This is a genomic window from Candidatus Leptofilum sp. (genome assembly GCF_965223525.1).
Taxonomy (GTDB): domain Bacteria; phylum Chloroflexota; class Anaerolineae; order Promineifilales; family Promineifilaceae; genus Leptofilum.
On sequence record NZ_OZ245005.1, the window covers coordinates 864,617 to 1,095,302 of the forward strand.

Annotated in this window: 184 protein-coding genes, 1 tRNA gene and 3 pseudogenes (1 of these 188 only partly in view); 62 read left to right on the top strand and 126 right to left on the bottom strand. The window is 51.1% G+C overall.

Features of this window, described 5'->3' with window-relative positions; translation table 11 throughout:
* Positions 1-35 precede the first annotated feature (35 nt).
* The 31 genes from ACOQPM_RS20790 to ACOQPM_RS20940 all read right to left on the bottom strand — a co-directional run bounded on the left by ACOQPM_RS20790 (position 36) and on the right by ACOQPM_RS20940 (position 39,449).
* The gene (locus ACOQPM_RS20790; protein ID WP_420632173.1) at positions 36-1,013 is read right to left on the bottom strand and encodes a GHMP kinase; all 978 of its coding nucleotides are present in this window, start codon (positions 1,011-1,013) and stop codon (positions 36-38) included.
* A 22-nt stretch (positions 1,014-1,035) separates the two neighbouring features.
* Positions 1,036-2,271 (bottom strand): glycosyltransferase, encoded by a 1,236-nt coding sequence (locus ACOQPM_RS20795; RefSeq protein WP_420632174.1) that lies wholly within the window; start codon positions 2,269-2,271, stop codon positions 1,036-1,038.
* Positions 2,272-2,425: 154 nt separating this feature from the next.
* The gene (locus ACOQPM_RS20800; protein ID WP_420632175.1) at positions 2,426-3,799 is read right to left on the bottom strand and encodes a hypothetical protein; all 1,374 of its coding nucleotides are present in this window, start codon (positions 3,797-3,799) and stop codon (positions 2,426-2,428) included.
* On the bottom strand, positions 3,792-5,036 hold the full coding sequence (locus tag ACOQPM_RS20805) for a glycosyltransferase (protein WP_420632176.1): 1,245 nt from the start codon (positions 5,034-5,036) through the stop codon (positions 3,792-3,794). Before ACOQPM_RS20805 ends, ACOQPM_RS20800 begins: the two co-directional genes overlap by 8 nt.
* A 50-nt stretch (positions 5,037-5,086) precedes the next feature.
* Positions 5,087-6,001: a glycosyltransferase family 2 protein gene (locus ACOQPM_RS20810; protein ID WP_420632177.1), complete on the bottom strand. Its 915-nt coding sequence runs from the start codon at positions 5,999-6,001 to the stop codon at positions 5,087-5,089.
* A 6-nt stretch (positions 6,002-6,007) separates the two neighbouring features.
* Positions 6,008-6,835, bottom strand: a complete 828-nt coding sequence (locus ACOQPM_RS20815; protein ID WP_420632178.1) for a sulfotransferase domain-containing protein — start codon at positions 6,833-6,835, stop codon at positions 6,008-6,010.
* Between the two features lie 55 nt (positions 6,836-6,890).
* Positions 6,891-8,297 carry an O-antigen ligase family protein gene (locus ACOQPM_RS20820; protein ID WP_420632179.1) on the bottom strand — a complete coding sequence of 469 codons (1,407 nt, stop codon included), beginning with the start codon at positions 8,295-8,297 and terminating at the stop codon, positions 6,891-6,893.
* Positions 8,294-9,484 (bottom strand): glycosyltransferase, encoded by a 1,191-nt coding sequence (locus ACOQPM_RS20825; RefSeq protein ID WP_420632180.1) that lies wholly within the window; start codon positions 9,482-9,484, stop codon positions 8,294-8,296. The genes ACOQPM_RS20820 and ACOQPM_RS20825 overlap by 4 nt, the downstream gene beginning before the upstream one ends.
* A gap of 147 nt (positions 9,485-9,631) precedes the next feature.
* A complete protein-coding gene (locus ACOQPM_RS20830; RefSeq protein WP_420632181.1) occupies positions 9,632-10,888 on the bottom strand; it encodes a glycosyltransferase family 4 protein in 1,257 nt (418 codons plus the stop codon).
* Positions 10,889-10,892: 4 nt separating this feature from the next.
* Positions 10,893-12,260: a sulfatase gene (locus ACOQPM_RS20835; protein ID WP_420632182.1), complete on the bottom strand. Its 1,368-nt coding sequence runs from the start codon at positions 12,258-12,260 to the stop codon at positions 10,893-10,895.
* 53 nt (positions 12,261-12,313) lie between these two features.
* Positions 12,314-13,249 (bottom strand): NAD-dependent epimerase/dehydratase family protein, encoded by a 936-nt coding sequence (locus tag ACOQPM_RS20840; RefSeq protein ID WP_420632183.1) that lies wholly within the window; start codon positions 13,247-13,249, stop codon positions 12,314-12,316.
* Positions 13,246-14,607, bottom strand: coding sequence for a glycosyltransferase (locus ACOQPM_RS20845; RefSeq protein ID WP_420632184.1), 1,362 nt, complete (start codon positions 14,605-14,607; stop codon positions 13,246-13,248). The genes ACOQPM_RS20840 and ACOQPM_RS20845 overlap by 4 nt, the downstream gene beginning before the upstream one ends.
* Positions 14,608-14,657: 50 nt before the next feature.
* Positions 14,658-15,476, bottom strand: a complete 819-nt coding sequence (locus tag ACOQPM_RS20850) for a sulfotransferase domain-containing protein (RefSeq protein ID WP_420632185.1) — start codon at positions 15,474-15,476, stop codon at positions 14,658-14,660.
* Positions 15,477-15,506: 30 nt separating this feature from the next.
* Entirely contained in the window at positions 15,507-16,988 is a 1,482-nt protein-coding gene (locus ACOQPM_RS20855) for a sialidase family protein (protein WP_420632186.1), read from the bottom strand.
* A 15-nt stretch (positions 16,989-17,003) separates the two neighbouring features.
* Positions 17,004-18,377 (bottom strand): ArnT family glycosyltransferase, encoded by a 1,374-nt coding sequence (locus tag ACOQPM_RS20860; protein ID WP_420632187.1) that lies wholly within the window; start codon positions 18,375-18,377, stop codon positions 17,004-17,006.
* A gap of 5 nt (positions 18,378-18,382) precedes the next feature.
* Positions 18,383-19,711: a glycosyltransferase family 4 protein gene (locus tag ACOQPM_RS20865; RefSeq protein WP_420632188.1), complete on the bottom strand. Its 1,329-nt coding sequence runs from the start codon at positions 19,709-19,711 to the stop codon at positions 18,383-18,385.
* An 89-nt stretch (positions 19,712-19,800) separates the two neighbouring features.
* The gene (locus ACOQPM_RS20870) at positions 19,801-21,069 is read right to left on the bottom strand and encodes an ABC transporter ATP-binding protein (RefSeq protein WP_420632189.1); all 1,269 of its coding nucleotides are present in this window, start codon (positions 21,067-21,069) and stop codon (positions 19,801-19,803) included.
* Between the two features lie 118 nt (positions 21,070-21,187).
* Positions 21,188-21,976 (bottom strand): ABC transporter permease, encoded by a 789-nt coding sequence (locus ACOQPM_RS20875; RefSeq protein ID WP_420632190.1) that lies wholly within the window; start codon positions 21,974-21,976, stop codon positions 21,188-21,190.
* A 136-nt stretch (positions 21,977-22,112) separates the two neighbouring features.
* Entirely contained in the window at positions 22,113-23,642 is a 1,530-nt protein-coding gene (locus tag ACOQPM_RS20880; protein ID WP_420632404.1) for a sulfatase, read from the bottom strand.
* Positions 23,643-23,665: 23 nt separating this feature from the next.
* Positions 23,666-24,256: a hypothetical protein gene (locus ACOQPM_RS20885; RefSeq protein ID WP_420632191.1), complete on the bottom strand. Its 591-nt coding sequence runs from the start codon at positions 24,254-24,256 to the stop codon at positions 23,666-23,668.
* A complete protein-coding gene (locus ACOQPM_RS20890; RefSeq protein ID WP_420632192.1) occupies positions 24,243-26,087 on the bottom strand; it encodes an alkaline phosphatase family protein in 1,845 nt (614 codons plus the stop codon). The genes ACOQPM_RS20885 and ACOQPM_RS20890 overlap by 14 nt, the downstream gene beginning before the upstream one ends.
* 214 nt (positions 26,088-26,301) lie before the next feature.
* On the bottom strand, positions 26,302-26,589 hold the full coding sequence (locus ACOQPM_RS20895; protein WP_420632193.1) for a hypothetical protein: 288 nt from the start codon (positions 26,587-26,589) through the stop codon (positions 26,302-26,304).
* 137 nt (positions 26,590-26,726) lie between these two features.
* On the bottom strand, positions 26,727-29,438 hold the full coding sequence (locus tag ACOQPM_RS20900; protein ID WP_420632194.1) for a sialidase family protein: 2,712 nt from the start codon (positions 29,436-29,438) through the stop codon (positions 26,727-26,729).
* A 376-nt stretch (positions 29,439-29,814) separates the two neighbouring features.
* A complete protein-coding gene (locus ACOQPM_RS20905; RefSeq protein ID WP_420632195.1) occupies positions 29,815-29,997 on the bottom strand; it encodes a DUF5989 family protein in 183 nt (60 codons plus the stop codon).
* A 35-nt stretch (positions 29,998-30,032) separates the two neighbouring features.
* Positions 30,033-31,259, bottom strand: a complete 1,227-nt coding sequence (locus ACOQPM_RS20910; RefSeq protein ID WP_420632196.1) for a hypothetical protein — start codon at positions 31,257-31,259, stop codon at positions 30,033-30,035.
* Positions 31,259-33,127, bottom strand: coding sequence for a carbamoyltransferase (locus ACOQPM_RS20915; RefSeq protein ID WP_420632197.1), 1,869 nt, complete (start codon positions 33,125-33,127; stop codon positions 31,259-31,261). The genes ACOQPM_RS20910 and ACOQPM_RS20915 overlap by 1 nt, the downstream gene beginning before the upstream one ends.
* Positions 33,128-33,358 (bottom strand): hypothetical protein, encoded by a 231-nt coding sequence (locus tag ACOQPM_RS20920; protein WP_420632198.1) that lies wholly within the window; start codon positions 33,356-33,358, stop codon positions 33,128-33,130.
* Positions 33,359-33,523: 165 nt separating this feature from the next.
* Entirely contained in the window at positions 33,524-35,413 is a 1,890-nt protein-coding gene (locus tag ACOQPM_RS20925) for a tetratricopeptide repeat protein (RefSeq protein ID WP_420632199.1), read from the bottom strand.
* 193 nt (positions 35,414-35,606) lie between these two features.
* Positions 35,607-37,295, bottom strand: a complete 1,689-nt coding sequence (locus ACOQPM_RS20930) for a B12-binding domain-containing radical SAM protein (protein WP_420632200.1) — start codon at positions 37,293-37,295, stop codon at positions 35,607-35,609.
* A 111-nt stretch (positions 37,296-37,406) separates the two neighbouring features.
* Positions 37,407-38,609, bottom strand: coding sequence for a glycosyltransferase family 2 protein (locus tag ACOQPM_RS20935; protein ID WP_420632201.1), 1,203 nt, complete (start codon positions 38,607-38,609; stop codon positions 37,407-37,409).
* 105 nt (positions 38,610-38,714) lie between these two features.
* Entirely contained in the window at positions 38,715-39,449 is a 735-nt protein-coding gene (locus ACOQPM_RS20940) for an acyltransferase (RefSeq protein ID WP_420632202.1), read from the bottom strand.
* Positions 39,450-39,922: 473 nt separating this feature from the next.
* Between ACOQPM_RS20940 and ACOQPM_RS20945 the strand changes: the two genes are divergently transcribed.
* The 7 genes from ACOQPM_RS20945 to ACOQPM_RS20975 all read left to right on the top strand — a co-directional run bounded on the left by ACOQPM_RS20945 (position 39,923) and on the right by ACOQPM_RS20975 (position 46,049).
* Positions 39,923-40,528: an ArsR/SmtB family transcription factor gene (locus ACOQPM_RS20945; protein WP_420632203.1), complete on the top strand. Its 606-nt coding sequence runs from the start codon at positions 39,923-39,925 to the stop codon at positions 40,526-40,528.
* The gene (locus ACOQPM_RS20950; protein ID WP_420632204.1) at positions 40,528-41,514 is read left to right on the top strand and encodes a GNAT family N-acetyltransferase; all 987 of its coding nucleotides are present in this window, start codon (positions 40,528-40,530) and stop codon (positions 41,512-41,514) included. The genes ACOQPM_RS20945 and ACOQPM_RS20950 overlap by 1 nt, the downstream gene beginning before the upstream one ends.
* Positions 41,511-42,356: a nucleotidyltransferase domain-containing protein gene (locus tag ACOQPM_RS20955; protein WP_420632205.1), complete on the top strand. Its 846-nt coding sequence runs from the start codon at positions 41,511-41,513 to the stop codon at positions 42,354-42,356. The genes ACOQPM_RS20950 and ACOQPM_RS20955 overlap by 4 nt, the downstream gene beginning before the upstream one ends.
* Before the next feature lie 80 nt (positions 42,357-42,436).
* Positions 42,437-44,344: a S9 family peptidase gene (locus tag ACOQPM_RS20960; RefSeq protein ID WP_420632206.1), complete on the top strand. Its 1,908-nt coding sequence runs from the start codon at positions 42,437-42,439 to the stop codon at positions 44,342-44,344.
* A gap of 2 nt (positions 44,345-44,346) precedes the next feature.
* Entirely contained in the window at positions 44,347-45,519 is a 1,173-nt protein-coding gene (locus ACOQPM_RS20965; protein ID WP_420632207.1) for an aspartyl protease family protein, read from the top strand.
* Between the two features lie 76 nt (positions 45,520-45,595).
* Positions 45,596-45,802, top strand: coding sequence for a hypothetical protein (locus ACOQPM_RS20970; protein WP_420632208.1), 207 nt, complete (start codon positions 45,596-45,598; stop codon positions 45,800-45,802).
* Positions 45,783-46,049, top strand: coding sequence for a type II toxin-antitoxin system RelE family toxin (locus ACOQPM_RS20975; protein WP_420632405.1), 267 nt, complete (start codon positions 45,783-45,785; stop codon positions 46,047-46,049). Before ACOQPM_RS20970 ends, ACOQPM_RS20975 begins: the two co-directional genes overlap by 20 nt.
* A gap of 34 nt (positions 46,050-46,083) precedes the next feature.
* Here the strand turns inward: ACOQPM_RS20975 and ACOQPM_RS20980 are convergent, their stop codons facing one another.
* From ACOQPM_RS20980 to ACOQPM_RS20990, 3 genes are all read right to left on the bottom strand, one after another.
* Positions 46,084-48,660: a PEP/pyruvate-binding domain-containing protein gene (locus tag ACOQPM_RS20980; RefSeq protein WP_420632209.1), complete on the bottom strand. Its 2,577-nt coding sequence runs from the start codon at positions 48,658-48,660 to the stop codon at positions 46,084-46,086.
* The gene (locus ACOQPM_RS20985) at positions 48,657-49,271 is read right to left on the bottom strand and encodes a TetR/AcrR family transcriptional regulator (RefSeq protein WP_420632210.1); all 615 of its coding nucleotides are present in this window, start codon (positions 49,269-49,271) and stop codon (positions 48,657-48,659) included. Before ACOQPM_RS20985 ends, ACOQPM_RS20980 begins: the two co-directional genes overlap by 4 nt.
* 99 nt (positions 49,272-49,370) lie before the next feature.
* Positions 49,371-49,913 carry a DinB family protein gene (locus tag ACOQPM_RS20990; RefSeq protein ID WP_420632211.1) on the bottom strand — a complete coding sequence of 181 codons (543 nt, stop codon included), beginning with the start codon at positions 49,911-49,913 and terminating at the stop codon, positions 49,371-49,373.
* A 62-nt stretch (positions 49,914-49,975) separates the two neighbouring features.
* Between ACOQPM_RS20990 and ACOQPM_RS20995 the strand changes: the two genes are divergently transcribed.
* Entirely contained in the window at positions 49,976-52,027 is a 2,052-nt protein-coding gene (locus tag ACOQPM_RS20995) for a prolyl oligopeptidase family serine peptidase (RefSeq protein ID WP_420632212.1), read from the top strand.
* Between the two features lie 27 nt (positions 52,028-52,054).
* Here ACOQPM_RS20995 and ACOQPM_RS21000 read toward each other — a convergent pair whose 3' ends face one another.
* The 4 genes from ACOQPM_RS21000 to ACOQPM_RS21015 all read right to left on the bottom strand — a co-directional run bounded on the left by ACOQPM_RS21000 (position 52,055) and on the right by ACOQPM_RS21015 (position 54,801).
* Positions 52,055-52,972: a DMT family transporter gene (locus ACOQPM_RS21000; protein WP_420632213.1), complete on the bottom strand. Its 918-nt coding sequence runs from the start codon at positions 52,970-52,972 to the stop codon at positions 52,055-52,057.
* 410 nt (positions 52,973-53,382) lie between these two features.
* Positions 53,383-53,937 (bottom strand): RDD family protein, encoded by a 555-nt coding sequence (locus ACOQPM_RS21005; RefSeq protein WP_420632214.1) that lies wholly within the window; start codon positions 53,935-53,937, stop codon positions 53,383-53,385.
* Between the two features lie 14 nt (positions 53,938-53,951).
* The gene (locus ACOQPM_RS21010; RefSeq protein WP_420632215.1) at positions 53,952-54,245 is read right to left on the bottom strand and encodes a winged helix-turn-helix domain-containing protein; all 294 of its coding nucleotides are present in this window, start codon (positions 54,243-54,245) and stop codon (positions 53,952-53,954) included.
* Positions 54,238-54,801, bottom strand: coding sequence for a hypothetical protein (locus ACOQPM_RS21015; RefSeq protein ID WP_420632216.1), 564 nt, complete (start codon positions 54,799-54,801; stop codon positions 54,238-54,240). The genes ACOQPM_RS21010 and ACOQPM_RS21015 overlap by 8 nt, the downstream gene beginning before the upstream one ends.
* Positions 54,802-54,956: 155 nt before the next feature.
* Between ACOQPM_RS21015 and ACOQPM_RS21020 the strand changes: the two genes are divergently transcribed.
* Positions 54,957-55,820: an LLM class F420-dependent oxidoreductase gene (locus tag ACOQPM_RS21020; RefSeq protein ID WP_420632217.1), complete on the top strand. Its 864-nt coding sequence runs from the start codon at positions 54,957-54,959 to the stop codon at positions 55,818-55,820.
* A 61-nt stretch (positions 55,821-55,881) separates the two neighbouring features.
* Here the strand turns inward: ACOQPM_RS21020 and ACOQPM_RS21025 are convergent, their stop codons facing one another.
* Complete coding sequence (locus ACOQPM_RS21025) at positions 55,882-56,277, bottom strand: response regulator transcription factor (protein WP_420632218.1); 396 nt, start codon at positions 56,275-56,277, stop codon at positions 55,882-55,884.
* A gap of 191 nt (positions 56,278-56,468) precedes the next feature.
* Between ACOQPM_RS21025 and ACOQPM_RS21030 the strand changes: the two genes are divergently transcribed.
* On the top strand, positions 56,469-57,713 hold the full coding sequence (locus tag ACOQPM_RS21030; RefSeq protein WP_420632219.1) for a chorismate synthase: 1,245 nt from the start codon (positions 56,469-56,471) through the stop codon (positions 57,711-57,713).
* A 77-nt stretch (positions 57,714-57,790) separates the two neighbouring features.
* Here the strand turns inward: ACOQPM_RS21030 and ACOQPM_RS21035 are convergent, their stop codons facing one another.
* Positions 57,791-58,765: an acetylxylan esterase gene (locus ACOQPM_RS21035; protein ID WP_420632220.1), complete on the bottom strand. Its 975-nt coding sequence runs from the start codon at positions 58,763-58,765 to the stop codon at positions 57,791-57,793.
* A 302-nt stretch (positions 58,766-59,067) separates the two neighbouring features.
* On the opposite strand from ACOQPM_RS21035, the gene ACOQPM_RS21040 reads away from it, so the two are divergent.
* The 6 genes from ACOQPM_RS21040 to ACOQPM_RS21065 all read left to right on the top strand — a co-directional run bounded on the left by ACOQPM_RS21040 (position 59,068) and on the right by ACOQPM_RS21065 (position 75,421).
* Entirely contained in the window at positions 59,068-59,796 is a 729-nt protein-coding gene (locus ACOQPM_RS21040; protein ID WP_420632221.1) for an RNA polymerase sigma factor, read from the top strand.
* A 327-nt stretch (positions 59,797-60,123) separates the two neighbouring features.
* Positions 60,124-60,714 (top strand): hypothetical protein, encoded by a 591-nt coding sequence (locus ACOQPM_RS21045; protein ID WP_420632222.1) that lies wholly within the window; start codon positions 60,124-60,126, stop codon positions 60,712-60,714.
* A gap of 28 nt (positions 60,715-60,742) precedes the next feature.
* A complete protein-coding gene (locus tag ACOQPM_RS21050; RefSeq protein ID WP_420632223.1) occupies positions 60,743-63,715 on the top strand; it encodes a CHAT domain-containing protein in 2,973 nt (990 codons plus the stop codon).
* 116 nt (positions 63,716-63,831) lie between these two features.
* Positions 63,832-65,493, top strand: coding sequence for a S8 family peptidase (locus ACOQPM_RS21055; RefSeq protein WP_420632224.1), 1,662 nt, complete (start codon positions 63,832-63,834; stop codon positions 65,491-65,493).
* A 545-nt stretch (positions 65,494-66,038) separates the two neighbouring features.
* On the top strand, positions 66,039-70,700 hold the full coding sequence (locus tag ACOQPM_RS21060; RefSeq protein ID WP_420632225.1) for an FG-GAP-like repeat-containing protein: 4,662 nt from the start codon (positions 66,039-66,041) through the stop codon (positions 70,698-70,700).
* A 194-nt stretch (positions 70,701-70,894) separates the two neighbouring features.
* Positions 70,895-75,421: a DUF7594 domain-containing protein gene (locus ACOQPM_RS21065; protein ID WP_420632226.1), complete on the top strand. Its 4,527-nt coding sequence runs from the start codon at positions 70,895-70,897 to the stop codon at positions 75,419-75,421.
* A gap of 247 nt (positions 75,422-75,668) precedes the next feature.
* On the opposite strand, the gene ACOQPM_RS21070 is transcribed toward ACOQPM_RS21065, so the two are convergent.
* The 3 genes from ACOQPM_RS21070 to ACOQPM_RS21080 form a co-directional block, all read right to left on the bottom strand.
* Entirely contained in the window at positions 75,669-77,105 is a 1,437-nt protein-coding gene (locus ACOQPM_RS21070; protein WP_420632227.1) for a hypothetical protein, read from the bottom strand.
* Between the two features lie 43 nt (positions 77,106-77,148).
* The gene (locus ACOQPM_RS21075; protein WP_420632228.1) at positions 77,149-78,561 is read right to left on the bottom strand and encodes a DinB family protein; all 1,413 of its coding nucleotides are present in this window, start codon (positions 78,559-78,561) and stop codon (positions 77,149-77,151) included.
* A gap of 144 nt (positions 78,562-78,705) precedes the next feature.
* The gene (locus tag ACOQPM_RS21080) at positions 78,706-80,553 is read right to left on the bottom strand and encodes an adenylate/guanylate cyclase domain-containing protein (protein WP_420632229.1); all 1,848 of its coding nucleotides are present in this window, start codon (positions 80,551-80,553) and stop codon (positions 78,706-78,708) included.
* Positions 80,554-80,737: 184 nt separating this feature from the next.
* Between ACOQPM_RS21080 and ACOQPM_RS21085 the strand changes: the two genes are divergently transcribed.
* From ACOQPM_RS21085 to ACOQPM_RS21140, 12 genes and pseudogenes are all read left to right on the top strand, one after another.
* The gene (locus ACOQPM_RS21085) at positions 80,738-81,541 is read left to right on the top strand and encodes a J domain-containing protein (RefSeq protein ID WP_420632230.1); all 804 of its coding nucleotides are present in this window, start codon (positions 80,738-80,740) and stop codon (positions 81,539-81,541) included.
* An 83-nt stretch (positions 81,542-81,624) separates the two neighbouring features.
* Positions 81,625-81,963: a hypothetical protein gene (locus ACOQPM_RS21090; RefSeq protein ID WP_420632231.1), complete on the top strand. Its 339-nt coding sequence runs from the start codon at positions 81,625-81,627 to the stop codon at positions 81,961-81,963.
* A 90-nt stretch (positions 81,964-82,053) separates the two neighbouring features.
* Positions 82,054-82,185, top strand: a complete 132-nt coding sequence (locus ACOQPM_RS21095; protein ID WP_420632232.1) for a hypothetical protein — start codon at positions 82,054-82,056, stop codon at positions 82,183-82,185.
* Between the two features lie 12 nt (positions 82,186-82,197).
* Positions 82,198-82,524 (top strand): annotated as a pseudogene (locus ACOQPM_RS21100) (peroxiredoxin family protein); the annotation flags it as partial.
* 314 nt (positions 82,525-82,838) lie between these two features.
* Entirely contained in the window at positions 82,839-83,876 is a 1,038-nt protein-coding gene (locus tag ACOQPM_RS21105; RefSeq protein ID WP_420632233.1) for a LacI family DNA-binding transcriptional regulator, read from the top strand.
* Positions 83,877-84,144: 268 nt separating this feature from the next.
* Positions 84,145-86,769, top strand: a complete 2,625-nt coding sequence (locus ACOQPM_RS21110; protein ID WP_420632234.1) for an extracellular solute-binding protein — start codon at positions 84,145-84,147, stop codon at positions 86,767-86,769.
* Positions 86,770-86,904: 135 nt separating this feature from the next.
* Positions 86,905-88,275 carry an ABC transporter permease subunit gene (locus ACOQPM_RS21115; RefSeq protein ID WP_420632235.1) on the top strand — a complete coding sequence of 457 codons (1,371 nt, stop codon included), beginning with the start codon at positions 86,905-86,907 and terminating at the stop codon, positions 88,273-88,275.
* Positions 88,272-89,150, top strand: coding sequence for a carbohydrate ABC transporter permease (locus tag ACOQPM_RS21120; RefSeq protein WP_420632236.1), 879 nt, complete (start codon positions 88,272-88,274; stop codon positions 89,148-89,150). Before ACOQPM_RS21115 ends, ACOQPM_RS21120 begins: the two co-directional genes overlap by 4 nt.
* Before the next feature lie 96 nt (positions 89,151-89,246).
* Positions 89,247-90,338: an ABC transporter ATP-binding protein gene (locus tag ACOQPM_RS21125; RefSeq protein ID WP_420632237.1), complete on the top strand. Its 1,092-nt coding sequence runs from the start codon at positions 89,247-89,249 to the stop codon at positions 90,336-90,338.
* A gap of 9 nt (positions 90,339-90,347) precedes the next feature.
* Positions 90,348-93,050 carry a hypothetical protein gene (locus ACOQPM_RS21130; RefSeq protein ID WP_420632238.1) on the top strand — a complete coding sequence of 901 codons (2,703 nt, stop codon included), beginning with the start codon at positions 90,348-90,350 and terminating at the stop codon, positions 93,048-93,050.
* Positions 93,051-93,059: 9 nt separating this feature from the next.
* Positions 93,060-94,730 (top strand): alpha-amylase family glycosyl hydrolase, encoded by a 1,671-nt coding sequence (locus tag ACOQPM_RS21135; protein ID WP_420632239.1) that lies wholly within the window; start codon positions 93,060-93,062, stop codon positions 94,728-94,730.
* Positions 94,727-95,962 carry a glycosyltransferase gene (locus tag ACOQPM_RS21140; RefSeq protein ID WP_420632240.1) on the top strand — a complete coding sequence of 412 codons (1,236 nt, stop codon included), beginning with the start codon at positions 94,727-94,729 and terminating at the stop codon, positions 95,960-95,962. The genes ACOQPM_RS21135 and ACOQPM_RS21140 overlap by 4 nt, the downstream gene beginning before the upstream one ends.
* A gap of 169 nt (positions 95,963-96,131) precedes the next feature.
* Here ACOQPM_RS21140 and ACOQPM_RS21145 read toward each other — a convergent pair whose 3' ends face one another.
* From ACOQPM_RS21145 to ACOQPM_RS21165, 5 genes are all read right to left on the bottom strand, one after another.
* A complete protein-coding gene (locus tag ACOQPM_RS21145; protein ID WP_420632241.1) occupies positions 96,132-96,989 on the bottom strand; it encodes a DNRLRE domain-containing protein in 858 nt (285 codons plus the stop codon).
* A gap of 120 nt (positions 96,990-97,109) precedes the next feature.
* Positions 97,110-98,201, bottom strand: coding sequence for a zinc finger protein (locus tag ACOQPM_RS21150; protein WP_420632242.1), 1,092 nt, complete (start codon positions 98,199-98,201; stop codon positions 97,110-97,112).
* Positions 98,202-98,258: 57 nt separating this feature from the next.
* The gene (locus tag ACOQPM_RS21155; protein WP_420632243.1) at positions 98,259-98,810 is read right to left on the bottom strand and encodes a transposase; all 552 of its coding nucleotides are present in this window, start codon (positions 98,808-98,810) and stop codon (positions 98,259-98,261) included.
* A gap of 105 nt (positions 98,811-98,915) precedes the next feature.
* A complete protein-coding gene (locus tag ACOQPM_RS21160) occupies positions 98,916-101,849 on the bottom strand; it encodes a class I SAM-dependent DNA methyltransferase (protein WP_420632244.1) in 2,934 nt (977 codons plus the stop codon).
* Between the two features lie 317 nt (positions 101,850-102,166).
* Complete coding sequence (locus ACOQPM_RS21165; RefSeq protein WP_420632245.1) at positions 102,167-102,595, bottom strand: PPOX class F420-dependent oxidoreductase; 429 nt, start codon at positions 102,593-102,595, stop codon at positions 102,167-102,169.
* Between the two features lie 420 nt (positions 102,596-103,015).
* Between ACOQPM_RS21165 and ACOQPM_RS21170 the strand changes: the two genes are divergently transcribed.
* Positions 103,016-105,892, top strand: coding sequence for a UPF0182 family protein (locus ACOQPM_RS21170; protein ID WP_420632246.1), 2,877 nt, complete (start codon positions 103,016-103,018; stop codon positions 105,890-105,892).
* 63 nt (positions 105,893-105,955) lie between these two features.
* Here ACOQPM_RS21170 and ACOQPM_RS21175 read toward each other — a convergent pair whose 3' ends face one another.
* The 10 genes from ACOQPM_RS21175 to ACOQPM_RS21220 form a co-directional block, all read right to left on the bottom strand.
* Positions 105,956-107,047 (bottom strand): transposase, encoded by a 1,092-nt coding sequence (locus tag ACOQPM_RS21175; RefSeq protein ID WP_420628758.1) that lies wholly within the window; start codon positions 107,045-107,047, stop codon positions 105,956-105,958.
* A 392-nt stretch (positions 107,048-107,439) separates the two neighbouring features.
* Entirely contained in the window at positions 107,440-108,147 is a 708-nt protein-coding gene (locus ACOQPM_RS21180; RefSeq protein WP_420632247.1) for a luciferase family protein, read from the bottom strand.
* Between the two features lie 205 nt (positions 108,148-108,352).
* Positions 108,353-108,772, bottom strand: coding sequence for a DoxX family protein (locus tag ACOQPM_RS21185; protein ID WP_420632248.1), 420 nt, complete (start codon positions 108,770-108,772; stop codon positions 108,353-108,355).
* A gap of 349 nt (positions 108,773-109,121) precedes the next feature.
* A complete protein-coding gene (locus ACOQPM_RS21190; protein ID WP_420632249.1) occupies positions 109,122-110,000 on the bottom strand; it encodes a helix-turn-helix domain-containing protein in 879 nt (292 codons plus the stop codon).
* A gap of 554 nt (positions 110,001-110,554) precedes the next feature.
* On the bottom strand, positions 110,555-111,403 hold the full coding sequence (locus ACOQPM_RS21195; protein WP_420632250.1) for a dihydropteroate synthase: 849 nt from the start codon (positions 111,401-111,403) through the stop codon (positions 110,555-110,557).
* Between the two features lie 51 nt (positions 111,404-111,454).
* The gene (locus tag ACOQPM_RS21200) at positions 111,455-112,090 is read right to left on the bottom strand and encodes a corrinoid protein (protein WP_420632251.1); all 636 of its coding nucleotides are present in this window, start codon (positions 112,088-112,090) and stop codon (positions 111,455-111,457) included.
* Positions 112,091-112,105: 15 nt separating this feature from the next.
* A complete protein-coding gene (gene galK / locus ACOQPM_RS21205; RefSeq protein ID WP_420632252.1) occupies positions 112,106-113,290 on the bottom strand; it encodes a galactokinase in 1,185 nt (394 codons plus the stop codon).
* 51 nt (positions 113,291-113,341) lie between these two features.
* Positions 113,342-114,361: a uroporphyrinogen decarboxylase family protein gene (locus ACOQPM_RS21210; RefSeq protein ID WP_420632253.1), complete on the bottom strand. Its 1,020-nt coding sequence runs from the start codon at positions 114,359-114,361 to the stop codon at positions 113,342-113,344.
* Between the two features lie 8 nt (positions 114,362-114,369).
* Positions 114,370-115,716, bottom strand: a complete 1,347-nt coding sequence (locus ACOQPM_RS21215; RefSeq protein WP_420632254.1) for a hypothetical protein — start codon at positions 115,714-115,716, stop codon at positions 114,370-114,372.
* A 101-nt stretch (positions 115,717-115,817) separates the two neighbouring features.
* Positions 115,818-116,846, bottom strand: coding sequence for a LacI family DNA-binding transcriptional regulator (locus tag ACOQPM_RS21220; RefSeq protein WP_420632255.1), 1,029 nt, complete (start codon positions 116,844-116,846; stop codon positions 115,818-115,820).
* Positions 116,847-117,082: 236 nt separating this feature from the next.
* On the opposite strand from ACOQPM_RS21220, the gene ACOQPM_RS21225 reads away from it, so the two are divergent.
* From ACOQPM_RS21225 to guaD, 11 genes are all read left to right on the top strand, one after another.
* Positions 117,083-117,817: a GntR family transcriptional regulator gene (locus ACOQPM_RS21225; protein WP_420632256.1), complete on the top strand. Its 735-nt coding sequence runs from the start codon at positions 117,083-117,085 to the stop codon at positions 117,815-117,817.
* Between the two features lie 354 nt (positions 117,818-118,171).
* Entirely contained in the window at positions 118,172-119,056 is an 885-nt protein-coding gene (locus tag ACOQPM_RS21230; protein ID WP_420632257.1) for a permease, read from the top strand.
* Between the two features lie 107 nt (positions 119,057-119,163).
* On the top strand, positions 119,164-120,654 hold the full coding sequence (locus tag ACOQPM_RS21235) for an FGGY family carbohydrate kinase (RefSeq protein WP_420632258.1): 1,491 nt from the start codon (positions 119,164-119,166) through the stop codon (positions 120,652-120,654).
* Positions 120,655-120,725: 71 nt separating this feature from the next.
* Positions 120,726-122,384 (top strand): FAD-dependent oxidoreductase, encoded by a 1,659-nt coding sequence (locus tag ACOQPM_RS21240; RefSeq protein WP_420632259.1) that lies wholly within the window; start codon positions 120,726-120,728, stop codon positions 122,382-122,384.
* Positions 122,385-122,435: 51 nt separating this feature from the next.
* On the top strand, positions 122,436-123,893 hold the full coding sequence (locus ACOQPM_RS21245; protein ID WP_420632260.1) for an FAD-binding oxidoreductase: 1,458 nt from the start codon (positions 122,436-122,438) through the stop codon (positions 123,891-123,893).
* A 311-nt stretch (positions 123,894-124,204) separates the two neighbouring features.
* Entirely contained in the window at positions 124,205-125,530 is a 1,326-nt protein-coding gene (locus ACOQPM_RS21250; protein WP_420632261.1) for an ABC transporter substrate-binding protein, read from the top strand.
* A gap of 76 nt (positions 125,531-125,606) precedes the next feature.
* Positions 125,607-126,566: a carbohydrate ABC transporter permease gene (locus ACOQPM_RS21255; protein WP_420632262.1), complete on the top strand. Its 960-nt coding sequence runs from the start codon at positions 125,607-125,609 to the stop codon at positions 126,564-126,566.
* Positions 126,567-126,689: 123 nt separating this feature from the next.
* Positions 126,690-127,415 (top strand): carbohydrate ABC transporter permease, encoded by a 726-nt coding sequence (locus ACOQPM_RS21260; RefSeq protein ID WP_420632263.1) that lies wholly within the window; start codon positions 126,690-126,692, stop codon positions 127,413-127,415.
* A gap of 214 nt (positions 127,416-127,629) precedes the next feature.
* Positions 127,630-127,938 carry a hypothetical protein gene (locus ACOQPM_RS21265; protein ID WP_420632264.1) on the top strand — a complete coding sequence of 103 codons (309 nt, stop codon included), beginning with the start codon at positions 127,630-127,632 and terminating at the stop codon, positions 127,936-127,938.
* A 57-nt stretch (positions 127,939-127,995) separates the two neighbouring features.
* The gene (locus ACOQPM_RS21270; RefSeq protein ID WP_420632265.1) at positions 127,996-131,730 is read left to right on the top strand and encodes a tetratricopeptide repeat protein; all 3,735 of its coding nucleotides are present in this window, start codon (positions 127,996-127,998) and stop codon (positions 131,728-131,730) included.
* Positions 131,731-131,946: 216 nt separating this feature from the next.
* Positions 131,947-133,314 (top strand): guanine deaminase, encoded by a 1,368-nt coding sequence (gene guaD, locus ACOQPM_RS21275; RefSeq protein WP_420632266.1) that lies wholly within the window; start codon positions 131,947-131,949, stop codon positions 133,312-133,314.
* A gap of 43 nt (positions 133,315-133,357) precedes the next feature.
* Here guaD and ACOQPM_RS21280 read toward each other — a convergent pair whose 3' ends face one another.
* The 4 genes from ACOQPM_RS21280 to ACOQPM_RS21295 all read right to left on the bottom strand — a co-directional run bounded on the left by ACOQPM_RS21280 (position 133,358) and on the right by ACOQPM_RS21295 (position 136,882).
* Positions 133,358-133,750 carry a hypothetical protein gene (locus ACOQPM_RS21280; protein WP_420632267.1) on the bottom strand — a complete coding sequence of 131 codons (393 nt, stop codon included), beginning with the start codon at positions 133,748-133,750 and terminating at the stop codon, positions 133,358-133,360.
* Between the two features lie 252 nt (positions 133,751-134,002).
* Entirely contained in the window at positions 134,003-136,123 is a 2,121-nt protein-coding gene (locus ACOQPM_RS21285; RefSeq protein WP_420632268.1) for a thioredoxin-like domain-containing protein, read from the bottom strand.
* Between the two features lie 157 nt (positions 136,124-136,280).
* A complete protein-coding gene (locus ACOQPM_RS21290; protein WP_420632269.1) occupies positions 136,281-136,667 on the bottom strand; it encodes a type II toxin-antitoxin system VapC family toxin in 387 nt (128 codons plus the stop codon).
* Positions 136,664-136,882 carry a type II toxin-antitoxin system Phd/YefM family antitoxin gene (locus tag ACOQPM_RS21295; protein WP_420632270.1) on the bottom strand — a complete coding sequence of 73 codons (219 nt, stop codon included), beginning with the start codon at positions 136,880-136,882 and terminating at the stop codon, positions 136,664-136,666. Before ACOQPM_RS21295 ends, ACOQPM_RS21290 begins: the two co-directional genes overlap by 4 nt.
* 137 nt (positions 136,883-137,019) lie before the next feature.
* On the opposite strand from ACOQPM_RS21295, the gene ACOQPM_RS21300 reads away from it, so the two are divergent.
* Positions 137,020-139,206 carry a penicillin-binding transpeptidase domain-containing protein gene (locus tag ACOQPM_RS21300; protein ID WP_420632271.1) on the top strand — a complete coding sequence of 729 codons (2,187 nt, stop codon included), beginning with the start codon at positions 137,020-137,022 and terminating at the stop codon, positions 139,204-139,206.
* A 99-nt stretch (positions 139,207-139,305) separates the two neighbouring features.
* Here the strand turns inward: ACOQPM_RS21300 and ACOQPM_RS21305 are convergent, their stop codons facing one another.
* From ACOQPM_RS21305 to ACOQPM_RS21325, 5 genes are all read right to left on the bottom strand, one after another.
* Positions 139,306-141,630 (bottom strand): COR domain-containing protein, encoded by a 2,325-nt coding sequence (locus tag ACOQPM_RS21305; RefSeq protein ID WP_420632272.1) that lies wholly within the window; start codon positions 141,628-141,630, stop codon positions 139,306-139,308.
* Positions 141,631-141,772: 142 nt separating this feature from the next.
* Positions 141,773-142,210 (bottom strand): SRPBCC family protein, encoded by a 438-nt coding sequence (locus ACOQPM_RS21310; RefSeq protein WP_420632273.1) that lies wholly within the window; start codon positions 142,208-142,210, stop codon positions 141,773-141,775.
* Positions 142,203-142,715 carry an SRPBCC family protein gene (locus tag ACOQPM_RS21315; protein ID WP_420632274.1) on the bottom strand — a complete coding sequence of 171 codons (513 nt, stop codon included), beginning with the start codon at positions 142,713-142,715 and terminating at the stop codon, positions 142,203-142,205. Before ACOQPM_RS21315 ends, ACOQPM_RS21310 begins: the two co-directional genes overlap by 8 nt.
* A 3-nt stretch (positions 142,716-142,718) precedes the next feature.
* Entirely contained in the window at positions 142,719-142,913 is a 195-nt protein-coding gene (locus ACOQPM_RS21320) for a hypothetical protein (protein ID WP_420632275.1), read from the bottom strand.
* A 137-nt stretch (positions 142,914-143,050) separates the two neighbouring features.
* Positions 143,051-144,049, bottom strand: coding sequence for a potassium channel beta subunit family protein (locus ACOQPM_RS21325; protein WP_420632276.1), 999 nt, complete (start codon positions 144,047-144,049; stop codon positions 143,051-143,053).
* Positions 144,050-144,318: 269 nt separating this feature from the next.
* Between ACOQPM_RS21325 and ACOQPM_RS21330 the strand changes: the two genes are divergently transcribed.
* Both ACOQPM_RS21330 and ACOQPM_RS21335 read left to right on the top strand, forming a co-directional pair.
* Positions 144,319-146,118 (top strand): ABC transporter ATP-binding protein, encoded by a 1,800-nt coding sequence (locus ACOQPM_RS21330; protein ID WP_420632277.1) that lies wholly within the window; start codon positions 144,319-144,321, stop codon positions 146,116-146,118.
* Between the two features lie 81 nt (positions 146,119-146,199).
* A complete protein-coding gene (locus tag ACOQPM_RS21335) occupies positions 146,200-148,002 on the top strand; it encodes an ABC transporter ATP-binding protein (RefSeq protein ID WP_420632278.1) in 1,803 nt (600 codons plus the stop codon).
* Here the strand turns inward: ACOQPM_RS21335 and ACOQPM_RS21340 are convergent.
* The 3 genes from ACOQPM_RS21340 to ACOQPM_RS21350 all read right to left on the bottom strand — a co-directional run bounded on the left by ACOQPM_RS21340 (position 147,999) and on the right by ACOQPM_RS21350 (position 150,091).
* On the bottom strand, positions 147,999-148,232 hold the full coding sequence (locus tag ACOQPM_RS21340) for a type II toxin-antitoxin system HicA family toxin (protein WP_420632279.1): 234 nt from the start codon (positions 148,230-148,232) through the stop codon (positions 147,999-148,001). The genes ACOQPM_RS21335 and ACOQPM_RS21340 overlap by 4 nt on opposite strands.
* Complete coding sequence (locus tag ACOQPM_RS21345) at positions 148,225-148,482, bottom strand: type II toxin-antitoxin system HicB family antitoxin (RefSeq protein WP_420632406.1); 258 nt, start codon at positions 148,480-148,482, stop codon at positions 148,225-148,227. The genes ACOQPM_RS21340 and ACOQPM_RS21345 overlap by 8 nt, the downstream gene beginning before the upstream one ends.
* A 331-nt stretch (positions 148,483-148,813) precedes the next feature.
* Positions 148,814-150,091 (bottom strand): hypothetical protein, encoded by a 1,278-nt coding sequence (locus tag ACOQPM_RS21350; protein ID WP_420632280.1) that lies wholly within the window; start codon positions 150,089-150,091, stop codon positions 148,814-148,816.
* A 96-nt stretch (positions 150,092-150,187) separates the two neighbouring features.
* Here ACOQPM_RS21350 and ACOQPM_RS21355 point away from each other — a divergent pair, with 96 nt between their 5' ends.
* Positions 150,188-151,081: an alpha/beta hydrolase gene (locus tag ACOQPM_RS21355; protein WP_420632281.1), complete on the top strand. Its 894-nt coding sequence runs from the start codon at positions 150,188-150,190 to the stop codon at positions 151,079-151,081.
* Positions 151,082-151,265: 184 nt separating this feature from the next.
* Here the strand turns inward: ACOQPM_RS21355 and ACOQPM_RS21360 are convergent, their stop codons facing one another.
* From ACOQPM_RS21360 to ACOQPM_RS21395, 8 genes are all read right to left on the bottom strand, one after another.
* Positions 151,266-152,597, bottom strand: a complete 1,332-nt coding sequence (locus ACOQPM_RS21360; protein ID WP_420632282.1) for an integrin alpha — start codon at positions 152,595-152,597, stop codon at positions 151,266-151,268.
* Positions 152,598-152,660: 63 nt separating this feature from the next.
* Complete coding sequence (locus ACOQPM_RS21365) at positions 152,661-153,554, bottom strand: helix-turn-helix domain-containing protein (RefSeq protein WP_420632283.1); 894 nt, start codon at positions 153,552-153,554, stop codon at positions 152,661-152,663.
* A gap of 85 nt (positions 153,555-153,639) precedes the next feature.
* A complete protein-coding gene (locus ACOQPM_RS21370) occupies positions 153,640-154,287 on the bottom strand; it encodes a hypothetical protein (RefSeq protein WP_420632284.1) in 648 nt (215 codons plus the stop codon).
* A gap of 30 nt (positions 154,288-154,317) precedes the next feature.
* Positions 154,318-155,073, bottom strand: coding sequence for a class I SAM-dependent methyltransferase (locus tag ACOQPM_RS21375; protein WP_420632285.1), 756 nt, complete (start codon positions 155,071-155,073; stop codon positions 154,318-154,320).
* Positions 155,070-155,897, bottom strand: a complete 828-nt coding sequence (locus ACOQPM_RS21380) for a class I SAM-dependent methyltransferase (RefSeq protein ID WP_420632286.1) — start codon at positions 155,895-155,897, stop codon at positions 155,070-155,072. Before ACOQPM_RS21380 ends, ACOQPM_RS21375 begins: the two co-directional genes overlap by 4 nt.
* A gap of 61 nt (positions 155,898-155,958) precedes the next feature.
* Positions 155,959-157,029 (bottom strand): potassium channel family protein, encoded by a 1,071-nt coding sequence (locus ACOQPM_RS21385; RefSeq protein ID WP_420632287.1) that lies wholly within the window; start codon positions 157,027-157,029, stop codon positions 155,959-155,961.
* A gap of 87 nt (positions 157,030-157,116) precedes the next feature.
* Positions 157,117-160,236 carry a DUF2723 domain-containing protein gene (locus ACOQPM_RS21390; protein WP_420632288.1) on the bottom strand — a complete coding sequence of 1,040 codons (3,120 nt, stop codon included), beginning with the start codon at positions 160,234-160,236 and terminating at the stop codon, positions 157,117-157,119.
* A 129-nt stretch (positions 160,237-160,365) separates the two neighbouring features.
* Complete coding sequence (locus ACOQPM_RS21395; protein WP_420632289.1) at positions 160,366-160,926, bottom strand: hypothetical protein; 561 nt, start codon at positions 160,924-160,926, stop codon at positions 160,366-160,368.
* Between the two features lie 412 nt (positions 160,927-161,338).
* On the opposite strand from ACOQPM_RS21395, the gene ACOQPM_RS21400 reads away from it, so the two are divergent.
* Positions 161,339-162,490, top strand: coding sequence for a cystathionine gamma-synthase (locus ACOQPM_RS21400; protein WP_420632290.1), 1,152 nt, complete (start codon positions 161,339-161,341; stop codon positions 162,488-162,490).
* A gap of 93 nt (positions 162,491-162,583) precedes the next feature.
* Here ACOQPM_RS21400 and jag read toward each other — a convergent pair whose 3' ends face one another.
* From jag to murA, 7 genes and pseudogenes are all read right to left on the bottom strand, one after another.
* Complete coding sequence (gene jag / locus ACOQPM_RS21405; protein WP_420632291.1) at positions 162,584-163,369, bottom strand: RNA-binding cell elongation regulator Jag/EloR; 786 nt, start codon at positions 163,367-163,369, stop codon at positions 162,584-162,586.
* Between the two features lie 93 nt (positions 163,370-163,462).
* Positions 163,463-164,401 carry a YidC/Oxa1 family membrane protein insertase gene (locus ACOQPM_RS21410; protein ID WP_420632292.1) on the bottom strand — a complete coding sequence of 313 codons (939 nt, stop codon included), beginning with the start codon at positions 164,399-164,401 and terminating at the stop codon, positions 163,463-163,465.
* Positions 164,402-164,502: 101 nt separating this feature from the next.
* Positions 164,503-165,696 (bottom strand): PQQ-binding-like beta-propeller repeat protein, encoded by a 1,194-nt coding sequence (locus ACOQPM_RS21415; RefSeq protein WP_420632293.1) that lies wholly within the window; start codon positions 165,694-165,696, stop codon positions 164,503-164,505.
* Positions 165,697-165,741: 45 nt separating this feature from the next.
* Positions 165,742-165,951, bottom strand: coding sequence for a membrane protein insertion efficiency factor YidD (gene yidD / locus ACOQPM_RS21420; protein WP_420632294.1), 210 nt, complete (start codon positions 165,949-165,951; stop codon positions 165,742-165,744).
* A gap of 72 nt (positions 165,952-166,023) precedes the next feature.
* Positions 166,024-166,389: a ribonuclease P protein component gene (gene rnpA, locus ACOQPM_RS21425; RefSeq protein ID WP_420632295.1), complete on the bottom strand. Its 366-nt coding sequence runs from the start codon at positions 166,387-166,389 to the stop codon at positions 166,024-166,026.
* 109 nt (positions 166,390-166,498) lie between these two features.
* A pseudogene (gene rpmH, locus ACOQPM_RS21430) lies at positions 166,499-166,633 on the bottom strand (50S ribosomal protein L34); the annotation flags it as partial.
* Between the two features lie 251 nt (positions 166,634-166,884).
* On the bottom strand, positions 166,885-168,177 hold the full coding sequence (gene murA, locus ACOQPM_RS21435) for a UDP-N-acetylglucosamine 1-carboxyvinyltransferase (RefSeq protein WP_420632296.1): 1,293 nt from the start codon (positions 168,175-168,177) through the stop codon (positions 166,885-166,887).
* A 140-nt stretch (positions 168,178-168,317) separates the two neighbouring features.
* Here murA and ACOQPM_RS21440 point away from each other — a divergent pair, with 140 nt between their 5' ends.
* A complete protein-coding gene (locus ACOQPM_RS21440; protein ID WP_420632297.1) occupies positions 168,318-169,082 on the top strand; it encodes an alpha/beta fold hydrolase in 765 nt (254 codons plus the stop codon).
* Between the two features lie 112 nt (positions 169,083-169,194).
* On the opposite strand, the gene ACOQPM_RS21445 is transcribed toward ACOQPM_RS21440, so the two are convergent.
* Together ACOQPM_RS21445 and rdgB are read right to left on the bottom strand one after the other, a co-directional pair.
* Positions 169,195-169,584: a response regulator gene (locus ACOQPM_RS21445; RefSeq protein ID WP_420632298.1), complete on the bottom strand. Its 390-nt coding sequence runs from the start codon at positions 169,582-169,584 to the stop codon at positions 169,195-169,197.
* 191 nt (positions 169,585-169,775) lie between these two features.
* Positions 169,776-170,387: an RdgB/HAM1 family non-canonical purine NTP pyrophosphatase gene (gene rdgB, locus ACOQPM_RS21450; protein WP_420632299.1), complete on the bottom strand. Its 612-nt coding sequence runs from the start codon at positions 170,385-170,387 to the stop codon at positions 169,776-169,778.
* 188 nt (positions 170,388-170,575) lie between these two features.
* Between rdgB and ACOQPM_RS21455 the strand changes: the two genes are divergently transcribed.
* The 3 genes from ACOQPM_RS21455 to nadD all read left to right on the top strand — a co-directional run bounded on the left by ACOQPM_RS21455 (position 170,576) and on the right by nadD (position 173,043).
* Positions 170,576-171,094 (top strand): YceD family protein, encoded by a 519-nt coding sequence (locus tag ACOQPM_RS21455; protein WP_420632300.1) that lies wholly within the window; start codon positions 170,576-170,578, stop codon positions 171,092-171,094.
* 94 nt (positions 171,095-171,188) lie between these two features.
* The gene (gene obgE, locus ACOQPM_RS21460) at positions 171,189-172,451 is read left to right on the top strand and encodes a GTPase ObgE (RefSeq protein WP_420632301.1); all 1,263 of its coding nucleotides are present in this window, start codon (positions 171,189-171,191) and stop codon (positions 172,449-172,451) included.
* A complete protein-coding gene (gene nadD / locus ACOQPM_RS21465) occupies positions 172,444-173,043 on the top strand; it encodes a nicotinate-nucleotide adenylyltransferase (RefSeq protein WP_420632302.1) in 600 nt (199 codons plus the stop codon). The genes obgE and nadD overlap by 8 nt, the downstream gene beginning before the upstream one ends.
* Here the strand turns inward: nadD and ACOQPM_RS21470 are convergent.
* The gene (locus ACOQPM_RS21470; protein WP_420632303.1) at positions 173,040-173,252 is read right to left on the bottom strand and encodes a hypothetical protein; all 213 of its coding nucleotides are present in this window, start codon (positions 173,250-173,252) and stop codon (positions 173,040-173,042) included. The genes nadD and ACOQPM_RS21470 overlap by 4 nt on opposite strands.
* Before the next feature lie 240 nt (positions 173,253-173,492).
* Between ACOQPM_RS21470 and ACOQPM_RS21475 the strand changes: the two genes are divergently transcribed.
* Positions 173,493-176,390: a response regulator gene (locus tag ACOQPM_RS21475; RefSeq protein WP_420632407.1), complete on the top strand. Its 2,898-nt coding sequence runs from the start codon at positions 173,493-173,495 to the stop codon at positions 176,388-176,390.
* Between the two features lie 13 nt (positions 176,391-176,403).
* Here the strand turns inward: ACOQPM_RS21475 and ACOQPM_RS21480 are convergent, their stop codons facing one another.
* Positions 176,404-176,937, bottom strand: a complete 534-nt coding sequence (locus tag ACOQPM_RS21480; RefSeq protein ID WP_420632304.1) for a hypothetical protein — start codon at positions 176,935-176,937, stop codon at positions 176,404-176,406.
* Between the two features lie 113 nt (positions 176,938-177,050).
* Complete coding sequence (locus ACOQPM_RS21485; RefSeq protein WP_420632305.1) at positions 177,051-178,487, bottom strand: TolB family protein; 1,437 nt, start codon at positions 178,485-178,487, stop codon at positions 177,051-177,053.
* 128 nt (positions 178,488-178,615) lie between these two features.
* Between ACOQPM_RS21485 and ACOQPM_RS21490 the strand changes: the two genes are divergently transcribed.
* Entirely contained in the window at positions 178,616-179,101 is a 486-nt protein-coding gene (locus ACOQPM_RS21490; RefSeq protein WP_420632306.1) for a hypothetical protein, read from the top strand.
* A gap of 9 nt (positions 179,102-179,110) precedes the next feature.
* Here ACOQPM_RS21490 and glpX read toward each other — a convergent pair whose 3' ends face one another.
* The 10 genes from glpX to ACOQPM_RS21540 form a co-directional block, all read right to left on the bottom strand.
* Positions 179,111-180,103, bottom strand: coding sequence for a class II fructose-bisphosphatase (glpX, locus tag ACOQPM_RS21495; RefSeq protein WP_420632307.1), 993 nt, complete (start codon positions 180,101-180,103; stop codon positions 179,111-179,113).
* A 116-nt stretch (positions 180,104-180,219) separates the two neighbouring features.
* The gene (sulP, locus tag ACOQPM_RS21500) at positions 180,220-182,394 is read right to left on the bottom strand and encodes a sulfate permease (protein WP_420632308.1); all 2,175 of its coding nucleotides are present in this window, start codon (positions 182,392-182,394) and stop codon (positions 180,220-180,222) included.
* Positions 182,395-182,518: 124 nt separating this feature from the next.
* The gene (locus ACOQPM_RS21505) at positions 182,519-185,503 is read right to left on the bottom strand and encodes a tetratricopeptide repeat protein (protein ID WP_420632309.1); all 2,985 of its coding nucleotides are present in this window, start codon (positions 185,501-185,503) and stop codon (positions 182,519-182,521) included.
* A complete protein-coding gene (locus ACOQPM_RS21510) occupies positions 185,500-187,725 on the bottom strand; it encodes a peptide ABC transporter substrate-binding protein (protein ID WP_420632310.1) in 2,226 nt (741 codons plus the stop codon). Before ACOQPM_RS21510 ends, ACOQPM_RS21505 begins: the two co-directional genes overlap by 4 nt.
* Complete coding sequence (locus ACOQPM_RS21515) at positions 187,725-189,179, bottom strand: peptidase MA family metallohydrolase (protein WP_420632311.1); 1,455 nt, start codon at positions 189,177-189,179, stop codon at positions 187,725-187,727. The genes ACOQPM_RS21510 and ACOQPM_RS21515 overlap by 1 nt, the downstream gene beginning before the upstream one ends.
* A 96-nt stretch (positions 189,180-189,275) precedes the next feature.
* The gene (locus ACOQPM_RS21520; protein WP_420632312.1) at positions 189,276-189,935 is read right to left on the bottom strand and encodes a metallophosphoesterase family protein; all 660 of its coding nucleotides are present in this window, start codon (positions 189,933-189,935) and stop codon (positions 189,276-189,278) included.
* Positions 189,932-190,237 carry a nucleotide pyrophosphohydrolase gene (locus ACOQPM_RS21525; protein WP_420632313.1) on the bottom strand — a complete coding sequence of 102 codons (306 nt, stop codon included), beginning with the start codon at positions 190,235-190,237 and terminating at the stop codon, positions 189,932-189,934. Before ACOQPM_RS21525 ends, ACOQPM_RS21520 begins: the two co-directional genes overlap by 4 nt.
* A gap of 53 nt (positions 190,238-190,290) precedes the next feature.
* Entirely contained in the window at positions 190,291-191,307 is a 1,017-nt protein-coding gene (gap, locus tag ACOQPM_RS21530; RefSeq protein ID WP_420632314.1) for a type I glyceraldehyde-3-phosphate dehydrogenase, read from the bottom strand.
* A 98-nt stretch (positions 191,308-191,405) separates the two neighbouring features.
* Complete coding sequence (locus ACOQPM_RS21535; RefSeq protein WP_420632315.1) at positions 191,406-192,713, bottom strand: gluconeogenesis factor YvcK family protein; 1,308 nt, start codon at positions 192,711-192,713, stop codon at positions 191,406-191,408.
* Between the two features lie 31 nt (positions 192,714-192,744).
* Positions 192,745-193,617, bottom strand: coding sequence for a putative RNA methyltransferase (locus tag ACOQPM_RS21540; RefSeq protein WP_420632316.1), 873 nt, complete (start codon positions 193,615-193,617; stop codon positions 192,745-192,747).
* Positions 193,618-193,699: 82 nt separating this feature from the next.
* On the opposite strand from ACOQPM_RS21540, the gene ACOQPM_RS21545 reads away from it, so the two are divergent.
* Complete coding sequence (locus tag ACOQPM_RS21545; RefSeq protein ID WP_420632317.1) at positions 193,700-194,032, top strand: type II secretion system F family protein; 333 nt, start codon at positions 193,700-193,702, stop codon at positions 194,030-194,032.
* A 156-nt stretch (positions 194,033-194,188) separates the two neighbouring features.
* Positions 194,189-194,434, top strand: a complete 246-nt coding sequence (locus ACOQPM_RS21550) for a hypothetical protein (protein ID WP_420632318.1) — start codon at positions 194,189-194,191, stop codon at positions 194,432-194,434.
* Positions 194,435-194,573: 139 nt separating this feature from the next.
* On the opposite strand, the gene ACOQPM_RS21555 is transcribed toward ACOQPM_RS21550, so the two are convergent.
* The 3 genes from ACOQPM_RS21555 to ACOQPM_RS21565 form a co-directional block, all read right to left on the bottom strand.
* Positions 194,574-196,238 carry a hypothetical protein gene (locus ACOQPM_RS21555; RefSeq protein WP_420632319.1) on the bottom strand — a complete coding sequence of 555 codons (1,665 nt, stop codon included), beginning with the start codon at positions 196,236-196,238 and terminating at the stop codon, positions 194,574-194,576.
* A gap of 1 nt (position 196,239) precedes the next feature.
* Positions 196,240-198,027: a hypothetical protein gene (locus ACOQPM_RS21560; RefSeq protein WP_420632320.1), complete on the bottom strand. Its 1,788-nt coding sequence runs from the start codon at positions 198,025-198,027 to the stop codon at positions 196,240-196,242.
* A gap of 131 nt (positions 198,028-198,158) precedes the next feature.
* Positions 198,159-198,872 (bottom strand): GntR family transcriptional regulator, encoded by a 714-nt coding sequence (locus ACOQPM_RS21565; RefSeq protein ID WP_420632321.1) that lies wholly within the window; start codon positions 198,870-198,872, stop codon positions 198,159-198,161.
* 469 nt (positions 198,873-199,341) lie between these two features.
* On the opposite strand from ACOQPM_RS21565, the gene ACOQPM_RS21570 reads away from it, so the two are divergent.
* Positions 199,342-200,175, top strand: coding sequence for an IS982 family transposase (locus ACOQPM_RS21570; RefSeq protein WP_420627622.1), 834 nt, complete (start codon positions 199,342-199,344; stop codon positions 200,173-200,175).
* Here the strand turns inward: ACOQPM_RS21570 and ACOQPM_RS21575 are convergent.
* Entirely contained in the window at positions 200,085-200,813 is a 729-nt protein-coding gene (locus tag ACOQPM_RS21575) for a hypothetical protein (RefSeq protein WP_420632322.1), read from the bottom strand. The two genes, ACOQPM_RS21570 and ACOQPM_RS21575, sit on opposite strands and share 91 nt — an antisense overlap.
* Before the next feature lie 195 nt (positions 200,814-201,008).
* Here ACOQPM_RS21575 and mtnA point away from each other — a divergent pair, with 195 nt between their 5' ends.
* The 4 genes from mtnA (at position 201,009) to ACOQPM_RS21595 (ending at position 204,964) form a co-directional block, all read left to right on the top strand.
* On the top strand, positions 201,009-202,133 hold the full coding sequence (mtnA, locus tag ACOQPM_RS21580) for an S-methyl-5-thioribose-1-phosphate isomerase (RefSeq protein ID WP_420632408.1): 1,125 nt from the start codon (positions 201,009-201,011) through the stop codon (positions 202,131-202,133).
* Positions 202,134-202,207: 74 nt separating this feature from the next.
* On the top strand, positions 202,208-203,008 hold the full coding sequence (locus ACOQPM_RS21585; protein WP_420632323.1) for a sugar phosphate nucleotidyltransferase: 801 nt from the start codon (positions 202,208-202,210) through the stop codon (positions 203,006-203,008).
* 15 nt (positions 203,009-203,023) lie between these two features.
* The gene (locus ACOQPM_RS21590; protein ID WP_420632324.1) at positions 203,024-204,004 is read left to right on the top strand and encodes an NAD-dependent epimerase/dehydratase family protein; all 981 of its coding nucleotides are present in this window, start codon (positions 203,024-203,026) and stop codon (positions 204,002-204,004) included.
* Positions 204,005-204,040: 36 nt separating this feature from the next.
* Entirely contained in the window at positions 204,041-204,964 is a 924-nt protein-coding gene (locus ACOQPM_RS21595) for an NAD-dependent epimerase/dehydratase family protein (RefSeq protein WP_420632325.1), read from the top strand.
* Between the two features lie 522 nt (positions 204,965-205,486).
* On the opposite strand, the gene rpmG is transcribed toward ACOQPM_RS21595, so the two are convergent.
* The 12 genes from rpmG to ACOQPM_RS21655 form a co-directional block, all read right to left on the bottom strand.
* A complete protein-coding gene (rpmG, locus tag ACOQPM_RS21600; RefSeq protein WP_420632326.1) occupies positions 205,487-205,651 on the bottom strand; it encodes a 50S ribosomal protein L33 in 165 nt (54 codons plus the stop codon).
* 12 nt (positions 205,652-205,663) lie between these two features.
* The gene (rpmB, locus tag ACOQPM_RS21605; RefSeq protein WP_420632327.1) at positions 205,664-205,906 is read right to left on the bottom strand and encodes a 50S ribosomal protein L28; all 243 of its coding nucleotides are present in this window, start codon (positions 205,904-205,906) and stop codon (positions 205,664-205,666) included.
* A 172-nt stretch (positions 205,907-206,078) separates the two neighbouring features.
* Positions 206,079-206,918 (bottom strand): indole-3-glycerol phosphate synthase TrpC, encoded by an 840-nt coding sequence (trpC, locus tag ACOQPM_RS21610; protein ID WP_420632328.1) that lies wholly within the window; start codon positions 206,916-206,918, stop codon positions 206,079-206,081.
* Between the two features lie 12 nt (positions 206,919-206,930).
* Positions 206,931-207,692, bottom strand: coding sequence for an NUDIX domain-containing protein (locus tag ACOQPM_RS21615; RefSeq protein WP_420632329.1), 762 nt, complete (start codon positions 207,690-207,692; stop codon positions 206,931-206,933).
* Entirely contained in the window at positions 207,685-208,710 is a 1,026-nt protein-coding gene (gene trpD, locus ACOQPM_RS21620; protein ID WP_420632330.1) for an anthranilate phosphoribosyltransferase, read from the bottom strand. The genes ACOQPM_RS21615 and trpD overlap by 8 nt, the downstream gene beginning before the upstream one ends.
* 92 nt (positions 208,711-208,802) lie before the next feature.
* Complete coding sequence (locus tag ACOQPM_RS21625; RefSeq protein WP_420632331.1) at positions 208,803-209,498, bottom strand: hypothetical protein; 696 nt, start codon at positions 209,496-209,498, stop codon at positions 208,803-208,805.
* A gap of 104 nt (positions 209,499-209,602) precedes the next feature.
* The gene (locus tag ACOQPM_RS21630; RefSeq protein WP_420632332.1) at positions 209,603-212,533 is read right to left on the bottom strand and encodes an insulinase family protein; all 2,931 of its coding nucleotides are present in this window, start codon (positions 212,531-212,533) and stop codon (positions 209,603-209,605) included.
* A 139-nt stretch (positions 212,534-212,672) separates the two neighbouring features.
* Complete coding sequence (locus ACOQPM_RS21635) at positions 212,673-213,236, bottom strand: anthranilate synthase component II (protein WP_420632333.1); 564 nt, start codon at positions 213,234-213,236, stop codon at positions 212,673-212,675.
* Between the two features lie 15 nt (positions 213,237-213,251).
* The gene (locus ACOQPM_RS21640) at positions 213,252-213,899 is read right to left on the bottom strand and encodes a hypothetical protein (RefSeq protein WP_420632334.1); all 648 of its coding nucleotides are present in this window, start codon (positions 213,897-213,899) and stop codon (positions 213,252-213,254) included.
* 84 nt (positions 213,900-213,983) lie between these two features.
* Entirely contained in the window at positions 213,984-215,069 is a 1,086-nt protein-coding gene (gene trpS, locus ACOQPM_RS21645; RefSeq protein WP_420632335.1) for a tryptophan--tRNA ligase, read from the bottom strand.
* Between the two features lie 126 nt (positions 215,070-215,195).
* Positions 215,196-216,707 (bottom strand): anthranilate synthase component I, encoded by a 1,512-nt coding sequence (gene trpE, locus ACOQPM_RS21650; protein WP_420632336.1) that lies wholly within the window; start codon positions 216,705-216,707, stop codon positions 215,196-215,198.
* An 88-nt stretch (positions 216,708-216,795) separates the two neighbouring features.
* The gene (locus tag ACOQPM_RS21655; protein WP_420632337.1) at positions 216,796-218,157 is read right to left on the bottom strand and encodes a TrpB-like pyridoxal phosphate-dependent enzyme; all 1,362 of its coding nucleotides are present in this window, start codon (positions 218,155-218,157) and stop codon (positions 216,796-216,798) included.
* A 72-nt stretch (positions 218,158-218,229) separates the two neighbouring features.
* Here ACOQPM_RS21655 and ACOQPM_RS21660 point away from each other — a divergent pair, with 72 nt between their 5' ends.
* A complete protein-coding gene (locus ACOQPM_RS21660; RefSeq protein WP_420632338.1) occupies positions 218,230-218,547 on the top strand; it encodes a hypothetical protein in 318 nt (105 codons plus the stop codon).
* Between the two features lie 140 nt (positions 218,548-218,687).
* Here ACOQPM_RS21660 and ACOQPM_RS21665 read toward each other — a convergent pair whose 3' ends face one another.
* From ACOQPM_RS21665 to ACOQPM_RS21675, 3 genes are all read right to left on the bottom strand, one after another.
* Positions 218,688-218,879, bottom strand: a complete 192-nt coding sequence (locus ACOQPM_RS21665) for a hypothetical protein (RefSeq protein ID WP_420632339.1) — start codon at positions 218,877-218,879, stop codon at positions 218,688-218,690.
* A 488-nt stretch (positions 218,880-219,367) separates the two neighbouring features.
* Positions 219,368-219,811, bottom strand: a complete 444-nt coding sequence (gene aroQ / locus ACOQPM_RS21670) for a type II 3-dehydroquinate dehydratase (protein ID WP_420632409.1) — start codon at positions 219,809-219,811, stop codon at positions 219,368-219,370.
* Between the two features lie 143 nt (positions 219,812-219,954).
* A complete protein-coding gene (locus ACOQPM_RS21675; RefSeq protein WP_420632340.1) occupies positions 219,955-220,527 on the bottom strand; it encodes a GNAT family N-acetyltransferase in 573 nt (190 codons plus the stop codon).
* Between the two features lie 148 nt (positions 220,528-220,675).
* Between ACOQPM_RS21675 and ACOQPM_RS21680 the strand changes: the two genes are divergently transcribed.
* Together ACOQPM_RS21680 and ACOQPM_RS21685 are read left to right on the top strand one after the other, a co-directional pair.
* Positions 220,676-221,056, top strand: a complete 381-nt coding sequence (locus tag ACOQPM_RS21680) for a DUF7670 domain-containing protein (RefSeq protein WP_420632341.1) — start codon at positions 220,676-220,678, stop codon at positions 221,054-221,056.
* 88 nt (positions 221,057-221,144) lie between these two features.
* On the top strand, positions 221,145-221,744 hold the full coding sequence (locus tag ACOQPM_RS21685) for a nitroreductase family deazaflavin-dependent oxidoreductase (RefSeq protein WP_420632342.1): 600 nt from the start codon (positions 221,145-221,147) through the stop codon (positions 221,742-221,744).
* A gap of 122 nt (positions 221,745-221,866) precedes the next feature.
* Here the strand turns inward: ACOQPM_RS21685 and ACOQPM_RS21690 are convergent, their stop codons facing one another.
* The 5 genes from ACOQPM_RS21690 to ACOQPM_RS21710 all read right to left on the bottom strand — a co-directional run bounded on the left by ACOQPM_RS21690 (position 221,867) and on the right by ACOQPM_RS21710 (position 229,274).
* Positions 221,867-224,314 (bottom strand): hypothetical protein, encoded by a 2,448-nt coding sequence (locus tag ACOQPM_RS21690; protein ID WP_420632343.1) that lies wholly within the window; start codon positions 224,312-224,314, stop codon positions 221,867-221,869.
* A gap of 20 nt (positions 224,315-224,334) precedes the next feature.
* On the bottom strand, positions 224,335-225,447 hold the full coding sequence (locus ACOQPM_RS21695) for an AAA family ATPase (protein ID WP_420632344.1): 1,113 nt from the start codon (positions 225,445-225,447) through the stop codon (positions 224,335-224,337).
* Between the two features lie 121 nt (positions 225,448-225,568).
* Positions 225,569-228,016, bottom strand: coding sequence for a leucine--tRNA ligase (gene leuS / locus ACOQPM_RS21700; protein WP_420632410.1), 2,448 nt, complete (start codon positions 228,014-228,016; stop codon positions 225,569-225,571).
* Positions 228,016-229,059 carry a hypothetical protein gene (locus ACOQPM_RS21705; RefSeq protein WP_420632345.1) on the bottom strand — a complete coding sequence of 348 codons (1,044 nt, stop codon included), beginning with the start codon at positions 229,057-229,059 and terminating at the stop codon, positions 228,016-228,018. The genes leuS and ACOQPM_RS21705 overlap by 1 nt, the downstream gene beginning before the upstream one ends.
* Before the next feature lie 142 nt (positions 229,060-229,201).
* Positions 229,202-229,274 (bottom strand) — tRNA-Ala (locus ACOQPM_RS21710).
* Between the two features lie 545 nt (positions 229,275-229,819).
* Here ACOQPM_RS21710 and ACOQPM_RS21715 point away from each other — a divergent pair.
* Positions 229,820-230,038 (top strand): annotated as a pseudogene (locus ACOQPM_RS21715) (Rdx family protein); the annotation flags it as partial.
* 90 nt (positions 230,039-230,128) lie between these two features.
* On the opposite strand, the gene ACOQPM_RS21720 reads toward ACOQPM_RS21715, so the two are convergent.
* Entirely contained in the window at positions 230,129-230,380 is a 252-nt protein-coding gene (locus ACOQPM_RS21720; protein WP_420632346.1) for a hypothetical protein, read from the bottom strand.
* Between the two features lie 48 nt (positions 230,381-230,428).
* Positions 230,429-230,686, bottom strand: partial view of a 3-hydroxyacyl-CoA dehydrogenase family protein gene (locus tag ACOQPM_RS21725; protein WP_420632347.1) — the end only. The gene runs 501 nt beyond the window's last position; the window shows 258 of its 759 coding nt (coding positions 502-759); the start codon falls outside the window, past its right edge — the gene reads right to left on this strand; the stop codon is at positions 230,429-230,431.

The window sequence follows — 230,686 nt, forward strand, 5'->3', positions numbered from 1 at the left end:
CTTCTTATTTTCAATAACTTCCCCGCTTTTACATATCAACGTTGATAGTCAAAAATGACTTTACTACCATCCTGACCCAGCTTAAAGGGATATTCCTGGAAATCCTTCAAGGCGTCACGTACCTGCTCTTGCTGGCCACGCGGTACGTAAAGCAGCAAAAAGCCACCCCCACCTGCTCCAGAAATCTTGCCACCAATAGCGCCAGCTTTGCGCGCTGTAGCGTACATATCATCCAGAGCACTATTGCTAATTTGGCTGGCTAACTGCTTCTTCAGCATCCAACTCTCGTGAAGGAGCGTACCTACAGCTTCAATATTTTCTTTTTGAATTTCATTGCAGGCAACGTGTGCAATCTGCTTCATTTCAGACAAAGTGGCGAGCTTATCTTTGATGTTTGTCTTTTGCTCTTTGAGAATGGTGTCTGCTTTGCGGGTTACGCCCGTAAAAAAGAGCAGCAAATTGTCGCTTAGACGACGCATCGTGCGTTCGCTTAACTCCAGGCGATGCGTCACCACATCGCCACTGGTTGTAAACTCCATAAACCGGAGTCCACCATAAGCAGCAATGTATTGATCCTGGATACCTATGGGCTTGCCCAAAATTTCTCGCTCAATGCGGCAGGCCTCAGCAGCCAGACGCTCAGTGAGAACCAGCTCTTTTTTGTAGGCATACATAGCGTGCAATGCGCCCACAGTCACCGTGCTGGACGAACCCAGGCCAGACCCCTGGTCAGGAATATCGCCCATGGTGGTAATTTCTACGCCTTTCTCAATACCGGTTAGGCGCATGGCCTCACGGATAAGCTCGTGGTTGATTTCATTGACGGAATCAATCATCTCGGTGCGTGTGTACCCAATACGCAGCTTGTCATCAAAGCGCTTTTTGATGGTGACAAAAATGTATTTATCAATGGCAGAAGAAAGTACACATCCGCCATTTTCTAAATAATAAGATGGAAAATCGGTACCCCCACCAAACAAACTTACGCGCAAAGGGGTCTGAATAATAATCATGATTTCTGTACTCCGGTCGTTGTCATGACTGCAAGCCGAGAGAGCGCGATGCTTGGCTTGATGCTGTTTCTATGGCCTCAGCATAAATAGTTTCTAACCGAGCAGCAACATTGGGCCAATGGTGATGTTGTTCTACGTACGTACGGCCGTTTCTCCCCAAATCCTCCTGCCGCTGCGGGTTTTCGATGATAGATAAAATAGCCTGTGCGTAACTTTCTGGTGCGTCAGCAACCAAAAGATCGCGATCTGGTTCGATGCACAGCGCAGACACAGCGTGTGGCGTCGTAACAACCGGCGTACCGCAACCCATCGCCTCTAAAATTTTATTCTGAATGCCCGCTCCGTAAGTGATGGGAGCTACGGCAACGGTGGCTTTTTGCAAATACGGTGGCAATGCGTCCACAGTGCCCGTGACCACAATGTTGGGATTCTCAGCCAGTGCCTCAATTTCGCGCGTGGGGTCTTTGCCCACCACCAGCAGCTTGGCATCCGGACACTGCTGCCAGACATGGGGCATAATCTTGTTAACCAGGTGCAGCGTCATAGTGACATTGGCATGGTAGCTCATCTTGCCACTGATAACTAAAGTAGCTGGTTCCCGCTCAACCGTCGGATCGGGGCAAAAATGTTCCACATCCACCCCGTTGCCCAACACAGAAATAGGGGCTGGGTTGCTGCTGTTCGGCCGTAATTTAAGCAATGCTTCGCGATCTACTGGCGACGTAACCAAAATATGATTGAATTTATCCAGCAGCCACCCCTCGTACCGAGCCGTGCGCTCTAAATCCAGCCAACTACGAAACCGCCCCTTGAGGCTTTTGCTTTGAGAAGCAGCTTGCCGGAACAGATGGGTAATGCAATCTACGCTATCCCAAACCACCGGTAAATTGGTGTGCTGCTTCAGGTACAGGCCATACCGTGAGCCACGCAAATGCTCGACATGAACAACATCATACGCACCGTTGCCGCCAATTGCAGAAACCAGTGAGGGCTTCCAGGAGTAAACGCTTTGTAATGGTGTTTTGGGCTTGGGTAAGGCTAAAGCACTATTGAAAAGTGAGTGCCACAAAGGCATAGAAATGGCGTGAACCTCGTGGCAAATTTCTTTCAGATGGGCTAAATCGGCACGTTCCTGTTCATTGGCCCAGATGGTGAGAACGGTGACCCGGTTCCCCCTGGCGGCCAGATGGCGTATGAGGTTATACGGCCGTGTCCGCACAAGATTAGGTACATAAGGCACAATAAACAATACGTTCATGAAAGACTCTTTTCCGAATTTAAGCCAGCTTTTGTTGAAGTTGTTCGCGTCGCTCTAGCTGAGGTGACTCCATCCCCGGATGTTGCCTAAAATAGTTTTCCGGTCTGTGTTGCATGGTACTGATTTAACCTTTCACCAAGCCTTACACCAGAGGTCAGGAAACGGCCGTTACCCCAGCTGAGCCCCGTCTTGCCAAAACCCGCTCGGCTAAATCTAACAAGCCATATCCGGCAAAGATAACCAGTACCACATCAACCGGAATGCGGTAACGAATGAGCGTCCAGGTGAGGATATGAATGCCTGTGTAAACCAGCATGAATAAATAAAGCAAGGTAAACGGCGAAGCTAACCGTTCGCGCCAAGAAGCAAAAGATTGTCGCAACGTTAGGAACAGCCCATAAACCATAAAGGGCAAAAAGAGGCCAAAGCTGCCCACGCGAGACAAATTGCTCACCGGGCTGGAATCGCCAGACGGCCAAAACATGAAGTAGGTGGGAATGCGGCTAAGCGAGAGCAGCACATATCGTCCTGGATCGGCGGCAATAATTTCCAACGCCTCTGAAAGCAGAGCAGAGTCCATTTCGGCCTCATTCAATCCCTGCGCTTGCAGTTCATCGGGGATCATGCGGTAATATTCGCCAGAGGGCAGGATGGGGATGAACCGGGTGCCGTAACGCGGGTGGTTACCCCAGAAGAAAGCAAAGCCGGAATTGGTGTTTAGCGGCACAATTTGGTCAAAGGCACGGTAGTTTCGGACGGTCCAGGGGGCAATCATCAAAATAACCATGGCCACTGGTAGCACAAAACTGGTGAGTGACGGCCGTTTCGCCCACCACAACCAAAGCAACACAAAGGGCATCACCAGCAAAAACAGCTGCCGCAACAAAATAGTAAGCCCCAATGCCAACCCCAGCGTCGCCCACTGCCTGGTGGTTACCTTAGATGATTGGGTGATGGAGACGGCCGTATCAAACACCCACAAAATCCCGGTAATGTAAAAACCCTCGGTGATGAGCGAGGCCGTGTAGTAGAAAAAGTAAATGTAAATGGCACCAATGGCTGCAGCCAGCAGGGCAATACGCTGGGCGCGTGCCACCCCTAGCCTGTGGCTAAACATGCCTTCGCCCCGCGCCTGCGGTGCAAAAATGCGGAAGGTGAGCCGATACAGTAGCCAAGGCATCACAACTCCCACGATGATTGCCTGCAAAATACGTGCCAGCAGCGGGCTGGCGCCAAAAATGGCGTAAATCGCAATGAGATACCCCGTGTATAAATATGACCAATGAGCCGTGGGTTCATTTGCGGCCGTTCCGGGCCACCAGCGTTCCCCAAATGAGAAGCCATGCCCATCCATCACTCGCAGGGCCAAATTATGGTAGGAAACTTCGTCAAACGTGCCGGGCAAAGCCTGAATCTCATTGCCGTAAAAAACAATGCCGGTAAATACGCGCAGCAACACCGAAATAGCCAAAATGCCGATAAAAACCCTTTTAGGATTTTTGAGCAGTTCATTCAACTTGTCAGGCATAATTTTCGGCCTCCGCCCGGGCATAAACCGCATCCATCTGTTTGAGCACCGCCCGCCAATCGTAACGCCCTTCGGCTAATTTACGGCCGTTTACCGCCAACATCTCTTGCAAATCCGGATCATTTAACAAATTCACCGTAGCCGTCGCAAAACTTTGCGGATCGTCTGCCAGCAAAATTTCCTTGTCGGCCTCTGCGATGATCCCTTCCAGACCAATGGTGGTGGTCACAGTGGGCATCGCCCTGGCAAATGCTTCCAGCAGCCGCACCCGCATGCCGCTGCCCGCCCGTACCGGCACGACCATCAAAGCGGCCGCTTCCATGTACGGCGTCAAATCATCCACGTATCCCGTCACTTCAATTGCCCCGCCAGACTGCTGCGCCATCTGCACAAAATCAGCCGGCGGGTTCTTGCCAATGACGGTAAGCGTCACATCTGGTACCTGCTGCTGTACCAGCGGGAAAATCTCCTGCAAAAACCAACGAATGCCATCGGCATTGGGCGGGTAGCTTAACGTACCCAGCGTCAAAATATTGCGCGAACCTTCCTGACGCTGGATGGGCTGCAACACCTCCGCATCCACGGCAATGGGGATGGAGCTGATACGTGCTTCTAATGCAGCCATGTTGCCGTTTTTCACCCCGGACAGCAGCAAATCCTTGTCTGGATCAATGACCACCATCGTGTGGTCAAACTGCTCAACCAGCATTCCTTCGTACTTTTTGATGCGGTTTTCTTCGATTTGGTAGACGGGTTTGAGAAACCAGGGGGCATTTTCGCGCATCCGCTCCCAAATGGACCAGGTGGCGTTATGAGCGTCGAAGATGATGTACGGTCGTTTCCTCCCACCAATCTCCTTCGCATCCAAAGCAAACTGGGTCATCGTCAGCTGATCGGCATGAACCACATCAAACTCTTGCTCCGCCAATAACTTCTGCACGATCTGGCGCATCCCCTTCAAATCATCCCGCTCAATTAGGAACGGCCGTCCCGACACATGACTCTGCAACCAATACCCTACATCTGCCACGCGGGAGCGGTTAATCGGCACGGTATGTACGGCTGTACACACCTCATCCAGCTTAGATAGATACGGCCGTTCCTCTTCACGGACAAACGAAGCCAACGTCACATCATGCCCACGTTCATACAGATAGCGCAAAACGTGCCACGTCTTCACACGAGGCCCCGCATTTGGCGGGTAAGGGATAATTTGGGTGAGAAATAATATCCGCATTATCAAATCCTGATTACTGTTTACTGACCACTGATAATTGTTTACTGACTTTACATGGATGGGAGCGTGATGAGAAGACGGCCGTAATGCTGCGCCATGTGCAACTGGTAACCACTCTTTTCAGATTTACGTAGCCAAGACAAAGGTGCCAGCCCCAAACGAAGCAATGCCGCCAGACCTAACACAAACTTGTAGAGAATTGCCGTTAACCAACCATAATGCTTACGGAAAAAGCGCAGCTTGGCCCGGTAAAGCTGCAAAAACATCTCCGTCATTACCTGCTTGGCACTTTGTCCCCAAAAATGCACCACCTGAGACTGTGGCACCCAAAACAGCTTCCACCCCGCCTTTTGCAGCCGGTAGCATAAATCCACCTCTTCAGAGTACATAAAATACTCTTCATCCAGCAGGCCAACCGTATCAAGCACCTGTTTTCGAATCAACAACGATGCACCCATCAACACATCAACCTCACGAGGTTGGGTCACATCCCACTTGTGCATCTTGTAACTGCCATATGGGATCAGTTTATCCAAATAAAACATCCGCCAAAACTCACGGCTCAAGGTGGGTCTTGGATGGCAAGAAGGTTGCAGCGTGCCATCCGCATTCAGCAAACGAGACCCCGAAGCACCTGCCTCAGGATGAGCGTCCATGAAGGCAACAAGCGCGTTAAGCGCATCTGGTTTCACTTCCGTATCAGGGTTCAACAGTAGCACATAGTCGCCACTGCAATGTGGAATCGCTCGATTATTACCCCCGGCAAACCCCAAATTCTCTTCGCTAGCAATCAGGTCTACTTGCGGAAACTTCTCCCTAACCATTGCCACCGTGTCGTCTTTAGACTTATTATCAACTACCCACACCTCAAAAGGCTCATCAGGTGGGTAAGCGTAAACAGAGTTCAGGCACGCTTCCAGTAAATCCTTCGTATTCCAGCTAACAATGACAATTGACAATTTCATTTTTCGCTACGACCAATCCAAATCCTGCTCATATCCCAATTCAATAAGCTGCTGACCACACAGTTCCTTAAATCGCTGAATATGCTCTGGCTTCAGGTAATTGCGCCAATCCCCCACAATGCCCTTGCGGAAATGTGATTTGGCATCTTCCTGACCAGGCTTACGCTGGTTTTGCCAAATGCGCTTGCCCATAGAAAGACGTGCAAAGCGATTCCGCTCCACAATCACTTCCGCCAATCCCTGGTTGTTGCGAATGCCTAAATATTCCAAAACGGTGTTAAAGTGAGGAACGGTATCTGCCAGCAAATCTTCGTACCGTACCACCAACGCTTCAGCATTGCCGTTCAGCCAGCTTTGGGCGAGGGCAATCATGTCGTACATACCGGGCAGCTTTTCCCGCCCCTCAATGCACAACATCAACGCCTCATCGTTTTCCATTGCCTTCATGCGCTCATTCCACACATGGTTGGTGCTGCGCTTCACGTGGAACATACGAGAAACGAGCTGATCGCGCGGGTCACGCAACATCAAAATTACCTTGATGCCCTCTGCCAGTAAAATATTTTTCAGCTCTGGGGAGTAAGCATCGTGCCCATGAATAACATGGCCTGCTTCCGTGGTGTGGTACTTTTGCAAATCGCCATAATAATTGCCAATCTCCTCATAGCCAGGTAACGAGGCAATCATTTTTAGCATCCAAGTCGTGCCCGATTTGGGGCTGCCGTTCACCAAAACCTTGGCGCGGCTTTGCTGTGTGCTACCAATTTGATGTTTCAAATAAACGTAGCTGAATTTTATTTCTTCCCCAGCTACAGCAAACAATTGACCTAACATATTGTCACCTTCTTAGAACGGCCAAGGCATCCCCAGCCACTGATGTGTTAACTTTTTAATCAAGATGGCCGCCCGCCAGACGAATCTGGTCTATGGCTACCAATCCCCCTAGGAAAAGCCAGGCATAGATGCTGGCTCGCAAGCCAAATATGCCGATGTTGTACACAAATGGCAGCACCCAGTCTCCTAACATGCCTGCGGCGACGGAGCCTGCCAAGCCACCAAGCGCTCCGTAAACAAACGCTTGCGTGAAGCCGTCGGCTGGCACCTGGTTCCGCAGCCGCCAACCAAGCCGCCAGGTTACAACCACAAACCAGATGAAGCAGATGAGACCCAAAATGCCCGTTTGCGCCACAATATCAACGTAGTTGTTGTGTGAGTTAAATTCTACATACCAGCCGAGAATTGGGAATAGAAGGGTATAGTTATAATAATTTCCTGGGCCAAGCCCTAAAACTGGGTTTACCTTGATAATTTCGCCGACAATTCGCCACGCTTCTAGCCGGGTGACTGCACTGTATTCATTGTCACCTATGAAAACAGCATTGTAAATGGGTTGGAATAGCAAGATGAGGCTGGCAACGCCCACCATAGTGAGCGGCATGGCCCATTTGGGGCGGGCTACCCAAATAATGATAAATAGCGTCACAAACGTTGGTGCCCAGCCAGAAGTCCAGGCTCGGTTACGACCCAAAGCTAAGTAAAGGTAGCCAAGAAGGATAGCTAGCAATACGCCACGCCACTTTATGGCTAACTTCTTGTTGAATAGCATTTGGCTAAAGGACATGGCGGCTAGCCACAACCAAAAAAGACTGCCGCCAGTTGTTTTAGGATGCAACAAAAGCTGGTTAAGCTGTCGCCAGCCAGGTACAACGCGCATCCCAATTAAAACGGCCGGGCCAGCCAAGCCTAAGAAGAGGAAAACCATCCATTTAAGCCAGCGAATATCGCGGATTTGGTGGGCAACGAGAATGAAGGCGGCAAAGGAAAGAATGAAGATAGCAACGCCACCAATCTGGTTGTCAATTGGCACCTGGGCAATGGAAAACCAGGGAAGCTGCCCCACAATGAAGGAGAGGATGACAACGGCCGTAAAAAATACAAGCGGTGTCATCGTCGGCGAATTGACAAAATTGATCTCCCGCTGCCGCACAACCATATCTACAACCCATAGCAAAGTTAGCAGCAAAATAACTGTGGCAATGAGGCCAATCGGTGGAATATCAATCTTGAACACAGTTGAGATGGCAATGATCAGCAAAAAGCCGATTGGTGGATACCGAACCAGCAGATAAGCCCCAACCGCCACGATTGGCAAGGCAGCTATAACCACCAATATGGAAATTTGGGGATTGGTTTGAGCAATAAGCAAACTCAGCACCAAGGCACCGATCATCACCAGAACCTGGAGCCAGCGCCGCCCCTCACTTGTGCGGAATGTTTTTTGAATAAATGATGTCATACTTTTTTAGCCTCGGCCGTCCGCTGGACTAGGTTGAGAAAGTGTGGGGTAACGGAAGGCCAATCATATTTTTCGGCAATAAGCTGATAGCCGTTTTCAGCAATTTGCTGGTACAGGGCTGGGTCGCGCAGCAAGCTGACGACCGCATCGGCAAACGCCTGAGGCGTATCGGCCAGAAGCAGATGTTTGCCGTGTTCCACATCCAGCCCCTCCGCCCCTTTACTGGTGGCCACGACGGGTGTACGCAAGGCCATTGCCTCTAAAATTTTGAGGCGGGTGCCGCCGCCCATGAAAATGGGAACTAAGCTAATGCAGGAGGAAGCGATCCAGCTACGAATATCATCTACAAAGCCAGTACGGGTAACGTTATTGGCGGGTGGCAAAGGCAAGTTGACGTGGTCGCCGGTGATGCTGAGCTGCACATCTGGAATTCGTGCCTGCACCAGCGAATTGACTTCGCCCACGTACCATTCCATCGCCTGGTAGTTGACGTGGTAGGTAAAGGAGCCAGTGAATATGAGCGAATTCGGCCGTTTCGCCACGCGCACCTGATTATAATCTTCCAAATTCATGCAGTTGGGAATAATTTCAACGTTTTGGTAACCGGGCACGGCCGTTTTCACCAAGTTCTGTTCCGGCTCTGAAACCACTGTACAGGTATTGAAATATTGCAACAGCTCACTCAAATAATTGGTTTGCTTGGCCAGCGTCAGCCGATAGCGCAATTTAGATTTGAACGACTCGGCCTGGGCAAGCTGCTCATGGTAAATGCCCATCTCCACTTCTTCAAAGAGGGCAGGGATGTTTTGGAAGTAACGGCCGTATCCCGCCGTGCCCACCTGCGAAGCAATAATCACATCAAACTGGTTCTCGGCAATAAGCTGCTGAATTTTGGCCACCATTTCTGGGGAGTGGCTGTCTAAAACCGAGCGGGGCTTGGGGTTAAACAAGCCAGCAATCGAGGTGCCGCTCGTAGGATTAAACTTCGGCCAGGGGACGGTATGAATCTCGTGGCAAAGTGCCTGGATTTCTGGGGCATTGGTATCTACAACTTCTTGTTGTTCACGGAAGCTGAGCAAGGTGATGGTGTGCCTAGCCGCCAACGCCCGCAGCAGGTGAAAAACCCGCAGCTTGGAGCCGTTGTTAGGCGGAAAAGGATACCAGCGAGACAGAAATAAGATATTCATTCAAAGTTTTTACCACAGAGAACACAGAGATTTTGGAGAATGTCTGTGTTTTTAGGTTACTTTGTTGGAGCTAGTCACGGAAGCCCCTTTGGGCTTGCACAACATAGCCTGGGGATTTAACCCTCAGCGGTGACATGCAAAAAAAGGTTAATTGGGAACGGCCGTTTTCACTCCAGCCAGTTCCCCTAAATAATCTTCAATACGAGAAACCGAAACATCCATGTTGAAATTGGTTTCTACTTCCACTTTGCCTGCTGCCGCCAAACGCGCTACCAGGCTGCGATCCTGCATCACGGCCAAAAGCTGTTCAGCCAGGGCGTCTGGTTGGCCATCGGCAAAGGTGAGACCCGTTTTGCCATGAAAAAGTGCTTCACCGCTGCCGCCTCGCGTTGTACCAATAACCATGAGACCCGCTGCCATACCCTCTAGCATCGAGCAAGAAAGCGGTTCATCCCACTCAGACGGCAGCAGCAGCAAATCATGTTCGGCCAGGATGGTGGGCATTGCTTCGATGGGGACAGGCTCGGCGAAATTTGTAAATTTCTCTAGCTGGTACCGTACCACCAGTTGCTTAAGATGTTCCTTATACTCATCGGTGCCTTTGCCCAAAATGGTAAGCGAGATGTTTTGTAGCTGGCCTTTTTCGTGAAGCTGGCCGAAGGCGCGCAAAATGGTGTGAATCCCTTTCTCTGGGGCAACGCGACCTGCCACCAGGCAGCGCAGCGGCGCGTCTGGCTCTGGCTGGCGCGGTTCGCCGCTAAACATCGTCAAATCTACCGCATTGGGAGCCACAATCGCATCTGCCCCGATGAGGTTTTGCGAAAGGAGCCTCTGGCGCACATAGTCGCTGACGCTAATCGTGTGTTCATACTTCAGCTTGATGGGCTTGCCCTCCCGCGCCAGCATCGTCTTAGCCAGCAGCGACATGGGGAACTTAGCTAGCTTCACCAGCGGGTGGCTATTTACCGAGGACCAATAATGCACATAGCCACCAGGAAATTCTGGCAAGTAGTTGGCAAAATAGTAGGCTACCGGCACGCTAGATTGTTCAGCCTCGTGCAGCATCACGTCTGACAAGCCAAAGGCATCCCAAATGAAGAGTACATCAGGTTTGAACTGTTGAATGGTTTGGTTGAGGTGGGAAACGGCCGTACGCTCCCGTTCCTTCCGCCCAAAGAAAAATTGCTTGGCCGGGGAATCTGACAATAACCAATCCGGTTCAATCGTTAGATGGCGAAAAACGGGGTACGGCTTCACTTCGGAGCCGTCCTGGTAAGTACTTGTAAGTACAGCCACCTCATGACCCCGCTCGGCCAGACCATCGGCCACCTGCTCGCAGATACGCATATAGCCCCAACCATATTGGCAAGGCGGGAAGTATGCGGTAATAAATAAAACGCGCATAAGATTATTCAACATACCCCAAACCGCGCAGACGCTCCACAATCTCTTCGTCCAGCACGGGTTCTTTAGACATTTCTGCTGGAGCGGTGCGTCGCATCCGCTCTAACTGCGCGTCCACATGCTGGTGCAATGCCTCTACCACCTCCGGATTTTCAGCAGCGATGTTGTTGCGCTCCTCCGGGTCACGGCGTAAATCAAACAGTAAAGGCTCGTCAGGCTTGGCATCGTCCCAGATGTATTTGTACTCTTCGGTACGGACAGCGATCATGTGCGAGGTATCGCGCCATCTTTCGCCAATGGCGACTTCTACGCCGTAATCGGCCGGATCGCCATCCCACAGCGGCACGAGGCTTTTGCCTAGCACTTTTTCGGGAATGTGGCAGCCTGCCAGCTCCAGCAGCGTGGGCATAATGTCCATGGTGCTCACCTGCTGGCCAATCACCTGATTACCCGGCACGCCGGGAATTCGCATGAGCATTGGCACTTTGAGGATTTCATCATACAGATTCAGCTCTACGTGCCCCCAATGCCGCCGCTCCAGGAACTCCTCGCCGTGATCAGAGACCAGCACAATGACAGTATTGTCTGCCAAGCCAGTCTCATCCAGAAAATCCATCAAACGGCCAATTTGGGCATCGGTGTAGGCGATGGCCTCTTCGTAGAGGCGAATGTAGCGTGCCTTTTGTTCTGGCGTAACGGGTGCGCCGTGCCAGTTCACCTCATGCAGGTGGGAGAGGTCGGCCCAAGCGTCGGCAATATCTTTGGGCTTGGTAAGCTCATCTTCCAGATGGTACGGCCAATGGACGTCCATGTAGTGCAGCCAGGCCATAAACGGCTCGCCGATGCTGGCCAGCCAAGGCATGGCGGCATCATTTAGCTCGGCGGCGGTGGCGTACAGCTTGGGTGGCCGCCAATTTTGACCAAACAACTTGGCAATCTGGTGGACAATTGGCCGGCGAAGCAACGCTTGCCCACCCTTTATGCCGCGAATTTTGGGGCTTTTTTCGCCCGGATTGAGATCGTTGAACCGTTGAAATTTACGGTCGTAGCCGTAGGTGCGGCTGAGGAGGGGGCTGGTGGAGAATGCGGCCGTTTCGTAGCCACCTTCATCTCCCATAATTTTTACCGGAGACGGCCGTTCCGGTGACAGTCGCCCCAAACAGCCGCCGTACATGCAAGCATAAGTCGAGGTGATAATGCCGGGAAAGGCGGCTTGTGTCCAAGAGCCGGGCGTAATCGCCTGGGTGAAGCGAATCCCTTGTGAGGCTAATTTATCAATGTTTGGGGTGATGGGTTTTTTGTAGCCTGCGTAGCCAAGCGTGTCGGCGCGTAAGGTATCAATCGTTAGCAAAAGAATGTTCGGTTTAGTCATAATTTACTCTAGTTGAGACCTGTCAGGTTTTGTAAACCTGACAGGTCTGATGATTACAAAATTGTGGCTTGCATCCACTCCCAAGTTTTAGCCAAACCATCTTTCATTGGCACTTTCGGCTGCCAGCCCAGCACCGTCTCGGCATGCTGAGTGTCTAGCAACACGCGGGGTGCATCAAAATCGCGGGCAGATTGGTACTCCACCTTCGCTTTGCGCCCGACCGTTTCTTCTGCCAAAGCGATGAGTTGATTTAGCGACACTTCTTCTGCTCCGCCGAGGTTGAAGATGCGCTGGTTGTTCAAGGATTGTGTACCAGCCAAAATCAAAGCATCTACCAAATCAGAGATGTAAAAGTAATCGCGAGTGACGCTGCCGTCCCCCCAAATGGTGAGGGGCAGTCCTTTGGCTACGCGATACAAAAATACGGCAACTGCCCCCTGCCGCGCCAGAGGATTTTGGTACGGGCCATACGGTACAGACGGCCGTACCACCGCAAAATCCAGGTCGTGCAAATGGTTGAACATCTGCAAATATTTCTCGACGGCGAGCTTGCTAACGCCGTAGGCGGTGATGGGGTTGTTGGGATGATCTTCGGCGATGGGAATGGTTTGGGTACGGCCGTACACCGTCCCGCCCGATGACGTAAAAAGTAACCGCCCCACCCCGGCTGCCCGGCACGCCTCAATCAGATGAATGGTTGGCACCAAATTGGCCTGCACATCTGCCGCTGGATCGCGGTTGGCAACTTCATGAATGGCCGTCGTTGTCCACAGCAAATGAAACACCACATCCTGCCCTGCCACCACATCTTCCAAGAGCGATTCTTGGGTCAGATCGCCCCGAAAAAAACGCACTGCATCTGGCATTTTGCTGTAGCGCGGCTGTTCATACTTGTGCAGCACCGTCACGTCCCAGCCACTGTCTACTAGCTTCTGCACGAGATGTGCGCCAATGAAGCCATTGCCGCCCACAACCAAAGCACGGCTCACGCCACACCTGCCTGTTTAGGCAAAAACGCCGCCATCTTCTCTACGATGTTCTCCGCGTACGACTCGATGCTGGGTAAGTCACTGCCTGCTTGCAGTTGGGCAATGAGGTCTGGCTGATCAATAAGCCGCTGCATTTCAGACCGCAGCGCGGCAACATCTTCGCGGGAGAAGAGTAGGCCATTGCGATTGTGTTCCACAATGCCGCTGACGCCGCCAATGTCGCTGGCAAGCACCGGCGTTTTGGATTGCAGCGCATCTAGCAATATGAGCGGGCTATTTTCATGCCAGGTGGAGGGCAGCAAGAAAATGTCGGCATTGGCAAAGGCGCGGGCTAGCTCCGTAGGCGGAATCAGCCCGGCAAAATGGACGTTGGGGTTCGCGTCCATCATCTGCTGCAAGTTGGCAAAGTAGTCATCATGGCCGTCTGGCGCACCATAAACAGTGAGCGTCGCCCCGTTGGGATTGGGCAGGCTGTTGAATGCTTCCAGTACCAGATGCAAACCTTTGTATGGCTGCAATCGCCCCAAAAACATGAAGCGCACCTGGTCAGCTTCGGTTTTGGGCGTAATGGCTAGCGGATTATCAACATCCACCCCAAACGGCAAAAAGTGAACTTGCTGAGATGCAAAGCCATTTTCAATGAACGTTTTTTCGGTAAAGCGCGTGGGCACGAGGACAAGATCAATTTGTTGGCGGAGCGGCCGTATCCTGTCCAATCTTTTCTTCATCACAAAGGCATGGTTGAGAAACGGCCGTACCAACCCTAGTGGATGCGGCAAACCAGCATTTTTCTCTGCCCAATTCACCACCGTTTGCTCTGGCAACTTCTCCATCACCGACCCCATCATCTTACCCAACGAACGATGCGAAATGAAACAGGAAGCACAAGTCTGCACCGATTCACCCACTTCGCAAGTGCGGTTATCCCAACGCATGAAGGTTCCCCAGCGGCACACCGGCACAAAATCAGTGGCTACGTGAGCCACAGGAATCTCCAGCGACTTGGCCGCTTCCACCGTCGCCAGCGTCAGCATGTAAAAGTTGAGGATGATGACAAAATCAGGCTTTTCTTCCGCCAAAATCTGTCGGGTGACCCGTCCCATTTCCGGATTATACACCGTGTCGAACGTCTCTTTGGATAGGGAATCAAAATTGAAGAATATGCGATGAACGGCCGTACCATCATGATGCTCATCTGGCTCAACAACAATTTGCTCGCCCTCGCCAGACGAATCAAACGCCAAATAAACAACCTCATGCCCCAGGCGCAACAGCCCCCGCCCCAAACGATCCGTGTACACATCCACCCCGCCAATCAGCGGCGGCTTCATCTTGTGGGTTAACAGTGCAATCTTCATACGTTACTCAAGCTACCATACCGGTAATTGGGCAATTACTAATTACCAATTCAAGCTGCATGCTGCGACATTTTTTCATACAGTGCCTCGCACGCCTTGAAGATAGCCGGGCGCAGCGGCGGCGGATCGTTTTTATTGATCGATTTGGCGTGCACGCCCTCCACCATCTCCTCCTCAAATTCAGCCTCCAAAAAGGCAATCACCTTCTCAAACTGCTGTCGAGGCTCCGTAACCAACGTCTCGTAACGAATCAAAATCGTGCGCGGGTCGTCGTGAAGTCCTAAATCATAATAAAGTCGGTTGTAGAAGAGCCAATAAAGCGCAGCACCTTCTTCCGGCGAGAGATTATCTGACCACAAAGCCCGCACGACCTCCTTGCTGGCTTCTGGCGGCGGGCACACATCAAACTCGGCAAAATCTTCGTGCGTCCACCCTTTCACATGATTTATTCGGTTATAGGTGCCAAACAACTTCAGTGAAGAGTTAATAACATCGGTGTAATGTCGAAAGGCGAATATCGCCTTTGAACCGGGGAAATGATCGAGCAGTTCCATCGTCTGCACGGTATCTAAAATTGGCTTGAACAGCGTAAAAGGGGCATTGCTCTCATCTACTAAATTCTCTACCACACTGTAATCCCGCAATCTGTATTCATCAAACGCGGCGGGATGATCTTCATTGTACAGCTTGATTTGCCACGATTTATCTAACTGCCAAATGAACATAGACGTGCCAGAACGGCCGCATCCCACCAAAAAGATAGGCACAGAATTCCTTTCTGGGTTGAACCGCCGACGTTGCCGGTCTTTTTTCATCTCATGTTGTTTTGCCAACAGCCGCTTTTGAACCGACCGAATTTTTTCTCGCATTGTTGAATTGCCTCCTGCTCGTCAGGAATTTTATCTGTTTCGCAGCCGATAAAAGCGAAAACCAAACACGCCGCCTATTAACAGCAACGTAGGCAAGACACCCAACCAAATACCCAAACCAGCGTTCGGTGGCGCCTCAGGCATGGCCAAATCAGTGCCAGCAAACGGGGGCGGCGTAGACGTGGGCGTTACGTCTGCCGCAGGTGTGGCCGTGGCTTCTGGCGTGGGCGTGGGCGTGGGCATGGCCAAAGGCGCAATTTCAGGTGCATCGTCCAGCTTCCGCCAAATGACGTAGAGAGGTCCCGTTGCCTCATCGGTAAACGTAACCACCAAAATATTGCCGTTAATTGTGCCTGCCCGAACCGAGTGAGCATGGTAACGCCCTTCACGTCCCTCTTCCGGGCTGCGAGATATGACATAGGCCATCTGTGGCTCCGTCCAACCAGCTTCTGGATTAGCAGGATCCCAAGTGGTGTGATACACGCCCTGCGGCCAACGAATCTGACCAAAGAAATGGACGCGCCCCAAGCTGTCGTAGGCAAAGCCATCCCCAAGCGCCTGGCCTTGTAAATTGCCCATCACGCGCTCGGTTTCGCTCCAAGTAACACCCCGATCTAACGAGTAGCGGTGTTCACGCTGAGTCACATTGTTGCCTGCGTAAACCATGTGCACCGTATCACCAGACACCGCCAGCCCAGGATAGGGTTGCCGCAGCTCGTCAACTGAATCGTCAGCACGATCCACCGAAAATGGGGAAGACCAGGTTACACCACCATCAAAAGAGTTTACGTAACGAACCCACTCGCCCAACGGGCTAGACAGATCGGTCGCCGCGTAATACCAGGAAGCATGCAAACCATCCTTATCATCTACCAGGAACTTAAGCACGTTCGGTGTGTCATAGGTGGGAATATCGGGATCGATCCAAACGGTGGTAAGCCAGGTTTCCCCAAAATCCGCAGAGCGTGTGTAATAAACGCCTGGTTCTTGCCCATAGAAGTTGATGAACATTAGGTGAAGTACGTTTTTGCTGTCTACGATGAGCTTCATACGATAAGCAGGAAAGCCAAAAGATGTAGGCCGTTCCCAAACCCGTGCTGAGTAGGCTTCCAGAGCTGGCGCATTTGTGTAATAGATAGGCCCCGTATTGCCTTCTGACCAAGCTAAGTGCAACGTGCCATCTTGCCCCAGGGCGGCTGCAAATGTCACCACATCAATATCTGGAGCAGAGGCGTAAACATCATTGGGTTGCGACCAGGCGACGCCATCGAAGGTGGCGTATTGAATGGAGGTGACACCGTCTTCGGGGTTGGTTTCTGTCCAGAAGACGTGGAGAAAGCCGTGCGGGTCAGAAATGATTTCCGTTTCGCTGGTTTCAAAGATGCCGGGGGTGGAAAGCAGGCGAGGAACAGTCCAGAGGAGCGATTCGTCCTGCGCCTGGGTGGGCACGGCCGTTCCCCACAAAATGCCCATCATCACAATCAACAATAAAATCGAGGTTAGCTTTTTCATCACACAAATACCACTTTACTCAATGAAGAGTTCGGCTGCCCGAACCCAATCCACATACAAATACAATGTGCTGGCTGCCAAAAGTAATGACAGCAGCACCCCTCGCGTCGTTTGCAGAGAAAGCCTGCCTTTGGGAATGTGCTGCAAACCGAGTGCAGCGATTAGAGCCAAAGCCGGGAACGAGGGTAAAAAGTAGCGGTGGTCGGGTAAGGTGAGTGACAACGGTAGCCACACGCTAAACATCCAAATTAAAAGAATCCAGTCAGCTTTTTGCCGACGATTTAACACGACGATGCCGCCCAACGCAAACAGGGGCAAGTTGTAAACCCCTAGCCCAGAAGGAAGGCGGTTGGTCATTGTTTCAAAGAGGACGTTACGGCCGTATTCATTTGTCAACACCAATCCAGCATATTCCCAAACGGTGGCTAGCTGCCGCTGCAGCACATCTAGCTGATTGGCAAAAAGCAGCCAGCCTGCCAAAAACAGTACGCCGATGAGGCCCATCACGCCAAAGTAGCGTACCGCCTGCCCAAATGATTGCTGCACCACCATGATGCCAAACGCTAGGGGCAGTACAAAAACCATCGTGTATTTAGAGAGCAACCCCGCGCCAATGGCCAAACCTACCAGCAGCAGGCGGCCAATCGTGGGTTTTTCTGCCAATCTTAAGGTGAGCAGCACCGTGAGCGTAAAAAAGAAGGTGAGCGGCGTTTCAACCATCGCCGCTGCGCCCAAGCGAAACACCAACGGGAAGCTAAACAACAGCAGCGTACCCAGCAACGCCGTGCGGCGGTCAAATAAGCGGCGACCGATCAGGTAGGTGAGCCAGCCAGTTCCCAGGGCAAACAGGACAGTCATCGTGCGCCCGGCAAGTTGGGACGTGCCTAGCACATTCATCCCCAAGCCATATAGTATTGGCACCAATGGTGGGTGCTGCTTGCCCAGCCAGGGGCGGCGATCATAGTTTTCAAAGAGCGCGCCGATGCCTTCATTGGCAACGGCCGTTGCTGCCCGCAAATTTCCCTCTTCATCAAACGTCCACACTCGCTGCTGTGCCGCAAAAATGAAGAGAACCACACCAATGAACAGCCCAAGCAACAATAAAATGCGTGTCTCGTTCTGGACAATGCGGCCGTTTTCCAGAGGCAACCAACCAAAGAAACGATCCGGCAGAAGCAGAACTGCTGCCCCAATGACGATTGTCGAAATAGTGAGTGGCAGCAGCTTGTGGGTGGCAGCCGTTGCCCGGGTTAGCCAAATCACAGCCAGCCAGCCCAACTCCAGCACAACCATCAGCAGCAGCAGATTGCGTGCTGAGAGCCAGCGCATCTGCAACGGAAACGGCCGTTCCGCTTGCGACGTTTGGGTAGACGGTACAATCCCAGACATAGCAGCTACCGACCCCTAAGAGCAGCCTCGTATACCTGCTCCAATCGTTCAATTTGGCGCGCCCAGGCGTGCTCTTTTTCCGCTTCCTGCTGGGCATTTTGCCCCAGCCGCGTGCGTTCCGCCTCGTTTTGCAATAGGTGCAAACAGGCGTCGGCCAAATCGGCCACTGCGCCAGGGGCTACCAGCAAACCATTTTCATTGTGCCGAATCACATTTTTAATCTGCCCCGCACTGGAGGCCACAATTGCCTTACCAGCCGCCATGTACTCATACAGCTTCAGCGGGGAGAACCACATCTCCTGGGGCAGCTTGGGGTAAGGCACAGTCACCACGTCCGCTACCGCCAGCAGTTCAGGAATCTTAGCATGGGGCAAAAATCCGGTGATGGTCACATATTTTTCCAGATTCAAGCGGTAAATATTATCTTCGACAAACGGCCGTGCCGGGCCATCACCTACTAACAGCAAACGCACCTGCGGCAGCACATTTTTTAACACCGCTACGGCTTCTAGCAGCTTATCCAGCCCATGCCACATCTGGAAGCCACCCACAAACATGATGGTTGGGGCATCCCCCAAACCAAATTCTGTCCGAACTTGCCGCGTGTCCACTGGCTGCTGAAAATGAGCCACATTCACGCCATTGGGAATGATCTTAATTTTTTCAGCAGGTACACTCCAATTCTTAACCAGATTTGCCTTCGTTGGCTCAGAAACCGTCACTATTTGGCTGGCCAATTCATAACTTTTACTGGCCGCCCAAGTTGCTGCTTTGCGTCGGGTGCCGGTAATTGGTTCGCCCATCACGTCGGCTTCCAGTAGCAGATCGGCGTCTACCGTCAACACCAGCGGTGTGTTGGTTTTTTGGCTGGCATAGGCCGCGCCGACGCTTAGCAGCCCGGCATATTCATGGCAAATTTGGTAATTGGGCAAGGCACGGACACAGGCTTCGTAAAAGCGGCGGGAGTCGAAGCCGGCCAGGTACGGAAGCTTCAATGCGCTGTGCAGCCGTCGTAAACCGCCCTCAATGAGTTGATACGGCCGTTTGCCGCTCACACCTAACTTCACCTGCCGCTGCTGGCTCAAATCTGCTACATTAGGGTACGCTACCACATCACGCCCCTGCAAATTCAGCAACTCCACCTGATGACCGCGCTCCTCCAGACCCTGTATGGTTTGGCGGATGAGCATCATTTGCCCCACCTCGGCAGCCAAATCCACGCCTACATTTTGCAGCACGTAGGCTACGCGCAAACCAGTTGGGGAAGATGCACCTGCACTGAGCGGAGTCGAAGCGGCCGTTCCAGCCTCGGTCATTTTTGTTAGAGTAGTCATCAAATCATTAAAAACAAGAGACTGGAAACCGGAGATACTTTGGTCTCCAATCTCCAGTCTCAGAAATCACTAAATAATTTTAACGCGCTTTAGGAAACTGCTTCCTGTGCCATCTCAATGACGTTCCGCTTGTCCTGTACGCTTGCCGCAGCAATTCTTGGTACAAACATGCCGCTGCTTTCCTCATGTCCCAAGCTAATGCCAGACACCTGAATCCAGCGTGAGTTGCCCCAAGCCAGCGCCACACCATCAATGGGCCCCAGCAGCGAAACGTTCAGCACGTAGCCGCCCGTCGCCAATTGCAATTCATCCATCTTGAGCGAAATAACACCTTCACCTTCTAAATCATCCAGCTTCAAGCCGTAATCGGCCGTGCGAATCATGGCAGCGGTGGCTCCATCGGCGCGGGTGATGCGTACTACCAAATTGGGGTCTTTGATTGGCTTGTTTGTTTTGTAATGTACGCGAATTTCGGCTCCATCGTTATATTTAAAATCTTCTGTCGAACCGCTATTTAAGTTGTGAACCGCAATTTCCTGAATGGAGACATCCTGTGAATGACCAGCAATCTTGCCCCGCATGGCAGTTGCCGGTGTGCCACCCGCTTTAATTTGCTGCTCAATGAGCCAATTCTCATAATTGTTTAGCACTTCATCTACATCGCCCTGCTGCTGCACCACGCCCTTCAACAAGAAGACCGCTTTATCGCAAACGCTACGCACCAAATAGAGGTTATGTGCCACAAAAACAATCGTCGTGCCGATGGCCTGTAGCTCCTCAATGCGGCGGGCGCACTTTTGGCGGAATTGGGCATCACCCACGGCCAACACTTCGTCCACTAGCAGCACGTCTGGCTCCACATGTGCCGCCACCGAAAAACCAAGCCGCACATACATCCCGGATGAGTACCGCTTCACGGGCGTGTCAATGAAGCGATCGATGCCAGAAAAATCAACAATTTGATCAAATCGTTTGTCAATGTCCTCTTTTTTCATACCGAGGATGGCGCCATTGAGGTAAACGTTCTCCCGTCCGGTCAAATCTGGGTGAAAACCGGCCCCTAACTCAATGAGCGCGGAGATACGGCCGTTAATATGCACCTTCCCCGCTGACGGAAACGTAATTTTAGACAGCAGCTTTAGCGAAGTCGTTTTGCCAGACCCGTTCGGCCCCACCAAACCCAACGCAGAGCCAGGTTTAATGGCAAAGCTCACATCCTTCAATGCCCACAAAATCTGGCTTGCCGGAACAGCTCTATTTCTTTTAAACGGTTTCGTTATGAGGCGCTTGATACTGGTTTGCCCAGTACCTAGTTCATACCGTTTTGATACATTTTCAAATCGTACAGCAGGTTTCATCCATGCCTCCTACAAAGAACTGCCAATGTTTGGCAGTAGTCATCATTGGTGTAGTAAAGATATACGATTTCTAGATTGCAACTCATCTTAATTTCCTAAAGTTCAGTATTGGTAGCAATTAAATGAGATCGTTAAACAATACTTCCAGGCGCTTAAAAATAATGTACGCCACAATAAACAAAATGACGGAAACGGCCGCAGCAATGCCCAAATCACTATAATTCGGCGGCACACCCTCCAAAATCACATCCCGATAAGATTCCACAATGCCCACCATCGGATTCAGTGCATACAGAGTACGATACTGCGGCATATTTTCTTCAACCAGGGTAATTGGGTAAATAATTGGCGTGGCATACATCCACAATTGCAGCCCCAACGGCACCACAAACCGCACGTCCCGGTAAAAAACGGTTAGCGCCGAGCCAATTAAAATAATGCCCAACATCAAGAAAATCTGAATTACCAAGAACACTGGAATCCACAAGAAATGAATCGTGATCGGCACCTGGTAATAAATCATCAGCAGCACAAAAATGCTGGAAGCGATCAGAAAATCAAACAGCGCTGCACCAATAACACCCAGCGGCAGAACCTCACGCGGGAAGTACGTTTTGGTTACCAAATTCATGTTGTTGATGAGTGAATTCACACCGAAGCTAATTGAAGTGGCAAAAAGCGTCCACGGCAGCAGCGCGGTGTAAGAAAAGATAGGATATGGTTGATCCGTTGGAATCCGCGCAATCTGGGAAAACACGAATGTAAACATCAGCATCAGCGCCAGCGGCTGCAACACAGCCCAGGTCGCACCCAATAGCGACTGCTTGTAGCGCACCCGAATCTCACGGAAGGCCCACATGCCTATAAGTTCACGAAATTGGAATAAGTTTTGTACGTGTGCAATCATCGAAAATATTCCTCAGGTTACAATTTAATTTGGTAACTCATGTGGGTGCTTTTCACCCTCACCCCAACCCTCTCCCTCAAGGGAGAGGGAGCTGTGTCCCCTCCCCCTGCGGGGGAGGGCTAGGGAGGGGGCTAAATTACTCATCCCGGTAAGGTGCATTTTCAGCGAAAATTTTGTCTTTTAACGCCATTGTCAGATCGTCTGCCAACCCTTTTTCGCTTTCATAAATATTGTTTAACTCTTCTGGATCGTCTTTTAAGTTATACAATTCGTACTTGTCGTCGTCTGTATACCCAAAGTAACGAATCAGCTTCACATCATCCTGGTACATGGCCACGGTTGCCTCAGTAAGTGCAGCATATTTTGGGTTACTCTTGGCCTCAACAGCATACACAAACCGATCTTCAGGTGCTTCTGCGCCACCAAAGGTGGGCAGCACGGCTCCTTCGCACCAATCTGGCACGGGTTGACCGGTAAGCTGCATAAGCGTGGGCAGAATGTCTGCAGCGGTGGTGCGCTGGAAAACATCCTCGCGGCTTTGCTGCCCTGGTTTGTGAATGACCAGCGGTAAATGATTCAATCCTTCATAAAGCGTCAGTGTTACGTGGCCACGAATGCCGCGCTCAAAAAGTTCGCCGTGATCGCTGGTGAGAATAATGTAGGTGTTGTCGAACACGCCTTGCTGTTCCAGGTTATCCATCAAACGGCCGAATTCAGCATCGGTAAAAGCAATAAACTCATCATACAGGCGTCGTTCTCGGTTCAGGGCAGCCTGCGGCATATGTTGAGAGCCAAACAGCTTCGGCTTTTCGGTTGGCTGCCAGCCATCGGTGAAAATATCAATGAACTCGGCGCGAGGGGTGTACGGCTCGTGCGGCGGCAACAGATGGAAATAGCCCATGAATGGCTGGGGCATCGTCACTACTTGCTCTTCAATCCAATCAATGGCGTCTTCCAGCAAGAAGGAAAGGGTATGCAAATTGGGAACGCCGCGCGGGTAAAGTGCCGCCAACTCTTGTTCAAAGCCGCGCGTTTCAGCAAAGTTGGCAAATCGATCCAGCAAGGAAAGGAACAGTGCCCCAGGTGGCGTTGCGCCGCCTTGCAGGGCCGTTGTTTCCGCCCAAAATGCGTGCGTGTAATCATCGAAAAAGAGGCGGTCAGAAAATTGCCCATCAGACAAACAAAGCTCGCGAGTCTTTTTGAACAGGTCTAAATCGCCCCGGAACTGGTGCAGCAACGACATCACCAGCAAATTGTGAGTGTAAGCCACCGTGTGGTAGCTGTCTGGCATTTGCGAGAAGATATTTTTCTGCACAAATTCGTCGTGTACCAAGCCATGTAGCTGAATGGCACGGTGCGTCCAGGGGTAAGTGCCTGTCATCAAAGTGCTGGTGCCGGGTGAGGTGAAGTTGCCGCCGGACACATGCTTGTGAAATACGGTAGATTTTTCGGCAAAGCGGGCCATGTGGGGCGTGGTTTCCCGGTTGTAGCCATACAGGGACATGTGCTGCGCCGTGAGCGTGTCGAAGACCAGGAACAGGATATTGGGTTGGTCACTGCTTTGTGCCGGATTGATTTTGTTGCTTACGGCCGTTTCCACTACAGGCCAGGCAACTCTAAAAAATGGGACGGTAGGCAGCAGCTTCAAAAAAGTGCGGCGATTCATTTTCGTCACAGGGTAACCTCAAATTAAAAGTTGCGAATCAGCACGTTGATTAGGCTGAGAAAATCAATAAACAAGTAAAGTCCGGCCAAAGGTGCAGCACGCTGCATAAAGCTATCTACCAGGGCTTCTGCTTTGGGATTGCGTAAAATTTGGAAGTAAGCAACGCCCATGACCAACAGGTAGCTTGCCGCCCAAAGCGCCAGCGGCACCATTTGGCGCATCTCCAGCCATTTTGGAAACGAATGGAAGATCATAAACCAAACGGCCGTTATCAACGCCACCGCACTCCCCAATGCGGCAAACTTTTCGCGGAAAAATCGGTAAGGCACAATAAGTGCCAACACCAACACCCCCAGGAAAAGCACAATCGCATCGGGCAAGGCAAATCCCATTATGTAAGAGAATGATCCGAGCAGTTCGCTCGTGTTCATCCGCTTTATCCAGGCAGGATATTCACGCAAAAAGTCCACAAGTGCCCAAAAATGGGTGGGAAAAACAGCCGCTGCAAACACAATCCACAACGTGGCGCGGTTCACACCCCGCTTCACGGCTGCTGTTTTCATTGGTTCGGCCTGGGGTACGGCCGTTTCTGGAGTTACATTAGAGGTAGCCAAGGCTCTTTAACCTTTCTTCAATCACTTCATCAGATTCCGTACCGCTAGAGGTTGGCGGTGGCGCTGAACCGCTAGCATCTGGCTTGGAGCCGATGGTTAACATGGGAATATCTCGGTAAGAAGGGCTGGGGAAATTGCCCAGGCCATGACTACAAAACAGCACGCCTGGCACCACATTGGGGTCAATGCAGTGGTCGGCTCCCCAATGATCATTGTTTGTCTCGATGGCGTCTTCTTCCCAACCGCCCAGCCCCGTTTGGGACGAGGCGCGAAAGCCAGAGGCAAAGCCCACCATCACGTCTGGCCCGTAAGAAGAGAGCGGCCCGTCAAATACGTCTTTGTTGCGCCAAACTTTGTTGACAACTTTCTGGCCGTTGGGGGCTTCCCATTGCAAAAGCTCATCGCACATTTTGTTCAGCAGATTTTCCTGCTCACCAGCCTGGACGATGCCTTTGCCTTCGCGGCCGTTCAAATTCAGATATAGGCTGTTCAGGCCAATGCCGTAAGCATGGGTTTGGTTCCAATCTACATCGCTGAAGTTACCTTTGGTAACGGCCGTTTTCGCCGTCAAATATCCATGCTCTTGCAGCCAGCGGTTCAAGTGTGCTTTCTGACCAAACTCAGTAAAACCATGATCAGAAATGATGACCAATTTCGTCATATCTTTAATGCCCTTGGCAGCCAGCTTTTGCTCCACCCGACCCACCAGCGCATCCATTTTTATATACCATTCGTCAATCAAATCCGGCCGATCCCGCCAGAACATATGCTGCATCCGATCCAGCGTGTCAAACACACAGCCCAACACACCTTCCTTGAAGGAATCCAAATGGTGCATCAGCACCCGTTCCCGCATCGCCACAATAGACTCACACAGGCGGATGAAATGATCATCTTCAATAAAGCCGTCTTCCAGCGCGGTAGTGTCCTGCGGCCAGCCAACCGTCAGGAATGGGCCAGCATTCTTCCAGGAATCCCGCACAAAATTGGTTGGGGTACCATAGTGCCAGGCAGAGCGCAGTGGATGAATTTGCAGCGGCAAAGCGTAAATGCTCAATTCATCCCCCACCTGGGTCAAAATCAGTTGGGTAATGCTGGGCAGTGAAACCAAAAAGCCAATTTTGAACTTAAGCTCCAAAATGGGGCTCCATTCGCCCAAACGCAGCTCAAGCCGATGCTTTTCCAGCGTTACCTGCACCGTGTCGCTGCCAATCTGCTCCACAAGCAACTCATGGGTAGCCGGTGCGACGCCCCCTTTTGCCTTACGCATTGGCCCAGCCACCACAGATTTGTACTTCTTGTTCCCTACTTTTTCTAGAATGGCGACCGGGGTTTTACGGCCGTTTGCCTGTGCCAAACCCCTATCTGTGGTGAAAAGCGTTCCCACGCCCAAACGCCCTAGCAAATCGGGCGTACCCAAACCAGGCAGAGACCGTACTGGTGACCGCATCCGCGCTGGAAACAAAGCAGGCCACCACAAAGCCGTCGCCGGATACCCCTGTGCCACAGCCTGGTCAAAAATCGTCTTGGCTGAAAATGGTTCTGCAAATTGCACCCCACCAAAGCCACTCTTGGTTGGCAGCAGAGAAACATTCAAAGCATAATTTTCAGGATTGCGATGGACAAAATCGAACATACCATGTCCGCCGGGGTTTAGCCCGGTGGCAATACTGGTCCAGGAAACTTCACTCTGGGGCGGATTTGACACCGTAAAGCGAGCGTACGCATCTACATCCACATACCGCGCCAGGTTCGGCACCCGACCCTCTTCGTACAGACGTTCAAAACGTCTTGGTTCAAAGGCATCTAAGCCAATAATGACTACACGCATAATAATCTTTAAGGTTTTTTAATTGCTAAATTGGTGGCAGCGGTGAGAAGCAGTGGTGAAAAACCATTGAGGAACGAACCACATGCTTACCGAAATAGCCAGATGTCTTGGTAATACTTTTGTGCCTTTCGGCAAGCACGACCGCAAACGGTTGTTTGCGCTGTTACAAACTGCTGCCACCTATAATAGTCGGCGGCAACAGAATGGGTTCTCATTAAGGAACTGAGTTCTCTTGAGGAGCTTCTTGAGTTACAACTTCCTGAGCAACTGGCTCATTGCTTTCTGCTCGGCGGTTACGGGTAATTCGATTGAAGAACAGCTTAATGCGATTGGCAAAGAAGAACCATACGCCGGTCAACATGCCCAACACAACAATCAAAGCCTGAGCCAGCATACCGCCCGTGTTCGGGTCAATGTAGGCTGGTGGAGCGGCAAATACAGAAGTAACCCCAACTAGAGCAAATAATGATGTAAACAATCCGGCAACAATGATACGTTTCATGAGTTGTAACTCCTTTCTTTCTAACTAAACAGCTAATTGGCAAATTTCAGGATGTACCATATTCACATCCCCCAGCCAACAGTTATTGGCCTTGATGGTACGGGTTTGATGGTACTGTTGCTCTCTTAAGATGCACCTTACTTGGCACGGGTAATTCGCCAACCAATCGTGAAAATAATGGCAACCAACAGGAGGGCAACGACAACCCCCACAATGATGCCGCCAGAGCTACCGCCCAGTGGGCCGGTGTTTTGTACCGGTGCCAGCGTTGCCGTTGGTGTTGGTGAGGGTGGCGGAACCGGTGTTTCTGTCGGGAGCACTTCTGGCGTTGGCGTAATGGTGGGTAACGGCGTCCGCGTCATCTCTGGATCATCCACCTGCCATTGGCGGCTGATGTAGAATAATTCGTCTGTCAATGTGGCTTCATCGCCAATGAGGCTACCGTACATAACGGCAATTTGGCCGTCAGGGGCAGCAATGGCCGATATCGCATCTGCGTTTACGGCCGTATCCTGCAATTCGCGCCGTTCACCACCAATCCAGCGGTCGCCAGTCCAAATCCATTCCTGCAGAACCAGTTGACCCGCGTTGGTTTCGGCTAGCTGCACCACGATTGGATTCTCGTTGTGATCCGCAATGAGCGCGGTAGGGCCAGAAATCAAGCCAGGGTCTACAATGCGCCCAGCCGGCCCCCAGGTAATGCCACCATCCTCAGAAAATTGATGCCAGATGACGGGACGGCCGTCAATCAATCCAGTCCAGGTTCTGTGCACAAAACGTTCCTGCACACCCAGCAACGCACTCCCCAACAGCGGCTCTTCTGCCACAATCTCTGGCTCAGACCAGGTTTGTCCGTTGTCCTCAGAGCGTGCATAGGCCAGGGCCACAGCCTGCATCTCCGGTAGCTGCGTCCAGCGCGTCCAAAGCAAATGGAGCGTGCCGTCCAGCGTGCGGCTCAATGCCGCCGGGCCTATCAAGTCCCACTCAGCTTCAATGCCGTCAAACACAGTGATTGCATCAGACCAGCTATCACCATCATCTTCTGAGCGCGTTAGGTAAATGCCACGGTCTTCATTTAACGGGATTGTGTACGCTACGTAAATGGTACTTTCGCCGTCCGAGGCAATGCTGGGCCAGGTTGCAGATTCGCGGGGGGCGGGCAACAGCTGCGGCGAAATCCATTCCGTCACAGAAGCAGCCCGGTCAGCCAGGGCGCGGCTAAAGTAAACGCCGTTAGGCTGGTTGCCTGCCCAGGCCACAAAAAGACTACCCTGATTATCGGATGCCAGTGCCGGAAAATCTGCCTGGCTGCCGCTTGGCGAGCGCAACACAGGTCTGGGAGCAGACCATTGCCCAGCGTCAAAGCGAGAGTAAAAAATCTCGTTGCCGGGAATGTTCAACGGGTTTGTGATGCGGCTCGTCTCTACTGGGTTTTGCGACTGGCTCCAGAAGGCGTGCATTCGCTCATCGGAGCCAATGACAATGTCTGGCTGTAGCATTTGCACTTCGGCCGTTGCTACGGCAATGGGTTGGCTCCAAACAGAAGTAGGTACAAAGCGCGAAGACCAATTTTCTATGGTTCCTAGCGGACGAGAAATGAGCCAAATATCATCATCGTTGCTGCTGCCACAGCCAACCACAACCAGCCGATTCTCAGGGGTCACATCGGTTTGGTAGCACTCAAAGCGAACGTTGCGAAAGGTAACCGGGTCGGTAAAAGTACCCATTGGGCCTTGCAAAATTGGTCGGCTCCACTGGTCGCCATCCTGCGCCTGCATGTACACATTGTCATCCAGGGTAGTGATGAGAAACAGTAAGCCATTAGTGCCCTGCACAAAACGGCCGCCTGCTGGGCAATCCAATTCATCAATGTGAACCGCCTGCACGTCCCCCCACGCCTGACCATTGTCGTCCGACTGCTGGACGTACTGAGTACATTGCTCTGCTGCATGGCTGGCTCGCCAAGTAAGATTAACATTGTCGTCGTTTGTATATACATTAATTTGGGCTGGACCCTGTGAATCCACAGGGTCTTCCTCTAGCCGCTGATCAACTGCACGAGGTTCTTCCCAAGTAGCTCCGTTGTCAGTGGAGCGGGTTACAAATACGGTATCTAAGTCTCGGTTATCCCAAACGAGAATGACGTTTTCACCATTAGCCATTGAAACGTGGAAATTAGCCTCACCTGGGGTGATGGTGCGATAATAATCTGACGCATAAATGTTAACTGGGAATGACCAAACGGCCCCGCCATCATCCGAGAACCGGTAAACGATACCAGCCGCTACCGTCTCAGTGGTTCTGGTGGTGAGGTAAAGCATGTGGAGACGGCCGTTTGCCCCCGCAATGATCTCATACCGAAACACATTGCGAGAGATGAGCTGCGGACCAACCCACCCTGCTGCTCCCGCCGCCACATCTGCCACACCCGCCCGGCTGTAAAAAAGTTCATCGTCTTCATTTACCCAAAGCGCGTGTGCCACATCTTGGGGATCTACGAAAACAGATGGGGTAAAAAAGCCCTCAAACCCATCTTCACCAACCGCGCCAAAAGGCGGTTCACTAAACGGAAAACGAGGGGCGACTGGGTCTGCCCACGTCTGCCCGTCACCAGATGTATAAAAAATGCCAGAGAATTCATCACGCCAAAATAGATGGTACGTATCGCTGCTATCCTGCGATAAAGAGGGGTCTGAAGCAGCACCACTCCCAGAAATGTTAAGCGGGTCACTCCAGATGCGCTCGTCTTCAGACTGAGCCAGAACGGTTAACCCACTAACCACCAAAAGTGCCAACACCAAGACAAATAGAAACAGACGATACATTAAAGGGTTTGAGAATTTATTCATGATAATCAAAGAATGTGTGGCAGTGTCTTGGCGGGGGTAGTAAGATGGCTTAAATGGCTCCGGCACTGCGATCAATAACGATACAGCAAACGCGCTGCGCTTCACCTAGCAAATCACACAAAGGTATCAAAATAAGCGACTCAGCTTTGTAGTGATTTGCTCAAGTAAAAGCAGGAGAACTGTTTCTGCTTATTTTCAAGAACTTTCCTGCTTTTACACAGAAGCACAACGCGCCAGTAGAAACAAAATAGTGGCATTGGCCAGTTATAAGTTATAACCACCACTGGCTTGCCAACGATAAAATTCCCTCCCCGCCCTGGCTTACAAGCGCCTGGCGGGGAGATTCATTGTTAAAGGGTAAGGTGCAGCAAATAATTTAGAACAGCGTGTAGATGAATGGTGCCAGACCAGACGCTTGGCCAAAAATAACCAGCAAGCCAAACACGAGCAAAAGGGTAACCATTGGAATGAGCCACCAACGTTTATTTGCCCAGAAAAAGCCCATTAACTCTCCAACTACACCTACATTGGATGACATGCTTCGCAGGAATTTTTTCATGATTTATTTCTCCTAAAAGTCTCTTTTGCCAAAAGCTAATTATCGGCGTTCACAAAGGTTTCGTCTACAAATTGATACAACAATTCAGATGTTAGATCGTGTCCCAGCGCGTTCATATGAAAATCGCGCTCAAAATAGTAAGGTCCGTTCCCAGCTACTGCTTCATCACGAAAATCTGGCAACATATCTAGGTAGGGAATACCTGCTTCGTCCAGGAAAGTTGTCAAGCGGTCATTGGGGACGTTGCAATACCATTCGGCATCACCGTCTGGCGGCACAATTTGTGGTGCCGCCGGGATGATCATGACTGCCAACTCAGCGCCATTGGCTTTCACTTCTTGTTCCAGTTCCAAAATGAGCGCTTCGGTTACGTTCCAGGCGTTTTCGATGATGGGCAGGGCGTCTGGGTCGCAAATGTCTGGGCGGCGAGGGGGTGTTTGGGATACGGCCGTTTCCGAACCCTCACTATTTCCCTCACCATCTGCAGCTGTAGCTGCATCGTCAGCTACCTGCGTTGCCCCACGACCACCACCAAAAAGGCGAACGATAGGCTGCATCCAGCCGGGAATCTCGCCTCGTAGTGCTAACGTTTGAGCCACGAAGCGAGGCAATTGGAAATTTTTCTTTAAAAAGGTGCCAACCCGTGTCCCAAACGTGGACGTATCCTCAACTGGAAAGTTTTGCAGTTCCAGTTCACCATCATCATTTAGCGTAAAGTATGGTTTGGCACTTTGCCCACCATAGCGCAGCTCCAGCGTGGGATGGTTATTGTATACATCATTAGCCAGATACATATTTAGGAAAACAATATCTGGATCGTATTTTTCGCCCTCAAGCCGATAAAAAAGCAGCTCATTATCAGTGCCATACGCATTTACACCCGCGTTAATCACTTCCCAGTCGCCTGCATTATCGTTCAATTCGGCTTCAAGCTGCTTTACAAACGTTTCTTCTAACTCAACCTGCATGGCCGCCGTGGTCGAATCGCCAAGCATAAGTATGCGCCTGGCACCAGACTCATTCTCGTAAGGAATTTCATGGTCGCGCAGCCCCTGGCTGTTAATCGTCACGCGAATCTCACACTCACCGTAACAAGATTCCCAGCCGCTGGCCTCGGGAATGTTAACCCAGCCTAGTTCAGCATCTGGTTGCCAAAACAGCCCCGTTCCTAACTTGAAAATTCGGGCTGCCCCTTCTAGCAAAGCGAGGGTAAACAGCAAACTAAAAAGCATTAGCGCCAAATTTTGCAACAACTTCCGCATTATAAATCCTTCACGAATGTATTTTCAGGCTTTTTTATCGTGCGATTCTTGTTTTGATCCTTACGAACAATGAAGCCATCCATGTAGAGCGTATCTATATCACTCTGGGTGAAAGTGTTTAGTGCGTTGGTTGGTGTGGTAACAATGGGCTCGCCGCGTAGGTTAAAGCTGGTATTCAGCAAAACCGGTACGCCAGTGGCTTCGCCAAACAGTTCGATGGCACGATAGTAGAGCGGATTCCACTCACGACGGACGGTTTGAATACGGCCGCTTCCCTCATGGTCCACCGCCTGAATTTTATGCCCCTGCCCTGGCTGGGTGCGGCAAACGGCCAGCATGTACCGGTAGGGATATGTCTTCTTGTGGTCATCCAAATCTTGCCAAAACTCTGGTGCGCGGTCTTCCAAGACAACTGGCGCAAAGGGCCGGAACGGTTCGCGGAACTTGATGCGTTCATTAACGATGCCCTTCATTTCTGCGCCGCGCGGGTCGGCCATGATAGAACGGTTGCCCAATGCGCGTGGCCCCCACTCAAAGCGGCCCTGGTACAAACCAATGACGCGCTTGGCGAGCATGTCATCTACCATGCGCTCGGCTACCTTGTCGGTATCACCAACATATTCGTAACTATAACCATAATCTTCAATGGCAGCTTTATGTTCGTCGTGGGAGTAGGATTTGCCCCAGTAGGCAGATTCCATAAAGAATTTGCGTGGCTTGCCCAGCAAAACGTGATAGGCGTACAAGGCTGCGCCCAGCGCGCCACCTGCGTCACCGGCAGCAGGCTGGATGTAGACGCTTTCGAACGGACCTTCGCGCATGATACGGCCGTTTGCCACCGAGTTCAGCGCCACACCACCCGCAATACACAGGTTCTTCAGCCCCGTCTGCTTGTAAGCGTGAGCCACCATCTTCAGCATGGCATCTTCGGTTACACGCTGGATGCTAGCGGCGATGTCGGCGTAATATTGATTTTGTTCGGCCGTTTTTTGGTTCCACTGCGGATGGTCTTTGTTGGGGTGGGTTGTCGGCGTGTAGAAAATGGAATCGTGCACGCGCGGCTCACCGAACAGATCAATAAATTTGTTGCTAAACGTCCGCTTGGTGGATTTGTGGAAGGTAAAGTAATCCATATTGAGGCGGAAGCTGGCATCATCGCCGATGTTGAATACTTTGTACACATCGTCCATGCGGTTGGGCTTGCCGTAAGGGGACATGCCCATCACTTTGTATTCACCGTTGTTTACGCGGAAGCCCAAAAAGGCGGTAAAGGCTGAATAAAGCAACCCGATGGAGTGCGGGAACTTCATCTCCTGGAACAGCTCGATGCTGTTGCTGCTTTGGCTACCGGGCGTACCGTCTGGGGTTTGTTCCCAAATAGCAGAGGCTTTGCCCAGCGTCGTGGTTGTCCATTCCCCCACGCCATCTACTGTGAGAACGGCCGCTTCTTCGTACGGTGAGCAGAAAAAGGCGCTGGCCGCATGACTCAGGTGATGCTCTACAAACAGCAGCTTCTCATCTGGAATATCTAGTTTGGTGAGCAATTCGCCCTTAATCCACAGCTTCTCATTAAACCAAGCCACCATGGACTCACGGAAAACTGGATACGATTGCGGGAAGGTTTGCAGCGTGGTCATCAAAATTCGCTCAAACTTTTGCAGCGGTTTTTCATAAAAAACCACATAATCTAAATCTTGAGCAGTAATGCCAGCTTCCTCCAGGCAAAAGGCAATTGCGTGGGTAGGATAGCCAAAATCATGCTTTTTGCGAGAAAATCGCTCTTCTTCAGAAGCAGCAATCAGTTCACCATCTTTCAAAATGGCAGCAGCCGAATCGTGATAGTAGCAAGATACGCCTAAAATATACATTTACCAAAGCCTCCGTGCGTCGTCCAGGGTTAAATCTCTTGTTTTGCGTTCTAACCAGGAGGGAGTTAAATCCTTCATATCCAGCTGATCGCTGAACAGGGTAACAATTAAACCAAACGGTAAAAAGATGGTGAAGTAGAAGAGCGTCAGCACAATGCGCGCCACCAAATCTCCTAAAAAGTAACCAAATTTTTTCCATGCTGCCCAGAACCTACTTAATGCTTCCTTCATAATTTTCCCTCACACAGTTTAAGGATTGAGATTTCAATTTGAATGTGCTGATAGCAATTTGGGGAGTTGTGCCGGTTGATTAATTGGTTTGCTATCAAACATTTTTACAGAGTAATGGGTCAATGCTGCAAAGTTTCTTAAGATGAACAACGAGCTTTGCTATCTTTACTTTGAAGCGGTTGCATTTTCCAAAATGCTCGCCATTTCGCCGGCCTTTGTGGCCAGATCGGGGCGATTTTGTCGCTCCCACCAGCTATTGTAGATATTCATTTCGGCACGCGCTTCGGGAATGATGGCTAATATTTCTGCGGCCTGATCAAATTGACCAAGCCAAACGTAACTATATCCCAGCGTTTTGACAATCCCCCGATAGTTTGGCGCTTGCTCGTGAGCTTGCTCTAAATGGGCAACGGCCGTTTCAAAATCTCGTTCTACCAGCGCAATTAAACCTAAACGGTGGTGTGCCGTACGATTTTGTGGATCAATGGCCAAAGCCCGTTCAAATTGGGCCGTGGCTGGCTCAAAACGTTCTAAATTCTCGCCAGCATCCCACTGATTTGTGGGCCAACCAACCAGCTCTGCCCGTGCCAGCTCTAATGCGCCCAGGTTGGCATACCATTGCGCCTGCACCGTTTGCCGGAAGCCAAAGAAGAGACCGACAAGGAAAACGGCCGTTGCCCCCAACCCCCATGCCCAACGCTGCCGGCGCACCCCATTCGTTGGGGCTTTGTCAGAACGACGCCGGGTAACCACGATGGCCATTGCTGGGGCAAAAAACAGCAGCGGCGAGGCCAAATTACCGTAAAGCGCATCATCAATCAGCCCATGCAGTGCCATCGCCACCAGGCTAACAAACGTCGCCCACTGAAACCAGACCATTTCACTCGCCTGCACTTCTTGCCTGCGCCGCCGTTTGCGCCTGTGGGGAACGGCCGTTGCTAAAATAGTTTCGGCCGTCGGCTCTTTTTTGGCGATGGGTTGCCGCCAGGCAGACCGTTTGAACAACAGCCAAAAACCGCCCCCCAACAGCATCACCATCGCCACTAAAGCCAAAAAGCCTTGTTCCAACCAAATATCAAAATACAAGTTGCTGTAAGCCGCAAAAAATGAAGGTGTTACCTGGGCATACTGAGCATACAAAGCTGGGAAACTGCCCAAGCCGCCCCCAGTGAGTGCAAAATCCTGAATTAAGAAGTAAGTTTGCTGAGCCAAACCGAGCCGGGTGCTGGAATCCTCCTGACCCAGCCCAGAACCCAAAATCAAACGAAAAATGACAAGGCCGACTAAAAACAAAAGGCTCATCAGCACAGCAAAAATAATCTTTTGAGAAAATGGCGTTCTTTTTTGTAGCTGACCGCTGCCCCACCATAGCCCCCAAATGCTTAATCCAACTGCCAAAGCCAACCAAGCGCCCAGTGAACTGGTGAAAATAAGACCGCCAGCGGTAACTACCCCAGAAACGGCCGCTAACTGTAACCAGCGAATTTGCCGTTTGTGCCAGGCAAAAAGGGCAAAGGCCACTGTAAAAGGAAACAGCAGGGCCATCATACCGGCCAGGGTGTTGGGGTGCAGCACAGGGAGAGGAAAAGACGGCCGTAACGACATCCAAGCCATGCCAATGCGGTTAAAAATGCCAATATCGGCGGGCCACTGTCGCCAATTGTTGCTCATTACAAAGTAGATGGCCAGCAGCGCCCCTACCGGGCCAGACGCCCCAGCCAACAGCCACACATCTCGCCGGGAAACAGACACAATGGCCAAAAAGACAGCCATTGCTCCAACCAAAATCCAGAACTTGCCAGCGGCCACTTCGCTGCTGTAGGCGGTAAAGGTGCTGAATACGGCCGTTACCCCAAAAAGAAAAAGCCAGCCATCAAAACGGGATTGGCGATATGGGAAACGACCTGCCGCAATACGCAATCCCCACGGCACCAAAATAGCGACAATTAACGGCCAACCAATTCGCCCAGAAGAAAAATACCACAGCGAAGCTGTTGCCAAAGCCAAACCGGTGTTGAATACCGGAAACCAACGATCATTTGCTAATTCAGTCACGGTACTTCTATTTTCGTCCGTCGCTCAAATCAGATCGAATGAGCCATGTTTATGCACAAACAGCCAAAGCAAGCAAATTTGCCGCCCAGAAACCGTTTCTACAGATGGAAATGGAAATATTACAAATTGGGAAAACCCAGCGGCCAAGCGTTCTGGCGGGGGTGCGAGCATCCTCAGCCGCTGGGGATATTACTTAATCGCGGTTGGCCTGCCAACTCAGGGTTTGCCAACCAACACTCAAAGCAGATTTGACCGTTGAGATGTCTGAAGCAACCATCTTGAGATAAGTCATGATTGGCCCTGGGCGGAGCGCCCACTCACGGAAGGCCCGCCGCTGCCAGTAAAGCAGCCGTTCGGCTGGTAGACCTTCATAATCCAACACCGTGCCCTTGTCCATATCCACCTGCTCCCAGCGCGTTCCAGGACGGAACCAGCCATTTTTCACCACTTCAAAGAAGAATGGTGTACCAGGATAGGGTGCTGCCACATGGAAAAGAGCAATGTCTAACGGTAATCCTTTAGAGAAATCTATGGTTTCCCGAATCGTTTCTTCGGTTTCACCCGGCAAACCAATGATAAAGTAACCCCAGTTTTTGATGCCAGCATTGCGAGCCCATTGCAGGGAGCGTGCGGCTTTGTCTGGGTAAGCACCTTTGCGAGCATGGCGCAAAATTTGCTCACTGCCACTTTCAATACCCCAAGAGATCAACCAGTTGCCTGCTTTGCCCATCATCGTGAGCATCTCTTCATCTACATAATCCACACGGCTGTTGCAGGTCCATTTGATGTTAATCTTCTCATCAATCATGCGCTGGCACAAATCCATCACCTGTTCACGATTGACAGTGAAGAGATCGGCGTACATATGAATGTTGTTGAGACCCATATTCTTGAGCTTCCACAACTCTTCCATAATGTTCTCGGCCGAGCGCAGCCGCACAGAGAATTGGTAGCTTACATGCTTAATGCAGTAGGTACAACCTGCGGGGCAGCCACGGCTAGTAACAATGAATGTGAACGGCCCCTTGATCAAGGGCATCCGGTAATCTTGCCAGGGCAACAGCTCGTGCATGGGCAGGGGCATGTCATCCAGGTTGGGGATAAACGGCCGCGTCATGTTCACGATAATTTCTTCGCCATCACGCCAAACCAGCCCCTTGATCTTTTCCATGATGACATTGCCATCGTCATCAAGGGCAGGTTCGTACATTGGGTCGTGATCATCAAAAATCTTTTGGATATTGTCTGGCCGCTGGTCTACTTTGCCTTCCAGCACGTCCAGCAAATCACGGATCGTCAAATCCGGCTCACCCAGCAAAATATAGTCTAATGCTGGATACGGCCGCATCGTCTCGCGCGGAATTGGGGTGACATGGGTGCCAAAAGCAATCGTTTGGGCACCGCGCGCTTTGGCCAAAAAGCAGCCATACATATCATTTTCCAGTGTAGGGGCTGTTACCTGGGTCAGATAATATTTAGGCTTGAGCTCATCCAGCTTTTTTGCAAACGCCGGCCAACTCATCCGCTCTGCATTGGCATCAATAACCGCCACAGAATGCTCTGGGTGCAGCATGGCCGACATCTGAGCCAGCGAAACCTGGGGCCAAACCATATTTTCGCGCGTGCGGCGACCTACGCGATGCTGCGTACGAATCCACAAGCCACCATCAGGCGTAGGTGGATTTACCAAAACAATATCAACGGCATTGGGGCCACGCGCTTCTTCCAACAAACCCTGGTGCACAATTTCATCTGCATCAGGAAAGTTAGCCATGCGTAACTTGGGTACGCGACGTGTCCCTAAATTTTCACGGAGGGGATCCTTTTTACGATTCTTCTTTTTCTTTTTTACATCTACATCTTCGAGCTTAACTTGACTCATTGCAAATCTCCTGGCTATGCCCGTAATCTTTTCTGAGGAAATAAAAGAAGTTCAACTTTTTGTTTAGCACTTTCCTCTGGTTATTACAAAAGTTGAACTTCTAAAAACTATTTATCCGTAACCTTGTAAATCTCGTTTTGCTAAAATCTCACGCTGGCTTAACTCTTCCAGAACCCGTAACAACACCCAATAAATAATCAGTTGAATGCCCACTAGCGTAGACATGGCGCTGCCTAACAGGTAGAGCCATACGCGCTGAATTGGCCAATTTTGGCTAATTGCTAAAGAAAGGCTGCCTGCACCTAAGGCAATGCCCAATACCGCAGCCAAAATGCCTATCCAGCCAAACTGGTGGTTAATGGGCGTTTTGAAGATTGGCTTGCGGAATAAACCCTGGCGGATTGGCTGCTTATGAAAAATGGAAACCATATAATTGAAGGTAACACCCAGTGCAAAGATGCTGATACCAGCTACAGAGGTAATGAGGGCGGTAAATACGGCCGTAACCCCCCAAGCACCCAAGCTCGTCGTGTCACCAATGCGCGCGACAACCAAGCCAATCATGACCAGTGCAGCAATAATAACGCTAGCCAGCCCCACCAAGCCCAAAATACGAACCGGATTATAGGTCATGGCTGTCCAAATCATAGATTCAAGGAAAAGACGGCCGTCATGCACCACACTCAATTTTGACCGACCTAGCCGTTCGCTGTAAGGAATCGGGATTTCGGTCATTTTGATCTGTTCATGTAGGGCACGGGTACTCATTACTGGAGTCAGATTCAAGCCATCCGGCAGCGGATAAATCTTCTCTAAAACTTCTTTCTTAAAAACACGCATCCCGCTGGCACTGTCTGTAATGCGCTGACGACCCAAAATACTAAGCAGGTTGGCAAAGAAAAAGTTGCCCACTCGCCGCGTGAGCGGCATTTGGCTGTCGGCACCCGCCATGCGAGACCCAACCACAATTTCTGAGCCATCCATCGCTTCGACACATAATTTGGGGAAATATTCCGGGGGGTATGTGCCATCGGCATCCAGAAAGCCAATTAGTTCGCCTTTGGCTTGGCTAAAGCCAGTTTTCAGTGCGCCGCCGTACCCTTTATTCTGCGGATGCTTTATTAAGGTAACGCCATCTATGCTGCTGGCAATTTCAACTGTTTTGTCTCTAGAGCCATCGTCAACAACAAGCAGTTCCAAACCATCTACCCCCACTTCACGTAGGGAATCACGCACTGCCAATACGCGATGCGCGATTTCGGCAATGCCATCTTCTTCATTATAGGCAGGTATTACAACGGAAAGTGTGGTCATAATCTAGTTACACCAATTCATTTTTACGTATGCTCAATAAAATTTTGTATACGCAAAACTATAAGCAGGTTTTCTTAAGCTCAACCTGTAGACTTCTGGAAAATCTTAAAAATGGATGGTTTTTTCCTGGGCAGTGGTCTGCCCATCTATTGTTTTAATGACTCTGGCGGGTACACCGGCAACCACCGAATGCGGCGGCACATCTTTAGTAACAACGGCACCCGCCGCAACCACAGAGCCTTTGCCTACGCGAACGCCATCGGTGATGACAGCGCCAGCGCCTAGCCAGCAATCATCTTCTATGACAATGCCTTCTGCGGTGATGCCTTGCTGGATAAACGGCCGTTTCGGATCATCAAAAATATGGTTTACAGCAATAATTTGGGTGAACGGCGAGGTAAACACACGGTCTCCCACCGTTACGCCACCTTGCCCCCGAATGATGCTGTACTCCCCAATCAGGCTATCACGTCCGATTTTGATGCCAGCGTTCGGCAAATCACGAAAGTTGTACACGTGCAGCACCGCACCGTGCATCACAATCGAATCTTCACCAATTTCAATACCTGCCGGGCAGGCATGCAAGTAGCTGCCCTGGTCCAGATAAGCACCATTTTTCAGAGTGATATGGTTGGCAAAACGGAGCCGTACATTATTTTCAATGGCGGCCATACCGTCCATGTTGAGAATGAGCCGATAAATAAACCCGCGCAAGCCAATACCCACCAGCGTTGGCACCCAGCCCACGAGTAAAAAGAGCAGTTGCTCTAAAATATATCGCCCTAGCCCATCGGCCTGGCGACTAAGGTATAGTTGCAAACTTCCAAGAATTTTTGACACGTTGGTCACTATCCGTTTGGTAATTAAACAATTGGGCAAAAACCAGGTTAGCTCCGCCTCGGATGCTCCCATGTAAATCACAATAAGTATTTTGACGAAAAATGAGCCGCGAAATTGTGATTTACTCAGTAAAAGCGGGAGAAACGGCTTTGCTCATTTCAAATCACTATCCCGCTTTTACACGATAGTCACAATCAATCAATTTCAAAAACAACCGAGTGAACAATGTAGAAAACAGTGGGGTTGAAGTGCAGTACGTTATGACACCTGGTAATCTTCTAATGGGGCAAATTATGTGAGCAATTTCTTACGAAAGAGCTTACAGGTACTGTAGCCCCTACCTCCTATGAACTATGGCTCATCAACTCCAAAAACAGCGAGAATAATTAGGTATCTTGACAAATCCAGCCAGCGATATTAAAATTTGCCTCATCATTTTAATTTTTTTAAATATTTAGCAAAAGTAAAGCATTATGGAAACCAACCTCACCTTGTCCCAAGAATTTCTGGTTGATGATTTGGAAACGCTAAAGGTCATCGCTCACAATACACGACTAAACATATTGCAATCCCTTAAGCATCCTAAAACCGTAAAAGAGGTGGCCAAGTTTCTGCAACTTCCAGCTACCAAGCTGTATTACCATGTGAACCTGATGGAAAAGCATGGGCTTATTCAGGTTGTGGAAACAAATATCGTCTCTGGAATTTTAGAGAAGAAGTACCAAGTGGTGGCACACCACTACCGCATTGACAATAGCCTGTTAACGGAACAACCAGCTGCCAGCGCCGAGATGGAGCAGATGTTAACCACGATTTTTAACGTAACGGAAACGGAAATTCGGCGAACTGTACAAGATTCGGAGCAGAACCCATTTGCAGAGGGAGCAACTGGCATTTTGTATCGTGCCTCTTTGCGCTTAACGCCAGAACAACATGCTGAATTTTACGGCCGTCTCAAAACCATCCTGGACGAAATAACTGAACAAAGCAGCGGGGAAGCCAACAGTGAACAGCCAATTTACGGTCTCACCCTTGCCTATTACCCAATTCAACCACCCTCAGACGAGGAAGATGCTTAATGGAAATTCCGACACAACTCCAACAGTATACGTGGCGAGCCTTGCGTGAAGATGACGCCTTGCAGATTCAAGCAATGGTGAACGCTTCAGTGGAAGTTGACAAGGCTGAAGCAGGCATCACCCCAGAACGTGTGCAGCAATTGTTTGCCATGTTGGGGGATAATGTGGGGCGTGATACGTTAACAGCCGTAACCAACGACGGCACAATCGCTGCGCTTGCGTTGGTGCTTGCCCCACCCCAAGATGATGAGCATCTGGCGATGATTAGCGGGCTTGTACATCCAGCCTACCGCAATTTGGGCATTGGCAGCCACATTTTAGAATGGATGGAAACCCGTGCACGCCAAAAATTTAGCCAGCTTAATGACAGCAAGCCCCAGGTTTTACGCACAAGCTGCCAGGATTACATGGCAGACCGCATCGCTCTGTTTGAACAACATGATTTTGAGGCAGTGCGCTACAGCTACAAAATGCGCCGCGGCCTGGCAGTCCCCCTGCCCGAAAAGCCATTCCCCGACGGATTGCAAATCATCAACTGGACGCCAGAGTGGGATGACGACCTGCGGCAGACGTTCAATGAAGCGTTTAGCCAGCAGTGGGGCTTGCCAACCATGACAGAAGAGCTGTGGCAGCAATTTTTTGTGGGCATGCCGCAATTTCGCAGCGACCTCACCTACCTGGCTATGGATGGGGATACTATCGTTGGTTTTTGCCTAAATTGGGTGGATGAGCCCAAAAATAAGCAGAGTGGCATCGGTGAAGGCTGGATTGAGGCTGTGGGGACGCTACCTGCCTGGCGCGGGCAAGGGTTGGCATCGGCATTGTTGGTGCATTCCATGAAGGCTTTTGTGACAGAAGGGCTTGACCACGCCGGGCTCGACGTGGATACGCAAAACCCCACAGGTGCCTTGCGTCTCTATGAAAACCTAGGCTTCGAAGCACTCAAGCGAACGGTGATTTTCAATAAAAGGCTCAACTCCACATGAAAACGAAAAGTGAATCACTTCTGGAATTAGCACGCCAGAATACGGCCGTTTTCCAACAAAATCCCCACATCAAAGCCATCCTGGTGACGGGGTCTGTGGCCAAAGGGTTGGCCGACGATAACTCTGATATTGACATCATTGTGTATTACGACACGCTGCCTAGCGAAGAAACGTTTGAAGCATACCGTCAAGCCGCGCTAGACTCCGGCGGCGGCTTTTACGGCGGCAATGCCCAAGACGGCTTTGCCCTTTTCCAATATATCGGCGGCATCCGCCACGACTTTGCTCATGGCAGGGTGAGCGAAACCGAAAATATGGTCGGCCAATTTCTGGCCGAACCCAGTTTGGAAGAAAACAATCTGTTCATTGCCCTCGATGGCATCCTGACGGGCTTGCCGCTAAAAGGGGCAGAAATTACGGACAGTTGGAAAACAAAGCTGGCCAACTACCCCCCTGAACTTAGCGACCTGCTGGTGAAGAAGCATCTCCGCTTTCGGCCGCATTGGGTGCTGCAAAAGATGGGCGTGGACCGAAATGAAGTTATTTTTCTGCAAGAAGAGTTGCTGAACGCCGTCCAAAATATCTTTGGCGTGCTGTGTGGATTAAACCAGATGTATCACCCTGGCAAAATCAAGGGGCTCAACTACACCGTTGCCCAAATGCAGCTTGCACCGTCCAACGTTGCCAACCGACTGCCTGCGCTGTTTGAGGTGGATATGCAAACGGCCGTAAGCAACCTCAAAACCCTCATTGAAGAAACAGTTAAACTGGTAGAAATCCACCTGCCCCACATTGACACCGCCCCCACCTGGAAACTATTCAACATGCAGCTACGCAAGTAGATCATTAGCCGCAGATTCCACGGGTTAGCCATAAAAATCCAACAAATCCGCGAAATCTGTGGCTAAAAATAGGAGAAATCATGAAACGAATTGAATCATTTTTATCGGCGCGGCTCTTTTTGGTGCCCCAACTTGTGGGCGACCGCATCTATTTTGTGAGTAATCTGAACGGCCGTAACAGCCTCTACGTGATGGATCGCGGCGGCAGCGTGCCCGAACCCCTGCTGCCCCCGGACATTGCCCTGCAAAATCCGCACTTGATGAACGGCCGTTCCTTCGTTGTCTTCCCCAAATTGGGCAAAATCCTCGTCATGCTAGACCAAGATGGCGACGAAAATTACCTTCCCATGATGATTCCGCTGGAAGGTGGCTACCCGGAACCACTTTTTGCCGACGCCTTCGCCAACCACCGCGTCGCCGCTGGAAGCCCTGATTTAGAGTGCAACAACCTCGTTTTCACGGCTCAATCCCGCACCGAATCGTTGTTTCGCTCTTACCTGGCAAACCTGGAAACGGGCGAGCTAATTAAACTCAATGAAAGCAAGTTTGGTGGCACACCCGATGGCAGCAACGAAGACAAAACCAAATTCATTTTGGGCGAAGGGTACGGCGCAGGCGACAGTGTGCTATTCCGCTACAACCTGGGGGATGAGGCACCAACGCCCCTGCTCGGCACACCAATGATGGCCCGCGATCCGCAAAATCCGCCCAGAACATACAACGTGGGCGGCAGCCAATTCATTCGCAATGAAACGGGGCTACTGTTGGGCACATCAGAATTTGAAGACACCTACGGCCTTGCCTACCTCGATCTTGACAATCCAGACGGCCTGAAGCAAGTGCCTATTCACGGCCTTCAGCACGAAGGCGTCGGTGAACTGGAAGAAGGTCGCCACCTGGTTGGCAACAAATATCTCATCATTTACAACATTGACGGCAGCTCCTGGGCATATGAGGCCGAACTGGATGAAGAGAACCTGACCATGCAGCTCACCCATTTGCTGTGCGGCAAAGGGGAGTTATCTGGCGGGGTTTTAGAAGCAATTCGGTACAACAAGGTGCAGGATGAGTACGTGCTGTCGTTTTCTACGGCCGTTTCCCCCACCCAAATCTACACAATCAGCGGCGCAAACCGGGACAACTGCCAGCAGCACACTCGTGAGCGCATTTTGGGCTTGCCCCAAGAATGGCTCTCTCCTGGCGAAGATTACCCCTTCACCAGCTACGACGGCTTACGCATCTCGGCTCGTTTGTACATGCCTGCCCCGGAACTCGGCTACGAAGGCGCCCGCCCCCTAGCCTATTACATTCACGGCGGCCCGCAAGGCCAGGAACGGCCAGATTTTGCCTGGTTCTCGATGCCGTTTATTCAATTCCTCACGCTCAACGGCTTTGCTGTGTTTGTGCCCAACGTGCGCGGCAGCACCGGCTACGGCTTCAACTACATGAACCACGTGGTGCGCGACTGGGGCGGTAAGGATCGGCTAGACCATGTTCATGCGATGACAGAGGTTCTGCCCAAAGATGGGCGCATTGACACCAGCCGCGCGGGCGTTGTGGGTCGTTCCTACGGCGGCTACATGACCCTCACCCTGGCTGCACGTCATCCCGAACTGTGGTCAGCGGCAATTGATATGTTTGGCCCCTACGACCTGCTCACCTTTGCTAGCCGCGTGCCAGAAACGTGGAAACCGTTCATCAAAATGCTGGTTGGCGACCCAGAAACTGAGCAAGATTTCATGCGTGAGCGTTCGCCGCGCACCTACATTGAGCAAGTCACGGCTCCAATGCTGGTAGTGCAGGGCAAAAACGACCCGCGCGTCATCGAGCAGGAGTCGCGCGAGCTGGTAGAACATCTGCAAGGAATCGGCAAAGAGGTAGAGTACCTCATGTTCCCAGATGAGGGTCACGACGTGCTGAAATATGAAAATCGGGTCAAGGTCTACACCACCATGACCGACTTTTTTGTGAAGCATTTACGGCCGTAAACATGAAAGAAGCAAAGCAAAAATGGCAGCAGGGGCACTTTGCAGATGCTGCTGCCATTTACCAGCGTCTGGTTCAACAAAATCCACTTCTGGTTGAAGGCTTCACCCATTTGGGCAAGTTGGCGTTGTGGCAAAACCAATTCGCTGAAGCAGAACAATGGTTACAGCAAGCTACCAGCCTTGAACCGGAAGCGATGGAACCCAAGAAATTATTAGCGGAGCTGTATTATCGGCAAGATCAGTTTGCCAAGGCGGCTCCCTATTTTCGGGAGATTGGGCGGGAGGCTCAAGCAAATAAGCTGGCGAGTTTTGGGGCAGAACGGCCGTATCGCGTCGCAGGTTCAACCGACACCATTCAACTTCCTTTCCTGCAAACCGACCCGCTGCCGCTTTTAACCGCCCAGCTTAACGGCCAACCAGCCAATCTGCTGCTAGACACCGGCGCTTCGGAACTGATTATTGATCCGGCAATGGCCAAGCAGGTTGACGTCACCAAATTTGGCGCGGAAGGGGCGACCTTTGCTGGCGGCAAACAGGCAAATTACGAACACGGCCGTCTCGACAGTATAACATTGGGTGACTGGACGATTCACAATGTGCCCGTGCATTTGCTGGATATGGCGCGGTTTACGGCCGTTACGGGTGGTGTTCCCGTGCATGGCATCATCGGCACGGTGCTGTTTTACCACTTTCTGGCCACCATAGCGTATCCGCAAAATCAGTTGATTTTGAGACGACCGTCTGCCCAAGTGGATACAACCGACACCATTCGCGTCCCATTTTGGCTCGTCGGCGATCATTTGATGGTCGCTTGGGGAACCGTGAACCAAAGTGACCCGATGCTGATGCTAGTTGATACTGGTTTGGCTGGCGGCGGCTTTCTTTGCCCACAATCCACGCTGGAAGCTGGAAAGATTCAGTTACCGCAGAATGAATCTTTTACGGGTGAAGGAGGTGGCGGGCAGGTAACGGCCGTTCCCTTTAACGTCGAGCAGCTCACGTTAGGAGATGCCGCTGCCCAAAACGTGGTTGGCATCTACGGGCCATTTCCGCCGTCGCTGGAAGATGGTCTTGGGTTTCGCATGGGTGGCCTCATTTCCCACGGCTTCTTCCGCAACTTTGCTCTCACGTTCGACTTCAACACTATGAAACTTTATTTGGAAGAGGCCAGGTAAGCGAATTACATATCTGTACTTAGGCAAATCCGTATGCTAAAATGGAATAACAATTCGGTAGCAGAAGGAATTTGAGATGGCAATATTAAAGGATATGCAAGTTCAATACATCACCAATGAATCCGGCGAGCGGAGTAGTGTCATATTATCAATCGAAGATTTTGAGACCCTACTGGAAGATTTGGAAGACCTAGCTGTTGTTGCCGAACGCAAGGGTGAACCCACCATTTCTCACGAGATTTTGAAACAAGAGCTGAAAAGTGATGGCCTCTTATCAGATTGAATGGAAAAGCTCCGCTCGCAAAGAGCTAAGAAAATTACCCAAAGACAAAGTTCAGAAAATTGTAGAGGCCGTAGATTCGTTGGCAACTAATCCACGCCCAACTGGTTGTCGTAAGTTGGTTGGCTCAGAACAAACTTGGCGCATTCGCGTTGGCTCCTACCGCGTCATCTACAATATTTTTTCCTCAATCCTTGTCATTGAAGTTGTTCGTGTCGCCCACAGAAAAAATGTGTACCGAAATAGGTAGCTTTTTAGTTCTGGTTAGTAAACAGCCATAACCATTACCAAAAAATACGGCCGTTGCTCCCATCAACCGTTACCACCATGCCTTCCTGTAAGCGAGACATCGCTTCGGGCACATTCACCACAGCAGGGACGCCATATTCACGTGCCACAATTGCGCCGTGCGAAAGCTGTCCTCCGTAAACCATCACCAACCCAGCCACCAACGGAAATACAGGCGTCCAACCCGGATCAGTCGCCAGCGTCACCAAAATATCCCCCGGTTTTAATTGCCCGGCCTGCTCCGGGTGGCGAATGATTCGCACACGACCAGTCGCCACACCACCGCTGGCTGGCACACCCGACAAATCATTGCCCCCTGATTGTTTGGGTGGCGGCAAAGGCCGACAATCTGCATCCAAAGCCTCTGGGATGGGATAGGAACACCAAAATTCATACGCCTCTTGGCGAGCGGCCGTTTGCTGTCGTACCGTATTTTTCATACTGGCCGTTGCTTCGCCTTCACACACAGCCCGAATTTCCGCATGGGTCAAAAAGAAAATATCCTCGGCTGCATTCAAAACCCCTTGCTGTACCAAGCGAGAACCCAAGGCGACAAAAAGCTGGCGGCGCGGCAGTTCCAATTTCGCCATAAAGTGGCGGCTGTTGTCTCTGCGGCGCATATGTGCCTGAGCCTGGTGCAAAATCCAGCGGAAAATTGCAAGACGAATTAGTCCCAGCCGCTGTGCTATCTCTTGCTGTGCTGCTACAGAAGGTGACGAAGTTGGTTCGCTCTCTTCATTAGGCACTTTGTGTAAATAGCCCGCAACCAGCGCCAAAACCTGCTCTGGTGCTTCTACCCAGCGTGGGAGCGAAATTTCTGGCTCTGCCGGACAACGATGCCCATGCTCGGTTAGGAATTGAGCCAAAGCCTCTTTGACAGGCGCAGCATCTGGCATGGTTTGCAGCTTCTCCCAAGCGCTCTCTGGCGAATTATTGAGCACCACGATCGCCAAATTAGCTTTTTGCAACGCTTGGGCAATTTGCTGTAAAGCTGGCCCCATCTCTGCTGCATAAACGCCGGATATGCCAGCTATCAGAGATTGCGCCAGTTGCGCATCCTTCCCCCACTGCTTTGCCAGCCAATCCAGGGGTGCAAACATTATGAAAGCCACTGTACTCACTTTGGTATGTCGTTGATACATTTGCACCCGTCGTGGCTCCCAAACGGTGCAAATCGTGTGCCATAGCTCGTCAGTATCCAAAGCGGAAAGGTCGCTCTGGCGGAAATCCTCAGCCCAGGCGTCAATTTGCTTGTACAACTCAGCCTCATCTTTTGGCAGCAGGTTCTCTTTGGGAGGCTTGGGGCGTTGCGCTTTGGCACCTTGCCACATCAGTTGGGGCAGTCGGTAAAGCAGACGCCACGGCTGAAACCCAGCTCTTGGTGGCAAATCTGGTCGGCGGCTACCCCAGGTGGCATCAATAAACGAGGTTGGCAATCCGATTTCTGCCGCAAATTGCCTTAGACCGCCTTCGTTGGCGAATATACGGCCGTAAATCCGCCGCGCCATCTGGATTTTTTCACCAGTTGGGAGCTGTACTTCGGCCTCATCACCAATCATTTGCAAACTAGACATCGTCAAAGGGCTTACCGGATGGGGCAGCACCTCACCAAAATTTGCCCGCGTCCATAAATCAAATGGTTGCCTCTGGATTTCTTCTTCTGGCTGCCAGTTGTCATCACCTGGCACATCAATTTCGGCTGGCGGTAACACGGTTGGCGTAGGTAACGTGGTGATGGCGCGACTTTGCAGAAGATATAGTCGCCCATCGGCAATTGCCCATTCAATATCTTGAGCAGAACCAAACAAGCTGGCTACCTTTTGCCCGGTTTGGGTAAGCTGCATAATGTGCTGTGGGCTGAGAACGGCCGTTTCCCCCTGAATTTGCGCCGTTTCCACCACGCCACTCTGCCGATTGACCACATAACGATCAGGCAGAGCATGGCCGCTCACCAAACTATCTCCAAGCCCAGCCACCGCTTCTACAACCATCGTGTCATCGTTTGAAACCAGCGGATTTTGGGTAAAAAACACGCCCGCGCAATCAGGCTGCACCATCTGCTGGATGAGCACGGCCATCCGAACCTGAGCCGAATTGATTTCCTGACGAGCGCGATAGGCAATTGCTCGGCTGCTCCAGACGCTTGCCCAACATTTTTTCACAGCGTCAAGAACGGCCGTTTCCCCTGCTACATTCAAATAACTTTCTTGCTGCCCCGCAAAACTCGCTTCTGCCCAATCTTCGGCGGTTGCAGAGGAGCGAACCGCTACCAATCCACCACCCAAGTTCTGGTAAGCTAAGACGATCTCCTCAGCAAGCTGCTTGGGCAGTTCTGCCCGCAAAAATTGAGTGAGGATGTCGTCATCCTCCCCAGTGGCATTTCCTAACCGGGACTGAATCTCAGTAGTCAACCCATTGGCGGTGACAAAAGCGTCGTAGGCTGTGGTGGTAATGACAAAACCTGCTGGCACAGTAAAACCAGCTAGCATGAGCTGGTTGAGGTTTGCCGCTTTGCCGCCGATGTGTGTGGGGGTGGAACGGCCGTTTTCCACGGGCAATATACAAATATTCATTCGACCTCTCCAGCAGGAGGTTGAGATACGGAATGCACCAACGTTTCAATAGCCCAAGTGGCATGTATAGCCGCTGCCTCCCAGGAAGTACCCAAATAATCGGTAAATGCTTTCATTACGGCGGAAGATGCTAAAACAAGCACGACATTTCTTAGCCGTTCTTGTTCAGCCGCTGGTAGATCAGTCGTAAACGGCCGTAGCATCTCTTCAATCATCTGCAAACGTTCTGGGCGCGTGGTGCGACGAAGATTAACGGCCGCTTCACTCATTGCTGCAGCTCTTAAAGTGTCATCCATTTGATCCGCTTTGGCATAGAACTGATTTAACGCTTCTAGATAAGTTGGGAAATCAGGCTGAGGATCAAGGGACGGGGCACCAATTTTTTGAGCCAGGTAGGCGGGCAAGGCAGCAACAAGAGCTTGTTTGGTTGGAAAATGGCGATAAATTGTTGGAATAGATACCCCAGATGCCTCAGCGACAGCCGGAATCGAAACATCCACCAAACCATCAGCCATGACTTTTACAAGCCCCTCTAATATGCGGTTGCGGGTTTGTTGTTTCTGCTGCTGACGCAGTTCGCTGTTGTAGGCACGTTTCTCATCTAAATTCATGATATGAATCGTATCATGAATTTACAAATTGTCAATTAGCGACTGAAATCGGTGTGCAAAAACAATCAATTGGGGATCAGCTTGACGCTAATGAAGGGGTTATTCTGGTTGGTAAACGGCCGTCTTCATATTCCCTACAAACTGCGGCAGCTCATCGTGATCTAGCTGTTGCCGCACGGCATGGGCTTCGCCGGTGTGGAACCAATAATGATATGTGTTCCGCAGCAGCATCGTGCCCACGCTTTCACGCGATTTTTTTTCGCCATCGCCCAAATGTTGGGTAAGTTGGTCGGTGGTGAGCGTGGCCAGGTAATCGTCGGCAACGGCCGTAATTGTTTGCCACGCCTCCATCATATCTGCTAATGGCGGGGTGCTAGCCGGACGGCCGTATCCTACCAATTCATACAGCTTCGGTTTTACAACCTTCCCCTGTGCAAAGTAAATCCAGTAAAACTGCTCCTGCACCGCCAAATGACCAATCATCCAGCTAATGCAGTTCATCGGCAGCAGGCGCTTACGCGCATCTTCGTCAGAAAGTCCTTCCAGGCAGCGCATAAATTCGCTGCGGGCAAAATGGAGTTGAGTAACCAAGGGATGTGTCATGCAATAGATGATAGACGAACGGCCGTTTCTCGCAACCATCAAATTCCCCAAACTATCCAGTTCAGGTAAAATCTAAGCAATTGCAAGACAAGGAGCTATAAATGGATTCTCACGCTTTTAAGTACCCGACCGCACACAAGGTTGACATTGTTGAGGATTTTCACGGCACGGCCGTTCCCGACCCGTACCGCTGGCTAGAGAATCCAGAAGACCCAAATACCGTCACCTGGGTAAATGCCCAAAATGAACTCACCCAAAGCATTATGGCCGAGCTGCCCGTTCATCAGCAGTTTCAAGACCGACTCACTGCTCTGTGGAACTTCCCCAAAAGCAGCGTTCTGCGCCGTAGAGGAAATTATTACTTCGTAGAAAAAAATGACGGCCTACAAAACCAGCCCACTCTGTACAAACAAACCAGCCTGGATGCCCCGCTGGAGCAGGTAATTGACCCTAACACGCTCAGCAATGATGGTACCATTGCCCTCATAAACCAAAGCTACAGCAAAGACGGCCGTTTCCTGGCCTACACCTTCTCTCAAAGCGGCTCCGACTGGCAAGCCATCCACATTCGTGACCTGGAAACAAACGAGGACAGCGCAGAGGTGCTGCACTGGGTCAAATTCACCAACGCCGCTTGGCTACCAGATGGCTCCGGCTTTTTCTACGCCCGCTACCCCAATCCAGACGAAATGCCCGACGCGCCGCCCAGCACCCACCAGCAAATTTTTTTCCACAAGCTAGGCACGCCGCAAAGTGCGGACCAAATCATCTTTGCCCGCCCCGATGCGCCCAATTTGGGCTTTCATCCAGAAATTACAGACGACGGCCGTTATCTCACCCTGCACGTTTGGGATGGCACCGACCGCCGCAACCGCTTCTACTATCGCCAGCTCGACAGCGAGGATTTCATCTATCTGGTAGACGAGATGGACGCAGCCTATCACTTTTTGGGCAACGATGGCGAAAATTTTTACTTTCAAACGGATAATGGGGCAGATAACGGCCGTATCATCGCCATCCACCTCAGCAACCCAGACCCCGCCAACTGGCAAACCCTCATCTCCGAAGGGGACGACGCTATCGCCTTTAGCCTGATGGTCAACAACCAATTTATCATTGCCACCTTGCACCACGGACAGCACAAGCTACACCGGTATGCGCTCGATGGTCAGCATCTTGGCGAGATCGAGCTCCCCGTCCCCGGCACCATTTTTGATCTGGCAGGCAAGCGCAAGCATATTGAACTGTTCATCCAGTTCCAATCCTTCATCTACCCGCCCACCATCCTGCACTACGACTTCACCACAGACAAACTAACAATTCTGGATCAGCCTCAGCTAGACTTTGATCCCGAAGCCTACAAAACAACACAGGTTTTCTACCCATCCAAAGATGGCACCAAAGTGCCGCTCTTCATCACCCATAAAAAGGGCATCGCGCTAGACGGGCAAAATCCGACGCTGCTCTATGGCTACGGCGGCTTTAACATTGCCATGACGCCCAACTTCTCACCCACTCGGCTGGCCTGGCTAGAGCGCGGCGGTGTGTATGCCCAAGCGTGCCTGCGCGGTGGCATGGAGTACGGCGAAGCGTGGCACCAGGCAGGCATGCTGCACAAGAAGCAAACTGTCTTTGACGATTTTATTGCCGCCGGAGAGTGGCTTATCGCTAATGACTACACGAATAATAGGCGATTGGCCATTGAAGGGCGCAGCAACGGTGGGCTGCTGGTAGCAGCCTGCATGGTGCAACGCCCTGATCTGTTTGGTGCCGTGCATTGCGGCGTGCCCGTGATTGATATGCTGCGCTACCACAAATTCAGCGCCGGGCGGTACTGGATTCCCGAATATGGCAATGCCGAAGAAAATCCAGAACATTTCAACTTCATGATGGCTTACTCGCCGCTGCACAACATCGAACCAAACCGCACCTACCCTCCTCTCATTATCACGACAGCGGACACGGATGACCGCGTGGTGCCGATGCACGCCAAAAAGTTTGCCGCTGCGCTGCAGGCTGTGGATAACGGCCGTAACCCCCTCCTCATTCGCATTGAAGTCCGCGCCGGGCACGGCCTGGGCAAGCCGACCACCAAACTCATCGAAGAAGCCAGCGACGTGTACAGTTTTTTGTGGACGATGCTAAACCGATAAACATTTGTAGGGGCAGGTCTGAGACCCCTACGTAGACCCTTTGCGCTTCCGTCCCAATTGAACCAGCAGCGCCCCAATAATTGCCACGACCAAACCAAGCACCTCACGGCCGTTTAACTGCTCCCCCAAAAACAACACTGCCAAAACCGGAATCTGCACCGCCATCGTGTTGTTGATAATGCTAGACTCCATCGCCGAGAGTGTACGCAGCGACACGTTCCACAAGGTAAAGGCAAAAGCGGTATTCACCACTGCCAGCCAGCCAATAATCGCCCAGCTTTGCCAGCTTAGGGCGGGCAACCCTTGCGTCGCTACGCCTACGATGAGCAATAGCCCTGAGCCAACGCCCATGCTGACGGTGGTGACGGTTAACGGCCGTAACTGCCCTACCCGGTTAACAGATCGCCCCAACACGGCCGCACCCGCATTAGCCAATACCCCAATTGCAGCAGCCACAAATCCTACCACCTGCCCTTGTGGAATTTGCACTGGGTAAAAATAGAGCAGCCCTCCACCCAACGCAACAAAAATGCCAAGCCATTGCCATAGAGACGGCCGTTCCCCCAACAGCCCCAGCCCCAACAGCGCCACCAACACAGAGGTGAACCCGAGCATCACATTCACAGTTACCGCTGGCAGGTACGCTAGCCCCACAAATTGTGCGCCTTGCGTGAGTGCGTAATAAATTAGCCCCAGGGCAATCAGACGTAGCCAGCCAGATTGATTTAGCTGCCGCAACTCGGTTGTCCCTTTGCTGCGCCAGAAGAAGGGCAAAAGGCACAAAAACGCCAAGCTATAGCGCAGCCCGGCGAAGGTGAGCGCGGGAATATCTACGAGCCCAATTTTGATGAGAACCCAGGAAGTTGACCAAAGAAAGGTGACGAAGAGGGCTTGGGAAACGGCCGTGAAGTGCGAGGAACGTCGCCAACCAATCGCACGAAACATAAAAACCTCCAAAGAATGCGTAAAAGCATAAGCGCAACGCTAGCTTGCGCCCATGCCAACCGCAATCCCCAAGGCTTTTATCCGTCTAGATGCTGCCGTATTTTTGATTAGCCACAGAAAAAAGGTTGCAATATCTCCAAAACCTCTGTGCTCTCTGTGGTTAAATTACGGTTTATGCGGCGCTTGGACCAGCCAGCTCGCTGCTGCGGAACCCTAGCCGCCAATATTGGTTGGGTAACTTAAATTATCGTAGGCATTGTACCCACTGAGGAAGAATGAGCCAATTTAAGCAGGAGGCGAGAGCGGCCAATCTTGGTTATAGGTGACAGTCACTTCTTTGTTTTGCCAGGGCATTACCCAGGCTTAAGTGACTGTCACCTCGAGTTAAATCACTTCCTACGAGACGATGGTTACGGCCGTTTCGCCACAACCGTTCCCATAATCAAATCATGAATACTTTGCTGCCGAGGCGTTTGCACCATCACTAACAAGTACAGCAGCAACACCGCATATCCCACCACAAAGCCAGGCCGGAAGGCTGGATTCGGGTCATTCATAAGTGGAATTGGCAGCATAAACGCCAGATGGAAAATTTCCCACGGCAACAGCTTCAACACGGTACGCCCCAAGAGTTGACGCCAGCTGGCTTTCCCTCCAGCGACAGATGTAACTTGTAATCCCATCAGCCACTTGCCCAGCGTTGCCTGCCAGCGAGAACGCTCGCTCAGCACAAAGTAAAGCCAGATGGGCACCGAAACCGTGAGCAGCACCCAACCATAAATAAGCCAGCCATTGTTCAGCGCAGCCAACATCTCAAAAGGAAAGCCGCCCGTCACCACCAGCAAGCCCCACTGAAATCCTTGCACCAACAACAACAAAAGCGCCATATCAATAAAATAGGCCACGATTCGCCGATAGATTGCCCGCGAATTTTGTTGAACCGGATTCGATAAAGAAAATTTCATCTGCTCACTCCTAACTATTCTTGTTCCAAAATTGCCTTTAGAGCGGCAGCGTGCTCTTGAAAACGCTGCCGTCCCAGAGGTGTTGCCTGCACAAATGTTTGCGGCTTTCGCGCGACGAACGTTTTTTGCACCTCCACGTAGTCGGCATCCTCCAGCTTGCGTAGATGCGCCCCCAGATTGCCATCAGACAAGTTCAACATATCGCGCAGGCCAGTAAAGCCTAGCTGTGCCTCACTGTCCAAAGCAACCAGGGCGGCCATGATTTGCAGCCGCACCGGTTGATGAATGATCCGGTCTAACTTACTCACGCTGCCTCCTCATGAGCAAGCGTAACCCTGCGGCAATCATGCTGCCGCCACCCGCCAGGCCCACAATCAGACCAAACTGTGCTGGCAGCAAAAGGTAAACCGCCACTGCTAACCCCGTACCTATTAAGCCAAGCAACATGAACAAGCGCACTTTTAGCAAGATGCCATTTACTACAACAGCAAATCCCAAGAACGAGATGGCGAGAACGGCCGTTTCCTGCCAACTCTCAGGCCGTGCCAACCACAGCCAAAGCACGCAAAAGCTAAAAAACACCGTATAAAATAAGCCCAGCTTCGGCCCCGTTTGTGTGTACTGCACCTGCTGCCCCAACCGCAACCCAACCGCTGCTGATAAACCTGCCCCCACGGAACAGAGCAGCAGCCATGCCCAAATGAGCCAGTCAGTCGGCGCAAATTGGCTCGTCAAAAAGCCAATTAGCCAGACCAACCCCCAAATAAGGAAAAGCCAGCCCGTTTCACTGCGCCCCACTACCTGCTGCGCTGCTTGCGCTTGCTCAATCAGTTTTAGCTGCGCTTCTGCTTCTCTCGAATCCATGATCTTTCCTTCTCGAAAACTCAGAGTACTCTATATTCCAGAGTACTCTATCAAAAACCTTGTCATTCGTCAAGACATCCCCTTGCCTTCACGTCGGCAAATGATTACAACTATGTTTGTTACTCAAATTTGCCCATTTATCATTAGGAGCAAAAATGAAAATTGGCCTTGTCTTCCCCCAAACCGAATTTGGCAACGATTCTGCTGCCCTGCGTGATTATGCTCAAACGGCCGAATCTCTTGGCTTCACCCATCTATTAGCCTATGACCATGTTGTTGGGGCCAATCCAGATCGACCCGGCGGCTGGCACGGCCCGTACACGCACCAATCTGCCTTCCACGAACCATTTGTACTGTTCAGCTATATGGCTGCATTAACTTCTTCGCTAGAATTCATTACAGGAATTCTTATTTTGCCCCAGCGGGGAACGGCCGTTGTCGCCAAGCAAGCAGCCAGTTTAGATGTGGTGAGCAACGGCCGTTTCCGTCTGGGCATTGGCGTGGGCTGGAACAAAGTAGAGATGGAAGCGCTGGGGTTTGACTTTCATACGAGAGGGCGACAGATAGAAGAGCAAATTGATGTACTCAGGCTACTGTTTACGCAAGAATTGGTTACATACAGTGGCAACTGGCATTATATTGATGATGCTGGGCTAAATCCGATGCCTGTTCAGCGCCCCATCCCCATCTGGCTTGGCGGCCACTCAGATGCCGTGCTGCGCCGCCTGGCACGCAAGGGGGATGGCTGGTTGCCAGGCTACCGCACTGCTGAAGCAGCACGGCCATCGCTGGACAAAATTGCGGAATATTTAGCTGAGTACGGCCGTTCTCCTCAAGAAATTGGCCTGGAACCCCGCCTGCATTACGGCGACGGCCCCGATGCGTGGCAAAGCAACCTGCAAGGCTGGCAAGCTGCTGGGGCAACGCATATTTCAGTCAATACAATGGGCGTTGGCTTCGACACGCCACAAAAGCATCTCCAAGCTATTGAAGCGTTTGCCAAGCAAATTGGACTATAGAATAGGACACAGATTTTCACAGCAATGTACAAATCTGTGTAATCTGCGACTAAATTCTTTTTTATGCTTCAATTTTTTTGGAAACGGCCGCTTCCCCCAAAACTTCACTAATATTCCGCGTCAGCTCATCCAACCCCGTGGGTTTAACTAGGTACCGATTGGCTCCCGCATTGAGCCCTTCCTGAATCGCTTCCTGGTGAGCCTTGCCACTGAGCATGATGATGGGCAGTTCGGCGGTTTCGGCCGTCTCCCGCAGCTTGCGGCATAGCGTCAGCCCATCCATGCGTGGCATCATCACATCCAAAATTAAAATATCAGGCCGGCATTCAGGGATTTTTTCCAGGGCGTCCAGCCCATCCTCTGCCATGAACGATTCGTAGCCCATCAATGTCAGCATCGTTGTCAAAAGCTGCCGAATTTCTAATTCATCGTCCACAACCAGGACTGAGCAATTCATCTTCTGTCTCTCCACATTTGTCAGGAAGACCCCAGACACTGCTCGGGGAATATTATGATTGGGTTGGAATTTGCCAGTTGGGAACTACTCTGGACAGAGTCTAAATTACTTTATTTAATAGTACTTACGGCCTATATTAAGAGAGACGGCCGTACCGAGGTAAAATAACGCTCAAATTCAAAAGGAATCTTATGGAAATTTTAGGTGGCCCCCTCTACAGCGTGGCCGGAGCCGGTGAATCGCACGGCCCCGGCATTACAACCATCGTTTTTGGCTGTCCCCCTGGTCTCCAGCTTAACCGCAGCCAAATTCAAGCGTATCTGGATCGACGACGGCCAGGCAGCAACAAGCATGGCACCCCACGCAACGAAAAAGATAAGCTGCTGCTGCTCTCCGGCTTGTACCAGGAAAATCACGACGCGCTGACTGCTGGCCCATCTATTCAAGCCACCGTTGATGGCCTCACCTTCAAAACCACCGCCTACGAAACTGGCTTCACCACTGGCGAACCAATCAGTGCGCTGGTGCTCTCGGCCGCCACCAAATCCCGCCATTACGACCAGTTTATTGGGCCAACCGGTGCGGTACGCCCTGGCCACACCGACCTAGTGAAGTACCACAAAGCCAGAGGGCATGTGGATATTCGCGGCGGCGGCCGTTCCAGCTACCGCAGCACCATCTCAGACGTTATTGGCGGCTCGATTGCTCGCATCTTCTTGCAGGAAATGTTCGGCACTGTCATTCTTTCATCCATCAACCAAGTGGGGTCGTTGCAAGCCCAACGCAGCCTTAGCGACCATTTCACAGAGCTGCTTCAAACCAATCAAACAGTAAGCGTCGCACAAATTGAGGCTGTGCAGCAGCAGCTCCACGCTGCCGAAATTCACAGCCTGGACGCTGATTTTGCCACCTCGGCGGGCACGCTCATTAAACAAACCCGCATTGATGGTGATTCGGTTGGCGCGGCCGTAGAAGTGGTGGCTGTGAACGTGCCTGTACTGGCAGGCGATCCGCTTTATAACAGCCTGAAGCTGCGGTTAATGGGCAGTCTGGGCGGGCTACATGCCGCACAATCATGCGAAATCGGGGATGGCTTTCAGGTAATTGCCCGGCTTGGTAGCGAAAACAATGATCCGATTCGGCAGACAGGCTACCAACGCAACTCTCATGGCGGTCTGCTTGGCGGGGTCACAACGGGGATGCCACTGGTGTGTCGCGCTGGCTTCAAACCAACCTCTACCATTGTTAAGCCACAACAATCGGTACAAAAAAATCTGGAAGAGATTGAATTCCAACTGGAAAAGGGGCGGCACGACCCGTGCGTGGGGGTGCGGGCAGGCATCACGCTGGAATCACGGCTGGCCATTGAACTTCTAAATGCTGTTCTCATGCACCAAGCTCGCGCCGTTGACCCCAAGCAGTTCAAGTTGTTCTAAAATTTTTGCCACGGATTACACAGTAGTCGCGGTTTCTTACCGCGAAAATAGGGTAACGTAGTAAGAAACTGCGGCTACTAAAGCCATAGCTCGCGCAGGAAGTTGGCCTGTTTGCGTAGTTGGAAGGGGCCGCCGCCTTCGTGGTTGTTGTAGCTGTAAACGGCTATCTCTTTCTCGCCCGCGTAATGATTGTAGGCAGCATAAACGGTGCTAGGCGGGCAAATGTCGTCCATCAGCCCAACCGAAAAGAGGGCACGGGCTTTGGCGCGGGCGGCAAAGTTAACGCCATCAAAGTAAGAAAGCGTGCGGAAAACGGTTTCGGTTTGGTCGCGGTAGGCGGCGCAGTAGCGGCTAATTTCGTTGTAGGGGGAGGTGTCTACAATTTCTGTGGCATGGCGATAATGGCAAAGGAAGGGGACGTCTGGCATGGCAATGGCAACGGCCGTATCCAACCCCGCCACTGCCAACGCAATCCCCCCACCTTGGCTGGCTCCGGTAATGGCAATCTGCTCTGGAACAACTGCAGGCTGCCGCCGCACCAGCGCCACTGCCCGCACCGCATCGGTGAACACGCGACGATAGTAATAGGTGTGCGGATCCAAAATCCCCTGCGTCATAAAACCGGGTACGTGCGAGCCAGTTCCTTGTGGCGCAACATCCACCGTGCCCCCAGGCTGCATGTGTGACCAGCCCTGGCCGCGTGTGTCCATAACAAAGTAAGCAAACCCCAGGCTAGGCCAAGCCAGTTTATCTAGCACAAAGCCCCGCCCGCCACTGTAACCGATAAATTGCACCACACAGGGGAGCGGTTCCGCCCGCTGGCGGGGCAGCAAAAACCACCCTTTGACTGGCTGGCCACCAAATCCAGCAAAGGTGACGTCGTAAACGTCAATCGCAGTCAGACCCTCATCCACTAGTTCAAATTTGGCGTTGAAAGGGAATTCGGCTGTTTCGTCCAATGTCTGCTGCCAAAATCGATCAAAATCATCCGGTTCTTCACGGGCAGGTAAGTAGCGTTGCAGTTCATTTAGGGGCAGGTCGAAAAAGGACATTCACAACTCTCCTTGGGTAGCGGGTTTTCAGTTGGGGCTAACAATAGCGGGAACGGCCGTATCTGGCTAAATTCCTAACCCAATCTATCCAAATATCTCCAAAAGCTGGGAAATTGTAACGTATTTGTCGTAAATTCGTTGCATTTTACTGCACCAACAAAAAGAAAATCAGATACAATGTAGGGTACAATATACCTACAACCCTGCTTCAAATTACCTATAACTTGCTGATCAAACCCAAACCAAAGCCTACCCCAAAGCGCATTTGATCAGCCTCATGAAACTGTCATTGCGTCGTACCTATGTCATCACAAAATGAGTTAAGTTTACTCACGTTTCGCAGCCTGTGCGACCGCTGTCGTCAGGAAAGCGAACGCTTTTTCGCCCAAAAGGAACACGATCCCCGCTTCTGTTACGAACTGTTTCGGCGGGCGTTTGTGCATGGCAACGAACTCGCTTGGGAGTGCCTGTACGATCGGTATCAAAAATTGGTGCTCTCCTGGGTCACACGCCACGCGCTTTATGCGGGCTTGGGTGAAGAAGCCAGCTACTTCATGAACCGAGCTTTTGAAAAAATGTGGCAAGGCATCCCCGCAGACAATTTTGCCAAATTCCCTGATCTCAAATCGTTACTACGCTACCTGCAAATGTGTACCCATGCAGTCATGGTAGATTTTGCTCGTTGGAAGGAACAAGCACATCTTTGGGATCGTGCGACGCAAGTCAACGATGGGGAAGATGAGTATGATCCATTTGCCACCATTATGGATCCAGACATGCGACCAGAGCGAGAGGTAGCCCACCAGGAAATGCAGGCAATTTTGTGGCAGCGGCTAAACGATTTGTGCAACAGTGAAAAAGAGCATTTGGTCGTTCACGGCTATTTTGTACTCGACTTAAAACCGCGCCAAATCTTCGACATTCATAGCGAGCATTTTGCTGATGTGCGCGAGGTTTCGCGTACCAAAGATAACTTCTTAGCCAGGGTACGGCGCAATGATGAATTTAGGGAATTTTTGGAGAATGCGTGAAAAAATGTGGCACTTTCGTTTATAGGAGCAGCAACAGATATTGTTGGCTTGGGTGGTGAGCAATTTTCTTTTGGCGAATTCAACCCTCCGCCACACCATTGCGCTCCTGTGGTATGCTGCACAAATTTTCTAGCGCAATGATGAATGATGTAAAAGCCAATAAGTATCTTGAATTTTATTGAACGTAATTTTGGCTTTTACTTGAGCAAACCACAGAGCAATCGTTCATCGCTTTTCTTTTCAAGGTATTTTCTGTGGTTTGCAAAAATTAGCAATATAATTTTTTAGACTGAGTTATTGCTGATATGACTATTAGGAGAATCAACTATGGCGCATATTGAAGACAGTTTCAAGGCCGCACTTTACCGAATTACCTGTCCCGATAGCGCGACATTAGGCAATTATTTTTTGGGGTTTTTACCTGACGAGGCAGCAGTTTCAATTCAAGACCATTTAGCTATTTGTCCACTTTGTACTGAAGAGATTGCACAATTAGAGGCGTTTTTGGTGGAAACGGCCGTATCCCCCCAACCCTCTACCGCAGAAAGAATCAAAATCTGGATTGCCAAGCGCATCCCGACCGGGGGGCAATCCAGAGGGGGTTTGGGCACACCTGCCTTTGCTATCCGCGGTGACGATACCGGCCCCCTGATGTATGAGGCAGGCGATGCCCAGCTATCACTAGAGGTTCAGGATGATCCGGAGCATCCTGGGCGCAAGGCGATTTTGGGGCTGGTTTTGGGCATAGAAACGGCGAGTGTAATGGTGCAGTTATTTTTTAAAGAAGGTGAGGTCGGAACGGCCGTATCACTGGATGACTTAGGCAACTTCACCTTTACTGGCCTAGAAGCAGGAAAATACGAACTTACATTAACAGGATTAGACATAGAAATTCAAGTACAGGACTTATTCATTTAATTGCAGTAGACCATCCAAGAATGTAAATATGGTTCTGATTCAAGACGAGACACAAGCCTGCACAAACACACAACCTCAAAGCCAAACGTTAACAGCCGAACGTTTGGTGATGTCTCTGCTTACCTTGGCTAAATATCCTTCACAGCAACAGCTTCTCAAAGAACAAATCCCCCAGCTAAATAAAGAAACACAAGATATGGTTGCTGATTTGCTAAAAGAGAAATCAGATTATTTCTTGCGTAGCAATATACAATTGTGCCTAATAATCGCTGATCTTCTTAGCTTCTTAGCTGATCTGACCCAAAACGATTGGTACCGTGCGTTAGGTTATCGAGCCAGAGCCAACGCTTATGCACATGGCGGCCTGGGAGAGTATCAGCAAGCCATTGAGCTGTATGATCAGGCTGCAAAAATCTATAATAATCACAACCATGTTGTTAACCAGGCAGGCTGCTATTTTGCAAAGCTCACACCATTGGCACATTTAGGTCGGTATGATGAGGCAAAAAATGCAGGAGAATGGGCCAGAAAGGTGTTTGCGGAAAAAGGGGAATGGCTCTTGTTGGCCAAAGTAAAGGTCAATCTAGGACTTCTCTACCTTAGACTCGGCGATGATGCTCAGGCTTTAGATTTATTCAACAAAGCCCAAGAAATATATCTCAAAAATCAAGCCTCTATAGACATTTTGGGGCGCGTGGCAAACAATCGCGCAATCGCCTTACGCAACCTTGGGCTATTCAGCCAATCTATCCAAACAAATGAGAAAGCCGGTAAGCTATTTAAGAAATCGGGACAAAAAGTTGAGTTTGCCCGTTCTCAGCAAACGCTGGGCATCACCTATTTTATCTTGGGTCGCTACAACGAAGGTCTGGAATTGCTATACCAGGCGCAAGAGATGTTTTTGTCAGACGGCCGTCACAGGGATGCTATCTTAATTGAGCTGTACATCAGCGACTGCTTGCTCCAGTTGGGCCGGTACAAAGATGTATTAGAAAACTTCCAAAAAATACGACCCCTATTTACCCGGTTAGGCACACAATTCGAAGTAGCCCAATGTTTGCTGAATGAGGCGGTTGCCCACTCTGGCCTGAGAAACTACGATCAAGCGCTGACAACCTTAGCCCTTGCCAAACAAATATTCCTGAATGAAGGCAACACAGTTTGGGTTGCAACGGCCGATTTGGAAATTGCCGCCATCTTATTGCTCCAAGGCCAAAACACGGAAGGGTTAACAACCAGCCTGGATTGCTTGGCTATTTTTGAGTCCCACAACTTACGTGTCCAGAAAGCACATGCTTTCCTAATCGCATCGCGGGCAGCTTTAAGCATCAAAGATTATGGCCAGGCAAAACAATATGCCGATCGCGCCTTGACTATTGGCAATGAGGATGATATCCCCCTCATAATTTACCAAGGTCACTATTTGTTAGGGCTGCTCGCGGTAGAAGACAGGGCTTACGAGATAGCTCACGTAGAAATGGAGCAAGCTATTGCCGCCATTGAACGGTTGAGAGGTCGGTTGATGCTCGAATTCCGTTCTGATTTTCTTTTAGATAAACACCTTGTTTATGAAGATATGGTTCAGCTCTGCCTAACATTGGGAGAGCCTGTAGCTAGCTTGCAATATGCTGAGAGAGCAAAATCCAGAGCCCTGCTTGAAATGCTAGCCTTCCGGTTAGATATCGGTATACAGGCACGCGCCCCGGAAGATCAATCATTAGTTGATGAACTAACACGCCTCCGCACAGATCGAGATCGTATTTATCGCCGCTGGGTCAGCGCCGAAACCTCAACTGACTACACTGATAAAACATTATCTGAAGAGCAAACAACAGCGCAAAAAGATGTGCAACACTTGGAAAAGCAAATCACCAAATTGTGGCATAAACTGCTCATCAAAAATGCAAACTATACGCAAGATGCCTCATTGTGGCAGGTTCAAACAGAACCCATTCAGCCTCAGCTTGATCCACAAACAGTTTTGCTGGAGTTTTTTATGGCAAAGGGCAAGTTGATTGTTTTCATTGTTACAGAAGACGCTGTCCAAGCCATCTCACTACCTACCAAGATCAATCAGGTGCAAAAACTGTTGCAGCTTTTTTGGCTAAATCTAAACGCAGTGCCAAACAGTTCACCACAAAGGCTCAGTCAGTTAAACCGTAATGCGATAGGGATTTTGCGTCAGCTTTACAGCTATTTAATAATGCCTTTTGCCGATCATCTACAAAATCACAATAAATTAATTATTGTACCGCATGGTTTTTTGCATTATTTGCCGTTTCACGCACTTTATGATCCTAGCGAGCCGCTGTTGGCTAAGTATGAAATTAGCTATTTACCTGGAGCGAATTTTATTCGATACGGCCGTAACCACGCTGAGCAAAAGTTAAATATGTTTGCTATCGGTCACTCATACGAGGGAGCCTTGCCTTTTGCCGTTGATGAAGCTGCAGCAATTGGCAAGCTATGGTCCGGCACATTATTGCTTGAAGAAGAAGCCACCTTGATAAACACAAAAGAGGCGGCTAGCCAGAGCCATATCTTACATCTGGCCACCCATGCAGATTTCCGCCCCGACAATCCGCTGTTTTCGGGTCTGGCTTTAGCAGACGGCTGGCTGACAACGCTCGATATTTTCAATCTGAAGCTTAACGCCTCGCTAGTAACATTGAGTGCTTGCCAAACTGGACGCAGCGCAATTAGCGGTGGCGATGAGTTGTTGGGTTTAATGCGAGCTTTCCTAGCAGCCGGAGCCAGCTCGCTTGCGCTTACTCTGTGGCCAGTTGAGGATCGATCTACGGCCGTTTTTATGAAAAACTTCTATAGTAATCTGGCACATGGTTTGTCCAAAGGTGAATCCCTCCGCCAAGCGCAGTTAGCATTTATCAATACGCCTGATAATAGCGCTCAAGCTACGAACTCTGCATATCATCACCCTTACTTTTGGGCACCGTTTTTTCTGGTCGGTCATGCCGGGCATTTGACAAGTGAATTTGTCTGAGCAACCTACCGATTACCGGAAAACCTTCACTGCTTACGTTTAACAAAGCAGCTATCGTGCTAGGGGACACGGTAGTGGTTTAATCAGAATTTACCCACTTCTTTAGGAGGAGAACCATGTTTGTAGAAGCAGATGGAAGTTTAGTACCCATTTTATCGATCCTCATCTTAATCTTGCTGCTTGTCATTGGCTGGCTTTTATGGCAGAAGTCAGGTGATTCACCAGATGGTGGCGATGATGATAAGGAACCAGTCGAAAAGCTAGCTATTGAATACTTTGTGCGAGATCAGATCATCTTGAGTGCGCCTAATGAAGATGAAATTGCCAAAGCCCAAAGAAAGTTAGAGAGTTTAGATAAGTACAATATTGTCTTAGAGCCATTCATCCCGGAAGAATCTCAACGTGAAGAAAGTTCAGCCTATGCTCAAGAATCAAAGGACGATGCGGATATTGAAGCAAGTTCTCAACAGGCACCGAGCAAAATAGTTCTTACGCATTGTGATTTTGCCTGTATTCTCTTTCGGATCATTTCTAACCCGAACAACATTTCTATGCCCGAGATCGCCGAGATAATAAACAGCTTTAGGAATGATGATTTTGACCCCATCATCGTAGATTCAAGTCCAAATTATAAAATCGGCCGTCCTGTACAAGAGCTTGAAGGGGATCCTGGCAGCAGCGAAGGATTTCCAGTTGGTAATCCCGGATCAGGGTCTAGTATACGGGAACATCTAAATCAATGGGCGCTCCACGGCCGCACAACCAATAACGGTTTTGGCATTGATCTTTTTACTGAACAATTTCCGCCAGATACAGCTCCGAATCCTCTTGTTAACAGAAGCACCGATGCAACTGGTAAAGGTTGTTTTGTCGCAGTATTCGATACATCACCATATGATGATTTTAAGATTCTTCCTAGCCAGCCACCGACCCAGGTTCCCCCACCTTTCCTTGAGAAAGTTGTGCACAATGAAGTTCGTGGCGTGCCTGATGCAAGGGATCATGGTTTGTTTGTTGCCAGCCTCGTACATGTGGTTGCCCCTAGAAGCAAGATCCATTTGTACAGGGTACTAAATGATTCTAACCGGGGCGATTCCTTTATGCTCATCCAAGAACTAGGAAAAATGTTAAACGAGCGAATGGAAATTGGTGAGCAAAATGGACTGGAGAAAAAGCTTTGTGGCACTGTAATAAATTTGAGCCTTGGCGTGCATGTAGTTAATCCCGATGGTGATCTGAACATATATCTACCATGTTTGTTTTATCTTCTGAAATGTGCTGATGATCATGGCGCAATTATTGTAGCTGCTGCTGGCAATGATTCAGCCCAGCAGGTAGGCCAAAAACCATCACAGGCACCTGCCTCCTTTAACTTCGTCATTGGCGTAGGGGCTAGCAATTACCAAGGTGGCTATAGTTGCTTCTCAAATGAAGGAAATGTTTTAGCACCTGGGGGTGATAATGAGCCCAATTGCAAACTCAAACCTTATGCAGAACTTTCTGATGATGTTAGAAAGCGGACAAGTGTGATTGGTCATGTCAAGGAAACGTCGCCAGAAACCGAATATGCTTACTGGAAAGGCACCTCGTTTGCAACTCCTTTGGTAAGTGGTTTAGCTGCCTTGCTTCTTGAAAAAACGGATTGTGATTCTGATTCAGTAAAAAATATCATCCGAACGGCCGTTGCCAACAAATCAGATATGCCGGGCATTCAATCTGCTTTGCCAATTATCAATGTACCAGAGGCTATGAAAATGACGGCTGGTGATTCAACGTAACGTCTGTAAAACAAAGCGGTTGATTAAGGCGTGCCGGAAACGGCCGTTCCCACATCGTTCATCCAGCTAGGAGAGGTGTGCCCAATTTATGTAAGAGGTTTTTACTTTTTGCATCATAGAAAGGTCTGGCAATGTGAGCCAGGCCTTTCTTGCTTTAACCAACAGGAAACCATGCCGTAAGAATTTTTGTAAGGTCTGCTGCCTAACCTCGTATCTAGGAAGAAAGTACTAAAAAAGCTCATAAAATTCAAACCACTGTATTGTGTGACCTTGTAACTACCAAGCATCAAAACAACCACAAATTTCTCTAACCTAACAACTCTCAAACCTTGTTTGAGAGCCGTTTTTGTTTCCAGGCTTCTATTCAATGAAGCAACTGCACGTTGTCAATATAAATAGTTGGTTAAGCAAATCACAAGAAGATTTTTAAAAAAAGCGAACCTTCTTTGTTGTGATTTGCTCAATTAAAAGCGGGAGAAATGGCTCTTCTTACTTTTCAAAAACTTTCCCGCTTTTACATATCATCATATTCAGGAGGTTACTCAATGAGACGCTACGCATTACCCCTCGTCGGCATCATGGTGCTTTTTGGCTTGCTTCTCTTCCAAAGTCAGGCAAGCACATTGGAACCCACCACCTTTACAGATGTCACCTCACAGGTTGGCATTAGTTTTACCAATCAGGTGCCTAGCTCCTGTTTGCTTCCCTTCAGTACCGGCTCCGCCTGGGCCGACTATGACAATGACGGCGATGTAGACCTCTACCTCACTAACCAGGGTGGCAATAATGCCCTCTACCGCAACGATGGCGATACCAACAGCGACAATTTGCCTGATTTTACTGATGTGGCGGCAGCGGCTGGCGTTACCATTCCTAATGGCGTTTCGATTGCGGCCGTTTTCATAGATTACGACAATGACAACGACCACGACCTTTACGTCACCAACTGGGACGACGACGGCCCGGGAACCGCCTTTGTGGGCAACATTCTGTTCCAAAATCAGCTTACAGAATCCGGCAGCGCCACCTTTTTAGACGTAACAGCTTCAGCGGGCGCGGGACTAGATGACGGCGGTGTGGGCAATCGCAGCGCCTGGGGCGACTTCGACAACGACGGCTTCCTAGATATGTACCTCACCAACCATGGCGACCCCGAAGGCTGCCCCGTTGACCCCGAAAATCAAGACCGCCTCTTCCACAACGATGGCGACGGCACATTTACCGAAGTTACTGAATATGTTTGCGGCGGCGCCGCTACCTGCGCCGAGGTGGATGGCTTAGGCTTCTCCCCCGGCTGGGTTGACTTCGATAACGATGGCGACCTTGATCTCTACCTCGTCAACGACATCCTGACTGGCTCCTTCCATGAAAATGTGCTGTGGCGCAATGATGGCCCCGGCGGCCCCGGCTGGATATTTACCGACATTACGGCCGCTGCTGGCGCCGACCTCACCATCAATGGTATGGGCTTGGGCGTGGGCGACTATGACAACGACGGCTGGCTAGACTTTGCCATGAGTGATGGCGGCCCGGCGGAGCTGTTGCGTAATCAGGGGGATGGCACGTTTGCGGATACGGCCGTATCCTCCGGCGTAAATGCTGCAACCAGCGGCAGCATCACTTGGGGAACCGTCTTCTTCGACCACGACAACGATGGCTGGCTTGACCTCTACCTTGCCGCTGGCGGCCTGGGTACGCCCGGCCTGCCCAACATTTTCCTGGGCAATAACCAGGACGGCACCTTTGTAGACCTCTCCAGCAGCAGCGGCCTGGATAACGGCCTCTCTGGCAAAAACGTCTCCATTGTTGACTTTGACAACGATGGCTTTGTGGACGTGCTGGTCAACAGCTACGGCGGACAGGTGGCTTTGTATCGCAACCAAGGCAACGCCAACAACTGGCTCACCGTCACCGTTGAAGGCAGCAACAGCAACGCCGATGCCATCGGCACCCGTCTGGAACTCACCGCCAACGGCATCACCCAAATTCGGGAAATCAACGACGGCCCCTCCCACGGCGGCGGCGACTACAAAATGGCTCACTTTGGCCTGGACGACGCCACCAGCGGCACGCTTACCGTCCACTGGCCCAACGGCATGACCGAAAATCTAGGCACAGTCACATCCAATCAGCAGCTTCACCTAACCGAACCAACAGGTGGTGGGCCACTCAGCCCTAATGCTTTTGACGAAGTGACCAGCCAGGTTGGTATTACCGCCACCCACAGCGCGGGAGCAAGCTGTAACCCACCGATTGGCATCGGCTCCGCCTGGGGCGACTACGACAATGACGGCGACCAAGACTTCTTCGCCACCAATCGCGGTGGCGCCAACTACCTCTACCGCAACGATGGCGACACCAACAGCGATGGCTTACCCGACTTCACCGACGTGGCTGGCACGCTGGGCATCGCCGATGCTGGACTTGCCAGCTTGGGTGCAACCTTCATAGATTACGACAACGACGGCGACCAGGATTTATACGTCACCGCCTGGGGCAACCCCGTTGGCAACAACATCCTGTACGAAAATCAGCTCATCGAAACGGGCAGCGTGGCCTTTACCGATGTCACCGCTACGGCAGGCATCGAGGGCACAGGCCGTACCATCATGAGTGCCTGGGGCGACTTCGACCAAGACGGCTTCCTGGATGTGTACATTGCCAAGCACATGGTTTGCTCTGCTGACTTCACCAACAATGAAGACCAGATGTACCGCAACAACGGCGACGGCACCTTTACCGAAGTCACCAACTACCTCTGCGGGGGCGCAGCTTCTTGCCCGGAACTAGTCGCCACGGGCTTCTCCCCTGGCTGGTTCGACTTTGACAACGACGGCGACCTCGATTTGTACCTGGTCAATGATCGCTTAAACGGCGATGTTCATGAAAACGTTTTGTGGCGCAACGATGGCGCCGGTGGCCCTGGCTGGGTCTTCACCGACGTTTCGGCCGCCACCAACACCAACGTTGGGCTGAACGGCATGGGTCTAGGCATCGGCGACTACAATAACGATGGTTGGCTGGATATGGCCTTTAGTAATCTAGGCCCTGCCCGCATTCTGGAAAATCAAAGCGGCGTCTATTCAGACATCTCAGTTTCTTCTGGCGTTGATGCCGCAACCGTAGATACCACCACCTGGGGTACAGTCTTCTTCGACCACGACAACGATATGTGGCTTGATCTCCTCATGGTCAATGGCGACATCTTCACCTCTGGCCTGTCTGATGCCAATATCTTCATGCACAACAACGGCGGCGATGGCACGTTCACCGACATCTCAGTCTCCAGCGGCCTGGCCGATGAAGGACGCGGCCGTAGCGGTTCCATTGCCGACTTTGACGGTGACGGCTTTGTAGACCTGGTGGTTGGCAACTACGACGAAGAGTATTTACTGTTCCACAATCGCGGCGACAACGGAGCCAACTGGCTGACCATCACTGTGGAAGGCACGGTGAGCAACCGGGACGGCATCGGCACGCGGCTCACGCTAACGGCCGATGGCGTGACCCAAATGCGCGAAATCACCAGCGGCCCCACGCACGGTGGCGGCGACCAAAAGGCAGCCTTCTTTGGTCTGGGTACAGCTACCAGCGGTACATTGACGGTTCGCTGGCCTAATGGCATCGTCGAAAATATCGGTGTGGTGAGCGCGAATCAGGCTTTGCACCTGGTTGAGCCAGGTGGCGGCCCCACGCCAACGCCGACAAATACGCCCATCCCGACAAATACGCCAACACCTGGGCCAACAGCGACACCAACAATAACGCCGACGGCAACGATTACACCAACGGCAACGAGTACGCCTGATGGGTCTGGTGGGACGTTTACCTTTACGGCCGTTGCTGACGCATCTGTCCTCAGTAATCGGGGTGATAATAACTATGGTGGTTCCAGTACGCTAGCTGTAGACGGCTCGCCCATCATCAACAGCTACCTGCGCTTCGATGTGCTGGGATTGACTGGCAGCGTTACCACCGCCACGCTTCGAATCTGGGCAGACACCACCAACGCCACTGGCATTGATGCTGCTAGCGTAGCTGACAATACTTGGGGTGAAACAACTATCACCTTCAACAACGCCCCCGCAGCAGGGACTGCTCTGGGTAGCTCTGGCGCAACAACGGCTGGCTCTTGGGTCGAGGTGGATGTGACTGGCTCTGTAACTGCGGATGGTCTGGCCAGCTTCATGATCAGCACCACCGATGCCGCCCGCATCAACTTCGACAGTCGGGAAAGCACGAATGCACCGGAATTGGTGATTGTTACCAGCGGCGGACCAGCACCAACGGCGACCAACACCCCGGTTCCGCCGACGGCAACGAACACGCCCGTCCCAACAGAAACACCGACCGCTGGCCCATCACCGACACCAACGAACACACCGCTGCCAACCGACACGCCTGTACCGCCAACGCCCACCAACACGCCTGTACCGGGTGGCGATCCCGTTATCTACCTCAGTTCCAGCAGCGGCGGCACGGCGGGCAGCATCACCTTTGGCGATGAAGACGTGCTAACCCACGACACCAGCGACGGCTCTTGGGACATCCTTCTGGATACCTCTGACCTGGGCATCGTGACCAACGACATTGATGCCTTCATGATGATGAGCGACGGCAGCGTCCTCTTCAGCTTTGTTCGCGCCCAAGATTTGAGTGGCATTGGCCTGGGCACAGTGGACGATTCTGACGTGCTGCGCTTCGTGCCCACTTCACTGGGTGACACCACAGCGGGATCGCTGGAAATGTACCTGGATGGCTCTGATGTAGACCTGGCTTCGGCGGGTGAAGATGTGAATGCGGTGGGCTTTACGCCAGACGGCCGTCTCGTCATCAGCACACTAGGCAACTACAACGTTGGCTTTGGCTCTGGTGGCGGTAACGATCTGCTCGTACTCGATGGCGGCGTCTTCGGTGACGATAGTAGCGGCACCTGGGCACTTTACTTTGATGGTGAAGACGTGGAATTAACAGACAGCACCGAAAATATCAGCGGCGTCTGGGTAGATACAGCCAACGGCGACATCTACCTGGCCGTAACCGGGGCCTTCACCGTCACTGGGGCCTCTGGCGATGGCGCAGATATCTTCGTTTGTACGCCCGGGACGCTGGGTGACAGCACCACCTGCACCTACGCGCTCTTCTGGGATGGTTCTGCCAATGGCTTCGATGGCGAAGTTATTGATGGATTAGCAATCGCACCCTAACAGATACGTGACGACTTAAGGGTCTCCAGACCTAACTGGAGACCCTTTTTTGACGTAACGTTTAATGTAAGCCAGCTTACGTAAAGTATATAAAATCAGTAAAGATAAGTAGTTCGTATTTGTGCCAAGCAGTATCGCCCCGGTGTTCTTGCGACACAATGGGTAGATTAAAAAACAGAAAATAGGAAGGACTCATGTTGAAACGCGGTTTCACAACTTATCGCTTGCCCATTACGGCCGTTTGCCTCCTCATTCTTGGCCTCTTTATAAGCAATAGCCAACCAGCCGCCGCCGACAATGACCTTGTCCGGATCAATGAATTGATGGCCGGGATGAATGGTGATTCTCAGGTGCAATATGTGGTGCTAGAAGTGGCAGACGGCAACCAGCTAGAGTGGGGGCCACAGCCAGGCGACCCCGTGGGCGCACCCGGCCGCACCATGCTTGTTTTTCATGACGCCTTTGGCAATGAGACTGGCCGCTTCGTCTTTCCTAGCGATCCGCCCTCTGGGAACAACATGATTTTGGTAGCCACGGCCGCTTTTGCAGCCCTCCCCGGCACACCCGCCCCAGACTTCATCATGCCGCCAGAGATTGTGCCCATTGCAGGCAAAGTCGCCTTCCGTAACAACCCAGATAACGCCAACGCCCAACCGATTGACATTGCCCTCTCCTACGGCGGCGCGGGCTACACAGGCAGCACCGCCGGGGCCACAGACGGTGCTAATTCCGCCGAATTACCCATCCTGAACACCGCTGCGCTGAGTCGCGTTTCTGGTTCTGGCTTTGGCACCGGCAACCAAACCAACGCCGATTTTGCCATGGGTGCGCCCAATCCCGTAAACAGCGCGGGGGCAACCTTCACGGTCATTCCCTCCGTTGCGCCATTGGCAGACCAGGGTGAAATTTTGTTTACGCAAGAGACTTTTTTGGGCAACGGCCGTACCTGCGCCTCTTGCCACGTTCCCGATAACGGCGATTTTGGTCTCTCTCCTGATCAGGTTCTCAACTTGCCAGCCGATGACATGCTGTTTGTGAACGAATTTAATATAAACACGCTGATCGTAACCTCCACTGCGCCAAGTGGTTTTGCCCAGCCCAGCGATTTGCGGGGAGCCATCACCGGCAGCACCGGATCGGCCACCGTTTTGGCTGGAACCGGAGACATCTTTCTAATTTATGGCGGGTCTGACCTCTCTGGCACCATCACCGATGCCAACGGCAACAGCGCCACCTTCGTCTCCTTCACCGCTGGCGATTTGGCTGGCCCCAATCCGGTTAACGGCAGCGTAAATGGCCTAGAAAACTTCACGATGATACACGGCCCCTCGGCCAACACCATCAGCTTCCCAGACGGCCGTGCCCTCATTCTGGAAAATATCGACGGTTTTACGCAACAAGAAGTGTTCCGCGCCTCGCCTCACCTCTTCAACGTCGCTGAATCCGCGCCCTATGGCTGGAGTTCTGAGATTGCCGATTTGGGTGATTTTTCTGAGGGCGCGATTGTGCAACATGCACCGCGCAGTCTGCTGCGTCGTCCCGGCATCGACTTCCGCCCACCCACACAGGCTGAATTGGATGCGCTGGAAACATTCCAGTTCAATATCCGCATTCCAGCCGACGGTAACTACGATCTGGATCGCTTTGCCATTACCGACAACCAAATGGAAGGGCGCGACGTCTTCTTTAATGAAGCGCAATGCTCCAAATGCCACTCTGGTCCCGTACTCGCCACCTCAGACGGCACGATTGCGGGCATTCCCGAAGGCGTCAACGCTAAATTTGACACCGGCACGGATGAGATTCCGGTCAATGCCCTGGATGGATTGCCGCCAGAAGACCCGGACATCAACGGTATCAGCCAGCGCACCTACAGCACGATGGCTCTGTTTGGTTCTGATTTCACGGGGCCGTACTTCCACAATCACACCCGCATTGATTTACGCCGCGCCATCACTTTCTACTCTGGCACTGAGTTTACCGATTCCCCTGCGGGACAACTGCTCGGCACCCTGGATGTGGTGGCTGGCGAAAACAACGCCGAGCGCATTCTGGACTTTTTGGAAGCACTCAAAGAGCCGTGGACGGTTTGTCCCGTTGGCTGTGACTTTACCGATGTGCAAACTGCGCTGGACAACGTAAACGATGGTGATTCGATTACAATTATCGGTACGCACAACATCTCCGCTCCGCTCATTTCAGATCGAGCAGGCATTAACAGCGTGGTGCTGTACGGCGATGGCGGTACGCTCAACTGGACTGGTGGGGTCAACAGCCGCCTCATCTCGCCGCAAAGCATCGGCAACATGACGATTTTGAATCTGAATCTGACTTGCTCGGCCAATTGCGGGACGGCAACGGCCGTTCGCGCAGCAGGCGCAGGCCGTGTCCTCATCAAAAATACAGTCATTACTGGTTTCAACGAAGCGGTTAGCATCACCGGAGGCAGCACCGTGACGGTGAAGGGCAGCACGCTAGATGGCAACACAACTGCCTTGGTGCAGTCGGCTGGCACGCTGGAAGCCTATGCCAATAACGTAAGCAACTTCAGCACCGCTTTTAGCAGCAGCGGCGGCACGGCCAATCTAAACAACAACTTCTGGGGAACGGCGTTAGGCAGCACACCCGCTGGTTTGCCCCAATCCGCCTGGGATGCCCGCTTGGGCGCCGAGGTGGTTGAATGGATCGATGTTTCCAGCAGAGTAGGTCGCGCCAAGCTGGGCGATGCCGAACTGGAAAGCAGCGACAACAGCGGTACGGCCGTTCTCGTCAGTTACGGCCGTTCTGGCAGCAATGCCCCGTTCAACGAACCGCTGACGGGCGGTGTCCTCTGTTCCGACTACTACGAAGTTTTCACGCGCGGTACGCCCACGGGTGGGGCAACCTGGACGCTTAACATTCCGGTGGACGACAACGCCGCCTGCAACGCGGACGTGCTGGCGCAGCAAGCCCTGCTGCAAGTGGGCAACATCGCTGACTGCCCCGGCGCTAGCTGCTGGGACGCTGCCGCCAGCGTGACGACCAACGGCCAGACGCTGCAAATCAGCGGCCTGAGTACGGCAGCACTCACGCGCGGCACCTTTGCCGCCGACGTGACGGGCAACATCACGCCAACGGCGACCCCGACACCGGGGCCGAGTCCAACACCTACGAATACACCAATACCGCCGACGGCCACGAATACACCTGTTCCCACAGATACGCCAACTGTAGGGCCAAGTCCGACGGTTACAAATACGGCCGTTCCGCCTACCGCTACCAACACGCCTGCACCTACGGATACCCCCGGCCCGGTCAGCAGCTTCACCTTCATCACCGAGGCAGATGCGGCCGTTTTGAGCAACCGTCCTACCAACAACCTGGGTCTCTCCCAGCAGCTTACCACCGATGCGACACCGGAGATGTACTCCTTGGTGCGCTTCAACGTGACGGGGCTGGGTGGCTCGGTTGCCGATGCAACCTTGCGCCTCTTTGTCCAGTCGGATTCGACGCCCGGATTTGCGATTTTGCAAGTGGCGGATAATAGCTGGGTGGAAACGGCCGTAACCCACGCCACTGCCCCCGCCAACGGCAGCCTCATCAACAGCTCTGGCAGCTTCACCGCCGGCACCTGGGTAGAAATTGACGTGAGCAACTATGTGACGGGGGACGGCCTGTTCAGCTTCGCTGTCACCAGCAGCGATGGCAATCGGCTCATGTTCAGCAGCCGCGAGGGCACCAATCCACCAGAACTGCTAGTAAACGTCAATCTTGGCCCAACGGCTACGCCGACAAACACTCCGGTTCCGCCAACTGCCACGAATACACCATTGCCAACAAATACGCTACCACCACCGACGGCGACAAACACACCGACGGTTGGCCCAAGTCCAACGCCTACGAACACGGCAACGGCAACGCCTTTGCCAACAAATACACCGACGCCAACAGCGACTGCGACAGCATCGCCTACGCCAGAACCGGGCACAGGTGAAATCATCTACCTTAGCTTGTCTGGCAATGGCTCCGTGGGCGGTGTCACCTACGCCGATGAAGACGTGCTTTCCTTCGACACCAACAGCAGCACCTGGGCGATGGTGATTGATGGCTCCGACATTGGTCTGACCATCAATGACATTGACGCGCTGCACCGACTGGCCGACGGCAGCTTCCTCATCAGCCTACAGCGGGCGCAGGACATCGGCACGCTGGGCGTGGTGGATGATTCTGAAATGGTACGCTTTGTTCCCACCAGCCTGGGCGACACGACGGCCGGAACCTTTGAGAAATATTTCGACGGCACAGACGTGGGGCTGGCCTCTGGTGGTGAGGATATTGATGCGTTTGGCGTATTGGCAGACGGCCGTCCCGTAGCCAGCACCCTCAATAATTTCTTTGTGGGCATCAGCGGCGATGACAAGGATTTGGTCGTGCTAGATGGGGCAACGCTTGGCGACCCCACCAGCGGCACTTGGCTGCTGCATTTCGACGGCTCCGATGTGGAGCTAACGGACAGCACCGAAGACATCAACGCGCTTTGGATTGACGCCAACGGCGACATCTACTTGAGCACCACAGGCAGCTTCAGCGTCACCGGAGCCAGCGGCGATGGCGCGGCCATCTTTGTTTGCACGCCCGGCACGCTGGGCGACGACACGACCTGCACCTACAGCCTCTTCTGGGATGGCGCAGCCAACGGCCTCAGCGGGGCGGATATTGATGGCTTGTCTATTGTGCCGTAGGGTTTTGCTACAAACTGAATAATTTGGGTTGAGAACGGCCGTTTCCGGTTTTAGATTGATGGGGGACGGCCGTTTCTTCATTTTCCTTACTCTAATCCATTTCCCAACCAGCAAAGCGTCTTCTCCAGCTGTGGTCGGCGTCCCGCGCACCGCCAATAAGCAAAGTTTATCAGCTACATCAATCAAAAGTAGGCCAGGAAAGGGCAGACAGGCCGCAGCCATTAATAAACACCAAGAGAAAACGTCATTATTGACATGGAGCAAAGATACTCCATTCCAAAATTTGACCTACAAATGCTGCCTCTCCGCGTTGGGAATTCAACTCGAAAATCAATCCTTTACTCGGCAAGATTATTCCGGGAACAAGGTCAACAGTCTGAGTGACGTGATCATACAAATACAATTGGCCATCTGTGTCTTCGCCCAACCAAGAATTCACCCCAATTAATGCGGCAACTAATTTGATGTCGGTGCCTGAAACCTCACCTGTTTCCAGCTTCTGCACAACATTTCCAAAAGGCACATCAATCCACAAAAGGTTTGATGTGCTGTTGCCGTCGCTTAAGTAAACAGCGGTCATGCTATCATCAAGAGAGATTCCCATAACGCTAATATGGGTATTTGACTCCGTTATCAATTGACTAGTTTGAAAATCATCTAATCTTGCTGCCCAAAGTGAGTAATCTACAGTTCCGTCCTCTTGCGTGATCCCGGTTTCAAAAATGATTAACTCACTTGTTGCTGACCAAATCGGTTGCCCAATAAAGTTTCCTATCGGTTCACCAATCATCTCCCCCGCATCCTTAAATGAAGTAAGCTGGCTCAGATGGTCTGTCTCGATTTCGTAAATATATAGTTGCCTCACATTGCGCTCATCAAAGTCGCTATAGGCTATATAGTTGCCATCTGGTGACCAAGAAAAGCTCAGGACACCATCATTTGATGGAATGCTGATGGGCGTCAGAGCCGAATGACTAGGATCAACTACATCCACTTCAATATTTTGGAACTCAGAATAAGCATAATATTGTTCACCAGACAAAACTAGGTATGCTACTAAATTTCCATTCGGACTTAATCGCCATCCAGCCTCAAAGCCATCCTGGGCAATCTCCACTACAGCGTCCTGATCTGAGAAAAGTACAGCATCAATGTTTTCAATGTTAACTATATTTACTGTTGCATCATCGCGGTTGCGAATAGTTGCAGCCAGAACGCATGATTCCGGCAGCCAGTTTATTCTAAGCGGGTTAACCTCAAGCTGAGAAGCGAATAATCTCTGAGAAGCTATATCTAGCAGATGAATTTGGTTTAATTCATTTTGCATCTGAATCATCGCCAAGATTGGGCCATCCAAAGTGGTGATATCCGGTAAGCTACCAGCAAGATCAACAGTAGATTCAATTAAGTTTTCCGTTGATAAAGACTCTGGAGTCAAAGCTGGTTCACTCGTTTGTGAAGGCGTTGGAGCTTGACTCAAAATTGAAGTGGGTTCATGATCTGTGTCAGTTACCGGGACAGGAGTTTGAACTTCATATGTCGTTTCAATAAGAGGCGTAACTACTTCTGAGACTTCATCCCTCTCAACACTTTCTGTAAAGACAGTACACTCCGTAAGAAAGCTCAATATGACAGCAATCATTAAAATAATCAAAAATCTAGAGAATGTGGCCACATTTTTCATTGGATCTTGTAGTATCGTAAATTCATGGAATGCGAGGCGGTTCTCACTTTTGCGGGTGTCCCGTAAGGCGTTTGGGCCAGCGGGTGAGAGTGAGGGCGTGGCGCACGTCCACGGCGTGTTCACGCTCGTGGAGGGGCCAGATGGTGAGCCAGCGGAATAGGCTGGTTTGTGACCCCCACGGCGTTTTGAATTCAAAGGCAAGCTGCTCGTCCGTCAATTCATCCAGGCCAGAACGGAGCGCGTTGTAAACGGATTCGTATGCTTCCCAAATGGTTTCCCAGGCGTAGTCGGCACGTTTGGCAGCTTCGGTTTGGTTCCATTCTTCAAAATCAGCAATTGACGCAAAAATGGGTTCTTTGCCCGCGGCGGCTTGCTGTAAGCCATCGTGGCCAACTTCCGCCCAGGCGGTGAGGTGGCCAACTAAATCTTTCATCGTCCAGACGCCACACACCGGGCGGCCGACCCTCTCATCTTCTGGCAGCAAGGGCAGCAGCGCCACAAACTCCTTGCGGCAGGCGCGCAGCAGGGCGCGAAGCAGGTAGGCTGGGCCGTTGGATCGCTTTTCTTCCGGTGGCAGCGTTTCGCGCCACGCTCGGATTTGCTGCGTGTGATCCATATCGTGCAGGTAGCGCCACCTAGCCCAGACGCGCATGTGGGTACGCCAGCCCCACGGCAGCCGAATTTGGCTTTGCAAGGTTTTGTCGTCTAGCCGCTTGAGCAACTGGATGAGGCCACCACGCTCTTTTTGCAGCATGGCGAGGGCTTGCTCCAGCGGCATCTGCTTGTTTTCGGCCAGCAGTTTGGCGTTAAAGGCGTCCATGTCGGCATCGTCGCCAATTTCCATGATTTCGTGAAGACGGCCGTCTGCCACCATCTGCATCCGGTTTGTGTGAAAACCATCCCAAAAGGCAATATGCACCAGCAAATCCTTGATAGTCCAGCCGGGCAGCAGCTCGGCAGTGGTTAGCTGTGCTTCTGAGAGACCCAGCAGCACGTTGAACAAGCTGGCTCGCTCAGCGGCCAATCGCGCCATCAAATGCAGCCGCCACTGAGCCACAACGCCTTCAATTTGGGTCATGTGGGCTTGCTCGTGGGTTAGCAGTTCAGTGAGGACGCGAACGGCCGTCCAGCCATCGGCAAATTCCTGGTTACGCTCCTGGTCATCCAACTGGCCTAGCCGTGCCAGCACCGCCTGGCGGGATTGGTTCAAAAAGCGGATGAGGGTCACTTCGCTGGGGGCAGGAACGTAGTTGCCCAAGCGAGACACCAAGCGGCATTCGCTGCTGCCAATGTGCAGCAAAATTTCGTGGATGTTCCACTGGCTGTCATTTGGTTTCCAGCTTCGCATGCTGTTGGATAACGGCCGTACTAACGCCAACAGCGACTCACGCTGGGCTACTAACTGCGCCACCATCGAATCCAATTGTGTTTGCGTGAAGGGTTCTGTTTTTGCCATCGTATGCTCCTGAGAAGAAACTAACTGTAGCATACGCGGAAAGGGGGAAGTTGGCAATAAAATTTTGCCAAGGGGGATGTAGAGGAATATTCGTAGGGGCGCATCCCCGTGTGCGCCCCTATGGGCAGACACGGGGGTCTGCCCCTACTGGTGCTTGGGAACGACGCGCCAGAGGTTGAAGCGCTCGTCGTCGAACCCTTTGAGTTGGGCTTCAAAAGAGTTAGTCTCCATCGGCGCATTGGCGTCGTGGATGAGTGCCTGCACTTCGGGGTCGCAGTAAACAAAATCGGAGAGGATCAGATCGTTGCCCTGTGAAAATTTTTCCAGGCGGGCGGCGATGTTGATGTTGGTGCCAAAGTAGTCGAGCCGCTCGTTCAGGGTAACAGCGATGGAGTGGCCCGCATGAATCGCTGCTTTGATCTGCAACGGCCGTTCTCCATTCATTGGGTTTGCCAAAATTGCCTGCGACTTAACAATAGCTCGAACGGCAGAAATCGGGCGGCGGAAGACGGCCATCACCGCATCCCCAATCGTTTTGACAATGGCCCCCTCCTCTTCGGCAATGGCATCGTGCAGCACGTCAAAATGGTTGCGAACCAGGCCAAAGGCTGGCGCATCCCCAATTTCGCGGTAGAGGCGGGTGGAATCCCGTAAATCGGTAAAAAGCACTGTTAGGCTGCCCACAGAAAATTGTTGCCCGGGCTCAAGCGCTTCCTGCGTGAATAAATCCCGGAAACTTTGCAGGCTAATCACCTCTGCGGCCGTAATCGCCTGATCGCTCCAGGCCATCTCTTCCAAAATGAAAAGCTGTGGCGCGTCGCTTTGATTGTGCAAAGTCAGATTGGCGTCTGACTGCAACGACACCCGTTCAGAGGGCCAGCCGCCCGGTTGAATTTCAAAAGTTTGTGCCGCTGTTTCTTGTTCAGTGACAACGATTTGCCGACTACCTGGCAGATTGGCCGTTCGCATTCGGTAGCGGCCTGCTTTTAGCTTGGGCTGGACGGTGCGTGTGGCACCTGGGGGCAACAGTTGCTGCACGGCAATGTGGGGTGTTTGCTGCGGGCCAGCTACGCAAAACTCGGTGCGCTCGACGGGACGAATGGAGGAATTGGGGGCAAAGGTTAGCTCGATGGCATGTTCATTATCCGCCTGGAAATCAATGTTGCAGGTGGGGCAATGGACATTGGTTCGCATTTCAGAGAGATGGTTATGCACGCGGTCTGAAGCCCCGCGACACAGCGGACAGAGCAGTTCCCATTGAAAATCTAGCAAGCCAGCGCGGGTGGCCATCAGCGCCAACTCTAGCACGTCGCGGCGGGGTACATTCCACTGATCAGCCAGAGCATACGGCCGTAAATGAGCCAGTGTCAAATCATCTCCTTCCTTAATTTCACGCAGCAGCAAATCGAGCAATGGCTTTTCCACACCCTGCGCCAGCAGTTGGTCGGCCATGCCGTTCATGCGCCCCTCTGCGCCAGGCACCAGACGATACGGCCGTTTCAACAGCAGCGGCGGGGCCTCAATGGCAGCAATCGCATCATATTTTTCTACTGCCTTGCCAAAGCGTCGAGGGGCAATGATTCCCAGCGCAATCGGCGCGGCTAAGCGACCAACAATATTGCGTGGCTCAAGCCACGTTTCATAAACCAGCGTAGAGCCACCACTTTTTTGTGGAGAAATGGTTGCCAACACTTCCATCGCGCGTAGCGGCCCGTTTTGGTAATGGCGCAGCACGCCGTAGCGGTACGGTGCCACCCATTCAAACGGCTCCTCTACCCAACTAAAGGGGATGGGTAGTTGAAAGCGCAAGCGCCGCCGCCCGGTGCCAATATCTTCTGGCTGCGGCGGCAGTTCAGCTACGGGGAAAATGCCCGTGTCCCGATTAAGTCGGTTGGTATCGGCAAAAAAGGGCCAAAATGCTTCTGGGGTAGATTGGAGCTGCCATTCCCAACGATAATAGAAACGGCCGTCCTGCTCAGATTGTTCACTCATAATTTTTAGTATAAAGGGTAACGCTAGATCAGTGCGTGAAGAGTTCAATTAAAAACGGTACACCTCGTCTAACTTTCGGACGCTTTCAGGCAGTGAAATCACACCAAAGAGATTCAAAATTAAGGAACCTGTAAGCTTTCTCCACATTGAAGCCCCTATGAAAGTGGCATATACTTAACTTGTGATGAACAGAGCAATAACGGCCGTACCCATTCCCCAACAGCAGCAAGCGCAAGCCGATCTGGATGAAGCGCGGCAGCAGTTGGTTGAAGCGGAGGCCAAGCTGGCAGAAGAACAGGCAGCGGTGAACGCATTTCGGATGCAGTGCCGGCTCAAACTGGGTGATCTCATTGATGAAACGCTCTCGTTGCGAGCGGAACGGGAAAGCTGCCTAACGCAGCTCAAGCTACACCAGCAAGATGCAGCTATGCGAGATGATATGGCCGATCCGTTTGCACCCGACGCGGAGGCAGCAGGCCAAACGGTAACGTTTGCTGAGATTGCCCTGCCAGAGCTGGCCACGCCGCAGCAAGAACGAGAAGCAGCCAAGCGGCTCTATCGGGAGCTGGCCCGTCGTTTTCACCCCGATTTGGCCGCAGGCACCGCCGAACGAGCCTACATGACGGCAATCATGTCCGCCGTCAACGTCGCCTATGAGCAGCAGAATGTTGAAGCGTTGCATAATTTGGCGGGAGAATTGGACGCAACGGCCGTTGCCGAGCTAGACAACATCAAAAACCTGAAAATCCGCAAACAGCGGGAACAGTTGCTAAAAATTCAGCGGCGCCAGCGCAAGGTGCAGCAGCAGTACCGCGCCCTGCGGCAAGACAACGTGGCTAAGCTGTGGCGCAAAGCCCAGCAGCTTGAAGCAGAAGGCAAAAGCTGGTGGCAGGCCGTCAGGCAAGATTTACAACGCATTATCAAGCGCACCCACGTTGATCTGGCTGACTTAAAGGGTCAGCTATCCCAATTTACAACTGAGATATAGCGGTTGGTGGTTAGTGGCTAGTTGCGTGTGCAATCAACTAGCCACTAACCACCAGCAAATTAAGCAAACTATTGGAGGAACAAATGAGCTTTGGCATTACCAAAACCATCCCGGCCAAGCAAGGCCAGGCGGGCGTAGACAGTTTGTATGATGGCAGCTTGGCGGAGTTTGAGTTTCACATGGCGGGCAAGCCATCCAAACTAAACGTGGGTGACTATGTTTACACCATCTTCAACGACCAGCTCGTGGGCCGCTGCCAAATTAAGGAGCTAATCGGCGGCGCGACCAATCCCAATTCTGGTAAACCGCGCACGCTAATCATGGTGGCTTGCCCCGGCGAGCGGCTGGAAATGCCCATCCTTCGGAAAGGGCATCGCGGCACCCGCTACTATGATGGCGCAGATTGGCCAGCAAACGAGTAGTGTTCTTAGTTTTTTACCATTTCTGTATTGCGTATTCCGTTTTTTACGCACTACGCAATACGCACTATTGACAAAGGAACCAAAATAACAATGGCACAAGTAGAACTCAATGCGCCAGCACCCGATTTTGCGCTGGTAGATTATGAAGGGAATGACGTTTCACTGTCTCAGTTTAAGGAGAAGCAGCATGTGCTGCTGGTATTCAACCGGGGCTTTACCTGACCATTTTGCCAAAAGCATATGGCGCAGTTGCGTCGAGATTATGATGAGTTTGTAGAACGGGAGACGGCCGTACTCGTCCTCGGCCCCGAAAATCAAAACAAGTTTGCTAAATATTTTCGTGAACACCACCTACCCTTCGCGGGTCTGCCCGACCCCAAACATACAGTACTCAAGCTATATGGGCAGCAGATTAAAATCTTCAAGTTTGGCCGAATGCCTGCCCAGGTGTTGGTAGATAAAGCTGGTATCGCCCGCTACGTACATTACGGGCACGATATGACAGACATTCCCAGTAACACAGAAATGCTGGATTTGATTGATTCTCTCAGCAACCAGTAGATAAATTTGCAACGGCCGTTTCCCCACCTAGACATCACGGAAACGGCCGTCTCCCTCCCCCCTTAACCTAAACCCCCTAATAGATACCATAAGCAAAAACAATGTTGGCCCCTACCCAACTGGCAATTTTGTATCTTGACATCTAAAACGTTTTAGATTACATTATTGATGTTGCCTAAAACGTTTTAGAAATTTTGTGTGTTTTTCTGAAACAACCATCCACGCCCCACTGCCCCATACGATTCTTCGGGAAGAGAACTTCTTTAGGCACATCTTGGCTACGCATTACAAAATATTCAGTTCAGGAATTATCAATGCCTGTTACCTTGAAAGATATTTCGCAACGCGTCGGAAAATCTGTCCCCACGGTTTCCCGCGCCCTGGCTGGGTTTGACGACATCAGCCCCAAAACGCGCGAAATGGTGCAGCGCGTCGCCGCCGAAATGGGCTACGAGCCAAACATCACCGCCCGCAACCTGCAAAAACAGCGCACAGATACTCTCGCCCTCATCCTGCCCTCGGCAAATACCCTGCGCTTCTCTGACCCATTTTTTAGTGAATTTCTGTCTGGGATTGTTGAATACATTGTTCAATTTGGCTACGATCTCAACATATCTTCCACCGATGTCGAGGATGAACGGGCAACTTACCTAAAGCATTTGCGTAGCCGTCGCTTCGATGGCTTCATCCTCGTGCGAACACAACGCCAAGATGCCCGGATTGATCTGCTACAAGAACATAACGTTCCCTTTGTTGCCTTCGGCCAAACCGAGCATAACAATGACTTTCACCTGGTTGATGAAGACGGCCGTTACGGCGTTCGTCAAATTGTTGACCATCTCGTAGAGCTCGGCCATACCCGTCTTGCCTGCATTGCCGAACCAACCAACCTCACCAAATCGCATCATCGCGTCCAAGGATTTATTGATGGGCTAACGGCCCACAACCTGCCTTTCAATCCAGAACTGATTGTGGAAACCCATTTTCGCCAGCGATCAGGCCGTCAAGCTGCCAATTTACTGCTAGACAAACCAGAGCCACCCACAGCACTCATTGCCTGTAACGATTTGCTAGCACTAGGAGCCATGCGTGCCGTCCAGGAACGTGGCTTAAAAGTTGGCCAAGACATCAGCGTCACAGGGTTCGACGACATCCTTTTATCTGAATACGCCAATCCCGCACTCACAACCATGCATCAACCTGCTTCTGAAATGGGCTCTCAAGTTGCCGAGATGCTCCTAAACCTCATTGAGGGAAAGCCGATAGAAGAGAAGCAAGTCATCATCAAGCCGTCAATCATTATTCGTGATTCAACTGGGGCACCGCCAGCCAAAGGGTTCGTTCACAAATAACTTTTGTTCAGAAAACTGTAAAAGCCAAATAGAATCTTGAATTAGATTGAGCGCATATTTGGCTTTTACTTGAGCAAACCACAGAGAAATCGCACTTCGATTTTCAAAATATTTTCTGCGGTTTGCTACGAGCCCCAAGGCTTTACCGTTTACCAAAACTCAAAAGCTCAAAACGGTCAAGCCCAAAGGAGGTGAGAAAAACAATTAAAGTCATTAACAGTTATTTACTCATAGAAAACCTGAACAATTCCTTCAAAGGAGGAGAAAAATGAAAAACCTCAGGATATTCTTATTACTTTTTGTTTTGGCGTTTCTTGTCGTTGCCTGTGGTGGTGATGACAGCGAGACCCCAGCAGAAGACACCGACACTACCACCGAAAGTACAGACACAACCACAGAGGCAGATGAACCAGCCGACGAACCTGCGGATGAGCCAGCCGATGAGGCAATGGGTGATGCAGTGTTTATTTCTACCCAATTTAGCCCCGTTGAAGAGCAAGAAAAGTTCCGGGCTATTCTGGCTGAAGGAGGGTTCGACTTTTCCGCTAGCGAAGAAGGGCCGCTGATTGACCAAATCCTGGCTGGTAGTGGCTCTGTAGATGTGGTTGGCGCACTGCATGGTACTTTCCCGCCTCTGGCGCGAGGGGACGCTATGATGAACATGGCCGACATCGCCGACGATCTTTCTGCTGACCGGGATTTGGCGCAGGCATTCATTGACACTGGTTTGTTAGGGACAGATGACTTCCTTTACTACGTCCCCTGGATGCAGGCCACTTACATCATGGCTGCCCACACCGATGCACTGCAATATTTGCCCGATGGCGCGGATGTGAATGCCATCACTTGGGAAGAATTTGGCCAATGGTGCCAGAACATCCTCGACGAAACCGGCACGCAAGGCTGTGGCTTACCTCATGCAGGTCTGTTCCACCGCTTCCTGGAAGGCTATCTGTTCCCCTCATTCACGGGTGGCATGGTTAGCAACTTCCGCAGCGCAGAAGCAATGGATATGATGGCCTGGGCTCGTGACGTCCTGTGGCCAACAATCAACCCACAATCCATCAATTACGACTTCATGCAAGAGCCTTTGCTGTCTGGTGAAGTTATGGTTGCTTTTGATCACACAGCACGCCTTATTGAAGCGTTCAACGCTGAACCCGACAACTTCATTGCCTTCCCTGCCCCAGCAGGCCCTCAAGGTCGCGGCTTTATGCCTGTGATTGTTGGTTTGGGCATTCCGGCAGATGCACCCAACCCGGAAGCTGGCGCTGAGATGATCGAATTCCTTACCCGGCCAGATGTGCAAGCGGCCGTTCTGCGTGACTTAGGCTTCTTCCCGGTTGTAGATGGGGTGGATACCTCTGACTTGCCAGTTGGCGTAGAGATCGAAGCTGCCGCAGTTTCAGCACAAGCTACCGCACCGGATGCCTTGCCTGCGCTTTTGCCAGTTGGTTTGGGCGACCGTGGTGGTGAGATTAACCAAATCTTCCGCAATGCGTTCGACCGCATCGTGCTGGATGGTGAAGATATTGCGGCCGTTCTCGATGAAGAAGGCAACAATCTGCAGGCTCTCATGAATGATACGGGTGCACCCTGCTGGGCACCAGACCCATTGGGTGATGGGCCTTGCCAGGTCAATGAAGCTGGTGAAGCTTCGGCTGCTGCTTCTGGCAGTGGGGATACGGCCGTTTCTAGCGATCTCACCTTCATCTCCACCCAATTTAGCCCCGTTGAAGAGCAAGAAAAGTTCCGAGCCATTTTGGGTGAAGGCGGCTTTGACTTTGCTGCCAGCGAAGAAGGCCCCCTGATTGACCAAATTCTGGCAGGCAGCGGTTCTATTGATGTGGTTGGTGCGTTGCACGGCACCTTCCCACCGTTGGCGCGTGAAGATGCCATGATGAACATGATTGACGTGGCTGAAGATTTGCTGGATAGCCGCGATTTGGCTCCGGCATTTATAGACGCTGGTCTACTGGGTACAGATGACTTCCTTTACTACGTCCCCTGGATGCAGGCAACCTACATCATGGCCGCCAACGTAGAAGCATTGCCTTACCTGCCCGACGGTGCGGATGTGAATGCCATCACCTGGGAGGAATTGGCCCAATGGTGTCAGAACATCGTTGACGCAACCGGTGAACAAAAGTGTGGTCTACCCCACGCTGGTTTGTTCCACCGCTTCCTGGAAGGGTATCTGTTCCCCTCCTTTACCGGAGGCATGGTTTCTGAATTCCGTAGTGATGCGGCTGAAGAGATGATGGCCTGGGCGCGTGATTCGTTATGGCCAACCATCAACCCGGAATCTATCAACTACGACTTCATGCAAGAACCGCTGTTGTCTGGTGATGTTTGGGTTGCATTTGATCATACAGCACGCTTGATTGAGGCTTTCAATGCAGAGCCAGATAACTTTATCGCCTTCCCAGCCCCGGCTGGCCCAGAAGGTCGTGGCTTCATGCCAGTCATCGTTGGTTTGGGCATTCCAGCCGACGCGCCAGACCCTGAAGGCGCAGCGGCGTTGATTGAGTATCTGACGCGACCTGATGTGCAAGCGGCCGTTCTAAACGATCTTGGTTTCTTCCCAGTGGTTGACGGTGTGGACACCTCGAACCTGCCTGTTGGCATTGAAATTGAAGCAGGCGCGGTGAATGCACAAGCAACGGCACCAGACGCTTTACCAGCTTTGTTACCGGTTGGTTTGGGCGAACGAGGTGGCGAGATTAACCAAATCTTCCGCAATGCCTTTGACCGCATTGTGCTGGATGGCGAAGATATTGCCACCGTTCTGCAAGAAGAGGGTGAAAACCTGCAAGCCCTGATGAACGAGACGGGTGCGCCCTGTTGGGCACCTGATCCCGCCAGCGATGGGCCTTGCCAGGTCAACGAATAATCGTGCGAAAGAATAGTCATTTCTGCTTACGCAGGAATCCACTCTGAGAAAGAAGATGGATGCCCGCCTTCGCGGGTATGACACCTGAGAGGGGGATGTCGTCCTGGCATCCCCCTCCTCTCAAAGGCGACTCTTATGCAAAAGAAAAAGCGCAATTTAGCACCATATTGGTTGATACTGCCGTCGCTGCTTTATTTGGCCCTGTTTTTTACTTACCCGATGGCACGGGCGATTGCATTATCCGTTTGGGATGACGAAGCGGTCCTACCTTTGCGGGCTGAGGCAAATCTGGAAAGCGTAGAATCCGGGCGTCTCCATCAGGGAACCCAGGTAGAAATCTTGGGGCAACAGGGGAATTTGCTTACGGACACGTTGGGCGACGAGACAAACTTGCTCACTGAATTGTGGTTTAACGTGTCGGGGCAGGATGTTGACGGTGAAAATATTACGGGCTGGATCATAGAAACCCGCCTTCGGGTGCGGGAAGAAGCGGAGGATGGCACCCCTCTCTTGGGTACTATTCGGCGACGCCTGGGGAGCAATGCGGATCCTTTAACAACAGTTTATGCCGAGCCAGGTGAGTCGGCAGCGGAGATTGGCAAGGTTGAAGCTTCAGCCGAAATGCAAATTGTAGAAGTGGCAACGCTTGAAGTTTGGTACCAGATTCGCGGCGAAGAGGAGGGGCAAACCGTTGAGGGATGGGCACCTTCTCGTTTTATCCAGGTATTTGGTGATGAGGTAAGCGGTCGTATTGATCGCGGTACTACTGGTGAATTTACTTTGGGCTTCTTTGAAAAGATGTGGAACGATCGCTTTTTTGGCCCAGCGGTACGCACAACGCTGCTATTGATGGTGATCATCATTCCCACACAGTTTGTGTTGGCAATCATCATGGCTTTGGTAATCCAGGCGCGATTGAAATTCAATTCGATTTTCTTGTATATTTTTGCCATTCCGCTAGGCGTTTCTGATTTAGCTGTGGGCATTTTGTTCTTTTCGATCTTTACCCAAAATGGCCTATTCAACAGCGTGTTGCAGGGGTTAGGGTTAATTGATGCGGCACGGCCGTATTTAACGGCAGATACGCGCAACTGGATCATTGCCGCCATTTGGCTGGCTGAAGTTTGGCGCGCTACCTCCATCGTGATGATCATCGTCGTCTCAGGCTTGCAGGCCATTTCTGACGAAGTGTTGGAAGCGGCAGAACTGTTTGGCGCAGGGCTGTGGCAACGTTTGCGCTATGTGATCTTGCCGCTGTTAAGGCCAAGTTTACAAGTGGCCCTGATTTTGCGGACGATTTTGGCGCTGCAAGTGTTTGCGGTGGTTATTGCCCTCAGCGGCGGTGATGTTGTGACAGTTTTAGCCAATGAAACATACCGTCAATACTTTGAGTTCCGCAATGCCAACGTGGCCTCGGCCTATGCCCTGTTTATTTTGGCAATTTCCATGATTAGTGCTGTATTTTATCTGCGTGCTGTGCGTACGCAGCAGGAGATAGCCGCATGAGTGATCAAGTTTTAGATACGGCCGTTTCCCCTGAAGTCCTGGCCATTCAACAAAAACATTTACGACGACAAAAGCTGAATCGAGCATCTACCTACGTGATTGCCATCTTAATTTCACTGTGGATCATAATCCCCATCTACTTCATCTTTTCGATGGCCTTTACAACCCAGGAAGCTGTTCGTGCCTACCCCAAAAGCGTCTTACCTATTATTCCCTTCTCATTAGACACCATGCGCTTCTTCATGAATTCTGAAGGGATTATCCCTGGGCTAATTAACAGTATCATTGTGGCCGTTATTACCCTGTTGCTATCCACCGTCATTGCCGCGCCCGCAGGGTACGCCATCTCGCGCTACATCTTCCCCGGACGCAACTTCTTCCGCTTGTCCATTTTGGCCGTCAGAGCATTTCCAATTGTGGTGCTTTCGATTCCTCTGGCCGTTTTGTTCATCCAAACCGGCATATTTGACAGCATCTACAGCCTGGCCCTAATGCACACGGCTCTGGCCTTGCCCACAACCATTCTGGTGATTGGCAGCGTGTTTGCCAGCATCCCCTACGAACTGGAAGAAGCGGCGATGGTTTTCGGCTGCACCCCCTGGCAAGCATTCCGGCATGTGGTGTTGCCGCTGGTGCTGCCGGGCATTGCTGCTTCGGCCGTTTTCACCTTTGTACTTTCCTGGAATGAAGTGTTTGCTGCCAGCATTTTAACGTTGCAAAACCGCACGCTGCCAGCACAAATCCTGTTTTCACTCTCAAACTCATCAGAAGCCTACCAATTTGCCGGTGGCTTCTTCATGCTCATTCCAGCACTGATCTTTATGTTTTTCATTCGACGCTACCTGTTCAATATGTGGGGGCAAGTAACCAAATAATCTACTGACCTTTTGTCATTCCCGCGCAGGTGGGAATCTAAAAGATGGATACCTGCCTTCGCAGGTATGACAAAGGATTCAAGGGAAGAAATTGAAATGGCCGAGATAAGAATTGAAAATGCAACAAAGCGATTTGGAGATTTCGTTGCGGTAGATAAAGCAAATTTAATAATTGAAGACAAAGAGTTTGTGGTGCTGCTAGGCCCAAGTGGCTGCGGCAAAACCACGCTGCTACGCGCTGTTGCCGGCTTAGGCATGGCGGACGAAGGTCGCATTACCATTGGCGGGCGTGACGTGACTTACCTGCCACCCCGCGACCGCAAAATTGCAATGGTGTTCCAGAGTTACGCCATTTTTCCGCACATGAAGGTTGGCGATAATATTGCCTTTGGTCTAAAAATGACCGGCGTTGACCCACGCGAAATAGACAAGCGGGTTAAAGATGCGGCTGGCCTGATGCACATCGAGAATCTACTTGACCGCTACCCAAGCAAAATGAGCGGTGGTCAGCGACAGCGCGTGGCTGTGGCCAGAGCCATTGCTATGCAATCTGAAGTATTGCTGATGGATGAGCCATTGAGTAACCTAGATGCGCTGCTGCGGCTGGAAATGCGAGCCGAGCTAAAGCAATTGCTTAACGAAATTGGGGCAACGACAATTTACGTGACCCATGATCAAATTGAAGCGTTAAGTATGGGTGACCGCATTGCCGTTATGAAGGATGGCCTCATCCAACAGGTTGACCATCCATCAACCGTTTATGATTTACCATCCAATCTGTTTGTGGGCAGCTTTATTGGTAATCCTCCAATGAACTTTATGCGTGGCCAGGTTCAGCAAAATAATGGCTCAGTCAATGTAAAAATTGGCAACTTTTTATTGAACCCGGCAGAAAACATGAAGCCGCTGCTCAAAAAATATGATGGTCAGCAACTGATTCTGGGCATTCGTGCAGAAAATATGGAAACTCTGAACCATCCTGTTGATGATGGTGTGAAAGTTCGTGTGCGTGTGGTAGAACCGTTAGGGTCTCAAAATTTGCTGACGGTTATGATTGGTGAGGATACAGTCAAAGTTAGCACCCATCCTACATTCGACGTAGCGCCCAATAACGATGTTTGGTTGCGCTTCCCAGCAGACAAAATTCGCTGGATAGACCGCGATAGCGAAAAAGTTCTGTACGCATAATGATTGTCTATGACCCACGTTCATATCATCAACCATACCCACTGGGACCGTGAGTGGTTCTTAACGTCTGTTTATACCAGCCGCTGGATTCCTGGTTTAATTGATAAGCTAACTGAATTGTCTCAGCAAAACCCTGATTTTCGCTACCTGTTTGATGGGCAAACGCTGGTCGTTGAGGATTTGTTGGCAATTGCACCCGAGTATGAAGCTCGCGTTGCGGCTTTAATTGAGCAAAAGCAGCTTCAAATTGGACCGTATTATTGCCAGCCGGATTGGCAGCTTACCGGGGGGGAGCTGCTCATTCGGAATTTGATATACGGCCGTTCCGACCTCGCTCGCTTTAATGGACAAATGGACGTTGGCTGGCTAGTAGACACCTTTGGCCACATTAGCCAATCACCCCAAATTCACCAACTGTTTGGGCTGGAGGCCATCTACGTTTGGCGGGGCGTGCCAAAACTAGAACCTTACTTCAATTGGCAAGGGGCGGATGGCAGCCAACTGTTTGCCGTCGATCTGTTTGGTGGCTACCGGAATTTGTACGGCATTACCCATGCCCCAGAAGTTGCTGTGGAGCGGTTGGAGCAGGAGGTTGCCAAGTTACGGCCGTTCTACCCCACCCCCGATATTCCCCTGTTTGACGGCTATGATTTAGAAGACAACCCCGAAGACCCTGTTACCTTCTTAAAAGAGAGTGCCAGCGTCAACGGCGACCTGAACCTGCAAGAAGTGACCCCGACCTCCTTTGTGGAGGCGATTTCTGAACAAAATCTGCCTTTGCCAACCATCGTTGGGGAATTGAACTCTGGTAAATATGGCGCAACTTTCCCCGGCGTTTATTCGGCACGTACTTACCTGAAAGTGATGGCACGTGACTGCCAGCAGCTACTTTTTCAGGTAGCAGAACCGCTGGCGGCGATGGCGCGGCTGCACGGCCGTTCCTACCCAGCCGACAAGTTTGAACAGTGGGGCAGGTTGCTTCTGCAAAACGCAGTTCATGATTGCATTTGCGGCGTCAGCATAGACCAGGTGCATGAAAAAATGATCTACAGCTATCGCCAAACCTTTGACGCGCTGCGCGATGAGGCGAAGAATGCGTTGGCTGCCATTCTGACCAATTTTGCCACTGGCGAATATGCAGTTAGCACAAATCCAATGGCGCAGCCAGGCTGGCAGCTAGGGGAGGCTCAGCTAGTTAGAACCGAAGCTCATGGTGTTGGCGTTTGGCCTATTGAAAAGCGGGCAAATATCGAATTTACTCAAATTCCCGTAGAAAATTTCACTTGGGAAAATGAATATTTCTCTGTAACCGTCATGTCCGACGGGTTGGTACAGGTAAATGGGCAAACATTCGGCCGTTTTTTGGTGTGGGCAGAAGAAGGCGACACATACTCAACTGAATTGGGTGAGCTGCTGGGAGAATTACGGCCGTTATCACCCATCACCCTCACCAAAACCTCACAACACCACGCAACGCTCACCTTCACGGCAGGCTGGCACAACGACGATATTGAAATCAATGCCCAAGTTGCTCTCCATTTGGACGATTCCCAGCTAATCCGTTGGGACGTCGTTTTGGATTCTCGCGGCAGCAACGTGCGGGTCGATCTCGCTTTTGAGACGGGCCAGCCGGGTGACATTTTTGCCGGAATGCCCTTCGACGTAGTGCAGCGACCCGTCGCCGACACCGATTTGCTGCCCCGCCAACTGCCAGACAACTTAGCTAAAGTATTGCTCGGCCAGCGTGAGCTAGGCAGCGTGAAAGATTTCCCATTTCATGATTTTGTGGCGATTGGAGATGAGCAAAGCTGCACGGCCGTCCTAGCCAAAGGCATCAATGCCTACACCTCTACAGAAGATGGCACCATTGCCCTCACCCTGCGGCGATCCGTCGAGTGGCTGACGAAAGCAGATTTGCGGGATCGAGAAGGTGATGCTGGCCCATTTTTCTACGTGCCAGACGGCCGTTGCGAACGCACCGTCTACCATGAAATTGCGGTTGCCGTTGGCACATTTGCTCCAGAGTCAATGACGCTACAAAAGCTGAATGCCAGCTTCCAAAACCCGCCGCTTATTGTGCAAGGTGAAGGAAACGGCAGCCAAACCACATGGTCATTGCTGGCAGAAACGCTCCCCATGAGCGCCCTGACCGTGCAAAACGAGACGTTGCTAGCACGACTGTACAATCCAACAAACGCACCCCATACGTTGCAGCGGCCGTATACCCAGGCGGATGTTTGGGGGGAAAGAGTTGAAGAAGTTACGGCCGTTCCCGCCAAAAAAATCATCACCCTGCAACTACCGCACGGCTTACCCGCCACCAACGACAGGCAAGCAACTGTCACCTGGCGCAACCAACCCCGTTGGCGCGTAGGACAAAATGAGAGTGTGCCAGATACGGCCGTTCTGGATCAACTCCAAGCCAAAATCAAAAAGTTGGAAGCTGAAATTGCCGCGGCACAAAGCCAGCTAGAGCAATGTCAGGGCAAAGAGAAATTGCGCTGGCAGCATCGCATCTATATTTTGGATCGGGAGCGATTGGAATTTAAACTGTCGCATCTGCTCAACACCCGCAAATTGGCGTCTAATGGCGAAAATGATTACAACTATCTATACGAACCTGATGATGAAATTGCCGAAATTGGCATTGCCCTAAACCGCTTACGCATCAAGCGGCGCATTTTTGATTATGTGGCCACCGTGCTCGACTAAAACCACGCCATGAACAAAGATATTCTTGAGCATTTGACCTTCCTTTACGGTGCAGAAACGGCCGTTCAACTCCTCCCTAAATTTGCTGAAAAAATCGAAGCAGTTCGCCCACAGCAACCAACTAGGGTAGCTTTTTTCGACGAAAAAGACAGCGTGCTCATCACCTATGGCGACCAGGTACAGGCTCCCGGCGAAGCCCCGCTAAAAACGCTGGCACACTTTTGCGCCGAGAAGCTAGACGGCCGTATCCAAACCATCCACCTACTCCCCTTCTACCCCTACTCCAGCGACGATGGCTTTTCTGTGATTGATTACAAAGCGGTAGACCCCGCGCTGGGCAGTTGGGAAGATGTGGCCTCTTTCCGCGACAGCTTCCAGCTCATGTTTGATGCCGTCATCAACCACATTTCCGCCAAGAGCCATTGGTTCCAGGGCTACCTGAACGGCGATCCCGACTATGAAGACTTTTTCGTGGCCGTTGACCCCCAGACTGACCTTTCGGCCGTGTTTCGCCCCCGCGCCCTGCCCTTACTCACCCCCTTCCAGACCAAATCCGGCACGCGCTACTTGTGGACCACCTTCAGCGAGGACCAAATTGACCTGAACTATGCGAACCCCAACGTGCTGCTGGCCGTGTTAGACACCTTGCTCTTTTATGTGGCGCAGGGTGCCACCACCATTCGGCTCGATGCGATTGGCTTCATGTGGAAGGAAATTGGTACCCGCTGCCTCAATTTGCCGCAAACGCACCGTATTATCCAGCTCATGCGCTCAGTTTTGGATGAAGTCGCTCCGCAGGTGGTGCTTATTACCGAAACAAACGTGCCGCATGAAGAGAATATTTCTTACTTTGGCAACGGCCGTAACGAAGCCCAAATGGTATATAACTTTTCCCTGCCGCCGCTGCTGCTGTACACCTTCCACAGTGGCAATGCCCAGCAGCTTGCCGAATGGGCCAGTACGCTGGAACTACCGTCTGAGCGCGTCACCTTCTTCAACTTTTGCGCCTCGCACGACGGCATCGGCCTCACGCCCGCACGCGGCATCCTGAGCGACGCCCAAATTGAGGCAATGGCCGCGCGTGTGCGAAGGCTGGGCGGGTACGTCTCCTACAAAGCCAACGGCGACGGCACGCAAGCGGCCTATGAACTCAACATCAACTACCTCAACGCCCTCGGCGTACCCGGTGCCAATGAATCTGAGGAATTGATGGCCCGTCGCTTTTTGGCGTCGCAGGCGATTATGCTGGCGCTGCGCGGCGTGCCGGGCATTTACTTCCACAGCCTGTTTGGTTCACAAAATTGGCACGAGGGGGTGCAGCAAACCGGGCGGAACCGCAGCATCAACCGGCAAAAATTCCAGCGGGACGCATTGGAACAGGAGCTAACGAGCGGCTTGCGGCAGCTTGTGTTTTCGGGCTACAGTCACCTGCTGCGGCTGCGAACCAATGAAAAAGCGTTCCATCCAGTAGGAGAGCAGCAAATTCTCAATCTGCACCCAGCCGTGTTTGCCGTTTTGCGGTCGCACCAAGGTGAAGCAGTGCTTTGCCTACAAAATGTCTCTTCACGCGGCGTACAAATTGAACTCCCGTTAACGGGGCGGGATTTGGTGACGGGAACGGCCGTTCCCACCAAGCTCACCCTCGCCCCCTACCAAATCACCTGGATCAAACCATCATGAACATTGGTGTCATTTCTACTCGACTGGCAGGCACCGACGGCGTTTCCTTGGAATCTGCCAAAATTGTGGACGTGGCCAAGCAGTTTGGCCATAAATTTTATTACTGTGCCGGCGAGCTGGATCCCGAACTGAAAAAACGCGGCCTGGAAGACCCGCGTCTTCATTTTGAAGACGAGGTTGCCAAAAATTTGCATGATCGCGCTTTTTTTGAGAAAGAAACGGCCGCTACTCTCCTCCCTGACATCCAAAAAAGAGCGGCGGAATTGAAACGGCCGCTACGCCAATTCATCACCCAAAATAACATTGAGTACATCATCGTCCAACAAGCATTTGCTGTGCCCATGCAGTTGCCGCTTGGCCAGGCTATCACAGAAGTTTTGGCTGAATTAAAGATACCCAGCTTTGCCCACAACCACGACTTTTACTGGGAACGGTCACGCTTTCAGAACAGCCAAATCGAGAATTATCTGGACCAATTTTTCCCGCCCGATTTGCCCAATCTGACACACGCCACCATCAACTCGCTAGCCCAAACCGCCCTGCGGCAGCGACGCGGGCTAGACAGCCTCGTCATCCCCAACGTGTTTGATTTCCACACGCCGCCACCCGGCATTGACGACTACAACACCGATTTCCGGCAGGCGATTGGGCTTGCGGGGGATGATTGGCTCATTTTGCAGCCCACCCGTGTTGTTCCGCGCAAGGGAATCGAGCTTTCGATTGAACTGCTGCATCAACTCAACGATCCACGCGCTAAGCTGGTCATCACCCACAAAGCTGGGGATGAAGGGCTAGGCTATCTACACGAACTCGAAGCCCTGGCCAAAGCTAAAAATGTGGTTTTGATTTATTCAGGGGACATAGTGGATGATCAGCGACGACAGGAGGGCGGCCAAAAAATCTATTCGCTGTGGGACACCTACCCGCACGCCAATTTGGTGGCCTACCCCAGCTTTATTGAAGGTTTCGGCAACGCACTCATTGAAACGATCTACTTTAGGTTGCCCGCCGTAGTGAACCGCTACCCGGTTTATGCGGCCGACATCGGCCCGCTGGGCTTCCACTTTGCCGAGATTGAGTGGGAAATGACGCCAGAAACGGTGGAGACTGTGCGTGGTTGGTTAGAGAATGCGGAAACGGCAGTTCCCGCCACCACCCACAACTACAAACTCGCTACCCAACATTTCTCCTACCAAACCCTGGCTGCGTTACTCGCCCCCATCCTCAAATAACCCAACGCTGCTTACCCAAACCGGCTTTGACTTGTCATTTCGAGCCGCTTTTTGGCGAGAAATCCCTACCGTGATTCGTAAGTTGGCTGCCAACAATGTTGGCGAGATTTCTCGGAGAACCTCGAAATGACAAATTCAAAATTGTTGCGCTATTTGGCAATTTGATTGATTAAGGCAAATAGATGATCGCTAAATATGGCTGAAAAGTATCAGACCCTTCACGACTAGAAAAGTCCCGAATACCTAAATCCCCCAAGCTTACAAGACATAAACCATGATTGTCGGCCAAGCTACTATATTGCTGCTGTACAATGGAGGTAACGTCCCAGCTAAACCAACCCGGGCTAAGCCCCACAACGCGATTGGCCTGATGCCCAGAATCACATATTGGAGCCTCATATTCACCCTCGACCCATGGCGAAATTGCTCGCTGGGCGATTATCTCAACGCTCGATTCTGAACCTTCATTCAGGTAAAGATAGAGCTTTGCCTCCTGAATTGTTACGCCAGTTGGTAAATTTGATAAGTTGAAGCGAAGTGTAACAAGCCCATTAGCAGGAGTAATCAGCCTTAAATCTGGACCAAATGAATAATCTTCGCCTGTGGAAAATGGTCCTGCCCTCCGATACCATTGGTCAGCGTCTGCAATCAGGTCAACACTCACCGGCTCAGGCGTTGGTGTCATAGTTGGTGGCGGTAATGTAGCAGTTGGTGGTGGTGTAGCAGTTGCAGCCGGTAAAACAGTCACTGGTGTATGCGTTGGCGTCGGGACGGGCGTGTCGGTCAGAGGCAGTGGCGTAAAGGCTTTGGTCGGCGTGGCAATGTTGCTAATCGTTGTCGCCTGTTGCATCATAGCCGTTGGGGTATCTGTTGCTTCTTGGGACAACAGGACTCCTTCACCAAATAATGCCGTTATGAGCACACCTAGTCCACCTATCGCTGTTATAACGGCCGCACACCCTGTAAGAATGCCAGGGAACGTTCCCCAGAAGGATTGTTTGCTATTTTTGTTCTTACTGTCTTGCATGGGTCATCATTCCTCATCTTTCCCGCTTTTACACAAAAATACACACGTTACTTCATAAACGAAATTATAAGCGGAATTCAGTTACTTGAGGAATAAATGACTATTTTTTTTCTTATCGGATCATCGGTCGGGGGTGACGGCGCGCACGTTGCCCAGGGCGTTCACCTCCAAAATCCAGCGGCTGCCGTCGTCAAACTCGGTGAATTCATTCAAATCACGGGGGCGGTAGGTGTAGGAACGGCCGTCTGCCCAAAAATAAACCTCATACGCCTCCGTCTCCTCGCCTAGCCGCTGGTCTTGCGCCAATGTGGGGTCAGGCCAGCGCGGCTCAAAATCATCCCCAGTCAGCGAGACCAAATCAAACTCCCGCCAGGCAAGCTGGGTAAAGGTGCAATAATCATCATACACCTGGTATTCGCAATCCTGCACCACTTCACCCAGGCCCGTGCCGGTATCCAGCGTGTACGGCGTCCCGCACACCTCTACCGAATTTGGCGCAGGATTTGGCTGCGTGCGCCGCACTTCCTGGCGGCAAGAGAGGATTTCGGCATCATTTGGCACGCGATCCAGCCATGTTTCACTTTCTACCGGAATCAGGGCTTCGATGAGAACGGCCGTTTCCCACGATACTCCCTGCACCTCCCCCACAATCTCCTCGGTGCGGCTTGAAATAATCATCACGGCAATGCAAGCAACCACAAACAGCCCCAAAATGCCAAACAGCACAAAGCGTGATGCCCTTGATCTGCCTCTGGCTGGCCTCATTTGTGGTCTTGGTGTGGCTGGCTTGGGACGGTCTGGTTTGGGCAATGCGGCACCGCATTGGGAACATTGCAGCGCCGTGCCGGGGTTCATCGAGCCGCAGTGCGTACAGGCCACATCTGGTACTGCCTTTTTCTGATGTGCGCCCACCACCTGCCCCGCCTCACGTGCCGAAGCCTCGGTGAGGTCAGCCAGGCATTGGCTGCATTGGGTGGCGGTGGCTGCGTTGCGCGTGCCGCAAAATGGACAATGCACGTCTGGGCCAGCGGCCGCCTGGGCAATCAGCTTTTCATCTTGAATCAGCGATTCTTGAGCCACTTGCTCAAACTGCACGTCGTCAGGCTGGGCCGCGCTGCAGTTGCGGCAAATCTTATCAACGCCCTTGTTGCGCGTGCCGCAGGCAGGGCATTCCCACTCTAGATGAACATAGCCAACGGTTTTTTTGGTCATTACACACTCCAGTAAGGAGACTACAAAAGTCTTTGAGACTTTTGTAGTCTGGTCTCTCTAAGGATGCCAATCCCTATATTCTTCGTGGAAAGCAATAAAATCTTCTCGACCGCCAAACCATTGTAAAACGGTTTCACGCTGAACGGCCGTTTCCTGGTCACTTAGAATAGCTCGGTAGGAACTGTACGGCCACTCCTCAAAATGCGTACACAAACCAGCGCGGATTGGGTTGGCATGAATATAAACCACCAGCCGCATCCGGTAGCCTAAATCGTCGGCTGGTTTGCGCTTGAATTTGCGTTGAAACAGGCTGCCGGTACGGCCGTATCGCTTGTTGAAGCTTTTGGCGTAAGAGATGAAAAAGTCGCGGAACGCTTTTTCGACGGGGGAAAGTTTGGCAGGCTCTTTTGGGCTGTGACCTGGATTTTCGTTTATGCGGTCTAGCAGGTGAAAATGGTTGGGCATGAGGCAGTAGGCGCAGGTGCTGACGTGCGGGGCAAGGTATTTTTTGTACTGTTGCAGAAAATAGCGGTAATTCTCGTCTTCGCGGAAGATGGTTTCGCGGTTGTTGCCCCGGTTAAAGATGTGGTAGTAACTGCCTGGTTCCATCGGTTGATCCTTTGATGATAGGTAGACAACAAAAGTTTTAAAAACTTTTGTTGTCTAGGTTTTGCTCGCTGCAAGACTACAAAAGTCTTGAAGACTTTTGTAGTCTCATTGGCCACTGGCCCGCTCTAAATTCAAGGCCAACAATCTCTCCAGAATTTGCTCGTCCGTCAGGTCGTGGGGCCAGCCGTAGGCGTCGAGGACTGCTTGGTCGAGCGCAGCATGAATATCGTCCAGTTCCTGAATGTCGGCGCGGGTGACGGATTTGCGGGTCACTTTGTCGAACTCGGTTTGGTCCCAGAGGGTGGGTGCGGTAGGGGCGACCCGGCGGGTCGCCCGTACGGTGCTGCGATAGTAAACCAGGCCGTTGTACAGGTTGGTGAGAGTACGTTTTTTGACCATTTTGTCGTAGGCGGTGCCTAGCCCGGCGTAGAGGCCGTCGCGGGGAGGATTGAGCCAGTTGGCACGCCAGGCCACCAGCGCCCGCGCCCAGTGGGCAATGGCCGCCACGCGCTCGTCAGTAGCTTCGCTGGGTTCCTGGCCGGGTGGCCACGGAAAGGGGAAGGTTTCAAAGCAGGTTGTGTTATTGTAAGTGGGGCGACCGCCATCCGAGCCATCACCATGCCGTGAAGAGGTTGCCAATGACCAAGTTTCATGAACCCGCGAATGCAAAACACCAAAGAAATAATCGTCTTCTCTTGTTATCGCAAAAAGTCTACTATCTGGAAGCAACTCGACATTAGCCCATATAAATATCCGATGCTTGGCTACTCTTGGTGTAATGATCACTCGTGATAACCCCTGTCTTGCTGCTTTTAAGTCGCTTCCACTTCTGCCAAGTCGCCACCAATAAGTTCTTCTTTGGCGGTCGTTATTCTTTTCCCGAAATGACCGGATATTTTCCTCGACATATTCAAACGGTAGTTTATACATTGCCGCTTCATCTAAGCTTCTTTCTTCAAAGTCGATTATCCACATATTGCGCGGACGTTTTGTAACATCCGAAGCATTCATCCAGGGCTTTACAACATCACTGTTGTCAATGTCAGTGGTATTGACGTCTAGTAGCATCTTTTCTGCTATGGGATTTTGAATATCAAATGCCCCCACTTTTACAGGCCCTTGAAAGGTAAGATTTGTATTTTCATTCAACCGTTCAGCCTGCGTGAGGTCAATTTGACTGGTTAAGTCGGAATTTATTTGGCTAACGACCTCGCCATCTAGCATGTATTTGGAGATTGAACCATCATCAAAACCAACAATTGATACGCGTACAGAAGCACCGTCAAGTATCCAATCCTTGTCACTCCAAGCCATAAAAATATTTCCACTGGCTTTTATTCGATCCAAAACTAAACGATTTCCACCCATTCGGATAGCTTGAGTTGCAATTAAACCAGCACATCTCGCCTTATTTTCACCAATCTGCTTTTTAGCCCGTTCAAACCAGTAAATAACTAGGTCGGATTGTCCAGATAGCTTTGGATAAAGACCACGCAAATCTTCAACATATTTGCTACCTAATTCTGTTCGCATTTTTTTGTTACCCAAAAACGGCGGATTGCCAATGATGACGTCGGCAGCGGGCCAGTTGGGTACGGTGGGGGTGTTGTTTTCATCGTAGGCCAGAATCGCATCCATCCGCTGGATGTTGTGCAGGGGGCGCAGGATGGGGTCGGTGATGTCGCCAAAACCATTTTCATTGCGCCATTGCAGGTAGCCAATCCAGGCCGTAATTTGGGCCAGCTCGTGGGCGTACGGGTTAATCTCGATGCCGTACAGCTGCTCTGGGTTGACAGTGAGGGGTATTGGCGGTTGTCCAACCGCTGGCAGCCCCTTCCGCGCCGCGAAGGCAATCACCTCTTTTTGCAGCCCCAGCAGCTGGCGCAGCGCCACGTACAAAAAGTTGCCGGAGCCGCAGGCGGGGTCCAGCACACGCACGCTGGCAATTTCTTGGGCGAAGTCGGTGAGTTGTTGCCAGACAACAGTTTTCTCTGAGAAAACTGTTGTCTGCATGGCGGCAGCTTTGCGCCGCACGGTGTCCCACTTTTGCCGCAGGGGAGCCATCAGCACCGGCTCGACGATGAGCATGATGTCATCTTCGCTGGTGTAATGTGCGCCAAGCTGGGCGCGTTTGCCCTCGTCAATAACGCGCTCAAAAAGCGTGCCAAAAATGGAGGGGTCTACCTGCGCCCAATCCTGCTCGGCCGCTTGCAGCAGCAGTCGCCCCAAATCGTGGGGAATGTCGGGCACAAAATCATCGTCGAACAGGGTGCCATTAAAGTGGCGGATGGGCCACAGGCCAAAGGTGCCGCCGTCGCGCATTTTGGCAAACAGTTCTTGCAAGACGGGGCGTAGCTCGGCGTAGTTGTCGCCCCGCGCCCGCACCACTTGGGTAAAGAGATTGTCGGGCAGCAGCCCCATATCTTCGGCAAAGAGGGCAAAGAGCAGGCGCACCAAAAAGTGGGCCAGCTGCTCGTTGCTGTAGGCTTCGTCACCCAGCAGGTCGCGGTGCTTTTTCATCTCTTCGGCCACGCGCAGCAGTGAATCGGCGGTGGCTTTGGTGATGTTTTGGCGCGTTTTGGCCGGTTTGAACCGCTCTGGCGTAAAAAATGCCCAGCCGAGCTTCTCGACGCCATCCCCGTGCAGCAGCTCATCAAAGGTGATGGTGTGGGTAAGGATGGGGTAGTTGTTGAAGTTGGTGTGAATGACGATGGTGTGGATGTCGCTGGTGATGAGCAGGGGTGGATTTTCGAGTGCCTCGCGGTAAAGCTGTAGCTGCTGGTACGCTTTTTCTAAATCTTTGTGCGGCCCTTTGTATTCCCAAATGAAGCGTTCGCGGTAGAAGACGTCGGCAAAGCCTTTGGCACCGTCTGGCTTGGCGGTTTGGGTCTCGAAGGAGAAATCTCGCCCGCTGGGATCGTGTTCCAGCGGCGGGGCATGGCCGACGAGTTGGCAGATGTCGTTGAAGTGGGATTGGGAAACGGCCGTTTCTTTCTGCTGTATTTGCGACCATTTAGCGATGAACTGTTGGGGCGTCATTTTTGGCATACCGTTTTATAGCAAAAATCGAGAGAACTGTACAGAGCGAAGCGTAGATTTCAAAAGTCTCGACCTTTCTGGCAAATAGCGAGACTATCTGCAAGACTTTTGAAATCTTTAGGACTTACACATTCGCCCTAATTAGACTACAAAAGTCTTGGGTCTAATGATGTAAATTCCAAAGAGAATAAGACTTTTGTAGTCTTCATTGCGGAAGACGACCAGGGCGAGGCAATCGGAGAAACGGCCGTTTGCTAAGCCAAGATCGTGGCCGATTGCCTCGCCCCTACACAACCGATTTTTTTATGGGGTCAAAATTACCAGGCGGCTAATTCCTTCATGGCCACGATTTTGCTCACCTTGATCCGCACCAGGTATTCACCGGGGACGCTGTTGCGCTTGCCGAAGGCTTCGGCCTGGTCTGCGCCCATGTAGCGGACACCAATGCGGGTGGCCCATTTGAGGCTTTCCGCCAAATCTTCGCTGATCTCTACCGTGCCTTCGACCATCACGAAGGCGTAGGGGGCTACTTCTTCATCTACGGTGAGGGCGATACGGCCGTCTCTTACCAAATTCTTCCCCTTCACCGAGCTGTGCCAGGTGTTGAAGATCAGGTCGTCGCCGTCTAGCACAAACCAGATGGGGGCGACGTGGGGACGGCCGTCTTTGCGGACGGTGGCTAATTTGCCGGTGCGGGTGCCGGTGGCTAAAAATTCGTAGGCTTCTGCTTGGGTCATCTTTTTCATGTTGGGTCTCCTGTTGTCAAAGGAGATTTCAAAAGTCTCGAATCTTTCTGGCAAATAGCGGACTACGTGCAAGACTTTTGAAATCTTTTCATGGGAAATACGTAAAAGGGCGAGTAAAAGGGCGAGGCAGTTAGTGAGTTTGTTGGTTTTGCTTGGCAATGATCGTTGCCAACTGCCTCGCCCCTACCTTGATTGATTATTGATTTGAAAATTCTGGTAAAATAATATTGTAGATGGCAGGGAAGTAAAATGGAAACGGCCGTTCTCACTACGGTCTCATCATATTATGCCCAAAATGTGGGACAATAATAGCAAGGAATCTACCTAAAAAGCCGCAGAGACATTCCAAAACGAGGGAAACCCTCAAAAATCTCTATGCCTATGGGCAGACCTCTGTGGCCATTTAATAGGACGGGAAAAATGAGTCGAGATAACTGGGACATCCCAGAAGTGTTCCGGCGAGCAATGGAAGAGGCTGGCTGGGAAGGTAATCGGGGCGAGGGCGGCGAAGGTGGTGAAGGCGGCGACCGTCCGCCCTTCCCTAGCCGTCCGCGCCGCCCACGCGGCAGCAACCGCAACTTGTGGATCATCGGGATTATATTTTTACTGTTCATCAGCCTCAACTGGCTGGTGGGCATCTACACAGATTGGCTCTGGTTTACGGAACTGACCTACGAAAACGTATGGCTAACGCGCTGGAGCTACCAATTTTTTAGCTTTGTGGCCTTTTTCATCATTGCCTTCCTCATTTTGTGGGGCAACTGGGCCATCGCCCGCCGCCGCGCTATTAAAGATACACCTGAGTACAATCCGCGCTTTTTGCAAATTGGCGCCGTTAAGTGGATTTTGCTGGGTCTGGCACTCTTTTTATCCTTTGGTTTTGCCAGTTCCATTGCGGTGCGTTGGGACGAATTTTTGCTGTTCCTCAATCGCGTTCCCTTCGGCACCGATGATCCCATCTTCAACCGAGACATCAGCTTTTATCTGTTTGAGCTGCCCGTGTATGAGGCGCTCCAGCAGTGGCTGGTGTCGCTGCTGCTGCTCACCATTTTGGGCACGCTGGCAATCTATGCTGTGAATAACGTGATCGAGATTCAGCGGGGCAAATGGCGTCCCTGGGAATCGGCCGTTTTGCGGCAGCATGTGGCCTTTTTAGCGGCGCTCATTTTGCTGCTGTGGGCCAGCGGCAATCTTTTTGAGATTTTTAACCTGAACTATTCCAGCAGGGGCGTGGTGTTTGGCGCTAGCTACACAGACATCAATGCGTCGCTGTACGCGCTGTACGGCCAAATTGCTTTCATGGTGCTGGGTGCCCTGGTAATGCTTGTGAATATTTTCCGGTTGAGTTTACGGCCGTTGCTCGTAGCGGGCGGGTTATGGCTGCTGACCACCATTTTGGTGGGCGGCGTCTATCCCTCCCTGCTGCAACGGTTCGAGGTGGAGCCAAACGAGCTGGTGCGCGAGACGCCGTACATCCAATACAACATTGATTTCACTCGGCTGGGCTTTAATCTGGACGAAATTCAAACCCGCGACTTTGCCCAGGTGGATCCACTCAACCAGGCCGACATCAACGCCAACAGTGACGTATTGAACAATATTCGTCTGTGGGATTATCGTCCGCTCCAGGCCACGTACACGCAGCTTCAGGCGTTACGGCCGTATTATGTCTTTGGCGAAATTGACATTGATCGCTACGAAATTGATGGCGAATTGCAACAAGTGATGCTGGCCACCCGTGAGCTAGACAAAAGTCAACTTCCTTCACTCGCCTGGGTGAATACTAAGCTAGAGTTCACGCACGGGTATGGCATTGTTATGAACCCTGTAGACCGCTTCACTGCCGACGGCCAGCCAGAATTTTTCATCAAGAATCTGCCGCCGGAAAGTGAAATTCCGCTAGAAGTGACTCGACCAGAAATCTACTACGGCGAATTAGCCAACGATGAGGTGTTTGTGGGAAGCGACCGGGATGAATTTAGCTACCCCAGCGGCAACGAAAACGTCTACTCCAGCTACCAGGGCACGGGCGGCGTCCCGCTGGATAGCTTCCTCAAGCGGCTGGCGTTTGCCTTCCGCCTGGGCGATACTAACGTACTGCTGAGTGATGAAATCAACACCCAAACCCGCATTCAAATTCATCGCCAAATCCAGGAGCGCATTGATATGATCACGCCGTTCCTGGCCCTGGACAGCGATCCATACATTGTGCTAACCAACGATGGCAATTTGGTTTGGATTCAGGATGCGTTTACGTATAGCGGCCGTTTCCCTTACGCCACCCCCGATTCAGCCACCAACATCAACTACATTCGCAACGCTGTCAAGATCACCATTGATGCTTACAATGGCACCATCAACTACTACATTGCCGACGAAGATGATCCGATCATTCAGTCATACAGCAACGCCTTTCCTGGCCTATTCAAGCCACTCAGCCAGATGCCAGAAAGTTTACTTAGCCATCTGCGCTACCCTGAAGATTTGTTCACCATCCAGGCAGAACAATATTTGCGCTACCACATGACAGACGTGCGTGTCTTCTTCAACCAGGAAGATGTGTGGCAGATTCCGCAAGAGGTTTTTGAAGGCAATCAACAGCCAATGGAACCATACTACGTTATCATGCCGCTGCCCGGCGAGGCGGAAAGCGAATATTTGATGATCCAGCCATTCAATCCGGTGGGCAAAGACAACATGATCGCCTGGATGGCCGTCCGCAACGACCCGGAGAATTATGGCGAATTGGTGGTTTACGAACTGCCAAAGCAAGAGTTGGTCTTTGGGCCGCTACAGGTAGAAAGCCGCATAGATCAGGAACCAACTATTTCGCAGCAGTTTTCGCTGTGGGATCAGGGTGGCTCTAACGTGATTCGTGGCAACCTGCTGGTCATTCCGCTAAATGACAGCTTTTTGTACGTGGAGCCCGTCTATCTGCGTGCCGACACCAGTGCCTTGCCGGAGCTTAAGCGAGTTATTGTGGCGACAGATACGCGCATTGCGATGGACACGTCGCTGAATGGTGCGCTCTCCGCGTTGCTGCTAGAGTCTCCGGGGGATATTGTGGTGGAGGATGAGGGAGATGGCGATACGGCCGTTTCCACCGAAGACAGCCCTCCCGTCCAAACAGCCCCTGTAGACGCGACGGTTGAAGAGCTGATCAGTGCAGCTAATACCCACTTTGAAGCTGCTCAAGCCGCCCAGCGCGACGGTGACTGGGCCACCTACGGCGCAGAACTGGCCGCTCTGGAAGAAACGCTCAACCGACTGGTTGAGCTGACAGGTGAAACACCATAAACTAACCCCCTCCCTAGCCCTCCCCTTGCGGGGGCTGAGGGGAGGACACCTTTTCAGGCAAGCCTAGGGTCGGGCAAGAATTGTAAATTGTAAATTGATAAAATGGTTATGTCTCAAAACAAACTCAAAGAAGAATTGAAGCCCCTCTTTGAACAAACTCCAATGACGACGTATACGGCCGTCTGCATGACGCTGCATTGGTTGAGCAAGACCTTGCGAAACCGCAACGCTTCCCAAAGCAAGCGACCAAGCATAGGCGACCACCAGGAGAACAAGCAGACGATCCATATGGTCTGGATGACTAATCCGACTGTCTGCCCAATGCCAGCCACCGCTTTTGAGGTCGCGGAAACTTTGCTCCTGCCAATTGCGGTTGGCATACTCAAAGCCAGTCAGCGTAGTGTCATTGGTTACCAACGCCCATGCTTGGTCATAGCCTGCGCTCCAAATCGCATGTGCGGTTGCTGGCAACCGGCCGCGCTGCTTGAAAGCGAGTCCATCAGCCGACCACTGTTGACCAGCCTGTACCATGTTGGCAATGGCAAAATCGCCTGCCTCGGTGCAGATTTTGGTCATGCTGGTAACGCGAAACAGATAGCACCAACCCAAGCTGGCCACAGCCTGACACAAATCAGGAGATGTCCCAATCCCTCGGTCAGCCAACACCACGACGTTTCTGTCTGCTGCAATGCCCTTCTTGACAGTTTGCAACAGGGCTGTGACCATGCCAACTTGCCCCTCGGCTGGGTACTGGTCATGATTGTTGGCAATATAACAACGCCAGGCCAGAGGGATACAACGTCCTTCCCAGGCAGCGCCAACCACCATGGCAGCCAAGCGGTCTTGCAACTTTGTCTCATCCACCAGCAGATAAAGCTTGCCTGGTGGCAACTGGCTGACAATCCAGGCTGTCCATTGGCTGAAGAAGGCTTGCAGAGGAAAACGTTTGTTGTCCAGAAAACGTCGCAAGCGACGGGCACAACTTTCGACCCTCTCGCCTGTAGCAACCTGGCGGGCAATCTGTTGCTGTTGGCAGCTTTCTGCTCGCATGATGCCCAGGCTAAACAAGCCGACGTTATCGACTTGCCAGCTATTGAGACAAGGCAATTGGCTGGCGATTGTTTGATTCCATTGATAAAGTACTGGATAGCTCATTTTGGCCTCCTTCTGACGTTTTGGAACACATCAGAATTGTCCTTGATGAGCTATTCTTTTTTCAACCCTCTAAACATGTCCTCCCCTCAGCCCCCCCCTGGGGGAAGGCAAACCGGGACGACAGGTTAATGGTTGGTATCATTGCCTGTTCTATCCCGTTTTGCACCTCTACTCAAAACTAAAGTAAGAGGATTCGCTCAATCATGGGCATAATTTTCTTACCAAAGCAAATAACTGGTCGATTGTTCTCGGTTTGACCATCATCTGAATTCACTCAATAATCTCTGAAGGCTGAAATGCAATTAAGAGTTTAGGAAACTCACAATTGAGTGATGTTTTTTCGAAATGCCTCAAACCATGCTATGAGCACAATAGGTTGTATTTGTTAATGATTACTCAAAATCTGATGCTTGCAAAGATTGACCCGTCACATGATTATAGGATTCGACGATCAGTTGAAAAGTGATATCTAATTCAGCTATATTCAGAGGTGTGAAAAGCATCACAAATCCATCCCATCCTTCTCGTTCATCTGCCCAAGGATGCCTCTCACCCCACCCCTTTTCTGCAACTTCCAAAGCCCGCTCATAGGGTAAGGGTGCATGTAAACTACCATCAGGATGAATATGAGCAAACTCACGACCTGAAACAATAACTTCTGGATGCGCCAGATCAATATCATCACTTAACCACATTCCTCGTGCCCCTGGCAAAGAGACAATAGTTGGTCTGTTTTCTACGCCGGGCAGCGAAAATGCTCGTCGCGAAAGCTCTTCATTAATTGCCTCAATAGACACGACCCCAATTTGTACATGTGGTACCGTACCGCTTGTTTGCGTGCGTGCCCCTGATCGCTCAGGCAGGGAGAAATGAGATGTTTCCGCTAAGGATTCATCTGATGTCTCATTCTCTTCTTCATTGGGGGGAAGTTCAAGGTCATCGTAGTAATATTCTTCGTCATAGGTGGAATTTTCTGCAACCTCAGGGGTCGCGACTTCGTTGATCTGTATCCCATCGGCCTGTTCTTGATTGCCTGAACAGGCCCCTAGAAGGGTAACCGCAGTTATGAGAATAATTAGCACTTTTATCCATTTATCCATATTTATTCTCCTATTAAGTCAGGTGGATGGAGATCAGTCCTGAACAGTTTCGGCAGGATGTATCTAATATTATCCTTTGAAATGAGCGGGTAATAGGCAGAATTTCAGCTCGAAAAGTAAGAAGGCAGATTTAAAAATAGAGTTGTTCTAGTTGAACTACTCTATTTTTTACACTGGATCGAGGTGGAAGGGATGGACAATTTTATCAAAGGCGATTATCAAGTAATATACTGCTTGCCCCTGTGATAGCAAAAGACAATGAAGCAACACCTAAAATCAAAACGAATTCATAACCGTTTTCGCTAACAAAGAAACCATTTGGTAAATGCACAACTAATAGAGCAACAATCATATCGATGGCGAGCAAAAGACCGACAATTCGTGTTCCGATTCCTAAAATTAAAGCGAGGCCTCCCAGCAACTCAAGAAGCGAAACAACAATGGCGAAAAACCCCGCTGCTGGAATTCCTATACTGCCAAAAAAACCGCCTGTCCCCTCAAAACCAAATGTAAAAATTTTCTGCCAGCCGTGTGCAAAAAAGATGATCCCTACAGCAACTCGAATGATTGTCATTGCCACATCAGCTTTATCTGGTGCGGGTTGCAACAACGCTTTTATATTCATTTCTTTTTCTCCTTATTTTCCTAACTAATTATAAATTCACTACCCATTTGCGATTTTTGATAAAGTTTCACGTCCTAGGTTCAGCGTTCATACTTTCCAAAAGATTCACTACTGAAGGTCATAAACTGTGATGTTCATTGTCTCGACATCAAGGATTAACGCCGGATTCTTTCTCAAATCCTGAGATCGAAGCACCGCTGTTTACTTTGCTTGCCCAATGAACGGAAAGGTAAACTAAACCACCTTCGCTTGGGAGTTGAACAATTTTGGATAACAGAAGTTGAATAGCTTTGTTGATTCGGTTGTTTTTAGTTTAGGGAATAAGGAGGAAGCTGGTAAGTGAAAACGTTTAGACGTTCTGGTACTTTCTTTTGAATTGTTCCCGGAACTGGCGTGGTGTGCTTTTAGTTTCGCGTTTGAAAAATCGGCCAAAATAAGATGGATCGGCAAAGCTTAGTGTGAAAGCAACCTCAGCGATGGTCATGTTTGTATGAACAAGGAGCCGCTTAGCTTCCAGAACCCGTCGCTGCCTTAACAATGTACCAGCAGAGACTCCCATTACCTGGCGTACAGTCGTGGTCAAATGCGCAACAGACACGCCTATAGTTTCTGCAAGTTGACCAATGCTGAGTTTTTCAGTGACGCTTTGCTCTACCTGATCTAGGAACTCGCGCGTTATTCGTTGTTCTGCAACTAAACTTTCAGTTGAATTACTCTTTAAATTATAGAATCTCTTGGCTCGGATTAACATCATCTGTAGCATTGAGACAGTCGTTTCTCGCCAACCAAAATCCTGTGTCTTAAATTCAGACTCGACATTATCCATCATTTGCCGAAACCACTTCGCTTCTTCTACTGACAAATAACAGGCTGCTTTGCCAAAAGGACTAAATAGGTCAAGTTGGGGCAAGAGGGAATCATGACCAAAAAAAGGAAATACCTCTTCCTCGAAGAGGATAACAAAACCGACTGGTAATTTTTCTATTTCTTTCCAATAGTGAACTTGACCACGGCCGACAGTGAAGAGTGTGTTGGGGCGGATTGGGTACTCTACAAAGTCAATAATGTGAGTGCCGCTCCCAGATGAAATGAAGAAAAACTCATTAAATGTATGTCGGTGTGGGTTAGGTCCAATAGACCCAGTCGGTGATAATTCAGTCCGGTAAAAATTTAGGGAAATGTCGCTTTGACGAATTCCATCAAGTCGTTGGAGTGGTAATTTATCCATAACCAAAGGGGGTTGTTGATCAGCAGTTGATTCAGTAGTTGCTTACTAAATGTGAAGTGAATTATTGCGTTAACCCATGTTTTCAGCAATCAATGCATTACTATTCGACTTCATACATGAAGCTTTTGCAGCAAATTTGTCATGTAATGTTAATTTTTCTTTTCTGCTAGTTGCAATTTTTCACCAATCTTCCGGTTTGACCTGCTCCCTTTGTTATTGCCAACCTCTACCTTAGTTGTAAAGCTTCAAATTGAGAAGGATGTAACCTGAATGTTGACGGGGAAGGCATCTGGTAGCCCAATGAACTATAAGGTCAAATCGGAGTGTAATGGCGGGCCAATTGATCGTGGGTTCAAATCCCGCTGCCCCGACAGGTGAAGAAAGAGGCTGTATTCCACATAAAAATACAGCCTCTTTTTATTTACCCTAAAGGGATTGAATACCCCGCCATTTGTGGCGAATAGGATCTTTTTCAGTTTTGATACCTCGTCTGCTTGCAGCAGGATAGTTCATTTGCAAATTGCATCAGCCGCATTAAGAAAGCGGTATCATGGTTATTTCGCCTTTTGCAATTTGCGGTAATGCTTGATGTAGCGCATTGAGTATTCATCCCGCCCCAGAATCAAGTCTGTGGCGCGAATGGTGCAGGTGAGGTGTACCGGATTGGTGATGGGACAGCTCACGCCCATTTGCGCCACCAAGGCCATAAATGCCTGATTAACAATTTGGCGTTCCGGCAAGCCAAAGCTTACATTGCTGGCACCGAGCGTCATGTTGACGCCAAATTCGCTGTGAATCAGCTCAATAGTACGTAATGTGATTTGCCCGGCGGTGTGGTCTGCGCTGACAGCCATTGCCAATGGGTCAATGACAATGTCTTCAACGGGAATGCCTAGTTTTCCTGCCCGCTCGATAATTTTCGCCGCGACAGCCAGTCGTTTTTCTGGTTCCATCGAAATGCCATCATCATCAATAACCAACCCAATGACGGGAACCTTATGTTCTTGCACAACGGGCAAAATGGCGGAAAGTGACTTTTCTTCACCGTTCACTGAGTTGACTAACGGCCGTCCCGGTGCAACTTCTAATCCTGCCGCCAAAGCTTTATGATCCGTTGAATCGAGGCAAAGGGGAATGCCAACGTGGTTGGAAACGGCCGTTACTACTTCACGCATCACGGCGGGTTCATCAATTCCTGGCACACCCACATTAATATCCAATACGTCCGCGCCAGCCTGAATCTGGCTATCAGCCAATTCCAGCACGTAATCATAAACGCGTTCTGTAAACGCGCCGGTTAATTTCTTGCGTCGAGTCGGGTTAATACTTTCGCCAATAATCGTAATGGGGCCATCGGTGTCAATCGTGACCGTTTTAGCTAACCCTTTGAGAACAGTTTTCATCAGTTTTTCCTTACAAACTCCTGAAACCGGTTTCAGGTTATTGTAAAATTTTTAGCTTACAAATGCTTTTGCCATTGATGCCGCTTGACCTGCATCAGACGCATACCCGTGGGCACCAATTTGTTCAGCAAATTCGGCCGTTACGGGTGCGCCGCCGACCATCACTTTTACGCTGTCCAACACACCTGCGTCTCGCATCGCATCAATCGTTACTTTCATTTTCGGCATGGTGGTAGTAAGCAGGGCAGACATGCCCATCACTTGCGGTTGGTGTTCGTTAATTGCTTCGATGAAGGTTTGCGGACTCACATCAATGCCGAGGTCAATGACCTCAAAACCAGCGCCTTCCAACATCATGCCGACCAAATTTTTGCCGATGTCGTGCATGTCGCCCTGCACCGTGCCCAGTAACGCTTTGCCAATAGGGTCTACACCAGAGGCTACCAAATGGGGACGCAAAATGCCTAATCCAGCCTGCATCGCTTTGGCAGAGATGAGCATTTCTGGCACGAAATATTCGCCTTCTTCAAATAGTTCGCCAACTTCACCCATGGCGGCAATCATGCCTTCTTTGAGGATGACGTCTGGGTCAAGACCGGCGTCAAGGGCGGTTTGTACGTTGTCAGGGGTGCCGGACATGTCGCCATCGAGAATGCCTTCGTATAATGTTTCTAATTCAGCTTGCATGTTTCTCTCTCCATTTTAGATTTCTAATGTTTTCTCTAGCACACCAGCTCCTGCCGCGGCAGAGACGGCAAAAATACGTGGTTCGATGCCGGTATCGTCGGTGTAAGTTGTCTGCACATAGGCGGAAAATTCAGCGACACAATCATCCTTTACCAGTGCCACCATACAGCCGCCAAAGCCTGCCCCTGCTTGCCTTGCCGCCACCACGCCGGGGGCAGATTGCATCGCTCGCATCATGGCAGACATAGACGGTGCGCCAATCTCAAATAAGTCTCGCGCGCCGATGTATGAATCGGCAAACAGTTGATTTAACGCGCCGGAATCGCCTTGTGGTAACGCAACGGCTAAGTCTAAGACCCGCTGATTCTCTTCGATGATGAAGCGGCAACGCTTGGCAACCAGCTCTGGCATTTTTGATTCGTGAGCAGTGAATTGCACCAAAGTCACGTCGCGTAATGCTTGAACTTTGGGGTAATGTTGTTGCAAAATTTGCACACCTGCTTCACATTGTGCTCGGCGATCGTCGTATTCGGAGCCGATGAGGTTGCGTTCGGCGCGGGTGTCACAAATGACGACTTGTAGACCATCTGCGATAGGTACCATTTCGTGAGCCAGGTGACGGCAATCAAGCTGAATGGCGCTACCGGCTTGCCCCAAAACAGAGCTGTATTGGTCAAGAATGCCGGTACTCACGCCTACAAACTCATTCTCTGCTTGCTGGCCGAGTTTTGCCATGTCTACAGGGTCTAGCTCAAAACCGCCAAGCTGCTGAAAGGTAACGGCCGTTGCCATTTCAATGGCCGCCGATGAACTCAAGCCACTGCCAAACGGAACTGTACTGTGAATCAAGCCATCAAATCCTTGCAGCTCGTAGCCCGCTTGCTGCATCACAACTGCCATCCCGCGCACGTAATTGCTCCACGGCACACGCTGATCATGCTTGATTTTTTTGTGCAGCGAAAACTTGCTTTTCCCCTTGATATTCATTGAGCGGATGCGGACTTTGCCATCATCACGCTGACTGGCAGCAATCCAGGTGTCGCGGTCAACCGTCATCGTCATCACATAGCCCATGTTGTAGTCGGTGTGACTACCCATCAGATCTACTCGACCTGGTGCGCGTGACCAGATTTGTGGTGCTCTGCCAAATTGTTCTTCAAATTCGGCAGTGATTTGTGCTTTTCTTTCCTCTGTGTTCATAATTTGTCCTGGATGTGACAGTCACTTCCAAAGTGACTGTCACATTGACAACTAGTCCAATTCCTTAAAAGCTTCTAACATGGCAGCGACGTTGGACATGGGGATGTCGGTCATCATGCGGTGGGAGGGTGCGACGAGCAGGCCAGTGTTATTGGGGGCGAGGGTGGAGATGGCGTTGGAAACGGCCGTTTTCACCTCGTCACCCGTCCCATACGGCAATACCGTTTGCGTGGAAACGCCGCCGTAAAACGCCAGCTTGCCACCGAAATTCTCTTCCAACCAATTGTGATCCAACACTTCTGGCTGAACTGGATTGAGCGTTGTTAGTCCAATTTCAACCAGATCGGGCAAAATCTTTTGAATTTGACCATCTGAGTGCATCAAAATGGGCATGTTGCGCTCTTTGAAAGGCTCGAACAGACGTGCCAAGCGAGGCTTGATATATTTGCGCCACATGCGCGGTGAAAAGAGCAGATTCTTTTGTGCGCCATAATCATCGCCAAAATAACCGCCCGTCACGCCCAAATCAATGTAACGATGGATGAGTTGCAGTTGAATGTCGGTGATGCGGTCAAATAGCTCGCCCGTAAATTCCGGATCGACCGCCATGTCCATGAAAAATTGTTCAAATCCGCGCAAGGTCCAGGCTCGTTCAAACAGTACAAAGCCAAAGTTGGGCGTAATGAAATACCCATCCCCTTTTTCTTTGATGATGCGTTCTGCGCCTTTTAGCAAATTGGGATCAGTCGGATCAGGCCACGGATAATTGTCCAAATCGGGATTGTCTTTGAGCGGGCTGACGGCGGCAAAATACCCTTCTTCTTTCGTGTCGAAGCCCACACCCCACCAGTCAAACTTAACGCTGCCGTCCTCATTTAGCACACCAGGATGATCCATATCTACTCGAATCATGTGGTTGCCTAAAAATTCGGGCAGATCACCTACAGAAATGTTGAAATAGGCGGCCATTTTCTGACCCATGCCGTCGGTGTAGTTAATTTGGGTGGGGATACGGTCAACCTCTTGGTAGGTGATGGCACGGTGCATCCGTTCCTTGCGTGATAACTTCATGTTTTCTCCTACATTCGCACTAAATCAAATTCTTCATGAGCAGTCTTGTGGCCTAGCACTTCTTGTACAAATTCAGGCCACCAATTCTTCTGTTCGCCACGATCTTCGTAAGCGGCAAGCACATCCACCGTGGAGGCACGGGTCTCCCACCCTTTCTTAACCGCTTCGCCGGATGGCAGTTCGGTTTTGGGCAACAGCCATTTGCGACCAGTGTGGACGTGCAGCACTTCATCAGCCCAGTCATAATCCTGAATTTGGGCGGCCAATGGGTCATTGGCGTTGACGCTGATTTCGTATTCCAGCCGCTTGCCTGTTTTGGCGGGCATCAGGTTTTGCTCGATGGCATAGAGGACATTATGCGCCTCTTTTGTTTCCAGTGTGCCCAACCGGATTGACATGCCGGGATGGATAGCGATATGTTTTTTCCAGTCCACGCCTCGACTTTCAAAGTAGATGGTTCCCATGCTGGCGTGGCGCACTTCATCCCACAGTTGGCGGGTCATTTCTATAAAATATTCCCAGGGCTCGTCTTCTACCTGGGCAACGATGCGGGTCATGTATTCGGGCACATCCATTTCCACGATGCGGCGGCACATTAGTGCGAGCGTCCGTTCATCAAGCGGGACATCTTCGTTCATGGAGACTTGCCGTTGAGGATTAACAAAGTTCCATTTCATGGCAAATCGATCGTCACGCTGCGGGAAGAAGTCGGGTGTGAATGGTTCGGTGACGCGGCTGGGCGGCAGGTCGGCCAGTTTTTCGCCACCACCCATAATGCCGCCCATGTATCTTAGGTAGGCATTGAGGTGGGCTTGGAATTGGTCTGCTTTGGCTTGCGCGGCTGGGGATTGGGTAACGGCCGTTACGGCCGCATCGCCCCACTCCACCATCTCCTCTTCCTCAATCAAAATATGCTTAATCATCCGCCGCGTGGGATGGTCAATGACGGGATTTGCTTTGGCGTAGTGGGTGCGATACGCTGCGAGCAAGGCTGGCTTGAGCACACCGTACAAGCCGACGATTTTTTCCACAGTATCTTGCGCGGTCAGTAACTCATCAAAAAACTGGTCAATCGCCGGGTCTGGACTTACATCCATGCGCGGCATTGGGTTACGCATTTCACTGACGCGCACACGAATATCGGCAGCGTGGTCAGCATCCAGGCTAAGGTGCAGGCCGAGTGCTTCCTTGACTTCCCACTCTGGTGTGGAAGCCAACCAAAATAGGCCAACTTCCATTGCCCGTTTTTCAATCCAAGCGTAGCGCAAAAAACGTTTCACATTTTCCTCAACGCTGTAACCAACGCGAGCGGCTTCTTCATAAGTCGCCAATCCGGCAAGGGGGGGTATTTCCATGGTTACTCTCCTTGAAACTTGTTATTTGGCAACCGAAAGCACACATCGAGAGGGCCTCTCATGTGTAAACGCGTTATTCGGTTGCGAATCTGTTGCCTTTCCTAGCCTGTTGCTGGCGCTGTTGAATTACGAATAGTCAGGCCAGTCTCTACATGGGCATAAAGGGGTTCCGCCTCTTTGTCCCGTGGTTTTTCCAATAGATCAAATAGCAGTTGCATTGCCATTTGCCCGATTTGAAAGCGGGGCAAAGTTACAGAGGTAAGCGGCGGGTCAGTTTGGGTTGCCAGCCAAATATCGTCCAAGCCGATGACGGATAAATCTGTAGGAACATGAATGCCTAACGCACGGGCTTCCGAGAGGATGCCCATAGCCATGAGATCGTTTGCAGAGAAAACGGCCGTTTTGCCTGTACCCTTCTCCGCAATCACCCGCATCGCTTTTCGTCCACCATCAATGCGTAAATCTCCTTCAATAACCATCACATGGGATTCAGAAATGCCATGCTCTTGCAATGCCGCCAAAAATGTCTCCCGGCGTAATTGTGTCGTTCGTAGCTCTTTTGGGCCACTCACATGCACAAATTGCTCATGACCCAACGCCACAAGATGATCAACTGCTTGTTGAATTCCTTTTTGGTAACCCACGCGAATCAAACATAAATTGCCTGTCGCTTCCTTTACGTCCCAATCTAAAACAACGGCAGGTACATTGCTGCGTGCCAATTCTGTTAGCCATTCATCGGACATGCTGCTTGACATAATTAGCACACCATCCACGCGCTTGTCAATCAGCGAACGAACAAATGCCATGCCCCGATTTTCGTCATAATTTGTGTTGCACAAAAAGACATCATAACCGTCTTTGAATGCCGCATCCTCAACGCCGTGAATCACCTCTGGGTAAAACGGATTGCCCACATCCGAAATCAAAATACCTGCCGTGTTCGTTCGCTTAGAAGTTAAGCTTCTAGCCACGCTGCTGGGACGATAATTAAGGCGTTCAATTGCTTGCTCTACACGTTGACGTGTTTGGTCACGCATATATTCGGAGCGACCACTCAAAACGCGGCTAACGGTTGCTTTTGACACTCCCGCTTCGCGTGCAACATCAGCAATTGTGGATCGGGACATAGGTAAATCCTATTAAAGGCTGTTATGATTCATTTTCTGAAACCGGTTTCAGAATACCACAGCGTACCACAGATTGTCAAGCAATTTGAAAAACAGCTACAGATCATTCAGGCCTTGCTTAAAAACGTTCGTTTATTCAATTTCAACAAAAAGGGTTGACAAACTTTAGGCAAATATGGTAACGTATAGACGTATAGACGACTATACATCAGCCACCAGCTTATAAGAGTGAAAGTATGATCAGCACAATTGGTATGCCCCGCTATATCCAAGCCAGAGAAACCCTCAGTGCCCGAATCAAAGCTGGCGAACTGCAACCTGGCAATAAACTTCCCTCAGAAGATCAATTAGCTGCTCAATTCGGCGTCAGCCGCATGACCATTCGCAAAAGCCTGGATGATTTGATTGCGATGGGCCTGATTTATCGTCGGCATGGCGTTGGCACATTTGTTAGCCAATCCACCGTGCAGCGTGATCACACCAAACTCACCGATTTTTTTGAAAGCTGTCGCCTCAGTGGGCACACACCAGAAGTACGCCTACTAAAAAAGGAAATCATCCCCGCAAACGAAAAAATGGCTGAAGCCCTCGGCTTAAAGTTAGGCAGCTCACTCATTCGGCTGGCGACTTTACGTCTGATCGATCAGACGCCAATTACCTACCACGATGCCTATTTGCCCGTGAAACTGTTTCCCGATTTGGTCCATGCCAATGCAGCATCCCTCAATCTGGACTCGCAGCATGTTTGGCAAATGATTGAAAAAATGGGCTTTAACGTCGCCAATGTTGTGGAACGGCTTGAGGCACAGATTGCAGACGAGCAGATAACCTCTATCCTCGCGTTATCAGAGACGAGTGCAATCCTCTACGGAGAGCGCGTGCTGTATTCAGACGACGGAACCCCGCTGAAATATGCAGATTGCTACAATCGGGGCGACCGTTTTTCGTTGACAGTTGTTTTAGAGCGATAGGTTTACACAAAAGGAAGATGGGAATTGGAGAAACGGCCGTTTCTCCACCCCCTATTTATCATCACAGCGAACACATAAGTCATTCTAACGGAAAAGCCAGACATTTCTGCCTGGCTCGGGATCGAGAAAACGTACCTGTCAATCATTTTGCTGGAACAAAATGATCGGCATTTAGAGGCGAACCTATTCAGGTTCTCGCCAATGGTGCGCTTGCTCTTTCAAATTATACCCACCTTGAGGGCTTACATCAAAGGAAGGAGATGAGCAGTTAGTTATATACCTCAAAGCATAGACCCTTTTCATTTTCTTTAGAACAGACAAATTTCAGAACAAATCAGAAACAGGAGAGAAAAGATGGACATCGTAAGTATTGTGATTGCATTTGCAGGTGGGATTTTTGGGGCAGCCGTTGGTGCGTTGGGCGCATTTGTCATATTAGGTTTTCTTATTCTCGTCGCCATCGGTGCTCAGGCCACAGGTGCTGACCTGATGAGCATTCCCCTAGGGGCTGCTTTTGGGCCGCACGTGGGTGGTTTTGCGGCTGGTGTTGCTGCCGCAGCCTATGCCGGGAAAAAGGGGTATATCGAGAGCGGTAAAGATATTGTTACCGCGTTAATGGGCGTAAACAAACCAGACGTACTGCTGGTTGGTGGACTTTTCAGCATTGGCGGCTATATCGTTAATTGGCTGTTTAGTTTGGTTGGGTTTGCCTGGACAGATACTGTTGCCCTAACCGTTGTTACATCGGCAATCGTTGCCCGTTTGTTGTGGGGCAATGGCGTTTTGGGCAAAGTCCCCGCTGGCGTAAAGCGTTATGCGCCGCCTGATGGCACGCAGTGGCTGCCCTGGCAAAGCATTCTGTGGCAGCGCATTTTAATTGGATTGGGTGCTGGTCTACTTTCTGCTTACCTGGCGATTTTTATTGGCGCAGAAAATGGTGGTGTCGTTTTTGGTTTTGCGATTTCGGCAATTAGTTTAATGCTATTGGGCCTGGGGGTACAAGTACCAGTCACCCATCACATTACGTTGGTAGCGGCCGTTGCGGCTTCGGCCAGTGGTAGTTTGATTTGGGGTGGAATTTTTGGTGTCGCCGCCGGTATCGTCGGCGAATATATGGCTAATACCTTCCTGGTACATGGTGACACCCACATCGACCCCCCGGCAGCGACGATTGCCACCCTGACCACTGTTTCGTTGATTTTCGCAGCCATTGGAATTTATAACATTCCACTGCCTTAATTATGGGATTGGAGGCTGGAGAACTGGAGATTAGGGATTGGCAGTCTACTAATCTCCAGTCTCCAGAATTTAGCGATTCCCCTAAAGATTTAGATTGGAGAAATAACATGTCTGAAAAATATATTCTCGTAATTGATGAAGGAACCACTGGAACCCGCGCTCTGATTATTGACAAGGACAGCAATGTCAAAGCACAAGCATACACCGAATTTGAACAACACCATCCAGCACCAGACCGCGTAGAGCATGACGCGATGGAGATTTGGGATAAGTCTGTGGCGATGATTAAGCAGGCGTTGGCAGAAGGCGGCATTGCCCCTACCGATTTGGCCGCAGTGGGCATCACCAACCAACGGGCCACGACCGTTGCCTGGGATAAAGCCACCGGGCAACCTGTGACCCGCGCGATTGTGTGGCAAGACACGCGCACGGCCGATTTTGTTGAAGAGGTTCGTGATGAGTGGGCGGAAAAAGTATACGGCCGTACCGGTTGGGCACTCGCTCCCGTATACTCATCACTCAGCCTACACTGGATGATGAACAACGTACCCGGCTTCAAAACACGCGCCGACGCGGGCGAAATCGCCTTTGGCACGATTGATTCCTGGCTGATTTACAAGCTCACCGGCGGCAAAAACCACGCCATCGCCGCCTCCAACGCATCCGTAACCGGTTCTTACGATCTGATCAACGATGAATGGTACAGCGAATGGCTCGATTTCCTCGGTTTGCCGTTGAGCATGTTCCCCCAAGTTTGCCCAGATTCTGGCAACTTTGGCACAACAGACCCTGAAATCTTTGGCGCAGCAGTGCCGATTACGGGCGCAATTGCCGACCAGCACGCGGCGCTGTTTGCCCAGGGCTGCATTGAACCCGGCAACGTGAAGGTAACGCACGGCACAGGCACATTCCTGGACATGAACATTGGCCCGGAAGCCAAAATCTCGCAAAACGGCCTGACGACGCTGATTGCGTGGCGCATGAATGGCGAAACGACATATGGGCTGGAAGGGTATGCGGCCGTTACCGGCTCAGCAGTGCAGTGGCTACGTGACGGTGCGGAAATGATTAGCAATTCGGCCGAATCGGAAGCTGTGGCGACCAGCGTACCGGACAATGGCGGTGTTTACTTTGTACCCGCGTTGGCCGGTTTGTCGGCTCCGTACTGGGATTCCTACGCACGCGGCCTGATTATTGGCATCACGCGCGGCACCAAGCGAGCGCATCTGGTGCGCGCTACGCTGGAAGGTATTGTGTATTCGATGAAGGATTTCATTGAGACGATGCGGAAAGATTCTGGCGTAAATATCCAGACGATCAACGCCGACGGCGGCGCGTCGCAGAATGATTTCCTGATGCAGTTCCAGGCGGATATGCTGGATGTGGAAGTGGTACGGCCGTCTGTCGCGGAAGCGACCAGCTTGGGCGCAGCCTACATGGCGGGTTTGGCGGTTGGCTTCTGGAGCAGTCCAGAAGCGTGCTTTGCCGGGCAATCTGTTGACAAGGTGTTCAAACCAAACATGACATCTGAAGAACGCGACCAACTCTATGCCAAGTGGACGCAAGCGGTAAACCGCAGCATGGAATGGGCGAAATAAGGACGAACCTAGATGACAGTCACCTTGGAGGTGACTGTCATCTAAAGAGTCTCCCAAAGGAGGCATGAACAATGAAAAGGTCTACGATTAGTGATTTGACCGGGCAGACTTTTGACCTGCTGATTATTGGCGGGGGCGCAACGGGTACGTCGGCGGCACGGGATGCAGCGCTGCGCGGTTTGTCGGTAGCGCTGCTGGAGAAGAATGATTTTGGCTCTGGAACCAGCAGTCGCTCAACTAAGCTGTTTCATGGCGGCTTGCGTTATCTGGAGAAGTTTGAGTTTGGGCTGGTGCGGGAAGCGTGCCGTGAGCGGGAACTGATGCTCAAGTTAGCTCCCCATCTGGCGCATCCACGGCCGTTTATTTATTTGCTCTATCAAGGGTACAAAATGATGTTTAACTGGCTGCCCGCCACACTGCCGATGCTGCACGCCGGGCTGACCATGTACGACATTTTTTCTGGGAACCCGGGATCGCGCCGCCACAAGATGCTGAAGAAAAGCAAGCTGCTGGCGATTGAACCGGATTTGAATCCCAATGGCTTGAAGGGTGGTGGTTTTTATTATGACTTTTTGACGGATGACGGCCGTTTCACTATCGAAACCATCAAAGCCGCCTGTGATGCGGGCGCATTGGCCGCTAATTATGTGGAAGTGACGGGGTTGGTGCAGGAAAACGGCCGTATTTCCGGCGTAGAAGCCACTGACACGATCACTGGCGCAGAAGGCGTGATTCGCGCTAAACAAGTTGTGAATACCACCGGCCCCTGGACAGACAAAATCCGCTTCATGGAAGCAGGCGTGAAGAATAAGATGCTCAGTCCCACCAAAGGGGTTCACATTGTGCTGCGGAAACAGGATTTTCCGCTGAACCACGCCGTATTTTTGCAATCCCCGCGTGACGGCCGTACCGTGTGGCCGATTCCCGCGCTCGACAGCGACCTGGTGTATGTGGGAACCACAGATACCTACTACGAGGACTCATTTGATCATGTCGTGGCAACGCATGAAGACATCGACTATCTGCTGGAAGTGGCAAATTACACCATTCCCGGTCGCAATCTGGGCTACGAGCATATTGTGGGGACGTGGGCGGGGTTACGGCCGTTAGTCAAGCCAGAAGGTGATTTGGCCGCCAGTTCCGTATCACGCGAACACGAGATTTTTGTCAGCCCCAACGGGCTGCTGAACATTGCCGGTGGCAAGCTGACGACAGCCCGCGTCATGGGCTATCAGGTGGTGGACAAGGCCATCGAACTGTTGGGCGAAAAGTTCGGCGTGCGCGGCATTCCGGCAACGACAACGGACACAGAGCCATTGAGCGGCGGCGATGCAGCTAGCACGGCCAGAGCCAAACAGATGGCGGCTGGTGTGAGCTTGCCGGACGATGTGAAAGCACGGCTGTTAAACCATTATGGCGGCAATTTCACCAAACTGGCCGAAATCGTGGCCGAAAATCCAGATACAACGCGCAGTTTGGGCGGCCACAAGCTAACCGCTGCCGAAGTGTGCTATGCCATCGAGAATGAAATGGCGATGACGGTAACGGACTTCTTCACCCGTCGTGCCTCGCTGTTCTACTGGACACAGGACGGCGGTTTGGACACGGTCGGTGCGGTAGCAGACGAAATGGGTGATTTACTAGGCTGGGATGCGGCGCAACGCGAACAGCAAATTAACAATTATCGAAAATGGGTAGCAGAGAATCGGTTTGAGCCGGTGAAGGTTTGAAAAACCAGATGACAGTCACCTCAGAGGTGACTGTCATCTGAAACGGAGTTAATGATGAATAAGCAAGCAAGTAGTTTAAAAGAGTACATGAAGGACGCGTTTTCAAATGGAACGAAGCCCGACTTGAGCTGGATTGATGAGTTAAAGGCGCTGATCGGGGCAGATGCCGTGTTGGTTGATGAGGAAACGATTGATCTGCATAGTTATGATGCGTGGCCGGTGGCGGCGAAGTGGAAGAATCAGGGGAAACGGCCGTTTGCCCCCGATGTTGTTGTACAAGCCCACAGCGCGGAACAAGTCAGCAAATTGCTGCAATGGGCCAACGAGAAAAACGTACCTGTCACCCCCTGGGGCGGCGGCTCCAGCGTCACAGGGCAAGGCCTGCCGTCCAAAGGTGGTATCGTGCTGGACACGATGAGCATGGACAAGGTGATTGCCCTGTCAGACGAATCGCTAATGGTGAAAGTGCAGGCCGGTAAATATGGTCACAGATTAGAAGAAGAGCTGAACGCTCGCGGCTACACGCTCAACCATTCGCCGCAATCGTTGGATCGCTCGACGGTTGGCGGATGGGTGGCAACGCGGGCGATGGGGCAGTTCTCATCCCGCTACGGCGGCATCGAAGATTTGATTGTGGCGTTTACCGTTGTGCTGCCCACTGGCGAAATAGTGGAGACGATGAACGTGCCGCGCGGCGCGGTTGGTCCTGATTTACGTCACATCTTTGTCGGGGCGGAAGGCACAATGGGCGTTGTCACCGACGTGACTGTTAAGATTTTCCCCATTGCCGAGTTCCGACTGTTTGAGGCCGTAACGTTTGACAGCGTAGAAGCGGGCGTCACCGTGATGCGGCAAACAATGCGGCAGGGTCTCAAGCCGTTTTTGGTGCGTTTTTATGATGTGGTGGAAGCGCGTCACGCGATGCAAGACAAAACATTTGAAAAGTGCGTCATGTTCCTCGGCTTTGAAGGGGTGGAAACGGTGGCGATGGCTGAGTATACGGCCGTTATGGACATCTGTGCCGCGCAAGGTGGCGAAAAGATTGGCCCCGCGCCGGTAGAAGCGTGGATGGATCGCCGTTTCGACTTCTCCACCGTCGAAAATATTTTGGCCGAAAATGGCGGTTTGGCCGAAACGATTGAAATTGCTCACTTCTGGGACGGCATTTTGGAAACGTATTACGAACTCAAGGAAGCACTGGCTCCATACGCAGCCGAGGTTTTGGGGCATTTCTCGCATGTTTACCCGCAAGGCACGTCGCTCTACGTCATTTTGCTGGGTAAGGATACAGATGATGCCACGGCTGAAGCCAACCTTTTGGAAATCTGGGATGTGGCGATGCGTATTTGCGTGAAGAATGGCGCGGCGATTTCGCACCATCACGGCTCTGGTTTAGCGCGGCTGCCGTATGTGCAGGATGCGTTGGGCAGCAGTATGCCCGTGCTGCAAAAAGTGAAAGCCGCTCTTGATCCGAATGACATTATGAATCCAGGGAAGTTGGGATTGTAAATAATAGCTGTGAATCACAGAGATGCCGCCTGACTTTCATGGTGGCATCTTTGTAATCGTAATACCCACAGGACTTACGCAAAGTGTATTCTGGACTGGCAGTCCTCTGCTGCTTAAGTCCTACCCCAAAATCGTTCAAATTTTACAAGAGCTATAACCAATAGTTATGCAAATAGCATAAACACGCCTTGACAAGTCTGTGTTCAGTGTGCTATGCTGATACCGGTTTCAGAAACCGGTTTCAGAAACCGGTTAATAAAGACCACCTCATATTGTTAGATCAACCTAATGAAGAAGGAGTGAAGATAGAGATGAAACGTTTTCTTTTAAGTTTGACCTTAATCTTGGCTTTGGCGCTTATCACCGCCTGTGGTGGTGAAACGACAGAACCTGCTGACACAGAATCCGCCGCAGATCAGCCGGCAGAGTCCACCGAAGCCGAATCCTCTGAAGAAGAAATGGCAGAGGAAGACGAAATCGTCATTCAACATTGGTACCATCAATATGGCGAAGAAGGCACATTTGATGCCGTTGTGCGCTATGCAGAAGAATATAGCGCAATGACCCCTGGTGTACGCGTAGAGGTTACATGGGTTCCGGGTGACTATTTTGCCGCTCTCAATTCCGCCTTGCTCACTGATGAAGGTCCCGATGTGTTTGAACTACAAACCGTAACCCTAGATCGCGTCGAAGCAGGCCAATTGGAACCATTGGATGACCTGTTTGAGGGCGTGCTGGATGATTTCAACCAAACCGCGATGCAGCGCGTGATCATTGATGACACCATTTACGGTGTTCCCATGATTATGGATCCGCAGTTTGTTTATTATCGCAAGAGCATGTTTGAAGAAGCTGGTGTAGATGTTCCCCAAACCATGGAAGAACTCATCGCCGCAACGCAAGCTTTGGACACTGGCCGAGTAAAGGGCTTGTACCTCAGCAACGATCTGGGTGCAACAAGTTACTTGCTATATATGTCTACCTGGGCTGCTAATACCGAATTTATTGATGGCAACCAAATTGTGTTTAACACAGAAGACAATGTTCGCATGTGGCAAATGAAGCAAGATTTGGTAAACACTGGCTCAATGCTCGTTGGTGCAACAACAGAATGGTGGGATCCCGGTGCATTCAATGATGGCCTGACGGCTATGCAATGGTGTGGCTTGTGGGCCATGCCGGGCATTATTGATGCCCTGGGTGCTGATGATGTAGGTGTGATGCCTTGGCCTGCATTGGATGAAAATGCAACGCCCAGCGTGTGGATTGGTGGCTGGAACCAGTCGGTAAATGCCAACAGCAACCATGTGGACGCGGCCAAAGATTACGTTCGTTGGCTGTGGATTGAAAATGCAGAAACGCAAATTGATTGGAATTTGGGCTACGGCTTCCACGTACCACCGCGGGCTAGCATCGCCGCACAGGCTGAGGTTTTGAAAGATGGGCCGGCCGCTGAGGTGTTGGAAATGTTGCCACTGTATGGTAAAACGACACCAGTTACCTGGACAGGTGCAATGGACTCCATTTACCAAGATGCTCACAGTGAAGTTTTGCTGAACGGCGCTGACCCGGCAGAACAACTGTCTGTCGCCGAAGAAGCAGCGCAGAGCGAACTGGATGCTTTGCTGAATCAATAGCCTTTAGCCTCACGAAAATTTAGATGATGGCGTTGCACTCACCATGAATGCAACGCCATTTTTTACAGGTGTTTGTATGACGACGCACGATTTGACGGAAACGGCCGTTACTCCCCCATCGCGCTCTAACAAAAAAAGACGAGAAACCATTGAGTTTTGGCTCTTCGTTGGCCCGCTTGTCTTAGGTTTGCTCGCTTTTGTGTATATCCCCATCTTCTGGGGACTAATCCTTAGCTTCTTCCGCGCCAGAAACAGCGTCACGCCCACAGAATTTGTGGGGCTAGAAAATTACACGGAGTTGTTTGGCGACCCACGATTTATAGATTCTTTACAAACCGTCATCATTTTTGCCCTGTTCATTGTGCCAGTCACCTTTGCACTTTCCTTAGGGCTGGCAATGCTGGTTAACAATGCGGGGCTGAACAGTGGTTTCTTCCGCACTATCTTTTTTATTCCTACGGCTTGCTCCTATGTGGTGGCCTCACTAATTTGGAAAACTTCCCTTTTCAACGGGCTACCGTCAGGGTTTGCCAACAACATCTTGTGGATTATCAACGAAATTAATCCCATCGCCTGGATAAACACGGCCGATCCGCCCTACTATTGGCTGGTTTTGGTTACGGTGCGTCTGTGGCTCCAGTCCGGCTTTTACATGATTATTTTTCTTGCGGGTTTGCAAGAAATTCCCCGCACCATTTATGAAGCCGCGATGGTTGATGGAGCCAAGCCTGGGTTCCAAACCTTCCGAAACATCACCTTCCCTCTGTTACGCAATACGTCTATTTCTGTCACCCTACTGCTATTTATTGAAGCGTTTCAAGCGTTTGATGAATTTCGTAACATTTTGGCAACGGGCGGTTCATCGGGAACCCAAATTTTGGCACGACCACCACTCGTCTATTTGTACAACGTTGCCTTTCAGGACCAAAACTATGGGCGTGGGGCGGCTGGTGCGTTTGTGATTGCGGCCTTGATTATGGTTGTCACCATCGTTCAGGGGCGATTGTTTGGTTTTGGTCGCCGAGAACACCAATAAAGTGGGGAGGGATTATTCATGAGTGCAGCACGTATAAGAAATAAAATTCCGATTTACACAATACTAATCCTGCTATCAATCATCTATTTGATACCCTTCTACATTATTGCCCGTAACGCGTTGATGACCCAACGGGAAATTGCCCAGTTTGATTGGATCTTCTGGGCTGAAACGATGCAGTGGAATAATTTGGTAGAGTTGCTCAACGATCCCATCGCCAATATGCGGGTTGGTTTGAAGAATTCGGCGATTGTGAGCTTTTTTCAGGTAATCGGCCGTTTAATTATTTCATCGTTGGCGGGGTATGGATTAGCCCGTAGCAAATTCAAATGGGCAGATTACGTTTTTTACTTCATTCTCGTAGCTATGATGGTTCCAAGTGCAGCTATTTTTGTGCAAACATTCTTGGTTGTCTCTTATTTGGGATGGGTAAGCACGCTGACCGGCCTCGTTGTGCCGGGCATGTTTGATGTGTTCACCGTCTTTATTTTCCGCCAATTTTTCCTTGATTTCCCCAAAGAGCTAGAAGATGCCGCGCTTGTTGATGGCTTAGGCACGTTTGGTACTTTTTGGCGCATTGTCGTGCCCAATTCCACCGGGGTCTTTATCTCGTTGGGGACGCTAGGGCTCATACGCAGTTGGAACTCATTCTTGTGGCCTTTGGTTGTGGGGCAAAGTCGTGAAACCTGGACGGTGCAGGTTGTGCTATCTACATTTTTGACTGCCCAAACCATCAACCTCCCTGCCCTTTTCATGGGCGCGGCGCTTGGCATTTTGCCTGTGGTGGCTATATTTTTCATTGTGCAGCGGTATATTGTGGAAGGGGTGAAGGTGTCTGGGATTAAGTAAACGGCCGTATTTTTGCTCCAGCTACCAAATTGGTAATTAAGCCGTTTGTTTGCTGCAGTTAGGGGATTATTCAACAAATGAGCACGGCCGTTCCTGGTGAGAACGGCCGTTTTTTTGTTTCTACTTATTCTACGAGCATGCTTGATTTGTGCTTTAAACAACCGTATCATATCTACGTGTCACGTTATCCAGCTTTCATGTGCAAGGAACAAAAATGTCTGAACAAATTCAAATTGCCCTCGACCCGGAATTGGGGATTGACCCCGAAACGCTCATCGCCGCCTGGAATGGTGATTCCCAAACCAGCAACCTTGGTGAGCTTACTGCCTCTACCGATGCCTCCCCTTATTATGATCCCACGGCGATCGTCATCGTCCTGAATGCCGCCGTGGCCATCGCCTCCGGCATCCTCACCAGCCTCCTCACCGACCTCATCAAAGATAAGTACCTGCCCAAAAAACCGGAAATCATCGAAATTCACCAGCCCGACGGTCAAAAAATCGTCATTGTCAAAAAGAAGTAGCCTAGATGACAGTCACCTGCGAGGTGACTGTCATCTACAAGGCGAAAGGCACACGCCATGAAAATTACCATTACCCAAACCGATGATCGTTTTGAACCCCCATTTGCCACCGCCGTGCAGTTTAACAATGGCGCAGGGCATAAAGTGACGATTACCGACCCGTTCACGCCAGAAGAAGAAGAACGGCTGGAATGGTATTACGAAAAATGGCTCACCTTCCCCTTCACGGGTGAAGTAAAAGCGGGCAAAGCCGCCGCCAGTACCCAAAGCTACGGCGAAGCGCTTTTTCAGCAACTTTTTGCCGACCGAAATGCAGATCGCCGCTATGCCCAAGCTGTCGCCAAAGGGTTTCAAAACCTATCTTTTGAAATTCGCGGCACGCCCGCTTTTCATGCCTTACACTGGGAAGCGTTGAAAGACCCCCAATTGGCGCGTCCTTTTGCCGTTGAATGTTCATTTTTGCGGCAAAATGACACGCCCCCGCCAATTGATGTCCAGCTAAAGCCCAGCCCCACGCTGAACATTTTGCTAGTATCGGCGCGGCCGGATGGACGGCGGGACGTGGGCTACCGCACCATTAGTCGGCCTTTGATTGAGGCGTTGCAAAACAGCCGCCTGCGTACTCGCATTGATTTGGTTCGCCCCGGCACCTACGAAGCGCTGGTGAAACATCTGGAGGCCAGCCGTGACCAGCATGGGGACGGCTTTTACCACATCGCCCACTTCGATTTGCACGGCGCTTTGCTCACCTACGAGCAGTACCAACAGCTAGAGCCAGACGCGCCCAATCCCCATCTTTACAAAGGGTATGGGCAGGACAAAATTGAAGAATTTGAGGGAGAAAAAGCATTTTTATCCTTTAACGGCGCCAAAGAAGGGGAATCTAATTTGGTAAGTGACGACACCGTGGCCGGACTGCTAGCCAGCCACCAAATCCCCATCGCCATTTTGAACGCCTGCCAGTCGGGGAAGCAGGTGGGAGCCAGCGAGACGAGCTTGGGCAGCCGCCTGATGGCCACAGGAGTACAAAACGCGCTGGCGATGGGCTACTCCGTCAGCGTGAGCGCAGCCGAACTGTTGATGACAACGCTTTATGAACAGCTGCTGGCGGGCCAGCCCCTGGCGCAAGCGGTACGACGGGGACGCCTGGAACTCCGCAACAGCAAAGCCCGCCGCGCCGCCTACAACCAAATGATCGAACTGGAAGATTGGCTGCTGCCGGTGATGTACCAAAACCGGGAAATCCAGTTGCCCATTACCGATTTTGCCACGCCCGAAGCGGAGGAAGTCTACTTTGAGCGGCAAAGCCGCCGCTACCGCGCCCCCACCCTGACCTACGGCTTTTTTGGGCGGGACGTGGATATTTTGAGCATCGAAACCCATCTGCTGACGCAGAGCAACGTGCTGCTGATTCAGGGGATGGGGGGCGCGGGCAAAACGACGCTGCTGCGCCACCTGATGGAGTGGGAGCAGACGACGCAGCTAGTAGAGCGCGTCTTTTACTTTGGCTATGACGAGAAGGCCTATACCGCCGCCCAAATTATTGACGCCCTCGCCCGCGAGCTGTACGGGGCAGATTACACCCACACTTTTTCGCCGCTGCCCGATGGCGCCAAGCTGGAGAAGCTGGCGCAAACCCTACGCAGCGAACGCCATTTGCTGGTGCTAGACAATTTAGAGTCCATTACGGGGGCGGCCTTATCCATTCAGCATACGCTGGACGGAGCGGAGCAGGCAAAACTGCGCCAGCTGCTGGGGCGGCTGGCTGGCGGCAAGACGCTGGTGCTGTTGGGGTCGCGGGGGCGAGAGGAATGGCTATGGGGGGACGAGTTGACGGAGCAGGTGTACGAGCTGCCCGGCCTGGATGGGGAAGCGGCCAGCGATTTAGCCAAGCTGATTTTGCAGCGGCACCAGGCCGACCATTATTTGGCCGACGAGGCCGAGCGACCCGCCCTGACCCAGCTGCTGAAGCTGCTGGACGGCCACCCGCTGGCATTGGAAATTGTGCTGCCCAACCTGAGCCGCCAAACGCCAACAGAGTTGTTGGCAGCGTTTACCGAAGGGGATGAGGGTATTGACGTGCAGGCTTCTAACACCCAGACTTTCGAGGTTTCGGAAACCTCAAAAGTCTCATCAACAGGGTTGCAAGACAAGACAGCCAGCATTTTGCGCTGCGTGGAGTACAGCCACAGCAATTTGTCGCCGGGGGCGCAGGCGCTGCTGGCCTGCCTGACCCCGTTTACGGGGGTGTTTAACGCGGACTGGCTGCTTCAATACACAAAGCGATTACAAGAACAGCCGGCATTGGCCGACCTGCCGTTTGCCGAGTGGGAGACGGTCCTGCAAGAAGGGTTGAACTGGGGCTTGCTGACCCTGCATGAAATAGGAGGCGGCTATTTGCGCCTACAGCCGATTTTGCCCTACTTTTTACGCCAGCGGCTGCGCGACCCGGCGCAAGCCCCGTTCCGGGAAGCGGTGGAAGCCGCCTTTTGCGCCCATTACGACACCGTTGGCAGCACTTTAGCCCAGCTTATTAAATCCAAAGAGCTACAGGAGCGGCAAACGGGGCTGGCCTTGACCGACCTAGAATACGAGAACCTGATGACGGCGTTGAAATGGGCCTTGGCAAAACAGGGCGCATTTTACGATGCGTATGAGGCATTGTTCCGTTTTTTGTATGAAGGGCAATTACATCAACAAGCTTTAGAGGTATCTCAATTGGTTTGGGACGCACACGAAAATTTTGATTCTCAACAAATGGCGGGCAGGATTGGCGAACAATTTTCATTGACCTTGAATCGTTTGGGTCTACTTCAACTGGGGTTACGAAATTATACTGAGGCTCAAAAAGCATACGAAGACGAACTCAAACTTGTTGAAAATTTCACTCATTATTCAGAAGACGCGAAAGGAAAATCAATAGGTAACAGCTACCATCAATTGGGGAGAGTGACCCAGGAGCAGCGGTTATGGGAGACAGCTGTGGCCCATTATGAAAAGGCGTTGGCGTTAAAAATCGAATTCAACGACCGCTACAGTCAGGCTCCCTCCTATTTCCAGTTGGGGAGTGTGGCTCAGGAGCAGCGGCAGTGGGATACGGCCGTCGCCCATTACGAAAAAGCGTTGGCGATTACTGATGACTTTGGAGGAGGATATGATCAGGCTCGAATCTACCACCAGTTGGGGATGGTGGCTCAGGAGCAGCGGCAGTGGAAAACAGCCGTGACCCATTACGAAAAAGCGTTGGCGTTAAAATTCGAATTCAACGACCGCTACAGTCAGGCCAGCACCTATCACCAGTTGGGGATTGTGGCCGAGAAGCAGCGGCAGTGGGATACGGCCGTCGCCCATTACGAAAAGGCCTTGGCGATTTTTATCGAATTCAATGACCGCTACACCCAGGCCAGCACCTATCACCAGTTGGGGATGGTGGCTGAGAAGCAGCGGCAGTGGGATACGGCCGTCGCCCATTACGAAAAGGCCTTGGCCTTAAAAATCGAATTCAACCACCGCTACGGTCAGGCCAGCACCTACCACCAGTTGGGGAGGGTGGCAGAGGCACAAGAGAAGTGGCAAGAAGCGACAAACTACTTGCTTCAAACTTTGGCAATCGATCTAGAATTTAATGATGAACATGGGGCAGGTATCACGATGCGAAGTATCCAGCGGGTGTGGCAGGCCAGCCAGGACAGCAGCATTGCCACGCGGCTGGCGGCGTTGCTCAACATCTCCTCCGCTGAAGCGGAAGCGTTGCTTAACAACCAGGCCGGCGGCGGGTCTGGCAACAACTAACTCCACATTCGCAAATTAAACAGTGGTTTTTGTAATTTCGTCGTGTAGGGGCAGACCCCCGTGTCTACCCGCACTGGGCGCACACGGGGGTGCGCCCCTACAGGTGACGTTATCCTCTTCTCGCTCCCCTGATAAGGTAATAAGGACAGCCGCTTTTTGTTCTTCACGTATAATCCCGCTTATTATTTCACTTTGTGGCATAACCAAGGAAAACTCATGAAACAATTTACACTTTGCGGTACTCTCATCCATGCACCGGAATGCGGTGAGATTGAAATCATCGAAAACGGCTTGATTGAGGTGGATGAGGCCGGGATTATTGCTGGCCTACATTCCCCAGAAGCAGAACAGCATGCCACGATTAAGCAAACGGCTTTCGCTTCCAACAGCCTCATCGAGCTGTCAGCGGGGCAATACCTCCTGCCAGGGCTGATCGATTTGCATGTGCACGCTCCCCAATGGCCCCAAGCAGGCAATGCGCTGCACCTCCCCTTGTACACTTGGCTGCAAGAATACACCTTCCCCCTGGAAGCCAAATACGCAGACCTGGCCTTTGCTGAAAAAGTATATACCTCGCTGGTAGATACCCTCATTGCCAACGGCACAACCACCACCCTCTATTTTGCTACCGTGCATCTGTCAGCCACCAAATTGCTTGCCGACATTTGCCTGGCCAAGGGGCAGCGCGCTCTGGTGGGCAAAGTGGCGATGGACAGCCCGGCCGAATGCCCTGACTATTATCGGGATGCGTCCGCCCAGCAAGGGTTGGCCGACACCCGCGCCTTGATTGAGTATGTTCGCACCCTGCCGGGCAACGAGCAGGGAACAGTCCTGCCCGTCATTACGCCACGGTTTATCCCCAGCTGCACAGACGAGATGCTCACCGGGCTGGGCAAGCTGGCGGCGGAATATGATTGCCATGTGCAAACCCATTGCTCAGAAAGTGATTGGGAGCACAATTATGTGCTCAATCGGCACGGCAAGCGCGACACAGAAAGCCTGAAATCGTTCAAGCTGTTGACCAATAAAACCATCCTGGCGCATAGCTGCTTCATCAACGCAGATGATATGACGACGATTAAACAGCAGCGCAGCGGCATTGCCCATTGTCCGTTGTCTAATGCGTATTTTGCCGATGCCGTCTTCCCGGCGCGTCAAGCACTCGATTTGGGGCTGGATGTGGGGTTGGGAACCGACGTGGCGGGTGGGGCAACGCCTTCGCTGCTGCAAAATTGCCATGCGGCCGTTACTGCCTCACGCTACCTTGAGGGGGGTGTTGATAAGACGCTAACGCAGCATGAGCGGGGAGTGCCAGAGAGCCGAATCAATTTTAAGGAAGCCTTCTGGATGGCGACGACCGGTGGCGGCCAAGCGTTGGATTTGAACATCGGCTTGTTCAAAAAGGGGTATGCGTTTGATGCTCTCGTCATTGACAGCACGGTGACAGGCAGCAATTTAATGGTTTGGGAGGAGCTGGACCAAGATGTTCTGCAAAAAATTATTTACAATGCCAGCCGCCAAAATATCCGCAAGGTATGGGTTCAAGGGGTGCTAATCGGCGGCGTGGATCGGCCAGTGGGGTAAGACCAGCTGGCCTTGTTCGATGAGATAAGCGGCCGACCTCAAATCAGGCCCGGTTTGGCTGTAGCTGCGGCCGATCCAAAAAGTAGCCAAATATAAGCGTGGCCAACAGCGTGTAGCCAATGGCCAGCCACATCGTGGCGTCACCAGCCCCGTTTAACTTGAGAGCCAAGAAGATGACAAACGCGGCTCCGTGACCTACAAAATTTGCCAGGAAAATAATGCGAAGCCGTTCTACATCCTCCACCTTGCGTACCAGCCAATTTTGCAGTGCCAGGCCAAAAACCGCCGCACCTAAAAGCTGGCATAGGTAAACATTGTCCGGCGCGTGGGAAATGCCCAGCATGTTGTATACCCACGTCATGTTGAACAAGCAGCCAACGGCAACCACCAGCAAAACCAGCGCATCAAAAATTAAAGCGTACTTGACCTTCATCATTCGCCTCCTGCAAGCCGTGTGGCTTGCGATCACAAAGAGTTCGTTTACAAATAACTTTTGAAAAAGAAACGAACATCAAGGTTTGCCCGTTTACCGATGTCAAAAGCTAAAAACGGGCAAACCCAAAATGGTCAACTTACGCTTTCAGCATATTGGAGAAATCGCTAAATTCACAAGTAAATTCCGGCATCAAACCGACATGATGTTTATCACCATTTTTGGCGGTAGGGGCAGACCTTCACGTCTGGGCAGTTAATTGTCTGTGTTTGGTGGTAGCGGGATGGTATGGAGCATATCTGCTACGGCCGTTGCGTCAGATTCACCGACTTCCAACGGCAGCAGCAAGCGTACCTGCTCCAGCAAACAAAGGCTCTCTGCTTCCGCTTCGCAGTAGTAGATGACCAAATCGGCCTGTAGTTCACCTGCGCCAGCAGTAAAAACAACCGGAATTTGTTGGGGGAAGCTGGGCAGTACCTGCTGTACCGTGATGCTGTCGCCACTAATTTCTGCCCCGCCTGATGCGGAAAACTCCGCTAGGTAGGGCGCGATCTCATTGAACTTGTAGCCATCTGGCAATGTAACGTCTAGGCGCAAGATTCCCTCACTGGGGGCAACAGTTTGTTCTTCTAACGTAATTATTTTGCCCCCAAACGCCTCCCCGGCAGCGACGCGCGTCAGCAACCCTTGGGGATCTGCCAGCACTAGGGTGTTGACAACGCCATCCACCAGATTGGCTATGCGAATTACGTGGTTGTTGGTGTCGGCGATGTAAAGCAAATTGTTTGCCAAACTCAGGCCGCCCGGTTCATCAAAAAGTGGCTTGTCGCCATCGCGCCAGCCATCTTCGCCGCTGCCAAAAAGGGTGCTGCTGGTGCGCGCAACCGGATCAATCAGCTTGATTTTGTTGTTGTACGTGTCGGCCACGTAAAGCAAGCCATCGGCATACACTACGCCCAGCGGATGCTGCAGCCGCACCTCGTCGCGGCTGCCGTCTACGTCGCCAAAGTCAAACAGCCCCGTGCCCACGATGGTGAGGATGACGCCATCGGTGCTCAGGCTGGCGCTGCGGATGGCGCTGGCTTCGCTATCGGCAAAGTAGAGCAGTTGGCCATCAGTCGCCAGGCCGCTGGGCTGGTTCAGGCCACCAGTGAGTAGCGGGCCGTCCAACAATTCTTCGCGGCCAGACCCGGCAAAGACGCTCACAATTTGGCTGGCGGGATCATATTGCCAAAGCTGGTGCTGCCCGGCCATAGCAATGTAAATAATGCCATCTACATGCAGCACGTCCCAGGGGGAGTTGAGCGCCACGCCTGTACCCACCCCCTCAAACGCTTCATAGCTGCCGTGACGGCCGTTCCCAGCCACCGTCTCCACAATTTCAGCTACCAAATCAATCTTGCGAATGGCGTGATTTTCTGTGTCTGCTACGTACAGCGTGTTGGCATCTGCCAGGGTGAGTCCTTGCGGACGAAAGAATTGGGCCGTTTCATAACTGCCATCTTGCAAACCGGAACGGCCGTTGCCAATCACCGCCTGCACCACCCCGTCCAAATCAGTCACGACAATGCGGTTGTGGTTGGAGTCGGCAATGAAGAGGCGATTGTTTTCGGCGTCGGCCAGCACTTTGCCAGGGAAAAGCAACGGCGAGTTGGCCAGATTTTCCTGCTCCAGCTTGAGTTCTAACGGGGTTCGGTCAATTAAATCGCGGGCATCGAACTCGGCGACCATGCTGGTGATCACCTGGTTGAACAGATCGTAAATCCCCTCACCAGCGTGAAAGCCCAGCACGTTGCCCTCAGGGTCTATGAGAACAAACGTGGGCCAGGCGGTCGCGCCATACGTCTGCCACACTTCAAAATTGCTGTCGTTGATGACGGGATGTGCCAATTCGTACCGCTGAATGATTTGGCGAATATTTTCGGTTTCGCTCTCGTTGGCAAATTTGGCAGAGTGGACGCCGATGACCACTAGCTCATCGGCAAACTTTTCTTCTAGCCGGTGTAGTTCGGGAATGACGTGAATGCAGTTGATGCAGCCGTAGGTCCAGAAGTCTAGCAACACAATTTTGCCGCGCAGCTCGCCCAGGGAGAGCGGCCGTTCTACGTTCAGCCAATCCAATCCAGACGGAAAATCGGGAGCGGGAATGGTGCCAGCAAAGGGGCGACTGTTTGCCGTAGATTGGGTTGCAGGTGGCTCATCTGTGGCGGATGGTGTGGGCGCAGGTGGCGGGCTGTTGGGTGCATCGCCCACCATGCTGACGGGTTCGGTAGCAACGGCCGTTGCCGTTGGCGTTTCAACATTTTCTGGCGGCGTGTTGCAAGCGATTAGTCCAATGAGCAAAAGAATGAGGGTGGGGAACGGCCGTGCTTTCATAGTTACACTCCAAAAGGTGCCTGGCATGGGTCGCGTAATTCTTAATGACCAAGATCGTTTGACCCGTGCCAGGCACTATCACCACTATTTCAGCCAAGCATACCCCAACTGCTTGCCATCCCTGTGAAAAAATCCTTATGAAATCATTAAGCTGGATTTACCAAATGGTTTCGACTGGGTATTGATGGATGGCGGCATCTACCGTTAGCAACGGCAATTTTTCAATCTGGCTCTGAGCAATCAGCAGCCGATCGAAGGGGTCTTGGTGCACGTCGGGCAAATGGGCCACCGCCAACGCATGGCTCATTTGAATGGGAAGTGCTAAAAAATTGTGCTGCTGCAATCGAGTTGCGACATACAATTCTGGCGATTCGGGCAAGCTTAAGCGGCCTTTGGCAAATTTGATGGCAATTTCCCAGGCAGTAGCGGCACTAAGATAGATTTGGTTACGGCCGTTACCTATAAACTTCCTTGCCTCTGCCGATAACTTGGGTGAATCCATATTCCACCACAAGAACGTGTGCGTATCTAGTAGTGCCTTCAAATGTCAAACTCCGGCAGCGGGTCATCAAAATTGTCTTTAATTAGTACCAGATCGGCATCTCCGCCAGGAATTCGGTCTTCGGCTGGCTTTTTTACGGCTGTGAGCACGGCCACTGGTTCACCAGATCGAGCAATGATGATTTCTTCACCACTCATCACACGTTTCAGTAACTTGGAAAAATGGGTCTTTGCCTCATGAATATTTACCATAGTCATAATAAACCTCCACAATGCAATCTTAGACTAAGTTATGGACTAAGTCAACCATTTCTGATGGCTGAATTAAAGCTGTCGCTAAATGCTGAGCAACCTTTTTTATAAGCCTCACACTAAGCTATAATTTGCCTTTGCCTATGAAAAAATATTTGCTCCTGCTCCTTTTTTTTGCCTTGCTGGTTGCCTGTGGGTCTGATGGCATCATTCCACCCATCCAGGATTCCAGCGAGTTGGTGACGCTAACCCCGCTGCCTACCAACACCCCCCGCCCGACTGAGATTCCCACCAGCGAAGATGCCAACGGCATTGGCCTGGCGTTTTATCGCGCCTGGGAATTGAATGATTTTCTGGGGATGTACAGTCTGCTCACACCTAGCAGTCAAGCATTGGTAGACAGCATTTCCTTTGTGAGTCGGTACGACGAAGCGATGCAAACGGCGACGGTAACGCAGATTAGCACCCAAGCGTTGGGTACTTTGCAGGATGGCAACACGGCTCAGATGCAAGTGCGCGTGACGTGGCAAACGGCCGCAGTTGGCACCATCATCCGCGAATACACGGTGCCGCTGGCGTTTGAAGACGGCCGTTGGGGCATCGTGTGGGACGAGGGGCTGATCTTGCCAGAATTAGCGGGCGGCAATACGCTGGTGATGCAGCAGCGCGTCCCCGCCCGCGCCAACATCTACGACGTGAACGGTAAGGCACTGGCTTATCAAGGGACAATCCTAACGCTGGGCGTCATCCCTGGGCAAATTGAGGACGAGCCGGCCATGCTGGCGGCACTCAGCCCCATGCTCAACCTGACGCCCGAGGAAATCGAGGAAATTTACGCCCCCGCCCTGCCAGACTGGTATTGGCCCATCGGCGACGTGACTGAAGCCACAATGCAGCAGTACGGCCCAACAATTCAGCCCTTTATTGGCAAAGGACTGGCCGAGCCGCAGCCGCGCCTGGCGCGTCTATTTTCCGACTCTGGCGTGGCGCCCCACCTCATCGGCTACACGGGCTACATTCCTGCCGAACAGTTGGCGACTTACCAGGCGCAGGGCTTTGCTGGGGATGAGATTGTGGGGCTGGCTGGGCTAGAAAGCTGGGGTGAAGATTATCTCAACGGCGAGCGCGGCGGCACTCTCAACGTGGTCGGCCCTAACGGAGAGTACATCACTACCGTGCAGGAGCAAGAGCCCAAACAGGCTCGCAGTGTCTACACCACGCTGGATTTAGAATACCAAACGGCCGTTGAGCAAGCGCTCGCCCAAGCCATTCAATCCTTAGGGTTACAAGCAGGCGCAGCTGTGGTGCTAGAGGTAAACACGGGCAGGATTTTGGCAATGGCCAGCTACCCCAGCTATGATCCCCGCATTTTTGATCCGTTTGCCCAGGATTCGGCCGTGGCGCTGGGGGCAGCCTTTAACGATCCCAATCGGCCACTGCTGAACCGAGCAACTCAGGGGGTCTATCCAGCAGGCTCCACGTTCAAGCTGGTGACTTATACGGCCGCAATCAACAGTGGCCTCTACACGCCAGACACCTTTTACAACAGCACCGGCACCTGGAACCGGCTTGGGGATGAGTTTATCAAGGTGGATTGGCGGGATGGCGGACACGGCCGTATCACCCTAAAACAGGCCATTGTGGTCTCCTGCAACTCCTGCTTTTACGATGCGGCCTTTGAAATGGATGCGGTAGACCCCAATTTCTTCCCAAACACAGCACAGCAATTTGGTCTGGGGCAACCCACTGGAGCCGTGGGCGTGGTTGAAGCCGCTGGCACTGTGCCTAGCCCGGAATGGAAAATATCCGTGCGCGGCGAGGGCTGGGTGCGTGGCGACGCGGTGAATATGGGCATTGGCCAGGGGGATGTGCAGGTATCGCCGCTGCAAATGGCAAACTTGATTGCGGCCGTCGCCAACGGCGGCATGCTCCACCGCCCCACCCTCATTGATCGCATCGGTGCCGGTGGCGGCGCACCCGAAGAGCCTTTCCCGGTGCAAATCAACGGCGAGCTGCCGCTTACGCCCCAGGACTTAGCCATTTTGCAAGAAAGTTTGTGGAAGGTGGCCAACGACAGCAACGGCACAGCCACGCACCAATTTGTGGGGCTGCCCATTCAGGTAGCAGGAAAAACTGGCACGGCTGAAGCACCGCCGCGCAATTCACACGCCTGGTTTGTAGGCTACGCCCCCGCCAACCAGCCAGAAATTGCCATTGCCGTGATTGTGGAGCATGGCGGGGAAGGTTCAGATGTCGCCGCTCCACTCTTCCGCCGCCTGGTGGAGCTTTATTACGGCATCACGCCCCTCACGCCGTTTCCCTGGAATTAGCTCGTACAACCTAAGAATACATCTAAATCTTTCAAAATCCTGAAATTGTTCAAATTATTGATACACCTTACTGTAGTCTAATTTAATCCTCATTATAATTTAAGTTAGATTGTGCCAATTAATGTTTGGACGCTTCTTAATACACAAATCAACCAATTCACCCAATCGCCCCCTGCGATTCAAATAGTTTATTAGCTCTTCTGCATACCGACTAAATGTAGAAGCGTCTAATTCTTCAAAATCTATATCCAGATGAAAACACATTGATTTTAATTCATTCATGTTGAAGCTTTTTTTGAAAGTAACTAAGAAATCATTCAATTTACGAGCTTGTGGTATTTCAACGCCTTTAAGAATTTTATCAACGTAAATGATTGCACCAGATTGAGGATGCTTAAAAGTATTAATATTATGTTTTTCTAATACTAATAATTCGCGATAAGTTATTGAATGCTCTGGGAAGTCTGGGATAGGTATTGCCTCCTCAATTTGCAACTTGTCAAAAGATTCATTTATTCCTCTAAATTCTGCTCGAATTATTGCTAGCAAATTTATTCTTGCTCGGGAATCGCCGACTATCGAAATCTCAACTTTATTGCCACTATTTATACTTATAATTGCTTGAGCATTCTCATGTTTTATTGCAATTCCGTTTCTCCAAAGAATGTTATTTAACAAATACTTATGCATTCGAACGATAAATCTTGGCAAAATACTGCTCGGCAATGAATCATACAAAATTTGGAAATCAAGACTAGGTCCATATTTCCATCTATATTGGGGGGGTGATTTCGGGAGTAAATCTGGGATTAAATATAAAAATGGATCATCAACAAATGGAATGCAAAGGTGAAACCTTCTCATAATATTTAGTAAAAACATATGTTTATGAGTTGGGTATTTCGAAGTATCTAAAATTGATTCTAAATCCAGTAAATTTAGAATCCCTCTATTTCGTCTTATAAAAGTTGATGTCAAAATTTGATATATTCCAAAAGTCACCCATTGCGGTTTTAGGACACTGGTGTCTTCTAATCGGCGATCATCTTGAAAATTTAATATAATCCCTAAATCATTTAAGAAAGCAAGAAGGGTTTTTTGATCTTGAGAATCTAAAACTCCCATTGTGTTACATAATCTTATATAATCCTGATACGGAATAAAGTCCTCTCGTTCCTGAATAGATTCCAGGCGATCTTTTATCGAAAGCCAGCTACTTGGCACACTATCATGAATATGTGGAATGCGAGAAACAACTTTTTGAATCTCTTTATACAATCTATTAATACCCGTATTCTTTGAGCATGAAGTCTGAATATAAGATTGTATGCTTGGATGTTCGTTCCTCAATTTATTAAAGTATCGGGTGTTTTTCCAAAAACTTCCTTTATCACTTTTATTGAAAACTATGATTACAGGAGCATCTTCTCCAAAACTTTCAATGAGCCTAAGCCAATATAGTATTCTAGCTATTGACCTTTTGCTTGTGCCATCAACAACTAATAAGTATAAGCTTCTTTTTGTTAGGAAAAATTGATGAGTACCATGATAAATTTCCTGTCCACCAAAATCCCAAACATTTAACCTAATTTTAATTTCTTGATCTTCATTACTTTTTTTCAAAATTGGAATGAACCAAGAATTGATAGCTAAACCAGGAGTTATTTTCTCATTAACATCAAATGTGTTTGAGATTAACCGTCTTACAATCGAGGTTTTACCAACACGTCCATCTCCCACAAGAATCATTTTTGCTTCTCGTAATGGCAAGCTCTCTTCACCTAATGATTGAAAGTAATATCGAAAAATCAAATCAGGCTGGTGAGCATATTTAAGAATCTCAGGGGGGATTCTCAATTCTGAATTCCCTTCTAAAAACAATGCTTGTAGATTGAATAACATCCTTATTTCAGGTGTAATCTCAGTAATATTATTATTTCTTAAATCAAGTTGCTGCAAATTAACAAGTTTTGAAATCGAGTTAGGCAATTTTGTGAGTTTGTTATTGTTTAAGAAGAATTTTGTGAGATTTGTTAATCTCTCAATTGATGTTGGAATATCTTCAATTTGATTATTTCCAATATCCAATTCTCTTAATTTAGATATATTTCCGATCTCATTGGGCAGTTTAGTCAACTTATTATTCATTAATCTTAAACTTGCCAAATTCATTAGTTTACCCATTTCGGGAGGCAGTATTGTTATTTCATTATCATTGAGTTCCAAAATTTTAAGATTTTGAAGGTTTTCAATTTCTGGTGGCACAGATAACAAACTATTCCCATTAAGATTTAATTCCTCCAAATATTTTAGTTTACCAATTTCTGGAGGTAAAGAATTAATTCCTCGCCCTGACAAACCAAGGCGTCTAGTTTTGCTTCGGTATGCATCGTCAATTATTGCAGCAAGCTTGTATTCATTCATAAAGACCTTTTTGAGCAAGAAACACTACTAATTGAACCAAATAAACTTCAGAATTTTATACAATATTTAACCCGGTGTTTCAACACTTCTTCAATCGACTAATTTCCACTAAAGTGAAAATTGAATTGCATAAGCCACTTTCTTATGAAAAGTAAAAGCGCAAAGCATTCAGCCGTATTTGTGTCTCTCGCCGCAGCATTTGGTTCATGAGGTATTCTAAAAGTTTTGGTCGGGCGCGAAAAAAGTAAATGCAGGTGACCTGAGAACGATTTTCACCATGCGGTTTTTGGCGAATGGTGGCAGCAAAATGGTCAAAAAATGGGGGATTGTTCGTGAGAGAAACGGCCGCAACGCGCCCAGGCTCAAACCGTACATACTCCGTCTCCATTGGCAAAAACAACCCCTGCCACGTGCCCACGCACAATGAGCGAACCCCCACCCCCGCTTCTGTCGCCCCATCCAGCAAACACGCTTTGCTGAGTAGCGTATCCCACTCTAGCCGACGGCCGTAATCATGAATGAGATTGAATACGGCCGTACAACTCGCCTCCACCTCAACAGAAACCGACCCTCTAGGCATGACCTGCTTCCCGCTCCGCATTTGCCTTAATGCCGCGCAGCAAATACCGCTGGAACAAGTTCAGCACCTGCCGTACAAGCACAGCCAGAAAAAAGCCCCTGATGCCACACAGCTGGTATTGGCTCGTTAAAAACAGCCGCACACCGCCATCCTGAGGCACAATCTTGTAAGAACCCGATTTCATTTGGAACGGGCCATCAGCCAAATTGAGCAGATAGCCTGCACGGAAGTTAGGGCTGGCCTGAAAAGTGAAGTCGTACTGGGTGTGAGGTTGCCAGGTAATGATGGTTTGGGTGAAAGTACGGCCGTTTGCAAAATACGCCACTCGCCGACCACCCACACCTGGCTTCGTCACCTCGGCATTCAGCGGCTTGGGGATGTCCAGCAGCGCAAAATAGGCAGGATGATCAAAGGCAGCAATGTCCACATCAATCACGTGCTGCCAAACAATCTCTGGCGAGGCTTGGATTTCAGTCGCGTGCGTGATCTCGTACAGCTTCAGCAATGATTACTTTTCCGCTTGATTTTGCGAGCGGAAATGCTCCAAGGCAACATACCACACAACTGCAATAAACATCGGGATCAAAGGCCAAAGCGCAGGTGCCTGTTGCGGCACTGACAATACAATATCCACAACCAGCCACCCCAAAGCCACAAAAAATAACAATCCTGCCGCTACTTCCTGGTTTCCAAATCGCATCATCGTACCTCCTTCATAAAGAAATCATATTGCATATTCCGTGATTTTCTACCCAATACGCAATATGAATTTTCATCCATCGGCTCTTTCTCAAGGTGACAGTCATTTTCAAAAATGACTGTCACCTAACCACAATCGTTTTACTGGAAATCCATTGGTTGGGGCTTGTTGTCTAGAACAGCTTCGATTTTTTCCATCACGTCATCCGTTAGCTGCGGCACAATGTCCAGTGCCTTCATGTTTTCTTCTACCTGCGACACTTTGGATGCCCCGGTGATGACGGTGCTTACGTTAGGGTTCTTGAGACACCAGGCGATGGCCAGCTTGGGCATGGTTGTGCCTAGCTCTTCGGCAATCGGCACCAGTTTCTGGACAGATTGCAGCCGCTTTTGCCCTTCTTCGCTTTCTAACATGCTGCGGAGCCATTCGTAGCCGGGCAGGTTCATGCGGGAATCCTCGGGGATGCCGTTGTTGTATTTGCCAGTGAGCAAACCAGAGGCCAGCGGCGACCAAATGGTGGTGCCTAAACCGATGGTGTCGTAGAGACGGCCGTATTCCACCTCAAACCGATACCGATGAAACATATGGTACTGGGGCTGCTCCATTGTGGGGGGGATAAGATTATACTGTCGCGCCACGCTATGTGCCTCCATTAGCTGCTGCGCCGACCATTCCGACGTGCCCCAGTAAAACACCTTCTCCCGCTCGATGAGCGTGTTCATGCTGCGAACGACCTCTTCCATCGGCACTTCCGGGTCCGGGCGGTGGCAAAAGTACAAATCCAAATAATCCACCTGCAATCGCTCCAGTGCCTGGTAGCAGGCTTCCATAACGTGCTTGCGGCTCAGGCCGCGCTGGGTGGGCTTGGCATTCTTCACGCTGCCCCACATCACCTTGCTAGAGACAATGTAGCTGTCGCGCCGCCAGCCCAGCTTCTTGAGTGCCGCCCCCATAATCTCTTCCGATTTGCCATGAGCGTAAATTTCGGCATTGTCAAAAAAGTTGACGCCCGCATCGTATGCCGCCGCCATCATTTCGGCAGCCAAATCTACATCTGCCTGGGCACTAAAGGTGACCCAAGAGCCAAACGATAATGCACTGACCTTCAGGCCAGAATTTCCTAATCTGCGATATTCCATGTCACGCTCCTAGTTTATACGTTTTCACCGAGTTTACCGGACGTGCTAGAAAAAATCACCACAAATGGCACGAATCAACGAATGAAACGAATATTTTTTAATTCGTGATATTCGTGATTGGTTTTTCAGTGGTTGACGGCCGTTTCCCACACAGGTAAAATCGCCCGAAAATGATGCCCCGCAGGTACGCGGGGTTTTTTTTGTCGGAAGAAATGCCTGGTTAAAGGTGACAGTCACTTTGAAAGTGACTGTCACCTGAAAACTGAATCATGCTGCAAAAAATTACGCTGCCCTTCAAAGCTTACTGGGATTTGTTAGCCAACTACCTAAAACCACAAAAAAAGCAAGTTTGGTGGCTGGCGTTGCTGTTGACTGTCAGCATCGGTTTGCAGTTGGCAAATCCGCAAATCGTGAAATATTTTATTGATTCTGCCAGCGAACCCGTTGCCACGGGAACGGCCGCTTTCCAGCAAGGGCTCAACAATCTCCTGGGAGCGGCCGTTTTGTTCATGAGCGTGGCCATCGTGCGGCAGGCAATTGCCCTGGCGGCGGTGTACGTGGGTGAAAACGTGGCCTGGACGGCTACCAACGCCTTAAGGGCTGATTTAGCCTTCCATTGCCTGCGACTGGACATGGCCTTCCACAAGCAGCACAAGCCGGGCGAGCTCATCGAGCGGGTGGACGGCGACGTGAACAAGCTAGCCAACTTCTTCTCGCAACTGTTCATCCAGCTTACCAGCAACCTGCTGCTTTACATCGGCGTGATTGTGCTGCTGTGGGTAGTGGATTGGCGAGTGGGCGTGTCGATTACGGCCGTTTCCCTCCTCGGCGTGCTGGCATTGAACTACCTCCGTACCCTCACCGTGCCGCGCTGGGAGGCGTTGCGTAAAACTGAAGCCGATCTGTTCGGCTTTCTGGAAGAGTGGCTCACCGGCACCGAAACGATCCGCACCAACGCAGCCGAGGAATATATTTTGCAAAAGATGCTGCGGCTGGGGCGCGAACGGTGGCTGCGCGTCCGCAGCGCCATCAAAGTGAACGTCTTTGTCTGGAATATGCCGCTGGGCGTCTTTACCCTGGCCTACATCGCCGCCCACATCTTTGGCACTACCCTGTTCCAGGACGGGGCTTTAACGATTGGCGGCATCTACCTCATTTTTTACTATATTGACGTCATTAAAGAACCGCTTTGGCGCATCAATCGCCAGGTAGAAGATTTGCAGCGGGCTGCCGCCAGCATTCGCCGCATCATGGCGCTGCAAGCGGAGCAGCCCACCATGCACGATGGCCCTGGCGTGGACGTGGCCGCTGGCCCGCTGGCCGTCACCTTCGATCAGGTCACCTTTGCCTATGCCGACGATCCGGAAACGATGATTTTGCAGGGCATTGATTTCTACCTCGAACCCGGCACGGTGCTGGGGCTGCTGGGGCGCACCGGCAGCGGCAAAACCACCCTCACCAAGCTACTCTTCCGCTTTTACGACCCCACCGAAGGCGCGATTTTGCTGGGAAACGGTCGTAGCCAGTTCGATTTGCGCGATGCCAAACAGGCAGAACTGCGCCGCCACATCGGTCTCGTCACCCAGGAGGTGCAGCTTTTCCACGCCAGCGTGCGAGACAATTTGACGCTGTTCGACAGTGCCGTCAGCGATGCTCAAATATTGGCGGTGCTAGATGATCTCGGCCTGATGCCCTGGCTAAACAGCCTGCCCAGCGGGCTCGATTCGCCGCTGGAAGCCGACGCCAGCCTCTCCGCTGGCGAAGCGCAGCTACTGGCCTTCGTCCGCGTCTTCCTGGCCGATCCGGGATTGGTGATTATGGATGAAGCCTCCTCGCGGCTAGACCCGGTGACCGAAATGAAGATTGAGCAAGCCATTGACAAGCTGCTGGCGAATCGGACGGGCATCATCGTCGCCCATCGGCTGGCCACCGTGCAGCGCGCCGATGAGATTATGATTTTGGGAAACGGCCGTATTGAGGAATACGGCCGTCGCACCCACCTCGCCGCCGATCCCAACTCCCACTTTGCCCAACTTTTAGTAACAGGGTTAGAGGAGGCGATTACCTAGCAAGACCTAAGTGACAGTCCGGGCGGAACGATCCGGCATCAGAAACACTCTACTGCCCGTGCCTGTCACTTTAACAACCTTATGAATACGCTCACTTATTATTGGCGGCTCATCCGCTACGAACCAAAATATTACGCCGCCGACATCATCACCATTTCGATTCATTTTGCCTTCACCACCGCGCTGGGGCTGATTTTGCGCGCCTTTTTCAACGGCCTCACGGGCGAATCCAGCTTTGCGCTGCCGCTGTGGCCTATCGTCGGGCTACAAATTGCTTACGCCATCATCGTTGCCGTTTCCCAGATGTTGGCGGGCTGGTCCTTCATCAACTTTGAGCATATCTCCTACAATCTGCTCATCCGCAACATGCTGGCGCGGGTGCTGCAAATGCCTGGCTCGCGCCCCCTACCCCAAAATGAAGATGGTACCAGCATGTCCACCGGGCAAGCCGTCAGTACCTTCCGCGACGACACAGATCATTTGCTCATGGCCATCGTAGCCGTGGACGACGTGATTGGGCTGCTCATCAGCGCGGGCATTTCGGTGACGATCATGCTGCAAATTAGCGTCCCGGTAACGCTGGGCACCTTTGTGCCGCTGCTGATTGTGGTGGGCATTGCCCAGCGGCTGGGGGAACGCGCCAAGCGGTATCGCAAAGCCAGCCGCCAGGCCACCAGCCAGGTCACGGGCATGATTGCCGATATGTTCAACAGCACCCAGGCGCTCAAGGTGGCCAATGCCGAGGCGCGGGTGATTGATCGCTTCCGCGAAATCAACGAGCAGCGCAAACAGACGATGGTGCGCGACAAGCTGATTGTTCAACTGGTAGATGCCCTCAGCACGGGCACCATTGAAGTTGGGATGGGGCTTATTTTGCTGCTGGCGGCGCGGGAAATGTATGTTGGCACGTTTACGCTGGGCGATTTTGCCTTGTTTGCGGCCTACATCTGGCCCGTTACGCAGCTATTCCGCATCTTTAGCCGGATGATTACTGGCTACAAGCAGGCGGGCATCTCTACACAGCGCATGGAAACAATGATGCAGGGTGCGCCAGTTGGCGAGGTTGTTGCGCCCCAAAAGCTGCATCTGGATGGCAAGCTGCCGCCACTGCTACAAACACCCAAAACGGCCGTTCACATCCTACAAACCCTGCATGTCAAAAATCTCAACTTCACTTACCCTGGCAGCGAAAACGGCATCCACGACATCAATTTATCACTGAGTGCAGGGCAGTTTGTGGTTATCACAGGGCGCATCGGCGCAGGCAAGACGACGCTGCTCAAGGTGCTGCTGGGGCTGCTCCCAGCAGACAGTGGCGAGATTGTGTGGAACGGCCGTTCCGTCCCAGACCCCGCCACGTTTATGATTCCACCCAGGGTAGCCACCACCATGCAAATCCCGCGCCTGTTCAGCGAGTCGATTCGGGACAACATGTTGCTGGGCTTGCCGGAAGGTGCAGTGGATGTGATGGGAGCGGTGCAGACGGCCGTTTTCGAGCAAGATTTAGCCGACATGGAGCAAGGGCTAGACACCATCGTCGGGCCGCGCGGCCAACGACTGTCTGGTGGACAAGCCCAACGTGTAGCCGCCGCCCGCATGTTTGTGCGCCAGCCGGAGCTGCTGGTTTTTGATGATTTGTCGAGCGCGCTGGATGTGGAGACGGAGAAGGTTCTGTGGGAACGTGTTTTTAACGCAAAGGCGCGAAGTGGCAAAGGAAGCAAAGAAAGGCAGACTTGTTTGGTTGTGAGCCACCGTCGGGCAGCTTTGCGGCGGGCAGGTCATGTGATTGTGTTGCGGGACGGCCGTATCGAGGACGAAGGCACATTAGAAGACCTGTTGGCTCGCTGTGAAGAAATGCAGCAGTTATGGCAGATGGAAAATTAACCTAAATTGTTCCACTCATCTGGGGAGATTTCCCGCTGCAAAATGCCTTCCACTTCTTTCAACATAAACCGGAGTTGAGGTACAGAATATTCAGAATTTGAGGGAATTGCCAAGCGGTGATTTTCCAGAAGCATAAATTGGTGGCGAGTGCCAGAAAATGGCCCCTCGAACCCAAGTCGCCGCAATCTCTTGATGAATTTACGGCGTTTGCAAGGTGCCCATTTACCCATGAACCAGTTCCTGGTTGAGGTCAATATTGGCGATAACTGGCAAATGATGACCCAATTTAAGACCTACGAGTAACCAGTCCTCTAGCACGGAGTGCAGTTCTTGTTCACATTGGCGAAGCGTTTTGGCAAAGGCAACGACGCCAGGGCATTCCGGGATTTTCCCAGCAAAAGTATCATCTTCCAACTTGTCATAATGTGCTCGCGCCAATGCCTGATCAACATAATCGGTTAAAATAAATTTAGCTTCCATCATCGGTCTCCAATAACTTTAGCACCAAAGTTAGGCCGATTATAACATAGTGAGTGGCACAAGATATTGGGAGGACGTTAATATTTTTGATGCCGTATCGAGGATGAAGGTACACTGGAAGAATTGCTGGGTCGTTGTGAAGAAATGCAGCAGTTGTGGCAAATAGAAACGGCCGTGGATTAGCCGAAGCCCTCAATTGTCATTTTGAGCGCAGCGAAAAATCTCGCTCAACCTCATTTGAAAGCCACTTTCCTTTGCGCCAGATTTGTGCAGTTGTAAGATGCGTGGGATGCTTTACCAAAGACTATCCTGAGCAAAGGAAATTGGTTCTTTACAACGGCACGATTTCGGAAATTATGCCTGTTTTGGTTATTTTTCGTCTTGTTTCAAACTCTCCAAAACATTCAACAACATCAATCCATTCGATGTTATTGAAGTTGATTTCTGCCCACATTTTTTGTTCAATTTTTGTACTAAAAATGTACTTTTTTGTCAGCTTGCCTGTCCTCTTGCTCGGTTTAGTTATATAGCCAGAAAACTTTACAATATTAACGTTAGGTAAATAACCAAAAGCCTCTCCAATCATTCGGAAAGTAATCGAATGTAAATGTGTAACATAATCCTTTCTTTTTGCTGAATCACTTTGAGTGAGCGGCCAATCCATAATTAACGGATAATTGACATCTATTACAATAGTTAAATCTTCTTCAACAGAAATAGAGATGTTTACTGGTAAAGGAAAAACCAATGAATTTAGCTTCGTAGTTATGAAATGTGCTATTGCGCCTGGCTCACCAGCTTGGATGTTTTCTATTATTAAACTTTCTTTACTATCGAATTCTTCTTTTTGTTCATTCCATTTCACCATTCGGGCTTGGTAGTTCGCAACCTCTTTTTCATAAAGTTCTTTCGCCTGCTCATTTGATTCTTCCCAATCCTTTAATTTCATCTCATATTTTTGCAGTCTTTCTTGGTATTCATCCTCTAACTTTTGTCTAAGCGGCCTAAATAATTTAGTCACCACACTACCTTCACGCTTAGTTGGTTTGGTTGGCTCGATCTGATCAATTTGATAAGTTAAGGAAGGGGCATTAGGTTTTGGCACTGGGAACCGTTTTGGGGGGATAATAAACTCATTAGCAGCCTCTGGCGTTTGATAATGTACTGTTTTTAATTCTTCTAACGAGGAAGCAATTTCATCTTTTCTTTCCTTAATGAACAGTTGTGCTTGAACCTTTACATTATCAAGTTGGGAAAGCAAATCGTCAATAGAGTGTTTCAATCTTTCATAAGGTGCAATTGTTGAATCCTTTTCTCGTCTTAAATTGCGTTTTGCCTCCGCCCGTACTTGACCAGCCAGCTTCTTCTTACCAAGGATTTGAAGTGCGGCTGATGATCCCGACCCAGCACCTGAACTTTTTTGTCGGTAATGAGCACGAAGTTCTTTGATATCAAGGTTAATATCCTTTTTTATTTGCCTGAGTTGTTTTTGAGCCTCTCGTGCTTGTTTTTGTGCTACTTTAGCTTCCTCAATATTTGATATGCTGAATGCTATGTTGGTAAGACCAAGTTCATTTAGTTTATGAGTATAGTATTCAGGTGAATTCATTTGCTTGTCCTTAAGTTCAAGAAACGCTAAAACAACGATGCACTGCTTTCAAATGACCGAGAAAATGAGTGCATAAATAATAGCATATCCATCCTTATGATTGAATATTTAATTTTGCTTACGGCCGTTCTCACCCTCCTCCTCATCCTAATCATCTACGAAACCAAAAGGCGGCGTGCAGAACTTCTTGCAACTGTTGAGGTTGTCACCCTACCTAATTTTGCTTCCAAGCATTTGGGCAACAGCCGGGAGATTACTGTTTTTTTGCCGCCGGGCTACGCACAAGCAGCCAACCGCCGCTACCCCACCCTCTACGTTAACGACGGGCAGGATCAGGAAGCGTTGCAACTTCGGGAGACGCTGGCCAAGCTGTGCCAGCGGCGGCAGATTCGGCCCATCATTGTGGTGGCGGTGCCAACCAACGAAGACCGGCTGCAGGAGTACGGCACGGCCGTTTGCCCCAACGCGCAAAATTTAGGAACGAAGGCTGGCGAGTACGGCCGTTTCTTCACCGCCGAACTGATGCCCGCCATCAACCAACAGTTCCGCACCAGCCAGAATCCGGCTGAGATTGGCATTTTTGGCGTCTCGCTGGGGGGCTTGTCTGCCTTCGACATTGCCTGGAACCAGCCAGAGCTGTTTGGCATTGTCGGAGTTATGTCTGGCTCTTTTTGGTGGCGGGCGGCTGAAGATGAAACAAAGATGCCGCCCAACCAGCTCATCGCCCACGAAATGGTGAAACAAACGGCCGAAAAGCCTGCGCTGCGCCTTTGGTTTGAAGCCGCCACCCAGGACGAAGCCAGCGACCGAGACAACAATGGCGTTATTGATGCCATCCAGGACACGCTAGAGCTAATTGATGAGCTAGAAAAAATTGGCTTTCGGCGGGGCGAAGAGGTTGTCTACGTGGAAGTGCCAGGGGGGCGGCACAATTACGACACCTGGGCGCAGGTTTTTCCTCATTTCCTGCGCTGGGCGTTTGGTAAATAGAATTGTCACAGAGAGCACAGAGGTTTATGAGATTAGGACTTACGCGGTAAAGACTACAAAAGTCTTACTCTGTCTGGAATTAACATCATTTGACCCAAGACTTTTGTAGTCTAGTAAGGGCAAGTGCGTACGGCCTAGAGATTTTGATTTCTCTTTTTGCTCTGTGTCCTCTGTGGCATTTGTTTTAGCGTGTGCGGACGGGCTGGTTTTGTCCACCAGCAACCACAAAGACGCGGCCAATGTCTAGGCCAAAGAAGTTATTGCCTACGGCCGTTCCCACAAAGTCCATCTGCCCATCCCCGTCAATATCATCCAGCGGAATGGCATCTACGCCCAGGTTGTCGCCTGCAATGTTGCCCGTGATGGTTTGTACCACCTGGGCGGCGCGTGAGCCGTTACCAGAGATGACCAGCACCTGCCCACCAGCAGCCGAGGCTGCGCTGGACGTCCAGGCGCCAATCACCAAATCACCGTAGCCATCGCCCGTGAAGTCAGCCGAGGCGCGGCCAGGGCCAAAGCCGCCACCTGGTTCCCGGCCATTCAACGTTACCAAACGACGGCCGTCTGCCCCAGAGAAGACAAAGGCATTGCCAGTGCCGGGATTGCCGTCCACCGTAGCGGCATAATCGGCCACAAAGATGTCCGGTGTGCCATCCGCGTTGTAATCCCCTGCGCCAGAGGCAAAGAATTGGCCAAAGACCACCGCATCTTCCGGCACTTTGGGCGTGAGCGTGTAGATAAAGCTGCCATCTGCACCGGAGAACACATAGGCTTCGCCGCCGTTAAATGGCCCTGCGTTCATCGCACCCATCACCTGATCCGGCACGCCGTCGCCCGTCACATCACCCACCAGGCCAGTGCCGCTGCCCAACTGGGCATTGGCCACCGGGCCATCCTGCCGCCACAGCAATGCGCCATCGGCACCAGAAAACAGGTAGGCAGCGCCAGAAGCATCTGCATTGGCAAATCGCGCCCCAACGATGATGTCCGCGTGTCCGTCGCCGTTTACATCACCCGCGCCAGAAACGGCCGAACCAAACCAGTCGCCCCCTTCGCCATCCAGACGCAGCAGCAAGCTATGGTCTGCCCCTGAATAAACTTCAGCGTAGCTACCAATGATGGCACCCGCCACGTAATCTGGTACGCCATCACCATTCACGTCACCAGCCGTATTGGCGCTGTAGCCAAAAATGGCACCGCTGCTTCCCGTAATGGTATGCAGCAAAGTGCCATCGGCTCCGTTGTAAATGTAGACTTTGCCTGCCGGGGTTCCAGCACCGTCAATGTAAAAAGGGGCAGTGGTAAGCAAATCACCAATGCCATCCCCAGTAATATCGCCCAAATCCATCGAAATCCAGCCAAACGCATCGGCCAACTGCTCACCATCCAGTTGGTACAATATGTTGGCATCTGGCTCGGCGATACGGCCGTTGGCCGCAGCACCAATTGCCAATGTAATCAGCAAAAGCAGAGCCGCGCTCAAGCTGGCAACTGTAAACAATCTTTTTCTCGTCATTGTGTAACCTCCGTTGTGAAAATGTAAGTGGATTTCACAAACAGGATACGCAATGGCGCAGCTTTAGACTGTCAAAAAATTGCTCATTTTTTGTAACATCAAGGTTGTGGGATTTTGGCGCAGCTTGGAGGGCGGCACGCCAAACGCGCGGCGAAATGCCGCCGAAAAGTGGCTGTGGTTGGCATAGCCCAGAGCCACGCTTAGTTCCATTAAAGAGGTATCGTTGGCCGCAACCAGCTCTAGCGACGCCCGCAAGCGCATCTGGTTGAGGTATTTGTGGATGGTTTGCCCGGTTTGCTGGCGGAAAATGCGGCATAAATGGTACGGGGAGCAGTATAATGCCTTGGCCAGCGTCTCTAGGGTGAGTGGTTCGGCATACCGCGTTGCCAAAATCGCTTTGGCACCGGCAACTAGCTCGGCGTGGCTTCTTTGGGTGGCGATGCTTTTTTGGGGGAACGGCCGTTGCCACCCATACCGAATCTGAATGGCTTCGTGCAAAATTGCCAGCATTTTTTCTTCTACATAAAACAGATCGGGGGGATTTTCCTGGCTAAGTGCCTCAATCAGCAGCCGCTGCTGCAAATAGAGGCTGCTGGTGCTGGGGCCGTGACTAAACAAAAACGGTTCGTTCCAGCGGTCATCCACATGGGGATCAACAGGGCGCAATGCCTCGATGACAACTTGCGGAGCAAAGCCAAACCAGTCGCAAATATCCCCCTTTTCAGACAGCTTGCCTCGTGTGTATCGCTGCCCCTTATTGTAGAACATGACCACATTTGGATCACCCACAACGGTACGCTTACCCACGTGGGTAATGGTGACGCTGGTGCGGGGAAAAACAACGGTCATGCCCCGGATGGGGCCAGTATCGGGAAACTGCGGATGCCAGGGGGGGCAAACAAAGCGACCAATCTGGCCGATACGGCCGTTGTACAAAAGCGTATCGAAGGAATCCATGCTATACCTCACCAAAATGCCATTTCGTTTGGTTTAGTATAACAGAGTTTCTTTATAGTGACATTACAGGGTCATTAAAGGGTATCTAGTTTGTTTCGAGGCACAAAAACCATTGAGTATCTAGTTGCTCCCAAACATAGCCCCGACTTTGACACGCCCTGCTAGAAAATAAAAAATCTGGTTTTTCAATATAAACTATGGAATACGCTCGCCCTCGATAGATAGGACTCAATTCAATTACCGCATCATCAAAAACTCGTACGCATCCACTCGGAACATTCTCAAAAATTTCAGGAACATTGTAAACATCAGAAGCCTCGCAACCATTAACTCCCTGATAAAATCCATACTGATAATAATAATCAACAACGCTTTCGAACTCTTCACGATGCTCAAAGAAGTATGTTGTTTCAGGAAGTGGTGGTAAAGGAAGACGGTAGCTTAGTAAGAGAAGGCCAACAAAAAATAAAAATGGTAGCAAATTAATTTTTGAGGAAGTATATTTTATCGTAGCTCCGATGCTGTAAACTATTCCTATAATCCACAATAAATAAAGTGGGGAAAGAAAAAGAAATATAAAACCACCCATTCGCCCTGCTGACACGATGTTATCGTAATAAGTTCTTTGCCAGTAAAGTGTCGCGCTTAAAAGAAGGGTAAGAAAGAGCAATAAACGCCCTCTTTTGTCTCTTGGGAAATCGAAATATCGTAATTGGGTTTCTTGATTTGTCATTTTTCAATAAGAATTGAGCGAACATCAATTCTAAAACTGGCGAAAATAGAGTTCTGTTGTGTACAGGAAGCGAATACGGCCGTTCTCATCCACATTCTCTGCAAACAAACCAGCCAACTCAGCCAACATCGGCCCATGGCGCGGATCATCGGCCAACGGTGCGTAAGAGGTTGAGAGCAATCGCCCAGTGATGCCTGGCAAATCAAATTGCTGCTCGCAAGCAAAGTGGCGCACCTGCGTCCCCTCGCCCAAATAGGCCATCACGTTGCCGCGCATCTCATTTTTGCGGCTTGGCTTCCCGTCGAAGTAGCGCAAAGTAATTTGCTCATACCCCCGCATAAATGGCGAGTCGCCAAAGGCCATTGTATTCCAGACAAAAGCAATCGTGCCACCAGGCTTCAAAATTCGCTGCAGTTCCGGCAGCGACTTCTCTTTGTCGAACCAATGAGCCGCCTGCCCCGCCGTCACAAAATCAACCGAATCGTCTGGCAAGGTTGTGGCTTCGGCCGTGCCGTTGAGGCTGGTGAAGTTGGCAAACTCAGCTAGGTATGCTTCCCCCGCCTCGCGCATTTCTTTGTTGGGTTCGATGCCCAGCACCCGATTGCCATTTTGCAAGAAAAGCCGCGCTAAAATCCCCGTGCCGGAGCCAATGTCAGCGATAACGGCCGTTTCCACCAGCCCACATTCATCCTGCAAACAATCGACAACGGCCGTTGGGTAGGACGGTCTATACTTTACATAATTCTTCACTCGGTTGGAAAATCGCTGAGTTGGATGGTGGCTCATTTGTATGCTTCAAACACGCCAGAATGTTTGCTGATGTGAATGCCGCCATCTGCCACAATTTTGGCTGCCCACAAGTCGCGGATTTGGGTAACGGCCGTTTCCGGCACGTCCATCTCTGGCCGAATCATCGAAAAAGCGTAAGCTACCAGCAAATCTGCGTCTGTCACCCACAGGCTGTCATCGTACTCATGTAGCTTCACATGAGCAAAATAGGGTTCCAGCAGTTGACGACCGTTTTCTAAGCGAAATGGCAACTGCTTCGCATTCCGTCGCATCCGCCACGAGGCAACCCTTTGGCGTACCTCATCTGGAATCAGCAGCGGCAGCTCTTTCATGTGTTCATCCCCGTTGGTAGCCGCAATGAAACGGCCGTTTGGCTTCAACACCCGCCGCACCTCTGCCAATCCCTGCGCCAAATCCGGCACGTGGTACAGCATGTGGTTGGCCACCACCACGTCAAACGCCTCATCAGCAAATTCGAGTGCCTGAATATTAGCAGGCTGGAACGCAAACTGATGAGCGCTTTCTGCCAACGCTGCTTCCGCCTCTGCCACCATTCCCGGCGAAAGGTCGGTAAGGGTAATATGGCAATCTGCCGGAAGGCGCGTGACGCTTTCTCGCCAGAGCCAGCCAGGGCCACAGCCGCATTCCAACACACGCATCCCCGGCTCCAGCGGCACCAAATCAAACACCCAAGGCTGCCAACGCACTTTGGCCGTGCTAAACCGCCGATGCAGCTCTGCCCGCGCATCCAAATTGCTGCTGTCTTTGTACTGGTTTTTCTGTAAATAATCTGAATCCCGAAAAGGGTCTTTACTGTTCATGCTTTCTCCTGTCTTCGGTCATCGGTAAACAGTAATCGGTAATCGGTAATCAGATTACAGATTACCGATCATTATTCGCGTCTACCAGCCTGTTAATCTGCTCCGGGCCACCCAAAACGCCGAGAACGTGGTTCAGTTTGAGTGTGCGTTCACCGGCGGGATGGAAGTCGGAACGGCCGTTGCCCCGCAGCAGCACCACGCTCACATCATAATTCTGCTCAATCTCCGAAACCGAACAATCCAGCAAGCCAGACCCTTCATCCAGCTTGAGCCGAGCCAGGCTCAGTGCCTCGCCCTCGACGGTGATGGGGCGGGTCACGTCCACATCGGCGGCAGCGGCGGCGAAGGTGGGGGCAGCCATGCCAGTGGCGCTCATCGCCCGGAAGCCAAACTGCTCCTGTAGAGATTGGCTAAAATCATCGTCAAAAATACGTAGCACCACCCGAATTTGCGGGTTTAGGCGGCGTGCCTTGAAGGCAATTTGCAAATTCATGCTGTCGTTTTGAGTACACAAGATAATGGCGCGGGCTTTGGCAACGCCTGCGTCTTGCAGGGCGGCTTCCCGTCTGGCATCATCCTTTAGTACAGGAATACCCATTGCTTGTGCCTCGACAATCAAATCATCCTCTGGATTTAGCTCAATCACAGAGACATCTCGATCCAATTCATACAATTTTTGCGTTACGCGGTAACCGAGGTGGCCTAAACCTACCACCACAATGTGATTCTGAAACGTCGAAGCAACGGCCATTTCCCACTCCTTGCTGCGTTCACGCCGATTAAAAAAGAGAAGGCCAAAGTCGGCCAATCCCTGTGCCAAAATGGAGATGCCAATGACGGGCATGATGAAGTAAAACAGTTGCAGCGGCCAATGATCCGGCAAATGGTCTCCTAGCGGCTGCAAAAAGGTGAGACCCAGCACCTGGTAAATTGCCTCCACCAAATTATTACTGCCGACATCTTCACCAAAATGGACGGCAAGCTGGTAATAAATAATGCCGCCCCCAATGATGGCTAAAACGAAGTAGAGTAACGGCCGTATAAATTCACGCACCAGCAGCAAAGTATCCCGCCAAATGGCTCGGATTCGCTGGAGACGGCCGTGTTTGTTTTGGTTGCTTCGTTTTCGCATTCTCGCCTACATCAAATTTTTCACCGCAGAGGGCGCAAAGAACGCAAAGTTTTTCTCTTCTCCCTCTGTGTTCTCTGTGGCTAGATTTTATTCGATCATGAAGCCAGTCAGCAGCAGTTTATCATCAACGGCCGTTCCCGTGCCATCCAATACTGAAAGACGTCGCAACGTTTGCAGCAGGTAAAACCCAACCTGTACTCGGTACTGCCCCTCTGGCAATTCAGCCGCTAACTGTACCAAATACTTGTCCTCAACCGTCTCACCTGGCGTCCATTGGCTGGTGGGGAACGTACCTTGTACCGGCCAGCTATCAATTTGGCCCACGATCTGGTCATTGGCATCCAGCACCTGCACAAATACCGTGTAATCCTCCGCCAGCGGAGCCAATGCCTGCCATGTTAGCATTAACTCTAGCTGGCCTCCTGGTTGCAAGGTTCGTTCCGGCACATTCACTGCCAGCAGGGCAATCTTGTCTTCAAAGTTCGTCGCATCCTCTGGCAAAGGTACACCGCTCACCAAGACTTCCCCCACCACGCAAAAGTTGGTTACGGGGCGCATCCAGCCGCATTGAGCCTGCCCCAAAGGATGCTGCACCATGATTTGGTAACGGCCGTTTGCCATTGGCGTGGTCAGTTCCTCGATGCGGGTGAAGGTTTGGTCGGGAACGGCCGTCTCCACAGCCAGACGAGGCAGCGGCAGGGGCAAAACCATTTCCTGCAAAGAAAATTGCAGACTGTCTGAAGCACCCCGCCCAGCAAACAAAATTGGCAGTGGCGACTGTGGTCGTGCCTGGGTGACAAAGTCAGCAGAGACCAGGAATGTGCTGCCCACCTGCGCCCGCACGGCTTGCGGCAGGTCACGAGCGGGCGTGCCGGCAAAGCGGTGAGCAATAATATCCTGCCAGATCAGGTCAACAGCTGGGGTAAATGGCGGGGCAACAGCCACCTGAAGTTGCAGCATCTGCTCGCTGGGCAAAATGGGGCGCGGCCAACTGTGGGTATCTACTACCAACTCACCCGGTCGCCAAGCCACGGTGGGGTAATTGTTGTGGACGGCGTGTTGCCCGGTGGCCACGTCGGGCGCACCGGTGTACCGTGCCCCCTTCCAACGCACAAAAACGTACAGCGTTTCGTCAATCTGGACGTCGGTTTGCCAAATCAGCGTGGCGGCGGTGGCCGTCGGATCGCTGGGGTCTTCTGCTTCGATGGAGATGCCAACCAACTGCATCTCACCAAAATTTACCGCAACAGGCTTGGCTGTGGACGGCCGTTCCAGCAACGGCTCTGTACTCACTTCCGTCAACGCCCCCACCGCCCGCAAATGGTAAATCCCGGCCAAACCCGACAAGAAGCGAGCCAGATACACCGTCTGCCCAGCTGCCAGCCGCGCCTCCAGCTCGGCCCGGTATGCCGCCTCATCCGGCAGCACCACAATCTCCAAATCGGGACGGATGCCTTCAGCTTGCTGCAAATAATAGAGTGGTGGGAATTTATCGCTGTCGGCCAGAATGGCAGCATTTTCGGCCAGCGGCTGCTGCAAAACACCGACTCCCCAAGCGATACGGCCGTCTGCCATGGAGCTATCCAGTCGGGCACGATTATTCACCACCAGCGTCACCGTCGGCAATAGGAGCAGCAGCAAGACGGCCGTTTGCACCAGCGGAGCCAGCGGTTTGTTTTCATGGTTCAGGCGGTGGGCGATGTTTTGGTGAACGGCCGTAAGCCCACTCGCCCATAGCAACCCCACCACCAACTGCGCCGGAATGAGAAAAACCGCCAAATCTGGCACGTAATAGTTGAGGCAGTAAAAAGTAAAACCTAACCAAGTAACGCCCAAAACGGCGGCAACTCGCCAGTTGCGCCACGCCAGGTAGCCCAGCCCCAGCAAAGCCAGAACCAGATTAAACTCGCCCCAATTCTCTACAAACAGCCGCCCCACGATGCCGTACCGTGCCGAATCGTTGAGCCAGGCACTCCACTGCAACGCTCCCTGAAAACGGCCGCCAATCACCCAATCCACAAAGCGACCCAGGCCCATCGGTTCGCCGTTCACCGCCTGCCAGCGAAGGGGGAGGTAGGCGTATAAAAGCAATGGCAAAACGAAAGCCAGAGCAAGTTTTATTAGTAATCGGTAATCGGTAAACAGTAATCGGTATTCAGTTTTCAGTTTCTCTGTGTCCCTCCGTGTCTGCTCCGTGTCCCTCTGTGTTCCGCTTTTCCCCCCGCTAAAAAACGCCAAAATCATCACAATGCTGGCAGGCGGCAACAAAAAAACCGTCGTCAAATGGTTGGTCAATCCCAGCCCAATCACAAATGCCAGCAGGAGCAAATTTAACCGCAGAGAGCGCGGAGAACGCAGAGAATTTGGGTTGTTTTTCAAATCTCCAGTCTCCAATCTCCAATCTCCAATCTCTCGCAAAAGCCATAGCGCCACACAAACTACCAGCGCGTGCAGCGCGTACACTTCAGCGGCGATGGCCTGGCTCCACAAGGTACTGGTCAGCCCCATGACGACGGCCCCGATGACGGCCGTTTCCACCCTACCCCACAACGCCCACAAAAACTTGAAAAAGAACACGAGCGCGATGGTGGCCAGAACGGCCGTCCCCACATTGAGCCGCCACGCCACCGAGCCAAACGGCAGCCAGCTAAAAAGCTTGCCCAACAGCAAATAGAGTGGATAGCCCGTGGGATGGGCAATGCCCAACTGCGGCGCCACCACCTGAAACTCAAAGGTGTCCGCCTGCCCCACCGTGCGCGACATCGTGCTAAGGTAAACGGGCAGCAGCGCCAGCGCCACCAGCAGCGGCCCCAACCAGCGCCAAGTGTCAATACGTCCTCGCCAGCGGCGATTGCTCCACAACAACAGCCCCAGCCAAAGCGACGCGCCAAAAATGAGGCGGCTGCGCCCCAAATCCACCAGCGGATCGGCCAGATAAATGAGGTTCAGCAGCAGTGGCGACAGCACAATTGGCGATACGGGCTTGCGCTGCCAAAGCAGCCAGGTGACAAAGGTAAGAATGGCGGTGAAGGTGAGAATGAGAAACGGCCGTCCCAGCCACAGCCAGCGCGGAAATAATCCCTCATACAAAATGCGGCTCGCCGCCAACCAACCTACAAACATCAGAACAAAAAAAGAAAGATTGCTTGAAAAATAAGCAAAACGGGCAGCATGGGGTGACTGAGAAGGATGAATTGAGGTACGCATAGGGTGCCTATTGTACCCAGTCAGCGGTAAACAAAAAAAGTGGCGCTTGAAGCGCCACTTAAAAGCAAAACTAATTTTTTCTCTTGTTGATTGTTCTTAACCTAAAGGCTCAAAACATGCCTTGTAGGGTTACGCAGTAACCGGGTGGAGTCCATATCGTTCAGCAACTTCAGGTGTGATGAGCCCTAAGAGTGCATAGCCAAGACCAGCTACTACAAATCCTAGCAGAGTAAATGCCAGGCCTAGCGCAATAGCACCATACGACATACCAATCGCCATAGCAGATAAGCTCAGTGACGTGACCAGACCAGAAGCAGTTAATTGCGTGTTCCGGGCTGCGTTAGCAACAGGATTACCATTGGCATCTTTCAACGCTTCTTCTGGGTTGCTTGTCCCTGCCGGATCACCACTTTCCACTGCAAAGCGACCCATTTCGGCATAAGTTAAGCCACCCGTAAAGTTCCCTGCATGCTCTTGAATAATATCAGCCATGCTAAGCGCAGTGGCTATACTGTTTACCTCGGCATTTGGAATTGAAGCATCGTCAGGCGTGACAATGTTTTGGCCAGCCAACTGATCCCCGATGAAAGACCGGATATAAATGCCGGAACCGACTGTGACCAACCCTGCAATTACAAGAATCACACCAATAACAACAACCAATCTTGGGAATAGTTTAATATTTTTCATGACAATCTCCTCTGTGCGAATAATGACTTTTGAAAGTCACTGTTTTAAATTTTTGTAAGGCTTGTGAATCAACGGTAGTTTTCAGTGTCAACCGTATGCACCACTTGAACATCATGCGGTGATAAAGCGGTGACCTAAAACCTACACTATAAGCTCTGCTTATTTTTTAAATGAGTAAAGCTTATTCTTAACACGCACATAATATAAATGGACAGCAGTCCGCATACAATGGACAAATGTCACTTAAATAGCATATGCTATGAATCGGGTTTGTGACAAATGTCACAAACGAATTTTTATGTTCTATTACAACGTGGATCACATCAAATCAAGCAAAAATTGATACAATCGGGCGATATTACTGAAAACCAAACACGGGTTACCGAATACTCAACAAAGGAGTCCAACTCAAATGACCCAATCCCAAAATTTCCACCTAGAAACCCTAGCCGTCCACGCAGGCGTGGAGCCAGATCCGCAAACGGGGGCAGTGATGACCCCTATCTATCAAACCTCCACCTACGCCCAGCCAGACGTGGCCCAACACAAAGGGTACGAATATTCTCGCACCGATAACCCCACCCGCACGGCGTTGCACGAGGCATTGGCCGGGCTAGAAGGTGGCCAACACGCGCTGGCTTTTGCCTCTGGCATGGCGGCAATTGACGCTATTTTGCGGCTAATCAAGCCAGGGGAGCATGTGCTTTCTGGCAATGATGTGTACGGCGGCACATTCAGGCTGTTCGATAAGGTGCTGTCTGGCTACGGCATTGAGTTTACCTTTGCCGACACGACGGATCAAACGGCCGTATCCGCTGCCATCCAACCCAACACCAAACTGATCTGGCTAGAGACGCCCACCAACCCTATGCTGCGCCTGACGGACATTGCCGCCATTGCCAACATTGCCCACGATGCAGGCGCGTGGCTAGGCGTAGACAATACCTTCGCCTCGCCCATCTTGCAACGGCCGTTGGCACTAGGCGCAGACTTTGTGCTGCACAGCACGACAAAATACATTGGTGGTCATTCTGATGTGGTGGGGGGCGCGATTATTTTGAACGATACGGCCGTTTATGAACAGCTAAAATTCTTGCAAAATGCCATCGGTGCCGTGCCAGGGCCGATGGATTGCTTCCTCACCCTGCGCGGCATCAAGACGCTAGCCATCCGCATGGCGCAGCATTGTCGCAACGCCATGCTGGTGGCTCAATCGTTGGCGGATCATCCCGCCGTGGCCGAGGTGATCTATCCTGGCCTGGACAGCCATCCGCAATACGAACTGGCGCGGCGGCAGATGAAAGGGCCGGGTGGCATGATCTCATTTGTGCTGCACGGCGGCGAAGAGGCTGCCCGCTTGGTCGCCCGCGACACGCAGCTTTTTACCCTAGCGGAATCGTTGGGCGGCGTCGAGTCGCTCATCGAGCTGCCAGCACCCATGACCCACGCCTCCGTTGCAGATTCGCCGCTGGCGGTAGACCCTGGCCTGGTGCGCGTCTCGGTCGGCATCGAAAATGCCCAGGATTTGATCAACGATTTGAAATTCGTCCTAAATAAATTGTAAAGTGCCCCTGCGTGGGCACGCCCCTATGTTTGCCTAAACAAAAAGACCAGAGGCAATCCTCTGGTCTTGTAAAATTTCAATCTTGATGTGCCGTTACTTAGGCAAAATGCGAACCTTGCGCCGCTTGCCTTCGCCAGAACTTTGCGTATACACATCCTCATTCTCACGCAAAGTCATGTGGATAATGCGCCTTTCATGGGGCGGCATGGGCTCCAGGCTCACTGGCCGACGGCGCGAAACCACTTTCTTGGCCATGCGCTCCGCTAAACGGGCCAACGCCTGCTGTCGCCGTCGGCGATACCCTTGCACATCCACCACAAAGGAGGCTCGTCGCTGCAACTGGTTGCCTACCATCAGCCGTGCCAAATATTGCATGGCGTTTAGCGTCTCGCCGCGCGGCCCAATGAGGGCCCCTAAATCTTCCCCTTCAATGTCCAACACATGTACCTTTCGGCCCGTCAAATCATCTGGTTCAGAAATGGAAGTGGAAATCTCTGCTTCTACGCCCATCTTGGTCAGCAGGGTATCAATCACTTCCCGGACAGCAGCGCCTTCTTCTTCATCTGGTTCTGTAACTTCAACATCATTCCCATTGCTGCTTGGTGGGGTGGAAACGGCCGTTTCCTTCACAGGTGCTGCCGATTTTTCTACAGGCTTGGGCCGTGTTTTGGGCTTTGCTGCCGGTAGCGGTTCCGGTGCAGCTAGCGTCACCAACCGCACCACAGCCTCGCGGCTACCAATACCCAATAGCCCCCGGCTTCCTTCATCAATCACGTCAATAATTACTTCAGACCGATTAACGCCAAGTTTCTGTAAACCGGCTTCCACAGCTTTCTCAACATCCGCCCCCCGGACCTCAATTTCGCGTTTTTTACTCATAATTTCCCCTTGAATTCTTGCTAAACACACCAAATGCCCAAAATCAGTGGGGCATCTGGCTGGGTAACTGCAACATTGTCAATAGTCGGCTGCCTACCGCTTGGCAGAACGCCGCTTCCGCTTAGACTGACTGCGATTTTTGTTGCTGTTTCCCCGTGTAGACTTACGTTTCGTGCCTGTTGTGCTTGGTGTTGGCTTTTCCTCCGGTATTTTGGCCTCAACAATCTCTTTACCACCGTTCAGACCCATTGCCTTTAGCTCTTTCTCTTTAGCCAACGCTTCTTTTTCTGCTTCCATCACGCGGCGGGTGTAAAACCCCTGGGCAATGCCAATGATATTAGACAAAACAAAGTAGATGGATAAACCAGACTGGAAGGACAGCGAGAAGAAGCCAAACATGATTGGCATTGTATATTGCATAGACCGAGTCATTGCGGCCGTTGGATCATCTTGCTTATCGTTGCCACCCTTCTTGTTGTTCTTGCCATCATCCTTTTGGGCGGCTGATGGTGTTGTAAACCGTGTTTGCAAAAACATGGTCGCAAATACCAAAACTGGCAAGATGTAGAACGGGTCCGGTTGACCTAAATTCATCCATAAAAAATTACTTTCAATGGGCAACAAATTGGTTAGATCAATTCCCGAATACACGCGTTGGGTCAAATCAAACAAATTTTGCGGCGTCGAATCTAACACCAATCGCAGCACTTGGAACAAACCAAACAAAATTGGCATTGTTGCTAATAAAGGCAAGCACCCGCTAAGGCTTTCGGCAGGGTTGTAGCCAATCTTCTGGAACTCCTCCTGCATTTTTTGCGGATTGTCTTTATATTTTTGCTGAATGGCTCGAATTTGTGGCTGCATTTCCTGCGTTTTTGCCATACTTCGCTGCTGTCTCAGGTTTAGCGGCAGCATCAAAATACGCGTAAATATGGTAAAAACCGTCAGGGCCAGCAAGAAATTGTTGCCCAAAATATCATACAGCCACAAAAGCGCGTTGGTTATTGGATTGATGATTAATAAATCCCACATAAGGTGATTAAGTCCTGTTTAATGCGATGCGTTTAGGCTAATTTACTGTCGCACCGCTGCCTATTTGAATTGATTATCTGATACTTTGATGCCAATATAGCTTAAGATTCCGGTGGTTGATAACTCCAGCTTAAACGGCCATCTTCTAAGTCATACCCTTGTAAAATACCGACTTCGCTTTGCATGGCAACCACAATGACATCACCAATAATAACTGGGTTAGAGAAAAGGGGAGCAGGTGTAGTTGTTTGCCACAGCTCATCTCCCGTTACTGTATCCAATGCCACCAGCAATCCTTCTTCGCTTTCCTCATTACCTAGCGAAGCAAAATATACGACGCCGTCCTTCACAACCGGGCTGGCCTGAATAGCACCTTTAATTTCCAGAGGCGGATTTTGCGCGGCGCCAGCCACGGTGTTCATGGCATGGACACCAGTTTCCCACAGCACATTGCCACCGGCAGCATTTACAGCAAATACGTTGCCGCTGCTATCGCCAAAGTAAAGTGTGCCATCTGCTAACGCAGGGGCACTCCAAATCCAATCTGTTGCTTCGACTCGCCAAACCTCTTCACCACTATTCATATCCAAAGCATGAACGGCGCGATCATAACTGGCTGCGTAAATAAGGTTTTCTTCTACATTAAGCACCGGTTTTGCAGACATGGCACCGCTTAACTGTGTTGACCATTTCTCATTACCGGCGGCTGCATCAATGGCATATACATTTCGATCCAACGAAGCAATAAAAAGTGTGCCGTCATGGTAAACTGGTTGTGCCCAAATGGAGAATTCGGCTTCGAAGCGCCACAACTCTTCTCCTGTTTCACTTTCCAGAGCCAACAGCAAATTATCGGAGGTGGCAACGTAAGCGACACCATCAATCTGCAAAGGCCCAGCCACAATGCGGTCTGCGGCAAGGTCATTGCGAGTCCATATTGATTGAGCAGCGTTGCCACTTACATCTATGCCATAAATGGAAACGATGGTTTGGGGGGAAAATAAGCCTTGCGCCGCACCAAAATCACCGAGGATGGCACGGCCGTTTTCTACTGAGGGCGGCGCGTAAAAGAATAATGCTGCATTTTCTGGCCGGTAAGACCAAAGCTCATCTTGTGTGTCTGCTTCAATAGCAACCACGCCAGGGCCATACGCTACAAATATGTTTTCACCGTCTGTAGACATTCCCGGCCAGTTGGTTGCAGCCCCGGCACCTACACAAGCTGTCAGGGCAAATGTCGCCAGGAGTATTAGTAATAATGTGAGCCGTAAGTACGGCCGTTTTGCAATGAACAAAGAATGCCTCCGCAAATTAAGTAAGTGATTACGCTGTAGACCAGGTTACGGAACCGGATCATAGCCGCCCGGATTTAAGGGATGGCATCGGCCAATACGCTTGAGTGCCAGCCAGCCCCCTTTCATAAAACCATATTTCTCTATCGCTTCATAACCGTAATGGGAACAAGTTGGGTGAAAACGGCAGCTTGGTGGTGTCACCCGGGAGATTGTGCGTTGATACAAACGAATTAAAAATAAAACAATTGTTTTCATGTAGACATCATACAATTTTCCGCAGAAAAACAGGTGGAAATTGCGAAAAATCTTTTCAGCTTCAATAATTTGTTAATCTAATGTTTCAGTACGAGCAATGTCTGTTATAAGTTTCGCTTGGGTTAACAATTGCAAAACGGCCGTTTCCACCTCGGCAAATGAAGCTGAAGGCAAATGCGGCCGTGCTATCCATACACAATCCCAACCCGGTTGAATACTGCCCAAATGTAGACGAACTGCTTCACGCAATAATCGCCTGGCACGGTTACGCACCACCGCTTTGCCCACACGTTTGCTGGCAATAAAAGCGAACCGACTCACCCCTGTCTCTGCTGATTTTACCAGCAAGATGCACAGTGGATGCCGGAATGTACGCCCTTGCTGCCGCACACGGGCAACATCCGCAGAGCGGCTCAGACGATGCGGTTGTGGCAGCATACATCAGACAACCGAAGCTGTTTTACCCACCACCAAAGCGCTTTTTGGCACGATAAGCCGTAGCCGACGAGCCATTCCAGTTAATGCGCTTGACATGGTCATTCATCTTTACAGCTAGCTGATGACGCCCTTTGGCGCGGCGGTTCTTTAAAACCTTGCGACCACCTTTTGTCTTCATACGCTTACGAAAACCGTGCACCCGCTTCCGGCGACGGATTTTTGGTTGATATGTACGCTTTGGCATAAGTAGTTCTCCTAAAAAAAGCAGGGCACAGAGCCCTGAACAAATTGTCAACTTAGTTTGTAACTGTCTAGGTTCTTGACGAGACATGCGATTTCTCATTGCCCATTGAGGCTGTTTACCCGACCATGAGAAATCGCATGTCTGTATAATTACTTTAGTTTAAAGAATATCCATCTGTAAAACGACAGAAAATTATACCTAAGCCACTAGGGGCGGTCAAATAAATGATCCGGCGAGAATTTGCGCGAATCTTATGAAACGCGTGCTATTTTTGCCCCCAAACCTTGCAATTTCTGTTCAATTTGCTCATATCCTCGATCAATCTGCTGGATATTGTGAATGGTGCTTTGCCCTTTGGCACAAAGTGCAGCCAAAACCATGGCCATCCCAGCCCGAATATCCGGGCTGGGCACGCCATGCGGGCTGGCATTCAGTTGGTTGCCACCTAAAATCATTACCCGATGCGGATCGCACAGCACAATGCGTGCGCCCATAAAGGTGAGGTTATCTACAAAAAAGAAGCGGCTTTCATACATCCAATCGTGCAGCAACACGGAGCCTTCTGACTGTGTGGCAATGACCACAGCAATGCTCATCAGATCGGGTGGGAAGCCTGGCCAGGGCATCGGCTTGATTTCTGGAATACGGCCGCCCAGCGCTGGCTTTATTTGCATGGATTGATTAGCGGGCACGACAATGTCGTTGCCGTCATCAACCCAGTGGATACCCAATTTTTCATACACAATACGAATCATGCCCAAATTTTCTGGCTGAGCATCCTGAATGCGAATTTCGCTACCAGTAACGGCCGCTGCGCCAATAAAGCTGCCCACTTCCATAAAGTCAGACCCTATGCGGAATTCGCCACCATCAAGCCGATCTACACCCTGAATTGACAACCGATTGCTGCCGATGCCTTCTATTTTGGCGCCCAGGCTGTTTAGAAAGTGGCACAGATCGCGCACATGTGGTTCACAGGCGGCGTTGTCAATAACTGTTTCGCCTTTGGCCAAAACTGCGGCCATAACACTGTTCTCGGTGGCGGTGACGCTGGCTTCTGGCAACAGCAGGTAGCCCGCGCCGTGCAGTCCGTCGGCGTTCATGTGGAACAGGCCGCGCTCTTTCATCTCTACGGCCGTTCCCAAAGCCTCTAGTGCAGTGATGTGGGTGTCTAACGGCCGTCCACCAATCACATCGCCACCAGGCAGCGGCAGCGTTACTTGCCCCATCCGCGCCAGCATCGGCCCAGAAAAGACAAACGAGGCCCGGATTTTGCTGGCCAACGTGCTGTCCAGCTCCGTTTTTTTAATGTTGGCAGCTCGAATGCGCCAGCTACCATTGCCCAGGTCGGTTACCTCCGCGCCTAAATCAGCCAGTAAATCCAGCGTAAAAACAACATCCTGAATGTGCGGAATATTGTGCAGCACGACAGGTTTGTCGGTGAGTAAGCAGGCGGGCAGCAGCTTGAGCGCAGCATTTTTATTGCCACTCACCGTCACCGTACCGCCGAGGGTGTAGCCCCCTTCAATTACAAATCGTTCCATGATTTTTCCTTTTTCTGCGGTTCTCTTCCGGCTGAATTCTAACGGGCAGGCCAGCAGGGAACAAATTGAAAAAACGAATGCTCACCGACAGCTAAACCGATGGTTCTTGCTCAGTAATCGCCTGGTGATACACTGATGCCATGCCAATGATTCAGTTGCCTCAAGCGGATCTATTTTATGCAGCGCACCTACCTCCAGATGCCCAACAAACAGTGGTGCTTGTGCATGGGGCGGGTGGTTCGCGCCTGGTTTGGCCTGCCGCATTGCGACGTTTGCCTCACACGGCCGTTTACGCATTAGATTTGGCAGGACACGGCCGTTCCCATCCGCCGGGTCGCCAAACCATTACCGCTTACGCTCAGGATGTGCTTGATTTTATAGAAGCGCTATCGCTGCAAAATGTTTTTCTTTTGGGGCATTCAATGGGAGGCGCGATTGTGCAGCAGGTTGGGCTAGCGGCTCTACCAAGCGTAGCCGGGTTAATTTTGCTAGGCACAAGCGCCAGGCTGCGCGTTTCATCCAAAATTTTGGGAGCCATTGAAGCTGATGTGGAAACGGCCGTTGATCTGCTAAACCGTTTTTTCTGGAGCGGTACGCCAGCAGCAGAGATGCTCACCAAAAATCGGCAGATGATGTTGGCCTGTGCGCCGGAAGTGCTGCTGAATGATTTTTTGGCGTGCGATCAGTTTGATTTGCGGGGACGGCTATCAGAGATTTTGTTACCAACTCTGGTGCTCAGCGGCGAAAATGACCAGATGACGCCGCCTAAATTTGGTCAATTCTTGGCAGAACAGATACCAAATGCTGAATATGTTCTCATTAAAGAGGCTGGCCACATGATGATGCTGGAAGAAGCAGAAAACGTGGCCTTGGCAGTGCAAAATTTTGTAAACAGCTTGCAATGAACTACCCCGCCACAAGTAGCGGGGTATTCAATCCCTTTAGGGTAAAAAAAATCGGCCGTTTCCCACAGAAGCGGCCGTTCTCAAACAATCCAGGTACACAATGCAGCATACGTTAATGCAGCACAATCGCCCGCTTAGACAGCACGCCAGATACTGTTTGTAGAAGCTGATCGGCCGTAAATGGTTTGGGTAACGAGTCGTCGGCGATGCCACGTAAGCCAGTGACCAATTCATTGTTGCTAGCCCCACTAGAGATAGCAATGATGGGAATGGACTTGGTATCGTCATCCTCGCGCAGCTTTTTGGCGGCGGCAAAGCCATCCAAAATCGGCATTTCGGCATCCATCAGCACAATGTCGGGATGTTCTTCATGCGCCAAAGTCAAGCCATCAGCTCCATTTTCTGCTTGCAGTACGCGCGCATTGGGGTAAGCCATTGTCAAAAAATCACTCAAAACCATACGGACGGCCGTATTATCATCTACCACTAAAACCGCTTTCATCTTGTCACTCCTTCTATAAACTATAGACAATTTACGAACAGTCTGCCAATATGTCTAAAGTGTGCCGGAAGAAACGGCCGTTTTCTGTGAAGCATCCCGCAATGCAACCGCTCAAACTGCTACAGCCAGGGTGTTGGGTATTAACACAACACAACCGTCGCCTAATTTACAGTTCATTTCTGGCAGCCAAGCTAACCAATGTCACTTCTCAGCAAGGCGCGCAGGCGCGGCACAATGGCCTGCACCGCCCGCCCCCGATGGCTGATTTTGTGCTTCTCAGCCGGGCTCAGTTGCGCCATCGTCTGCTGGTGCGTCGGCAAATAAAAGATAGGATCATAGCCAAATCCACCGTCGCCAACAGGTGCCAGCGCAATCCTGCCTTCACATACGCCTTCAGATTCGCCCAAAATGGTACCGTCCGGCGCAGCCAACACAATAACGCAGCGAAAGCGAGCCGCGCGCTGAGGTTCTGGCACATGCTGAATTGCGGTGAGGAGTTTTTGGTATCTTTGAACGGCCGTTAACCCCACACCCCCGTACCTTGCCGTATACACACCCGGCGCGCCATCTAGGGCATCCACTTCCAAACCATAATCATCTGCCAGCGTCAGCAAGCCTGTTTCCGCTGCGTATGCCCGCGCTTTGAGGACGCTATTCTCGCGGAAGGTAGTGCCGCTCTCCTCAACATCCTGCATCACGCCCACATCATCCAGACCGAGCCATTCAATCTCCAAATCTGCCAACATCTCGGCAAATTCCACCACCTTGCCCTTGTTATGAGTCGCTACCAAAAGTTTTGTCATTTATGAGCCTTTTTCTTGTTTCTTAGCAAACCACAGAAAGTATCCTGAAAGCCGACGAAAGATTTCCATGTGGTTTGCTTAAGTAAAAGCCAGATTTGCTCTCAATCTAATTCAAGACATTTTTTGGCTTTTACACAGAGGCATATGTTATACTCCAATCCTAAATTTTTCCGAAGGGAGGGACCCCCATGACAAGTAAACGCCCTTCCCGACTGCGCTTCAATTTTGGCTTCTTTTTAGAAGCCTCTCTGGGTACAAGTCGGACAATTGAACTGAACTATCCCACCATTCAGGTAGAAGATTTAACCTTAAGTCCTCTAGCCGGAACCTTTACCGCAACGCGCACCTCTGAGGGCGTTTACCTCAGCGGCACGCTGAACAGTACTTTAATTAGCCAATGCGTGCGCTGTTTGGAAGAAGCAACCGTTCCCATCGCTATGAAGTTAGATGACCTGTTTTACTATCCTGCTCATACCGCGCCACAGGGAGAGTACAGCATTGGCGAAGATGGATTCATGGATCTAGCGCCGCTGGTACGTGAGTTAACTGTGCTAGAAACCCCAATCCAGCCAATTTGCCGCCCGGATTGTGAAGGGTTGTGCATGGTGTGTGGGCAAAATCTAAATGAAGCAGATTGTCGCTGCGAAGCCAATCCAATCGATCCGCGCATGAGCGCGTTACAGCAGCTACTCAACTCTAAAGATTAAACCTTATGCGCTCACTCAGAAGTTCAACTTTTGACAAAAGTTGAACTTCTCTGGGTAGATTAGCATAGCTGTGTAAGTTCTAAAGATAACTATCATGTTTTTTGATCAAGCCAAGATTTACATTCGCAGCGGCAATGGGGGCGACGGCATGTTGAGCTTTCGCCGTGAGAAGCATGTGCCGTTTGGCGGTCCAGACGGTGGCGATGGCGGCGACGGTGGCGACATCATATTTGCTGCCAGCCGCCATCTAAACAGCCTGATGCGGTTTAACCGCCAAGCACACTTTAAGGCTGGGCATGGCAAGCACGGCAACACGCAAAAGCGCAACGGCAAGCGGGGCGAGCATTTACGGATTGAAGTGCCGACTGGCACGGTCATTCGAGATGCCGAAACGAGCCAGGTATTGGCTGACATCACCTCTGAAGAGCAAGAAATTACGGTGTTAAAGGGGGGCAAAGGGGGGCGTGGCAACATCCATTTTGCCAGCAGCGTGAACCAGGCACCCCGCATTGCAGAACGTGGGGAGCCAGGCAATGAGCTATGGGTTACGATGGAGCTGAAATTAATTGCCGATGTGGGGATAGTGGGCGTACCAAACGCGGGCAAATCCACGCTGCTTTCGGTGATTAGCGGGGCCAGCCCGAAGGTGGCTAACTACCCATTCACCACTTTGCAACCCAATTTGGGCGTGGTTGAACTGGATGATTTTGAGACGTTTGTGGTGGCGGATATTCCAGGCCTGATTGAGGGGGCGGCCAGCGGTGTGGGGCTGGGACACGATTTTCTACGCCACGTAGAGCGCACGCGCGTGCTGATTCATTTGCTGGATGGCGCAGCGAAGGAGCCGCTGGAGGATTGGGCGATGATCAATCAGGAGTTGGCTTTGTATGACATTGCGCTGGAGAAACGGCCGCAGCTCGTCGTCCTGAACAAGATGGATTTACCGGATGCCATTGCCTGGGAACCGCTCATCGAGGAAGAAATCAAAAAAGCAGGATATTCCTTCATGTCAATTTCTGCAGCAACGCAGCAAAATGTGCGCCAGATGCTGTACCGGGTGCGCCGCATGTTGGACGAAGCGCCCCCGGCCAAAACCCGCCACGATGATGAAATTGCGGTGATTCGCGCCGAAAATGAGGAAGGGTTCTCTATCGAGCGTGAAGGAGACGGCTGGCGCGTACGCGGCAAGCAGATTGAGCGGGTGGCAGCGATGACCTATTTTGAGTTTGATGCCACGTTGCTACGCTTCCAGAAGATTTTGGACTCTATGGGGATTTCGCAGGCGCTTACAGAAGCGGGCGTGACAGAAGGCGATCTGGTTTACATTGGCGAAGAAGAGTTAGAGTGGGGTGAGTAGAATTGGGCTGTTGGGGGGAACGTTTGACCCGCCGCATTGGGGCCATTTGTGGCTAGCAGAACTGGCACGGGTGGAGCTAGAGCTAGACAAGGTGCTTTTTTTGCCAGTGGGGAACCCGGTGCATAAACAAAGGAGGGTGATTACGGCCGTTCCTCACCGCCTCCACATGGTTTCTCTGGCAATTCAAGACAATCCCCACTTTGTTCTGGACACGACAGATTGCAACCGCTCTGCGCCGCACACCACCGTGACGCTGCTGCCGCTGTTGCGGCAAGCATACCCAAATGCTGATTTTTGGCTACTCATTGGCGGGGATTCGCTACGCGATTTGCCAACCTGGGTGGAACCGACTCGGCTCATTCAACAATGTCGGTTGGCAGTACTCATGCGGCCTGGCGCGGAAATTGATTGGCAGGATTTGGAAACGGCCGTTCCTGGCATAGAAACGGCCGTTGACCTGCTAGATGGCCCTACACTTTCCATTTCAGCCACGGCCATTCGCCGCTGGGTGCAAAACGGGTTTGAGCCAACTTATTTGCTGCCAACGGCCGTTGCCAAATACATTCAACAAAACCACCTTTACGCCGGTTAATCCGACGTGTCTTTTCCCTCTTCACTAGCAGATGGTTGCGGCGCATACCGCTTCATTTGAGCCATTGGCACCTTTATCATTTTGCGGCAGTTGATACATTCAACTGTATGATATTTTTGCTTCTTTTCCGCAGATTTTGCCACAGCATCCGCCAAATAATCACGGCTTAAATTAAACGATTGACGGCAATAGTTACAGCGAACATTCATAACAGTCTCCCTTTGGATAATCTAACCTCATTGTAGCTGGTTTGGGACTGTGCAACCAAAATTGTAATCATTATCCGCAACTTCAGACTAATGTTACAATAGCTGCAAGGAACAGATGCTACATTTCCCTCACAACATATCTCCAATCTTTTTAAGATAGAAAATCACATTCTTATGCAAAATCTCCGCTCACTTGGACAAAATCAACTAAATTCTCTGCGTAATCATATCTTGCTCATTGTGATTCTCATTGGCATTTTACCAATGGCACTGGTGGGCTCCTGGCTAATTTACCTGGAAAGTCGTTCGCTGGAGGAGCAAGCAAACCGAGAATTAACAATTGTTGCTCAAAACTTTGCAAACCGAATGGATACGTTTGTCGGAAATTTGCTGGCCGATGCCCAAGCGGGCGCCGCCCTGCCAGGCATTTATGATTCACCAGAGCACCATCAACAAACGCTGCTGCACATGTTTAGCGCTCATTTCTCATCCTACGGCCAGGTTGCCATCATCAATCCAGATGGTCAAATAGAACTTGTGGCCAAGCCCCAGGAATTAATCAATATCAACCACATTCCATCTTTTCAGCAGGTGGTCGCAACAGAAAAACAAGCATGGGTAATTGCCCCTGCCTTATTCAACGATAATCTCTTGCTGCATATGCACACCCCCATTTTTGACGATGACGGCCGTTTCACGGCAGTTCTTGGCACCCCGGTGCCGCTAGGGAATTTAACCGACATTCTAAGAGATATAGACAGCGGCCTTGCCTTTGTGGTGGATGAAACTGGCCAGGTTTTGCTGCACCCTGATCCAGAACAAGCCGCCGCCCGCACCGATTTTGGCCAATGGTTTTTTGATGAAAACGGCCGTCCGCCACAACAATCTGGCAATGTCACCTACACATGGCAAGAAACAGCTTTTACAGCGAGCTACTCACCTATAGAAAGTCTGGGCTGGACAGTGATCGTAGCCCGTCCTGAAAGTGAGGTGAATATCCCCATAAGAGAAGCAACAAACCAGCTCGCCTATGGCCTCTTGGCAACGGTTTTAATCGGGTTAACCCTTACCTTCTTTTTCTCTAACTTCATCACTCGTCCGCTTCGCAATCTTGCCCTAGCCGCGCATCAGTTTGGCGAAGGCGACGCCACCATTCCACTATCCCAACCAAATCGTGTATCCAGCGAAATCAAAATTTTGATTAACACCTTCAGCACCATGCGAACGGCCGTTGCCGAACGAGAAGCCGGCTTGAAACAAAGCGAATCCCGCGTCAAGGCACTTATCAATACCATGCCAGACACCCTCCTGCGCTTGGATCAGCAAGGCACTATCCTGGATGCCAAACTCCCGGAAAATGCACCTTTTGCCAAAGCCACAAGCCCGGCTATTGATCAAACCCTGGAAACCTACTTGCACAATTTGGGTGACGCCAATTTTGCCACTGAAATAGAAGGAACTTGGCAGCAAACCCGGCAAACCAACCAAATACAGCTAGTCGAATCAACCTTCGCTGCCGCCAACCAATCCTACAGCATCGAAGCCCGCTTTGTACCCAACAGCGAACACCAGGATGAAACCCTGCTTATTTTGCGGGATACTACCGACCAAAAAGAGGCCGAAGCCTCCATTCGCAAACTACTTTCTGCTCTGGAAGCCTCCAGCGAAGGCATGGCCATCCTGGATGAAAACCAAATATTTGCCTATGCCAACAACGCCTACGCCAAAATAAATGGTTATGCCTCCCCCAACGATATTATCGGCCAAGCCTGCACCAAAATTTACAGTTCGCAACAGCACCATCAACTGCTCAACAACATTGTGCCAATTGCACAGAAAAACACAGTGTGGCGAGGCGAATTTGAAGTTACCAAGCCAGACAGCAGCACTTACTTGCAAGAGCTATCGCTGACCCCATTAAGTACAGGGGAGTTTGTTTGTGTCATTCGGGACATTACCCAACGCAAAAAGTCAGAAGAAACCATCCGCGAAGCGCAAAAACTAGACAATCTTGGCCTGCTGGCTGGCGGTGTAGCGCACGATTTCAATAATTTGCTCACAGGTATTTTAGGTCATGCAACAATCGCTCAGGAACTATCTGAGCCTGGAACAGCCACAAATAACCAACTAAACAAACTGGTATCTTCTGCAACCAAAGCTGCTGACTTGACGCGACAGCTATTAGCATATGCTGGCAAAGGTGTCTTTGAAGTCAAAGCAATCGATCTGAATCAACTCATTCAAGAAAACATAGGGCTGCTGGAAACCGCCCTGCCTAACAAGGCCGAGATTACATTGGATTTGAACCCAAATATTGGTAGTGTTGAAGCAGACAGCGGACAACTTCAGCAAGTGCTCATGAACCTGGTAATCAACGCGGCCGAATCGTTTCATTCAGATGGTGGACAAGTTAAAATTCAAACATATGCTCAGAAAATTGGAGCGTCCGATGCAGTTCATAACCAACCAATGCTTGTTGGGGGAATGTTACTGGAACCCGGAAACTATGTTTGTCTGGCGGTAGAAGATAATGGTGTGGGTATTGAATTGGATAAACTGAGCAGAATATTTGACCCATTCTTTTCTACCAAAGAAACAGGGACAGGGTTGGGGCTTTCGGCAACCCTGGGTATTATTCGCTCACACAAGGGCGGCATTCAGGTTGAAAGCAATTTAGGAGAAGGTAGTTGCTTTATTGTTTATTTTCGAGCTTCCGACCAAGAAGCAAAAGAGTTGGTACAAAAAGAGATGAAAGGATCAACTATTTCTGGCGTTGCACTTGTTATAGATGACCAGGACGCAATTTTATCTGTCGCTGAAGATATGCTAACGGCACGCGGTATGAAGGTCATGCTGGCCAACAGTGGCCCAAAAGGGCTTGAACTTTTTCAGGCGCATCATGAAAGTATTGACGTGGTGCTACTAGATTTGAAGATGCCGGGTATGGGTGGAGATGAAGTGTTTGTCAAGCTAAAAGAGATCTCACCCGGCGTGCGGGTCATTGTTACATCGGGATATAGTGAACAGGAAACCCTGGATTACCTAGCAAACAACCAAGATGTAACATTTCTGCAAAAACCATACAGGTTCCGCTCGTTGACAGAAACAGTCATGTCTATTCTACAACAATCGCAATAAGCTCCAAACCGAATCACCAAGAAAATTTGTAGCGAACCCCTTCGGGGGTTTTTTGCTCTTGCCAGCCAAACTGCTTCAGGTTAATGTCGGCTCGGTGGCCAAAGCTGTGCAGCTTTTCTGCCAGGACAGGCTGGGCATAGCGGGCGGCTTCCGCAAATAGATCTGCTGGGGATTGGCCAATCTTTTTGGCACAATGATGGTAAACCGCTAGGCTCACATCCACATTCCGCTTGGGGGGAATAATGTAGTTGGCAATGACCGCACCGACCAAGCCAGCAAAGAGCCAGTCGCGGCTATCTTGACGAACCGCTAAGGTGGCGGCCCGATGCCCAAAAATGCCAAACACGGAGCGATGCTCCTGCGCCAGAGAAAGCTGAAACTGTTCTTGTTCTACGGCCGTTCCCCGCAAAAATCGGCCGACAATGAGCTTTAGCCGCTCATCTGTGGTAGAAGGGATGGGTTCAGCATAGTAGATGACCACCTTCAGGCCAGACAAATATTGTTGGGTTTCATCGGTAAAGGTACGAAAAGCATTCCCATTTTTCATGCGCGATTTTCTCCTCTGCGAATAATTTTGCCACAGAGACCACAGAGAACAGAGAGAATTCTGTTGATTTGCATAGGTGATCGTGCACTGTAGCATGAAGTCTCCTCACATAGTTAGCGGGGACTCCAAAAGGGCATTGTCCCTTCTGCCAAAAACCGTTTTTGGCCGGTTGCAACGTTGATGATGTAGATTTGGTTACGGCCGTCTTCCAACATCGGCAATACCAACGCACTGCTGTCCGGCGACCAGAGGCGATGGCTCAGCGCGTACTGATCGAAGAAAGGCAAAAACTGGGTGGCAAAGGTAAATGTGGGAACAAAATTGAATAACACCCGGCCTTCATCTACCATCAAATCATAAACGAGCAGGCGTAATTGGGGCAAATTTTGCTGCTGATTGGGCTTGCCAAGGGCCCCTTTGCCATCTAGCCAGGCATTGATATCTCCATCGCCACGGCGCAAAGTACTAATGGCAGCTAGGTAACGGCCGTCTGGCGACCAGAAAAAGGCCAGGATCGGTTCATTGCTAATTAACTCCACCTCGCCCGTTGCTGCATCCAGCAAGCGCAATGGGCCAATAAAATTGGTGCTGTCTGGATCAGTGCCATTGGTAAACGCGAGCTGATTGGCGGCGGGATTCCAGGCCAGGGCAACTAACCCAGCATGACGCTCCTGCACCGTTGTCTCAGATTCCGTATCAACCACCACCAGGCTACTGTTGCCTGTCATCACCTCGGCATATGCTAGGTAACGGCCGTCTGCTGAGATGCCTGGTGCCTGGAAGAAACCCGGCGGCGCAATACTGTCTCCGGTGCCGTCCCCCACCGCTGAAATCAGCTCCAGCCGGGATGCCTCGCCAGAAAAGCCGCTGTGAATAAGCATCTGCTCACTGTTGGCTGTCCATTGCCAATATAGGGGGCCACCAATGGTAAGCAAGCGGCTCTCGGCAGAGCCGTCTGCCCGCACCAAATGCAGCCCCATGCCGTCTGGATGGCTGGCCAAAAAGCTCACCTGGCGGCTGTCTGGGGACCAGTACAAGTAAAATGGACTTTGCTCTTGATCTGTGTAAAGTGGCTCCGGCGTACCATCGGGTTCTCCTGCGTCAGCCAGCACAAATATCCCCGCCCCACCCCGATTGACGCCAATTGCCGCAACGGAACGGCCGTCTGGCGACCAGGCCGGAAACTGAAAGCGCGGCGAGCCGCTGGTGAGCATTCGTGCATTACTGCCATCTGGCGACAAGGCTACAATCTGGCCACTACTGGTGACGTAGGCAATACGGTTCACGTCGTCTGCTGCTTCAGTGGCTGAGGCTTCAACTTCGGCAACGTCCGTCGGTTCGGGAGGAACGGCCATTGTTTCCACAATGGGTGCGTCAATCTCATCCGGCTGCGGCTGCTCCCGAAAGAATAAGAACCAAATGGCCCCACTAGCTGACATGAACAGCAACGCCAACACCACAGTGAGGGTCAGAGCAATTCGGCAACCGCTGGGTCGCTGCGGTTCTGGCATGGCTACCAGCGGTTCACGTCCAGGATCAAAATTGGTCATAAGGGTTACTCCAAATTTTTAGCCTCTCAGCAAATAATATATACCGATGTGTCGTTTTAGGTTTGTTAATTCTAATCCAATACCAACCTTATGGGTGAAAACGGATGCTTGGTGCTAAAATTGGGGGCATGAAAGAATCTTCAATTGAATCAACGACAAGTTCTGAGCTGCCGCGGGATGTACGGTCCCCATTTATTCGACGGGCAGGCACCATTTTGGCAATCTCGTATCCGGTATTGGCGCTTTCTACGGGATTTCGTTCAGTCTACCAGCTCTTTCTAAAAGAGGGCGTAACAAGTTACACAGGCCCTGCCCTGAGTGCGGTGGCAGCTCTTTGTTACCTGACGGCCGCAATTGGATTTGCTTACCGTCGTCGCTGGGCATGGTGGCTTTCTGTATCAGTGCTGGGCTTCGAAACGTTGATGACGCTGGTGGTAGGGACGCTAAGTGTGATCAACCCTGATTTGATTGGCAGCACCGTATGGCGGTTGTTTGGCATTGATTATGGCTTTTTCCCGCTGCTGCAACCGCTGCTGGGCCTCGCTTGGCTATTTCATCCAGAGACGCTGCAATCTTACGGGATACGGCCGTCTCCCACCCCCACCAATTCATAAAACCACACGTTATAGATGGGTGCCGTGTTCCGCGTGAATGAAGCGGCGAGTCCCCGTCTCTGAACGAATAAGGAGGGAGTGGGTGGAAGCATAGTTACCCCAAAACTCCATTGACCGCAGGAGCGGACTGCCGGTAATGCTGGTGGCAGCAAAAAAGATTTGGTTACTGTTTACCAATTCTGAGCAAGTCAAAATACGATTCTCATCCAGGTCTGCTTCCTGAATAGTGCTCCTTTCTGCGCTATCCTGAGGCGTTAGCCGAGCCAGCATTGCCCCCCCACATGCTTTGACAGCACACGCAGCCAGCACCCCCTGAGATGTACCCCCAATTCCCATCAACACGTCTACGCCTGCGTCATTGGTTGCCGCCAAAAGCGCACCGGCTGCATCGCCTTCATCGCGCAGCATCACACGGGCACCGCTTTCACGTATTTCGCTAATTAAATCCTGGTTGCGTGGCCGCTCTAGCACAACAACGGCCAAATCACGCACAGACTTTTTTTTGTGGCGGGCAATGAGCGCCAGCGTCCAGGCGGCGGGCGCATCCATACACTGGGGCACCAGGGCATCTGCAGCGTTCTGATCCACCACGATTTTCTCCATGTAGCGGGCAGGCACCGGAGACCAAATAGTGCCGCGTGGGGCAATGCCAACCACCGAAATGGCACCAGGCTTGCCGCGAATGAGTAGGTTTGTCCCATCAATGGGGTCTACCAGAATGTCCACTTCTGGCCCGGAGCCAGTGCCTACGTGCTGTCCGCTGCACAAGGGTGACTCTTCTCCCAGCCGCCGCTCTTCGCCAATGATAATGCGGCCATCAATCTCTAAGGTGTTCAAGGCGTCGGCCATGGCCCGCGTGGCGGCTCGGTGGGCGTTAGCAAAATCGCCTGACCCTACCCAATGACCTGCTGCCAAAGCGGCCGTTTCTGTTACCCGCACTAAATCTAACCCAACATTGCGGGATAACTGTTCATCATAAAGTTGCGTTTCTGTGTCACTCATGCTCTTTTTTACCAATTTAAGTGTGCCACAGTTCAAAATTGGAGAAAGAAAACTGTGGCATCTCAAGGTTTGGCGGTTTATTCCACTGAATTTTCTATAAAAAAACCTCCAAACGCTTAGCGGTCAACAGCTTCTAGCAAGCCCGCAGATTGCCAAGCCAACATGCCGCCCTGCAAAACCTGCACGTTCAGACAGCCGATATTTTGCAAGGCGGCGGCGGCACGGCGGCTACGACGGCCGCTGCGACAAACTAGCACAATCTGTTTATCTGCAGGTAGCTTTACATCGGTTGATAATATTTTGGGCAAGGGAACCAACGTTGCTTCTGCAATGTGCCCCTGCCGGAATTCACGCGGTTCTCGTACATCTACAACGTAGGGAACGGCCGTATTTGCCGTCTCCTCATTCCTTCCATTGGCCGGATATAACTGCTGCCAGAGATGCAAAGGTTCCACAAACATGATGTGCTCAGACTCTGTCTCATCCATCAGCGGAATTCCGGCCAAATCAATCCGCTTCGGCAAATTTTGGCATTCGCGGAAGGCTCTTATGGGGCATTCATAAATACAAACAGCCGGGTCTAGTTCCTGGTAAAAAATCTTGCCAATGGCCTCATCTTCATCCAAGATATGATTTTCACCTAAAAAAGAGTCAAACTCAGATGATAGCATCATCTGCTTGACCCGGTAATTGGTACCAGCCATAAACACATCCCCGCCCTTGTCCCGATACATGCGTACTAGGGTTTCTAGCATGTGGATGCCGCTAAAATCACAAGTGTTCACATGATCCAGACGCAACAGCAAAAAACGCTGCTCTGGGTGGGCATCTGCATAATCTGTAATAAACTCTTCTACGTAATTGACAGCTCCAAAATAGAGGTCTCCGTATACTTCGATTATTGCCAGTTGGGGGCAAGGTGATTTATCTGGCCGGTAGATGAAATGGCTGAAGGTATCATCTGGTAACACAGTTTGAATTCGCGGGGTGCTGGTGCGCCAAATATACAACCCAAGCGAGAGGATAATGCCCAACAAGACGGCAAATTCAATCTCTAAAAACAGCGTTCCCACCAGGGTTGTTACCATGATGGAGGCATCTCCAGGGTGGCTGCGCCAAATACGGGCAATCTCTTCTTTGTCAATCATGCCATAGGCAGTGACGATGAGAACACCAGCCAGCGCAGCAGTAGGCAAGTACGCGGCCAGGGGTGCCAGGGTAAATAAGGCGACGATCATAAAAATGCCGGAGAAGATGGCTGCCATAGGTGATTGGGCACCCGCTTTGAAGTTTACGGCCGTTCGTGAAAACGAACCCGCCCCTGGGTAACCAGAAAACAGCCCCATGAAAATATTGGCCATCCCCTGCCCCACAAACTCCTGATTGCTGTCTAGCCGCTGCCCCGTTTGTGCTGAAACAGAGCGGGCAATGGCTGTGGTTTCTACCAGGCCAATGGCGGCAACGGCCAACGCTCCGGTAGAAAGCTGAGAGATAGTCTCCAAATTAAACAGAGGCAAATCGGCCAACGGGGGTAAACTCTTTGGCAGTTGGCCGATTACCCGTACGCCAGCTTCATCCAGCCGCAGCAAAAAAACAGCCAGCGAAGCGATCATCATGGTGATGAGGGCGGCCGGCAAGCGATTGTTAATGCGCCGCAAGATAACAATGAGCAACATTGTGCCCAGACCGATTACGGCCGTTTGCAAATGAGAATCAGGCAGATTTGCCACAATACCTGCTAAGGCTTCAGCAATATTGTGGCTTTCAAAAGAGATGCCCAGCAAGGGACTCACCTGCTTGATAGCAATAAGCACCCCCGCCCCACTGGCAAACCCCACAATGACAGAATGAGAAACAAAGTTCACCAACATGCCCAGGCGAAACAGCCCCATGAGGAGCTGAAAAAGCCCTACCATCACTGCCAGCACCCCGGCAGCAATGGCAAACTCCGCTGTGTCCGGGGCAACCACAGCCGCTAGTGAGCTAAACACCAACAGTGAGATGGCGTTGGTGGGGCCAGTGTGAATCTGGTTAGAGGAACCCCAAAGCCCCCCAACTACTGCACCCAAAATGGCAGCGTAAATGCCCATTTGCGGCGGCAATTCGGCAATGAGGGCAAAAGCAATGGCCTGGGGCAGCAAAATAACCGTGACGGTTAAGCCAGCCATTAGGTCGGGCCGCAAATTGCTGCGATTGTAGGTGCGAAAAAGGGTGGCGGGTCTTTGTAAAAATTGGATAGCAGGTGCTATTGTTTGCTGGAGGTTGAACCGCGATCCCAGCTCGGCGAACATGCTGCAGCTCCTTCCTGTTTAACGAAATATTCGCCAAAGAGTGTACGCCGCTAGAAAACGGCCGTCAAGCTAAAATCGTCAGAAATCGTATTTCTTAGATTGTATTCTTTTTCAGATTACTTGCTTACTCTAAAAATTGGATAGATCCGATGATCTCCTCATAAATTGGCAAACTTTCTTCAAAGAAATCCTCATTAGATTCTATAGTAATAAACCAAGCAACATTGCCTACCAACACAATATGCTGCCGTCCCAGGTAAACTAATTCTACACCTAGTCCTTCCTGAACTGTTAGTTCGTAGTTAAAAATAAAGGCTGGGTTGCCAGCTACTTCGCCAATATGGCTGTCTAGCATCACAATGCCATTCGATTGGTTTACATTCTCCGCCACAATGATGGCAACGTCATTGACGGTAAGCCCAGCCACTCCATCAACCTTGAAAAGGTTGATGCTTTGAACGCCGTCTAACGTCTCGGCAACCGCAACAAACAGGAATTCATCATCTGGGCCAAGCAACGGCCGTTCCCACGACGCTGGGTAAGAAATTTGGAAACCAGCCACCTCATCGGTAAAGGTTGCCAGGCCATCAGCAGCTACCAGCAGCCCATTGTCTACCGCCAACCAATATTCTGCGTCGCTAATAAACTCAATGACGGTACTACTCTCCACAATTTGTTCGAAATCCGCCTTGTAACTGTCGTCGTCTCCAAAATTCAAACCCGCTATCGCCCGGCCAAACAGCAATCCTTCATTATCTTCATCCTCAGCAATGGCAGTCGTAAATGACGCTATGGCTTCCTCAAACCGGCCAAGATACAGTTCCATATTGGCTTGCAGGGCGTAATCATTTGCGTATTCTGGCTTATTGCCCAGCCAAAGGTGGTATTGCCGCTCGGCTTCAGCCATATCCCCTTCCTCCAGGGCGATGAAAAAGAGCGTCTGATGAACCTCGTAGGCATCTTGGTCTAGTTCCCAAACCTTTTCGGCCGCTCTGGCTGCTTCTGCATACCTTTCTAAATTCAGCAACGCATCTGCCTGAATAAAGTAAGCAAACCCCAGGTAGGGATTCAACTCAAGTACCCGGTCTATTTCGGTCAACGCCTGCTCGTTATTGCCTTCAAAGACGTGGACAATAGCAATAAGCAAATGCGCGAGGGCATCTGTCTCATCTTCGGCGATGAGTTGGTGGGCAATTTCCCAGGTTTTTTCATTTTCATTGGCGACGAGAATGTAATAATAGGCTAAATCGAGGCGAGCGCTACGGCCGTCTTTTGTTGCCTCCATCGCTTGCGACAAATAGTCAAATTGCAGGTCTGAATCATTGTTGGCAGCCGCAATTGCCGCCAAGCCAGCAAGGGCCGCTCCATTTTCCTCATCCAGTTCCAAAGCCGCCTCAAAATCGGCCTCGGCCTGCTCTAATTCATGAATACTCAAATAGAAATAGCCACGCGGCAGGTAAACATTTGAGCGCTCTGGCAGCAATTCAATCGCTTTGCTGTAGGCAGCCAGGGCTTGTTCATCGTCTCCAACAGCTTCTTCGTAGTAAAACCCAGACAGGATGTGAACAGCAAACCAATCAGGCCATTTTTCTAGCAGCTCCTGCTGAATCGTTTCCAGATCGGTAAAATCATATCTATCCCCATGTGCATAGGCCAACCCCATGATTGCTGGCCCAAATTCTGGGTTTAGCTCAAGGCTGGTTTCTAAGTCGGCAACAATTTTTTCCCAATCGCCCTGGTAGGGATAGAAATGTGAGCGGAAAAGGTAAAATTCAGGACGGCCGTCATCCAAAGCAATGGCCTGGTTCATCAGGGCAAAGGCAAGCGACCAATCTCTATCTTCGGCTGCCGCCATGGCCTGGACCCATTTGGTGGCAGGGGCGTTGGGTTGGGCAGCAACGGCCGTTTCTGCCGCAGCTATTATTTCCTCAGTGTCATTCAATTCGACCAAATTGTACGCCCGCAGCGCCAGTGCCTCCACATCTTCTGGATTGTGCATTAGTGCCATTTCCAGCATCTCTAGCGCACCGTGAACATCCCCCTGCCAGGTGAGCAACGCCCCCTGCACGGTATAGGCCAACCCCACAGCGTCATCAATGGCTATCGCTGCCTCCGCCTGCGCCTGGGCAGTGTCATAATCGGCTTGGCGGTATGCCTGCCAGGCCAGTGCCGCCTTCGGCCAGGCCAAAGAATCATCCAGTTCCAGCGCAGCTTCTGCTTCGGTAATGGCCTGCTCCCAATCTCCCTGGGCAAAATAGATTTGCCCCCGCAAATCGTACAGAGCGGCCTGGGTTGGTTCGTCAATTGCATCTTCAAGTTGCAGCGCTTCATCAATGGTAGCCAGCGCATCTGGCCAACGACCAGCGGCGGCCAGCAGATGCGCTTTTTGCGGCAGCAGGCGGCCTTGCTGGGCATCCGCCAACTCGGTTTCCAGTGCGAGGGCTCGGTTGATAGCAGACAGGGTTTGCTCTGGTTCTGAGGCGGCAAAGCTGTACTCGGCCTGCACGGTGTATAGCTCGGCAACGGTCTCTTCTGGTAGATAGTTGACAAGTTCTAGGGCGGCGGCAACGGCCGTTTCCTGCTCATCATCTGCCACCAGATCATCCGGCAACAAGGCCAGCTTGGCATGTAGCTGTGCCAGCAAATGATCCGGCACAAATTCTGGCTGGGCAAGGGCACTCTCGGTGTCGGCCAATGCCAGTTCCCATTCCTCATCGTCGTAATGAACCAGGGCACGGTAGGCGAAGATGTCTATCTGATTGGAGTCTAGCAATAGGGCAGCGTCAAAGTCGGCCAGGGCAGGCCGCTGTTCTTGCTGCTGAAAGTAGGCGACCCCACGCAGGGCGGTTGCTTCAACGATATGCTGGCGCAAGAAGGGCGGCCACTGGTTAATGACCGCGCTGAATTCGGTAACGGCCGTTTCCCAATCACCAGCAGCAACGGCCGTCTGCCCCGCCTCCCAATGCCGCGTTTCAGTCTGACGGACAGCAAAAGCCCCCCCCAGCAGTCCCAAAATTAACAGGACTGGCAGCGCCCACAGCCAACGGCGGAGGCGTTTGGGTGCAGGTTCGTTCAAAACAGGCGTCGTTTCTGGTAAATTATCCATCATTCACCTTCCCCAGCGTCAGAATTCAGGGAAACATAAGGGACAAAGTTGGCCCCAATGGGAGCCAGCACGTACCCCTCAACGCGGTCGCTCACCAACACATCCGTTACGCTATGCAACAGGGGTATAGCCACAGCATCTTCCAAAAGCCGCGTTTCGATAGTTTGATACAGTGCCAAACGCGCCGCTACGTCCAGCTCTACCCGCGCTTGCTCCAGCAGGGCATCAATTTCCGGATCGTTAAAGTTGGCCACGTTAAAATCACTTTCACTGTGATACAAAATGTCTAAAAAGTTTTGCGGATCGGGGTAGTCGGCACACCAGCCGTAAACAGCCATGTGGCTTTCATTTTGCTGTAGGCTATTGGTGAAATTGGATGGCGGCACATATTCGATGGTCACATCTGCCCCCAAAATCTCACGCCAATTTTGAATCATGGCGTTTAAATCATCCCGCTCCTGGCTGCTGCTGCCCCCTACGCTCAAGATAACGGGCGGTAAGGCATCAGCGTAGCTAGAAGCTGCCAAAGCTGCCTGCGCCAACGCTGCATTGGCGTGTACGTCTGCTTGCGCCTGAGCCAAAGTGAGGGAGTATCCGGGCATGGCTGGCGGCAAAATGGTGTCGGCACGTACATCCAGGCCATCGGCTATGATGGTGTTGTAAGCGTCTTTATCTACCGCCAGGGCAAAGGCGCGGCGTACCTGCACGTCGTCGAACGGGGGCAGGCTGTTGTTCATTTGCACCAATGTGGTACACATGGACGTGCCAGAGACGTGCTGGGCATTGAGCGGGTCAGACGGCAGTCGAACATCTTGCGCGTCTAGCGATCCCAAAAAGATTTGGTCTACTGTACCAGACTGAAACAAGCTCAACGGCTCTACAAAATCCAGGAAGTAGAGTACGTTGGCCACCGCTGGCGGGGTGTGGTAATTCGGGTTCCGTTCAAAAATCATCACTTCCCCTTCCCGGTATTCCAACAAATCATACGGGCCGCTGGCATTTGGCTCTAAGGCCCACTCTTCCAGATCGCTGTTGGCTACCTGGCGTCGGTCTACAATGTAAGAGGTTGGGTAGGTGAGCTTGGCCAGAAAGTAGGGCTTGGATCCGTCTAGCGTTACGATCAATGTTCGATTGTCTAACACATCCAGACCAGAAATATTTGGCGCTCGGCCTGCCAATCGTTCATCAGCCCCTACAATATCGCCCAAATAGGTTGCGGCCGTTCTGGATTCAATTGAAGGGTTGGTGGCTCGTTCCCAGCTATAAACCACATCGTATGCAGTGAGTGTACGGCCGTCGGCAAAAGTTAATCCCTCGCGCAAGGTAAAGGTGTACACGGTGCCATCTTCAGACACATCCCACCGCTCAGCAAGATCAGGCACAATTTGCAGGTCTGGGGTGAGGCGCACCAGGCCGCTGTACAGTAGCCCCACGTACCCAGCAGCGGAGCCGGTTGTTCTGGCCGGATCTAGAGAAGCCAAAAATGGATCGCCACTTAGCAGCAGCAGGGTTTCGTCACGGTTGAGGCCGTAGAGGGTGCTGTTGTCTGTTGTAACCTGGTTCACCATTGCATCCAGCGTGGCCAGGCGAGCCTCTATATTTTGCGGGGCTCCAATTGCAGATAAACGAAAGTATCGCCCATCAATAAAAGCGTAGGCGAGGTAAAAACCAAAGGTTTGACCATTTTCATCTGTCCCGTGGAAAATGGCACGCTGGGCAGGGGTGTCGCTGGCAAAAGTCACATCCTGCTCGGAGATTGTTTCAACATCATCCAGCTCAAATCCTTCAGTAAATTCGCCCAACGTATCGTCCCGCAGTGCGTCTGGGGAGTCATACTCATCTGCCAAATCGTAGTCTATGGTGACAACCAGCTCAAAACCGGGATCTCTGAAGATGACGAGGGTATCTAGTTCTGCCTCAACAAGCCAGATGGTTGGGTAAATGAACCGAAGACCGTCTCGTTCACGCACGTAGACGCCTTCTGGCACGGCCGTTGCTACGCGGGTGGGGATGATGAGGTCGGTAACGGCCGTTGGGGTGGGTTCCAGCGTCGGAATCGCTGCCCCGGTTGGGCTGGGAATAGGCGCAGGCGTATCGGCAAAGCTGTATGCCTCTGGCGCATCTGGTTCCCAGTCAGCTAGTTGCCGTGCTGGGCCGGGTTCGGTTTGGCAGGCAACCAGCGCCAAAAACAGGAGTAGCAACCAAATTGGTTTTCTTGTTCGCATCAGGAATCTCTCTTTCTTCGCTGGCGGAAAAATAGCGCAGCAGCGACCAACAGCACAACGGCCGTTCCGCCACCCCACCAAATCCAGCTTGGCTGGCTAGCTTCTGGCTCAACAGCGGCCGTTTCAGCGGCAGGTGGTTCGGGTGGCTCAGGCGTCGTCAATTCAGCAATTTCTTGGGCAACGGCCGTATCTGTGGCCGGCGGTGTATCGGTGGCGGTGGGCGTTTGGGTGGGCAGGGGCGTTTCGCTAGGCAGTGGCGTTGGCGTATTCAGCACGGGTACGCCACCCAGCGCCACTGTTGCAATTTGTGTTGGGGTCGCTTGCAGCGAGAGGGCATCTGCTTCTGAAGTGGGCGTGGGGGCATAGCCAACGGCCGTTCGCCATTCCGCGTCCACACCATTCGTATCCAAACCGTAAACAACCGTCAAGGCATCATCAATGGCGTGCCCCGACTGAATTGTCAGCAGCAAGTCGAGCATTTGTTTGGTTCCGTACGTTTCAATGAGGTACTTCACCACCTGCCCACTTTGCGTGTACGCTTCAGAGGCGCTATCTTTAAAGGCAGAAAATCCATCTGACAGGGACCGCAGCGTGGGCAAACGGCCGTTTTGCAACGCCAACTCTATCTGCGCCACCGCTGCCGGATCTGCTTCCCCCTCCGCATACCGCGCCAACCCCTCGCTGAGCCAAGTAGGCAAGCGCACGCCTCGGCAGTTAAACGTCAACATGCCCTCAACCAGATGTGTTAATTCATGGGGAACAATACGGCTAGCCCAATCCAGTTCATTTGGGGCCACCCCCAGCACTGTTGCATTGTATTCAGGAAAAGCCACCCCGCCCGTCCACTCAGGCACACCAAATATCACATTTTGCACATCGGCTGCCGTTGGGTAAAACCACAGGGAAATTGGTTCGATGGCGGGCAACCCCAGTTCATTTTCCAAACGCGCCAAGCTATCGGTGGCTTCTTGCAGCAGCGATTCGCCAAAATTGCTGTTCCCCACATACCAATGTACCGTCACGTCCCCGGCGTTTGCAGATTGCCAATCGTGGTTCTCATCTTCAACAATGAGCTCCTGGCGGTCAATCGTGAACATGTTGCCCTCAACATCCACAATTTCCCACTCCCACCAAACGGTTACGCCCGGCGGTAATGAGCCACTTTCGGCCAGAAACCAATCCCAAAAAGCAAAGATGGTGGTGCTTTCAGGTACATCAATTGGTTGGCGTACGCTGCCCTGCTGGCAGGTACGGCCGTTCACCCCATAAATCAACGTCACCGACTCAACGTCTATTTCATGCGAGGCAAACAGTTGGAAGTTCACCGCAAAAGGGTAATGAGCGAACGCTTCATTGAGTGTGATTTCTAATGAATCTTGGGCAGCAACAGAGGGCGAAACAACCAAAAGGATGAAACTGAGAACAACGAAGACAAAGGCGCGATAATATTTCATTGACAATGGTTTGATTACCTAGGCACATTGCAAAGGATAGAATTGCAAAAGATTATGGACTAGAAAATCAAATTTATCAATGAGTAACGTCAGTGATTACCTATGCTTTTCCGCAGGTTTGGGCAAATTATTAAAATCCAAGATGCAATAAGGATATACATTCACAATAGTTGTTTCTTCAAATTTTGAAACCGTCACAGTATCCCGGCGGTAAATGTGAATATGCCCGTGTAGCATCAGGCGGGGCTTTACCCATTGCAGCAGGTTTCGCATGATCTTGAAGCCCGTGTGGGGAATATCTGGCTTGTCGTGGATGCCAAAAGGCGGGGAATGAGTAACGAGGATGTCCAGGAAACGGCCGTGTCGCAATTTATTCTTCAGCAGCAGCGGCAACAGTTGGGCCACCTGGTAGCGCATCTCTGGCTCGGAATACATAAACGGGGCATGGGGACGGTAGCGCATTGACCCTTCCAGTCCGGCTAAAAGCAACCCTTCACGCTGCACGGAACGGCCGTGAATATCATCCCCCCCATTTACCTGCTCTAAAATGCGCCCCTCAACCGTGTATTGTGGCCCCTTGTCGTGGTTGCCACGCACATACACCAATCGCCGATCTAATGCCGATACTAAAAATTCCAAATAGTAAAAGGGCAGGTCGCCACAACCAATAATGAGATCGATGTCCGGATACTTTTGACGCACATCAGCACAGTAAAGCTGCTCCATCACTCGGTCGCTGACCGCCAAAATCTTCATGGGTCAGGCCATTCTCGGTGCTGGTTAATTGCTAGCTTTTGCAAAATTGCTTCTTCCAGATTGATGCCACTGATACTGGCCAACTGCAACAGGTATAAGGCCACATCCGCTAGCTCACCTGCCAACTCTTCTGGCTGGGTAATCGTTTCACGCCACTGAAAATGCTCCAATATTTCGGCAGCTTCAATAGCTAGCGAAGCAGCTAAATTTCGTGGCGTTTGCGGTTTTGGGGAATCGGGGTCGTACCAGCCCTTGCTGCGTACAAAGTCGTGCATCCGGGCTTCCAGTTCTTTTAGTTCCATTTGTAAAAAGACCTGTCAGGTTTGTAAAACCTGACAGGTCTGGCAAAACAATTTTACAGTTTCCCTGCTACAAAGGCCGTCAGGTCAGCCAAACGAACTGAGTAGCCCCATTCGTTATCGTACCAGGTGACAACCTTCACCATGTTGCCGCCCATCATGTCGGTAGCCAAACCGTCAATGGTAGAGGAAGCCGGATGGCCGATGATGTCGCTAGAGACGATTGGGTCTTCTGTGTAATCAAGAACCTTGCCCAGCCAGCCGCCACTCTCAGAAGCAGCTTTGAAGGCAGCGTTTACTTCTTCTACGGTGGTGTTCTTGGAAAGAACGGCCGTAATGTCTGTAACAGAGCCCGTCACCACAGGAACCCGCATCGCCATACCGTTGATCTTGCCGTTTAGCTCTGGCAATACTAGGCCCACTGCTTTAGCCGCGCCGGTGGTGGTGGGGATGATGTTCGTGAACGCAGTCCGCGCCCGACGCAAATCCTTACTAGCCACGTCCAGAATGGCCTGGCCGTTGGTCACGGCATGAATCGTGGTCATCAGCGCATGTTCAATGCCAAATGATTCGTGCAGCACCTTGGCCGCAGGTGCCAAACAGTTGGTGGTGCAGCTTGCGTTAGAGAAGATGTGGTGCTTGGCCGGATCATATGTTTCTTCGTTAACGCCCAACACAAAAGTGGCGTCCATCCCCTTACCCGGTGCAGAGATGATGACCTTCTTAGCACCCGCATCCAGATGTTTGCTGGCATTATCCCGATCACGGAAGACACCGGTGCATTCCAGCACGATGTCTACGCCCAACTTGCCCCAGGGCAACTTGGCAGGGTCGCGCTCGGCGAAGGTGTTCAGCTTTTCGCCATCCACGTAAATACTGCCATCTTTGGCTTCGACTTCACCGGGGAAACGGCCGTAGGTCGAATCATATTTCAGCATGTGGGCGTTGGTTTCTACGGGCCACAAATCATTGATGCCCTCAACATCCAGCACGTCCCGATAATTCTCGTAAATTGCCTTGTAAACCTGTCGGCCAATTCGGCCGAACCCATTGATACCAATTTTAACTGTCATGGATTTCTCCTTTAGTGAAATTCTTCAAAACTAAAATATTGTACCTCGGACACCAACTACCGTTCAGGGTCGAATGTCATGCTGAACGGTGCCAGGTATCACGATAGCAGACGCATCACCGCTTGTGCCAGTTTTGCGCCATCATGCCGCCAGGGTCGGGCTTCATCTACCAAATCAGCCGTAACCATCGGCAAATTGTCCGGCGGGGTTAGCTGAACGTAAATTGTGTTGCCGCCGCCCCGATCCGGGGGAATGGACAGGTTATCGTTGGCGAGAACCAAATCCAGGCAGCCAGTGGGAATGTGTTGGAAAAGGGTGACTACATGATCAGCCACGCTGTAATTATCCGTCTCTCCGGGCTGTGTGGCAAGGTTACAAATATAAATCTTTGGGGCGCGGGCATGCAGCAGCGCTTCGGCCAGGTCTGGCACCAGCAAATTGGGCAAAATGCTAGTATACAAACTGCCCGGCCCCATCACAATTAGGTCAGCTTGGAAGATGGCCTGCAGCGCGGCAGGGTAGGCCCGCACGTTGTCAGGTTGGAGGGTTACTTGTTGGATACGGCCGTCCACCTCCGGTATCTTACTCTCCCCCACCACCCGCTGTAGCGTGCCATCTGGCAGCAAAATATCTGCTGCCAGAACCACATCCGCCAGGGTAGAGGGCAGCACCCGACCGCGCAACGCCAAAACCCGCTCCGCCGCCAACAGCGCTTCATCGAAGCTGCCCGTAATGCCCGTGAGTGCCGCCAACAGCAAATTGCCAAAGGCATGGCCCTGCAACGGCGAATGCCCATTGTCGCCAATGGCTGCCCCAAAGCGATATTGCAACACCTGTGTCATCAACGCCTCATCCCGCGATAAGGCGGCAATGTTGTTGCGAAAATCCCCCGGCGGCAGCAAACCAAACTCCCGTCGCAAACGGCCGCTACTGCCCCCATCATCCGCCACCGTCACGATGGCCGTGATATTGCGCGTGTACTCTGTCAGGCCACGCAGCAGGCCAGGCATCCCCGTGCCGCCACCAATGGCCACAATGTTTGGCCCACGACGGCGGCGGCTGTGTTCGTAAATGCGCTCGGCCACGCTGTCATTTGGTATTTGGAACGGAGCCGTCAGCGTTCGGCCTAAACGCATCACGCCAATGAGAATCAGCACCCCACCCAACAGCAATGGCAAAATAATCTGCCACGGTGCAGGCAAAAATTGCAGCGTCAGCACATCATAAACCGAGATGGGGAGCCAACTTTGCCGTTCCAGCAAGAAGAGCAAATTGACAAGGCCGAGGCTGGCAACGGCCGTTCCCACTCCCAACAACAGGAGCCAACGCTTTAATCCCATACCGGGCGTAAACCAGCGGCTGCTGGAAAAAAAGAGAAATCGCTTAAACGGAGCTATTTTTCGCACAGCGCGATTCTAGCAACTCGTTAGAAGGGGGTCAAAGTGGAAGATTGCTGGAACTGGCTTTTTGAAACAAAGTGAGCACAAAATCAACTGTAATGTTTAGCTCAGGCAACGACATGATTTTTTCGCGGGTTTCAGCAGAGGCATTCCAGGAATAGGGCGTCATCACAAACAAACTTTGAATCTGCTCATTTTGCAAATGGCGCACAAACTGCACTCGTTGGCTGTCGCAAAATGTGAAGCCTGCCAATTCGTTGCTGGGTAGCGGATGCTTTTCTGGATTTGGGTAGATGTGCTGCCGCAGGCTAAAAAGATGCTCTGGGCCGGGGGTTACGCGCAAAACACGGCCGTTCCCCTTCAACACCCGCCCAAATTCCGCCGGATCAAACGGAGCCATCACATTCAGCACCACATCCATAGAATCTGGCAAAATCGGTAAATCATAGCTGCTCGCCACCGCCCAATTCACCAATTTGTCGCGCTTGGCGGCAGCTTTGATAGCAAATTTAGAAATGTCAATACCGTGGAGGGAGGACGGCCGTTTCCCCTCCACAAAAAACGCCCCCAACCGATGCAAAAAATATCCCTCGCCACAGCCAGAGTCCAGCAAATCCAGTCGCTTGTTTGGCCCAGATTGGTTTGCAAGATCGGCCACCATTTCATTTATTTTATCAGATAGCGGCTCATACAAACCTGTGTCAAAAAATTGCCGCCGATGGCGCACCATCGTTTGATTATCGCCCGGTTGCAGCGAGCGTTTTTGGTTGGCCAGCAGCAAATTCACGTACCCCTCTTTAGCAATGTCGTAGCTGTGGTTGTTGGTGCATTTTAGGGAACGGCCGTACACCCCAAACCCATCTTGGCACACAGGGCAACAATAAATGAGACGCTCATCTTTAAATCCCACGGAAATCTCCGATGCTAGTTTTTGGTGGAAACGGCCGTATTCTAACATAATCCACAATGAGCGCGGTTCAGGAGGATTTTTGATGCAAACAGCAACCAGCTTTGAACAACAGCTACCAGACCTCATGCGACACTTTGAAGTTGCGCTGCGTTCCGGCTACAACATTCGCCAATCATTTGGCATTTTGGCGCAGGATTTGCCCCGACCCATCACCGTTGAAGCCCAGCTAATTTTGGATGCGCTCGAAACTGAGGCACCTCTGCTGCCTACTCTCGACAATTGGGTTCAACGCACCGCTAGCCGCGATTTGGACTTGTTTGTAGCGGCTATCAAAGTACAGCTAGAAGTTGGTGGCAATCTTGCTGACAAGCTAAAATTTTTACAGCAGATTCTGGCACAACGGCAATTGACCTAAATCATTTTAACAAACAACTGAAGATTCACGGCAAGCGGGGCAGATCTGAGACTTTTCTCTACTCATCCTGCAAAACAATATATTCCCCTGACATCCAACCTTGAGTTCCATCTGGCGTTTCGATGAGAAACCAAAATTCTTCGAAATATAGTGACCATGCGAAGTCAAGTACAACAATCTCCTGGCAAAACATTACAGTCCCAGCGTTTCCACCTCGATCTGGATTTGAATTGGCGGGATCCAGTGGAAATCGTGCTTCATGATTCCAAAGATTTATTGGCATCTGAAGAAAGCGAGAATCCACATTACAATCAACAACCCCTGGCTTCGGAAGATTTTCATATGATCTTGGTGGAACTGGCGTCGGAGGCAATGGAGTTTCAGCCACTGTACAGGCCGTAAGCGACCAACAAATCATCATATAAAGCGCAACAGTAGTTACAAGGTTAAATTTTCTTTTCACAATCTTTCTCACACAAGATTCGAGTTTACTGAATGCGACGGCCGTTGCCAATCATTTCGTTCACAACGGGAGTAAATCTTAGCGATTGATAGCTGGTAAATAAACCCGACATTGATTCAACTGCCACCAGGCGTAATCATGCAGGGCAAACCCCTGAAACGCCCAACTTGTGCTTAGAGCCAGGGCAACCGCCTCTAATTCCTGTTCCATATAGCCAGTGCATTCTTCCTGGAATGTTACATGATCATAACTGTTTGGCGTTAGCTCCAGGCCAATGATGACAGGGACTCCCAGTGCGTTGCCATCATTTATGAATCCTTCTGCCCAATGCAAGATGCCGTCGGTACGGCCGTCCCAACGCACGTCAGCATAATCACGGTAATCCATCAGCGTAAGCACATCTAGCTGCATCATCACGTCCCAATTTGACATGATTTCGCCGCTATTGTGGGCTCCGGTTACAAAGCGGGGCGGAATATCAGCATTGAGAATGATGGGATCATGGGTCTGGTTGTACACATCAATGGCTGCGCGGCAGTAGGCAAGCAGCTCTAGAAAACGATTCCAGCGATTGTCTTCTTCCCAAACATCATGTTCCACATCTAAATGAATGCCGTCAAACCGTTCGGCAGCGGTTGCCCCCGCTTGGTTGAAAGCCAGAATCGCATCACAAGTATCTTTGCCTTCCTGCAATAGCGCATCTGAGTTTACCCATTCAAAAGTGCCGGTAAGCGCTTCAACTTTTAGCCCATTTTGATGGGCAACCGTCAGGAAGTTCTGAAAGGCTTCGGCCTCTGTGTAACCCGTCGGGTTGATGTAAGGATAGACGGAGAGGTAGGCAGCTGACGCGTAGGCGGATTCGTCACCGTGCGGCGCATCAAAAAATGCCAACCACTCATCCCGGTCACCCAAACCATTGCCGTTGAAGTCACCATTGGTAAGCAATGCCCAAATTTCTGGATTGCCAGTTTCATTGGCCTCACCCCAAATCCAAGCTGAACGCCCGCTCATTTTGATAAAGCCATCTATGCCGCTGTGTCCGCCGCTGGCATCGTCCAGGGTAAGCTGCACGCGGTACAGGACATCGGGGTTGTTGGGCGGTGTCCAGGTTAGGGTGTAACGGCCGTTTCCCCCGTCACTCAATGGCAAATTCCCGCTATCGTACCCCTGTGCAGAAAGAATCCGTCCACTGCCGGTTAGATTGGAACGGCCGTCTCGATCCTCTAGCCAAATCTCAATATTCCCAGAACCCGGCTTGTAAATCCATGAAATTTCAGATGGTTTTGTGGCTAGATTGGAGCCAAAATCAGCTACGCCGCTCAGATTTTGGCAGTCCAGGTCTGGGGATACGGCCAGTTCGGTGCCACTCTGCCCCAAACTAATGCGGGCCGTCCCGGTGAAGGCATCGTTGTACATACAGGCACTCCACACGCGACCAGAGGCAAGACCGGCCGCATCTGTCGTCACTGTAAACGTTGCTTGAGGATAGGGAATGTCGGTGTGGTGAATGGTGGTGACAGTGTAGGTTGTATTAGGCATTGCCTCAAAAACTCTGAAGGTAAACCAGAATGGATTTTCTGTCCCTTCCCAGGAAAGCAGATCAATTTGTGGCGCGGTGCCAGACTCGGCAGCTACTGCGGTTGGTGCTCTCTGTGCAACGAAGGCGATGTTCAGTACCAGCAAACCAAATCCCAGAAGAAGGCTGATAAATAGAAAAGCTGGACGAGTTGATTCTTTTTTCATGTTAACCATCCTTATTACTTCTCAGTACAATTGGAATATGTACACAGTGGCGTTCATCGGCACCGAGATCAGGTAACGAGGTGCAAGAGGGCCGCCCACCGCCATCTACATCTGTGGTGAGTTCTGAGGGCGTTGCTTGATTGATAGCTGGGGAGGTGATCTTTAGATGGTAGCCATCAGCGGCAAATTGGGGATCGGCCGTCATTTCTTCCGTTACGGTTACGCTGCCAGCTGTGTTTTGCCCGTTGGCATACCAAAGCACATCCAGAACAACGGCCGTTCCGCCAGCGGAAGCATCAATCCCAACGGCCTGGCTCACGACGATGGCGTTGGTGATGGTCAGGGTCGAAAGCGTGTCTGAAATGAAAACGGCCGTCCCCGCAAGCGGGTCATTACCGGCAATGGTGGGGTGTTGCAGCGATAAAGTAGCTTCCCTAAGGTAAACACCTGTTCCCATAGCTGCCATATCGGCCGTATTCTCAAGGAGCACGCTGTTAAAGCTCTCAATGTCACTACTGACCGCATAAATGCCGCCTCCAATCCCTTGGTCATTGTAGGGCATGTCCAGAGCAACATTCTGACGCAAAATATTAGAATGCAGTTCCACAGAGTTGGAATTAGAAAAATAAGCCCCGCCGCCCAAAGTTGCGGTATTGTCGTAAATAAGGTTCTGGCGAATCAAAATCGAATCAGACGAACCAATTGCCAGACCACCACCCCTGAGCGTTCCCAAATTTCCGGGGTCTGCGCCACCATTTTGGTAAATAGCGTTGCCGATAATCTGCACAAAATCGCTATCCTGAACTATGAGACCTGCCCCTGCGCCTTCATAGCCTGGCAGCCTGAAATTGGCATAAATGAGGTTATTGTTCACCAGCGCATTGTGTGCCGTGTTCAAACAAAATCCGCCGCCGTTATTCGATGCGCTATTGTCAAAAATTGCGTTGCCTATGATTTGGGCGTCGCTATTGTTGAAAATTGATCCGCCGCCACAATGCTTTTGACCTGATGCCGCCAAATTTTGTTTGGCTACATTTTGCTCAATAATATTGTTGAGTACCTGCGCCCCACTACCCCCAACGATATTTAGACCGCCACCCACATCGTAGGCATGATTTTGGAGGATGTGATTGTCCACTAGAACAGCCTGCGGACTGTCTACAATGTAAATGCCGCCACCTTCGCAAGCTAAACCGCTTTGCACGATATTATTTGTCAGGTTGATCGTGGCACCCTGCACAAAAATGCCCCCGCCAGCGTCGCCGCAGCCATCACCGGGATTGGCACCACCTTGTCCCGTTGCATCCCCATTTTGGATGGTGATATTTTCGATAACGGCCGTTACCGCCCCCGTAACTACCAACCCGCGACCCAGCATTTGAGCATCCAAAACAGTTGTCTGTGTTTGGGGGAAGCTCTGAACAAAGTTTGTGGAGCTGTAGCCCCCCCGAATGGTTAATGAGATATCAATGGTTGCAATCTGATCCAGACCATTTATTGTCTCCAAATCGCTAAAAACGCCCTCGGCCAGACGAATTTCGTCGCCAGGAACCGCATTGTCAATCGCATGTTGGAGAGTAGCGCATGGATTGTCAGGATCAGTACAGGTATTGGCCGTATCCTGACCAACAGGTGCCGGAGCCACATAAAGAATGCTGCCACTTCCTGCTTCAGATTGTTCAAAGTAACCGCTAACAAAATTGCCAAGCGCCGTGACTGCGCCCAAACCCACAAGCAGCGCTAGGCAAAGACGGCCGTATCGCCGCCAAACAGCATAATTCCACAACATTTTCTCCTCTCCTGAAAGGTACAAGTGGCGCGTTGAACAATAGCCAACCGCCTATGAGGTTGCCCATTGCCTTGAACCGAACTGACGCTCAGTCAAGTACAGCTATGCAGTTGGACACAACAGTTGAACCGCTAACTCAAATAAAAACGTTCGTTGGCACGATACACAGAGCGACAATACTCAACAGGACGGCCGTTTGCCAGATAATTTGTTTGCCGCGTGACCAATACGGCCGTTGGAGGGGTCAGCTTCAGCATTTGCGCTTCCATTTCATCGGCTAAACGCGCCTCAAACGAGCTTTTTACTTTGGCCAAAACAAGTTGGCACTCAGTTTCTAAGGCCTGATACAACGACTCCTTCTCAAAATCATGGTCAAGCAAAGTTGGGCAGAAAGATAAAGGCACAAAAGCTTTCTGGATAACACGCGGCTCACCATCGGCCAAGCGCACCCGATGAATCATCAAGACCTTTGTGTTCAGCGGTATCTCTAACTCTCGAACCAGGCCCGTAGCAGCATAAATGATTTCTTGATTGATAAGGCGGCTGCTGGGAACCTGGCCCTGCATTTGCGTGGCTACCGTGAAGCTGTTAATCGGCTTGTATTCGGCCACAGTCTTGTGTCTGACAAAACTGCCCTTGCCAGGCACGCTCTCAACCAAGCCATCCCGCACCAATTCCTTAATTGCCTCCCGCACCGTAATTCGGCTAATGTCATATTCATTGCACAAGGTTCGTTCTGAGGGCAATTTTTGCTGGGGACGCCATTCACCCGACTCGATCTTGGCCAGTAGAAGTTCCTTAAATTGAATATATAACGGGACGGGACTATTTTTATCCAGCTTCATCTCACACTCGCTTATAACTGGTTATAACCAGTTATAATATAACAGAACCAGTCTGCCAATGTCAAGAGGGAATATTCTATCGTTTGCGCGGAGTTTTTGTTATGCAAAGAGGAGGTTACAAAAGTCTGGCAGACTTTTGTAACCGATGCATCATTTTGTGACCCAACTAAGAATCAAGGTAAATAATATTTCATGGCTACAGTATACTATTTACAGTTAAAAAAATATGAAGTTCATATCAATTTCGAGCTCTCACTGTAATTCCAGAAAAAAAGAAGCAAGGATTCTCAGAATCAACTTCTTGCAAGGAAACGTCCCTAAAAACAATACCTATTAAACTATCTTTTTGCCTATTTTTAGGGATTTCTAAGATAACCTAAGTTGCTACCTTAACAGTCAAAAATGGTGAAGTCCATGAAAGCCAAGTAAAGTGGGTTTGAACCACCAAACCATTTTTACGAGGACAATCATGGACGAACAAATTGTAGCGATTTACACGCTGGTTAACGACCTTTTGCTTGGTTTAGGTCATCATGAAAACAGTCAATGCCGCATGAACGATTCCGAGGTCATCACCACAGCAATCGTGGCTGCTCTGTTTTTTAGCGGCAATTATGAACTTGCCCGTGCCTTCTTGCATCAAGGCGGCTACATACCAACCATGTTGAGCAAAAGTCGGTATTCACGTCGTCTGCATCGAGTGAGCCATTACATCGTGACCTTTATCGAGATGTTGGGCGCCCACTGGAAAGGGGTCAGTAGCGATTCGATTTACGTGATCGATACCTTTCCTATTGTGGTGTGTGACAATTGGCGCATTCGCCGCTGTCGTCTCTATCGAGAAGAGAAGTATCGCGGCAAGATTGCGAGCAAACGCCGCTACTTCTATGGACTCAAACTACATTTGATGGTCACCAGTCAGGGTCAACCAGTTGAGTTCTTCCTAACACCGGGTTCTGAAAGCGATGTGACTCACCTGCGCTCCTTTCAGTTTGACCTACCGACGGGTTCAGAAATCTATGCAGACAAAATCTACAATGATTATGCCATGGAAGACTTAATCAATGAGACAAGACAGGTGAAACTATGTCCTGTACGCAAGAAAAACAGCAAACGGCCGTATCCACCGTGGCGCACTTATTGGATAAAACTGCATCGCAAGATTGTGGAGACGACAGGGTCATCCATTGCACGCAGGATGCCGAGGAGCATTCATGCAGTCACAGCCGCAGGCTTTGAGCTGAAAATCGCATTATTTGTTCTGGCTGAGAGTGTCAGCCATATTTTTAAGGTAGCAACTTGAGTTAAGATAAGTAAATCGAGAATTCCAATTTCATTACCTTCAAAAATCAACCCACGATAAGCCTCATCTACTCTTGTTGTTGGATTATTATTGGCAGCCTCAATTACCGTTTCTTCTGATTCAAACCTCCATTCTCTAATATTATCGCCCAAAATTAATTCATATTTTTCCTTTGAATAATCCTCAAAAATCAACTCGATTTCACCTATTTTTTCTCCAAAGAATAGATTTGACTGGGTATTTCCTGCAGCAATTAAGATGCGCACGCTTTCTGGATTGTCAATCCTGTCGTGAAATATTTCATACGTGCTTTCCCATTCTGGAAAACTTGCACATCTAGTACTAACCTTACTCTGTTCTTCAGGAATAAGGAAACGCGTATTTCTTATCTCAATCTCACCAATGGGAAATTCTGGAAACAATCTCCGAATATTATCATTTGAGTACTTAGCAATTGGAATAGGGAAGTCCCTTAAAGGTGGATCAATTTGCGGCTGAGCAAGAATAATAGCCACAACAATTCCCAATGATGCAAGACCATCGCTTGCAGTCAACTTTTTATCTCTAATGATCTTGACAATAACATATATAGCTAAAAGAACTGCAAAAGCATAAAGGAGCAACCTGATTACTTGCATTAGACCACCTATTGAGTTTTTTGCTACATCTTTCGGAATCCAAGAGAATCAATGGCAAATGGTAATATACCCTCTGATTTTATGCAACCTAGAATGTCTGACATCAGAAACAATGCCCAGTTAATTTTGCTACTTTAAAAATTTCTTATCCCATTCCAAATCCTGGTGGTATCCTCTGTGGCAGTCGGTTCCCGGCTGTGCTATGATCCCGCCCGAAATTGGCAAGCGCAATTTGCATTCACATTCGAGGCCACCATGAGAACCGTTTTTTGGGACACTGATTCCCACAATACCAAGATGATAGACCAGCGGCAGTTGCCCTGGGAATTTGTCATCGCTGAGTTTACCGACTACCAAGAAGTTGCCCGTTCCATCACCGAAATGTACGTGCGGGGCGCACCGGCCATCGGTGCAGCGGCGGCGTTTGGCATGGCGTTGGCGGCGCGGCAATCCACCGCCACCGACCGACTGGCTTTGCTGCGTGATTTGGAAACGGCCGCTTCCACCCTCAACGCCGCCCGACCAACGGCCGTCAACCTGGCCTGGGCCGTGCACCGGATGCTGCGCGTGGCTGCCAACGAAGAATTGGAGAGCGTGGATGATGTCCGGGATGCCATCTTGGCCGAAGCCCAAAAATTGGCAGATGAAGATGTGGCCTTGAACAAGCGCATGGCCTACAACGGCGCAGAACTGATCAGCGACGGCGACACCATTTTGCACCATTGCAACACCGGCGCGCTGGCCACAGTGGACTGGGGCACCGCGCTAGGCGTCGTTTTTGCCGCCCACGAGCAAGGCAAAAAAATTCACGTTTTGGTGGATGAAACCCGTCCGCGGCTACAAGGCGCACGCCTCAGCGCCTGGGAACTGCACCAGCGCGGCATTCCCTTCGACCTCATCGCCGACAACGCCGCCGGACACTTCATGCGTACCGGGCAGGTAGACATTGTGCTGGTTGGTTCCGACAGAACGGCCGCAAACGGCGATGTCGCCAATAAAATCGGCACATACAAGCTGGCCGTCGTCGCCAAAGAAAACGGCGTGCCGTTCTACCCAGTCGTCCCCACCAGCACGGTTGATTTAGAGCTGGAACACGGCGATCTTATTCCTATCGAGGAGCGCGGCGACGAAGAGGTATTGGAAGTTTTTGGCAAAACAATCGCTCCAGTGGGCATCACCGCCCGCAATCCCGCCTTCGACGTCACGCCGCATCGCTATGTGACCGGCATCGTCACCGAAGCGGGCATTGTGTACCCGCCGTTTGTGAAGAATTTGCGGGCGGCGGTGGAGTCAGAGCAGCAAAAGGAGAAATCTCAGTAATCGGTAATCAGTAATCAGTAATCAGTGGCAATCTGAATACTGACCTACTGAACACTGAATACTGACACACGGAAATGTCAGGCATCCCAGTCGTGATCATGTGCGGCGGACAGGGCACGCGCATGGGAAACACGCTCACCAAGAAGGAATTGATCGACATCGGCGGACGGCCGTTGCTCTGGCACGTCATGCGAATTTTTTCGGCCTATGGGCATAATCGCTTCATTTTGGCATTGGGGCATCAGGCAGATCAGGTGCGCCGCTACTTTTTAGAATATGAAGCGATGACCCGCGACGTTACCATCAATCTGGCCGACCCCGCCAGCGGCAACAGCCACCCCCACGTCATCTTCAGCGGCGCATATGAGCATCCTCCCTGGGAAGTGACGTTGGTAGATACTGGATTAGAGACCGAACGGGCGGCGCGGCTAGCAAAGGTGGCCGATTATTTGGGAGACGACCGTTTCTTTGTTGCCTACGGCGAAGCAGTGGCCAATGTCAATCTGGATACACTGGTACAATTTCACGAACAGCACGGCAAGCTGGCTACCATCACGGGCATCAAATTTCGCTCGCAATACGGCAAGGTAGAAGCAAATGCCGATGGCCAAATTACAGAATTTATTGAGAAGCCAACCCTACCTTATTGGGTCAATGGGGGGTTCATGTTGTTTGAAACGGCCGTTCTCAACCGCATCCTTACCGAAAATCGGGAAAATCTGGATTTAGAGCGAGACATCATGCCCCAATTGGCCGCGCAGCAACAGCTCATGCTATACCAACACACCGGCTACTGGCAATCCATGAAAACGCTCAAGGATGCGCTCACATTGAAAGAGGCGTGGCAAAAGAAACGGCCGTGGCAAGTCTGGTAATTTTGGAGAAAAACTTTGAACAGTAACGATTGGCAAGGAAAACGCGTATTCATCACTGGCTGTACCGGGCTGCTGGGCTCCTGGCTTACCGATGCACTCATAAACATGGGTGCCGATGTCATCGGGCTCATCCGGGATCAGGTGCCGCAATCCCAACTCGTGCGCTCCGGTGCCATTGCACAAATCACCGTCGTGCGTGGCGATTTGTGCAATTATGATTTGCTAGAACGCACCCTGGCCGAATACGAAGTCGAAGTCGTTTTTCACCTTGCCGCCCAAACCATCGTCACTATCGCCAACCGCGCCCCCCTCTCCACCTTCGAGACAAACATTCGCGGCACTTACTTGCTGCTGGAGGCTGCCCGACGAAACTCCACCGTTGAAGGCGTCATCATCGCCAGCAGCGACAAAGCCTACGGCGACCAGCCAGAGCTTCCCTACCACGAAGCCGCCCCACTGCAAGGCCGGCATCCCTACGATGTCTCCAAAAGCTGTGCCGATCTTATTTCGCAAAGCTACGCTCACAGCTACGGTCTACCCGTCATCGTCACCCGCTGTGCCAACCTGTACGGCGGTGGCGATCTCAACTGGAACCGCATTCTGCCCGGCACCATTCGCAGCGTTTTGCTGGGGGAACGGCCGATTATTCGTTCAGACGGCACGTTTAAGCGGGATTTTGTCTATGTGAAGGATGCCGTGCGCGGCTACCTGATGGCGGCTCAGCAAATTGGCAAGCCAGAACTGCGTGGTGAAGCCTTTAACTTTGGCATGGGGCACCCCGAAACCGCGCTGGACGTCGTGCAAACCATCATCTGCGTCTCCGACCATCCCAACCTGGAACCCATCATTTTGGACGAGGTGGAAAACGAAATTCAAGACCAATACCTCAACTCTGACAAAGCAGGCCGCCTGCTCGGCTGGGAGCCGCAGTACACGCTAGAAAGCGGTCTCGCCGAAACAATGGCCTGGTATCGGCAATTTCTACACCTCTTGTAGGGACAGGTCTAAGACCTGCCCCTACCACAGTTTCTCGTGAAGATTCTTGTAACAGGTGCAACGGGTTTTATAGGGCAGGTGCTGGTGCCTTTTTTGGTACAGCAACCAGATGTTGAGGTCTCCGTTTTGGTGCGGGAAGTGTATAGCCATGTGGATTTACGGCCGTTTCCCCCACCCCTCCAAGCCATCCGCCAGCAACTCCACACGGTTTACGCCGATTTACGTAACTTCCGGCTCACCAGCCGCGCCATTGCCGAGGCTAGACCAACCCACGTCATCCATCTGGCTGCTGCGGGCGTCACGGATCCATTTTTAGGATTAGACACGGCGCTGCGGCATAACCTCAACGGCACGCTCAACCTCATCCGTGCCTGTTTTGAAAAGTGCCAAAGCACGCAGCGGCTCATCGTGGCTCGCACCCCCGGCGAGCGCACCAGCATGAACGTGTACGCCGCCAGCAAAGCTGCTGCCTGGAACTTTTGCCAGATGTACGGCCGTACCCACCAATGGCCCATCCACGGCGCGATGATCTTCCAAGCCTACGGCTCTGACCAAAACCCGCGCAACCTCATCCCCGCCGCCATTACCGCCGCAAAGGCCGGGCAGGATTTCCCTATGACCAGCGGCACCCAGCAGCGGGATTGGCTCTACATTGACGATCTAGTTGCCGGTTTGTGGGCCATGCTGGAGGCAAATTTAGCCCCAGCAGATACGGTCGAATTGGGCAGCGGCGTGGCTACCAGTGTGACGAAGGTTGTTCGACAGATTTATAAGATAGTTGGGGGTGCGGGACGGCCGTTAATTGGTGCTCTTCCCAATCGCCCCGGCGAACAATCCGTCCAAATTGCCGACGCCCAGCAAACAGAACAGCAAATCAACTGGCAAGCCACCACGCCCCTCATTGCTGGGCTCACGAAAATCATCCAAACCTCCCCCCAAAAACCGATTACTGATCACTGATTACCGATCATTGTCTACCGTGACCACAGGACTGCCTCCCTTTGCCCATTGAGTTTGTGAAATTAAGGACGTAAACTACTGACAAGGTGATCGAATCGAGAGACAGCAAAATGAGCTTGCTCTCGGCGGGGAGCCACCCTACCGTATTCTTAAAAGTACGCAGAACCAACACCGTTGCGAGCGCGGCAGCCTCTTGTAAAGAAGCTGGCCAATCAATGCGTCACTGTTTGTATTGTCACCAAGTTGGTTGGCACATTTGCTGCTCATTCGATCACCTGCCCACCATACTCACTCATCGCACAACGCAAGAAGCCTCCCACTTGTTTGTGGGAGGCTTACTTTTTTGAAACGCAAAACCAGCCTGAAGCTAAAATTTCAGGCTGGTTTGTTTTTACTTAGATACTAATGTTACGCACTTCATCTAGGGAGACTACAAAAGTCTTGGCCGCATTTCAGGTACTTGCCAGACTGAGTAAGACTTTTGTAGTCTTGGACTGCGTAACATGAGTTAGATAGATAGCTTTAGCGCGTTTCGCGGTACAGCACATGCCGACGCAGCGTCGGATCATATTTTTTTAGCTCAAGGCGATTGGGGTCATTGCGCCGATTTTTCTGCGTGTAGTATACATGATGGCTTTCTGTGCTGCGTAATTTAATAACGCCGCGTACACCTTTTTTCTTTGCCATGCGTCTTACTCCTTAGGACACAACGTCTTTCAACGTCAAGCCTTGCTTTTTCAAATATGGCATCAGGCCAATTTTGTCTACAGTACGCATTGCCCGAACAGACATTTTTACACGTACATGCCGATCCAGTTCTGGTACATAAATTCGCTTAGTCTGGATGTTAGGCAAAAAGCGGCGTTTTGTCTTCTTTTGCGAAAAGGAGACATTGTTGCCAGACATTGGGCCTTTGCCAGTGAGTTTACATTTGCGCGCCATAATCGTTCCTCTATTTCCGAAATTCCACCTGTTTTCATTGCGTGTAATTGAACTCAACAGAGTACAGGCAAAAAAACAAGAACCCGAATTCTACCGGATTCTTGGACTGATTCAAAATATTAAACCACTTTGGTGGTGGGCGGTTAGTAGCATACCCAATTTTGCGAATTTGTCAACGTGTGAACGGCCGTCCCGCCCGCACAAATTCTGCCACTTTTTTAGATACGTTTTTGCTCTTCACCAGTGTTTCCCCAACTAGAATGGCATCTACCCCAATTTGAGCCATTTTTTGCACGTCAACGGCCGTTTTCAAGCCACTCTCCCCCACAGCCACCACCTCCGCCGGGATTTGCTGCCGCAGCCGAGCTGTGTTCTCAAAATCCACCTCAAACGTTTGCAAATTTCGGTTGTTCACACCGACGATGCGCGGCTGCAAGGGCAACACCCGCGCCACTTCCTCTTCGGTATGCACTTCAATCAGCGCATTCATACCCAGGCGATGCGTCAAGGCTAGCAGCTCCTTGAGATCGGTGTCGCTAAGAACGGCCGTAATCAACAGCAAAGCATCCGCTCCAGCCACCCGTGCCTCGTACACCTGGTAGGGGTGGAAGATGAAATCTTTGCGGAGGACGGGGATTGGGGGCTTGAGACTGGAGACTGTTTCTTTGACGTCTCGCATATCAGCCAGAGAGCCTTGAAAGTGACGGCCGTCTGTGAGAACAGAAATGGCGCCAGCTCCAGCTTTAGCATACGTTTTGGCAAGGTCGGCGGCGTTGTAATGGGGCACCATCAGCCCCTTGCTGGGCGATGCCTTTTTACACTCGGCAATGAGCGACACGCCCGGTTTTTTCAGCGCAGCGTAAAAATCCAGCGTAGGCGGCGCAACGCTGGCCAGGGCGCGCAAGTCAGCCAGCGGCACTTCGCGCATAATTTTGGGCAAATTTTCCCGATGGAAGGTCATAATTTCATCAAGAATCGTCCCCCGACGTTGAGCTAATTTGGTGACGCTCATAGATTTACTTTCCTACGAATAAGGCAAAAACAGTTCAATTACCTCTTGCCGTGCTAGACCAGGGTAATCGTCGAACGCAGTTGCTGCCAAACCTGATCTCTTAATGGCCAATTCTGCAAAATTTCGGTTAAATACACTCACTTCCTCGTGCTGCAAAAACTGCTCAACTGGCATCCAAACACACTCAGCGATTTCCGATTCTTGCGGCCGTATTTCTTCCGTTAGCGGCGTTAGGCGGCAGACAAAGTAGAGGTCTGATTTGCCAAAGCGATTCACATGCCAGTGACGCACCCCAACCAGGCTACGAAATTGGGTCTTTACGGCCGTTTCCTCCCAAACTTCGCGCACTACCGCCGCCGCTAAATGTTCACCAGGGCAGACAAACCCACCAGGAAATTTGTACAAGGCAGGACGGCCGTCAAAATATTTTTCGCGGATGGTGAGGAGTTCGTTACGGCCGTTAATCACGATTCCGCCAACGCCCACGTAATGCGAGGCATCCGGTGGCCCTTCGGCATCTGGAACCAGGCATTTGAGCATGGTTAGCGTTGAACCTTCCACATGATGATACGCAAATCCCTGCGCCGCAGCCGAGCCGATCAAATGTGCCTTCTCCACAGGAAAGTGCAGCCAAACAAACCGATAATTTGCCGTCTGCCATTGGTGTAAAACGGCCGTCAACTGCGCCGCAAAGCTTTCAGAATCAGAAGCAAAAGCAGCCATCTCCGGCCAAACACTGCCATGCCGATCTGTTTTGTAAGGAATTTCAGACACGATTGGTTTTTTCGATCCAGCGATTGAGCGTATCCAGGGCTGCACCGCTGTCAATCGCCTCGCGAGCTTCGGCGAGGCCAGCGGGCCAGTCGTTGCACTCCACGCTAAGGGCAGCGGCCGCGTTGAGCAATACGATGTCGCGGCGTGGCCCCTTGTCTTTGCCGCTAAGGATATCGTGGGTGATTTTGGCATTTTCCTCCGGTGAGCCGCCAGCAAAATCATTAATGGTGGCGCGTGGCAAATTTAGCTCTAGCGGATCAAAGTCGCGGGTTGTCACACGGCCGTTGTGCCAGTGGCTCAAGCGGTTCGCGCCAGTGGTAGAAAGTTCGTCCAGACCATCTGCACCGTGGACGACGAAGGCAGCCTTGCTGCCCAACTCGCCCAGCACCTGCGCCAGCGGCTCTGTTAGTGCCGGGTCGTATACGCCGATGAGTTGGTGAGTAGCCCCGGCCGGGTTGGTCAGCGGGCCAAGCACATTGAAGATAGTGCGCTGTCCAATTTCGCGGCGTGGGCCAATGGCAAAGCGCATGGCGGGATGGTGCTTTACGGCATACAAAAAGCCAATACCTACCTCGTCAATGCATTCTGCCACCTGCTCCGCATTAAGGTCGAGGTTGCCGCCCAGCGCCATGAGCACGTCGGCCGAGCCGGACTTGCTGCTGGCGGCACGGTTGCCGTGTTTGGCCACTCTTACACCGTGACCTGCTACCACGAAAGCGGCCGTTGTGGAGATGTTAAACGTATGTTTGCCATCGCCACCAGTGCCACAAGTATCAACAATCATTTCATCTGCGGAAAGGCCGGGGATGCTGACGGAGACGACGTGGCGGCGCATGGATTTGGCACTACCTGCGATTTCAGCAACGGTTTCGCCCTTCATTCGCAGGGCGGTGAGATAGCTGCCAATTTGGGCATCAGTCGCGCCGCCGCTCATGATGCTGTCCATGACGGCTTCGGCTTGTTCTAGGGTGAGGTTACGGCCGTTGATCACCGCCCCAATCGCTTCTTTAATCTCCATGCTCTTTCTCCTCAAAAGCAAACCTCCCGCAGGTTTTATTAACTACCACCTTCTGTAGGCAAACCTGCGGGAGGATACAACGTAACAAGAAATTACTCGTTAGAAGATAGCTGGAAGGTTTCCACGGCCGTTTCCACTTCCATCAAATAATCACTCACCAGCCCACGCGCCATCTCAATGGTAATAATATAGAGAGCGCTATTGTTGATAAGGTAATATTGCGTGTTGTGAACCTCTGCGCTGCCGCCAACGGCCGTTTGCGCCTGCATCGTGTAGCGCAACTGAATGGCCTCGCTGCCGCTGAGGGTAACGGGAGCTTGCTCCAGATTGGTGGTGAGATCGAGGATAGATTCTAGCTGTACGGCCGTTTCGTTCACCAATTCAGCCAAAGTCAGACTAACAGGCGCATCCCGCCGGATAATCTGGATGGAAACCGGCACGGCACTATTTAACGAAGCATCATCTTCGTTTAGCGCATAAATTTCTAACCCGCTAGCTAGCAACGCTTGCACATACGCGTCGGTCAGATGCGCCAATGCCTCCCCTTGCCCTACCGTGTCGCCAATTTGGGCAAAGGCAGCGGCAGAAGGCTCCACTGATGTCCAATTGTCTGGCAAAGTAATAGAGAACCCAGCCTCAGAATTTGTGATCGTTTCGGCGTTTTCTGCCGTTTCTACCTCATTAGAAGCAACTGTTTCGTTGCTTTCAGCGATGGGTTCGGCCGTTGCGCCCCCACAAGCTGCCAACATCAAGATTAAAAGTAAAAGTAACCAATACAAACGTTTCATTTTTTTCTCCCAAATTTTATTGCAACTATCCAAGTGCTCTAGCCGCCGCTAGGTGGCGCGGCGAGACGCCGGCCACAGCTCGAGAGGCTTTATAGTTACATTTTTTACAAAACTTTAGTGATTGTTAGCCAATCTCCTTGTTTTTGCTCATTTGCCTTTTTCATCGCCTCGGCCGAACCGAGGACCGTGACAATTGTATTTTCAGCGTTTGGCAATGCGGCTACCGCCTCACCGAAGCGCACAAAATCAGCGGCCGTTGCGCCCAGAATTTCGTCGCGCATTTGCTGACGATATTCGTCGCTGCTGTTGATGAGTAGCCGGTTCATCGCAGTGCGCCCTTTGGCATCTGGCAGTTGGTAACGGTCAATGGCGCTAATCGCCCCGATAATGCTCTTGGTCAAATCATCATCCGAAATGCCGCGCTGCAAAAATTGAGCCACATTGTCATACACATCTAGCGTTTGCAACAGGTTGGGATCGCGGTAAGAGTAGTAACTGAGAATGCCCGTGTAGTTGCTAAAGCCCACCATCGTGCCATACGCACCCCCCTGCACCCGAATTTTTTCCCACAGGTAGCTGGTGCGTAAATAGTTCACAATAGCGGCCACAGAACCATGCTCCTGGTAACCTAGATCGTACAGATTGCCGCCCTTAGCCACGTAGTTAACCTTTGCAGGAATGGTGAGACCCTCGTTTTGGAACGGCCGTTGCCAATCCCACACTGCCATCTCCACCGGAACATCCGGCATCTGCGCCAGCAAGTTCGCCAATTGCGGCTGGAACAGTTGCCAATTTTCGTCATCCAAGGTCACATTCGCCAACATATTTTGGCGGCTAACCAAAATAGATCGCACCGCTTCTAATTTTGCCAGCACCGACGGCCAATCCGCCTCCACCTGCTCCGCCAGGCGGCGCAAAAAGAAGAGGTATTCAATACCGTTCATCTGCTCCGCCACCCAGGAGGATTCTGTAAAGTAGCTGCGTAAGCGACGATTTGCCACCGCATGACCACTCGGTGCCAAGCCAGACTCTACACTGGCTTTTGCCCGGAGCACCATCTGGCGGAATCGTTCCTGATTATCCAACTTCACCGTCAGCAGCACATCACGCATGATGTCCAGCATCTCCTGCGCCTGGCTCATGGCCGCTTTGCCGCGCAAAAAGAGCCATGCGGCTGCGTCCGCTTCGCCCCGCTTGGCAGAGAGGAAGGTGGTGGGGTAGATACCACCAGTGGAACGGCCGATTCGCTGCTGGAGCTGCACAAAATCCTGCGTCTCGGTACCAATTTCCACCAAAGCGCGGCCAAACAGCTTCACATAAGGCAGCAAATCGGCTGGCAGCGCGTGCATATTCATCCCCAATTCCAGGTAAACGATGCCATTGGTGAACAAATCATGGTAAAATGTCTGCACACCAGCCGCTTTGGTCTGCTTAGTGGGGATCGGCTTGTTTTCTTTGTCCAAATCGTCCAGCATCAGCCTGGGCAGCATGGCTATGGTTTCTGGGCTGTCCGGCTTTTCTTGCAATGCTTTCAGCTCCCGCGTCTGGCGAATAATGTCATTGAGCTGTGCCTCGTTGAGGCGCGCTTTGATAGCGGCCAGTTTTTCTTGTTCGGCCGTTTCTTGCCGCTGCTGCAACGTTGGGTCAGGCTCCAAAATCACCGTGCCGCGATGGTTATTTTTGAGTAAATAGGTATGTATGAGGCCTGGCAGATACATGGAGTCATTGACAATAGCTTCTTTTACGGCCGTTAACGGCCCTTCAAACTTCAACGGTGCCAGGGGGTCCTGATCGTAAAACCAGGTAGACATGGCTCCGAACATCAGGCTGAGTCCGCGGGGAAACGCCCCGGTATTATTTTCTCGTAGGCTAAATTCGATACTGTTAACGGCCGCTTCCACAGCTTCTGGCTCAAACCCACCGTCGGCTAATTTACGCAGCGTGTACAAAACGAGCCGCTCCACAGCCTCAATATTTTCGGCCTTGACACCTTTCATTCCCACAGAGAAGGTTCCCTGGCGCAGGCGGCCAGAGTAACCGCCACCGATCACATCATCCCCCAGGCCAGAATCAACCAACGCCTTTCGCAGCGGCGATCCAGGCGTGCCTAGTAGCGTGACGGACAGAACGCTCAAGGCACGTCGCAACACCAGATCATCGTCGTTAGGAGGCAGCACCCAATTGACTGTCACATAATGTTTTTCGCTGTTTTCACCGTCGGCCTCAACGGAATATGGGAAGGTGAAACGTTGCGGTTTTTCGAAGGGGGGGTGGATGGGAACGGCCGTATCCGACACATCTACTGCTTCAAATGCCTGCAAATAACTATCAGCCATCGCCAAACGCTTATCCGGATCATCGTCCCCATAAAATACAATCCGCGAATTGGCCGGATGGTAATAAGTCTCATGAAAACTGCGGAACTGCTCATACGTCAGATTCGGCATCACCTCAGGGTCGCCACCCGAATCATGCCGGTACGCATTCTCTGGGAACATCGAGCCCTTAATCTGGCGATATAGCACCCCCTCTGGCGAGGAATACGCCCCCTTCATCTCATTAAACACCACACCTTTGTAAATCAGCGGGTCTTCAAGATTTTCCAGCTCCAGATGCCACCCTTCCTGTGCCAAATGATTCGGCGTAATCAACGGATTTAACACCGCATCCAGGTACACATCCACCAAATTATAAAAATCCTGTTCATTGGTACTGGCTACTGGGTAAGTCGTCCGGTCTGCCGAGGTAAACGCATTCAAAAAAGTCTTCAGCGACCCCTTCACCAGCTCTACAAATGGCTCCTTCAGCGGGTATTTTTTAGACCCACCCAGCACTGAATGCTCCATAATATGCGGCAAGCCAGTCGAATCCTCCGGCGGCGTGCGAAAGGCAATAGCGAACGATTTGTTTTCATCATCATTCTCTAAGGAAAGCAACTCCGCCCCGCTCTTAACATGGCGGTAAAGGCGGGCTGTCGTATTCCGTTCTTCAATTTCTTCTTCGCGTAACAGCTCAAATCCGTGTTTTACACTCATAAAATTCCTTCAAAACATACAAAAAATGCATGTTAGCCAATATTTTCAAAGCAAAGGGGATCGTAAATCGACATTCAAAAAACGTCAATTTTGCCTCCCCCTCCCTTTCCCTCCCTGTGGGAGGGGATTGAGGGGAGGGTCACCGTCGCTCAAGAAAATTCTGCAAAATGCGCTTGCCATGCTCCGTCAGGATGCTTTCCGGGTGAAACTGTACCCCTACGGTGGGGAACGCCTTGTGTCGCACACCCATCACCTCACCCTGACTGGTAAACGCCGTCACTTCCAAATCATCGGGAATTGGCTCCTCCACAATGAGCGAATGGTAGCGGGTCGCGTTAAACGGGCTTGGCACACCAGAAAACACGCCAGCTCCATTGTGGTAAACTTTTGAAACCTTGCCGTGCATCAGTCGCGGCGCGCGTGTCACCTTGCCACCATACGCCTGACCAATACACTGATGCCCCAAGCAAACCCCAAAAATCGGCGTCGTTGGCCCAAACTCACGCAAAACGTCCAGCGAAATGCCCCCGTCATCCGGGTCGCCGGGACCTGGGCTGATGACGATGTGATCTGGGTTCAAGGCTCGAATATCTTCCAATGTCACCTGGTCATTGCGGAACACCTGAATCTCCTGCCCCAGCTCGCCCAAATATTGCACCAGGTTGTAGGTAAACGAATCGTAATTATCAATTACAACTAACATAATTTATTCCTTAGCTCACTCGCTCTCGTGAACTTCCAAGCTGCAAATCACCCCTTCAAAAACATGATCAAGTTCTTCTTTATCTGTGTAAGCAGGAAAGGCATCAATTTGGATAAACTGATTGTCAATGACAGCAAATGCTTCATATTTATTTAAAAAAGGAATCGGCGGATCATTGCTCATAAAGAATTCAAACTCCATAACAGTGACTTCTTTGTCACAAATTTGGATGATTGACGGGGATTGGATCATTTTGGGATAATAATTTACCGACGGCGGCAAACCATCCACGTTAAATTGCACCCCTCTATCCTCATCACTTTCTTCAAAAGCGGCCCAAGCCTCATTGATCAAAAGCTCACGATTCACCAAAATTTCTAAAGGTGTTTTGCCAATAAGCTCCTCTTGATTATAAATTTGGAACCCGATTCCGACTGTTGATGGAGAGAACCCTGTAAAATCATCATTCTCATCTACACTTATCGTCCCAATATCTTGCAATACCCAGGTTGATTTGCTGTCGTAAATCACTTCCCAGCCTAGCGGGTGCTCAAACGTAAATTCAGACGCCTCAAAACCATCCGCGTTGAACTTGCCAAGACCACAGCCAGATAAACCAACTATCAACAGAAAAATCGCAAGACGCTGAACCCGTTTTTTCATCTTTTAGTCCGGTATCCTGAGATACGTGCTAGCTTGACTCTTCGCATCTGAGGATGCCCATTTGTCCACTCCCCAGGAATAAGGTTAGTTTGTTTGGGAAACGGCCGTTTCCCCCATCACCGATCCCTTCTTTTCTAGCCGCTTACGTCCCTTGCGGCTAATCTTGTTCCAATTTCCCGTCAAGCCCATCGCCTTTTTCATGGCTAACAGCGTTGCCTCTGCTTCTTTATTGATGCGAACTGTTCCCTCGTAAATGACCTGCTCCACCAAACCACTGTCCGCCTCAATTTCCGCCCGTTTTTCACGGATGGGATCAAGAAAGTTGTTAATCGCCACGGTGAGCTTCTCTTTAACCTCCACATCACCAACCTTGCCCGATCGGTAACGCGTTTTTAGGTCATCTATCTCCGCTTTATCGGGATTAAAAGCATCATGATAAACAAAGACGGGATTGCCTTCCACCGTACCAGGAATATCAGCATGAACGCGCTTGGGATCTGTATACATATTGCGTATCTTCTTGGCGACTGTTTTTGAATCATCGCTCAAGAGGATGGCATTGCCTAAACTCTTACTCATCTTGGCCTTCCCGTCTGTGCCCACTAGCGTGGGTACATCCCCAACCAACACCTCAGGCACAGGCAATGTTTCACCATAAAGGTAGTTGAACCGCCGTGCCAGTTCCCGAGTAATTTCTACATGAGACTCGTTATCCTTACCGACCGGCACCAAATGGGCACGCGGCATCAGAATATCGGCCGCTTGCAGCACTGGGTAGCCTAACAAGCCAAAGGGCATTTCATTCAAATGTGCCGCCCGTGCCATATCCTTGAGGGAAGGTAAGCGGCTCAAACGCGGCACAGTTGTCAACATTTCAAAGATGAGGTTCATCTCATACACAGCGTGGATAGCGCTTTGCAAATAGATGACAGACTTGGCTGGATCAATGCCGCAAGCCAGATAATCTATCACCATCTCCGTCATATTCTGACGCATCTCAAAAATGTCGTCTTTACTGTTTTTTGTCGTCAATACATGCAAATCAGCAATGATGAAAAAACTTTCATATTCATCTTGTAACCGTACACGATTAACGATACTACCCACATAATGGCCCAAATGGAGTTTTCCTGTGGGCCTGTCTCCTGTCAATATTCGTTTTTTGTTCATAAGTTACCTCAATTTTCATTCATTTGTCATTCCGAGTGCAACGAGGAATCTTTCAACGTTGTAAGGAGAAGATTCCTCATATAGTCGCCCTGAACGAAGTTGAAGGGTTCGGAATGACAATGTGTGTTACAACAACCCACCCTCGGCGCGGTCAACGGCGACGAAGAGGGCTTTGGCTTTGTTCACTGATTCCTGATATTCTGTAGCCGGATCGCTGTCGGCGACGATGCCTGCACCCGCCTGGACGTGAATTTCGTCTCCCTGCATCAGCATAGTGCGAATTGCAATGCAGGTATCCATGCTGCCATCGTAGCTGACGTAGCCTGCCGCCCCGGCGTACAGCCCACGCCGCTGCCCTTCCAGCTCTTCGATGATTTCCATGGCTCGCACCTTTGGCGCACCGCTGACGGTGCCCGCCGGGAAGGTAGCGCGCATCAAATCGTAAGCGTCCATGCCGTCGCGAAGCTGCCCTTCTACATGGCTGACGATGTGCATGACGTGACTGTACCGCTCAACCACCATCAAATCGCGCACGTTGACCGTGCCGTAGTCACTGACCCGGCCAATATCGTTGCGTCCCAAATCAATCAGCATGACATGCTCGGCACGCTCTTTGGGATCGGCCAGTAGCTCTTCGGCCAGGGTATCATCTTCGGCAGGCGTTATGCCGCGTGGCCGCGTCCCCGCGATGGGACGTACGCTGGCAACACCATCTTCCAGCCGGACGTGCATTTCTGGCGAGGCCCCAATTACCTGCATCTCTGGCCCAAAATCGAAGAAGAACATGTAGGGTGATGGGTTCAGCATCCGCAAGGCACGGTAAATCGCAAAGGGATGGGCACTGGTTTGGCGGCTAAAGCGCTGGCTCAGCACCACTTGGAAGATGTCTCCGGCAGCGATGTACTCTTTGGCCTGGCGCACCATCTCTTCGTAACGGTTCTGGGGCATGTTGCTGGTGAGCGTTTCGGCTAAATCTTTGTTGTCTCCACGCCAGCGGCGGCGAGGGATGGCAGGCAACGGCCGTAATAACCGTTCACTAATTCTTTCTATCCGCTGAATCGCCTCTACGTAAGCTGCCTCTACATCCCCGTCCACATGAGTGTTGGCCAAAATGAGCAGTCGGTGGCGGGCGTGATCAAACACAACGAGCGTATCAGCTAATAAAAAGATGGCATCGGGGAGGTCGAGGACGGATGCGGCCGTTTCTGGCAAGCGTTCAAAAAAGCGCACCACATCGTACCCCAGGTAGCCCACAGCACCGCCGTTGAAGCGAGGCAAACTAGGTAAATCTGCATGAACAAATTGCCCCAGCTCTTCTTTTAGCACATGCAACACATCTTCGCCGTCGGCAAGAGCGCGGGTTTCAGATGTTGAATTTCTATCTATGGTGACGGAACGGCCGTTCAAAGAAATCAACCCCCGTGGCGCCACCCCCACAAAGGAGTACCGCCCCACCTGCTCGCCGCCCTCCACCGATTCTAGCAAAAAGGACGGTCCCAGCTCATCCATCAGCTTCAGGTAAACCGATACCGGCGTCTCCAAATCAGCCGCAAATTCGCGGTAAACCGGAATAAGATTGGCTGGTCCCGCCGCTAATTCACGAAACTGGGCCAGAGATGGTGTATAAACTTGATTCATAATCCCTCACTAATTGTGAATCGTGAATTGTGAATTGTTAATGAGATGCCCGTTCACAATTCATAATTCATCGTTCACAATTCACAATTTAAATTTGCGGTAGCTGTGTCATCGCCTCGGCAATTGCCTCTGCCGGATAGGCGTAATCTTTCAGTTGCCCTTTCAGGTAAGCATCGTAGGCAGTCATGTCAAAATGACCGTGACCGCTTAAGTTAAAGGCAATTACTTTCTTCTCGCCACTTTCTTTGCATTTGAGTGCCTCTTGCAAAGCCACGGCCACAGCGTGGGTTGACTCTGGTGCAGGAATGATCCCTTCAGCGCGACTAAACGTTATGGCCGCCTGGAAGGTTTCTAGCTGCGGCACCGCCCGCGCCTGCACGTCCCCATTTTCTACCAGAGCACTCACCTGCGGCGACATCCCATGATAGCGCAAGCCACCAGCGTGGATGGCGGGGGGAACAAAGGAGTGGCCCAGCGTGTGCATCTTTACCACCGGGGCCATCATGGCCGTGTCGCCATAGTCAAAGGCGTATTCGCCCCGCGTTAAGGTGGGCGAAGCGGCCGGTTCGGCAGCAAGGATCGTCGTATTTTTGCCGTTACGCAAATTTTCGCGCACAAAGGGGAAGGCAAAGCCGCCAAAATTAGAACCGCCACCAGTGCAAGCCACAATGACGTCTGGGTACTCACCCGCCATTTCCATTTGCAGCAAAGTTTCTTCCCCAATGACCGTTTGATGGGTCAGCACATGGTTCAGTACCGAGCCGAGGCTGTATTTCTTGCTGCCACCAGACGTTGCAGCCACTTCTACTGCCTCCGAAATAGCAATGCCCAACGAGCCGGGTGAATTGGGAGCACTTTCCAGAACGGAACGGCCGTACTGCGTCCGATCCGTCGGGCTAGCATACACTTCTGCGCCATAGTTTTCCATCAAAATGCGACGGTATGGTTTTTGCTGGTACGACACTTTCACCATGTACACTTCCAAATCCAAGCCAAAGAAATTACAGGCCATCGCCAATGCCGACCCCCACTGCCCTGCACCGGTCTCGGTGGTGAGTGCTTTGGTGCCTGCTTCTTTGTTATAGAACGCTTGGGCAACGGCCGTATTCGGTTTATGCGACCCTACCGGACTGACACCTTCATATTTGTAGTAGATACGAGCAGGCGTATCCAACGCTTTCTCCAGGCGACGGGCGCGGAACATGGGCGTGGGTCGCCACAGCTTGTACACTTCACGGACTGGCTCTGGAATCTCAATTTGCGCCTCTGGGCTCATCTCCTGCATGATTAAGCTCATGGGGAACAGTACACTCAAGAAGTCTGGCGTGACCGGTTCCAGCGTTTGCGGATGCAGCACCAGTTCCGGCGGCACGGGCATGTCTGCATTGATGTTGTACCACGCCTTCGGCAGCTTGCTTTCGTCCAAAATAAATTTCGTCTTGTCGCTCATCACCTACTCCTTTTTTGCCACAGAGTTCACAGAGGAAAAAGAGAAAACCCCTCTAAAATCTCTGAGCCCTCTGTGGCCAATAAAAATAAAAACGCCCTCGCCCCAGCGAAAAATTCGCTACTGGGACGAGAGCGTCTAAAAATCTACTCCCGTGGTGCCACCCGGCTTAAGCTGAAACAAAAACGCGCCCGTGATAGCGCGTTGTGTGTAGCCAGCTCCACTCTTTTCAACCCATTAACAATTAATTGTTACTTAGGTCTATGCCCAGATAACGGTGGCATTACCGACTTAAGCTACTCTCTTAGTAAAATTTTGCCTAAGCAACTCCCCGATCCATTCGACAATTGCGCTATTGTGGGTTTTTCAGCTCAACTGTTTATGGAACAGTAGAACCCACTCTCTAAAACCCGCTTTATTGCGTACTCTTTCGGTTCAACGTCTTTGTTTTTTTAAGTTGGGCGAGATGGTAACACGGCCGTTTTAGCCTGTCAAGATAGATTTGTGACGTGGAAACGGCCGTCTCACACCATTTACTTTTGCTGCTTTAACCATAAGCGAAAAAAAAGAGGCATCAGCAAAGCCAAAATCGTTAGAACGACACCCAGCCAGCCAGGTAAATTAACCGCCTCTGTCTCTAAAAGCGGAGCAGCAGAGACCGTAGCAGGCAGCAACAGCAGTAAACACAGTCCAAAATAAAGCCCCAGGCGGAGTTGTATCTTCATGGTTGTCTCGTCCTTTGTTGTGTCGAATTTTGGTATTTACCGCGTATTATAAACCGCTTCTAGGCAATTGGCAGGATGAAGCATGGAATTGCCACATGCCTGCGCCAATTCAAGGGTACACAAATGCGCCAACACTCTGTAGATAGATTTCAAATAGCTATTTGGTCCCAAAACCGCTATTTTATTTCTGAACAGCTACTTCGTAATGCAGTTTGTAATGTTGTCTGACTATAAATTGCTACAAGGTTGCAAAACCTTGCCTGGGTAGGTCCTGACAATCATCCTAGCAACATTACAGACCCATTGTAGCAACGTCGTCGCAAGCAACTTACCTGCATTGGAGCCAACTTCGCTGAAGCATTGCACCAACAATATAGCCGCATCACTGCCTACATCATTACCACATCCCAACCAATTGTATAGGCTCTACCCAACTGCTCAAAGAGCTTAGGCCATCATCTATTTCGTTCCCAACGACAATATGCGGTCTAAGCTCTTTTTTCTTTTATTTCAGCCAATAACGCCTGCAAACCCAAGCTGTAACTTCGCCAGCCAAACCCGGAAATTTGTCCTACACAAACCGCTGCCAAAACCGATTTCTGCCGAAATGTTTCTCGTGCATGAATGTTAGAAAGGTGAACTTCAACGGTGGGCAGCGCTACCGCAGCAATTGCATCCCGAAGGGCGTAGCTGTAATGGGTAAAAGCTCCGGGGTTGATGAGTATACCATCGGCCCAACTGCGCGCCTCATGCACGGCGTCTATGAGTTCCCCTTCATGGTTAGATTGTAAAAATCGAACGGCCGCTTCTGCTGCCGCAGCCTGTTCAGTCAATTTATTATTGATGTCGGTCAGGGTGAAACGGCCGTAAACCTCTGGCTCACGACTACCCAATAAATTTAGATTCGGCCCGTGTAAAACCAATAGCTGCATTGCCATAGTACCCTTTTCTGTATCATAGCTGTGACTTTGTCCAAGTCAACCATGGAGCCCAACTTCTTACACGATTTTAACGGCACCCTCTCCTGAAAAATTGTTCCTAAATCCGCTGGTTTTTGAGGCAATGAAACAGTTATCTAGTAGTTTGGCAAGCGGGCGAAGATGAGCCAATCGTGGAGAACGCTGGTTTGGTGATGACGACGGTAGTTGGCTAGGCGAGCCTCCAGATGAAAACCACAGCGTTCCGCCACACGAATGCTGCGCTCGTTGTGGGGGTAACATTCTAGCTGCAACCGTTTGGTTCCCAATTGCCGGATCGCCAGATCTGCGATAGCGTTGACCGCCTCTGTCATATAGCCATGGCCACCATAATCCACATGTTGCCAGTAGCCGATCTCAAATTTTGGCACTTTCCAATCGGGGTCATGCAGGCCGCTGCCGCCAATGAGCGCGTTGCTCTCCTTGAGGAAGATGAACATGGTCATATCTTCGCTTTTCAAGTAGCGATCCCGGTTACGCAGCACAGACGCTTCGGCGCGTTTGACGGTGATGTTAGGCCAGCTAGCCCAGGTGAGCCAGGCAGACAGATGCTCTCTGGAAGCGATGATGGCATCGTAAAGGGCTTTGCCATCGCCGGGGCGCGGGCAGCGGATGAGCAGGCGTTCGGTTTCGATTGTTTGGGGCACGGTTGGCGGGGGATTATCGGTCATGGGGATATTATGGCTGGCAGCAGCTTTTTTGGCGAATAGGAACTGATTTTTGTTATGAAGTAAACGGCCGTTCCTCACTAATCCCCTATTATGAAAAGTTGTACCATGAGCTTTGAAGTAAACGAAAATCAGGGCGGGAGAGATTCAAATGAACAGACAAAAATCAACACGAATCGTACTGTTTGCGCGCTGGCTGGCCCGTCTGGGCAGTTTGGCCAGCCTGGGGCTGCTGCTCCTCTTCTTCTTTGGTGAAGAGATGAACTTTGCCACGCTCACACCTACCGAAATTTGGGGTCTGCTCTTCTTCCCGCTGGGCATCACGGTAGGGATGCTGCTGGGCTGGCGTTGGGAGATTTTTGGCGGCTCAGTGACGATACTGAGCCTGATGGTGTTTTATAAGGTGATGTATGCAGCAAGCGGCGAATTCCCTGATGGGCTCTGGTTCCTCATCTTTGCCCTGCCGGGGTTCCTATTTTTGTTCTGCGGACTGCGTTCACGCAAACCGCAGCAAGTGATTAAAACAGCTTAATTTTTCGCCACAGAGAACACAGAGGTTTATGAGAAGCTTCTCTTATTTCTCTTTTTCCTCTGTGGCTTTTTAGAAAGGTTTAATAACAATGACAACAGTTACCCCAGAAACTGAACGAAATTTGCGGCAGGTTTTTCGCCGCTTTAACCGTTTTATGCTGCTCATGTGGCGGCTGGGCTTCGCTCGCTTCATCAATATCTCGCCAGAGAAGGGTGGGCAAATCATGGTGATACAGCACATTGGTCACAAGACGGGCAAGGTGCGCCAAACGCCAGTCAATTTTGCCGAGATTGATGGCGAAATTTACTGCACGGCAGGCTTCGGGAAAGTGTCCCATTGGTACCGTAACCTGTTGGCGCACCCTGACGTGGAGCTTTGGCTGCCGAACGGCCGTTTCCACGCCCACACCCAAGACATCACCGACCAACCAGATGCGCTGCCCATTTTGCGCCAGGTGCTCATCAACAGTGGCTTCGCCGCCCCAGCCGCTGGCCTTCACCCCAAAACCATGTCCGACGAGGAATTAGCCGCCGCTACCGCCAGCTACCGCCTATTCCGCTTTACTAAAACACAGCCTGCCGCAGGCAAGGCAGATTTGCTGTGGGTGTGGCCCGTTTTGGCCTGTTTGCTGCTAGGGATTGTCGTAATTTGGTTTAAGCGTCTTTACGACGAGGGAGATGAATCATGACGGACGGCCGTATGCTCACTATCCCCGTTCCTTTAATCATCGTGGGCTTGCTATTCTTGGTTAGCTGGCGAGTACCTTTGCAGCCAAAATAGTCAGGCCAAGCGTTGTGTTGCACATCAATTCTATAAAATATAGTTACGCAACCAAATGCTAGTGAGTTCAGCAGCAAACGTGTAGCCCTGCTCAGTTTCATTAAGAACTTGCCGCCAAGTCAATCGTCTAAGGGCGTCACGATTTTGCAGATTCAGCCGTTGCATAATGTCTGCTTGTGTCATGATCCCATTTTGAGCCAGTTCCTTCAAAATTGCTTGCTGGGTCTCATTCATATCTCTGGATGTCCACATCTCGTTGAAAACACCAGAGATTTTCTGCACAACGTCAGGAACTATCTTTTCTACATCTTGGAGATCACAATTGTAACGATGCTGGCTGTTGATGAGTTCTACAATATCTCGGCACAATGCTTGAATGAGAAACGGTTGTCTGCCTGACAATAAAAAAATCTGTTCCAACGCATCTTGGGTGTAAGTTAAAGGGTACCCTTCCACGGGTGCCTCAACCAATTCTGTTGCTTCCGCTTGAGTCAGCGGCTCCAATTTCAGTAGCTGCAAGTTAATGAGCGCATCGCTCCACTTTGGCGAAAGTTCTTGAAAAGTGTGTGATCCGGAAAGCAGCACCGTCAAATTTGTATACCGCTGCACCAGGCTACGCAGCCAATGAAAAACGCGATCATCCAGCCTGCCCTGTTCGATCATCTCCTCCAGACGCTCATATTCATCTAGGTTCAACAGTAGAAGCTGATCGCCCACAATCCCCATGACCTCACTTAGCCAATCAAAAAATGCTGTGTATGGATCTTCTTCCAATAAGTCACGTTGCAACAGTGGAAACTTCAGTCGCCTGGCTAACTTAGCCTGATCGCTCATTTGGCGTGCAATGCCTCTGAGTAAACCTGCGGTATTTTCTGAGGTAATGGCGGATTGTAAATCTACATCAACAGGCACAAAGTCTGGACCTAAGCGGGAAGGCATCTGGCGCAAAATAGAGGTTTTACCAAACCGCCTGGGGCCGTAAAGCAGTAAGGCTGGGCGCGTCTCTGGCTGCATGGTTAGCTCACGTTCCAGCCGCACAAAAATATCGCGCCGCCCCTTGAAAACGCGACTGCCATCAATGAGCGGATTACCCACCACGTAATAATTAATTAGGCCAGAATCTTCCGCTTGCTGCTTTGTCCCCGCTAGAGCATTTTCCAAAACGCTTTCCCAATTACCCAGTGCAGCCGCCAGCCGTGCCCCACGCTGACCATAGCCAAACGCTTGAGAGCCACGTAATTTCTTGATATCTTCATGAACTTTTTGCAGCTGCTCAAAGCGATAGCTGGTCGTTTCACTTTCTAAAGCGGAACGTGTACGTTCCGCAATTTGACGAATGCCGGGCAAAATATTTTCTAATTCTTCGGGCAGGCTATCTGGTAACCAGGCCAATTGTGTCGCCGCCGCCACGATGCCGGGCAAATCCTGGCTGCGTTCCATATCCAGCGCAGTTAACTCCAATAAGGCGTTGCGAGCTGCCCAACTTTGCCGGAACGAGCTGGCAACCTGCCCTATGGCAAATGCTCCCTTATCCCGATCAGCCAGACTAGCGGCAACCAACTGTGTATCTAAACCTAGTAAGGGAAACCAGATCAATTCATCCCAATAAACGGGAGAGCGTGGCAAAAAACGGAGCGCCATATGTGGGGTTGCCTTGACAGAACGAGAAAACACAAATTGATAAAGCAGTTGAAATGGGTAAATCCACAGCCGAAAATAACCAATCAAAAAGAAACCGCCAAACGCCACGCCAACCGCCACGCTATCTGTCAACCAACCCAGCACGCCAAACGCCACGCCAACCGCCACGCCACCCGCCACGCCAACCGCCACGCCAAACGCCACGCCAACCGCCACGCCAAACGCCACGCCAAACGCCACGCCAAACGCCACGCCACCCGCCACGCCAACCGCCACGCCAAACGCCACGCCAAACGCCACGCCACCCGCCACGCCACCCGCCACGCCAACCGCCACGCCAACCGCCACGCTGCTGGCAACATCGGCGTTAACGCCGATTGTTGCCAGCAGCGTAAACAGCCCATAATTTAGTACGAAACCGAGCGGTATTGCTAACAACAAAGAAAACAATGTTCCGCGCGAAAAGCGCCAATGCAGCCAATGACTCAACAGGCTGCCCAGCGGAAATCCAACTGCATAAAGCAGCCCGCCCGGGGATGATGAACCAAACTCATCAAACGACAAAAAGAAAGCGTAAGGATAACGAAACAGCGTCAACAGCAAACCAACAAAGAGTGAAATGGCAACTGGTCCAAACGCCAACCAAAAATTTACCAATCGCCGAAGATGTTGCAGTTTCTGACTTTGAGCAAATTCATTCTTCGCCACCCAAAGCTGTAAATCCTCGTCCAGCCTCGTATCGATCTCGCGCAAGTACCGCCGCAGGGTAAATGGTTTAAAATATAACCAGCCCAGCAACTTAAAGCAATCTTGGGGGAACCGCAGCATATCATCCATACAGTTATCAATTCCTTGTATCAAGGGATCGGTGTGTCGGTTGGCACAGGAACGGGCGTACTAGTTGGAAAATTAATCTCCTGAACAATCCATGAACGCATAGCTGGCGACAAAAGCCACAAAGTCAGAACAACAAACAAAACCAATAAGATAAAACTGCCCACAAGACGATGAACCTTCTGATCGGCAGCCTTGCCAAGCGGTACTGCTTTGCCCACCGTTTCTACAATAGATAGCAAGCCATTAAACCAACGCTGTTTGGCCGGTCTTTGGCCAAACGCTTGCCCAACCTTGTTTTCAAAATCAGCTTTCACGTCACGCCATTTTGGGTTAGTCTCAGCCTTGGCATGGTAAATCGTGGCACCAGCTTGCTGCAATTTCAAGGGGTGTTGCTCACCCCACTCACGCACACGCTCAATATCTTCAGTCGTAAATGGCCGCTCACACCGCTTACCTTGCTCTGCCAAGCGAAATGCCTCGGCTTCCGTTAATTCACCCAGAGACAAATAATCTGAAAAAATATTAAAGAAAGGAGATGTCAAACTTTCTTCTTCAGCCATTTCAAACAAAGGTTTGGATGAGGAAATCACAAAAGCAAGGGAACCATTGTTGATTAAGCTGCGCCAAGAATCAAACAGCCAGCGAGGAAATTCGTCCGAATATTTTGTTAATTGCTCAATTTCATCGAGGCAAATCACCGGACAAAGTGGATTTGCCGAATCCTGGCGGAACAATGCAATTGCTTCTTCAAATTGTCCTAAAGTAATTTCAGGCAATTGGCTCACCGTTTTTAAAGCTACCTTTAGTGATTCCGCAGTATTTGGCAGTTTGTCTGCCAGTCCACCCAAAATATTTTGTAACAAACCGAGGCGTGTACTGTACCGTCCACTCAACAGATCGGCGTAGTAAAAAATATAGTTCTCAGGGTGCCGCAAACGTTGGTCGAATGTTTGGGTAACATGAACCAACAACGATGACCGACCTATCCGACGCGGCCCTACCACAGAAACGCTCTGCATCTGCCCTGTATGCGTTGTTTCTAGGGCGTTAAATATCCGCACCAACTCTTTTTCACGGCCAAAGAAGTATTTTGGGTTTTGAATACAGCTACAGCAAAAGAAGGGATTGGGCATAAAATTTTCTCACGAGATTGATGTTTTGTACCAGTATACTGTTTATGGAAATTTGCCACAAAAAAACGGTCTTTGCTTTGTTGCAAAGACCGTTCAATTACGCACTTACCAAATTACCTACTTACTTCACAATATTCACCAACCGCCCCTTCACCACAATCACCTTGCGCGGCGGGTTGCCTTCTAGCCAACCCTGCACCTTCTCAGAAGCGAGCGCAATTTCCTTCAGCGTCTCGTCATCTTGGCCAGCCTCGGTTTCAATTTTGTCGCGCACCTTGCCGTTGATCTGCACCACTAGCGTGATGCTATCTTCCTTGGCAGCTTCCTCGTCCCAGGTTGGCCACGGCTGTTGGTGGATGCTGTACTCACGCCCGCGCTGCGCCCACAGCTCTTCGGTGATGTGCGGCGCGATGGGGGCCAGCACCAGCAACAAGCTGGCGACCGCCTCGTTCCACACGGCCGTACTCACGTTTGCACCCTTCTTAGCGTCCAAGATACTGTTACGCAATTCCATGATGGCGGCAACGGCCGTATTAAACGAAAACCCCTCCAAATCCTGCGTTACCTTGCGGATCACCTGGTGCGTCTTGCGCCGCAAATTGCGATTGGCTCCCGCAGCCTCACTACTCGGCGCATATTCATGCGTGCCGACATCCCACACGTCGTTCAGCAACCGCTCTGGACCCTTGATGCCGTCATAATTCCACGGGCCACCCTGGTTCCACTTGGCAAAAAACATCAAATAAGCGCGAACCGTGTCCGCCCCAAACTTATCCACCAGCTCATCTGGCGCGACCACGTTGCCCCGCGACTTAGACATCTTCTCGCCGTCCTCACCCAACACCATCCCTTGGTTGTAGAGCGCGGTCATCGGCTCATCAATCGTCACCAGCCCCATCTCACGCATTGCTTTGGTGAAAAAGCGCGTGTAGATGAGGTGCATCGTGGCGTGCTCGATGCCGCCCGTGTATTGATCCACAGGCAGCCAGTACGCCCCCTCTTCCGGGTCAAACGGATGCTCACCGTCGTGCGGACTCAGGTAGCGGTATTGGTACCAGCTAGAGCACATAAAGGTGTCCATCGTGTCCGTTTCCCGCAGCGAGGGCTTGTCGCAAATGGGGCAGTTGGTGTGCAAAAAGCCCTCATGCAGCTTTAGGGGGCTTTCTCCCGTAGGCATAAACTCCACGTCTTCGGGCAGCATCACCGGTAACTCTTCATCCGGCACGGGCACTGCGCCATGATCTGGGCAGTAAATGACGGGAATTGGCGCACCCCAATACCGCTGGCGGCTAATCAGCCAATCCCGCAAACGGTAATTGATTGCTTCCTTGCCAATGCCCTTTTCTTCCAGCCACGCCGTCACTTTTTCCACGGCTTCGGCAACGGCCGTTCCGTCAAACGCACCAGAGTTCACCAAATGCCCTTCATATTTGGACGTGTACGCCGCTTCCAACGGCCCATCACTCTCCTCCCGACCTGGCATCCGAATCACTTCAATAATTTCCAGACCATACTTGGTGGCAAACTCAAAGTCGCGCTCGTCATGGGCGGGCACAGCCATGATTGCCCCGGAGCCGTAGGTCATCAGCACATAGTCGGCAATCCAGATGGGAATCCGTGCCTCATTCACTGGGTTGATGGCATAGGCGCCGGTGAAGACACCTGTTTTTTCACGATCGGCCGTTTCGCGATCAATATCCGTCAATTTCTGAGCATTGTCGCGATATTCCGTCACGGCAGCCAACTGCTCATCCGTCGTAATTTTGGCTACCAGCGGATGTTCCGGAGCCAACACCATGAAGGTAGCGCCCCACAGCGTATCCGGCCGCGTGGTGAAAATTTCAATCGGGTCGCCCTGCTCAGTATGGAACGTAACGTCTGCGCCAGTGGAACGGCCGATCCAGTTCGTCTGCATCACCTTCACCCGCTCCGGCCACTCAATCTGGCTAAAGTCCAGCAGCTCCTCGGCATAATCGGTCGTCTTAAAGAACCATTGTTCCAAATCTTTTTTGATAACCGGCGTGCCACACCGCTCACAGTGGCGATCCTCACCCCACACCTGCTCTCGCGCCAGCGTGGTGTTGCAGTTGGGGCAAAAGTCCACCGCCGACATTTTGCGGTAGGCCAGATTCAGCTCCATCAGCTTCTTAAAAAACCACTGTGTCCAGCGATAATAGTCTGGGTCAGCAGAGACGGCTTCGCGTTCCCAATCAAACATGGCACCCATGCTGCGAAGCTGGCCGCGCATCCGCTCGATGTTGGCAAACGTCCATTTAGCTGGATGCACATTGTTTTTTATGGCTGCGTTTTCAGCAGGCAACCCAAAGGCGTCAAAACCCATCGGGAAGAGCACATTGTATCCCCGCATCCGCATAAACCGCGCCCGCGCATCAGATGGCGTCATGGCGTACCAATGCCCAATGTGCAAATCCCCAGAGGGGTACGGCAGCATCGTCAGCGCATAATGCTTCGGCATACTTTTATCAATCACTTGCCGATATAACGCGGTTTCTTCCCACTGTTTTTGCCACTTGGCTTCAACGTCATTTGGTTTGTAATCACTCATTATTATTCCTCGCAAATAAACAAGTCATAGCTCTCGTCAGCTTCAATATTGTAGGTGTCAGGCTCTAACAAACGGCCGTCGAAGAATACGGGCCGTTCCGGGTCTAAGCTGCCTAATGGCAATTCATCATCATCAAAATCTTCTACAAGATCGCCCAACAGAGGGATGGGATTGGGCAATCGCAAAACCAGTTCACCATCTCGTTCTAAAACGCGATACGCGCCGCTGCCAGTTAAAACATCAACGGTAATGGGTTCGTTCGGGGGTATCTCATCCGGCAGAGAGAGTATGGTTTTAATGACATCCGGCTCAATTTCAATTGGGAAAGGGGCGTCACAGCGATTGTGTATAACTAGCTTTGGCAGAGATTGCTGCCACATGAAAAGCAAAACGCCTCCGCCAACAACTATTGCAAACACGAGCCCAAAAAATATTTTGATAATTAGTGAAAGTGTCAGGCCACCTGATTTGCGACCAACTGAGGCAGTAGCTGCTGACAAAACGGCCGTACGCCAGCCTGTACTTACCACTGGTGGTAGTCTGTTGTATGGTGTAACCTCTACTAGTTCATACTCCCCTAATTGGTGCGGCAAAGAGAGCGCGGCCAATTTCGCAATGGCCTCTGGCGGCAAACCTAACAAAACTTTCACGCTGCCGGGCGCAGTCGCAATGAGCATCACTTCGTCAGTCGAAATGCCCAGAAGGTCAGCCAGTTTTTGCCGCAAGTCTGGCCTGCTTTTAATTTTGTCATTAGAGAGAATAACCTGCACTTTTTGATTGGGCTGGCAGCTTGACACCTGAACCAATATCTCTGTTAGCCAGCTATCTTGTCGCTGCTGAACCATCTCTGCAATGAGACAGCCAACTTTGTTTTTACGCTCAAAGTAAGCCAGCAACTCGCGCGAAAATTCAGATTTGGTCGCATGAGGAAACTCCTCATAATCTACTCCCAAATCAAAACAGAGCGTCTTCATTTCGCTAAGATTAAAACGATCTGCCAAAAATTCGCGCAACTGCGCCCGATCTTTACGGTTGAGCTGAGCCACTTTTAATTTTCCTTAACAAACAAAAAAGCCCTTATCGATCAGAGACGAAAAGGGCTTCCCGCGGTACCACTCTGTTTTGATGGTTTATCCATTCCCATGGGAATGGATTTAAGAGCTTCTACAAAACTCTGCATCTTGCTTGTGGACCTAAAGGGGCTCGAACCCTTGACCTCTACAATGCCATTGTAGCGCTCTCCCAACTGAGCTATAGGCCCATGTCAATTTCACAGTTGACGACTTTCAATTTTAATTCAGTTGTATCCTATGTGCAAAATATTCAATCGTCAAAACCATCCACTCTAGCGCGTAACGAGCGCGATTCGTCACCAGTTAATTCGGTTATCGGTATTCCGTAATCGGTGAACAGTGAAAATCAACGAAACTGATTACTGTTTACCAACCACTGATTACTGAAACTGGTTCCCCAGTGCAGCTCCCAGGCGAGTTCGAGAAAATATTGTTGGGTTTCCAGCCAATGACCCAACTCTCTGCCCAATAACCAGCCAACTAATTACCGATTACTGTTTCCCGCTTACTGCTTCTCTACTACTCCTGTTCATAGCCTTTCAATTTTTTGTTTTAAAGACCATTTTGCCGTTGTTTTGGCAAGATAACGAGCGAAATGGTAGCCCACCAGATGATTGTTGTCAAGGTTCGGGCGGCTCACTATACTTGGCTAAATTTCCAAATTGGAGGCAATTGAATGGACAAAAAATATACAGTTTCGCTTGAATATTGTGTGCCTTGAAACTATGCAGCACGCGCCGTCCGTGTGGCGGATGATATTTTGAGCAACTACCAGCACATCATTAACGAGTTTACATTTATTATGGGTACTAAGGGTGCTTTTGAGTTTAAGGTCAACGATGAAATGATTTACTCTAAAAAGCAGCTTGGCCGTCATGCGGAGCCGGATGAGGTTTTGGAACTGTTCAAAGAGCTCATTGGTCCTGGTGTGGAGCCGTATCCCCAGAAGTAAAGAATTACATTCTGTGTCATTCCCGCCTACGCGGGAATCCATTGCGGCAATAAAGGTGGATACCCGCTTTCGCGGGTATGACACGCTTTTTCAGGTAATCCAGTCGCGGCTGTAGCGGTCCCAATCGCGGTGTTTATAGCTGCGGATGCACTCTTTGCACACTTGGCCAGAGGCTACTTCGCCACTGCTGCGCCAGCGCCAGCGTACGGTGCCGAGGTGGTTGCCGCAGGTGGGCTGGTAACAAATAGGGCAAACAATGCCGCTAGCCAGGGCACGGCTGCTGGTTTGGCCTTGGCCGTAGCGGTCTTGTTTGTTGCAAAGGTGGCAAAATTTGATAGTCATGCGAATTGTGAATAATTAATTATGAATTATGAATGTTGCGATCACAATTCACGATTCATAGTTAAAGAAGCCTTGGCCGGATTTACGGCCGTATCGTCCCGCCAACACCATCCGCTTCAACAAGGGGGAGGGGCGGTATCTATCCTCACCCCATTCGCTGAAAAGTCCGTTCATCACGCCCAGCACCGTGTCCAAACCAAGATAATCCCCCCACTCCAGCGGGCCGTAGGGGTAGTTGGTACCTAGCTTCATCGCTTGGTCAATATCGGTGGGGGTGGCAACGCCTTCCAGCAGGGCGCTGGCAGC

Excerpts from the sequence above, each read along its gene's own strand:
- ACOQPM_RS21160 (WP_420632244.1), bottom strand. The coding sequence starts at position 101,849 with ATGACGCCCCAACAGTTCATCGCTAAATGGTCGCAAATACAGCAGAAA.
- ACOQPM_RS21280 (WP_420632267.1), bottom strand. The coding sequence starts at position 133,750 with ATGATGAAGGTCAAGTACGCTTTAATTTTTGATGCGCTGGTTTTGCTG.
- ACOQPM_RS20990 (WP_420632211.1), bottom strand. The coding sequence starts at position 49,913 with ATGGTTGCGAGAAACGGCCGTTCGTCTATCATCTATTGCATGACACAT.
- ACOQPM_RS21335 (WP_420632278.1), top strand. The coding sequence starts at position 146,200 with ATGAATACGCTCACTTATTATTGGCGGCTCATCCGCTACGAACCAAAA.
- ACOQPM_RS21445 (WP_420632298.1), bottom strand. The coding sequence starts at position 169,584 with ATGAAAGCGGTTTTAGTGGTAGATGATAATACGGCCGTCCGTATGGTT.
- ACOQPM_RS21575 (WP_420632322.1), bottom strand. The coding sequence starts at position 200,813 with ATGCAAGTAATCAGGTTGCTCCTTTATGCTTTTGCAGTTCTTTTAGCT.
- ACOQPM_RS20865 (WP_420632188.1), bottom strand. The coding sequence starts at position 19,711 with ATGACTACTCTAACAAAAATGACCGAGGCTGGAACGGCCGCTTCGACT.
- ACOQPM_RS21695 (WP_420632344.1), bottom strand. The coding sequence starts at position 225,447 with ATGCCCAATCCCTTCTTTTGCTGTAGCTGTATTCAAAACCCAAAATAC.
- ACOQPM_RS21115 (WP_420632235.1), top strand. The coding sequence starts at position 86,905 with ATGCAAAAGAAAAAGCGCAATTTAGCACCATATTGGTTGATACTGCCG.
- sulP (WP_420632308.1), bottom strand. The coding sequence starts at position 182,394 with ATGTTCGCCGAGCTGGGATCGCGGTTCAACCTCCAGCAAACAATAGCA.
- ACOQPM_RS21245 (WP_420632260.1), top strand. The coding sequence starts at position 122,436 with ATGATGAATAAGCAAGCAAGTAGTTTAAAAGAGTACATGAAGGACGCG.
- ACOQPM_RS21240 (WP_420632259.1), top strand. The coding sequence starts at position 120,726 with ATGAAAAGGTCTACGATTAGTGATTTGACCGGGCAGACTTTTGACCTG.
- ACOQPM_RS21350 (WP_420632280.1), bottom strand. The coding sequence starts at position 150,091 with ATGAATTCACCTGAATACTATACTCATAAACTAAATGAACTTGGTCTT.
- ACOQPM_RS21360 (WP_420632282.1), bottom strand. The coding sequence starts at position 152,597 with ATGACGAGAAAAAGATTGTTTACAGTTGCCAGCTTGAGCGCGGCTCTG.
- ACOQPM_RS21515 (WP_420632311.1), bottom strand. The coding sequence starts at position 189,179 with ATGAAATATTATCGCGCCTTTGTCTTCGTTGTTCTCAGTTTCATCCTT.
- ACOQPM_RS21140 (WP_420632240.1), top strand. The coding sequence starts at position 94,727 with ATGAACATTGGTGTCATTTCTACTCGACTGGCAGGCACCGACGGCGTT.
- ACOQPM_RS20935 (WP_420632201.1), bottom strand. The coding sequence starts at position 38,609 with ATGACCACACTTTCCGTTGTAATACCTGCCTATAATGAAGAAGATGGC.
- ACOQPM_RS20815 (WP_420632178.1), bottom strand. The coding sequence starts at position 6,835 with ATGTTAGGTCAATTGTTTGCTGTAGCTGGGGAAGAAATAAAATTCAGC.
- ACOQPM_RS21655 (WP_420632337.1), bottom strand. The coding sequence starts at position 218,157 with ATGAGCGACAAGACGAAATTTATTTTGGACGAAAGCAAGCTGCCGAAG.
- ACOQPM_RS21625 (WP_420632331.1), bottom strand. The coding sequence starts at position 209,498 with ATGAAACGTTTGTATTGGTTACTTTTACTTTTAATCTTGATGTTGGCA.
- ACOQPM_RS21270 (WP_420632265.1), top strand. The coding sequence starts at position 127,996 with ATGAAAATTACCATTACCCAAACCGATGATCGTTTTGAACCCCCATTT.
- ACOQPM_RS21145 (WP_420632241.1), bottom strand. The coding sequence starts at position 96,989 with ATGCAAGACAGTAAGAACAAAAATAGCAAACAATCCTTCTGGGGAACG.
- ACOQPM_RS21085 (WP_420632230.1), top strand. The coding sequence starts at position 80,738 with ATGAACAGAGCAATAACGGCCGTACCCATTCCCCAACAGCAGCAAGCG.
- guaD (WP_420632266.1), top strand. The coding sequence starts at position 131,947 with ATGAAACAATTTACACTTTGCGGTACTCTCATCCATGCACCGGAATGC.
- obgE (WP_420632301.1), top strand. The coding sequence starts at position 171,189 with ATGTTTTTTGATCAAGCCAAGATTTACATTCGCAGCGGCAATGGGGGC.
- ACOQPM_RS21365 (WP_420632283.1), bottom strand. The coding sequence starts at position 153,554 with ATGGATTCCTTCGATACGCTTTTGTACAACGGCCGTATCGGCCAGATT.
- ACOQPM_RS21050 (WP_420632223.1), top strand. The coding sequence starts at position 60,743 with ATGGTTCTGATTCAAGACGAGACACAAGCCTGCACAAACACACAACCT.
- ACOQPM_RS21265 (WP_420632264.1), top strand. The coding sequence starts at position 127,630 with ATGTCTGAACAAATTCAAATTGCCCTCGACCCGGAATTGGGGATTGAC.
- ACOQPM_RS20910 (WP_420632196.1), bottom strand. The coding sequence starts at position 31,259 with ATGCGGAAGTTGTTGCAAAATTTGGCGCTAATGCTTTTTAGTTTGCTG.
- ACOQPM_RS21030 (WP_420632219.1), top strand. The coding sequence starts at position 56,469 with ATGGAAATTTTAGGTGGCCCCCTCTACAGCGTGGCCGGAGCCGGTGAA.
- ACOQPM_RS21390 (WP_420632288.1), bottom strand. The coding sequence starts at position 160,236 with ATGCGTACCTCAATTCATCCTTCTCAGTCACCCCATGCTGCCCGTTTT.
- ACOQPM_RS20960 (WP_420632206.1), top strand. The coding sequence starts at position 42,437 with ATGAAACGAATTGAATCATTTTTATCGGCGCGGCTCTTTTTGGTGCCC.
- aroQ (WP_420632409.1), bottom strand. The coding sequence starts at position 219,811 with ATGCAGCTATTGGTTTTACACGGGCCGAATCTAAATTTATTGGGTAGT.
- ACOQPM_RS21380 (WP_420632286.1), bottom strand. The coding sequence starts at position 155,897 with ATGAACAGTAAAGACCCTTTTCGGGATTCAGATTATTTACAGAAAAAC.
- ACOQPM_RS20835 (WP_420632182.1), bottom strand. The coding sequence starts at position 12,260 with ATGACTAAACCGAACATTCTTTTGCTAACGATTGATACCTTACGCGCC.
- ACOQPM_RS20800 (WP_420632175.1), bottom strand. The coding sequence starts at position 3,799 with ATGCCTGACAAGTTGAATGAACTGCTCAAAAATCCTAAAAGGGTTTTT.
- ACOQPM_RS21220 (WP_420632255.1), bottom strand. The coding sequence starts at position 116,846 with ATGTCCCGATCCACAATTGCTGATGTTGCACGCGAAGCGGGAGTGTCA.
- ACOQPM_RS21175 (WP_420628758.1), bottom strand. The coding sequence starts at position 107,047 with ATGAGCTATCCAGTACTTTATCAATGGAATCAAACAATCGCCAGCCAA.
- ACOQPM_RS21190 (WP_420632249.1), bottom strand. The coding sequence starts at position 110,000 with ATGGATAAATTACCACTCCAACGACTTGATGGAATTCGTCAAAGCGAC.
- murA (WP_420632296.1), bottom strand. The coding sequence starts at position 168,177 with ATGGAACGATTTGTAATTGAAGGGGGCTACACCCTCGGCGGTACGGTG.
- ACOQPM_RS21090 (WP_420632231.1), top strand. The coding sequence starts at position 81,625 with ATGAGCTTTGGCATTACCAAAACCATCCCGGCCAAGCAAGGCCAGGCG.
- ACOQPM_RS21005 (WP_420632214.1), bottom strand. The coding sequence starts at position 53,937 with ATGAAATTTTCTTTATCGAATCCGGTTCAACAAAATTCGCGGGCAATC.
- ACOQPM_RS20875 (WP_420632190.1), bottom strand. The coding sequence starts at position 21,976 with ATGATTGCACACGTACAAAACTTATTCCAATTTCGTGAACTTATAGGC.
- ACOQPM_RS20970 (WP_420632208.1), top strand. The coding sequence starts at position 45,596 with ATGGCAATATTAAAGGATATGCAAGTTCAATACATCACCAATGAATCC.
- ACOQPM_RS21640 (WP_420632334.1), bottom strand. The coding sequence starts at position 213,899 with ATGAAAAAACGGGTTCAGCGTCTTGCGATTTTTCTGTTGATAGTTGGT.
- ACOQPM_RS20905 (WP_420632195.1), bottom strand. The coding sequence starts at position 29,997 with ATGAAAAAATTCCTGCGAAGCATGTCATCCAATGTAGGTGTAGTTGGA.
- ACOQPM_RS20895 (WP_420632193.1), bottom strand. The coding sequence starts at position 26,589 with ATGAAACGTATCATTGTTGCCGGATTGTTTACATCATTATTTGCTCTA.
- ACOQPM_RS20795 (WP_420632174.1), bottom strand. The coding sequence starts at position 2,271 with ATGAACGTATTGTTTATTGTGCCTTATGTACCTAATCTTGTGCGGACA.
- ACOQPM_RS21585 (WP_420632323.1), top strand. The coding sequence starts at position 202,208 with ATGTCAGGCATCCCAGTCGTGATCATGTGCGGCGGACAGGGCACGCGC.
- ACOQPM_RS20805 (WP_420632176.1), bottom strand. The coding sequence starts at position 5,036 with ATGCGGATATTATTTCTCACCCAAATTATCCCTTACCCGCCAAATGCG.
- ACOQPM_RS21485 (WP_420632305.1), bottom strand. The coding sequence starts at position 178,487 with ATGACCAATTTTGATCCTGGACGTGAACCGCTGGTAGCCATGCCAGAA.
- ACOQPM_RS21520 (WP_420632312.1), bottom strand. The coding sequence starts at position 189,935 with ATGAAGATTTTGGCGGTCAGCGACCGAGTGATGGAGCAGCTTTACTGT.
- ACOQPM_RS21055 (WP_420632224.1), top strand. The coding sequence starts at position 63,832 with ATGTTTGTAGAAGCAGATGGAAGTTTAGTACCCATTTTATCGATCCTC.
- ACOQPM_RS20930 (WP_420632200.1), bottom strand. The coding sequence starts at position 37,295 with ATGAGTCAAGTTAAGCTCGAAGATGTAGATGTAAAAAAGAAAAAGAAG.
- ACOQPM_RS21545 (WP_420632317.1), top strand. The coding sequence starts at position 193,700 with ATGCAAACAGCAACCAGCTTTGAACAACAGCTACCAGACCTCATGCGA.
- ACOQPM_RS21455 (WP_420632300.1), top strand. The coding sequence starts at position 170,576 with ATGACAAGTAAACGCCCTTCCCGACTGCGCTTCAATTTTGGCTTCTTT.
- gap (WP_420632314.1), bottom strand. The coding sequence starts at position 191,307 with ATGACAGTTAAAATTGGTATCAATGGGTTCGGCCGAATTGGCCGACAG.
- ACOQPM_RS20980 (WP_420632209.1), bottom strand. The coding sequence starts at position 48,660 with ATGAATATTTGTATATTGCCCGTGGAAAACGGCCGTTCCACCCCCACA.
- ACOQPM_RS21195 (WP_420632250.1), bottom strand. The coding sequence starts at position 111,403 with ATGAAAACTGTTCTCAAAGGGTTAGCTAAAACGGTCACGATTGACACC.
- ACOQPM_RS21000 (WP_420632213.1), bottom strand. The coding sequence starts at position 52,972 with ATGTTTCGTGCGATTGGTTGGCGACGTTCCTCGCACTTCACGGCCGTT.
- ACOQPM_RS21215 (WP_420632254.1), bottom strand. The coding sequence starts at position 115,716 with ATGGAAATACCCCCCCTTGCCGGATTGGCGACTTATGAAGAAGCCGCT.
- ACOQPM_RS21690 (WP_420632343.1), bottom strand. The coding sequence starts at position 224,314 with ATGGATGATATGCTGCGGTTCCCCCAAGATTGCTTTAAGTTGCTGGGC.
- ACOQPM_RS20790 (WP_420632173.1), bottom strand. The coding sequence starts at position 1,013 with ATGATTATTATTCAGACCCCTTTGCGCGTAAGTTTGTTTGGTGGGGGT.
- trpC (WP_420632328.1), bottom strand. The coding sequence starts at position 206,918 with ATGAGCGTCACCAAATTAGCTCAACGTCGGGGGACGATTCTTGATGAA.
- ACOQPM_RS21490 (WP_420632306.1), top strand. The coding sequence starts at position 178,616 with ATGAAAGAATCTTCAATTGAATCAACGACAAGTTCTGAGCTGCCGCGG.
- trpE (WP_420632336.1), bottom strand. The coding sequence starts at position 216,707 with ATGAATCAAGTTTATACACCATCTCTGGCCCAGTTTCGTGAATTAGCG.
- ACOQPM_RS21250 (WP_420632261.1), top strand. The coding sequence starts at position 124,205 with ATGAAACGTTTTCTTTTAAGTTTGACCTTAATCTTGGCTTTGGCGCTT.
- ACOQPM_RS21345 (WP_420632406.1), bottom strand. The coding sequence starts at position 148,482 with ATGGAAGCTAAATTTATTTTAACCGATTATGTTGATCAGGCATTGGCG.
- ACOQPM_RS21135 (WP_420632239.1), top strand. The coding sequence starts at position 93,060 with ATGAACAAAGATATTCTTGAGCATTTGACCTTCCTTTACGGTGCAGAA.
- ACOQPM_RS21225 (WP_420632256.1), top strand. The coding sequence starts at position 117,083 with ATGATCAGCACAATTGGTATGCCCCGCTATATCCAAGCCAGAGAAACC.
- ACOQPM_RS20945 (WP_420632203.1), top strand. The coding sequence starts at position 39,923 with ATGGAAACCAACCTCACCTTGTCCCAAGAATTTCTGGTTGATGATTTG.
- ACOQPM_RS21355 (WP_420632281.1), top strand. The coding sequence starts at position 150,188 with ATGATTGAATATTTAATTTTGCTTACGGCCGTTCTCACCCTCCTCCTC.
- ACOQPM_RS21410 (WP_420632292.1), bottom strand. The coding sequence starts at position 164,401 with ATGTGGGATTTATTAATCATCAATCCAATAACCAACGCGCTTTTGTGG.
- ACOQPM_RS21675 (WP_420632340.1), bottom strand. The coding sequence starts at position 220,527 with ATGACCGATAATCCCCCGCCAACCGTGCCCCAAACAATCGAAACCGAA.
- ACOQPM_RS21035 (WP_420632220.1), bottom strand. The coding sequence starts at position 58,765 with ATGTCCTTTTTCGACCTGCCCCTAAATGAACTGCAACGCTACTTACCT.
- ACOQPM_RS20955 (WP_420632205.1), top strand. The coding sequence starts at position 41,511 with ATGAAAACGAAAAGTGAATCACTTCTGGAATTAGCACGCCAGAATACG.
- rdgB (WP_420632299.1), bottom strand. The coding sequence starts at position 170,387 with ATGACAAAACTTTTGGTAGCGACTCATAACAAGGGCAAGGTGGTGGAA.
- ACOQPM_RS21325 (WP_420632276.1), bottom strand. The coding sequence starts at position 144,049 with ATGGAATATCGCAGATTAGGAAATTCTGGCCTGAAGGTCAGTGCATTA.
- ACOQPM_RS21060 (WP_420632225.1), top strand. The coding sequence starts at position 66,039 with ATGAGACGCTACGCATTACCCCTCGTCGGCATCATGGTGCTTTTTGGC.
- ACOQPM_RS21080 (WP_420632229.1), bottom strand. The coding sequence starts at position 80,553 with ATGAGTGAACAATCTGAGCAGGACGGCCGTTTCTATTATCGTTGGGAA.
- ACOQPM_RS21065 (WP_420632226.1), top strand. The coding sequence starts at position 70,895 with ATGTTGAAACGCGGTTTCACAACTTATCGCTTGCCCATTACGGCCGTT.
- ACOQPM_RS21155 (WP_420632243.1), bottom strand. The coding sequence starts at position 98,810 with ATGGAACCAGGCAGTTACTACCACATCTTTAACCGGGGCAACAACCGC.
- jag (WP_420632291.1), bottom strand. The coding sequence starts at position 163,369 with ATGAGTAAAAAACGCGAAATTGAGGTCCGGGGGGCGGATGTTGAGAAA.
- ACOQPM_RS21630 (WP_420632332.1), bottom strand. The coding sequence starts at position 212,533 with ATGAGTGTAAAACACGGATTTGAGCTGTTACGCGAAGAAGAAATTGAA.
- ACOQPM_RS21550 (WP_420632318.1), top strand. The coding sequence starts at position 194,189 with ATGCGAAGTCAAGTACAACAATCTCCTGGCAAAACATTACAGTCCCAG.
- ACOQPM_RS21565 (WP_420632321.1), bottom strand. The coding sequence starts at position 198,872 with ATGAAGCTGGATAAAAATAGTCCCGTCCCGTTATATATTCAATTTAAG.
- ACOQPM_RS21020 (WP_420632217.1), top strand. The coding sequence starts at position 54,957 with ATGAAAATTGGCCTTGTCTTCCCCCAAACCGAATTTGGCAACGATTCT.
- ACOQPM_RS21105 (WP_420632233.1), top strand. The coding sequence starts at position 82,839 with ATGCCTGTTACCTTGAAAGATATTTCGCAACGCGTCGGAAAATCTGTC.
- ACOQPM_RS21260 (WP_420632263.1), top strand. The coding sequence starts at position 126,690 with ATGACCCAACGGGAAATTGCCCAGTTTGATTGGATCTTCTGGGCTGAA.
- ACOQPM_RS21375 (WP_420632285.1), bottom strand. The coding sequence starts at position 155,073 with ATGAGCCACCATCCAACTCAGCGATTTTCCAACCGAGTGAAGAATTAT.
- ACOQPM_RS21170 (WP_420632246.1), top strand. The coding sequence starts at position 103,016 with ATGAGTCGAGATAACTGGGACATCCCAGAAGTGTTCCGGCGAGCAATG.
- ACOQPM_RS20825 (WP_420632180.1), bottom strand. The coding sequence starts at position 9,484 with ATGAATATCTTATTTCTGTCTCGCTGGTATCCTTTTCCGCCTAACAAC.
- ACOQPM_RS21305 (WP_420632272.1), bottom strand. The coding sequence starts at position 141,630 with ATGAATGAATACAAGCTTGCTGCAATAATTGACGATGCATACCGAAGC.
- ACOQPM_RS20890 (WP_420632192.1), bottom strand. The coding sequence starts at position 26,087 with ATGCGTGTAGTCATTATTGGCTTAGATGCCTTTGAACCAAGACGTTTT.
- trpD (WP_420632330.1), bottom strand. The coding sequence starts at position 208,710 with ATGGAGATTAAAGAAGCGATTGGGGCGGTGATCAACGGCCGTAACCTC.
- ACOQPM_RS21525 (WP_420632313.1), bottom strand. The coding sequence starts at position 190,237 with ATGGAACTAAAAGAACTGGAAGCCCGGATGCACGACTTTGTACGCAGC.
- yidD (WP_420632294.1), bottom strand. The coding sequence starts at position 165,951 with ATGAAAACAATTGTTTTATTTTTAATTCGTTTGTATCAACGCACAATC.
- ACOQPM_RS21370 (WP_420632284.1), bottom strand. The coding sequence starts at position 154,287 with ATGACAAATCAAGAAACCCAATTACGATATTTCGATTTCCCAAGAGAC.
- ACOQPM_RS21025 (WP_420632218.1), bottom strand. The coding sequence starts at position 56,277 with ATGAATTGCTCAGTCCTGGTTGTGGACGATGAATTAGAAATTCGGCAG.
- ACOQPM_RS21685 (WP_420632342.1), top strand. The coding sequence starts at position 221,145 with ATGACAACAGTTACCCCAGAAACTGAACGAAATTTGCGGCAGGTTTTT.
- ACOQPM_RS21395 (WP_420632289.1), bottom strand. The coding sequence starts at position 160,926 with ATGAAAAATATTAAACTATTCCCAAGATTGGTTGTTGTTATTGGTGTG.
- ACOQPM_RS20820 (WP_420632179.1), bottom strand. The coding sequence starts at position 8,297 with ATGACATCATTTATTCAAAAAACATTCCGCACAAGTGAGGGGCGGCGC.
- ACOQPM_RS21095 (WP_420632232.1), top strand. The coding sequence starts at position 82,054 with ATGGCACAAGTAGAACTCAATGCGCCAGCACCCGATTTTGCGCTGGTA.
- ACOQPM_RS21400 (WP_420632290.1), top strand. The coding sequence starts at position 161,339 with ATGACCCAATCCCAAAATTTCCACCTAGAAACCCTAGCCGTCCACGCA.
- ACOQPM_RS21045 (WP_420632222.1), top strand. The coding sequence starts at position 60,124 with ATGGCGCATATTGAAGACAGTTTCAAGGCCGCACTTTACCGAATTACC.
- ACOQPM_RS21635 (WP_420632333.1), bottom strand. The coding sequence starts at position 213,236 with ATGTTAGTTGTAATTGATAATTACGATTCGTTTACCTACAACCTGGTG.
- ACOQPM_RS21570 (WP_420627622.1), top strand. The coding sequence starts at position 199,342 with ATGGACGAACAAATTGTAGCGATTTACACGCTGGTTAACGACCTTTTG.
- ACOQPM_RS21680 (WP_420632341.1), top strand. The coding sequence starts at position 220,676 with ATGAACAGACAAAAATCAACACGAATCGTACTGTTTGCGCGCTGGCTG.
- ACOQPM_RS20975 (WP_420632405.1), top strand. The coding sequence starts at position 45,783 with ATGGCCTCTTATCAGATTGAATGGAAAAGCTCCGCTCGCAAAGAGCTA.
- ACOQPM_RS21505 (WP_420632309.1), bottom strand. The coding sequence starts at position 185,503 with ATGATGGATAATTTACCAGAAACGACGCCTGTTTTGAACGAACCTGCA.
- ACOQPM_RS20860 (WP_420632187.1), bottom strand. The coding sequence starts at position 18,377 with ATGTCTGGGATTGTACCGTCTACCCAAACGTCGCAAGCGGAACGGCCG.
- ACOQPM_RS21125 (WP_420632237.1), top strand. The coding sequence starts at position 89,247 with ATGGCCGAGATAAGAATTGAAAATGCAACAAAGCGATTTGGAGATTTC.
- rnpA (WP_420632295.1), bottom strand. The coding sequence starts at position 166,389 with ATGCTGCCACAACCGCATCGTCTGAGCCGCTCTGCGGATGTTGCCCGT.
- ACOQPM_RS21120 (WP_420632236.1), top strand. The coding sequence starts at position 88,272 with ATGAGTGATCAAGTTTTAGATACGGCCGTTTCCCCTGAAGTCCTGGCC.
- ACOQPM_RS21385 (WP_420632287.1), bottom strand. The coding sequence starts at position 157,029 with ATGCGAAAACGAAGCAACCAAAACAAACACGGCCGTCTCCAGCGAATC.
- ACOQPM_RS20965 (WP_420632207.1), top strand. The coding sequence starts at position 44,347 with ATGAAAGAAGCAAAGCAAAAATGGCAGCAGGGGCACTTTGCAGATGCT.
- ACOQPM_RS20915 (WP_420632197.1), bottom strand. The coding sequence starts at position 33,127 with ATGTATATTTTAGGCGTATCTTGCTACTATCACGATTCGGCTGCTGCC.
- ACOQPM_RS21015 (WP_420632216.1), bottom strand. The coding sequence starts at position 54,801 with ATGGATTCGAGAGAAGCAGAAGCGCAGCTAAAACTGATTGAGCAAGCG.
- ACOQPM_RS21320 (WP_420632275.1), bottom strand. The coding sequence starts at position 142,913 with ATGATGCGATTTGGAAACCAGGAAGTAGCGGCAGGATTGTTATTTTTT.
- ACOQPM_RS20950 (WP_420632204.1), top strand. The coding sequence starts at position 40,528 with ATGGAAATTCCGACACAACTCCAACAGTATACGTGGCGAGCCTTGCGT.
- ACOQPM_RS21510 (WP_420632310.1), bottom strand. The coding sequence starts at position 187,725 with ATGCGAACAAGAAAACCAATTTGGTTGCTACTCCTGTTTTTGGCGCTG.
- ACOQPM_RS21040 (WP_420632221.1), top strand. The coding sequence starts at position 59,068 with ATGTCATCACAAAATGAGTTAAGTTTACTCACGTTTCGCAGCCTGTGC.
- ACOQPM_RS20920 (WP_420632198.1), bottom strand. The coding sequence starts at position 33,358 with ATGAAGGAAGCATTAAGTAGGTTCTGGGCAGCATGGAAAAAATTTGGT.
- galK (WP_420632252.1), bottom strand. The coding sequence starts at position 113,290 with ATGAACACAGAGGAAAGAAAAGCACAAATCACTGCCGAATTTGAAGAA.
- ACOQPM_RS21285 (WP_420632268.1), bottom strand. The coding sequence starts at position 136,123 with ATGAAAGCACGGCCGTTCCCCACCCTCATTCTTTTGCTCATTGGACTA.
- ACOQPM_RS21555 (WP_420632319.1), bottom strand. The coding sequence starts at position 196,238 with ATGAAAAAAGAATCAACTCGTCCAGCTTTTCTATTTATCAGCCTTCTT.
- ACOQPM_RS21200 (WP_420632251.1), bottom strand. The coding sequence starts at position 112,090 with ATGCAAGCTGAATTAGAAACATTATACGAAGGCATTCTCGATGGCGAC.
- ACOQPM_RS21075 (WP_420632228.1), bottom strand. The coding sequence starts at position 78,561 with ATGGCAAAAACAGAACCCTTCACGCAAACACAATTGGATTCGATGGTG.
- ACOQPM_RS21480 (WP_420632304.1), bottom strand. The coding sequence starts at position 176,937 with ATGAAAAATGGGAATGCTTTTCGTACCTTTACCGATGAAACCCAACAA.
- ACOQPM_RS21130 (WP_420632238.1), top strand. The coding sequence starts at position 90,348 with ATGACCCACGTTCATATCATCAACCATACCCACTGGGACCGTGAGTGG.
- ACOQPM_RS21665 (WP_420632339.1), bottom strand. The coding sequence starts at position 218,879 with ATGAAGATACAACTCCGCCTGGGGCTTTATTTTGGACTGTGTTTACTG.
- ACOQPM_RS20845 (WP_420632184.1), bottom strand. The coding sequence starts at position 14,607 with ATGAAGATTGCACTGTTAACCCACAAGATGAAGCCGCCGCTGATTGGC.
- ACOQPM_RS21310 (WP_420632273.1), bottom strand. The coding sequence starts at position 142,210 with ATGCCTAGAGGGTCGGTTTCTGTTGAGGTGGAGGCGAGTTGTACGGCC.
- ACOQPM_RS20855 (WP_420632186.1), bottom strand. The coding sequence starts at position 16,988 with ATGAAAAAGCTAACCTCGATTTTATTGTTGATTGTGATGATGGGCATT.
- ACOQPM_RS21180 (WP_420632247.1), bottom strand. The coding sequence starts at position 108,147 with ATGGATAAATGGATAAAAGTGCTAATTATTCTCATAACTGCGGTTACC.
- rpmB (WP_420632327.1), bottom strand. The coding sequence starts at position 205,906 with ATGGCGCGCAAATGTAAACTCACTGGCAAAGGCCCAATGTCTGGCAAC.
- ACOQPM_RS21470 (WP_420632303.1), bottom strand. The coding sequence starts at position 173,252 with ATGAATGTTCGCTGTAACTATTGCCGTCAATCGTTTAATTTAAGCCGT.
- ACOQPM_RS20810 (WP_420632177.1), bottom strand. The coding sequence starts at position 6,001 with ATGAAATTGTCAATTGTCATTGTTAGCTGGAATACGAAGGATTTACTG.
- ACOQPM_RS20995 (WP_420632212.1), top strand. The coding sequence starts at position 49,976 with ATGGATTCTCACGCTTTTAAGTACCCGACCGCACACAAGGTTGACATT.
- ACOQPM_RS20830 (WP_420632181.1), bottom strand. The coding sequence starts at position 10,888 with ATGCGCGTTTTATTTATTACCGCATACTTCCCGCCTTGCCAATATGGT.
- ACOQPM_RS21295 (WP_420632270.1), bottom strand. The coding sequence starts at position 136,882 with ATGACTATGGTAAATATTCATGAGGCAAAGACCCATTTTTCCAAGTTA.
- ACOQPM_RS20900 (WP_420632194.1), bottom strand. The coding sequence starts at position 29,438 with ATGAATAAATTCTCAAACCCTTTAATGTATCGTCTGTTTCTATTTGTC.
- ACOQPM_RS20870 (WP_420632189.1), bottom strand. The coding sequence starts at position 21,069 with ATGAAACCTGCTGTACGATTTGAAAATGTATCAAAACGGTATGAACTA.
- ACOQPM_RS21560 (WP_420632320.1), bottom strand. The coding sequence starts at position 198,027 with ATGTTGTGGAATTATGCTGTTTGGCGGCGATACGGCCGTCTTTGCCTA.
- ACOQPM_RS21110 (WP_420632234.1), top strand. The coding sequence starts at position 84,145 with ATGAAAAACCTCAGGATATTCTTATTACTTTTTGTTTTGGCGTTTCTT.
- rpmG (WP_420632326.1), bottom strand. The coding sequence starts at position 205,651 with ATGGCAAAGAAAAAAGGTGTACGCGGCGTTATTAAATTACGCAGCACA.
- ACOQPM_RS21720 (WP_420632346.1), bottom strand. The coding sequence starts at position 230,380 with ATGACTATCAAATTTTGCCACCTTTGCAACAAACAAGACCGCTACGGC.
- ACOQPM_RS21150 (WP_420632242.1), bottom strand. The coding sequence starts at position 98,201 with ATGACCAAAAAAACCGTTGGCTATGTTCATCTAGAGTGGGAATGCCCT.
- ACOQPM_RS21300 (WP_420632271.1), top strand. The coding sequence starts at position 137,020 with ATGAAAAAATATTTGCTCCTGCTCCTTTTTTTTGCCTTGCTGGTTGCC.
- ACOQPM_RS21070 (WP_420632227.1), bottom strand. The coding sequence starts at position 77,105 with ATGAAAAATGTGGCCACATTCTCTAGATTTTTGATTATTTTAATGATT.
- ACOQPM_RS21185 (WP_420632248.1), bottom strand. The coding sequence starts at position 108,772 with ATGAATATAAAAGCGTTGTTGCAACCCGCACCAGATAAAGCTGATGTG.
- ACOQPM_RS20880 (WP_420632404.1), bottom strand. The coding sequence starts at position 23,642 with ATGAATCGCCGCACTTTTTTGAAGCTGCTGCCTACCGTCCCATTTTTT.
- ACOQPM_RS21165 (WP_420632245.1), bottom strand. The coding sequence starts at position 102,595 with ATGAAAAAGATGACCCAAGCAGAAGCCTACGAATTTTTAGCCACCGGC.
- ACOQPM_RS21235 (WP_420632258.1), top strand. The coding sequence starts at position 119,164 with ATGTCTGAAAAATATATTCTCGTAATTGATGAAGGAACCACTGGAACC.
- ACOQPM_RS21330 (WP_420632277.1), top strand. The coding sequence starts at position 144,319 with ATGCTGCAAAAAATTACGCTGCCCTTCAAAGCTTACTGGGATTTGTTA.
- ACOQPM_RS20850 (WP_420632185.1), bottom strand. The coding sequence starts at position 15,476 with ATGCGAGAAAAAATTCGGTCGGTTCAAAAGCGGCTGTTGGCAAAACAA.
- ACOQPM_RS21210 (WP_420632253.1), bottom strand. The coding sequence starts at position 114,361 with ATGAAGTTATCACGCAAGGAACGGATGCACCGTGCCATCACCTACCAA.
- glpX (WP_420632307.1), bottom strand. The coding sequence starts at position 180,103 with ATGAGTGACACAGAAACGCAACTTTATGATGAACAGTTATCCCGCAAT.
- ACOQPM_RS21440 (WP_420632297.1), top strand. The coding sequence starts at position 168,318 with ATGCCAATGATTCAGTTGCCTCAAGCGGATCTATTTTATGCAGCGCAC.
- trpS (WP_420632335.1), bottom strand. The coding sequence starts at position 215,069 with ATGAACAAAAAACGAATATTGACAGGAGACAGGCCCACAGGAAAACTC.
- ACOQPM_RS21230 (WP_420632257.1), top strand. The coding sequence starts at position 118,172 with ATGGACATCGTAAGTATTGTGATTGCATTTGCAGGTGGGATTTTTGGG.
- ACOQPM_RS21340 (WP_420632279.1), bottom strand. The coding sequence starts at position 148,232 with ATGGGTAAATGGGCACCTTGCAAACGCCGTAAATTCATCAAGAGATTG.
- ACOQPM_RS21255 (WP_420632262.1), top strand. The coding sequence starts at position 125,607 with ATGACGACGCACGATTTGACGGAAACGGCCGTTACTCCCCCATCGCGC.
- ACOQPM_RS20985 (WP_420632210.1), bottom strand. The coding sequence starts at position 49,271 with ATGAATTTAGATGAGAAACGTGCCTACAACAGCGAACTGCGTCAGCAG.